Source organism: Nocardioides ginkgobilobae, from assembly GCF_054781275.1.
Window position 1 is genome coordinate 114,114 of sequence record NZ_BAAGUS010000002.1, and the last position, 226,636, is coordinate 340,749.

Genomic DNA, 226,636 nt, shown 5'->3' on the forward strand with positions numbered 1-226,636 from the left:
TTCGAGTCGATGGAGCTGCTGGGCCGCGAGCGCTCGCTGGCGCGGCTGGACTCCGCCCTCTGAGGTCGTCGTGAGCACCCCTCGGCACGAGCAGGCACCGGTCGGTCCGGCCGGCCCCACCGGTCCCGGTACGCCGCCCGGCCTGCCGTTCCACCTGCTGCTCACCGCCGGCCGCCCCTCGCGGTGGTGGGCGCTGCTGGGCGTCGTGATGGTCGGCGTCATCTTCCTCGTCGCCCAGACCGTCGCCGCCGTGGTGCTCGCCGCGGGGCTGGTGCTCGGCGGTCTGTCCATGGACGACGCCCTGGACCGGCTCTCCGGCCAGTCGGAGATCACCCCCTCCTTCCTGGCGCTGGTCAACATCGGCTGGGCCTCGGCCATCCCCGCGGTGCTGCTGACGGTCTGGCTGGTCCACGGCCTGCATCCCGGCTGGGCCTCCTCGGTGGTGCGCCGGCTGCGGTGGGGCTGGCTGCTCACCTGCCTGGGACTGTCGGTCGTCGCGCTCGTGGCGACGCTGGTCGTGTCCGCGCTCGTGCCCGCGGAGGCCGGCGCCGAGCTCGGCGGCGGCCTCAACGAGTGGACGAGCACCACCCGCGACTTCCTGCTGGTCGTGCTCGTGCTGACCCCCCTGCAGGCGGCGGGGGAGGAGTACGCCTTCCGCGGCTACCTCGCCCAGGCGGTGGGCACCGTCCTCGCCTCCCGCATCGTGGTCGTGGTCGTGCCGGCGGTGCTCTTCGCCCTGGCCCACGGGGCCCAGGACCCGCCGGTCTTCGTCGACCGCCTCGCCTTCGGCCTGGTGGCGGGCTTCCTGGTCGTGGCGACCGGGGGGCTCGAGGCCGCCATCGCCATGCACGTCCTCAACAACCTGCTCGCCTTCGGCCTGACGCTGGCCTTCGGCGACATGGCCTCGGCTCTGGACCCCTCCGGCGGCAGCTGGTGGAGCCTGCCGGTCACGCTCACCCAGAGCCTGGTCTACCTCGGCGTGGTGCTGTGGGTCGCTCGACGTCGAGGGATCGCCGTCCTCGGGCACCCGCTCCCGCTCGGCCCGCACCGGCCGCCGCAGGGACCGCCTCCCGGCCCGGGCCAGGGCTGGCAGGGTCCGCCGGGACCGCCGTACGGCCCCCCTCCCGAATTGGTCGGCCCGGACCCCCGCGTGTAAGGTTCCTGCTCGGTCCTCGGGCCGCGGAAGCGGCTGCGGAGGTACCCCCTTGGGGTATGGTGTAATTGGCAACACGGCTGATTCTGGTTCAGTTGTTCTAGGTTCGAGTCCTAGTACCCCAGCAAGTGACCACCGGGTCGACCACCTCGCGAGAGAGGGTCCGATTTGGCCGGGACGAAGCCCTGAGGCTAGAGTTCCGGAGGTCGCTCGGAGCGGTGGAGACGCCGTTCCGGCCAACAAGTGAAGACACATGCCCCGTTCGTCTAGCGGCCCAGGACGCTGGCCTCTCACGCCGGAAGCACGGGTTCGAATCCCGTACGGGGTACTCACTGAACAGCAGAGCCCGGTCCACCAGGACCGGGCTCTGCTGCGTCTTCCCGGGACCGCACCGTGCCCGTCGCGGCACGGCCGACGCGTCGCCCGCCAGCCCTCCCACCCGACCGGATGAGGAGCGGCTACGAACCACGCGCATGACCTCCCTGCGACGTACCTCCCTGGCCGCCCTGGCCACCGTGCTGGTCGGCCCCGGCCTCCTCTCGCTGGCGGCCGTCTCCCCGGCCACCGCGGCCACCACGACCGTGGACACCGAGGCCGAGCTGCGCTCCGCCGTGGCCCGCGCCAACCGCGCCGACGGCCAGGACGTGATCCGCCTGGGCGACAGCATCGACCTGCGTCGTCAGCTGGTCGTCAGCGACGACCTCGTGCTCGACGGCAACGGCCACACCCTGCGCGCCACCTCGCGCGACCGGATCCTCGACGTGCGTCCCGGCACCACGCTGCGGGTCGAGGACGTCACGCTCCGCGGCGGCCGCGCACCCGAGGGGGAGTCCGGTGGCGCCATCCGCGGCACCGAGGCGACCGTGCGGGTCGTGGACGCGCGCCTGGTCGGCAACCGGGCCGAGGGCGAGGGCGCCAGCGGCGGCGCGATCATGAACGACCGCGGCACGCTGGTCGTCGTCGGCTCGCGGATCCGGGGGAACCGCGCCGAGCGCGCCGGTGGCGGGATCGAGGCCAACGAGGGCAGCACCCGCGTGGACGACACCCTGCTCAAGGGCAACCGCACCGGCGCCGCGCCCGGCAACGGTGGCGGCCTGCACCTCACCGGCGCCGGCACCGTCCGCGTCGAGGACAGCCGGGTCATCGGCAACCGCGCGTCGGCCGAGGGTGGCGGGCTCTGGAACTCCGCCACGGGCGAGATGACCGTGACCGACACCGTGCTGAACCGCAACGTCGGTTCGGGCGCGGAGGCCACCAACGGCGGCGGCGCGCTGTTCAACGACGGTGGCCGGATGACCGTGCGCGGTGTGAGCGCCACCGGCAACAAGGCCCCCGGCGCCGCCGGTTCCGGCGGTGGCCTGCTCAACGACCAGGGCACCGTCACCGTCCGTGACTCGGTGTTCACCGAGAACACCGCCACCCGCGCGGGTGGCGCCATCGAGACCAACCTCGGCACCCTGACCCTCGTCGACGTCGACATGCTGCGCAACCGCACCGGCGACGCCCCCGGCAACGGCGGTGGTCTGCACCTCACGGCCGAGGCCCAGGTGACGTACGACGGCGGCACGGTGCGCGGCAACGACGCCGCCGCCCAGGGCGGCGGTCTGTGGAACTCCGCCACCGGCACCCTCACCGTCACCGACGTCACGATCCGGGGCAACACCGCCCCCGAGGGCGCCGACGTCTACAACGACGGCGGCACCTTCACGCGCGACGGCGAGGCGGTGCCCTCGGACAACCCCGACGGTGGCGACGACGGCGGGCTGATCCCCGGTCTCCCCGGTATCCCGGGCCTGCCGGACCTCCCGCTCCCCTGAGCGCGCCCCGCACCTGAGCGGGCCCACCCCCGACTCCCCGGGGTGGCCGGTGCGTCCGGCCCGGCCACTCCGGGGCCCCACCTCCACATCGCCGAGCCGGCGCATCCTTCCGGAAGGATGCGCCGGCTCGGTGTTGGTCGGGGGTCGAGCCGGCCGGTTGTCCCGGAGCCATGCGCCGGCTCGGCGGGGAGGAGTCAGGCGCAGAGGCCGTTGGCCAGCGCCTCGGCGGCCTCCTCCTGCTCCTCGGCGGCCTGCTCGGGGTCGGTCGTGGGGGAGGCGGTGTCGGTGGGGGTCGGGTCGGCCGACGACGTACCGACCGGGTCCTTGGCGCTGATCGAGCCGCGGTCGAGCTTGCGGGGCAGCCCCTTGTCCTTGGCCACGCGCTTCCACAGCTTGGCGGCCTTGTCGGACCAGACCAGGCGGTTGGGGTCGGGCTCGTAGGCCTCGTTGGGCACGGTGACGAACTCGATGTCACCCAGGCCGGTGCTGCGGAACTGCAGGGCCAGGTCCACGAGGTCGGGGATCGAGCCGAGCTCCTCGTCGACCGTGATCGAGCGGGTGGCGGCGGAGAGGAACCGGTAGACGCGGTCGGGACGCGTGAGCGTCCCGGCGGAGACGACCTTGTTGACCATCGAGGCGATGAAGGCCTGCTGGCGCTTCATCCGCCCGATGTCGGAGTTGGCCGAGAGCACGTAGCGCTCGCGCACGTAGTTGAGCGCCTGGCGGCCCTCGAGGGTCTGGGTGCCGGCCTCGAAGAAGATGTTGCGGACGGGGTCGTTGACATCCTTGGGGATGCAGACCTCCACGCCGCCGACGGCGTCGACCATGTCGACGAAGCCGTTGAAGTCGACGGTGACGTAGTGGTCGATGAGCACCCCGGTCAGCTGCTCCATCGTCTGGATCGTGCAGGCCGGACCACCCAGCGCGAAGGCGGTGTTGAACATCTGCAGCTCGCCGCCGGGGATCGTCTCCCCGTCCTCGCCGATGCAGTCGGGTCGCGTCACGAGCGCGTCGCGGGGCAGCGAGATGCCGTAGGCCTCCTTGCGGTCGGCCGAGACGTGCAGGAGCAGGGTGGTGTCCGACCCGCCGCCGCCGGCCTCGCCGTCGATGGCGCAGCCCTCGCAGGAGCGGTCGTCGGTGCCCATGACGAGGATGTTGAGCGGCTCCATCGGCCCCTCGACGTCCTCCTTCGCCGGGCGGTCGGTCAGCATGCGCGTGACGTCCTCGGACCGGATGCCCCCGTCGAGCTCGCGGTAGGCCAGCGTCACGCCCCCGGCCGTCAGCACGGCGAGGACGAGCTGGGTCACCAGGACCACGCGCACGACGGTGCGGCGGTGGGTCCGGTCGGTGCGGAGGTGGTCGGGCACAGCCGCATCCTCCACCCCGGAAGGCCCGCGCGTCCGCACCCTGGCGGAAGACGGTGGGTCGGGCAGCGCCCGCCCCTCGGCGTACGACGTCGGGAGGGTGGCCCCGGGGAGAGGCGGGAGCCGCGGACCGCCGTGTCCGATTCCCGCGCGACCCGGCTGGCCGCGACCGCCATGATGGACCCGTGACCACCTCCGCAGCCGCCGGTGCGCAGGCCTCCGTGCCGATCGCCACGACGCGGCTGGACCCGGGGCCCTGCTACGCAGCGGTCCGCTCCCGGGACCGCCGCTTCGACGGGGTCTTCTGGACCGCCGTCCGCACGACCGGCATCTACTGCCGACCCTCGTGCCCCGCCCGCACACCCGCCGCCGGCAACGTCACCTTCCACCCGACCGCCGCCTCCGCCCAGGCCGCGGGCTACCGCGCCTGCAAGCGCTGCCTGCCCGATGCCACGCCCGGCAGCCCCGAGTGGGACCTGCGCGCGGGGGTGGCCGGACGCGCCGTGCGGCTGATCGCCGACGGGGTCGTGGACCGCGAAGGTGTCGAGGGGCTGGCCCGCCGCGTCGGGTACACCCCCCGCCACCTCGGCCGGGTCCTGGTCGCCGAGCTCGGCGCCGGACCCCTCGCCCTGGCCCGCGCACGCCGGGCCCAGACCGCCCGGGTGCTCATCGAGACCACCGACCTCGGCTTCGCCGACATCGCGTTCGCGGCCGGGTTCTCCAGCGTCCGGCAGTTCAACGACACCGTCCGCGAGGTGTACGACGCCAGCCCCACCGAGCTGCGGCACCGCACGTCGCGGGGCGCACCCGGGCAGGGTGGCGGCCGCAGCCCGGGACCCGAGGGGACCCTCACCCTGCGGCTGCCGGTCCGCACCCCGTTCGCCGCCTCGGCGCTGCTGGACTTCCTGGCCTACCACCTGGTCCCGGGCGTGGAGACCGCCGGCCCCGGGTGGTACGCCCGCACCCTCGACCTGCCGCACGGACCGGGTGTGCTGCACCTGGCGCTGGCCGACCCGCCCGACCCGTGGGAGCACGACCCGCACCCGGTCGGCGGGACCACCCAGGTCCTGGCCACCTTCACCCTCACCGACCTGCGCGACACCACCGCCGCGGTGGAGCGGACCCGTCGGTTGCTCGACGCCGACTGCGACCCGCTGGCCGTCGCCGAGCACCTCGGCCCCGACCCGGTGCTCGGCCCGCTCGTGGCCCGCCACCCGGGCCTGCGGGTGCCGGGACAGGTCGACGGCGAGGAGACCGCGATCCGCACCGTGATCGGTCAGCAGGTCTCGGTGACCGGCGCCCGCACCGTCACCGGTCGCATCGTCGCGGCCCACGGGGTCCGGGTCGACACCGGCGTACCCGGCCTCACGCACCTGTTCCCCCGCACCGACGTGCTGGCCGCGGTCGATCCCGAGACCCTCCCGATGCCCCGGGCGCGGGGCCGCGCACTGGTGAGGCTCGCGGCGGCCCTGGCCGGGGGAGAGGTGTCGCTGGACCGCGGCCCCGAGCGCGACGCGGTCCGCGAGCGGATGCTGGCCCTGCGCGGCATCGGGCCCTGGACCGCCGACTACGTCGCGATGCGTGCGCTCGCCCACCCCGACGTCTTCCTGCCCACCGACGTCGGCGTGCGGATCGCCCTGACCCGTCTGGGCCGCGCCCCGGCCGCCGAGGTCGCTCGCGCCGATGCCTGGCGCCCGTGGTGCTCCTACGCCCTGCTCCACCTGTGGCAGACGCTCATGCCGCCCACCCCTGCGGGCGCACCCGCCCCCTCGCCCGCCGAGCCCGACCCGACCCCAGCCGTCCCGGAGGACTGACCATGTGGACCGAGACCGACAGCCCCGTGGGCAGCCTGCGACTCGTCGAGCGGGGCGGGTCGCTGACCGCGATCGAGTTCGAGCCGCACCGCGACGGTGACGGCCGCCCCCGCGGCGTCCGCCAGGACGACCACCCGGTCCTGGTCGAGGCCGCCCGCCAGCTGGCGGCGTACTTCGCCGGCGACCTCACCGACTTCGACCTGCCGCTCGCCCCCGAGGGCAGCGACTTCCAGCAGCGGGTGTGGACCCAGCTGCGCACGATCGGCTACGGCGAGACCGCGACGTACGGCGCGATCGCGCACCGTCTCGGCATGACCAACGCCGCCTCGCGCGCCGTCGGGCTGGCCAACGGCCGCAACCCGATCCCGATCGTCATCCCGTGCCACCGCGTGATCGGCGCGGACGGCACGCTCACGGGGTACGCCGGGGGGCTGCAGCGCAAGCAGGTGCTGCTGGACCTGGAGCGCACCGACGCCCTGTGGTGACCACGCACGCGCCAGCGGGCGCGGTCGTGGGCGGTCGAGCGGTCCAGCAGCGACCACGGCCCGGCCCGCTGGGCCGTGGCGGGGCGTGTCGAGACCGGGTGACCTGCCCGCCGAGGCCGGGCTACGCCGGCTGACCCTCCGCTGCTGCCCGTCGCAGCGACTCCGACAGCCGCTCGGCGGCGGCCATGACGGCGGGTGCGTGCATGCGTCCGGGCTGGCGGGAGAGCCGCTCGAGCGGGCCGGAGACGGAGACCGCGGCGATGATCTTGCCGCTGGGGGAGCGGACGGGGGCGGACACCGAGGCCACGCCCTGCTCGCGCTCACCGACGGACTGGGCCCAGCCGCGGCGGCGGATGCCGGAGAGGGCGGCAGCGGAGAAGGCGGCGTTCTGCAGGCCGCGGTGCATGCGCTCGGGGTCCTCCCACGCCAGCAGCACCTGGGCGGCCGAGCCTGCGCGCATGGTCAGCTGGGTGCCGACGGGGATGGTGTCGCGCAGGCCGGAGGGACGCTCGGCCGCGGCCACGCAGACACGGTGGTCGCCCTGTCGGCGCCACAGCTGCGCCGACTCGCCGGTGATGTCGCGCAGGCGGGCCAGGACGGGGCCGGCGGTGGCGAGGAGGCGGTCCTCGCCGGCGGCTGCGGACAGCTCGGCCAGCCGCGGCCCGAGGACGAAGCGGCCCTGCATGTCGCGGGCCACGAGACGGTGGTGCTCCAGGGCGACGGCGAGCCGGTGGGCCGTGGGGCGGGCCAGGCCGGTCGCGCTGACGAGCCCGGCCAAGGTCGCGGGGCCCGACTCCAGCGCGGTGAGCACGATGGCGGCCTTGTCGAGCACTCCGACTCCACTGGTGTCCATATGGCAATACTGCAGTCTCGGATCATGGGATGACAAGGAAAGCGTGACGCGGTGTGACGTGTGCCTCACCGAGCGGTGGTCCGAGGTTTCGCGGTCCACCCGGCCCGACCCCGCCGTCTCGCATGTCGGGATCCGCGTCTCACGACATGGGATCGGCGGCGTACGCTCCTCCATGAAGTCAGAGGTCGTCACGAAGGAGTGCGTCATGGGCAGGACCCTTTCCGAGAAGGTCTGGGACGAGCACGTCGTCCGGTCCACACCCGGGGAGCCGGACCTCCTCTACATCGACCTCCACCTCATCCACGAGGTCACCTCCCCGCAGGCCTTCGACGGCCTGCGGCTCGCCGGCCGCCGGGTCCGCCGCCCCGACCTGACGCTGGCCACCGAGGACCACAACGTCCCCACGGTCGACTGGGACAAGCCGATCGCCGACCCCGTCTCCCGCACGCAGGTCGAGACGCTGCGCAAGAACGCCGCCGAGTTCGGCGTGCGCCTGCACCCGCTCGGCGACCTCGACCAGGGCATCGTCCACGTCGTCGGCCCGCAGCTGGGCCTGACCCAGCCCGGCATGACGATCGTGTGCGGCGACAGCCACACCTCCACCCACGGCGCCTTCGGCGCGATCGCGTTCGGCATCGGCACCTCCGAGGTCGAGCACGTCCTCGCCACGCAGACGCTGATGCAGGCCAAGCCCAAGACCATGGCGGTGACCGTCAACGGCACGCTGTCCGAGGGCGTGACCGCCAAGGACCTGATCCTCTACCTCATCACCCAGACCGGCACCGGCGGTGGCCAGGGCTACATCGTGGAGTACCGCGGCGAGGCCATCGAGGCGCTCTCGATGGAGAGCCGGATGACGGTCTGCAACATGTCGATCGAGTGGGGCGCCAAGGCCGGGCTCATCGCGCCCGACCAGACGACCTTCGACTACATCGAGGGCAAGCCCGAGGCGCCGAAGGGCGCCGAGTGGGACGCCGCCGTGGCCCACTGGAAGACCCTCGTCACCGATGCCGACGCGACCTTCGACAAGGAGATCGTGATCGACGCCGCCGACGTGACGCCCTTCGTCACCTGGGGCACCAACCCGGGCCAGGGTGCCCCGCTGGGCGCCAACGTCCCGACCCCCTCGGACTTCGAGGACGAGCAGGACCGCATCGCCGCCGAGAAGGCACTGGAGTACATGGGTCTCGAGGCCGGCCAGCCGCTGCGCTCGGTCAAGGTCGACACGGTCTTCGTCGGCTCCTGCACCAACGGTCGGATCGAGGACCTGCGCCTGGCCGCCGAGATCATCAAGGGCCACAAGGTCGCCGAGGGCACGCGCCTGCTCGTCGTCCCCGGCTCCGTGCGGGTGCGCCTGCAGGCGATGGAGGAGGGGCTGGACAAGGTCTTCATCGAGGCCGGCGCCGAGTGGCGTGGCGCGGGCTGCTCGATGTGCCTGGGCATGAACCCCGACACGCTCGACCCGCAGGAGCGCTCGGCCTCGACGTCGAACCGCAACTTCGAGGGGCGCCAAGGCAAGGGCGGTCGCACGCACCTGGTCTCGGTCCCCGTCGCCGCCGCCACCGCCGTCAAGGGCACGCTCGCCTCGCCCGCCGACCTGGTCTGAGAGGAACACGCGTCATGGAGAAGTTCACCTCCCACACCGGCACGGCCCTGCCGCTGCGCCGCAGCAACGTCGACACCGACCAGATCATCCCGGCGGTCTACCTCAAGCGCGTGACCCGCACGGGCTTCGAGGACGGGCTCTTCGCCGCGTGGCGGGGCGACCCGGAGTTCGTGGCCAACAAGCCGGAGTACGCCGGGGTCTCGATCCTCGTGGCCGGCCCCGACTTCGGCACCGGCTCCTCGCGCGAGCACGCCGTGTGGGCGCTGATGGACTACGGCTTCAAGGTCGTGCTCTCCAGCCGGTTCGCCGACATCTTCCGCGGCAACTCCGGCAAGGCCGGGCTGCTGTCGGTGCCGGTGGAGCAGGACGTCATCGAGCAGCTGTGGGACGCCGTCGAGGCCGACCCCACCACGCAGATCACCGTCGACCTCGAGGCGCGCACGGTCACCTGCGGCGACCTGGTCGCGCCCTTGCAGATCGACGACTACACGCGCTACCGCCTGCTCAACGGCCTCGACGACATCGGGATCACGCTGGGCCACGAGGACGACATCGCGGCCTTCGAGGCGACCCGTCCGAGCTTCAAGCCCGTCACCCTCTGACGAGGTCGCACTCCTCACGCTGTGAGGAAATGCCGAAGTGATGCGGCGTTGGTGATTGTGAGCGGGGCCACGAATCCCTAGCGTGCAAGGAAGTCGGGCGCGTGCTCGGCGCTCTCCAGGTTTGCACGAAGGGAAATCCTGTGAACAAGACCCAGCTCATCGACGCGCTGTCCACGCGCTTCGAGGGGAACAAGAAGGCAGCCGCACACGCGCTCGAGTCCGTCCTCGACACGATCACCCGCGAGGTGGCCAAGGGCGAGAAGGTGGCCATCACCGGCTTCGGCTCGTTCGAGAAGCGCGTGCGCGACGCGCGCTGGGTGCGCAACCCGCGCACCGGTGAGCGGATGAAGGCCAAGAAGACGGCCGTCCCGAAGTTCACCCCCGGCCAGGACCTCAAGAACATCGTCTCGGGTGCGAAGAAGCTCCCGAAGGTTGCTGCTGCCAACGCCTCCAAGGCCGCCAGCGCTGCCGCAGCCCCGGCCGCCAAGGCCGCGGGTGCGGTGAAGAAGGCCGCCCCGGCCAAGAAGGCGCCCGCCAAGAAGGCCGCCCCCGCGAAGAAGGCTGCTCCCGCGAAGAAGGCTGCTCCGGCGAAGAAGGCTGCTCCGGCCAAGACCGCTGCCAAGAAGGCTCCCGCCAAGAAGGCGCCGGCCAAGAAGGCACCCGCCAAGAAGGCCAGCACCGCGGCGAGCTCGAGCGCCACGAAGTCGACGGCCTCGAAGTCGACCACGGCCAAGAAGGCTCCTGCGAAGAAGGCACCGGCCAAGGCCGCCGCCAAGAAGGCGCCGGCCAAGAAGGCTCCGGCCAAGAAGGCCCCGGCCAAGAAGGCAGCCTCCAGCTCCTGACACCTGCTGCGCCCCGCTCCACCAACGCGACCGGGCCCGTCCGCACCTCGTGCGGGCGGGCCCGGTCGCGTTGGTGGAGCGGGTGCGGGTGCAGCTCGATCCGGTCGGTGCGAGGTCAGAAGAGCGCGAGCGCGTCCAGCACCTGCCGTGTGTGCGGCCCGACACCGAGCTCCGCCGCGGCCCGCAGGTCCACGAGGTCGTCGACGTCGCGGCGCAGCGTCGTCAGGACGCCGGAGAGCTCGACCGCCCCGGCGTCGAGGTGTGCCTGTCGCGAGGCGCCACCGAAGCGGGGGTCGAAGCGCTCGTGCGGGGCGAGGTAGCAGCTCGTGCCGAAGCCCGCGGCGTCGGCCACGAAGGCCGGTCCGCCGCCGTGCTCCTCGACCTCGAGCAGCGCCGCCTCGAGGTCGTCCGGCCGGAGGCAGGGGACGTCCGCGCAGACGGTCACCGGCCGCAGGTGCGGCCAGCGGCGCCGGGCCTCGGCCGCGGTCTCGCGCAGGGTGCCGTTGAGGTCGCCCCCGGTGCCGTCGGGGATGCAGGGCGCACCGATCGCCCTGAGGGCGGAGGAGAAGCGCGCGTCGTCGGTGGCCACCAGCACCGCCTCGACACGCGGAGTGGCCAGGCAGGCCGTCACGGTGTCGAGCGCGAAGGCCGCGGCCAGGTCGACCCGGGCCTTGTCGGGCACCCCGACCAGCCGGGACTTGCCGCGGTGCGGCGGCTTCACCGGCAGCACGACGACGTACGACGGAGGCGCGGTGCTCGGGTCGGGCACGGTCCCGGAGGCTGCCGCGGACAGGGGCTCGGACATCGCCGCCATCCTCGCAGGCCGTCCGGGCCCGACCCGCTGGTGCCCGTCGCTCGACTGGTGCGCGACGGGCGGCGCGCGACCCGACCCACGCCTGACGTGACGTCGGTCGCGGGACGAGTAACCTGCGCGGGTGAGCGTGCGGAAGCTGCAGGAGCGACGGGGGTGGGCCTTCTCCGTCGCGGTGGGCATCATCAAGCCCACGCTGCTCGCCACCACCACCCGCGACTGGCGCCACGGGGAGCGGATCCCCGCCTCCGGCGGCTTCGTCCTGGCGCTCAACCACATCTCCCACGCGGACCCGCTCACGGCCGCGCACATCGTCTACGACCACGGCCGGCTGCCGCGCTACCTCGCGAAGTCGGGCCTGTTCAGCAACGCCCTGCTCGGCCGGTTCATGCACGCCCGGGGCCAGATCCCGGTCGAGCGCGAGGGCAAGGGCGCGGTGGCGTACGCCGCTGCCGTCGAGGCGGTGCGCCGCGGCGAGTGCGTCGTGGTCTACCCCGAGGGCTCGATCACCCGCGATCCCGACGGCTGGCCCATGACCGGCAAGAGCGGCGCCGCGAGGATCGCGCTGGAGACCGGCTGCCCGGTCCTGCCCGTGGGCCAGTGGGGTGCGCAGCGGCTGCTGCCGCCGTACTCCAAGAAGCTCCACCTGCTGCCGCGCACGCGCATCACGATGTCGGTGGGGGAGCCGGTGGACCTGCAGGACCTGCGCGCCCGTGAGCTGACCCCGGACGTCGTGCACGAGGCCGCCGACCGCATCCTCGCCGCGATCACGGCGCAGCTGGAGGAGGTTCGCGGCGAACGGGCCCCCGCGGAGCGCTACGACATGCGGGTGCTCGGGGACCTCTACGGCAAGTACGGCCGGGGCACGCGAGCGCTCGAGCAGGAGGAGAAGGACGCCCAGGAGCAGGACGCCCAGGAGCAGGACGCACAGGAGCAGGACGCACAGGAGCAGGACGCACAGCAGGGCACGAGGAACCGGAGGGAGAGCGCGTGAGCGAGCAGTGGGGGAAGGTCGCGGTCTTCGGCGCGGGGTCGTGGGGGACGGCGTTCTCGATCGTCCTGGCCGACGCCGGCAACGACGTGACCATCTGGGCCCGTCGTGACGAGGTCGCCGAGGCCATCAACACGACCCGGGAGAACTCCGAGTACCTCCCCGGCATCGAGCTGCCGCCCAACCTCTCGGCCACCCACGACGTGGAGGCCGCCCTCGACGGCGCCGACGTCGTCGTGTGGGCCACGCCCTCACAGTCCTTCCGCGAGAACCTCCGCGAGTGGGCGCCGCACGTCGCCCCCGACGCGGTCATGGTCTCGCTCATGAAGGGTGTCGAGCTCTCGACCCTGTGCCGCATGAGCGAGGTCATCGCGCAGGAGACCGGCGCCGGCCCCGAGCGGATCGCCGTGGTCAGCGGACCCAACCTGGCCAAGGAGATCGCGCGTCGGGAGCCGGCCGCCGCCGTGGTCGCCTGCGCCGACGGAGACGTCGCCACCCGGCTGCAGCAGCGGGTCCACAGCCCGGCGTTCCGTCCCTACACCTCCGTCGACGTGCTCGGCTGCGAGCTGGGCGGCGCCTACAAGAACGTCGTGGGCCTGGCCGTCGGCATGGCCGTCGGGCTCGGCTTCGGCGACAACACCACCGCCTCCATCATCACCCGCGGCCTGGCCGAGACCGCGCGGCTGGCCATGAAGCTCGGCGCGGACCCGCTCACCCTCATGGGTCTCGCGGGTCTCGGCGACCTCGTGGCCACCTGCTCCTCGCCGCTCTCGCGCAACCGCACCTTCGGCGAGAAGCTCGGCCAGGGCATGACCACCGAGGAGATCTACGCCAGCACCCGCCAGGTCGCCGAGGGCGCGAAGTCGTGCTCCTCGCTGCGCGCGCTGGCCGAGGAGTCCGGCGTGGACGCCCCGATCGCGACGTACGTCGACGACGTCGTCGCCGGCCGGCTCACCGCCCAGGGGATGATGGACGCCGTCCTCGCCCGCGACACCAAGTCCGAGCGGGACTGAGCGAGCAGCCGACTCCGAGGAACGAGGAGTCGGCGTGGGCGAGCGAAGGTCGAGCAAGCCCGCGGCTGAGGGACGAAGCCGCGTCGGGCGTGTCGAGACCGCGTGAGCTACCCGCGATCGGTGACCACCTCGACGAGCCCGTCCAGCGCGGCGCCCAGGTCCGCCCAGAGGTCCTCGACGTCCTCGACCCCGACCGAGAGCCGCACCAGGGCCTCCGAGACGTGCTGGGACTCGCCCTTCCAGCGGCGGCGGCGCTCCAGGGTGGACTCGACGCCACCGAGGCTGGTAGCGAAGACCCACAGGCGGGTCTTGCGGGTAAGCAGGTCGGCCGCGAGCGGACCGGCGGCGAGCTCGATGCTGACGATGCAGCCGAAGCCGGGGTAGCGGACCCTGGCCACGGCCGGGTGCTCGTCCAGGCGGCGGGCCAGCTCCATCGCGTTGGCCTGCGCGCGCTCGACCCGCAGGTGGAGGGTACGCAGGCCGCGCGTCGCCAGCCACGCCTCCAGGGTGCCCGGGGTCGAGCCCTGGAGCTCGCGGCGCTGCCGCAGCACGGGGTAGAGCTGCTCGTCGGCGGTGACGAGCGCGCCGAGCAGCACGTCGGAGTGCCCGGAGAGGTACTTCGTGGCCGAGTGCACGACGATGTCGGCGCCCGCGGTGATCGGCTGCTGGAGCAGCGGGGTCGCGAAGGTGTTGTCGACCACGACGTAGGCACCGACCTCGTGGGCGCGGGTGCAGATGCGCTCGAGGTCGGCCACGTCGAGGTTGGGGTTGGTGGGGGACTCCACCCAGACGAGGGCGACGTCCTCGTCGAGGGCGGCGAGCACCGCGTCGGTGTCGGCGATGTCGACCAGCCGCGAGACCAGGCGGCCCCGCAGCTCGAGGTCGGCGATCTGAGCCAGGCTGCCCTGGTACGCCGCGTCCGGGGCCACCACGAGGGCGCCCTGTCCCATCAGGTCGAGGACGGTGGAGACCGCGGCGAGCCCGGAGGAGAAGGCCAGCGCACGGCCGCCCTCGAGCCGACCGAGGACGTCCTCGAAGGCCTCCCAGGTCGGGTTCCCGCTGCGGCCGTACTCCCGCTCGCCGCCGCCCACGAACGTCGAGGCCATCGTGATCGGGTGGTTGAGCGGCTGGTCCGCCTCGTGCCGCGGGCGTCCGGCCGTCACGGCCACGGTCGAGGGGCTCAGGGGTCGGGCATCGGGGCGGTCGTCGGCCATGGCGACACAGTAGGTGCGAGCCCCTCCCGGTCCCTGCCCTAGGGTCGGACGCGTGATCGCGATGAGCCTGGCCCAGGTCGCCGAGGTGGTCGGTGGCACCGTGCAGGGGGAGCCCGGAGCGGGGGACGTCGTCGTCGACGGCCCGGTCGTCGTCGACGGCCGGGAGGCGGCTGCCGGCAGCCTCTTCGCCGCGTTCGTGGGGGAGCGGGTCGACGGCCACGACCACGTCGACCAGGCCGCGGCCGCGGGAGCGGTGGCGGTGCTGGGCAGCCGGCCCACGGGCCTGCCCACGGTCGTGGTCGAGGACGTGCGCTCCGCGCTCCAGCTGCTGGCGTCGTACGTCGTGGGGCGGGTGCGCGCGGAGGGCGACCTCACCGTGCTGGCCCTGACCGGCTCCCAGGGCAAGACCTCCACCAAGGACCTGCTCGCGGCCGTGCTCGGTGGGGCCGCGGCGACCGTCGCCACCCGCGCATCGTTCAACAACGAGCTCGGCATGCCGCTCACGGCCCTGCGGGTGGAGCCGGGGACCCGGTTCCTCGTGCTGGAGATGGGCGCGCGGGGCCGCGGGCACATCGCCGAGCTCTGCGCGCTGGTGCGCCCCGACGTCTCGGTGGTGCTCAACGTGGGCCAGGCGCACCTGGGGGAGTTCGGCTCCCGCGAGGCGATCGCCGAGGCCAAGGGCGAGCTGGTCGAGGCGCTGGCCGCCGACGGCACCGCGGTGCTCAACGCGGGGGACCACCGGGTCGCGGCGATGGCCGCCCGCACCAGCGCACGGGTGATGTCCTTCGGCGACGTGCCCGGTGCCGACGTCCGGGTCGAGGACCTCGCGCTCGACCGGCTGGGCCGCCCGACCTTCCGGCTCGTCACCGCCGACGCCAGCGCCGAGGTTACCCTGAGGCTGGTCGGCGCCCACCAGGCGCTCAACGCCGCCGCCGCGGCCGCCGCCGCCCTGGCCACCGGTCTCGACCTGGCCGACGTCGCGACCTCGCTGTCGCAGGTCGAGACGCTGTCGCAGTGGCGGATGGAGCTGCGCGAGCTCGAGCGCGGCGTCGTCGTCCTCAACGACTCCTACAACGCCAACCCCGACTCCGTGGGCGCCGCCCTGGAGGCGCTGGTGTCGATCGCCGCCGACGACTCCTCGACCCGGACCATCGCGGTGCTGGGGGAGATGCGCGAGCTCGGGGACGCCCACGAGGCCGAGCACCGCGGCGTCGGGCGCCGCGCCGCCGAGCTCGGCGTGGACCGGGTGGTGGTCGTCGGCGAGGTCGCCCGCGGCATCCACGAGGGAGCCGGCGAGCGGTCGGTGCTGCTCGCCGACAACGCCGCCGCCGTGGCCTGGCTGGCCGAGCACGTCACCGAGGGTGACGTGGTCCTCATCAAGGCCTCCCGCGGCGCGCGCCTCGACGAGGTCGCAGCGACCCTCCAGTAGCCTCGCGCCCCATGACCGACCCCAGCACGCCCCCCACGTCCGGCCCCGGTCGCAAGGTCCGCGTGGCCCTGGTCTTCGGCGGCCGCTCCGGCGAGCACTCCATCTCCGCGGCCACCGCTGCCGGGGTGATGAAGGCGATCGACCGCGAGAAGTACGACGTGCTCCCGGTCGGCATCACGCGTGACGGCGAGTGGGTGCTGCCCTCGCGCGAGGCCCGGTTCGAGCTCACCTCCGGCGCGCTGCCGGAGGTCACCACCGAGGGCGGCACGGAGATCTCCGGGCTCGCGGAGGCCGGCCCCGTCGACGTCGTCTTCCCCCTCCTCCACGGCCCGTACGGCGAGGACGGCACGATCCAGGGCCTGCTGGAGCTCGCGGGTGTGCCGTACGTCGGTGCCGGCGTGCTCGCCTCCGCGGTCGGCATGGACAAGGCGTACATGAAGCTCGTCTTCGCGGGGCACGGCCTGCCGGTCGGGCCCTACGTCGTCGTCAAGCCCCGCGACTGGGAGCAGCGCGCCTCCGAGGTGGTCGACCGGATCTCGTGCGAGCTGGCGTTCCCGGTCTTCGTGAAGCCCGCCCGCGCCGGTTCCTCGCTCGGTGTCACCCGTGTCGACGACGTCTCCGGCCTGGCCGACGCGATCGAGGAGGCCCGCTTCCACGACCCGAAGGTCCTGGTGGAGCAGGGGATCGAGGGCCGCGAGATCGAGTGCGCGGTGCTCGGCGGCCGCGACGGTGCCGCGCCGCGTGCCTCGGTGCCCGGCGAGATCGTGGTCGACCACGACGAGGCGAGCTTCTACGACTTCGAGTCGAAGTACCTCTCCGCCACCCATGCCCGGACCGATGCCCCCGCCGACCTGCCCGACGACGTGGCCGACCGGGTCCGCGAGCTCGCGGTCGACGCGTTCGAGGCCATCGGCGCGGAGGGCCTGAGCCGCGTGGACTGCTTCGTCACCCCCGACGGGGAGGTGCTGCTCAACGAGATCAACACCATGCCCGGGTTCACGCCCATCTCGATGTACTCCAAGATGTGGGAGGCCAGCGGCCTGTCCTACACCGACCTGGTCGACGAGCTGATCCAGCTGGCGCTCGAGCGGCCGGTCGGGCTGCGCTGAGGCCGCGGGGGGAGTTCCAGCGGCCGGCCGATGAAGCTGACGCACGGCCGCTGGAGCCGACCGCAGCCCGCGCGCCCCGACGGCCTCAGCCCAGCGTGCGCCGCAGCAGGTCGAGGGTGACCTGGCCGAGCGAGGTGCCCGAGAGGGTGCAGGCGAAGGGCATCACCGAGGTCTCGGTCGTGCCCGGGGTGATGGCGGTCTCGAGCACGACGTACGTGCCGTCGGCGGAGACGATGAAGTCCGAGCGCGACACGTCGGAGAGCCCGAGCACCTGGTGGGCCCGCACGGCCGTGCGGCCGAGGTCCTCGATCAGCTCCTCCGGCAGGTCCGGACGCGCGAGGCCCACGAACTCGGCGGTGTAGCGGGCGGAGAAGTCGAACTCGTGGCCCTTCTCGTACTGCACCGACACCGGGGTCAGCGCGCGCACGCCCTGCTCGTCCTCCACGCACACGACGCTGACGTCGATGCCGTCGTGGAAGCGCTCGATGAGCGCGTCCTCGCAGTAGGCGTAGGAGCGCACGAGCGCCGAGGGCAGGGCGTCCATCCCGTCGACGCCGGTGACACCGAGGGCGCTCCCGCACCGGGTCGGCTTCACGACCACGCGCTCGCCGAGGCGGTGCATCACGTGCTCCATCAGCGCGCTGGCACCGATGTCGCGGAAGGTCTGGGCCGAGAGCCCGACGCTCTCGGGGACGGGGATGCCCTGGCGGCGCAGCAGCTCGCGGGCGGTGCCCTTGTCGAAGGCGACCCGGCAGGCGTGGCTGTCGGAGCCGATGAAGGGCATCCCGATCAGGTCCAGGAGGGTCTGGATCTCACCGTCCTCACCGAACTGCCCGTGCAGCGCCGGGACGGCCGCCACCACCTTGTCCTGCTCGAGCTGGTGCAGCAGCTGGCGGTCGAAGTCGTACGCCGCGGCCTCGACCCCCACCGCGCGCAGCTCGCGCACGAGGTTGCGGCCGCTGGCCAGGGAGACGTCGCGCTCGTGGCTCAGGCCGCCGGCGATGACCGCGACCGGGCCCGGCAGCACGGCGTCGTCGCCCGCGCCGTGGCCGCCTTCGACAGGGCTCCCCAAGGTGCTCATGGGCTCAGCGTCCCACACGCGGCCGACGGTCCTGCCCGCGCCTGCAGCCAGAGCCTACTGGCAGCGGCTGACCCGCTCCAGGTGCTCGGTGACCGGCTCGGCCAGGGCGGAGAGCACCTCCAGGGAGAACTGCCCGCGCTGCTCGGCGGAGAAGACGACCGCGACGCGCGGGCGCACGCCGATGGCGGTGGCGGTCACGGACGAAGCGGGGTCCGAGAGCTCGTCGGGGTCGATGAACCAGCCGACCCCCAGCACCTCGTCGCACTCGGAGGTGTCCAGCAGGGTGGCCGGCTCCGGTGCGCCGCAGGTCAGCGTCGCGTCGGCCGCAGCCTCCGGGAGGTCGGCGAGGAACGCCTCGCACGCCGTCTGCTCCTCGGCGGAGAGGGAGACCGGTGCGACGGGGTCCGGCTGCGCGGCGTCGTCGGAGCACCCGGCGGCGAGGGCGGCCACGAGCAGCAGGGGCGGCAGGGACAGGGACACGGCGATGCCCCGGGTCCCTCGGGACCCGGGGCGTGCGCGGCGTACGTCGGTGAGCACCGTCGTCCAGCGGTGGGGCGGGTGCCTCAGATGTGGACGACCGGGCAGGTCAGGGTGCGGGTGATGCCGTCGAGGTTCTGCACCTTCGAGACGACCAGCTTGCCGAGCTCGTCGACGTTGCGGGCCTCGGCGCGCACGATGACGTCGTAGGGGCCGGTGACGTCCTCGGCGAGGGTCACGCCCTTGATCTGGGCGATGGCGGTGGCGACCTCTGCGGCCTTGCCGACGTCGGTCTGGATCAGGATGTAGGCCTGGACGACCATCGTGCTCTCCCTAGGGTCGGTTGCGCGGCGGCGCTGCCGCGGACACCTCACTGCGGCGCCGAGTGCAACCTACCGCCCGCGGCCCCCGACGACGACAGCCGCCCGGTCGCCCGGCCACCGCCGCCCGGGCCGCCCGGGGCTGCCCGTGGCAGCCGGGGGCCTGCGGGCGGTGCCCGGCCGCCGCGCCACGGGTGGTGGGATGGACCCATGGTGGACGCACGGCACGGTGGAGCGGCGGCGGGGACGAGCGGGCTGGACCCGGCGGCGACGGTGGCCGACGTGGGGGAGTTCGCGCTGATCGACGCCCTCACCGCCCTCTTCGACCAGGGCGAGCAGGTGCTCGTCGGCCCCGGTGACGACGCAGCGGTCCTGCGCATCCGCAACGGCCACGTGGTCGTCTCCACCGACCTCCTGGTCGAGGGCCGGCACTTCCGCCGCGACTGGGTGCCGGCCGTCGACGTGGGCCACCGTGCCGCAGCGCAGAACCTCTCCGACGTCAACGCCATGGGCGGGCGCGCGCACAGCCTGACCGTCGGCATGGCCGTGCCGGCCGACCTGCCGGTGTCCTGGGCGCTGGAGTTCGCCGCGGGCTTCGCCGAGGAGTGCCGCGCGGTCGGCGCCAGCGTGGTCGGCGGGGACCTCACGCGCGGGGACCAGCTGGTCGTCGCCGTGACGGTCCTGGGCTCGTGCACGGTCTCGCCGGTGCTGCGCAGCGGTGCCGAGCCCGGCGACGTGGTCGCGCTCGCCGGGCGCCAGGGCTGGGCCGCCGGCGGCCTGGCCGTGCTCGGCCGCGGCTTCCGCTCGCCCCGGGTGCTGGTCGAGGCCTACCGACGGCCGGAGCCGCCGTACGACGCCGGGCCGGAGGCCGCCGCGGCCGGTGCGACCGCGATGGTCGACGTCTCCGACGGGCTGCTGTCCGAGGCGGCCCACCTCGCCCGCGGCTCGGCGGTCGCCATCGACCTGCGCACCGAGGCGCTGGAGGTGCCCGAGCCGCTGCTCGCCGTGGCGGCCGCGACCGGCGCCGACCCGCTGTCCTTCGTGCTGGGCGGGGGCGACGACCACGCGCTGCTCGCGACGTTCCCGCCGGGGGCGACCCTGCCCGCGGGGTTCCGGGTCATCGGGTCGGTCGCGGAGGGGGAGGGCATCACCGTCGACGGGGCTGCGTACGACGGGGTCGCGGGCTGGACGCACTTCTGACGGTTCGTGCGGGCCGGATCGCCGTGGTCGCCGACCACATGCCGCCCACGCGGCGCGACGACGGCTCGACCCCAGCCGGCGGCGTCCGGCGTCGTTGCGCTCGGCGAGCAAACGAAACGGCCGCCACCCCGTGGGTGACGGCCGGTCCGGCATGCTCCGTTGGTCAGTGCCTCAGCGCGAGACCTTGCCCGCCTTCAGACAGCCGGTGCAGACGTTCATCCGCTTCGGGGTGCCGTTGACGACGGCGCGGACGCGCTGGATGTTGGGGTCGAAGCGACGCTTCGTGATCTTGCGCGACCACGGCCGGTTGTTGCCGAAGCCAGGCTTCTTGGCGCAGATGTCGCAGACGGCAGCCACCGTGAACTCCTGAGGATCGATGTTGAACGAGTCGTGAGGGCCCATCCGACCGCTGCACGGTGGTCTCACCGCGGCCGCGCCGGTCTGGGCAACCGCACCAGAGTATCGCCACACCCCCCGAACGCCGAATCGAGGCCGGAGCGTCCCCGCCCCGCCGTGGGTGGCGACCACTAACCTCGGGGCCGTGCCCGACCCGCAGCGCGAAGAGCAGACGTCCATGGTCCCGGATGGGGTCGAGGTGCTGCCGCGCGGGGTCAGCCTGGAGGGCGTCCTGCGCTTCACCGACGTCGCGGTCGCGGCCCTGGAGTCCGCCCGCGAGGAGGTGGACGCGGTCAACGTCTACCCCGTGCCCGACGGTGACACCGGCACCAACATGTACCTCACGATCGCCGCGGCCCGCGACGCGGTCGAGCGGGCGGTCGTCGAGGCCGGCGGACCCGAGCGCTGCGGCGTGGGCCGCGGGCTGGAGGCGCTCGGCCGCGGTGCGCTGCTCGGCGCCCGCGGCAACTCCGGCGTCATCCTCAGCGAGATGCTGCGCGCCCTGGCCCGCCGCCTGGGCAGTGCGACACCGGAGGACCGCGCTGCCCTGCTCATGGCCGAGGGCATGCGCCTGGCGGCCGATGCGGCGTACGCCGCCGTCGGCACGCCCGTGGAGGGCACCATGCTCACCGTGGCGCGGGCGGCGGCCGACGCGGCCGCCGAGCGGGTCACGGACCCGGATGCCAGGACCCGCGACGTCGTGGCCGCGGCCGCGGCGGCGGCGCGGGAGGCGCTCTCCCGCACGCCCGACCAGCTGCAGACCCTCAAGGACGCCGGTGTCGTCGACGCCGGCGGCCGCGGCTTCAGCGTCGTGCTCGACGCGGCCGAGACGGCGCTGACCGGCCGGGTGCCGCCCACGGTGCGCACGCGGATCGGCACCCACCACATCCCCGTCCCGCAGCTGCGCCACGACCACGCCGCGCCGGGGGCCGACCTCAGCGAGGACGGGCCGGCCTACGAGGTGATGTACCTCCTCGACGCGCCCGCCGAGCGGGTCACGACCCTGCGCGAGCGGCTGGCCGGGCTCGGCGACAGCCTCGTGGTGGTCGGTGACGAGGAGCTGTGGAACGTCCACGTCCACGTCGACGACGTGGGTGCCGCGATCGAGGCCGGCATCGAGGCCGGCCGCCCGCACCGGATCCGGGTCACGCACTTCGCCGAGCAGGTGGCCGAGCGGGCGGTCAGGCGCGAGGGCCGCGCCGTCGTGGTCGTCTCCGCCGGGCCCGGCCTCACCTCGCTCTTCACCGAGGCCGGAGCCGTGGTGGTCGAGGGCGGCCCCGGTCGGCGCCCCTCCACCGGACAGCTGCTGGAGGCCATCACCGGCTGCCAGGCCAGCGAGGTCGTCGTGCTGCCCAACGACCCCGACTCCGTGCGGGTCGCCCAGGTGGCGGCCTCCACCGCCGAGCAGGACGAGGGCATCCGCGTCGTGGTCGTCCCGACCACCGCCCAGGTCCAGGGCCTGGCCGCGATCGCGGTGCACGAGCCCGGTCGCGCCTTCGACGCCGACGTGCTCGAGATGACCGCGACGGCCCGGCACGCCCGTCACGGCGCGGTCACCGTCGCCGCCCGCCAGGCCATGACCATGGCCGGGCCGTGCGAGCCCGGCGACGTGCTGGGCGTCGTGGCCGGTGACTTCGCGGTCGTCGGCCAGCAGCTCGACGAGGTGGCGGCCGAGGTCGCCGACCGGTTGCTGCGCGGTGGTGGCGAGCTGGTCACGATCGTGGCCGGGGCCGAGGACCCCGACGGTGCGGCCGCCGCGCGGCTCGCCGGCTGGATCGAGGAGCACCACCCGCTCGCCGAGGTCGTCGTCTACGAGGGGGGCCAGGAGCGCTACCCGCTGCTGGTGGCGGTCGAGTGATCACACCGGACTCCCCGGTGGGGTCGGTGCTGGGGGAGGCGCCCAAGAAGGTCGTCAAGGCCGTGACAGAAGGCCTGGGCCTGCGCACGGTCGGGGACCTGCTGCACCACTTCCCGCGGCGCTACGTCAAGACCGGCGAGCTCACCGAGGTCGAGGGCCTGCACGACGGCGAGATGCTCGTCGTGGTCGGGCGGATCGCGCGGTGCGACCGCCGGCAGTACACCGACCGGCGCACCGGCCGCACGGCGTACCGCGTCGAGGCGCTGCTGGAGACCGACGGGCCGCGGCTGTCGATGACCTTCTTCGCCAAGGCGCCCCACGTCGCCGCGTGGCACGAGCAGCGGCTGGCCGTGGGACGTCGCGGGATCTTCCAGGGCAAGGTGGGCCGCTTCCGCGACAGCTGGCAGCTCACCAACCCGCAGATGGTGCTGATGGGCACGCCGGGGGAGGACGCCGCCCAGCTCTCGCTCGAGACCCTGGGCGACCTCTACCCGATCTACCCGCTCTCGGCCGGGGTGGAGTCCTGGGACCTCCAGCGTGCCGTGGCCTTCGCGCTCACCGTGGTCGAGGAGCTGCCCGAGCGGCTGCCCGAGGCGCTGCGCGAGGCCGAGGGACTGCTCGACGTGCGCACGGCGCTGGAGTGGGTCCACCGGCCCAGCGACTACGGCCAGGTCACGCGCGCCCAGCAGCGCTTCCGCTTCGAGGAGGCGCTGACCACCCAGCTCGTCCTGGCCCGCCGGCGCCGCGCGCTGCAGGCCCAGGGCGCCCGTCCCCGCACCGGCGGCGGCGGGCTGCTGGCCGCCTTCGACGCGCGGCTGCCCTTCGAGCTCACCGCCGGGCAGCGCGACGTCGGCGCCGAGATCGAGGCCGACCTGGCACGCCCGCACCCGATGAACCGGCTGCTCCAGGGCGAGGTCGGCTCCGGCAAGACCCTCGTGGCGCTGCGCGCGATGCTGCGGGTCGTCGACTCCGGCGGCCAGGCCGCGCTGCTCGCGCCGACCGAGGTCCTGGCCCAGCAGCACCACCGCTCGCTCACCGCGATGCTCGGCGACCTGGCCGGCGGCGGGATGCTCGGCGGGCATCCCGAGGCGACCTCGCTGGAGCTGCTCACGGGGTCGATGACCAAGGCCCAGCGCACCGAGCCCCTGCTGCGGCTCGCCTCGGGGGAGGCCGGCCTCGTCGTCGGCACCCACGCCCTGCTCGAGGACGTCGTGCAGTTCGCCGACCTCGGCCTGGTGGTGGTCGACGAGCAGCACCGGTTCGGGGTCGAGCAGCGCGCGGCGCTGACCGACAAGGCCGGCACCCCGCCGCACGTCCTGGTCATGACCGCCACGCCGATCCCGCGCACCGTCGCCATGACCGTCTTCGGCGACCTCGAGACCTCGACCCTCTCCGAGCTGCCCGCCGGTCGCGCGCCGATCCAGACCACCGTCGTGCCGCTCGCCGACGCCCCGCGCTGGATCGACCGGGTCTGGCAGCGCGCCCGCGAGGAGGTGGAGAAGGGCCACCAGGTCTACGTCGTGTGCCCGCGCATCTCCGGCGACACCTCCGAGCAGGGCGAGTTCGACGCCCCCGCGGCGGAGGGCGAGACCCGCACCGACCGTCCCCTCGCCGCCGTGGAGGAGGTCGTCGAGGAGCTGGCCGCCGGGCCGCTCGCCGGGCTCCGGGTCGGCCTGCTGCACGGCCGCCTGCACCCCGAGGAGAAGGACCGCACCATGCGCGCGTTCGCCTCCGGCGACGTCGACGTGCTCGTCTCCACCACCGTCATCGAGGTCGGCGTCGACGTCGCCAACGCCACCACGATGGTGCTGCTCGACGCCGACAGGTTCGGCGTCTCCCAGCTCCACCAGCTGCGCGGCCGCGTCGGCCGCGGCGGGCTGCCCGGGCTCTGCCTGCTCGTGAGCCACGCCGAGGTCGGCACCCCCGCCCGCGAGCGGCTCGACGCGGTCGCGGCCACCACTGACGGCTTCGAGCTCAGCCGGGTCGACCTGGAGCAGCGGCGCGAGGGCGACGTCCTGGGTGCCTCCCAGTCCGGGTTCCGCTCCAGCCTCAAGGACCTGCGGGTCCTGCGCGACGAGAAGACGATCGTGCGCGCCCGCGAAGTCGCCGGTGCGCTGCTCGACGAGGACCCGGAGCTCGACGGCGCCCCGCTGCTCGCCACGCTGGTGGCCGAGCTCGAGGAGTCGGTGCGCGCCGAGTTCGCCACCCGCTCCTGACGACTCGGCACCGGTTCGAGGGTGACTCGCCACTGGTTCGAGGGTGACTCGGCACCGGAGCCCTAGGGTGGCGCCCGTGACCCGGATCATCGGCGGCTCCGCGGGCGGACGGCACCTGGCCACGCCCCGGGGCGAGGCCACCCGGCCGACGAGCGACCGGGTGCGTGAGGCCCTCTTCTCCGCGCTGGAGTCGTGGTTCGGCACGTGGGAGGGCGTGCGCGTCCTCGACCTGTACGCCGGGTCGGGGGCGCTCGGGCTGGAGGCCTGCAGCCGCGGCGCGGAGCACGCGCTGCTCGTGGAGAAGGACCGCCGCACGGCCCAGCTGGTCGCCGCCAACGCCCGCGAGCTCGGGCTGGCCCGCGCCCGGGTCGTGGGCGGCACCGTGCGCAGCACCCTCGCGGGGCGGCCGGAGACGGCGTACGACCTGGTGCTGAGCGACCCGCCGTACCCGTTGGAGGACCACGAGGTCGAGGCGGACCTCGCTGCGCTGGTCGCCCACGGCTGGCTCGCCGACGAGGCGATGGTCGTCGTGGAGCGGTCGCGGCGCAGCCCCGAGCCGCGGTGGCCCGCCGGGTTCGGCTCCACCCGGCGGCGCAAGTACGGTGAGACGACGCTCTGGTCGGCCGTGTGGCAGCCGGGCGGCACCGACCAGCAGGACCGACCCGAGACCCCCGCCCCTGACGGCACCCAGCAGGCGCGGGACGAGCAGGAGTGAGCGTGCGCCGAGCAGTCTGTCCCGGCTCCTTCGACCCGGTGACCAACGGCCACCTCGACATCGTCGGGCGGGCCGCGGCCCTCTTCGACGAGGTCGTCGTGGCCGTCGGGGTGAACAAGTCCAAGTCGAGCAGCCGCATGTTCACCCCCGAGGAGCGGATGGACATGCTCCGCCGCGCCTGCGAGCCGTGGCCCAACGTCTCGGTCCGGGGCTTCACCGGCCTGCTCACCGACTTCTGCGCCGAGCACGGGATCCAGGCGATCGTGAAGGGCCTGCGCGCGGTCAGCGACTTCGACTACGAGCTGCAGATGGCGCAGATGAACGCCTCGCTCACCGACGTCGAGACCGTCTTCGTCCCGACCAGCCCGGAGTGGTCCTTCCTGGCCAGCAGCCTGGTCAAGGAGGTCGCGACGTACGGCGGCGACGTCTCCTCCCTCGTGCCCGGCTTCGTGCACGAGCAGCTCGTCGCCCGGGTGGCCGAGAGGGGCACTGGTGCCTAGCCTGACCAGGCAGGACGCCGTTTTGTCGCCCACCAGCCCGACGAGTACGCTGATCGCCGATCTGTTGTGCCCGGACCCGGAAGTGATCACCTGACCAGCCTGGACCCGAGAGCGCCGCTCGTGCTCGACACCCGCGAGCTCGGCCGCCGCCCGGGGTCCCAACGTCAGGTGACGCGGACGGTGCCGGCGCCGGCAGATCTGGGCATCGACGTCCTCCGTGTCCCGGAAGGCTCGCCGGTCGAACTCGACCTGCGGCTCGAAGCGGTCATGGAGGGAGTCCTGGTCACGGGCACGGCGCGAGCCGCGCTCGAGGGCGAGTGCGCACGGTGCCTGGAGCCGATCCACGACGAGATCGAGGCCTGGTTCCAGGAGCTGTACGTCTACGCCGAGCACCAGACCTCCCACGACGAGGACGACGAGGTCAGCAGGCTGCAGGACGACCTGGTCGACCTGGAGCCGCAGCTGCGGGACGCGGTGGTGCTGGAGCTGCCGTTCCAGCCCATGTGCACCGAGGACTGCCCCGGGCTCTGCACCGAGTGCGGAGCGCGACTCGCCGAGGACCCCGACCACGCCCACGAGGCGCCGATCGACCCGAGGTGGGCAGGCCTGCAGGACCTCCAGCAGGACCTGGACGAGAAGTAAGCGAGAGGGTCGGAACCATCCGGCCCCCACACAAGGAGAAGAACAGTGGCTGTCCCGAAGCGGAAGATGTCGCGCAGCAACACCCGCCACCGTCGTTCGGCGTGGAAGACCAGCGCGCCGACCCTGGTGACCTGCGCGAACCCCGCGTGCGGTGCCAAGCACCTCCCGCACCGTGCGTGCGGCGAGTGCGGTCAGTACGGCGCTCGCGCCGAGCGTCGCCAGGTCCTCTGACCGACCTGCCCTGACCGGCACCATCGACACCTACGCGGGGCTGCGGTCCGCGCTCGGGGATCCCCTCCTGGACCCCGAGCTGCTGGACCGCGCCCTCACGCACCGTTCCTTCGCCTACGAGAACGGCGGTCTGCCGACCAACGAGCGCCTGGAGTTCCTCGGTGACTCCGTGCTCGGCGTCGTCGTGACCGAGACCCTCTACCGCACCCACCCGGACCTCTCCGAGGGCCGGCTGGCCAAGCTGCGGGCCGCCGTGGTCAACGCCCGCGCGCTGGCCGAGGTGGGCCGTGCCATCGGGCTGGGCGAGCACGTGAAGCTCGGCCGGGGCGAGGAGGCGACCGGCGGTCGCCAGAAGGCCTCGATCCTCTCCGACACCGTCGAAGCCGTCATCGGTGCCGTGCACCTGTCCGGCGGCGGCTTCGAGACCTCCGCCGCCGTCGTGCACCGGCTCTTCGACCCGCTGATCGAGGCCGCCTCGGCCATGGGCGCCGGCCTGGACTGGAAGACCTCCCTCCAGGAGCTATCCGCGGAGCACTCGCTCGGCGTCCCGGAGTACGTCATCGAGGACAGTGGCCCGGACCACATGAAGACCTTCACCGCCCAGGTCCGTGTCGGCGACCGGCTCTACGGCAACGGCACCGGCCGGTCGAAGAAGGAGGCCGAGCAGGCCGCGGCCGAGACGGCGTACGGCGAGATCGTGGCCGCCCTCGGTGTCGAGGACCCCGCCGCCGACGCCGCCACTGCTGCCGCGGCCGCCGAGGCCGGCACCCCCGACGTCACCGTCGACTGAGGTGCCCGAGCTCCCCGAGGTCGAGGTCGTCCGGGCCGGCCTGGAGCGTCACGTCCTGGGCGCCCGCGTGCTCGGCGTCGACGTCCTGCACCCGCGCCCGGTGCGCCGCGACCCGCGCGGCCCGGAGGGGTTCGCCGCGGCCCTCGTCGGGCGCACCCTGACCGAGGCCCGGCGCCGCGGGAAGTACCTCTGGCTCGCCCTCGACGACGGGGACGCGCTGCTGGCCCACCTCGGCATGAGCGGACAGCTGCTCGTCCAGCCCGACGGCGTCGCGCCCGAGCGGCACCTGCGCGTCCGGCTGCGCCTCGAGGGCGCCGCCGAGGGACGCCACCTGCACTTCGTGGACCAGCGGATGTTCGGTGGGCTCATGGTCTCGGCCGGGGGAGCGGTGCTGCCCCCGGAGATCGCCCACATCGGGCGCGACCCCCTCGACCCGCTGTTCGACCTCGACGACGTCGTGCGCCGGGTGCGCGGCCGCACGGTGGCGATCAAGCGCCAGCTGCTGGACCAGAACCTCGTCTCCGGCATCGGCAACATCTACGCCGACGAGGCGCTGTGGCGGGCGCGCGTGCACGGTGAGCGGCCCGGTGACCGACTCACCCGCGCCCAGGTGGTCGAGCTGTTCGGGCACGCCCGGGACGTCATGAGCGACGCCCTGGCCCAGGGCGGCACCTCCTTCGACGCGCTCTACGTCAACGTCAACGGCGAGTCGGGCTACTTCGACCGTTCGCTGCACGCCTACGGCCGCGAGGGCGAGCCGTGCGACCGCTGTGCCCGCCCCATCCGGCGGGTCGCCTTCATGAACCGGTCCTCGTTCTTCTGCCCCGGCTGCCAGCCGGTCCCGCGCCGGCGCAGCGTCCCTCGCTGAGTCCCTCCTGAGCTCCTACCGAGCGCCGGCCCGAACCGCTCCGACCGCTCGTGGGAGGGCTGCGCGGAGCGGTCCAGCCGGGGGCTCCCGGCGGTTTGACCGGACGGGTGTCCGGTGCGATCCTGAGAGACGGTCCGGATGCTGGACCCCACCCCGGGCCTCCCGGCCCGATCTCTCACCCCACCACCGTTGTCTGGAAGGTTCCCTCATGGCCAAGGCGCTGCTCGGCTACATGCACAGCGACCTGCGGGACGCCCGACTCGTCACCGAGAACGCGCGCCTGCGCAACCGGGTCAGCGAGCTCGAGGCGCTCGTGACCACGCTCGCCGCGGAGAACGACCGCCTCGTGGCGGCCCAGGCGGCCGAGCTGATCGCACCGCTGCAGCCCCGCAAGGAGATGCAGCCCGTCTGAGCCCGCTGCCACGGCGCGTGACCGGGGCCCGGCCCCGTCGTTGATCGTGTCGTGACCCTCCTGCGACCCTCCAGCCCCTCCCGTCGTACGCCGTCGGCCGGCCGACGCGCCCTCGCGGCCCTTGCCTGCGCGGCCCTCGCGACGCCCGTGGCCACCCTGGCCCTTGCCTCGCCCGCCGCGGCCGACGGCGGTGGCGATGCCGCCCAGGAGCGGATCGTCGAGAAGGCCGGCTCCGGCTCCGCCAGCGCCGGGCTGATCATGTCCGACAACATCGAGCACGTCGGGGCGAACCCCTCGCAGCTGGCGATCTCCGGCTGCTTCATGCACTCGGCGCCGATCTTCGTCACCAGTGGCCTGGACTCCGTCCGGGTCTACGACGTCTCCGACCCGCTGAACCCCAGCCTCCAGGGCGTGCTGCCGCAGGCGGTCTTCGAGAACGAGGCGATGACCTGCGGCGAGCGACGCACCCCCGACGGCGTGCGCAGGTTCGTCCTCATCGGCGTCGACCTGTACTCAGCGGCCCCCACCGGTCCCGAGCACACCAACGTCGGCGGCGGGCAGCTGAACGTCGTCGACGTCACCGACCCCACCGCCCCGACGATCACGGCCAGCGCCCCCGGCCTCACCAGCACCCACACCGTGGCGTGCGTCGACGGCGCCCAGTGCCGCTACGCCTACTCCGCGGGCGACTCCGGGAGCGGCACCTTCTCGGTCTTCGACCTGCGCGACCTCGACGCGCCGCGGGAGGTCGACGGCGACAAGGAGGCTGACGGTCTCCAGGCCTTCGCCTCGCCGACCGCGGGCCACAAGTGGAACTTCGACGCCGCCGGGGTCGGCACCCACACGGGCTTCGACGGCTCGTCGATGTGGTCGACCCGCAAGCCCGCCCGGCCTCGCCTGCTCGCCACCACGGGGCTCGCGGGCCAGGGCGAGGACCCGGACTTCGAGGGCTACAACGACTTCATCCACCACAACTCCTTCCGGCCGAACGCCCAGCGCTTCAAGCCCGGCGTCAAGCCCTCGCTGAGGAACGGCAACGTGCTGCTGGTGACCGAGGAGGACTACGAGCAGACCGACTGCGCGCTCGCCGGCTCCTTCCAGACCTGGTGGGTCAAGCGGCTGGACGGCAAGCCCGGCAGCATCGTGCCGCTGGACAAGGTCGAGCTCGCCGACCTGGGGAACTTCCCGCTGCCCCAGGGCGCCTTCTGCTCCTCGCACTGGTTCGACTACCGGCCCGGTGGCCTGGTCGCGGTGGGCTTCTACGGTGGGGGCACGCAGATCCTCGACGTGACGAACCCGCGTGAGATCACGTCGCACGCCCACGCGATCTGGGGCGCCTCGGAGGTCTGGGACGCCATGTGGGTGCCGGTCTACAAGGACGGCGAGCAGACGGCGAAGCGCACCAACATCGTCTACGCCATCGACCTGGTCCGCGGCCTGGACGTCTACTCCGTCGACGTCACCGGCGCCGGGGGCGGTGCCCTGCGGCTCACGTCGGCGGCCAGCACCTCGGAGCGGCTCGAGGCGGGCAGCACCCCGCTGGTGCTGGTCGGCGGTGCCGCACTGCTGGCGCTCGGGCTGGGCCGCGTGCGGCGCCGGGTCGCCGTCGCGCGCGACTGAGTCGACGCCCGGGCCTCGTGGCTCGTCGCTGACGCTCCTCGCGCCTCGACCAGCGGACGCTGGTCGCGGCGCGAGCGGAGCGAGCCGCGAGACCGGGTCGGCGTCGGAAACTCTCGCGCGCCGACGTACCTCCTCGGGCTAGCGTCCCGTCCTCGTGAGCACGGGGTGGTGGACCAGGGTCGGCGAGGTCGTCGCGCCCTCGCGGCTGGGTCGGGACTTCCGGTGGCTGCTGTCCTCGGTCTGGGTCGGCAACCTCGGTGACGGCCTGGCCATCGCGGCAGGGCCGCTGCTGGTCGCCCAGCAGACCGACTCGCCGTTCCTCATCGCGATGGCCGCCACGCTGCAGTGGCTGCCCAAGCTGCTCTTCGCGCTGCCCGCCGGCGTGGTCACGGACCGGGTCGACCGTCGGGTGCTGGTCGTCTCGGTGGACCTCGTGCGCGTCGGGGTGCTCGGGCTGCTGGCCGCGAGCATCCTCACCGGCACCGTCTCGATCGCCGTCGTGCTCGTCGCTCTCTTCCTGCTCGGCACGGCGGAGACCTTCGCCGACAACGCCTCGCAGACGCTGCTGCCGATGCTGGTGCACCGCGACGACCTCGCGGTCGGGAACGCCCGCATCCAGACGGGGCTCATCACCTTCAACCAGCTCGCCGGTCCGCCCGTCGGTGCGCTGCTCTTCGCAGCCGGCACCGCGGTGCCGTTCCTCGCGCAGGGCCTGCTGGTGCTCGCCGCCATCGCGACGATCGCGCGCGTGCGGCTGCCCGAGCACGGCCGCGACCCGGAGACCTCCACCCACGTGCTGCACGACGTCGTCGAGGGCTTCAGGTGGGTGTGGCACCACGCGGCCGTGCGGACGCTCGTCCTCACGCTCACGGTCTTCAACCTCACCTTCGGCGCCGCGTGGTCGGTCCTGGTGCTCTACGCCACGGAGCGGCTGGGGATGGGCGAGGTCGGCTTCGGCCTGATCACCACGGTCGGCGCGGTCGGGGGACTGGCCGGCACCGCGGCGTACGGCTGGATCACGCGGGGGGTGAGCCTCGGCGACCTCATGCGCATCGGCTTGGTCGTGGAGACCCTCACCCACCTCGGGCTGGCCCTCACGACCTCGCCCGTGGTGGCGCTGGCGATCTTCTTCGTCTTCGGCGCCCACGCCTTCATCTGGGGCACCACCTCCATCACCATCCAGCAACGGGCGGTGCCGACGGCGCTCCAGGGTCGGGTGGGCGGGGTCTACCTGCTCGGCTGCTGCGCCGGGCTGGTCGTGGGTGGCGTGCTGGGCGGGGCGCTGGCCCAGGCGTACGGCGTCACCGCGCCGTTCTGGTTCGCCTTCGTCGGGTCGGCGGTGCTGGTGGTCCTGCTGTGGCGGCAGTTCTCGCACATCGCCCACGACGAGCAGCTCACCGAGGAGCCCACGGTGCAGCAGCGCGGCGAGGAGCCCGGGGTAGGCAGCGCCACGCAGTAGGGTGAGCGCCGCGCGGGCCCGGACGGCCCGCGGCAGAGAGCCGGCCCCGGGAGCGTGCGTTGTACCTGAAGAGCCTGACCCTCAAGGGGTTCAAGTCCTTCGCGTCCTCCACGACGCTGCAGCTCGAGCCCGGCATCACCTGCATCGTCGGGCCCAACGGCTCGGGCAAGTCCAACGTCGTCGACGCGCTGGCCTGGGTCATGGGCGAGGCCAGCGCCAAGAGCCTGCGCGGTGGCAAGATGGACGACGTCATCTTCGCCGGCACCTCCGGCCGTCCGCCGCTGGGCCGGGCCGAGGTGCTGCTGACCATCGACAACTCCGACGGCGCGCTCCCGATCGAGTACGCCGAGGTGACGATCAGCCGCACGATGTTCCGCTCGGGCGGGTCGGAGTACGCCATCAACGGCACCCCCTGCCGGCTGCTCGACGTGCAGGAGCTGCTGAGCGACTCCGGCATCGGTCGCGAGATGCACGTGATCGTCGGCCAGGGCCAGCTCGACTCGATCCTGCACGCCACCCCGGAGGACCGCCGCGGCTTCATCGAGGAGGCCGCGGGCGTCCTGAAGCACCGCAAGCGCAAGGAGAAGGCGCTGCGGAAGCTGGACGCGTGCGAGGGCAACCTCACTCGTCTGAACGACCTGCTCTCGGAGATCCGTCGCCAGCTCAAGCCGCTGGGCCGCCAGGCCGAGGTGGCCCGCCGCGCCGCCACCGTCCAGGCCGACGTCCGCGACGCCCGTGCCCGCCTGCTGGCCGACGACCTGGTCCGTGCCCGCACGGCGCTGGAGCAGGAGATGGCCGACGAGTCCCTGCTCGTGGCCCGCCGCGAGGAGGTGGAGCAGGCGATCGCCGCCGCCCGCGAGGCCGAGGCGGCCCTGGAGGCCGCCCTGCGCGAGGACCTGCCGGCACTCTCGGCCGCCCAGGACACCTGGTACTCCCTCTCCGGTCTGCGCGAGCGCCTGCGGGGCACCCAGTCGCTGGCCGCGGAGCGCATCCGCAACGCCTCCGGCAGTGCGGTGGTGGAGACCGCCTCCGGGCGCGACCCCGACCAGCTCGAGGCCGAGGCCGACCGGGTCGCGGAGCAGGAACGCCTGATCGGCGTCGAGGTCGACACCAGCCGCGCCGCCCTCGACGCGGCCGTCACGGCCCGCAAGGCCGCCGAGGACGCCGCGGCCGAGGAGGAGCGCCGCATCTCCGGCCTCCAGCGTGCCGCCGCAGACCGGCGCGAGGGTCTGGCCCGCCTCCACGGCCAGGTCAACGCGCTGAAGTCGCGCGCCGCCGGTGCCGACGAGGAGGTCGCCCGCCTGCGGCACGCCCGCGAAGAGGCGCTGGCCCGCGCGGAGCGCGCCCAGATGGCCTTCACCGCCCTGGAGACCAAGGTCGCCGGCCTCGACGCCGGCGAGGAGGGCCTGGACGCCGAGCACGAGGAGGCGGCGGCCCTGCTCGAGGAGGTCGAGGAGCGCCTGGCCGTCGTGCGCGACCAGGCCCAGCAGGCCGACAGGGACCGCCACACCCTCACCGCCCGCAAGGACGCCCTCGAGCTCGGCCTGGCCCGCAAGGACGGCGCGGGCGCGCTGCTGGCCGCCACCGACGAGCTGCCCGGTGTCCTGGGCTCGATCGCCGCGCTGCTCTCGGTGCGGCACGGCCACGAGGCGGCGATCGCCGCCGCTCTGGGGTCGGCCGCGGACGCCGTGGCCGTGCGCGACCCCGAGGCTGCGCTGGCGGCCCTGGGCCACCTCAAGGGGAACGACCTGGGGCGGGCCGCGCTGCTGCTGGCTGCCGGTCCCGAGCTGCCCGACGCCGGTGACTGGCCGGCCCTGCCCGACGGCGCCACGTGGGCCGTCGACGTGGTGGAGTGCAGCGCCGAGCTGCGGCCTGCGGTGTCGGCCCTGCTCGACCGGGTCGCCGTCGTCGAGGACCTCGCGGCCGCCCGCGCGCTCGTGGCTGCGCAGCCCTCGGTCACCGCCGTCACGAGCGAGGGCGACGTGCTGGGCGCGCGCTTCGTCTCCGGCGGCTCGAGCGACCAGCCGAGCCTGCTCGAGATCCAGGCCGCCGTCGAGGAGGCCGAGGCCGCGCTCGCGGAGGCCGTGGCCGCGGGGGAGCGGGCCGCCTTCGAGACCAGCCGGCTCGAGGCCGAGCGGCACGAGGCCACCAAGCGGGTCGACGTGGCCCTGGCCCGGCTCCACGAGTCCGACGCCACGCTGGCCGCTGTCGCCGAGGAGCTGGGCCAGCACGGCTCGCAGGCCCGTGCGGCGCGGGGCGAGGCCGAGCGGCTCGAGCAGGCCATCTCCCGGGCCGAGGAGGCGCGTGAGCAGGCCGTGGCCGGGCTCGCGGAGCTCGAGGAGCGGCTCGCGGCCGCGGAGCAGACGCCCGAGGAGGAGCCGGACACCGGCGTGCGCGAGGAGCTCGCGGAGGCCGCGCGCGCCGCCCGCCAGGCCGAGATGGACGCCCGGCTCGCGCTGCGCACCTCCGAGGAGCGGGCCCGGGCCCTGCACGGTCGCGCGGACGGGCTGCGCCGCAGCGCCGCCAAGGAGCGCGACGCCCGGGCCCAGGCCGCGGCCCGGCGCGCCCAGGTGGTCCGTGAGGGGCGCGCCGCCGAGGCGGTCGCCGCCGCCACCACCTACGTCCTGCACCGGCTCGAGGTCTCCGTCCAGGCCGCCGCCGACGCCCGCGCCGCCGTGGAGGAGGCCCGCCGCGGCCGCGAGGAGGAGCTGCGCGAGGTCCGGGCGCGCCTGCGCGAGCTCGCCAAGGAGCACGAGGAGCTGGTCTCCTCGGTCCACCGCGACGAGGTCGCGCGCACCCAGCAGCGGATGCGGATCGAGCAGCTGGAGAACCGCACCCTCGAGGAGCTCGGGCTCGAGCCCGACGCCCTGGTCGCCGACTACGGCCCCGACCAGCTCGTGCCGCTGCTCGACGCGGAGGGCGCCGAGCCGGGCGCCGCCGGTGAGCCCAGCGAGTCCGGCGAGGAGGGTGACGCGCCTCCGCGCACGGTGCCGTTCGTCCGCGAGGAGCAGGTCAAGAGGCTCAAGGCCGCCGAGCGCGCCCTGTCGATGCTCGGCAAGGTGAACCCGCTGGCGCTGGAGGAGTTCTCGGCGCTGGAGGAGCGCCACCAGTTCCTCTCCGAGCAGCTCGAGGACCTCCGCCGCACCCGCAAGGACCTCCTCGACATCGTCAAGGACGTCGACGACCGGGTCGAGCAGGTGTTCCGCGAGGCCTACGCCGACGTCGAGAAGGCCTTCGACGCCACCTTCGCGCGGCTCTTCCCGGGCGGCGAGGGCCGGCTGGTGCTGACCGACCCCGACGACATGCTCTCCACCGGCGTCGAGGTCGAGGCCCGTCCGCCGGGCAAGAAGGTCAAGCGGCTCTCGCTGCTCTCCGGCGGCGAGCGCTCGCTGGTGGCCGTGGCGTTCCTCGTGGCCCTCTTCAAGGCCCGTCCCAGCCCCTTCTACATCCTCGACGAGGTCGAGGCCGCGCTCGACGACACCAACCTCGGCCGCCTCCTGCAGATCTACGAGGAGCTGCGGGAGAACTCCCAGCTGCTCGTCATCACCCACCAGAAGCGCACGATGGAGGTCGGCGACGCGCTCTACGGCGTCACCATGCGCGGCGACGGCGTCTCGGCCGTGATCAGCCAGCGCCTCCGCGAGCAGGAGCCGGCATGAGCGGCACGAGCGTCACGAGGAGGCAGCGCTGATGCCCCGCACCCGTCCGACCCGCGACCAGTACGTCGCCTGGCGCACCGTCACCACCCGGTGGCGTGACGACGACGCCTACGGCCACCTCAACAACGCGACGTACTACGAGCTCTTCGACACCGCGGTGAACGCCCACCTCTACGAGGCGACCGGCGTGGACGTGCGCGGGCTGCCGCAGATCGGGGTGGTGGCCGAGACCTCCTGCCAGTACTTCGCCGAGATCGGCTTCCCGGAGCCGATCGAGATGGGCCTGGTCTGCGACAAGGTCGGCACCTCCTCGGCGATCTACCGCATCGGCCTCTTCCAGGGCCCGGGCGAGGAGGCGGCGGCCGAGGGCCGCTTCGTCCACGTGTACGTCGACAACACCGACCCCGCCCGGCCGGTCACGCCGATGCCGGACGTGATCCGCGCCGCAGTCACCCCTCTGCTGCGCGTGCCCGACTCCTCGTCCTGACGAGGCTGTGGCACGGTGGCGACGTGCTCCCCATCCTGATCGCCATGCTGCTGGTCGTCCTGGTCGCGGGACTCGTCCTCTTCTACGTCGCCTACCCGCACCGCGGGCAGAAGCCCGCCCAGGCGGAGTGGCTCGGCGAGGCCATGACCAAGGCCGTCAACCGCTTCGAGACCCTCGACGAGACCGACGGCGACGCGGCCGTGCGCCCGCGTCCCGACGAGCCCCGCACCCACGCCTGACCCCGCACCCGCACCCGCTTCCCCCGTGCCCGGCCGCCGGGACGCGGGTGGTTGGATGAGCCGGTGGACTCGCTCGCGCTGCTGATCCTGCTCATCGCCGTCGTCGGTGTCGCCCTCGTGGCGCTGGTGGCCGGCCTGGTCGTCAGTGGGCGCCGCAAGCCGCGGCCGCTCCCGGACACCCACACCGACGTCCTCGGCACCCCACCGGCCGACCCGGACGTCCCGACCGAGCTCAGCGCCCCACCGGCGACCATTGACGTCCTCGAGCCGCCGGTGCCGGTCGTGGAGGAGCCGGTCCTCGAGCGCCCGGAGGGCACGGCCTCGCGGCTCGTGCGGCTGCGCCAGCGGCTGGCCGGCTCCCAGGGCGCGCTGGGCCGCGGCCTGCTCGCCCTGCTCTCGCGCGACAAGCTCGACGAGGACACGTGGGAGTCGATCGAGGACACGCTGCTCACCGCCGACATCGGCGTGGCGCCCACCCAGGAGCTGGTGGAGCGGTTGCGCACCCGGCTGCGGGTCGAGGGCGAGGGCGACGCCCGCTCGATCCTGCGCGAGGAGCTCGTGGCACTGGTGGGACCCGACATGGACCGCCGCCTGCAGGTGACCGGCGCCGACGGGCAGCCCGGCGTGGTGCTGGTGGTCGGCGTCAACGGTGCCGGCAAGACCACCACCGTCGGCAAGATCGCGCGCATCCTCGTCGCCGAGGACCTCAGCGTCGTCCTGGGCGCGGCCGACACCTTCCGCGCCGCGGCCGTCGACCAGCTGGCGACCTGGGGCGAGCGTGTGGGTGTCGAGGTGGTGCGCGGCGAGGAGGCCGCCGACCCCGCGAGCGTGGCGTTCCGCGCGGTCGAGAGCGGCACCACCGCGGGTGTCGACACCGTCATCGTCGACACCGCCGGCCGCCTGCAGAACAAGCAGGGCCTCATGGACGAGCTCGGCAAGGTCAAGCGGGTCATCGAGAAGCAGGCCCCGGTCACCGAGGTCCTGCTCGTCCTCGACGCGACCACGGGCCAGAACGGCCTGATCCAGGCCCGCGTCTTCTCCGAGGCCGTGGCGGTGACCGGGATCGTGCTGACGAAGCTCGACGGCTCGGCCAAGGGCGGCATCGTGGTCCAGGTCCAGCGCGAGCTCGGCGTCCCGGTCAAGCTCGTCGGCCTGGGCGAGGGTCCCGACGACCTCGCCCCCTTCGACGCCGGCGCCTTCGTCGACGCGCTGCTGGGCTGAGCACGCCAGCGTCCGCCCTCGCCCCGACCGGTCGAGGTGCGAGCGGGGCGTGCCAGGAACCGCGCCGGGGCGGAAACGCACTCGTAACACACGGTCCGGACCTGTTTCGTGACCGAAACACACGCGGGCTGGTGAGGAAACCTGCGGGCTGGAAGGTCGTCCACGAAACGGGGCGGACCTCCACCTGACAGCGCTGTCGGTAGCTGCGGGGGCCGTCTGACGGACAGATCCCCTGGAGGTTTCATGGACGGCTATTACGCCTTCATGCTCGTGGCCACCGCGCTGGTGCTCATGATGACCGTGCCCGCGCTCGCACTCTTCTACGGCGGCATGTCGCGGTCGAAGTCGGTGCTCAACATGATGATGATGTCGTTCTCGGCCGCGGCCATCGTCGGCATCCTGTACGTCGCCGTCGGCTGGTCGATGGGCTTCGGCGGCGACGGCACGTTCTTCGCCAACCCCTTCGAGCTCTTCTGGCTCGACGGCGTGGCCACCGACAGCTACATCTTCGTGATGTTCCAGATGACCTTCGCGATCATCACCGTCGCCCTGATCAGCGGCGCGGTCGAGGGCCGGATGAAGTTCGCGGCGTGGCTGGCCTTCGTGCCGGTCTGGGCGCTCGTCGTCTACTTCCCGCTCGCGCACATGGTCTTCAGCTGCACCGACGACTCGCTCATCTGCGGCCGGATCGGCGCGCAGGACTACGCCGGTGGCACCGCTGTCCACATCAACGCCGGCGTCGCGGGCCTGGTGCTCGCCATCATGGTCGGCAAGCGCCTGGGCTTCGGCAAGGAGCCGATGCGGCCGCACAACCTGACCCTGACCATGCTCGGTGCGGGCATGCTGTGGCTGGGCTGGTACGGCTTCAACGTCGGCTCGATCGTCTTCGGCGGCACCACCGACGAGGAGAATCTCGCGCAGTTCTACGCCGAGACCGGTCGCACCTTCGCCAACACCACGCTGGCCACCTTCGCCGCGATCCTCGCCTGGCTCCTGGTCGAGCGCCTGCTGCACGGCAAGGCCACCTCGCTGGGTGCCGCCTCGGGCATCGTCGCGGGTCTGGTCGCCATCACCCCGGCCGCCGGCGCCGTCGACATCGAGGGTGCCGTCGCGATCGGTGCCATCAGCGGTGCCATCTGCGCCTGGGCCGTGGGCCTGAAGTTCAAGCTGGGCTACGACGACTCCCTCGACGTCGTGGGCGTGCACCTGGTCGGCGGCATCGTCGGCACCGTGCTCATCGGCCTTTTCTCGACCGCCGACGGCGCGGGCGGTGTCGACGGTCTCTTCTACGGCGGCGGCTTCGGCTCCCTGGGCGACCAGACCCTCGGCGCCCTCGTGGCGATCGTCTACTCCGGTGTCCTCACCGCCCTGATCGCGCTGGCCATCAAGTTCACCATCGGCCTGCGGATCGACGACGAGGCCGAGGTGGAGGGCATCGACGGCGCCGCGCACGGCGAGTCGGCGTACGACCTCCACACCAGCCTCTCCAGCGGCAAGGGCAGCGCCTTCGGCAGCTCCCTCGCGGCCCCCAGCCCCAGCAAGTCGGAAGGAGCCTCGGCATGAAGCTCGTCACCGCTGTCATCAAGCCGCACAAGTGGGAGGACGTCCGCGAGGCGCTCGAGACCTTCGGCGTCACCGGGATGACCGTCTCGGAGGTCTCCGGCTACGGCCGGCAGAAGGGCCACACGGAGGTCTACCGCGGCGCGGAGTACGACATCGCGCTCGTCCCCAAGATCCGGATCGAGATCGTGGTCGAGGACGACGACGCCGAGGACGTGCTCGGCATCATCGTCAAGACCGCCCAGACCGGCCGGATCGGTGACGGCAAGGTCTGGCTCAGCCCGGTCGAGAGCGTGGTCCGCGTCCGGACCGGCGACCGGGACGCCGCGGCCATCTGAGGCACGGCTCCACGCAGTCCGTCCCGGGCCCCGGCGACCACCCCGCGGTGGTCGCCGGGGCCCGGCGCCGCGTCCGGCGGCAGGTCCGGCGGCGGGTCTGCGCCGCACGTCCGGCGAGGACCCCGGCGAGGCCCGTGGAGCGGAGGGGCGAGCCGGCTCCGCCGCGGCTCGGGCATGCTGGCCCCGCGCTCCGGCCGGGACGCAGCAGCCGGCGACGAGGCAGGCTGCACCATCCGATCCACCGCCAGCACCACGACAGGGGAGACATGAAGCTCGTGACCGCGGTGATCAAGCCGCACAGGTGGGAGGACGTCCGGGTCGCCCTCGAGGCGGCCGGCGTCACCGGCATGACCGTCTCGGAGGTCTCCGGCTACGGCCGGCAGAAGGGCCACACGGAGGTCTACCGCGGCGCGGAGTACGACATCGCGCTGGTGCCGAAGATCCGGCTCGAGATCGTCGTCGACGACGAGGAGGCGGACACCGTGGTGGACACGGTCGTGGGCGCTGCCGCCTCGGGCCGGATCGGCGACGGCAAGGTGTGGGTCACCCCCGTCGAGACCGTGGTGCGGGTTCGCACCGGCGACCGGGACTCCGCGGCCCTGTGACCAGCGAGGAGCGCGCCCGACGCACGGCCGAGGCCGACGCGCTCTGCGCTGCGGCGTACGACGCTGCCGGAGGCCCCGCGAACGGCTGTGCCCTCGTGGCGGTCGGCGGGTACGGCCGCGGTGAGCTGGCCCCGCACTCCGACCTCGACGTCGTGCTGGTGCACGACGACGACGTCGACCCGGGCGAGGCCGCGGGGCAGGTCTGGTACCCGCTCTGGGACTCCGGGAAGACCATCGACCACTCGGTGCGCGGCCTGGGCGAGATGGTCGCCGCGGCCGACGCCGACCTCAAGGTCGCGCTCGGCCTGCTCGACGTGCGGCACCTGGCCGGTGACCCGCACCTGACGCTGCGCCTGCGCACCACGATGCTCGCCCACTGGCGCCGGCACGCCGCGGACCGGCTCCCGGCCCTCCACGCGCTGGTGCGGGCGCGGCACGAGCTGATGGGTGAGCTGGCCCACCGCTCGGTGCCGGACCTGAAGGAGTCCGAGGGCGGGCTGCGCGACGCCACCGTGCTCCGGGCGCTGGCGGCGACCTGGCTGGTGGACGTGCCCGGCCCGGAGCTCGAGCCCAGCCGGCTGGCGCTGCTGGACGTGCGCGACCTCGTGCAGGGCGCCGCCGGTCGCGCCACCGACCGGATCCAGCCGGAGGCGTGGAGCGAGCTGGCCACCGGCCTGGGGCTCCCCGACGCCCGCAGCGCCCAGGTGCACGTGCGCACGCTCGGTCGCCGCACGACCCACCTCTCGCGGCTGACCTGGCGACGGGTGGAGGACTACCTCAAGCGCCCCGAGTCGGCGCGGACCGCCCGCCGCCCCCAGCTGCTCCCCGTCGCACCCGGGGTGGCCCTCTCGCGACGCGAGGTCGTCCTCGATGCGCGCGCCCGGCCCGCCGAGGACCCCGTGCTGCTGCTGCGCGCGGCGGCCGCGGCCTCCGAGCTGGACGCCGTGCTCGCCCCGCCGACCGCGGCGCGGCTGGCGCGGGAGTCCGCGCCGTTGCCGCAGCCGTGGCCGGCTGAGGCGCGCCAGCAGCTGGTGCGGATGCTCGCCGGCCCCGGCCTCCTGCACGTGTGGGAGACCCTCGAGGAGACCGGCGCGGTCGACCGGCTGCTGCCGGAGTGGGAGCGGATCCGGCTGCTGCCGCACGCCTCGGCCATCCATCGCTTCACCGTCGACCGGCACGTCGTCGAGACCTGCCTGGAGGCGGCCTCGTTGATCCGGCGGGTGGCGCGTCCCGACGTCCTCATGGTGGCCGCCCTCCTGCACGACATCGGCAAGGGCAGCCTCACCGAGCACAGCGTCGCCGGCGAGCCGATCGCGCGCGGGATCGCCACCCGGATGGGCTTCGACGACGAGGCCGTCGAGCTGGTGGCCCGTCTGGTCCGCTGGCACCTGCTGCTCTCCGAGACCGCCACGACGCGCGACCCCGACGACCCGGCCACCGTGGAGCGGGTCGCCTCCCGGGTGGGGTCGGTCGAGGCGCTGGAGCTCCTGGTGGTGCTCACCGAGGCCGACGCCCGGGCGGCCTCGCCGCAGGCCTGGTCGACGTGGCGGGCCAGCCTCGTCCACGACCTGGCCCGCCGCGTGCGCGCCTCCCTCGACACGGGTGCCGGTGCGCCGCCGCTGCTGGCCGAGGAGGTCGAGGTCCCGCGCGAGGTCCGCAACGGCACGGTGTCCGTGCGGGTGGAGCAGGTCGGGGACGGGTCGCGGATCACCGTGGTCGCCCCAGACCGGGTCGGGCTCCTCGCCGACCTCGCCGGGGTGCTCGCCCTGCAGCGCATCCCCGTCCGCGCGGCCCGCGCCTGGGCGCAGGAGGCCGTCGGGGTCTCGGTCTGGGAGGTCGGCGAGCCCGACCTGGACGCCGGGGTGCTGCGCGAGAAGCTCGACGCCATCGTGGAGGGCCGGGTCGACCCGGCCCGGCGACTGCGGCCGGCGGCGCGGCAGGAGCTGGCGCCCATCGTCGAGGTGCGCCCGGAGGCGTCGAGCACCTCGACGGTGCTGGAGGTGCGCGCCGCCGACCGTCCGGGGGTCATCTACCTGGTGTGCGCGGCGCTGGCCCACCTCGACGTCGCGGTCCGTTCCGCGCACGTCGCGACCCTCGGGCCGCAGGCGGTGGACGTCTTCTACCTCCAGGAGGCCGGCGCCGGGGCGCTGTCGGAGACGCGGGCCGCCGAGGCGGCGCACGCGGTCCGCGCGGCCCTCACCGGGGAGCCGGTGGACCAGCCGGTCGACCGGGGTCGCTGAGCACCGGCGGCACGTCGTTAGGCTGGGCGGGTGTTCGCCACCCTCTCCGACCGCCTCGCCGACACCTTCAAGAACCTCCGGGGGAAGGGCCGGCTCTCCGAGGCCGACATCGACGCCACCGCGCGCGAGATCCGCATCGCGCTGCTCGAGGCCGACGTCGCCCTGCCGGTGGTCAAGGAGTTCGTGGCCGCGGTCAAGGAGCGGGCACGCGGCGAGGAGGTCAGCGGTGCGCTGAACCCGGCCCAGCAGGTCGTCAAGATCGTCCACGAGGAGCTCGTCGGCATCCTCGGCGGCGAGACCCGGCGGCTGCGCTACGCCAAGACCGGCCCGACCGTCATCATGCTCGCCGGCCTCCAGGGCGCCGGGAAGACCACGCTGGCCGCCAAGCTCGCGCTGTGGCTCAAGGAGCAGGGCAAGACCCCGATGCTCGTGGCCTGCGACCTGCAGCGCCCCAACGCCGTCAACCAGCTCCAGGTCAACGGCGAGCGGGTGGGCGTCCCCGTCTTCGCGCCCGAGCCGGGCAACACTGGTGGCACGGAGTTCGGCGGCGACCCGGTCTCGGTCGCGCGCGCCTCGATCGAGGAGGCCAAGCGCAAGCTGCACGACGTCGTCATCGTCGACACCGCGGGCCGCCTGGGCGTCGACGCCGAGCTGATGCAGCAGGCCGCCGACATCCGCGACGCGGTCCAGCCCGACGAGGTGTTGTTCGTCGTCGACGCGATGATCGGCCAGGACGCCGTGACCACGGCCCAGGCCTTCCTCGAGGGTGTCGGCTACGACGCCGTCGTGCTCACCAAGCTCGACGGTGACGCCCGCGGTGGTGCCGCGCTGTCGATCGCCTCGATCACCGGCAAGCCGGTCATGTTCGCCTCCAACGGCGAGAAGCTGACCGACTTCGACCTCTTCCACCCCGACCGGATGGCCTCGCGCATCCTCGACATGGGTGACGTCCTCACCCTGATCGAGCAGGCCGAGAAGGCCTTCGACGCCGAGCAGGCGATGAAGGCGGCCGACAAGCTCTCCGGCAAGGGCGGGGAGTTCACCCTGGTCGACTTCCTCGAGCAGATGCAGCAGGTCCGCAAGCTCGGCTCGATGTCGAAGATCATGGGGATGCTGCCGGGGATGGGGCAGTTCCGCGAGCAGCTCGAGAACTTCGACGAGCGCGAGATCGACCGGATCCAGGCGATCATCTACTCGATGACACCCGCGGAGCGGGAGAACCCGAAGATGATCGACGGCTCCCGCCGCCAGCGCATCGCCAAGGGCTGTGGCCGCACCGTCACCGACGTCAACCAGCTCGTGGACCGCTTCTTCGAGGCGCGCAAGATGATGACCCAGCTGGCCCGTGGCGGCGGCATGCCGGGGATGCCCGGCATGCCGGGGATGCCCGGGATGGGGGGCGGCAAGGGCCGCAAGCCCAAGCAGCAGCAGAAGAAGGGCAAGGGCGGCAAGCGCGTCTCCGGCAACCCGGCGAAGGCCGCGCAGGAGAAGGAGGCCGCCAAGGAGAAGGCGGCCGCCGGGGGCAACCCGTTCGGCAACCCCGGAGCCGAGCCGGTCGACTACGAGAAGGCCGCGGCCGAGCTCAACCTGCCCAAGGACTTCTCCAAGTTCCTGAAGTGATCCACCGCCGAACCGTCACCCACGAACCCCCGAGCCGTCAGTTCGCCACGCCCGGTGGTCCACGAGTGACGGCTCGAGGGTTCGGAACTGACGGTTGGGCTGTCGTGTGAGGACGACCTTGGTCGTGGACGCCGCCAACGTCGTGGGCGCCCGGCCCGACGGCTGGTGGAAGGACCGCGCCGGAGCGGCGCGGCGCCTGCACGAGGAGCTGCTGGTCGCGGACGTCCCCGGGGACGAGGTCGTGCTGGTCCTCGAGGGCGGCGCGAAGGCCGGGGTGAAGCCCGGTCGGGACGCGCACGTGCGCACCGTCCACGCGCCGAGGGACGGCGACTCCGCGATCCTGGCCGAGGCCCGCCGTGCGGCCGAGAAGGGCCGCCAGGTCACCGTCGTGACGGCCGACCGGGCGCTCGCGGCCAACGTCGGCGGCGTCGGCGCCCGGGTCGTCGGGCCCTCCTGGCTGCTGGACCGCCTGGCCTGAGCCGCGCGAGGAACCCGAGCGCCTCGGGCGTGTCTCTCGACTCCTGGCCTGCTGCGCGCCGCCCTTGCTCCCCCCTCGCCGCGTTGTCGTCGGTCGACGATGCTGGCGCATCGCCTCCCTCCTCCGCCTTGCGAGGCACTCCGCAGGACGACGCTCGCGACGGCCGAGAGTCACGAGACACGCCCTAAGGTCGTCGCATGACGACTCTCAGGTTCTCGGGTCCGGTGCTGTCCGAGGCGGGGGAGGAGCAGCGCGACCTCTACGTCGTGGACGGCCGCATCACCTTCGAGCCCCAGCCCGGCGCCGAGACCGTCGCCACCGGCTGGATCGTCCCCGGCCTGGTCGACGCCCACAACCACCTCGGCCTGGAGGACGGCGGCGCGATCTCCGAGGAGGAGACCCTCGCCCAGGCGCTCGCCGACCGCGACTCCGGCGCCCTGCTGCTGCGCGACTGCGGCTCGCCCACCGACACCCGCTGGGTCCAGGATCGCGAGGACCTCCCGCGGCTGATCCGCGCCGGGCGGCACCTGGCCCGCACCAGGCGCTACATCCGCAACTTCGCCCACGAGGTCGAGCCCGACCAGCTGGCGGCGTACGCCTCCCAGGAGGCGCGCCACGGCGACGGCTGGGTCAAGCTCGTCGGCGACTGGATCAGCCGCGACACCGGCGACCTGGAGCCCTCCTTCCCGGTCGAGACCTTCGCCGCCGCCATCGACGCCGCCCACGCCGAGGGCGCCAAGGTCACCGCGCACTGCTTCGGCCGCGACGTCCTGCAGGGGCTGCTCGACGCCGGCATCGACTGCCTCGAGCACGGCACCGGGCTCTCGGTCGACCAGGTCGAGCAGATGGCCCGCCAGGGCGTCGCGCTCGTGCCGACCGTGCAGCAGACCGGCAAGTTCCCCGAGTTCGCGGCCGCCGGGCGCGAGAAGTTCCCGGCGTACGCCGCCACCATGGACTCCCTGGCCGCCCACCGGCGCGAGGCGCTGATGTCGGCGCACGAGGCGGGCGTCGCCCTGTTCGTCGGCTCCGACGGGGGCGGGACCGGGCGCCACGGCTACCTGTGGGAGGAGGCCCGGGCGATGCACGAGATGGGCATCCCGGCCGTCGACGTCCTCGCTGCCGCCACCTGGCGGGGGCGGGAGTGGCTGGGCTTCGCCGGTCTCGAGGAGGGCGCCGAGGCCGACCTGGTGGTGCTGGACCGCGACCCCCGCGCCGACCTCTCCGCGCTGGCCGAGCCGACGTGCGTGGTGCTCCGGGGGCAGGTCGTGGTCGGTCCCGGCTGATCAGGGCCGGGGCAGGTCCGGGGGCCGGCTGCCGGCCGCGACCCCGCGCACGAGCGTCACGAGGAGCACGATGCCGCCGGCCAGGACCAGCACCGCGGCCAGCCCGATCGTGGCGAGCAGCTGCCCGACCAGGCCCAGCCCCTCGATCCGGGGTCCGATCTCCACCGCGTCGCGGTCCGTGGCCCCGGCCGCGGTGCAGGTCACCTCGACCTCGGCCTGCGGTGCGTCGAAGACCCACCTGGCCTCCCAGGGGCCGGAGGAGCCGGAGGAGCGGGTGAAGCTGCCGCCCACCGGGCGCAGCGGCACCGCCCTGCCGTCCGCCTCGACCTCGCAGGTCGGGGGCAGCACCGAGGAGTCGACCCACACGAAGTGCTCGCCGGCCCCGACGTCGACCACGTGCGGCTGCCCGTCCAGGGGCACCGTGGCCTCGATGTCGAAGAAGCCGCGGAAGGCGAGCACCAGGCCCACCACCCCCACCACCACGCCGAGCGCCAGCAGGACGCCGCCGAGCACCAGCCGTCGTACGAGCATGGCGGCAGTCTGGCCGATTTCGGGGCCCCGGGCGGTTCTGGCATCATCTACGGCTGAGTCCTGCCCGGTGGGAACCCTCTCAGTCCCGCCCGAGGCAGAGCCCTCGAGGAGCACCAGCCCGGTCCCCACCTGGTCGGCGTGCGCCTCACCACCTTCCACCATCGAGGAGACACCACAACCGTGGCCGTCAAGATCCGCTTGAAGCGCCTGGGCAAGATCCGGGTGCCGCAGTACCGCATCGTCATCGTCGACTCGCGCAAGAAGCGCGACGGTCGGGTGATCGAGGAGATCGGCAAGTACCACCCCAAGGAGGACCCCTCGTACATCGAGGTCGTCTCCGACCGGGCGCAGTACTGGCTCGGCGTGGGCGCGCAGCCGTCCGACGCCGTGGCCGCGATCCTGAAGATCACCGGTGACTGGCAGAAGTTCAAGGGCCTGCCGGGCACCGAGGGCACCCTGAAGGTCAAGGAGCCCAAGGCCGACAAGCTCGAGATCTTCAACGCCGCGCTCAAGGAGGCCGACGGCGACGCTGCCGCGGCCACCACGAAGAAGGCGAAGAAGGCCGAGCCCAAGGCCGAGGAGCCCGCCGCGGAGGAGCCGAAGGCAGAGGAGGCCGCCGAGGCCCCCGCCGCCGAGGAGGCGCCCGCCGCCGAGGCTGCCGCCGACGAGAAGGCCGAGGCCTGAGCGAGATGCTCGCCGAGGCGCTGGAGCACCTGGTGCGCGGCATCGTCGACAACCCCGACGAGGTCAGCGTGCGCGACAAGACGCTGCGTCGCGGCTCCGTGCTCGAGGTCCGGGTCCACCCCGACGACCTCGGCAAGGTGATCGGCCGGGGCGGTCGCACCGCGAGCGCCTTCCGCACCGTGGTCAGCGCGCTGGCCGGTCGTGACGGTGCCCGCGTCGACTTCGTCGACGTGGACCGTCGACGGTAGGCAACGTCTGCACCCACCGACCCGTCAGAGATGATCTGACGGGTCGGTGGCATTTCCGGGGCCAGCCCGGGCCCAGCGAGGAAGGGAGCGCCCCCTGTGGAGGGCATCGAGGTCGTCGTCGGACGGATCGGCAAGCCGCACGGCATCCGTGGCGAGGTCACCGTCGACGTGCGCAGCGACGAGCCCGAGCGGCGCTTCGCCGTCGGCGCCCGGTTGCGGGCGCAGGCCCCGCGGGGGGCGGCCGGCGTGCCGGCGTACCTCACCGTCGCGCGCACGCGCTGGCACCAGGGCGTGTTGCTCGCCGGCTTCGAGGAGGCCGGTGACCGCACCGCCGCCGAGGGCCTGCGCGGCACCGTCCTGCACGTGACCCTCGACCCCGACGAGGTGCCGGAGGACCCGGAGGAGTTCTACGACCACCAGCTGGTCGGCCTGGTGGTCCACGACCTCGACGGCGCGGTCATCGGCACCGTCTTGGGCGTGGTGCATGGCGGCGCCCAGGACCTGCTGCAGGTCAAGGCCACCGACGGCCGGGACACGCTGGTGCCGTTCGTCGCGGCCCTGGTGCCCGTGGTCGACGTGGCCGGCGGCCGGGTCGTCGTCGCCGACCGGCCCGGGCTGGTCACGCCACTGCCCGAGGACGACTGAGCCGGGTGGTGGGCATGCGGCTCGACTACGTCACGATCTTCCCCGAGTACCTCGACGCGCTCGGCGTCTCGCTGCCCGGCAAGGCGGTCGAGAAGGGGCTGCTCGAGCTGCACGTGCACGACCTGCGCACGTGGACCACCGACCGGCACCGCACCGTCGACGACACGCCGTACGGCGGCGGGGCCGGCATGGTGCTGAAGCCCGAGCCGTTCGGGGAGGCGCTCGACGCGCTGGCCGTGGACGGGGCGACCGTGGTCGTGCCGACCCCCGCCGGGCGGCCGTTCACCCAGGCGATGGCTCGCGACCTGGCCACCCGGGAGCGGCTGGTCTTCCTGTGCGGTCGCTACGAGGGCATCGACCAGCGGGTGCTCGACCACGTCGCCGAGCGTGCCGAGCTGGTCGAGGTCTCCCTGGGCGACTACGTCCTCAACGGCGGGGAGGTCGCCGCGCTGGCGATCACCGAGGCCGTCGTCCGGCTGCTGCCCGGCTTCATGGGCAACGCCGCCTCCCTGGTCGAGGAGTCCCACGAGTCCGGGCTGCTCGAGCACCCGGTCTACACCAAGCCCGCCTCCTGGCGCGGTCACGAGGTGCCCGAGGTGCTGCTCTCGGGCCACCACGGGGCGATCGCCGCCTGGCGGCACGAGCAGGCGGTGCGTCGCACCGCCGAGCGCCGGCCCGACATGCTCGCCGCGGGGGACCGGCCCGAGGACCTCGACTGAGATTTCCGGGGGTCCTGCCCGCTGTGGCAGACTTCGCTGCTGGCCCGAGTCGGCCGAAGGGTCGCTCCGAGGAACGCACGGAGGACCTGCGTCGGGCCCCTGCCACAGGGGGAGTCCTGCGCCGCCGGCCGCGACGACCGGGCCGCACCCGAACACCTCAACACACCGCGGCTGACCTGTGGCACTCGCGAGGAGAAACATGACGAACGTGATCGCCGACATCGGCAGCGCCCTCAAGCGCGACGACGTCCCGGACTTCCGCGCCGGTGACACCGTCAAGGTCCACGTGAAGGTTGTCGAGGGCAACCGCTCCCGCGTCCAGGTCTTCCAGGGCGTGGTCATCCGCGTGCACGGCTCCGGCATCGGCCGCACCTTCACCGTCCGCAAGGTCTCCTTCGGCGTCGGCGTCGAGCGCACCTTCCCCCTGCACTCCCCGATCTTCGAGAAGATCGAGGTCGTGACCCGTGGTGACGTGCGTCGCGCCAAGCTCTACTACCTGCGCAACCTGCGGGGCAAGAAGGCCAAGATCAAGGAGCGCCGCGAGGCCTGATCCCACGTCCGCAGGTCGATGCGGGGAAGCAGCATGCTGCTCCTTACACTTCCCGCGTGACCAGCGACAGCGACGAGCCCACGACCGCGAGGTCCGTGGGCTCGTCCCGTTCCCGGGGCCTGCCGCTGTGGGCCGAGACCGTGCTCCTGCTCGTCGGGGCGGTGGGGCTGGCCCTGGTGATCAAGACCTTCCTCGTGCAGGCGTTCTTCATCCCCTCGGTCTCGATGGAGCCGGGCCTGGAGGAGGACGACCGGATCCTGGTCGAGAAGTGGTCGGGCTGGTTCGGCGGCGAGCCGGAGCGCGGCGACGTGGTGGTCTTCGAGGACCCGGGCGGCTGGCTCACCGCAGGCGAGGCCAGCGAGCCCACGAACCCGGTGGGCAGCTTCTTCGCCCGGATCGGCCTGCTGCCGACCGGCGGGCACCTGGTCAAGCGCGTCATCGGCGTCCCGGGCGACGTGATCGAGTGCTGCGACGAGCAGGGGCGGCTCACCGTCAACGGCGTGCCGATCGACGAGGACGCCTACGTCCTGGAGGACAAGGCCGTGCGCGGCTGCCGCGGGCCCATGACGGGCAACTGCGAGTGGAGCGCCGGGCCCGTCCCTGAGGGCACGGTCTTCGTCATGGGCGACAACCGCGGCAACTCCGCCGACTCCACGGTGCACATGTGCCTGGAGGGGGAGACCGAGTGCGTCCCGGGCGATGAGTTCGTGCCCGTGGACCTCATCACCGGGCGCCTGTGGACCACGGTCTGGCCCTTCGAGAACTTCGGCGGCCCCGAGGAGACCGACGCCTTCGCCGACGTGCCGGACCGCTCCGACGACGCACCCGACTCGGCGGCCGCTCTCCTCGACACAGCCGGCAGCGGGTCCCGGTAGGTCGCTGCCGTGTCCGTCCTGCCCCGGGGAGCCACGGTCCGGCGCGACGCCGGGCCCTACGGCTACGAGCGCGCGCTGCGCCGCCACGGCATCACCCACGTCGCCGGGGTCGACGAGGCCGGCCGGGGTGCGTGCGCCGGGCCGCTGGTCGCGGGTGCGGTCGTGCTCGCACCCGGCAAGGCCGGGATCGTCCCCGGGCTGGCCGACTCCAAGCTGCTGACGGCCGCCTCCCGCGAGCGCTGCTACGAGCAGGTCGTGCGCCGCGCGCTGGCCTGGTCGGTCGTCGTGGTCCCGCATGACGAGTGCGACCGGCTGGGCATGCACGTCGCCAACATCGAGGCCCTGCGACGCGCCGTGGCGCTGCTCGACGTCGCGCCGGACTACGTCCTGACCGACGGCTTCCCCGTGGACGGCCTGGGGGTCCCCGGTCTGGCGATGTGGAAGGGGGACCGCGTGGCCGCGTGCATCTCGGCCGCGAGCGTGGTCGCCAAGGTCACCCGCGACCGCATCATGGACGACCTCGACGGCCAGTGGCCGGCGTACGACTTCAGGACGCACAAGGGCTACATCACCGAGGCTCACACCGCTGCCCTCACCGAGCACGGACCCTCGCCCGTGCACCGGATGTGCTTCGTCAACGTGCGTCGCGCGGCGGGGCCGGCGGACCAGCGTCTAGAGTCGCCGGCGTGAGCGCCGAGGACCTCGAGAAGTACGAGACCGAGATGGAGCTGACGCTCTACCGCGAGTACCGCGACGTCGTGGGGATCTTCAAGTACGTCGTCGAGACCGATCGTCGCTTCTACCTGTGCAACCAGGTCGACGTGAAGGCGCGCACCGAGCAGGGCGACGTGTTTTTCGAGGTCTCGATGAGTGACGCCTGGGTGTGGGACATGTACCGCCCGGCGCGCTTCGCCAAGAACGTCAAGGTGCTGACGTTCAAGGACGTCAACGTCGAGGAGCTCCAGTCCTCCGACTTCGACCCGCCGAAGTCCTGATCCCCCTCCCACCGGCCGCGCCTGAGCGCGGCTGAGCACCCGTTCGGGCCGATCGTCTAGCCCACCTGGGCCATATCGCGTCACGACCCCCTGCGAGAGCCGTCCCACCTCCGTAGTGTGAGAGGCGGGAGAGGAACCGTCTCGGGTTTCGACATCGAGGTGGAGGCATGGTGAATCGGCGTCCGGCGCAGAGGGAGCGCGGAGCCGCAGCGGTCGAGTTCGCGCTCGTTGTGCCGCTGCTGCTGATGCTCGTCTTCGGCATCATCAGCTACGGCTACATGCTGAGCTTCCGACAGGCGCTGAGCCAGTCCGCCACCGAGGGCGCGCGGTCGGCGGCCGTCACACTGAACTCACCCGGTGGCACCGAGCAGGTCGACGCGGCCCGCAACGCACTCGACCAGGCTCTCGGCTCCTACGGCATCACCTGTGTCGGGACCTCCCTGATGCGCGGCGGCACCGCCGTGGGCACGTGCGCGGTCACCGTCGCGGCGTGCAGCAACGACACCAGCCGCGACTGCGCCAGCGTCGCCATCGACTACGACTACGCGAGCCACCCGCTGCTGCCGACCCCCGGCTTCGGGTTCGCGATGCCGGACAACCTGGGTTACACGGCAGTGGCGGAGGTGAGCTGACCGTGCGTCTCGGGGTGTGCCGCGACGAGCGTGGTGCGGTCGTGCCGATGGTGGCGATCATCCTCACGGTGCTCATGATCTCGGCGGCCTTCGCGGTCGACCTGGGCAAGCAGCGCGTCGTGCGTCAGGACATGCAGGCGCTCGCCGACGTGGTCGCCCTGGACATGGTCCGGGAGATCCGAGGTCGCACCGTGGCGGTGATCGAGGCGGACCCGGCCTGGCAGACCGCCATCGACCAGAGCGTCGCGCGCAACAGCAGCACCCTGGGGGACGACCCGGAGGTCGACGTGGTCCTCGGTGACGTCGACCCCGACACCCGGGTCTTCACGCCTCTCACGGGGGCCACCGAGCCCAACGGTGTCCGGGTGACCGCGGGCAGCGAGATCGACTTCGCGTTCGTCCCCGGCTCGGGCGGCGCGTCCCGCACGGCGATCGCCGCCACCGAGCCGGTCGCCTGCTTCCGCATGGGGTCCTTCGCCCTGGCCCTCTCGGCCGGCAACTCCGCACTCCTCAACACGCTGATAGGCGACGCCCTGAACCTGGGGGTGCTGTCCTACGACGGACTCGCCGACGCCGAGGTGTCGCTGCTGGGTCTGGCGGCCGAGCTGGGGGCGGCCTCCGCGGACGAGCTCCTGGCCCTGCCGAACGTGAGCCTGGGCGACCTCGTCCTGGCCACGGCAGAGGTGCTGGGCCAGGAGGGCGGCTCCACGGCGGACGTCCAGCTCCTCGAGACGGTCGCCGCGTCCGTGGGGTCCCTGCCCGCCGTCGCCGTCACCGACCTGATCGCGGTCGCTCCCGGCGCCGACTCGGCTCTCACCGCCGGGGTGAACGTCCTCGACCTGCTCGCCACCAGTGCCTTCCTCTCCAACGGCAACAGCTTCCTGACCATCCCGGATCTCCAGGCCTCCCTCGGCCTGACGGGGACCGGGCTCACCAGCAACCTGCAGGTCATCCAGGAACCGCAGTTCGGGTGCGGTCCGGTGGACGTCGCGCAGGCCAGCACCTCGCAGATCGCCATCGACCTGGGAGGCACGTTGGCCGCCCTGCCGGACATCCTGGGGACGACCGTCTCCGCCGACATGACGCTCGACCTCGACGTGGCCTCCGCGGACGGGACCCTGAAGGAGGTCAGCTGCGGGACGCTCGCACCCGGCAGTCCGGACACCATGCGGGTCGACGTCACCGACGGCCTGCTCACCGCGACCCTGACCGTCACCGTGACGCTGCGCGACCTCGGCATCCCGGTCGCGGGCGGGTCGATCGTGATCGGCACGGCGCCGCCGGTCGCTCCCGGGCAGGCGACCATGACGTTCCCGACCGAGGCGTCCTACACCACCCGCTACACCACGGGCTCGGGGAGCATCGGCCTCACGGGCCTGACCGCCAACACCTCCGGGTTCGTGCTGCTGGGCGTCCTGCCCGTCGGCGTGACGCTGAACGAGCTGTTGAGCGCGGTGCTCTCGGAAGTGGTCAACCCGCTCGTCGCCGCCCTCGACACCTCCGTCCTCACCCCGCTCACCGACCTGCTCGGCGCCAACGTCAGCGGCGCCGATGTCTGGGGCGTGCCGCGCCCCAACTGCGACGCCTCTGCCCTGCGTGGCTGACACGTATCGCCGGGGCTCCGCCGTCAGGACCGTCCACATGGCCCGAGATGACCATGCCCGGCTCGGCGCCCGACCACGATCTCTCGATTCGGCGGACGGAGGCTCCCCGAACACGCACACTGATGGTCTGGACCAGTGGCCGTCAGGGAGGGCGGGCACCGTGCGGAACTCCTCAGGTGGCGCATCGGGGCGTCGATGGGGGACTCGGGGGTCTGTTGGCTTCGGGAGGTGCCGGACCGTGCGAGCTCGGACCCCGTCGCTCCCGCGGGAACGCGGCGCCGCCGCCGTCGAGGCCGCGCTCGTGGTCTCCGTGCTGCTGGTCCCGCTGTTCCTGGGCATCATCACTTACGGGGACTACTTCTTCCGCGCACAGCGGGTCGACACCCTCGCACCCGGGGTGCCCGTCGGCGGCGTCGCCGGTGAGTTCACCTGTCAGGGCCTCAAGGACACCGTGGCTGCGACCGTCGTCGACGTGGTGGCCGACCTCGACGCCAGCCTCGCGGGGATCGACGTCAGCGACGTGACCGTCACCGTGGTGGAGGTCCTCCCTGATGTGGGGGTGACGGTGGACATCCACATCGAGACCTCGTTGACGAGCGGTCTCGCGTCATTGATCCCGCTGCCCGGTGGTGGCGCGATCGTGACGGACTTCAGCCAGCGGCTCCAAGATGTCACGATCACCGATGTGATGTGCGCATGAGTCGCCGTCCGTCCTCGGCGCCGCACCCCGGCCGCCGGTCGCGAGACGACCGGGGCGCCGTCGCGGTGCTCACCGGCCTCGTGAGCGTCGTCCTCCTCATCGTCGCCGGCTTCGCCGTCGACATCGGCAACACCTGGGCCCGCCGCGGGCAGCTCCAGGTCCAGGCGGACCGCGCAGCGACGTACGCCGCGCAGTTCCTGCCCGCCGACAGCGCCGCCGAGCAGCTCGAGCTCGCCAAGGGTGTCGCGTTCTACTACGCCTGCCACGCGGTCCAGGGGCAGCGTCAGCTGGACGCGTCGATCCCGGCCTGTCCGGCGGACCCGTCCTCGAGCACCCTGGACGCCTACGCCCAGGACCTGCTCGACGACGACATGGTCACCTTCCCCGTCCGCAACCAGGTCAAGGTCGTGACCCCCTGGGCGCGCATCGACTACGGGTTCGGTCGCGCCGCCGGGGCCGACGGGTCCACCCAGCGCAAGACGGCGACGGCGAAGGTGACCTCGCCCGGCATGCTCTCGCCGATGGCACTCTCGTTGGACTGCCTCCTCGACGTCGGGGCCAACGTCCTGGGAGGCGCGGGAGTTCCCTTCGGGTACATCTCGACCACCCACCAGGGCAGTGGCACGTCGACGACCAGCACGACGTGGCCGGGCACCGACACCTACGCCGCGGACCCTCAGCTCAACGGCATCGCGCCGGGACGCATCAACCAGCAGCTGCTCGGCCCCTACCCGACCGTCCAGGTCAGCGGCAGCCAGTGGCCGGTGCTCGGCGCCAACCAGCGCTACGTCATCGTGTTCCGCCAGGGATCCACGGTCCCGGTGACGCAGGAGGTCGGGGGCAACCTCGTGCTCGACGCCGGGAACAATCCCCGCCGGGTCGGGCACATCCCGGTCACGGTGCCGGCTCTCGTCGCCGCGACGACCGGGACCTGGCAGGTGAAGGTCGTCGTGGAGAACCTGGTCGCCGGTGTGCCGGTCAGTCGGACCTACTCCACCGACACCTCGACGTTAGACGTCGACCCGCTGGTGTCGACGACCGACGTCTCCTGCGGCCGGCTGCTCAAGAGCCCGCGCGCGGGGACGCAGGCGAACATCAACTTCGTGCACAACCTCCAGGAGGGGGTCGACCACCTCATCAACCAGCACCCCAGCCTGGTCTCGCTCGGCACCAGCCTCGACGACCTCGACCTCGCCGAGCTCAGCACCCTGCTGGGTCTGACCGAGTGCGCGGGGACCGACGTCAAGGACACCAACGGTCTCCAGCCCGGCGAGACACCGACGTGCGTGGTCACCAACATGAGCAACGCCTACGAGGCCGGTTTCACCCCGGGGATGATCGGATCCGAGGGCAGGTTGGCCTGCACCGCCGACAATCCCTGCCGGCCCGGCAAGTCCTTCTCGTTCAACGGGGTGGCGCTGAACAACGACCTGTTCACGGACTTCGTGAACAACACCTCGCTGCTCACCTCGGACATCTTCTTCGACCTCGACACCTACCTGGACACCAGCCTTCCGGTGGTCACCCCGCAGTCGAACCTGTCGCGGGAGATCTACAACTCCCACCGCTTCATGTGGGTGGCCGTGGTCTCCACGGCGGGCGCCGTGTCGGCGGTCCAGGCCGGTGACTACCCGGTCGTCACGTTCCGTCCGATCTTCATCACCCAGTCCTCGGCGTTGAGCGGGGTGCTGCCGCTGCTGGACACGGGGCTGCTCTCGCCGCTCGTCCCGACCCTCCAGAGCGCCCTGTCGCTCCTGGACACCTCGATGCGCACACTGCTCCAGGCGGGGCTGACCGACCAGAACGGCCTGCTCGTCGACTCCTCCAACAACCTCTCGGCCGTCCGGTTCATGACGATCACCCCCGACGCGTTGCCGGCCGTGCCTGCGGACTACGCCGGCCCGGAGGCGGAGTACCTCGGAGTCGGACCCCGCATCATCAGGCTGGTCGAGTGAGCACCCGTCGGGGCCACGGGCGCCGGCGGGAGGACCGCGGCAGCGTCGTGGTCGAGTTCGCCCTGGTCGTGCCGTTGGTGGTGCTGATGCTCATCGGCATCATCCAGTACGGCTACCACTACTGGGCGATGCAGACGGCCTCCGCCACCGCTCGCGAGGCGGCGCGCCGTCTGGTGGTGGGCACGGACCCGGTCTGCACCGTGGCCGAGGCGCAGGGGAGGGCGGCCGGGCCCGCGGTCGGGTCGTCGGTACCCTCGGTCGTCTACTCCTACGACAACGCGGGCAACACCGCCGTCCGGGGGTCGCTGGTCACGGTGACCGTCACCATCCAGTCCCTCGACATCGGCATCGTCCCGTTGCCCTCCGGCGGGGTCGTGCAGCAGTCGGCCACCAACAGGGTGGAGAACGTGCCGATCGACCCCCTGCTCTGCACCGGGCCCTGACCGCCGGCCCACCAATCGTCCACAACGGCTCGCCGGGCCGGGTCTTCCCCCGGGTCGTCGCAGTCCCCTGTCGAGACGTCCCGCGCTGATCCAGGCTCCTGGGTCAGGAGGTGGGCGATGACCCAGGACAGTCAGGACAGACGTACGCCGCGGCAGGCGCTCGGTGCCTACGGCGAGAGGGTGGCGGCGGCGTACCTCGAGGACGTCGGTCTCGAGGTGCTCGACCGCAACTGGCGGTGCAGCGAGGGCGAGATCGACCTGGTGCTGCGCGAGGGCACCGTGCTGGTCGTGTGCGAGGTCAAGACGCGCACCGGCGAGGACGGTGCCGGCCCCCACGAGGCGATCACGCCGACCAAGCTCGAGCGACTGACCCGGCTCGCCGAGCGGTGGCAGGCGGAGCACGACCTGCGGGCGCCCGAGGTGCGCATCGACCTCGTCGCCGTCCACCACCCCGCCCGCGGTGCCGCCCGCGTCGAGCACGTGCGGGGGCTGGTCTGATGCCGGTCGCGACCGCCCGCACCGTCTCCCTCGACGGCGCCGTGGGGCACCTCGTCACCATCCAGGCCGACGTCTCGCCGGGACAGGTGCGGGTCGACCTGGTCGGCCGGGTCGACCAGGCGCTCGGCGAGGCGCGCGACCGGGTGCGGATGGCGATCATCAACTCCGAGCTCGACTGGCCCGCGACCAAGCGCGTGACCGTGCTGCTCTCGCCGGCCGACCTGCACAAGCGCGGCACCCACCACGACCTCGGCATCGCCCTCGCGGTGCTCGCGGCCGAGGGGAGCATCGCCCCCGAGCTGCTGGCGCACTGCCTCTTCGTCGGGGAGCTGACCCTCGACGGCAGCCTGCGCAGCGTCCGCGGCGTGCTCCCGATGGTGCTGGCCGCCCGCGAGCACGGCATCACCACCGTCGTGGTCCCGGAGCCGCAGGCCGAGGAGGCGATGATGGTGCCCGGCACGACCGTCTTCGGCGTCCGGTCGCTGGCCCAGGCGATCGCGGTCCTCTCCGGGCAGCCGCTGCCGGAGGCGCCACCGGTCGTCCGCTCGGCCGGCGCCAACCTGCTGCACTGGCGCGGTTCCACCCGCCACGAGGATGTCGACCTCGCCGACGTCCTGGGCATGGACGACGCCCGCTTCGCACTCGAGGTCGCCGCGGCAGGTGGGCACCACCTGATGCTGTCCGGGCCCAAGGGCGCCGGGAAGACCACGCTGGCCGAGCGGATCCCGACGATCCTGCCGGACCTGGCGCCGGAGGAGTCGCTGGAGCTCACCGCGATCCACTCGCTGGCCGGTGTCCTCGACCCCGGTGCGGGGATGATCGTGCGCCCGCCGTACTCCGCGCCCCACCACGACGCCAGCAAGACCAGCATCGTGGGCGGCGGCTCCGGCCAGGTCCGTCCGGGCGAGCTGAGCCGCACCCACGCCGGGGTGCTTCTGCTCGACGAGTTCCCGCTCTTCCGCCGTGACGTGATCGAGGCGCTGCGCGAGCCGCTGGAGAACGGTGAGATCACCGTTGCCCGGGCCGAGGAGCTGGTGACCCTGCCGGCCAGGACGATCCTCGTCGTCGCGGCCAACCCCTGCCCCTGCGGCGAGCACCGGCCCGACGTCGGGAAGGACACCTGCCGCTGCAAGCCGGTGGCGCTGCGGGAGTACCGCTCGCGCCTCACCGGCCCGGTCGCCGACCGGATCGACATCACCCGGCACGTCCAGCCGCTCAGCCCGCACCAGCGGGTCGACCGCTTCGCCGCCCGCGAGGACTCCGCCACCGTCCGGGCCCGGGTGGAGGCCGCGCGGGCCCGGCAGGCCGAGCGGTACGCCGACACCGGCTGGCGGCTCAACGCGCACGCGACCGGAGTGGCACTGCGCGACCGTTGGCCGCTCACGGCGTCCGCCACCCGCACCCTCGACGAGCACGTGGTCAAGGGAGCGCTGACCAACCGCGGTGCCGTGCGCGTGCACCGGCTGGCCTGGACCGTGCACGACCTGGACCCGTCCTCGACCGGGGCGCCGGGCCCGGCGGCGCTCGACGTCGCCTTGCGACTGCGGCAGGGCCGGCCGCTGCTGGACTCCACCGTCCGCGGTCGGGAGTGCAGCGCATGAGCGCCGTGAGCGGGCGCCGGGTCGACCCGGCGGTGGACGAGGACCGGCTGCACCGGGTGGCGGTCGCGCACCTGACCGAGCCGGGGGACCCGCGGGTGTCCGGGCTGGTCGACGACCTGGGTGCCGCCGTCGTCCACGACGGGCTGCTCCGCGGCCTGGACCTCGAGGGCCTGGGCGTCGACGCGGCGGCGCGGATCGGTGCCCTGGAGCCGGAGCGCGCCCTCGAGCAGGCCCACCGCGCCGGGCTCCGGTTCGTCGTCCCCGGCGACTCCGAGTGGCCTGTCCGGCTCGACGACCTGGTCCGGGCAGCGCCCGTCGGCCGGCACGGCGGCCGGCCCCTGGGGCTGTGGGTGCGCGGACCGCTGGGGCTCGACGAGCTGGACGCCTCCGTCGCGCTCGTCGGGGCCCGCGCTGCGACGACATACGGCACCGACACCACGGCCCGCCTCGCGGTCGGCGCGGCGAACGCGGGGTGGACCGTGGTGTCCGGGGCGGCCTTCGGCATCGACCAGGCCGCCCACCGCGGGGCGATCGCGGGTGGTGGCCGCACGGTCGGGGTGCTCGCGTGCGGTGCCGACCGGGTCTACCCGCAGGCCCACGCCCGGCTCATCGACCACCTCGCCGAGGAGCACTGCATCGTCTCCGAGACGGTGCCGGGAGGGGCGCCGACCCGGATCCGGTTCCTCAGCCGCAACCGACTGATCGCTGCGCTCACCCAGGGCACGGTCGTGGTCGAGGCCGCGGTGCGCAGCGGGGCGCTCAACACCGCGAACTGGGCCGGCCGCCTGCACCGCCACCTCATGGGCGTCCCGGGCCCGGTCACCAGCGCCCAGTCGGCCGGGGTGCACCAGATGCTGCGGGAGGACGCCGCGCTGGTGGTGACGCGGTCCGAGGAGCTGCTGGAGACGCTCGCGCCGGCGGGGGAGCGGACCACGAGCCGGGTCCGCGGAGCGGACGGCCCACGGGACCGGCTGACCCACCGGCAGCGCCAGGTCCTGGAGGCGGTGCCGCTACGACGGCCGGCCGACGACTTCTCGATCGCGGGGACGGCCGGGCTGGCGCCGCTGGAGGTGCGGGGGACGCTGCTGGTGCTGGCCGAGCAGGGCTACGTGCAGCGCGAGGGCGTGGGGTGGCGCCTCGCCGACGCGGATCCCCGAGCACCGGGGCAACCCTTCCTAGACTCGACCGGGTGAGCGAGGAGGCAGAGACGACCGAGGCTCTCCCCGCCGCGTTCACGCAGGTCCTGGCCGACTACCGCCGCCACCTCGAGGCCGAGCGGGACCTCTCGGCGCACAGCGTGCGGGCCTACCTCACCGACGTCGGGAGCCTGCTCGAGCACGCGCGACGGCTCGGCCACACGCAGCTCGACACCCTCGAGCTGCGGACCCTGCGCAGCTGGCTGGCCCAGCAGCAGTCGCTGGGTCGCAGCCGTACGACGCTGGCCCGGCGCGCCACGGCGGCGCGCGTCTTCACCGCCTGGCTCGCCCGCACCGGCCGCGTGCCAGCGGACCCCGGTTCGAGCCTGGCCAGCCCGCGGGCGCACCGGGTGCTGCCACCGGTCCTGCGCAAGGACGAGGCCGAGGCCCTGGTCCACGCGGCCGCCGAGCACGCCGACGACGGCAGCCCGATCGGGTTGCGGGACGTCGCGGTGCTCGAGCTGCTGTACGCCACGGGAGTACGCGTGGGGGAGCTGTGCGGCCTCGACGTCGACGACCTCGACACCGAGCGGCACGTCCTGCGGGTGCTGGGCAAGGGACGCAAGGAGCGCACCGTGCCCTACGGACGACCCGCCGACCTCGCCCTCCGGCTCTGGCTGCGTCGGGGCCGTCCCGCGCTGCTCGCCCCGCACTCCGGTCCGGCGCTCTTCCTCGGCGCCCGGGGTGGCCGCCTGGACCCCCGGACCGTGCGCACCCTGGTGCACCGGCGGATCGCGGAGGTGCCGGGCGCGCCCGACATCGGGCCGCACGGGCTGCGGCACACGGCGGCGACGCACCTGCTCGAGGGTGGCGCCGACCTGCGTTCGGTCCAGGAGCTGCTGGGCCACGCCTCGCTGGCCACGACTCAGCTCTACACCCACGTCACGACCGACCGGTTGCGTCGGGCCTACCAGCAGGCCCACCCCCGCGCCTGACGACTGCTCCCGCTCGGTCGGGCGGGACCTCGCTCCGGTCGACCCGGCGCGGCGCCGGGCACCCGCCGACTCTCCACAAGCCACGTGCAAGCAGTGCCCTCCCCAGGCCGCCCGCCGCATCGGGCACCGGTGCCCGTCGCCGGCCAGCCTGGCTGCATGCTCCCCGTGCTCACGGCCCTGACCGTCCTGCTCGTGCTCGTCCTCCCCGCCGGACGCGTCACCGCTGCGCCCGGTGCCGCCGGCCGGGTCCTCGTCGTCCCTGCGCCGCTAGCCACGACGGACGGCGAGACCGACCCGGTGGGCACCTGGCCGCTCCGCCCGGACCCCGAGGTCGTCCACGGCTTCGACCCGCCGGCGACGCCCTGGGGCGCCGGTCACCGGGGCGTGGACCTGCTCGGTCACCCCGGCCAGGTGGTCCGCTCAGCCCTCCCCGGCACCGTGTCGTACGCCGGGGTCCTGGCGGGTCGCGGGGTCGTGGTCGTGTCCCACGGCGCCACCCGCACGACCTACCAGCCCGTGGCCGCGGCCGTCGACCTGGCCGTGGGCGACCCGGTCGGGGCAGGGCAGCGGCTGGGCCTGCTGGAGGCCGCCGGGTCGCACTGCGCCCCGCGCAGCTGCCTGCACTGGGGCTGGCTCGAGGGCACGACGTACCTCGACCCCCTGCGCCTGGTGGGCCTCGGGCCGGTCCGGCTGCTGCCGTTCCTGGACGGGACGGTCCCGACCGGCGTCCCGGCCACGGCGACCCGGCCCGTGCCCGTCGCCGGGACGCCGGTGCTGCCAGCGTCGCCGCTGCCGCCCTGGTGGTGACGCTCGGCCTCCCGGCGGCGACCACGTGCCGGATTGGCGGTGCCGGTCGCCGACGGCGTACGCTGGCCGACGCAATCCTCAGGGATTGACTTCGCACGTCTGCAGACCACGACGTCCCGCCTCTCCGGCGGGGCGACCACCCGTGGGCGCCGACTCCCGGTCCCGGTCCTCCGGGTGGGGTCGCGCGTGGGCGTCAGGGCGAGCCGGCACCCGTCGGTGAGCAGCAACTGGAAACCAACCGGATCCACACCGGTGCGTCCTGGTCCGCCGCGAGGCGGACTGCCAAGGTCGCGCGCACGGTGGCGGGCCCACCACAGGAGAGAACCCCTCATGGCAGTCGTGACCATGCGCCAGCTCCTCGAGAGCGGCGTCCACTTCGGACACCAGACCCGTCGCTGGAACCCGAAGATGAAGCGCTTCATCATGACCGAGCGCAACGGCATCTACATCATCGACCTGCAGCAGTCGCTGTCCTACATCGACCGCTCGTACGCCTTCATCAAGGAGACCGTCGCCAAGGGCGGCACCGTGATGTTCGTGGGCACGAAGAAGCAGGCCCAGGAGGCGATCGCCGAGCAGGCGACCCGCGTCGGGATGCCCTACGTCAACCAGCGCTGGCTGGGCGGCATGCTCACCAACTTCCAGACCGTGCACCAGCGGATCAACCGCCTCAAGGAGCTCGACCTGGTCGACTTCGACGACGTCGCGGGCTCCGGTCGCACGAAGAAGGAGCTCCTGCAGATGAAGCGGGAGCGCGACAAGCTCGACAAGACCCTGGGCGGCATCCGCGAGATGAGCCGCACCCCCGCCGCGGTGTGGATCGTCGACACCAAGAAGGAGCACCTCGCCGTCGAGGAGGCCCGCAAGCTCCGGATCCCGATCATCGGCATCCTGGACACCAACTGCGACCCCGACGAGGTCGACTTCCCGATCCCGGGCAACGACGACGCGATCCGCGCCGTCGGCCTGCTGACCCGCGTGGTCGCCGACGCCGTCGCCGAGGGCCTCATCGCCCGCTCGGGTGCCGGCGCGAAGACCGAGGGTGCCGAGAACGGCGCCGCGGAGCCGCTGGCCGAGTGGGAGCGTGAGCTCCTCACCGGTGACGCCGAGAAGGCCGCCGAGACCGCGACCGCCGCCGACGGCGAGGCTGCGTCCGAGGCGACCGGTGCCTCCAGCGAGGCCGCCGCGTCCGACGCCGCCGCCGAGGCCGCTGCCCCCGAGGCTGCTGAGGCCGCCGAGTCCGCGGAGGCCGCCGAGGCGCCCGCCGCCGACGAGGCCAAGGCCTGACGGTCCGCCCCGCCCCTCCCACTCACGACGCAAGGACGACGAGTACATGGCATACACCGCTGCCGACGTGAAGAAGCTCCGCGAGCTCACCCAGGCCGGGATGATGGACTGCAAGAAGGCCCTCGACGAGTCCGACGGCGACTTCGACAAGGCCGTCGAGCTGCTTCGGGTCAAGGGTGCGGCCAAGGCCGCTGCCCGCGCCGCCGAGCGCGAGGCCTCGGCTGGTCTGGTCGCTGCCTCCGGCAACGCCCTGATCAGCCTGCGGGCCGAGACCGACTTCGTGGCCAAGAACGAGGCGTTCATCAACGCCGCCCAGCAGATCGCCGACGCCGCCGACGCCCACAAGGTCGGCGACGCGGAGGCCCTCAAGGCCGTCTCCCTCGGTGACTCCACCGTCGGCGAGACCGTCGAGGAGCTCGCCCGCACCATCGGCGAGAAGATCGAGCTCGGCGAGGTCGCCTACTTCGAGGGCACGACCACGGTCTACCTGCACAAGAAGGCCTCCGACCTGCCCCCGACCCTCGGCGTGCTCGTCGAGTACGAGGGCGACGAGGCCGCCGCCCGCCAGGCCGCGCAGCAGGCTGCCGCCCTCAAGGCGCAGTACCTCACCAGCGACCAGGTCCCGGCCGACGTCGTGGAGGCCGAGAAGGACGTGCTGACCAAGAAGACGCTGGAGGAGGGCAAGCCCGAGGCTGCCGTCACCAAGATCGTCGAGGGTCGCATCAACGCCTTCTTCAAGGAGATCGTGCTCCTGGACCAGGAGTCGGTCTTCGAGGCCAAGAAGTCGGTCAAGCAGGTCCTGGACGCCGCCGGCACCACGGTCACCCGCTTCGCCCGCTTCGAGGTCGGCGCCTGACCCGCTGCACCAGCGGCGACAAGCACCACCCGCAGCACTGCACCACCCGACCAGCCCCACCTGACCAGCCAGGGCTGCTCATGACGCTCGCGATCCGCTAGGTTCGCGTGGACGTCGAAGGAGGCCGGTCCGCTTGAATCCCCACCACAGGTCGAGCGGACCGGCCTCCTCGCACGTCCGGCCGCCCACTCCCTCTCGGAAGGACGCACCATGACCCAGTACCAGCGTGTGCTGCTCAAGCTCTCCGGGGAGGTCTTCGGCGGCGGACGGGTCGGCGTCGACCCCGACGTCGTCAACACCATCGCCCGCGACGTCGCCGAGGTGGTGCGCAGCGGCGTCCAGGTCGCGATCGTCACCGGCGGCGGCAACTTCTTCCGCGGCGCCGAGCTGCAGCAGCGCGGCATGGACCGCGTCCGCGCCGACTACATGGGCATGCTCGGCATCGTCATGAACTGCCTGGCGCTGCAGGACTTCCTGGAGAAGCTCGGCGTCGAGACCCGCGTGCAGACGGCCATCACCATGGGCCAGGTCGCCGAGCCCTACGTCCCGCGCCGCGCCATCCGGCACATGGAGAAGGGCCGGGTCGTCATCTTCGGCGCCGGCATGGGCATGCCCTTCTTCTCCACCGACACCGTGGCGGTCCAGCGGGCGCTGGAGAGCCGCTGCGACGCGGTCTTCTTCGCCAAGAGCGGGGTCGACGGGGTCTACGACGCCGACCCCCGCAAGCACCCGGACGCGAAGAAGTACGACCGGATCACCTTCGACGAGGCCATCGGCAAGGGCCTGGCCGTCGTCGACCAGACCGCCTTCACCCTCTGCGCCGAGAACAAGCTGCCGATGGTCGTGTTCGGCATGGAGCCGGAGGGCAACATCCCGCGCGTGCTCAAGGGTGAGAGGATCGGGACGCTCGTCGAGGCCGGCTGAGCCCGGAGCGACGACCGCCACGCGCCACACCAGCACCACGACGTACGACGCAGCGACGACGAGACGACAAGACCAGGAGCCCCACGGTGATCAACGACATCCTCAACGAGGCCGACAGCAAGATGGACAAGTCGGTCGACTCCACCCGCGAGGAGTTCGCCGCCATCCGCGCGGGCCGCGCCAACCCCTCGGTCTTCAACAAGATCGTCGTGGACTACTACGGCAGCCCCACCCCGCTGCAGCAGCTCGCCTCCTTCACGACCCCGGAGGCGCGCGTCATCATCATCGCGCCCTACGACCAGGGCGCGACCAAGAACATCGAGCGCGCGATCCGCGACTCCGACCTGGGCGTCAACCCGACCGACGACGGCAAGGTCCTGCGCTGCGTCTTCCCCGAGCTGACCGAGGAGCGTCGCAAGGAGTTCATCAAGGTCGCCCGGGCCAAGGCCGAGGACGGCCGGGTCGCCGTGCGCAACCTGCGCCGCACCGCCAAGCAGAACCTCGAGAAGCTCGAGAAGGACGGCGAGGTCGGCAAGGACGACGTCACCGGCGCCGAGAAGAAGCTCGACTCGATCACCAAGAAGCACACCGACTCCATCGACGAGATGCTCAAGAACAAGGAGGCCGAGCTGCTGGAGGTCTGAGGACCTCCCGCTCGCTCGCCACGATGGCCGCCCCCACCCCCACGGGACAGCCCACCCCGACCAAGGACCACGGTCGGGCAGGTCGCGACCTCAAGGCCGCGGTCGGCTCGGCCGTCGTCCTGCTCGGCTCGATCGCCGCGTCGCTGCTGTTCTTCAAGGCCGCCTTCATGCTCATCGTGGCCGTCGCGGTGTGCGTCGCGGTCTGGGAGCTCGGCCGCGGCTTCTCGGTGAAGGGCATCGACCTGCCCGAGGAGCCGCTCATGGTGGGCGGGGTCTCGATGGTGGTCGTGGCCTACCTCTTCGGCTCCGACGCCCTCGTCACCGCCACGGCGGTCACCGGACTGGTCACGATGCTGTGGCTGCTGCGCCGGGGGATCGAGGGCTACGTCCAGAACGCCACCGCCTCGCTCTTCACCCTCGTCTACGTTCCCTTCCTGGGCTCGTTCGTCGCGCTGCTGCTGGCCGAGGGTGGCCTGGACGGCAGCGGCCTGGACGACGACGGCGTCCGGGGCATCATCGCCTTCATCCTGGTCACGATCGCCTCCGACATCGGCGGGTACGCCGCCGGCGTGCTGTTCGGCAAGCACCCCATGGCCCCGGTCATCTCGCCGAAGAAGTCCTGGGAGGGCTTCGCCGGTTCCCTGGTCGCCACGGTGGCGGCCGGCATCGCGCTGGTGGTCTACCTGCTCGAAGGTGACTGGTGGGTCGGGGTCGCCCTGGGTCTCATCGCGGTGGTGATGGCCACGCTCGGCGACCTGTGCGAGTCGGTGATCAAGCGCGACCTCGGCATCAAGGACATGAGCCAGGTCATCCCCGGCCACGGCGGCCTGATGGACCGGCTCGACTCGCTGCTCGCCACCATCGCGCCGATCTGGCTGCTGCTCCACCACCTCGTCTTCGCGTCCTGACGTGACCGTCCACCTCGTCCGGCACGGCCGTTCCCTCCCCGACCCGACGCGCCCCGCGAGCGAGTGGCCGCTGGACCCCGCGGGGTACGACGACGTGTGGGCGTTGCGCGACCGCCTGCCCGCCGCGGCGGCGTGGGCCTGCTCACCCGAGCCGAAGGCGCTTGCGACGGCCGAGCTGCTCACCGATGGCGAGATCGGCGTCGTGCCGGAGCTGCGCGAGCACGAGCGCGCCGCCGGGTTGTTCGCCCCCGAGGACTTCCCCGACGTGGTCGCGCGCGCCTTCGCCGACCCCGCCCGCGCGGCCACGGACGGCTGGGAGCCGCTGCAGCACTGCGCGGACCGGGTCGTCCCCGCCGTACGCCGCCTGGTGGAGGTGCACGAGGGGCAGGACCTCGTGCTGGTCGGCCACGGGACGGCGTGGACGCTCGCGCTCGCGGCGCTCACCGGCGCCGAGCCAGACCTGGACCGGTGGGCGACGCTGCGGATGCCGGACGTCTGGACCGTCGAGGTCTGAGCCCGGCGCGCCGCCCGCCACGCCCGAGCGGCGCGTACCCGCGTACGGACCCTCCGCACGGGGCATGCTGGCCCCATGAACGACACCGACTCCCGCGAGCCTCGCGTCGAGCCGCGGGACGTCGACGGCGCGGACCCCACCGCGGCCCAGCCCGCGGCCCAGACCGGCGAGCAGCCCGGCGAGCCCACCGTCGGCTGGTGGCACCGCGACCATCCGGTCTTCGCCTCACTCGCGGGCTTCTTCACCGGCCTGGTCTTCGTGGTCGTCGTCCCGGGGGCCTACGCAGCGCTGCTGGCCTCGATGGTGGACACCGAGTCGGCCGAGGACCTCTTCCCCTTCGTCCTGGTCGCCCTGGCGGTGCCGATCGCGCTGCTGGTGCACCCGCACACCCGCCGGTTCGGTCGCTACATGCTGCTCGGCATCGTCTCCACGGCCCTGGTCGTCGGCGGCGTCGCGGCGCTGGTGCTCTGGTTCCTGGTCAACCGCTGAGCCGCTCGCAGGTCTGCCTGTGACGGCCCGGCCGGCGCGCGGGGCCGAGGTCACGCGCTCGACGGTTCGGCCGGGTCGCGGCCCGGGTGGGAGGATGGTGCGCGATGCCTGACCACGACACCCCGAAGCAGCTGCCCCTGGTGATGGAGGAGCCGCGCGGCCGCAAGAAGCCGCCGCGGCACCTCGCCGACCTGACCCCTGCCGAGCGCAAGGAGCTGCTGGAGGAGAAGGGGCTGCCCGGCTTCCGGGCCAAGCAGCTCTCGACGCACTACTTCGCCCGGCTGGTCGACGACCCCGAGCAGATGACCGACCTCCCCGCCGGCCAGCGCGCCGAGCTCGTGGAGGCGCTGCTCCCCGGGCTGATGACCCCGCTGCGGACGATGGAGGCCGACAAGGGCACCACCGTCAAGACGCTGTGGCGGCTCTTCGACGGAGCCCTCGTCGAGTCGGTGCTCATGCGCTACCCCGACCGCGCCACCATGTGCGTCTCCAGCCAGGCCGGGTGCGGCATGGCCTGCCCGTTCTGTGCGACCGGTCAGGGCGGCCTGCAGCGCAACATGAGCACCGCCGAGATCGTCGAGCAGGTGCTCGCCGGCGCTCGCGCGCTCGCCCGCGGCGAGGTCCCCGGCGGCCCGACCCGGGTCTCCAACGTCGTCTTCATGGGCATGGGGGAGCCGCTGGCCAACTACAAGGCGGTCGTCGGCGCCGTACGCCGGCTCACCGACCCCACCCCCGACGGCCTGGGCATGTCCGCGCGCGGGGTCACGGTCTCGACCGTGGGCCTGGTCCCGCGGATCAAGCAGCTGGCCACCGAGGGCGTCCCGGTCACGCTCGCGCTGAGCCTGCACGCCCCCGACGACGAGCTGCGCAACGAGCTGGTCCCCATCAACACCCGCTTCTCGGTCGCGGAGACCGTCGAGGCCGCCTTCGAGTACGCCGAGACCACCAAGCGCCGCGTCTCCATCGAGTACGCCATGATGCGCGGCATCAACGACCAGGCCTGGCGTGCCGACCTGCTCGCCGACGTCCTCTACGCGACCGGCGCCGACTGGGGCTGGGTGCACGTCAACCTGATCCCGCTCAACCCGACGCCCGGGTCGAAGTGGACCGCCTCGGACCCCGCCGACGAGCGCGAGTTCGTCCGGCGCCTCGAGGCCCGGGGCATCCCCACCACCGTCCGAGACACCCGCGGCAGCGACATCGACGGCGCCTGCGGCCAGCTCGCCGCCACCGAGTGAGCCGGTCGTCCCGGTGCCCCTGACGCGTGACGACGTCCTCCGCGCCGTCGACGAGTGGTTGTGGGTCCCCGAGGACGCCGAGCGCGTCGACACCCCTGACGGGGTCCTCGTGCGGTGGCCGTCGTGGTTCGAGCACCCGGCCAGCCTCCTGCGGTTCCACCCGGTCGGTGACCCCGCCGAGGCCCTGGCCGGCTTCTGCGCCCAGGCCCGCGACTGGAGCGCCGACCGCCTCCAGGTCTGGGTGACCATCGACGCCGATGTCGCCCTCGAGGACGTCGTCCGCGCCGCGGGCGGGAAGCCCGGGGAGACGCTGGCGGTGCTCGCGCTCGACCTGACCGCGGCACGCCCCGACCTCGGGCCCCGGCCCGGGCTCGAGCTGCGCCGTGACGACCACGACCTCGCCACCCACGCCGACTACTACCGGCTCAACGCCGAGGTCTTCGGCGGCTCGATGCCGTCGGAGGAGGAGCTGCGCGCGAGCCTGGCGCGCCAGGTGCCCGAGCAGTGGAGCGTGATCGCCTACGAGCAGGGACGCGCGGTCGGCAGCGGCGGCATCACCGTCGCCGGCGACGTCGCCCGGCTCTGGGGAGGCTGCACCCTCGAGGAGGCGCGCGGGCGCGGGGTCTACCGCGCCGTCCTCGACGCCCGTCTGCGTGCGGGCGCCGACCACGGGTGCACCATGGCGCTGGTCAAGGGCAACACCGCCACGTCCGGGCCGATCCTGCGCCGGGCCGGCTTCACGGCGTACGGCGAGGAGCGGCTGTTCCAGGTGCCCCTGGGCTGAGCTCGTCAGGCCAGCAGCTCGGCCGCTTCCTCGACGGTGTCGACGAGGTGCACGAACCGCTCCATTGCCCGGTCGCGGGCCAGCGCCTCCAGCAGCGGCCACGCGGGCAGGGTGCGGGTCCAGTGCTCGACGCCGACCAGCACCATAGGGGCCACGCCCGAGGCGTCCGCGTAGTAGTTCTCGCAGGCGTCCTGGAAGACCTCCTGCACGGTGCCGGCCGCGCCCGGCAGGAAGACGATGCCGGCGTCGCACACCTCGAGCAGGATCGACTCGCGGGTCGCGTTGCGGAAGTACTTCGCGATCGCCGTCGCGAAGACGCCCGGCGGCTCGTGGCCGTAGTGCCAGGTCGGGATCGCCAGGTTCTCGCGCGCGTCGGGCCAGCGCTCGCGGACCTCCATGGCCGACGAGACCCACGCGTCCACCGAGGGTCGGTACGTCGGCACGGCGGCCAGCAGCGACAGCGCCTCCGTCAGCGCCTCGGTCGGCTCCCCGGCCAGCCGTGCCCCGAGGTTGGCGGCCTCCATCGCGCCCGGCCCGCCGCCGGTCGCCACGGTCAGCCGGTCGCCCAGCAGGTGCCCGAGGCGTGCTGCGTCGGCGTACGTCTCCTCACCCCGCAGGGCCCGGTGCCCGCCCATGACGCCGACGACCCTGCGCCCCAGGCGCCAGGCGTCGAGGGCGACGTCGATCGCGTGGTCGTGCAGGACCCGGGCCAGGGCCGCCTCGCCCGGCGCGACGTCGGCGCGGGCCTCCTGCGACCAGGCGTAGGCGCGACCGTCGAGGGAGTTGACCCAGCGCGGGGCGTCGTAGAGCTCGGGCGCGGTGTAGAGCGAGGTGCGGGCGGGGTCGACCGGCAGCGGCCGGTCGGCCAGCGAGGGCAGCACGATCGCCCCGCCGGCCTCGGCCCGGGTGGCGTCGTCCCCGGCGAAGTCGCAGCCGAGGAAGGTCGCCCCGTCGACGTCGCGGCCCTGCAGCAGGTCCGGGCGGCTGCGCAGGTCGAGGTGGCGCACCCGCCACCCCGACAGCGACCGCACCCCCTCGTCAAGCCGGCGCTCGAGGTCGGCGAGGGTGGTGACGTCGACCGTGCGGCCCCGGGTGCGTCTCACGGGGGGAACCTACGCGACTGCTTCCCTAGAACGCGTGCGCCATGAGCTCCCCGAAGAGCTCCTGCTCGTCGACCTCCAATCCCCGGGCGCGGAACCAGCGGCACATGTTGCGGCAGTCGCGCAGCAGGAAGTCCATCCCGTTGGCGTTGCCGACCAGGTCCACGACCTGCGGCAGGTCGATGACCACGAGCCGCTCGCCCGCGGCGAGGGTGTTGTACGGCGACAGGTCGCCGTGCACGATCCCCGCCTGCACCATCGTAGCGAGCGCGTCGCGCAGCTGGTCGTAGTAGGTGGCCAGCAGCGCGGGCCCGGGGCGGGTCTGCGCGAGCCGCGGCGCCGTCTCGACCCCGTCCTCGCCCTCGACGGTGATCCACTCCATGAGGATCTCCTGCCCGTCGAGCTGCACGGGGTAGGGGACCGGCAGCCCGAGCAGCCAGCACCGCTTGAGCGCCTCCCACTCCGAGACCGCCCACTCGCCGGCGGCGACGATCTTCCCCCAGGTGCTGCCGGCCTTGAGGGCGCGCTGGTCGCGCGAGCGCTTGACGCTGCGGCCCTCGGTGTAGGTCGCGGCGCGGTGGAAGGTGCGGTGCTCGGTGGAGCGGTAGCGCTTGGCCACCATGACCACCGACTCCCCGAGCGCGTCCGAGCCGGGGACGGCGCGCTCGAGCAGGTAGGCGTCGGCCTCCTTGCCGGTCTTGAGGATGCCGAGCTCGGTGTCGATCGCGCCCTGGGAGGTCACGACCCAGTCAGGCCGTGGCTCCGGGCCGCGCGAGAGCGGCTCCACGCTGAGCCAGGTGGACCAGCGCTGGGTGTCGTCGTCGATGTCCTCGACCGCGTGCCAGTCGAGGAGGAAGGACGGGTCGATGCCGTCCAGGGGGTCCACCTCGCGACGGGTGTCGAGGTGGAGGAGGTGGTCAGAGGAGTACTGCTCCTCGGACCGGTCGTGCCAGTCGTGCCGTGCGGTCAACGCGGGTGCTCCGATGCAAGAGGTGGGTGTGGTCTGCGGGCAGGCCAGCGACAGTCGTCGACATGTCACGCTCCTCTCGTTCAGGCACGGGCGGACCCCGGTGCTGCGGACCATGGTGGGGCCCTGCGCGCCGGTGCGCGAGCCATTTATCCCCGCAGGCGCACCGACAGGCAGGTCACGCAGCCCTCGAGCTTCTCCAGCTCGGAGATGTCGACGGCCACCACGCGCAGGCCACGGGCCTCGAAGGAGCGGATCGTCTCCGGTGCCGCCGAGGACATCAGCACCGTCTGCTCGTCGAGGCAGACCACGTGGCAGCCGGGCTCCTCGGGCACGGGCTCGTAGCGCTCCCACACCGTCGGGTCGTCGACGACGGGGTCCCACCCGATCACGGTGCCGTCGGGGAGCGCGGTCACGGCCGACTTCAGGTGCAGCACCTTCGCCAGGGGTACGCCGACGACGACCGCCCCGAGCGGCGCGAGGTGCGTGCGGAGCTGCTCGACGGCACCGGGCGTCGTACGTCCGCCGAGGCCGACCCAGACGGTCCCGTCGTGCTTGAGCACGTCGCCGCCGTCGAGGGTGTCGGGCGCCTGGATCCGCTCGACCCGGTAGCCCAGGTCGCGCAGCGCGGCCTCGGTGCCCGCGGTCTCCGGCTTGCGCTCGTCGGCGCCGGGGCGGCTGATGACCGCGACGTCACCGAGCACCACCACGGTGTCCTCGACGAAGACCGCGTCGGGGCAGTCGTCGGCGGGCTCGACCTCGACGGTGCGCCAACCCTCGGCGTGCAGCGCGTCGACGTAGCCCTGCCACTGCGCCAGCGCCAGGTCGGCGTCGACCTCGGTGCGCCCGATGTGGGTGACGAGTCCCTCGGCGACCCGCGGCCCGGGTCGACGGACCAGCGCGAGCTTCCGGCCGGAGCCCAGCGCCCCGGACAGCGCACCGGAGGGGGAGCCGCTCACCGCACACCCCAGGAGTAGGTCTGCTTGCGCAGCTGGAGGTACATGAAGGTCTCGGTGGCCACCACGCCGGGCACGGTGCGGATCTGGCTGGAGAGCAGCTCGAGCAGGTGCTCGTCGGACTCGCAGACCAGCTCCACGAGCAGGTCGAAGGAGCCGGCGGTGATCACGACGTAGTCGACGGCGTCGAGGGCGGCGAGCGCGTCGGCGACCGGCTCCAGCGGACCGGTGGCCCTGATGCCGACCATGGCCTGGCGGGCGAAGCCGAGCTGCATGGGGTCGGTGACGGCCACGACCTGCATGACCCCGGCCTCGACGAGTCGCTGGACCCGCTGGCGCACCGCGGCCTCGGAGAGGCCCACGACCTTGCCGATGGCGGCGTAGGAGCGGCGGCCGTCCTGCTGCAGCTGCTCGATGATCGCCTTGGAGACCTCGTCGAGGTGGGGGAGCGCCCCCTCGCTCTTCCTGCTCATGGACGGACCGTACCGGTCGTCGACCCCGCACGACGCCGATCCCACAACGAGCTCACACGAGCGATTTCGTTGCCAACAGGTTTCGGATCAACCGGATCCCTTGTCGACGGCGGTCGTCAGTGGCACGATCCGAGGACCCGCTGACCGGAGGAGGCCCATGGCACCCGAGGACCAGGCGCCCGCGCGCCGCTCCACCCTGTCCCGGCGCGGGCTGCTCCGCGGCGGTGGCGCGGTCGCCGCCGCCGGACTGTCGGTGGCGGCGCTGAAGCTGCCGTTCTTCAGCGTGGCCGGGGCCGCCCAGGACCCCGCGACCTGCCGGGCCACCGACCTGTCCGAGAGCGAGCGACGGTTGGTCATCTCCAACTGGACGGGCTACATCGACCCCCGGCGCAACCCGCGCGGCACCTACAACACCTTCCAGGACACGACCGGGATCACCGTCGAGTACAACGACGACGTCAACGACAACGCGGAGTTCTACGCGAAGGTCCGCAACCAGCTCGGCTCCTGCGAGCCGATCGACCGCGACATGATCGTGCTGACCGACTGGATGGCCGCCCGGATGATCGGCCTGGGCTGGATCCAGCCGCTGACGCGCGAGCGGGTCCCCCGGCTGCACGAGAACCTCATCGACTCCCTGCGTGACAAGGCCTGGGACCCCGACCGCACCTACAGCGCGCCGTGGCAGTCCGGCCTCACGGGGATCGCCTACAACGCGGCGTACGTCGACGAGGTCGGCAGCTTCTCCGAGCTGCTCACGCGCTCGGACCTCAAGGGCCGGATCACCCTGCTCACCGAGATGCGCGACACGATGGGGTTCATGCTCAAGGTCGTCGGGGCCGAGCCGGAGGACTTCACCGAGGACGAGTGGTACGACGCCATCGACGCGCTCAACCGGGCGGTCTCGGACGGGCAGCTGCGGCAGTTCGCCGGCAACAACTACCTCCAGCAGCTGGCCAACGGCGACATCGTGGCGTGCGAGGCGTGGTCGGGCGACGTCATCCAGGCGCAGTACGACAACCCCGACATCAAGTTTGTGGTGCCCGAGGAGGGGTTGTCGCTGTGGAGCGACAACATGATGGTGCCCAACCTCGCCACGCACCAGGCCAACGCCGAGGCCTGGATCGACTACTACTACGAGCCCGAGGTCGCCGCCCGGCTGGCGGCGTGGGTCAACTACATCTGCCCCGTCGAGGGCGCCCGCGAGGCGATGGAGCAGGTCGACCCCTCCCTGGTCGACAACCCCCTGATCTTCCCCGACGAGGAGTTCCTCGCCGACACCTGGGACTTCATGCCGCTCGACGACCGGCAGTCCCAGCAGTACGAAGGAGACTGGTCCGATGCCACCGTCGGCTGACACCGCCGCGACCGGGGCGCCCGCGCCCGCCGCCCCCGACGCCGGTCCCGGCGGCAGCGACGGGGGGCTGCGGCTGAGCGGCCTCACCAAGCGCTACGCCAACGGCTTCACCGCCGTGCACGACCTGGACCTGGACGTGCCACGGGGCTCCTTCATCGCCCTGCTCGGTCCCTCGGGCTGCGGCAAGACCACGACGTTGCGGATGGTCGCCGGCCTGGAGGTGCCGACCTCGGGCCGGATCACGCTGGCCGGCCAGGACATCACCGACCGGCGCGCCCACCAGCGCCCGGTCAACACCGTCTTCCAGAACTACGCGCTCTTCCCGCACCTGGACATCTACGAGAACGTCGCCTTCGGGCTGCGCCGCCGCAAGGTGCGCGACGTGGAGGCGAAGGTCCGCGCGATGCTGGAGCTGGTCGAGCTCGACAGCCAGGCCCGCAAGCGCCCGGCCCAGCTCTCCGGTGGCCAGCAGCAGCGCGTGGCGCTCGCCCGTGCGCTGATCAACGAGCCGGAGGTGCTGCTGCTCGACGAGCCGCTGGGAGCCCTGGACCTGAAGCTGCGGCGCTCCATGCAGATCGAGATCAAGCGGATCCAGGTCGAGGTCGGCCTCACCTTCATGCACGTCACTCACGACCAGGAGGAGGCCATGACGATGGCCGACACCGTGGCCGTGATGAACGGCGGCGTGATCGAGCAGCTCGGCGCACCGGCCGAGCTCTACGAGAACCCCCGCTCCACCTTCGTGGCCAACTTCCTCGGCCAGTCCAACCTGATCGAGGGGCGGGTGCTCTCGCGCTCGGCCGACGTCACGACCCTGGACATGCACGGCATCACCGTCTCGGTGCCGACCGCGCGCACCCACACCGACGGCGACCGCGGCTGGATCGGCATCCGCCCGGAGAAGGTGCTCATCGGCGAGGAGGGTGCCGACCTCGACGCCCCGGGCAACACGGTGCCGGGCGGGGTGGTCAGCGACGTCTCGTTCGTCGGGGTCTCCACGCAGTACCTCGTGCGGATGCCCTGGGGCCAGGAGCTCCAGGTCTTCTCCCAGAACACCGGCCGCACCCGGATGTTCACGGTGGGGGAGAAGGTCGAGCTGTCGTGGCGTCCGGAGTATGCCTTCTGCCTCGACATCAACCAGGACGCCGCCGCCGGGGTCGACGACGGAGAGGTCCGGTGACCCAGGCCGCGCAGGCGGTCCCCGAGGCCACCACGCTCGCGGCGGAGCCGTCCGGGTCGCGGCGCCGGCGCGGCCGCACGGGCTACCTGCTGATGTTGCCGGCCACGCTGTGGCTGCTGCTCTTCTTCGTCGTCCCGTTCTACTCGCTGGTGGCCACCAGCCTCTTCGACTCCTCCGGGTCGGACTTCCGCGGCTACGAGATGACCTACGCGTGGGGCAACTACGTCGACGTGGTCGAGGCCTACTGGCAGCCCTTCCTGCGCTCGCTCTGGTACGCCGCGCTGGCGACCGGGATCTGCCTGGTGCTCGGCTACGTGCTGGCCTACGCCATCGCGTTCAAGGCGGGGCGCTGGAAGTGGCTCCTGCTGGTGCTGGTCATCGCGCCGTTCTTCACCAGCTTCCTGGTGCGCACGCTGTCGTGGCAGCTGATCCTCTCCGACGAGGGGTTCGTCGTGGACGCCCTGCAGTTCCTGCGGGTGCTCGGCCCCGACGACCGGCTGCTCGCGACTCCCGTGGCGGTCGTGGCCGGCCTGGCCTACAACTTCCTGCCCTTCATGGTGCTGCCGCTCTTCGCCAGCCTCGACAAGATCGACCCCCGGCTGGTGGAGGCCTCCAGCGACCTGTACGCCCACCCGTTCGTCGGCTTCTGGAAGGTCACCTGGCCGCTGTCGCTGCCGGGCGTGGTGTCGGGGACGCTGCTGACCTTCATCCCGGCCGCGGGCGACTACATCAACGCCGAGTTCCTGGGCTCGACCAACCAGCGGGTCATCGGCAACGTCATCCAGGGCCAGTTCATCGACGCCAACAACTCCCCGGTGGCCGCGGCGCTGTCGGTGCTGCTGATGGTGCTGATCGTCGCGATGGTGCTGGTCTACGTCCGCCGCGCCGGGACGGAGGAGCTGCTGTGACCGCCTGGCTGCGCGAGCGGATGGTCCTCATCCTGGGCCTGGGCGTGCTCGCCTACACGTTCGTGCCGATCGCGGTCGTGGTGCTGATGAGCTTCAACGAGCCGGCGGCGCGCAACGTCTACTCCTTCGACGGCTTCACGCTGCACAACTGGGCCAACATCTGCGAGGACGCCGCCATGTGCGAGGCCCTCGGCCTCTCGCTGCGGATCGGCTTCCTGGCCACGCTCGTGGCCACGGTGCTGGGCACCCTCGCGGGCTTCGCCCTGGTGCGCCACGACTTCGCCGGGCGCTCCTCGGCCAACCTGCTGATCTTCCTGCCGATGGCTGCGCCCGAGATCGTGCTGGGCTCCTCGCTGCTGACCCTCTTCGTGGCCGCCGGTGCCTCGGGCCTGCTGGGCTTCTGGACGATCCTCATCGCGCACATCATGTTCTGCCTATCGTTCGTGGTCGTGACCGTGCGCTCGCGGCTGGCCGGGCTCGATGACACCCTGGAGCAGGCAGCCGCCGACCTCTACGCCACGCCGGCGCAGACCTTCTGGCGGGTCACGTTCCCGCTGGTGCTGCCCGGCATCCTCGGCGCGGCGCTGCTGAGCTTCTCGCTCTCCTTCGACGACTTCATCATCACCAACCTCAACTCCGGCAACGAGACGACCTTCCCGATGTACGTCTGGGGCGCCTACCGCGTGGGTGTCCCGATGCAGGTCAACGTCATCGGCACGCTCATGCTCCTGCTCTCGCTCGCCGTCGTGATCAGCGGCGAGGTGCTCAGCCGGCGCCGGCGCCGGGCCCTGGTGTGAGGCGGACCCGGAGCGACGCGGCGGCACGGGCGCTCGCCGACGCGGCGCCGCGCACGGCCTGGCTCGACGACCCCGACCGGCCCGACCCGCTACCACCGCTCGTCGGGGACGTCGAGGCGGACCTGCTGGTCGTGGGCGGGGGCTACACCGGCCTCTGGGCCGCGCTCCTCGCCCGTGAGCGGCACCCCGGCCGCTCGGTCGTGCTGGTCGAGGCCGGGGAGTGCGGCGGCCAGGCGTCGGGGCGCAACGGCGGCTTCGCCTCGGCGTCGCTGACCCACGGGTTCGCCCACGGCCTGGACCGCTGGCCCGACGAGCTGGCCGACCTCGACCGGCTCGGTGCGCAGAACCTCGCGGCGATCGGGGAGGTGGTCGCCGCCCGCGGGATCGACTGCGACTGGCGACCCACCGGCGAGCTCACGGTGGCCACCCGGCCGCACCACGTCGAGGAGCTCACGGAGCTCGCCGCCGAGATGGGGCGCCACGGCGCGGAGGTGGAGCTGCTCGACGAGGCAGCCGTCCGCGCGCGCGTCGACTCGCCGTCGTACGTCGGGGGGCTGCTGGACCGCCACGGCACCGCGCTCGTCGAGCCGGCCCGGCTGGCGTGGGGCCTGCGGCGGGTCTGCCTCGAGGACGGCGTGGTCATCCACGAGCAGACCCGGGCGGTCTCCCTGGAGCGGTCGGCCGGCGGCGTACGGGTGGGGACGCGGGGGCCGGACGGGCCCGGCTCGGTGCGGGCCGCGCAGGTGGTGCTGGCGACCAACGCGTTCCCGTCGCTGCTGCGGCGGCTGCGGCTGATGACGGTGCCGGTCTACGACCACGTGCTCATGACCGAGCCGCTCTCATCGGAGCAGAGGGCGGCGATCGGGTGGGAGGGGCGCGAGGGCGTGGGCGACGCGGCCAACCTCTTCCACTACTACCGCCTGACCCGCGACGACCGGATCCTGTGGGGCGGCTACGACGCGGTGCACCACTTCGGCGGCCGGATCGACGCCTCGCTGGAGCAGCGCGACGCCACCCACGAGCTGCTGGCCGAGCACTTCCTGGAGACGTTCCCGCAGCTGGAGGGCATCCGCTTCACGCACCGCTGGGGCGGGGTGATCGACACCTGCACGCGCTTCGCCGCCTTCTTCGGTACGGCGCTGGGCGGCCGCGTCGGGTACGCGCTGGGCTACACCGGGCTCGGAGTCGCGGCCACCCGCTTCGGCGCCCAGGTCACCCTCGACCTGCTCGACGGCGCCGACACCGAGCGCACCCGGCTGCGGATGGTGCGCGAGCGGCCGCTGCCCTTCCCGCCCGAGCCGCTGCGCTCGGTCGGCATCAACCTGACCCGCTGGTCGCTTGCCAGCGCCGACCGGCACGGCGGCCGCCGCAACCTGTGGCTGCGCACGCTCGACCGGGCCGGCCTCGGCTTCGACTCCTGACCCCGTCCGACCCCACATTCATCCCAGAGCAGAGGACCCCATCGTGAGCACCCTGATCCCGCACTGGCGCAGCGGCGAGCGCTGGCCCGGCGCCGCGGCCCGCACCGGCGACGTGCACGACCCCGCGACGGGCCGGGTCGCCGCGCAGGTGTCGTTCGCCTCCGCCTCGGAAGTCGACGCGGTGGTGCGCGAGGCCCGCGCGGCGGGCCGGGAGTGGGCGGAGGCGTCGCTGACCCGGCGTACCTCGGTGCTGTTCGCGTTCCGCGAGGTCCTCGCCCGGCGGCGCGAGGAGGTCGCGGCGGCCATCACCGCCGAGCACGGCAAGGTCCTCGACGACGCGCTGGGGGAGGTCCAGCGGGGGCTCGAGGTCGCGGAGTTCGCCTGCGGTGCGCCGCACCTGCTCAAGGGCTCGTTCTCCGACGGGGTCTCCACCGGGGTCGACGTGCACTCGGTGCGCCAGGCGCTGGGGGTCGTCGCCGTCATCTCGCCGTTCAACTTCCCGGCGATGGTGCCGCTGTGGTTCGTGCCCGTGGCGATCGCGTGCGGCAACGCTGTGGTGCTCAAGCCGAGCGAGAAGGACCCGTCGGCCTCGCTGCTGCTGGCCGAGTGCTGGGCGGAGGCGGGCCTCCCGGCAGGCGTCCTCAACGTCGTCCACGGCGACAAGGAGGCGGTCGACGCGCTGCTGGAGCACCCGGAGGTCGCCGCGGTCTCCTTCGTCGGCTCCACGCCGATCGCCCGCTACGTCTACGAGACCGGCACCCGGCACGGCAAGCGGGTCCAGGCCCTCGGCGGCGCCAAGAACCACATGGTCGTCCTGCCCGACGCCGACCTCGACGAGGTGGCCGACGCCGCGGTCTCGGCCGGCTTCGGGTCGGCGGGGGAGCGGTGCATGGCGATCTCGGTCGTCGTCGCGGTCGACCCGGTCGGTGACGACCTCGTCCCGCGGATCGCCTCTCGAATGGCCGGCCTGCGCACGGGCGACGGGCGCCGCGGCTGCGACATGGGCCCACTGGTCACCGGCGAGCACCGCGACAAGGTCGCGTCGTACGTCGCCGCCGGGGTCGCGGCCGGCGCGACCCTGGTCGTGGACGGCCGCGAGGTGGTGCCGGACGGCGAGGTCGGTGGCTTCTGGCTGGGTCCCACGCTCTTCGACCGGGTCGAGCCCGGCATGCCGGTCTACGACGAGGAGATCTTCGGGCCGGTCCTCTCGGTCGTGCGCGTGGCGTCGTACGACGAGGCGCTGGCGCTGGTCAACGCCAACCCCTACGGCAACGGCACCGCGATCTTCACCGGCGACGGCGGTGCGGCCCGGCGGTTCCAGCGCGAGGTCGAGGTCGGCATGGTCGGCGTCAACGTCCCCATCCCGGTGCCGATGGCCTACTACTCCTTCGGCGGCTGGAAGGCCTCGCTCTTCGGCGACACCCACGCCCACGGGATGGAGGGCGTCCACTTCTTCACCCGCGGCAAGGTCATCACCACCCGCTGGCCGGACCCGGCCTCCCGGCCCGGCATCGACCTGGGGTTCCCGCAGCATCGGTGAGGGTCGGGTGCCCGCTGCCCACCCGGAGACGCCAGGCGCCGCGCGCCTCGTTCGCGGCGAGGTGACGCGGTCCGTCGGAGCCGACGAGCCCGGCGTCGCGCGGGGGCAGCGTCGTGGGGCGCTAGGTGAGCGGCCGTGCTCCGGCCGCCCGGTCTCGCGATGTCGTCGACCCCGTGCCGGCTTCCACGGACGAGAGCGCACGCGCCACCGCGGAGCCGCGGGGGGACAGCGCGAGGACGGTGCGGCGACGGTCGTCGGGGTCGATGCGTCGGACCACCAGGGCGCGCTCGACGAGGCGATCCACGTGCCTCGTCAGGCTGGCAGCGGGCACGACGGCCGTGGCGGCGAGCAGGGTCATGCTGGTTCCCGGGTGCTCGTCGAGGACAGCCAGGATCCGCCAGTGCTCCGGCAGCAGCTGGTGCTCGGTCAGCAGGGGCTGCAGGCGCGCGAGCACCTCCGTCTCCTGCTGCCGCAACGACACGAGGAGACTCGTCGAGGACGGAGGAGCGTTCTCACGGGAGTCCATGACGATCCCTGTCGAGGTGGTCTCGGTCACGTGCGGGCGCCAGACGGGACAGGCGCGTCATATCGTAGGCAAGCCGTACCACCCGGTCGGTCCCGTGCGGCTCCCGTCGTCGTGAGCCGGGCACCGACCCGTCGCCCGAGCGGAGGTCCCCGTGACCCCATCCGACGTCGTCTCGGTCGCCTTCGTCGTCCCCCTCCAGGGACCGACCGGCATCTACGGACCCTCGTGCCTCGCGTGCGGTGAGCTGGCGGCCGAGCAGCTCAACGCCCGGTCGGGGCTCGGTGGTCGCCAGGTGGAGCTCGTGGTCGTGGATGCGGGGCGTGATCCGTGGGTGGTGGCCGAGGACGTCCGGCGCCTCGTCGACAGCGGCCGGGTGCAGGCGGTGGCCGGCTGGCACATCTCCGCCGTCCGGCAAGCCGTGACACGCGCCGTGGGCGGGCGCGTCGTCTACGCCTTCGCCGCCATGCACGAGGGAGGGGACGAGACCCCCGGGGTGTTCATGCTCGGCGAGCGCCCTCTGAACCAGCTGCTCCCGGCAGCCCACTGGATGCGCGAGGAGCTGTCGGTGGGTCGGTGGGCGATCGTCGGGAACGACTACGTCTTTCCCCGGGTCACCGGGGCGACGGCACGCATGGCCCTGGAGGACACGCCGTCGGAGGTGGTCAGCGAGACCTACGTCCCGTTGGGCACCACCGACTTCCGCGACGTCATCGGTCTGCTGTCGCGCGATCCGGTCGACGGCGTGATCATGCTCCTGATGGGCCAAGACGCCGTCCACTTCAACCGACAGTTCGCCCGGGCCGGCCTGGCGGCTGCGCTCCCGCGGCTCAGCCCCGCGGTCGAGGAGAACACCCTGCTGGCCAGCGGGGCGGAGGCCAACGAGGGCCTGTACGCCGCAGCGGCGTACTTCGACGCTCTCGCGACCGCGGAGAGCGCGGAGCTGGCGCGGGCCTACTACGCGAGGTGGGGTCGGTGGGCGCCGGCGCTCAACGCGGTGGGTGAGTCCTGCTACGAGGCGATCCTGTTCCTCGCTCAGGTCGTGGACGTGTGTGGGTCGCTCGATGTCGACCGGGTGCGGGGGATGGAGACCGGACAGTTCTGGCAGAGCCCCCGCGGGCTGGTGCGCCTGGCCGGCAACCTGGTCGACCAGGACGTCTACCTCGCCCGCGCGGTCGGGCTGGAGTTCCAGGTGGCCGACCAGATCGCTCGCGCGCACTAGTCGTTCCCGGTGAGTGCGGCGCGGCTGGCCAGGGTCCACGCGTCCTCGAGCCGGGTCTGGTGTGCCTGGTGCGCGCACGTGCGCCACAGGGTGGCGCCGGCTCGGGCCAGGTCGAAGCGGTCCACGTCCACCCCGTCCGTCGCCCCCTCGGTGCCGAGCGAGAGCACGCTGGCCAGGACCCGGTGCCGCCCGAGCAGCGTGGGTGCGGACGCCGGACCCAGGTCGAGGTCCTCGACCAGCACCGGCCGGCGGTCGCGGCGCACGTCGGCGCGCAGCCGCACCCGGCCAGGCCGCTCGGCGTGCCGGCCGAGCACGACGACCTCGCGCAGCGCGACCCGCGCGCCCTCGGCGTACCGGATGCGCGTGCGCCGGTCCACCTGGGCTCCCTCGGCCACCACGAAGGGCTCGCCCGCCCAGCTGAGCCGGGCGCCCGCCCCGACGCTGACCGCGACGTCCCAGGAGGCGCGGCCCCCGTGCATGTCGTAGGCCACCGTCCCTCCCGGCTCGACGACCTCGAGCGTGACGCCGGGGTCGATGGTCAGGTCGAGCTCGATCGCGTCGCCGGCCAGCAGCAGCGCTCCCTCCGGCAGGAGGCAGACCCGCGCCCGGTGGGCGTCGTGGTGGGTGATGACCGGTCGGATGGTCGGCACCGTCGGGTCGCTCCCGATCACCGACGAGCGCACCACGCAGCGCCCTCCCCCCTCGCCGGGGGAGACCCTGAGTCGGGTGCGGCCGAGGCGCTCAGTGGTGGTGGGCACCGACCGGCTCGTCCTCGTGGCTGTGGTCGTGGTCGTGGTCGTGGCTGTGGCTGGCCATGGGCCCGGGGTCGGAGGGCACGAGGTCCCCGGCCAGGTAGCTGGTGCGACGTCCCTCGAGCCAGGTGAGCAGCTGGTCGATGCTGTCCCGGTCGGTGCGGGAGAGCCCGATCACGGGGCGCTCGCCGCGGGCCAGCCGGGCATCGGCCAGCATCCGGGGGACGTCGACGCCGACGTGCGGTCCGAGGTCGGTCTTGTTGACGACGAGGAGATCGGCCCGCTCGATGCCGGGGCCGCCCTTGCGGGCGACGTCGCCTCCTCCGGCGACGTCCAGGACGAAGACCTGCACGTCGACGAGCGCGGGGCTGAAGGTCGCGGTGAGGTTGTCACCACCGGACTCGATGAGGACGAGGTCGAGCCGGTGGCGGTAGTCCTCCTCGAGCTCCTCGATGGCCAGCGTGTTGGCAGTGATGTCGTCGCGGATGGCGGTGTGGGGACACGCACCGGTCTCGACCGCTCGGATCCGGTCGACCTCCAGGACCCCCGAGGCGCGCAGGAAGCGCGCGTCCTCGTCGGTGTAGATGTCGTTGGTCACCACCCCGACCTCGAGCCGGCCGGACAGCTCTCGGCACAGCAGCGCGATGAGGGAGCTCTTGCCGGTGCCGACGGGACCGCAGACCCCGAGGCGCAGGGCGCGGCGGGGCGCGTGGGCGGACGGGAACTCAGGCATGGAACAACCTCCTGCTGGTGACGGCGTGGGCCTGCGCCCACGCCTCGATGAGCGGGCTCCCCGGGGCGGGGAGGTCGTCGACGTCGGTGAGGTGGGACACCGAGACGGTCAGCGCCTCGACGTCGGGCAGCAGCGCCGCGACCCACCCGGTCACGACGGTCGGGTCCAGCGGCAGCAGCTTGAGCGAGGCCGCGCAGACGGTCTGCACGTCGTCGTACCCGACGAGTCGTGCCAACCCTGCGGCATCCAGCTCCAGGGACGCCGCCACCGCGCCGAGCACCAGCGCGCGCGGCGGAGCAGGCGGCAGGGCGTCGAGCGCGACGGCACCTGGCCAGGTCCGGCGGGCCAGCCGCAGGAGCGCGCGTCCCTGGCGGCGCGACGCCTCCCGGAGGGGTGCGCTGGGGCTGCGTGCCTCCCACGCCTCCTCGAGGTCCTCCAGGTCCGCGGCCCCGCGCCCGAGGACCAGGTGGCGGGCGACCACGGCCGCGGCCGCCTCGACGGTGGTGACGGTGCGCAGGCGGCTGCGCGCGTACGCCGGGACGCCGTCGGCGCCCAACCCGTCCCGCACGGCAGGCTCGAGGGTGCCGGACTGGGTGTGGCCGGCGACCGGCAGCCGTGCGTCGGCGAGGAGCATGAGGACCAGGTCGCGGTGCACGGCGCCTCAGAACAGGCAGTAGAGCTGGGCCAGGGGCACCTCGGTGGCCGGAGCTGGCTCGATCCGCTCGCCGGCCACGTCGATGGTGAAGGTCTCGGGATCGATCTCGATCCGTGGCAGGGCGCTGTTGTGGATCATCTGCGCCTTGCCCACCTCGCGCGTCGGGTGCAGGCCGAGCAGGTCACGGCGCAGGCCGAGCCGCTCCTCGAGCCCGTCCTCCAGGGCCGCGGGCGAGACGAACGTGACCGCGTGCGCGCTGCCGTCGGCGACGAGCGTCGGGCGCATCAGCACCGGCTGCGGCGTGGGGATCGAGGCGTTGGGATCTCCGAGCGCGCCCCACACCAGCGCCCCGGCCTTCATGACGACGTCGGGGCGGAGGCCGAAGAACCGCGGGTCCCACAGGACGAGGTCGGCCATCTTGCCCGGCTCGACGGACCCGACCTCGTGGTCGATGCCGTGGGCGATGGCCGGGTTGATCGTGTACTTGGCGACGTACCGCAGGGCGCGCGCGTTGTCCGCGGGCCCGGCGGCCAGGTCGCCGTGGCGACCGAACCGGTGCTTCATCACGTGCGCCACCTGCCAGGTGCGGCACACCACCTCGCCGATCCGGCCCATGGCCTGGGCGTCGGACGAGGTGATGCTCAGTGCCCCCAGGTCGTGCAACAGGTCCTCGGCGGCGATCGTCGTGGCCCGGATGCGGGACTCGGCGAAGGCGAGGTCCTCGGGGACCGCCGGGTTGAGGTGGTGGCAGACCATCAGCATGTCGAGGTGCTCTGCGACGGTGTTGACCGTGTGCGGCAGCGTGGGGTTCGTCGAGCCCGGGATGACGTGCGGCAGGGAGGCCACGGTGAGGATGTCGGGGGCGTGCCCGCCGCCCGCCCCCTCGGTGTGGAAGGCGTGGATGGAGCGACCCGCGATGGCGCCGATGGTGGAGTCGACGTACCCGACCTCGTTGAGGCTGTCGGAGTGCAGGGCGACCTGCAACCCGAACTCGTCGGCGGCGCGGAGGGCGGCGTCGATGGCCGCCGGTGTCGAGCCCCAGTCCTCGTGCACCTTGTAGCCGGCGGCCCCGGCGAGCGCCTGCTCGGCCAGGCCGCCCGCGCTCACGGTGTTGCCCTTGCCCAAGAGCAGGATGTTGAGGGGGACGTCGTCGAGGGCCCGGTGCACGGTGGCGAGGTGCCAGGCGCCGGGGGTGACGGTGGTGGCCTTCGACCCCTCGGACGGCCCGGTGCCTCCCCCGACGACCGTGGTGACCCCGGTGGCCAGCGCCTCGACGAGCTGCGAGCGCGAGATGAGGTGGACGTGGGAGTCGATCGCCCCCGCGGTGAGGATCCGGCGCTCGCCCGAGATGACGTCGGTCCCGGGGCCGATGACGAGGTCGGGGTGGACGCCGTCGGCGATGTCGGGGTTGCCGGAGCGACCGAGGGCGACGATGCGCCCGCGGCGGATGCCGACGTCGGCCACGAAGATCCCGGTGTGGTCCAGCACGACGGCGTTGGTGATGACGGTGTCCAAGGCCCCGTCCGCGGAGGTGGTCGACGACTGGGCCATCGACTCGCGGATGGACTTGCCGCCGCCGAAGACGGCCTCCTCGCCACCGATGGTGAGGTCGTGCTCGACCTCGATCCACAGGTCGGTGTCACCGAGGCGCACCTGGTCGCCCACGGTCGGGCCGTAGAGCGCGGCGTACTGCTCGCGCGGGATGTCCACCACGTCAGCCGTCCCCCTCGCTCGTCGCCGAGCGTCGGATCCGGATGCCGGGCACCGACCGGGCACCGCGCATCGCGACGGCGTCGACCTGCCGCGAGGCGCCCGGCTCGAACCGGCGCGAGGTGCCGGAGGGGATGTCGAGTCGGAAGCCGCGGGCGGCGTCGCGATCGAGGTCGAGGGCGTCGTTGACGTCGGCGAGGTGGACGTGCGACCCGATCTGCACGGGCCGGTCCCCGGTGTTGGTGAGCACCAGGGTCAGGCGCTCCCCGCTCGTCCGGTCGCCGTTGAGGGTGACCGTCCCTGGGGCGACCCGGATCGCGCCGGGTCCCTGGTCGCTGCTGCCGCTCACGGCACGTCCTCCGCTCTCTGCTCTGCTGGGGGCACGGGGGTCACGGGATGGGGTGGTGCAGGGTGACGAGCTTCCGGCCGTCGGGAAAGGTCGCCTCGACCTGGACGTCGCGCACCATCTCCGGCACCCCCTCCATGACCTCGGCCCGGTCGAGCACCTCGCGGCCGCGCTGCATGAGCTCGGCGACCGTCGCTCCGGCGCGCGCCTCCTCGAGCACCCACGTCGAGAGCAGGGCCACGGTCTCGGGGTAGTTCAGGCGCACGCCACGGGCGCGGCGGTCGCGCGCGACCATGCCGGCCACGGCCAGCAGGAGCTTCTCGGTCTCCGAGGGCGTCAGGTGCACGCGCCTACACCGCCATCGCGGCGCGGACCGCGTCCACCGCACCGGGTCCGCCCTCGCCGCTGGAGGTCACCCGACCCGACTCCAGGACGTAGTAGCCCTGCGTCGCACGCAGCGCGAATCCGACGTGCTGCTCGACCAGCAGCACCGACAGGTCGCCGCGGCGGGTGAGGTCGGTGATGACGGACTCGATCTCGGCGACGACGTTGGGCTGGATGCCCTCGGTGGGCTCGTCGAGGATCAGCATGCGCGGCCTGGTCAGGAGCGTCCGGGCGATCGCCAGCTGCTGGCGCTGACCTCCGGAGAGGAGACCGGCCCGACGGCCGAGCAGCCCGCGCAGGGCCGGGAAGGTGTCGAGCACCTCGTCGGTGGCGGTCCGGTCGGTGGTCACCAGCTGCAGGTTCTCGAGCGTCGTCATCTGCGGGAACGACAGCTGTCCCTGGGGCACGTAGCCGAGACCGCGCCTGACCCGGTCGCTCGGGCGCAGGCCGGTCACGTCCTCGCCGTCCAGCAGCACCTGGCCGGCCATGACGGGGAGCAGCCCGACCGCGACCCGCAGCAGGGTGGTCTTGCCGGCGCCGTTGTGCCCCATCACCGTGGCGGCCCCGCCCGTGGCGACCTCGATGCTGACGTCCTCCAGGACCCTGGTCCGGCCGTAGCCTGCGGTCACCCCGCGCAGCTCAAGCACGACGTCCCCCTTCCTCGACGGTGGCCTCCACCTCGGCCTGGACCTGGGCCTCGACCTCGGCGGCCCCCTCGTCGTCGGCGACCGCGTCGAGCTGGCGTCCGAGGTAGACCTCCTGCACCCGCGGATCGGCCTGGATCTCGGACACGCTGCCCTCGGCCAGGACGGTGCCGGCGTGCATGACGGTGACGACGTCGGCGAAGCGGCGGACGAACTCCATGTCGTGCTCGATGACGACGATGGTCCGCTCGTGACCGATGCGACGCAGGAGCTCGCCGGTCTCCTCGCGCTCCTCGGCGCTCATGCCGGCGACCGGCTCGTCGAGCAGCATCACCTTGGCGTCCTGGACCAGCAGCATGCCGATCTCCAGCCACTGCTTCTGCCCGTGGGCGAGCACACCGGCCGGGCGGTCGCGCAGGTCCTGCAGCCCGATGGCCTCGAGTGCCTGCTCGACGTACGCCGGCACACCGCGCCGCGCGAGTGCCATGGCCCACGCGCGGCGGTGGATGCCGCCGGCGATGTCGAGGTTCTGCAGGACGGTGAGCTCCTCGAAGACGGTCGCGGTCTGGAAGGTGCGGCCGATCCCGGCGCGCACGATCCGGTGGGATCGCATGCCGAGGAGGTCCTGGTTGCGGTACCGCGCGAGCCCGGTGCCCGCGACCAGGCCGGTGACCGCGTCGACGAGGGTGGTCTTGCCCGCACCGTTGGGGCCGATGAGGAAGTGCAGCCGTCCCTGGAGCAGGGTGAGGTCGACGCCGTCGACCGCCTTGAAGCCGTCGAAGTCGACGGTGAGGCCCCGCATCTCGAGGTAGTCGTGGCCGAGCTCGTCGGGGGCGTGGTGCTGGATGCTCATGCCGACCGCCCGCGCAGACCGGCGCGCAGCGCCCGGGGGAGATCGCCGACACCGCGGGGCAGCAGCAGGATGACCAGGACGAACAGGAGTCCGAGGAAGTAGGTCCACTGGGTGGGGAACTGCTCGGAGAGGTAGGTGCGCCCGAAACCCACCGTGATGGCACCGAGCGCCGGGCCGAGGAGCAGGGCCCGTCCGCCGAGGGCGACCCCGGCGATGAGGAAGATCGAAGCGGTCGCGTCCACGTCGGAGGGCGAGATGATGCCCGCGATCGGGGCGAACAGGGCGCCGCCGATGCTGGCCATGACCGCGGCGACCACGAATGCGACGAGCTTGATGTTGGCCGGGTCGTGCCCGAGGAAGCGGACCCGCTCCTCGGCGTCGCGCGTGGCGACGAGGAGCTCGCCGAAGCGGCTGCGGTAGAGCTGCCAGGCGACCACGAGGCAACCGATGAGGGCGCCGGCGGCGATCGAGTAGACCATCTGCTTGTTGACGGGGTCGTAGAGGTTGTAGCCGAAGAAGGTGGTGAACTGGTTGAGACCGTTGAAGCCGCCGGTCTCCTTGATCGTGGCGATCAGCAGGGTCGCGAACACGACGGCCATCGCCTGGGTGAGGATGGCGAAGTAGGCGCCCTTGACCTTGCGCTTGAAGATCAGCCAGCCCAGTGCCGTTGCCACGGCGGCCGGGAGGAGGACGATCGCGGCGAGGGTGAACGGCCCGCTCCGGAACGGCTCCCAGAAGGCGGGCATCGTGCCGTCGCCGTAGAGCACCATGAAGTCGGGGACACCGCCGGGACCGGCTGCCTCGAGCTTGAGGTGCATGGCCATGGCGTAGCCGCCGAGGCCGAAGAAGACGCCCTGCCCCATGACGAGCATCCCGCCGCGGCCCCAGGCGAGCCCGATGCCGACCGCGGCGATGGCCCAGCAGAGGTACTTGCCGAGGCTGTTGAGCCGGAACTGGCTCAGGGTCGCGGGGGCGACGACGAGGAGGAGGACGGCCAGCAGGGCGATCGCCACGAGCGGTGCGTAGCCGCGGAGGCGGGTGTCGCGGACCTTCGTGCGGCTGGTCATGCGAGCCCCCTCGTGCGGACGGTGAACAGCCCCTGGGGTCGCAGCTGGAGGAAGACGACCACGAGGGCGAAGGTGGCGACCTGCGCCATGCTCGCGCTGGTCCAGTCGGCGAAGAACGCCGTCGCGATGCCGACCGTGAAGGCCGCGATGACCGTGCCCTTGAGCTGCCCCAGGCCGCCCGCGACCACCACGAGGAAGGCCGAGATGATGTAGGTGCGACCGAGTCCGGGGTTGGTGCCGGAGATGAGGGAGACCGCCACGCCGCCGATGCCGGCGAGGCCCGAGCCGATGAAGAAGGTCAAGCGGTCGACTCGCCGGGTCGCGATGCCGAGCGTCTCGGCGAGGTCGCGGTTCTGCACGGTGGCGCGGATCCGGCGACCGAACGCGCTGTACCTCAGCAGCGCCGCCAGGCATGCGAGCGAGGACAGGGCGAGGGCGACGGTGAAGATCTGGCGGTAGGGCCAGTTGTAGCCGAACACCGGGATCGTGCCGACCAGCCACCCGGGCGCCTGGACCGGGTCGCCCTGCGCTCCGAAGACGTCCTTGGCCAGCTGCTGCAGCACCAGGCTCACCCCGACGGTGACCAGCAGCGTGTCCAGCGGCCGGCGGTACATGAACGAGATGACCGTGGCCTCGAGCAGCAGCCCCAGGGAGCCGGCCACGAGGAAGGCGACCGGCAGCGCCACGAGGATCGAGAGGTCGACGCTGGTGACGACCTGCTGGGTCACGTAGGCGGTGTAGGCGCCGACCATGAGGAACTCACCGTGCGCCATGTTGATGACGCCCATCTGGCCGAAGGTCAGGGTGAGGCCGAGCGCGGCGATGAGCAGCAGGGCACCGGTGGCGGTGCCGGCGAGGAAGGGTGTGGTGAAGGCGTCCACCGCGGTGTCTCCGGTTCTGTGGTGGGGCGGGTGGCCGGACCCGGGGCCCCGCGCCGCTGCGCGGGACCCCGGGTCGATCAGGCGGGTCGCGGGACCCGTGCGATCACTCGGCCGCCGGGTCCCACCAGGCGTAGCCCTCGAGGAACGGGTCCGGCTCGATCGGGGTCTCGGAGGACCACACCACGTCGAACTGGTTGTCCTCGTTGATCTGGCCGATGAGGGCGGTCTTGGCGATGTGGTGGTTGTCGCCGTCGATGGTCACCGTTCCCTCGGGTGCCTCGAACGAGACCCCGTCGGAGGCGGCATTGACCTCGTCGACGTCGAAGGAGCCCGCCTTCTCGACGATCGCCTTGTAGAGGTAGAGCGAGGTGTAGGCGGCCTCCATCGGGTCCGAGGTCGGCCGGTTGGCGCCGTACTTGCTCTGGAACGCCTCGATGAAGGCGGCGTTCGCCGGGGTGTCGACGGACTGGAAGTAGTTCCAGGCGGCGTACTGCCCGGTCACGCTGTGCCCCATCGCCGGCGCCTCCTCCTCGGCGATCGAGACCGAGATGATCGGCGTGGTCTCGGCGGTGAGGCCCTGCTCGTAGTAGGCCTTGATGAAGCCCACGTTCGAGGACCCGTTGATGGTGTTGAAGACGAAGTCGGGCTTGGCCTTGACGATCTTGGCGACCTGCGTGGTCCAGTCGTCGTCGTCCAGCGGGACGTACTCCTCGCCGACGATCTCGATCCCCAGCTCCGCGGCGTACTGCTTGATGATCTTGTTGGCGGTGCGCGGGAAGACGTAGTCCGACCCGGCCAGGAAGAGCGTCTCCACGCCCTCGGACGCCAGGAAGTCCATGGCCGGGATGATCTGCTGGTTGGTGGTCGCGCCGGTGTAGTAGATGTTCTCGGACGCCTCGAGGCCTTCGTACTGGACGGGGTAGAACAGCAGGCCGTTGTTGGCCTCGACCACCGGCAGCATGGCCTTGCGGGAGGCGGAGGTCCAGCCGCCGAACACCGCGGCGACGCAGTCGCCGGTCAACAGCTTCTCCATCTTCTCCGCGAAGATCGCCGGGTCACTGGCACCGTCCTCCTCGACCGCCTCGATCTGCTTGCCGAGGATGCCGCCGTCGGCGTTGATCTCCTCCATGGCCAGCCCCAGGGAGTCACGGACGGTCTGCTCGCTGATCGACATCGCGCCGGACGTGGAGTTCAGGAAGCCCAGCTTGATGGTGTCGCCCGAGGTGTCGACACAGCTGGAGGTGGCCGCGCTCGGCCCGCCGTCATCGGACTTGTTGCCGCAGGCGGCAAGGCTGAACACGGTCAGGGTAGCGATCGTCGCGCCAGCCAGGGCGCGTCCGCGGGCTCGGTTGGTGAACACGGCAAACCTCTCGGTCGTGGGGGCCAAGGGCGGGTCACGCGGTTGTGTCCCGACGATGAGGAAGCTAGGGAGCCGCGGTTTCACATTGCTACCAAATGGAATTAAATCTAGGTTTCGGGAGCAGCCGGTTGGTTGCCGGGAGGTGTCGTGGCTGGCCGCACCCGGCTGCGCGAGAGGTCCGCCCGGCTGGCGACAGGGAGGCCGCCCGCCGAGCGGACACCTCAGGGTGGCAGGGTGCCGTGGCGCGCCAGTCTCACGTGACGAACGAGCGTGTTACGTGGAGCCCGGGATCGGGGACGGGTCGGCGGCGGGGTGGCGGACGTGCGCCAGTCGGCAGTCTGGCGGTGCGCCCGGAGCGCACGCCTCGCGCCGGCGTGAGGTCGTCCAGGCTGCGCGGTGGGCCGGCGTGTGCTGAGCCGCTCGGGCGCGGTCACGGAGTGAGGGCGTGCACCGGTCGAGGAGGTTCGTGCGAGCAGCTCGAGGCTGAAGCGGGTGACGGCGTCGCGGTGCTCCACGATCGCCGCCAGGACGTCCGATGGGCCGTCGAGGGGCTCGAAGGGAAGGCTCGAGAGCCCGGCGAAGAGGAAGAGCTGCACGGCGTGGGCTCGGCGCAACACTTCCCGGTCGACGGTGGTGCGTTCGGCGTCGAGCCCCTCGGCGCAGGCCGCGAGGAGCAGCTCGCTGAGGGAGCCGAGTCCGCCGAGGTCGCAGGCCGAGCGGATGCCGATCTGGACGTCGCCGACGAGCAGCTGGGTGAGGTCGTGGGCGAGCGGGAAGGCGTTCCACATCCCGAAGTCGATGAGGATGAGGGGGTGGTGCGCTCCCGAGGCCGCTCTCAGCCCGGGTGGCGGAGGTCGGGCCAGATCTGCGCCCAAGGGCGCTCCGGCAGGCACCTCACCAGGGCGGTGCCGTCTTCGTCGTTGGACACCCGCAGGTCGATCTCGCCCAGGTCTCGCGAGGCGCGGCAGAAGTCCGGGTCGAGCCCGACCAGGACCGCGGGTGAGGATCCGGGCGGGACGGCCCAGAGCCCGTAGCCGTTGTGCCCGCTGAACACCTCCAGGTCCGTGTAGCGCTGCAGCGCACCGGCCTGGCCGTAGTTGGCGGTGATGACGACCTGCCCGGGGGCGACGACGTGCTCGACCTGGTCGGCGAACGAGGGCCAGCCGATGGTCTCGCCGGCGTCGGGATTGATCGCCAGCACCGGGCCGACCGAGTCCACGGGTAGCACCGGCAGCGTGAACACGAAAGCGGGCGCACTGGCAGCCAGCAGGGCCGCGGGGACCCATCGGGCCACGGCATCGACGAGGGGTTGGGCTCCCGCCGCCATCAGGAAGGGCAGGAAGCCACCCACGTAGTAGGGCTTTCCTCCGATGACCAGGAACAGCGCGACGAGGAGGAGGAAGGCCGCAGGCAGGGGCCGGAGCGTCCGGTCACGGATCGAGCGCCACAGGCCCAGCACCCACACGGGCGTCAGCCACAGGCCCAGCTGGAGCACCAGCGTCACGAGGAACAGCGACCGCGAGACCGAGGTGGCGCTCCCGCCCTCGGCGATGTCGGCAGCGACCTCCAGCTGGGGCCAGCCGTGGGTGGCCTGCCAGATCAGGTACGAGGCCCCGATGGTGAGCGCGATGAAACCTGCGGCGACCGGCCCACGACGTCGGCGGGACACGAGGGCGATCGCGAGGAGCACGAAGCCGACCAGGACATGTCCCTGGAAGGTCAGTCCCCCCACGAGTCCTGCCAGCAACCAGAGTCGCGGATTCGCGCCCTGGCTCAACAGCACGACCAGGAAGGTCAGGGTGGTGGTGCCGAGGATGAGCACAGTCGAGGTGGACAGCAGGTGCCCGGTGGCCAGCACCAGGCCGCTCAGCGCAGTCCGGATCGAGGCCACCCACTCCGCGAATGTGGACGCTCCCAGGCGCCGGGCCATGAGTCCCGCCATGAAGACGACCAGGGCCGCGCTGAGGGCCGAGGGAACGCGTAGAAGAGTGAGCGACCCCGTGTCCAGGCCCCTGGCCAGCAACGGCACGAGGGGAGGCTGATCTGGGTAGCCCCAGTCAAGGTGACGTCCCGCGGCGAGGAAGTACAGCTCGTCGCGGTGGTAGCCGTACCTGCTCGCCGTGGCCACCAAGAGCAGGAAAGTCAGGCCGGCCGCGATGCTGGCCGGCCGAGCGAACGCCGCCTTCGTCGTCACGCGAGCATCCTTGCGGCTCTCGGTCCTTCTTCGCCGGATGTACAGACCACGGCCACTGGGACGTCGCGCGGCTTCTCAGGAGAGCCCGCCGAGAAGCGGCGGAATGACGCACCACACCGTGCGAGGAGGGGTCGGTAGTGTGGAAGGCTCGAGCTCGACCCAGTTGCTCCGCCGCCCTCGAACACGGGCTCGGTACCCAAGCGCGCGTATGCCAGCTCCCTCCTGTGCGGGCCAGCCTTCGCCGATGCGTTGTTTCCCGGCAGTCGCCTCTGTCACCGCGTGGGTTGCGGGAGGTGGGACGGGTAGACCGTCATGGGACCGGGTCGTTCGAGCACGCCAGAGCCTCCATCAGACCCGGCACGCGACAAGGTTCCGCCCGCGAGCGTTCACGTCGCGGCGGAAGGATTGTCGTCGCCGTGCCCGTGGACCAAGTCACAGTCAGGTAACGACTCTCCGGAGGCGCCAAGGGACGACGGCTGAGGGCAGGAATGTCGGTGGCGGCGGCTGTACTGAGGTATGGCAGTTCTCGGGCAGCAGCACCCTCTCGACCAGGTGGTCGAGGCTCTGTCTGCTGCTCTCGACGAGGGTCACGCTGCCTCGCTGATCGGGCTGGAGCAGGCCGCGACGGCCGATGCCCTGCGGGCGCTGGCGCAGATCCATGCGCGGTTGGATGCGTTGACCGCGACGGTGCTGCGGCACGCGGCCGAGGTGCGGGTCGAGGAGACCGGCGGCGCGACGACGACCGCGACCTGGTGGGCGCAGGCGACCCACCGCACCCGGGCCGCTGCGCACCGCGACGTCACGCTCGCCGCAGCCCTGGGCAGGCACACCGCCCTCGCCGAGGCGCTCGCTGCGGGGCGGATCAACTGCGAGCAGGCCCAGGTGATCGCCTGGGCGCTGGCCGACCTGGAGGACGGCGGGCCCGAGGACCTGGACCCGTCGGTGCTCGAGCAGGCCGAGAAGCACCTCATCGTCTGCGCGGACACCTTCGATGCCAAGCAGCTGAAGATCCTCGGACGCCACGTGCTGCACGTCGTGGCGCCGGAGGTCGGGGAGGCGCACGAGGCGAAGCTGCTGGAGGACGAGGAGCGCCGCGCCGCCGAGCGGACGCGGTTGACGATGAGCGGTGATGGGCACGGGATGGTCCACGGCCGGTTCTCCGTCCCCGAGCTCCACGGCGCCATGCTCGCCAAGGCCCTGCAAGCGTTGACCTGGGCCAAGCAGGAGCCAGCGCAGATCCGGCAGGTCCGCTCGACCCCGCAGAGCAACGGTCAGGCGTTCACCGAGCTGCTGGAGCGGATCAGCGAGAAGGACCTGCCCAGCGTGGGCGGGGTCGGGGCTACCGTCGTGGTGACGATGACCCTCGAGACACTGATGGGCGGACTGGGCAAGGCTTCACTCGACACCGGCGAGGTCATCTCCACCGGCACAGCGCGACGGCTGGCCTGCGAAGCCGGGATCATCCCCATGGTCCTCGGCGGGCCATCCCAGGTCCTCGACGTCGGCAGGCGCCGCCGCTTCCACACCAAGTCCCAGCGCCTCGCCATCGCCCAGCGCGACAAGCACTGCACCGCGCCCGGGTGTGACACCCCGCCGAGCCGCTGTCACGTCCACCACGTCATCCCCTGGTCCCAGGGCGGACCCACCACCGTCACGGACGGCCGGCTCTACTGCTCCGCCCACCACGCCATGGCCCACGACCCGAAGCGCTCGGGCCGGCTCCGGACGTAGACCGCTCAGCGAGGAAATGGCTGTCGTGACGGGGTCTCGAAGACGGCTCGCTAGCGCTCGCCTGCTCGACCGGCGGTGGGGCCGGCGGTGGGGCCTGCGGTGGCGCTCGGCTGCTCGACCAGCGGTGGCGCTCGCCTGCTCGACCGGCGGATGGGCCGGCGGTGGCGCCCGCCCGACCAGCGGTCACGCGACGGCGGCGCGCCTCAGAGCAGCGACGAGGCCTTGTCGAGCACGACCCGCAGCACCTGCTCCATCTCGTCGAAGTGCGACTGGTCGCAGATGAGCGGAGGGGCGAGCTGGACCACCGGGTCGCCGCGGTCGTCGGCGCGGCAGTAGAGGCCCTCGGCGAAGAGCTGCTTGGAGACGAAGCCGTAGAGGATCCGCTCGCACTCCTCGGCGCTGAAGGACTCCTTCGTCGTCTTGTCCTTCACCAGCTCGATGCCGAAGAAGTAGCCCTCGCCGCGGACGTCGCCCACGATCGGCAGGTCCAGCAGCCGCTCGAGGGTGGCGCGGAAGGCGCCCTCGTTCGCGCGGACGTGCTCGAGGACCTTCTCCTCCTCGAAGATCTGCAGGTTCTTCAGGCCCACCGCGGTGGAGACGGGGTGGCCGCCGAAGGTGTAGCCGTGGGCGAACATGCCGGTGCCGTGCAGGAACGGCTCCATCAGCTTGTCGCTGGCGATCATCGCGCCGAGCGGGGAATAGCCCGAGGTCAGGCCCTTGGCGCAGGTGATCATGTCGGGCTGGTAGTCGAAGCGCTCCGCCCCGAACATGTGCCCGAGCCGACCGAAGGCACAGATGACCTCGTCGGAGACCAGCAGCACGTCGTACTCGTCGCAGATCTCGCGCACGCGCTGCCAGTACGACGGCGGGGGCGGGAAGCAGCCGCCGGCGTTCTGCACCGGCTCGAGGAAGACCGCGGCCACCGTGTCGGGGCCCTCGTCCTCGATCGCGACCGCGACCTGGTCCGCGGCCCAGCGGCCGAACTCCTCCAGGCTGCCGCCGCCGAACCCGGGGTGCTGGTCGGCGCGGTAGTAGTTGGTGTTGGGCACCCGGAACGTCGAGGGCACCAGCGGCTCGAACTGCTGCTTGAGCAGCGGCAGCCCGGTGATCGACAGCGCGCCCTGGGTGGTGCCGTGGTAGGCGATCGCCCGGGAGATCACCTTGTGCTTCATCGGCTTGCCGACGAGCTTGAAGTAGTTCTTCGCCAGCTTCCAGGCGGTCTCCACGGCCTCACCGCCACCGCTGGTGAAGAAGACCCGGTTGAGGTCACCCGGTGCGTACGACGCGACCTTCTCGGCCAGCTCGATCGCGGTCGGGTGGGCGTAGGACCACAACGGCATGAAGGCCAGCTCGGAGGCCTGCTTGGCCGCGGTCTCGGCCAGGTCCGTGCGCCCGTGGCCGAGCTGGGAGACGAAGAGCCCCGCCAGCCCGTCGAGGTAGCGCCGCCCGTGGGAGTCGTAGAGGTAGGCGCCCTCGCCGCGGACCATCACCGGCACGTCGGCGTGCTCGTACTGCCCGTGGCGAGTGAAGTGCATCCACAGGTGGTCCTTGGCGGCCCGCTGCAGGTGGTCGTGGTCGAGGTGCTCCATGGCCCCATGTTCACGCGCGTGGGCGCAGAAAGGCAAGCGAATCCGTTGCCGGGAGGGCGATATCGTCACGGAATCCGTCGTCCGAGCCTCTCGCGGGGTGCTCGTCGCGCCTGGTAGCAAGAGCCCATGACCTCCACGACCCTGCTGACCGGCGGGACCCTCTTCGACGGCGAGCACCACCGCGGGCCGGGCGAGGTCCTGCTCCGGGACGGGCGCATCGCCGCGGTCGCCACCGACGGCGAGCGCCTGGACGTCCCGCCCGGCACCACCACGGTCGACCTGGGCGGGGGGCTGCTGCTCCCGGGCTTCACCGACGCCCACGTCCACACCGTCCAGGGCGGCCTGGAGCGGATCCGCTGCGACCTGAGCGGCGGGGAGACGCGCGAGGACTACCTCGCGCTGGTGAGGACGTACGCCGCGGGGCACGACGGTCCGTGGATCCTCGGCGGCGGCTGGGCGATGGCCGCCTTCCCCGGTGGCACCCCGACCGCCGCCGACCTGGACCGCGTGGTGCCCGACCGCCCGGTGCTGCTGCCCAACCGCGACCACCACGGTGCCTGGGTCAACGGCCGCGCCCTGGAGCTGGCCGGCATCACCCGCGAGACGCCCGACCCGCCGGACGGCCGGATCGAGCGCGACGCCACCGGGGCCCCGACCGGCACGCTGCACGAGGGCGCGATGGACCTCGTCGCCCGGCTGCTGCCGCCGACCAGTGCCGAGGAGCTCGACCGAGCCCTGGTCGCCGGGCAGGCGCACCTGCACTCCCTGGGCGTCACCGCCTGGCAGGACGCGATCGTCGGGTCGTACGCCGGCATGGAGGACCCCGGACCGGCCTACGTCCGCGCGGCCGCCGCCGGCACGCTGCGCTCCCACGTCGTGGGGGCGTTGTGGTGGGACCGCGACCGTGGCCTGGAGCAGGTGGCCGACCTGGTGGCACGTCGGTCGGAGCTCACCCACGGGCGGTTCCACGCCACGAGCGTCAAGGTCATGCAGGACGGCGTCGCCGAGAACGGCACCGCCGCGCTCGGGGAGCCCTACCTCGACCGCTGCGGCCACCCGACCGACAACGCCGGGCACTCCTTCGTCGACCCGGCGCTTCTGCGCGAGGCCGTGCGCTTGCTGGCCGCCGAGGGGTTCCAGGTGCACGTGCACGGCATCGGGGACCGCGGCGTGCGCGAGGCGCTGGACGCCTTCGAGGGCCTCGACGAGGCCGGCCGCGCCCTGCGGCACCACGTCGCGCACCTGCAGCTGGTCGACCCGCGCGACGTCCCACGCTTCGCGACCCTCGGCGTCGCGGCCAACATCCAGGCGCTCTGGGCCTGCCACGACGAGCAGATGACCGAGCTGACCCTGCCGTTCCTGGGTCCGGAGCGCGCCCGCTGGCAGTACCCCTTCGGCGACCTCCACCGCACCGGCGCCCGCCTGGTCGCCGGCAGCGACTGGCCCGTGAGCAGCGCCGACCCGCTGCAGGCGGTCCACGTGGCCGTCAACCGCACCGAGCACGGTGCCGACGGGCCGGCCGGCCACGAGCCGTTCCTGCCGGAGCAGTCCCTGGCCGTCGAGACCGCGCTGGCGGCGTACACCTTGGGCAGCGCGTGGGTGAACGGCCGTGACGACGCCGGCCGGATCCGTGCCGGTGCGGTCGCGGACCTGGTGCTCCTGGACCGCGACGTGGTGACGGGGCCCCGGGGAGACATCGGTGCCGCGCGGGCGGTGGCGACCTGGATCGACGGTGAGTTCGTCCACGAGGCGTGATCGTCGGGCGGAGAGGCCGAGAGCGACGAAATCCGTCATCAATCAGCCGGTCGACCTACCGGATCCGTCGTCGGCTCACTACGCTCCCGCCATGGCCGACACCACGTTCCAGAACGTCATCAACGGCGAGCTCGTCGACGCCGCCTCCGGCGCGACGTACGACGTCATCGACCCGACCACCGGCGAGGTCTACGCGCAGGCACCCGCGTCGGGTGCGGAGGACGTCGACCGGGCGTACGCCGCCGCCGACGCCGCCTTCGAGGCCTGGGGCTGGGAGACCACGCCGCAGGACCGGGCTCGCGCGCTGCTGAGGCTGGCCGACGCCATCGAGGACCGGGTCGAGGAGATCGCGCGGGTCGAGTGCCGCGACACGGGCAAGCCGTTCGGCCTGACGATGGACGAGGAGATGGGCTACGCCCACGACCACTTCCGGTTCTTCGCCGGAGCCTCCCGGGTGCTCGAGGGGCGCTCCGCGGGGGAGTACATGGCCGACCACACCTCGTGGGTACGCCGCGAGCCGATCGGCGTGGTGGGCCAGGTGACGCCGTGGAACTACCCGCTGCTGATGATGATCTGGAAGATCGCCCCGGCGCTGGCGGCCGGCAACACCGTCGTCCTCAAGCCCAGCGACACCACCCCGGCCAGCTCCACGCTGCTCGCCGAGATCGCACAGGAGTTCCTGCCCCCGGGCGTGCTCAACGTCGTGTGCGGCGACCGTGACACCGGCCGCGCGCTGGTCTCCCACCCGACCCCGCAGATGGTCGCCATCACCGGCTCGGTCCGTGCGGGCATGGAGGTCGCCGGCTCGGCCGCCGCCGACCTCAAGAAGGTGCACCTCGAGCTGGGGGGCAAGGCGCCGGTGATCGTCTTCGACGACGCGGACCTGTCCGCGGCCGCGGAGGGGATCGCCGGCGCCGCCCTCTTCAACGCCGGCCAGGACTGCACGGCCGCCACCCGTGTCCTCGCCGCGCCGGGCATCCACGACGACCTGGTCGCGGCGCTCGCGGAGGCCGCGCGGGGCATGCCGACCGGGATGCCCGACACCGACGGCGTCTACTACGGCCCGCTCAACAACAGCAACCAGCTCGCCCACGTCTCCGGGATGGTCGACCGCCTCCCCGACCACGCCAAGGTCGTCACCGGCGGCACCCGCCACGGGGACCGCGGCTACTTCTACGAGCCGACCGTCCTCTCCGGCCTGCGCCAGGACGACGAGCAGGTGCAGACCGAGATCTTCGGCCCCGTGATGACCGTGCAGCGCTTCTCCGACGAGGCCGAGGCGCTGCGCTGGGCCAACGGCGTCAAGTACGGCCTGGCCTCCAGCGTCTGGACCGCCGACCACGCCCGCGCCATGCGGGTCTCGCGGCGCCTGGACTTCGGTGCCGTGTGGATCAACACCCACATCCCCTTCGTCTCCGAGATGCCGCACGGCGGGTTCAAGCACTCCGGCTACGGCAAGGACCTCTCCATGTACGGCCTCGAGGACTACACCAGAATCAAGCACGTCATGAGCCACATCGGCTGAGCGCGCGATACCGGCGCGCTGCCTGCGTTGTCGCCGCTCGAAGGCCCGCTTCGCTCGAAGGCCGCCTTCGCGGCTCCGCCTGGGCATCACACCGGTCTCCCGACGCTCAGCCGCGTGGAGACGACGAGAGGAATGACATGAGGATCCTGCTGGTCGGCGCCGGCGGCGTGGGAGCGGCCTTCTGCTCCATCGCCGCGCGCCGCGACTTCTACGAGGCGCTCGTCGTCACCGACTACTCCCTCGAGCGCGCCGAGCGGGCCGCCGCCCAGGACGAGCGTTTCACCGCGGCGCGGGTCGACGCCTCCTCGGCCGACGCGGTCACGGCCCTGTGCCGCGAGCACCGCATCACCCACGTCATGAACGCCGTGGACCCGGTCTTCGACATGCCGGTCTTCGAGGGCGCCCTGGCCGCGGGCGCGGACTACCTCGACATGGCGATGTCGCTGTCGCGCCCGCACCCCGAGCGTCCGCACGAGCTGCCGGGCGTGAAGCTCGGCGACGAGCAGTTCGCCCGAGCGACCGCCTGGGAGGAGGCCGGGCGGCTGGCGCTGGTCGGCATCGGTGTGGAGCCGGGCCTCTCGGACGTCTTCGCCCGGTACGCCGCCGACCACCTCTTCAGCGAGATCGACGAGCTCGGCACCCGCGACGGCGCCAACCTCGTCGTCCGCGACGAGGAGGGCAACGAGGTGTTCGCCCCGTCGTTCTCGATGTGGACCACGATCGAGGAGTGCCTCAACTCGCCGGTGGTCTGGGAGGAGGGTCGGTGGCACACCACCGCCCCCTTCTCCGAGCCGGAGGTCTTCGACTTCCCCGAGGGGATCGGCCCGGTCGAGTGCGTCAACGTCGAGCACGAGGAGGTGCTCCTCATGCCGCGCTGGGTCGACTGCCGCCGCGCGACCTTCAAGTACGGCCTGGGCGAGGAGATGATCACCATCCTCAAGGTGTTGCACCAGCTCGGCCTGGACTCCACCGAGAAGGTACGGGTCAAGGGGGTCGAGGTCAGCCCGCGCGACGTCGTCGCCGCGGTCCTCCCCGACCCCGCCACGATCGGTCCCCGCATGACCGGCAAGACCTGCGCCGGCCTGTGGGTCACCGGCAAGGACAAGCAGGGGCAGCCGCGCTCGACGTACCTCTACCACGTGGTCGACAACGAGGAGACGATGCGCGAGTACGGCCACCAGTGCGTGGTCTGGCAGACCGCCATCAACCCCGTGGTGGCCCTGGAGCTGCTGGCGACCGGTGCCTGGCAGGGCACCGGCGTGCTCGGTCCCGAGGCCTTCGACGCCGACCCGTTCCTGGACCTCCTCACGGCGTACGGCAGTCCGTGGGGTGTGCGAGAGTTGGCCCCATGACGCAGCAAGTCCGCCGGTTGGTGACCGACATTCCAGGACCTCGTTCGCTGGAAATGCTCGATCGCAAGAAGTCCTACGTCGCCGACGGGGTCGGGACCACCCTGCCCGTGTTCGTCGTCGAGGCCGGGGGAGGTGTGCTCGTCGACGCCGACGGCAACCACCTCATCGACCTCGGCTCGGGCATCGCGGTGACCACCGTGGGCAACAGCGCCCCCGCGGTCGTGCGCAACGTGGCGGCCCAGCTCGAGGCATTCACCCACACCTGCTTCATGGTCACGCCGTACCCCGGCTACGTCGACGTCGCCGAGAAGCTCGCGCACCTGACCCCGGGCGACCACGCGAAGAAGTCGGCGCTGTTCAACTCCGGCGCCGAGGCGGTCGAGAACGCCGTCAAGATCGCCCGCGCCGCGACCGGCAAGGACGCGGTGGTCGTCTTCGACCACGCCTACCACGGCCGCACGAACCTCACGATGGCGATGACGGCCAAGAACATGCCCTACAAGCACGGGTTCGGACCGTTCGCGGGCGAGGTCTACCGCGCCCCCATGTCCTACCCGCTGCGCGACGGCCTGAGCGGCGCGGAGGCCGCCGCGCGCGCCATCGACGTCATCGACAAGCAGGTCGGTGCCACCAACCTCGCGTGCGTCGTCATCGAGCCGGTCCAGGGCGAGGGCGGTTTCGTCGTCCCCGCGGAGGGCTTCCTGCCCGCGCTCGCCACGTGGTGCCGGGACAACGACGTGGTGTTCATCGCCGACGAGATCCAGTCCGGCTTCTGCCGCACCGGTGACTGGTTCGCCAGCGACCACGAGGGCGTCGTGCCCGACCTGGTCACCACGGCCAAGGGCATCGCCGGCGGCCTGCCGCTCGCCGCGGTCACCGGCCGCGCCGAGCTGATGGACGCCGTCCACGTCGGTGGCCTCGGCGGCACGTACGGCGGCAACCCGCTCGCCTGCGCCGCGGCGCTCGGGGCCATCGAGGAGATGGAGACCCACGACCTGCTCGGTCGCGCTCGCGAGGTCGAGGCGCTGGTGCGCCGCCGGCTGGAGAAGATCGCCGCCGACCACGCGGTGATCGCCGAGATCCGCGGGCGCGGGGCGATGCTGGCGATCGAGCTGTGCCGTCCCGGCACGCTCGAGCCCGACGCCGCCCGTGCGGCGGCGGTCTCGGCGTACTGCCACCGGAGCGGCGTCGTCACGCTGACGTGCGGCACCTGGGGCAACGTCTTCCGCTTCCTGCCGCCGCTGTCGATCTCCGACGAGCTGCTCGAGGAGGCCTTCGACGTCGTCGCGGAGGCGTTCGCGGCCACCGCCTGAGCCCGGCCACCGACCGGCTGGGAGACTCGCCGCGTGCAGCGTCGTGACGTCGTCATCCTCGGCTCGACCGGGTCGATCGGCACCCAGGCCCTCGACCTCGTGCGGGCCCACCCCGACCGGTTCCGGGTCGTCGGGCTGAGCGCCGGCGGTTCGAACCCCGACCTGTTCGCCCGGCAGGTCGAGGAGTTCGCCCCCGCGGTGTCCGGCCTGGGCGAGGAGGCCTCGGTGGAGGCCGCCGGGCACCCCTGCGACGTGGTGCTCAACGGCATCACCGGGGCGGTGGGCCTGCGCCCCACGCTCGCGGCGCTGGAGGCCGGGACGACGCTGGCGCTGGCCAACAAGGAGTCGCTGATCATCGGCGGCCCCCTGGTCAAGGAGCGCGCCCGCCCCGACCAGATCGTCCCCGTCGACTCCGAGCACTCCGCGATCGCGCAGTCGCTGCGAGCCGGCCGCGCCGACGAGGTACGCCGCCTCGTGCTCACCGCGAGCGGCGGGCCGTTCCGCGGCCGGACCCGCGACCAGCTCGAGCAGGTCACGCCCGCCGAGGCGCTGGCCCACCCCAACTTCGCCATGGGCACCGTCATCACCACCAACTCAGCGACCCTGGTCAACAAGGGCCTCGAGGTGATCGAGGCACACCTGCTCTTCGACGTCCCCTTCGACGCCATCGACGTCGTGGTCCACCCCCAGCAGCTGATCCACTCGATGGTGGAGTTCGTCGACGGTGCGGTCGTCGCCCAGCTGGGACTGCCGACGATGCTGGTGCCGATCTCCCTCGGCATGGGCTGGCCCGACCGGGTGCCGGACGCCGAGACCCCGATCGACTGGACGAGGGCAGCCGACTGGCGCTTCGAGCCGCTGGACGACGAGGCCTTCCCCGCCGTCCGGCTGGCCCGCGAGGCGGGTGAGCGCGGCGGCACGGCCCCGGCGGTCTACAACGCGGCCAACGAGGCGTGCGTCGCGGCCTTCCACGCCGGTGGTCTGGCCTTCCCCGCGATCGTCGACGTGATCGGCGAGGTCCTAGCGGCCCACGACGTACCCTCGTCATCAGGGGAGCTGGGCGTCGAGGACGTCCTCGCGGCCGACACGTGGGCCCGCGAGGAGGCCACGCGGCTGATCGCCCGCACCGCGCGCAGCACCGCCTGAGACCCGCCGCACCACCGCATCCCACCCACACCGGACCATCGAGGGGACCCATGACCGCGCTGCTCTACCTGCTCGGGGTCGTGCTGTTCGTCCTGGCCATCCTGGTCTCGATCGGGCTGCACGAGCTGGGCCACATGATCCCGGCGAAGAAGTTCGGCGGGAAGGTGACGCAGTACTTCATCGGCTTCGGCCCGACCGTGTGGAGCAAGCAGGTCGGCGAGACCGAGTACGGCCTCAAGGCGATCCCGCTCGGCGGCTACGTCAAGATCGTCGGGATGCTGCCGCCCGGTGCCGAGCAGCTCGGCGAGGTCACCGTCGACGAGGAGGGCAACCAGGTCACGCGGGTCCGCAAGTCCAACACCGGCATGTTCACCCAGCTGGTCTCCGACGCCCGGGCCGCGGAGTGGGAGCTCGTGCAGCCCGGCGACGAGGACCGGTTGTTCTACAAGCTGCCGTCGTGGAAGAAGATCGTCGTGATGGCGGGCGGTCCCAGCGTCAACATCGCGATCGCCTTCGTGCTGTTCTGGGGCATCTACGCCACCTACGGCAACGTCGTCGACGTCGAGGCCGAGGCCGGCCCGCCGGTCATCGACACCGTCTCGGAGTGCGTCATCCCCTTCGACGAGGAGGGGCGCGCCTGCACGGCCCAGGACCCGCCCGCCCCCGCCTTCGAGGCGGGCCTGCGGCCCGGTGACGTCGTCACCTCCTTCAACGGCACGCCGGTCACCGGCTGGGACCAACTGCGCGAGCTGATCCGCGACAACGCCGACGGCGACGCGGTCATCGGCTACGAGCGCGACGGCGAGCAGCTCGTGGGGGAGACCTCGACCACGGTGCAGGCCCGGCCCACCGACGACGCGGCCGAGACCCTGACCCAGGTCGGCTTCCTCGGCGTCACCCCGACCGTGCGGCTGGTCACCGAGACCGGGGGCCCGATCTACACCGCCGAGCGGATGGCGGTCATGACCAAGGACACCGTGATCGCCCTCGGGGAGCTGCCGGCCAAGGTGTTCGGCGTCGCAAAGGCGATCGTCGGCGTCGAGGAGCGCGCGATCGACAGCCCGGTCTCCATCGTCGGCGGCGGCCGGATCGCCGGCGAGGTCTCGTCCACGGACTCCCTCGAGCTGGAGGAGAAGGCGGTCTCCCTGGCCGGACTGGTCGCCGGCTTCAACCTCTTCATCGGCCTGTTCAACTTCCTGCCGCTGCTTCCCCTCGACGGCGGCCACATCGCCTCCGCCACGTGGGAGTGGGTACGCCGCGGCTGGGCCCGCCTGCGCCGCCGGCCCGACCCGGGATACGTCGACGCGGCCAAGCTCCTGCCCGTGGCGTACGTCGTCGCCTCGGCGCTCCTGGTCATGGGGGTCGTCCTGATCATCGGCGACCTCGTGGTGCCCGTGCAGTTCGACGCCTGACCCTCGGTCGGCGCCTCGCGCCGCGGGACGTCATACGGACGGGGCGTCCGCCGCCACCACGCGCATGACGTCCCGGGCCGCGTGGAGCCCGCATCCGCCACCGACCGCAGTACGACGTCCGCCAGACCCGCCGGTGGTCCGCCGCCGACCTGATGCACGGCCCGGGCATACCCCGAACCCGGCCTGCCGTCGCAGCTGTGCGCGCAGCCCTGTGGGCACGCACCGACCGCGAGGCGACGTACGTCGTCACGGCGGCCGTCCAGCAGCGGCTCGTGAAGCCTGCCGAGCTCGGCGTCGAGCTGCTACGCATCCGACGCGACCGACGTCGAACGATGTTGCACGAGCTGGTCAACGAGCTGCTCGACGGTGCCAGATCCTTGGGTGAGCTGGACGTCGCCCGAGCCCTCAAGGCGCGCGGCCTGCCGCCGCCCGAGCGTCAGGTGCTGCGGCGGGACGGGCGTGGCAGGTACTACCTGGACCTCTACTGGCCGCAATTCCGGCTCGTGGTGGAGATCGACGGCATCCACCACACCTGGGCCGAGAACGTCGTCGGCGACGCACTTCGTCAGAACGCACTGACACTGCAGGGCGACCGGGTCCTCCGGCTGCCGCTGCTCGGCTTCCGTCTCGACCGCGAGGCGTTCCTCGACCAGGTCGAGCTGGCCATGGTGGCTGGAGGCCTCCGCCGCGCAGCGTGATGAGCCTCCGCTGGGCCTGTCTCCGACCCGCGGGACGTCATACGGGCTACATCGACGGACCTCCCGCCCGTATGACGTCCCGCCGAGGCGGCGGCCCCTGCCCGGGGGCGTCATACGCCCGCCTGCATTGGACCTCCCGTCCGTATGACGTCCCACCCACCCGGGCTGAGTAGCCTTGGGGGCATGACAGGGATCAGCCTCGGCATGCCCGCAGCACCCCCGCCGGTCCTGGCCCCGCGCCGCCGGACCCGGCAGATCCAGGTGGGCAAGGTGGGGGTCGGGTCCGACCACCCCATCTCGGTGCAGTCGATGACCACCACGCTGACCTCCGACGTCAACGCCACGCTCCAGCAGATCGCCGAGCTGACCGCGTCCGGCTGCGACATCGTGCGGGTCGCCTGCCCCAGCCAGGACGACGCCGATGCCCTGCCGGCGATCGCGCAGAAGTCGCAGATCCCGGTCATCGCCGACATCCACTTCCAGCCGAAGTACGTCTACGCCGCCATCGAGGCCGGCTGTGCCGCGGTCCGGGTCAACCCGGGCAACATCCGCGCCTTCGACGACCAGGTCAAGCAGATCGCGAAGGAGGCCGCCGACCACGGCACCTCCATCCGCATCGGCGTCAACGCCGGCAGCCTCGACAAGCGCCTGCTGGAGAAGTACGGCAAGGCCACGCCCGAGGCGCTGGTCGAGAGCGCCAAGTGGGAGGCCAGCCTCTTCGAGGAGCACGGCTTCCGCGACTTCAAGATCTCGGTCAAGCACAACGACCCGGTCGTGATGGTCCGCGCCTACGAGATGCTCGCCGCCGAGGGCGACTGGCCGCTGCACCTGGGCGTGACCGAGGCCGGTCCGGCCTTCCAGGGCACCATCAAGTCCGCCACGGCGTTCGGTGCGCTGCTCTCCCAGGGCATCGGCGACACCATCCGCGTCAGCCTCTCCGCCCCTCCCGTGGAGGAGGTGAAGGTCGGCCTGCAGATCCTGGAGAGCCTCAACCTGCGCCCCCGCCGGCTCGAGATCGTCTCCTGCCCCAGCTGCGGCCGGGCCCAGGTCGACGTCTACAAGCTCGCCGACGAGGTGACCGCCGGGCTCGAGGGTCTCGAGGTCCCCCTGCGGGTCGCGGTCATGGGCTGCGTCGTCAACGGTCCGGGGGAGGCCCGCGAGGCCGACCTCGGGGTGGCCTCCGGCAACGGCAAGGGACAGATCTTCGTCAAGGGCGAGGTCATCAAGACCGTCCCCGAGAGCAAGATCGTGGAGACCCTCATCGAGGAGGCCATGCGGATCGCCGAGGGCATGGAGGCCGTCGACGGCGCCGGCGTCGAGGTCACGGCCGGCTGACACCGCAGCGTCCGGCCCCCGACGCCCGGCCACGCCCGCGTGATCACCCCTCGTCGCTCCCGCCACGGGCATAGGCTGCGCGCGTGCTGACCACCCGCGACGGCGTGCGGCCCCTCGGGGTCGCCGACCTCCAGGACTTCCTGGAGCTCGCGGGGCGCGATCCGGTGGTCAACGTCTTCGCCGACTACCGCGCGCGCACCACGAGCCTCGAGCCGCGCTGGCTCGGCGGCGAGGTGTGGGGCCGGTTCGAGGACGGCCGCCTCCGCGCCGCCTGCCACGTCGGCGCGAACCTCGTGCCGGTCCAGGCCGACGAGGACGACGCCCGCGCCTTCGCCGAGCGGGCCCTGGCCCGGGGTCGGACCGTCTCCACGATCGTCGGGCCCCACGTCGCGGTCCGGGCCTTCTGGGACGCGGTCTCGCCCGCGTGGGGCAGCCCGCGCGAGCTGCGCTGGGAGCAGCCCCACCTCGAGATCGCCACGGACCCGCTGGTGGCCCCCGACGCCCAGGTGCGGCGCACGACGCGGGACGACATGGACCAGCTCTACCCCGCCTGCGTCGCGATGTACACCGAGGAGGTCGGGCTCTCCCCGGAGCTCGGCGGCGGCAGCGACCTCTACCGCGCGCGCGTCACGCAGCTGGTCAGCCGCGGCTGGTCCTTCGCCCGCTTCGACGAGGGCCGGCTGGTGTTCAAGGCCGAGGTCGCCTGCGCCTCGCCGTACGCCGCCCAGGTGCAGGGCGTCTGGGTGCCGCCGGACCGTCGTGGCGAGGGCCTGGCTGCGGCGGGGATGGCCGCGGTGGTCGACCTCGTGCGCCGTGACATCGCCCCGACGGTCTCGCTGTACGTCAACGAGTGGAACCACGCAGCCCGCCGGGCCTACGAGCGCGTCGGCTTCGTGGAGACCGCGCGCTTCTCGACCATCATGTTCTAGGGGTCGGCTCCGCCCCTCTGGCAGGCTCTGCGCGTGGCCCTCTCCCGCACCGCGCGTCTCGTCGCCGGCGTCCTGACCGTCAACGGCGTGCTGCACGTCGTCAAGCCGTCGCTCTACGACCCGATCATGCCGCGCTGGGTGCCGGCGCCCCGCGAGGTCGTCGTGTGGAGCGGGTACGCCGAGCTGGCGATCGCCGCCGGCCTGGCCGCGCCCCCGACCCGGCGGGCGGCGGGCCTGGCCGGCGTCGGGCTGCTGCTGGGGGTCTACCCCGCCAACGTCCAGATGACCGTCGACGCGATCAAGGGCGACAACCGGGCCCTCCAGGCGGTCAGCATCGCCCGGCTGCCCCTGCAGTGGCCGATGGTCCGCGCCATGTGGCGCACCTGGCGCGAGGCCTGAGCCGAGCTGAGCCGGGCGCCCGACCGGTCCGGTCCCGGTCGCGCGGTCACAACCGGGGCAGGAGGCCCGCCACCTCCTCGAGCACCCGCTCCGACGCGGCGTACGGCGCCGTCGGCCGCGGCCAGTGGGTGACCGCGTCGGTGAACCCGAGCTCGGCGACCCGTCCCACGAGGTCGGTGAAGAACGCCGCGCTCGACAGTGCGGTGCGACCCGCGCTCCCGTGCAGGGTGCCGGCGGAGTCGAGCAGGACGTAGCGGGGGAGCGACCGCCCCTCCAGGGCCTCGTCCAGCACGCGGCTGGACTCCGCGAGCCCGGCGAACCAGTCCTCCAGGGAGTCGGTGGCCGGCCCGGTGGTGACCCAGCCGTCGCCGACCCGGGCGGCGTAGCGCACCGAGCGCGGCCCGTTGCCCGCCACGACCAGCGGGGTGCGCACCAGGCCGGGCAGGGTGCGCGCCCCGGCGACCGAGAACCACCGGCCCTCGGAGTCGACGTGGTCGTCCTCGCGCAGCCGCACGAGCAGGTCGACGTTCTCCTGGAACCGGTCGACGCGCTCGCGCACCGACAGCGGCGCCTCGCCGAGCACGCGCGAGTCGAGGTCACCGCCGGTGCCGACGCCGAGGATGAACCGCCCGTCGCTGAGGTCCTCCAGCGCCTGGGCGTCGCGGTGCAGCAGGTAGGGGTGGCGCAGGTTGGGGGAGGCGACGAGCGTCCCGAGGCCGATCCGCGACGTCGTCGCCGCCGCAGCCGCCAGCACCGGGATGCCCGAGCGCCACGGCGAGTCGGGCAGCCCGCCCCAGACCAGGTGGTCGTAGGTCCAGGCGTGGGCGAAGCCCATCTCCTCCGCGGCTCGCCAGCGCGGCGCCGCCTCGGCCCAGGGGAGGTCGGTCAGGAGCGTGATGCCGATCCGCATGGTGCGAGAGTCTGGCACCCCTCGTGCGCCCGGGCTCACAGGTAGGGCGACCCCTTCCCGAGGTCCGAGGCCAGCTCGCAGTCCGGCCCGTCGCAGCGCACCAGGCCCGAGGAGTCCTCGGTCGCGACCTCGAGCAGCGCGGTGTCGGCGTCCTCGAAGAGCAGCTGGCCGAGGTAGCCGTCGACGCGGTAGCGGCCGACCTGCTCACCCTCGACGGTGCGCACCCGCGCCTCGCTGGGCCCGAGTCCGTCAGCCAGCTTGAAGACCGTCAGCAGGTGGCTGCCGTCGGGCGAGAACTCCACCACCGCCTCCTCGCAGGAGCGCCACAGCTCGCTGCTGGGGTCGCTGAGCGTGCTCACCACCGTGCAGCCGCCCTGGTACGGATCCTTCGTGAAGACGGCGAGCCGGTCGTTGAGCAGGTCGGCGCGGTAGCCGTACCGCGTCGAGACCCGGGCGCCGTCGCCGGTGGCGAGGTCCCAGGAGACGACGGGGCCGTTCTCCCCGGCGAGCACGACGGTCGTGGAGGACGCGTCGAGCGCGGTGGTGTAGCCCCGCCGCTTGCGCTGACCCAGCAGCTCGCCGGTGGTGGCGTCGTACGCGCGGAGCACGGTGTGCCGGCTGGGCCGGCCGCGGAACCGCTCGGTCACCACGGTGGTGCCGTCGCTGCCCAGCAGGGCCGTCGAGCCACGGACGTCGTCCAGCAGCACCCGGCTCGAGCGGCCTCCCGGTGCGATCGTGCGCACCGAGTGGTCCTCGCCGCGGACGGCGAGCACGACGTAGCGACCGTCGGGCCGGGTGCCGAGCAGCTGGAACCAGTCGGCGCGCACCCGGGTGACCACGCCGTCCTCCACGATGTCCCTGCGGTCGAGCCCGGCGCGGTAGGGGACGCTCGCGTCGGTCCCACGCTCCAGGCGCTCGGGGTCGAGGCGGGTGGGTCGCTCCTGGGCGGTGTCGGCGCGTGCGACGTCGGCACGGGCGGCCTCCACCGCGACACCGGTGCTGGTGGCCGCGGTGAGGAGGGCGAGGGCCGCGAGAGCGGCGCGGGCGACCCGGCTGGGCCGGGCGCAGAGGGTCCGAGAGGGAGTGGTCATGCCTCTGTGACGCAGCGGATACCCGTTCGGTTGTCATCGGCGCGGCGCCGTACCCTGAGCGCCATGTCTGCCCGTCACCCCCGCGTCCTGCGGATGTCGTCCCTGTTCGTGCGCACGCTGCGAGAGGACCCCGCCGACGCCGAGGTGCCGAGCCACAGGCTGCTGGTCCGTGCGGGGTACATCCGCCGCGCCGCCCCCGGCATCTACACCTGGCTGCCGCTGGGCCTGCGGGTCCTGCGCAAGATCGAGGGCATCATCCGCGAGGAGATGGACGCGATCGGTGCCCAGGAGCTCAGCTTCCCCGCGCTGCTGCCCCGCGAGCCCTACGAGGCGACCAACCGCTGGACCGAGTACGGCGACGGCATCTTCCGGCTCAAGGACCGCAAGGACGCCGACTACCTCCTCGGCCCCACGCACGAGGAGATGTTCACCCTCGTGGTGAAGGACCTCTACTCCTCCTACAAGGACCTCCCGCTCTCGATCTACCAGGTCCAGACGAAGTACCGCGACGAGGCGCGTCCCCGCGCCGGCCTGCTGCGCGGGCGCGAGTTCGTCATGAAGGACTCCTACTCCTTCGACATCGACGACGCGGGCCTGGAGGAGAGCTACCAGAAGCACCGCGACGCCTACGTCCGGATCTTCGACCGGCTCGGCTTCGAGTACGTCGTCGTCAAGGCCACCTCGGGCGCCATGGGCGGCTCCCGCTCCGAGGAGTTCCTCGCCAAGGCCGAGGTCGGCGAGGACACCTACGTCAGCTGCTCGACCTGCGACTACGCCGCCAACGTCGAGGCGGTCGAGGTCCGCGCACCCGCCGCGATGCCGTACGACGCCGCGCCGGCCGCGCACGCCGAAGCCACCCCCGGCACCCCCACGATCGACACCCTGGTCACCCACCTCAACGAGGCCTTCCCCCGCGAGGACCGTGCGTGGACGGCGGCCGACACCCTCAAGAACGTGCTCGTGCAGCTGGTGCACCCCACCGGCGAGAAGGAGCCCCTGGCGATCGGCGTGCCCGGCGACCGCGAGGTCGACCTCAAGCGCCTCGAGGGCCAGCTCGAGCCGATCCAGGTCGAGCCGATGGACGAGGCCGCCCTCAAGGAGCACCCCGCCCTGGTGAAGGGCTACATCGGTCCCGGGGGCATCGCTGCGGCCGGGATCCGCTACCTCGTCGACCCCCGGGTCGTGGAGGGCACGGCGTGGGTCACCGGCGCGGACGTCGAGGGCAGCCACGTGCTCGACCTCGTCGTGGGCCGCGACTTCACCCCCGACGGCACCATCGAGGCCGCCGAGGTCCGCGAGGGCGACCACTGCCCCCGCTGCGACGACGGCACCCTGCACGCCGCCCGCGGCATCGAGATGGGCCACGTCTTCCAGCTCGGTCGCAAGTACGCCGAGGCGCTGGACCTGCAGGTGCTGGACGAGAACGGCAAGCTCGTCACGGTCACCATGGGCTCCTACGGCGTGGGCGTCAGCCGGGCCGTGGCCGCGGTCGCCGAGGGCACCCTCGACGAGATCGGCCTGTGCTGGCCCCGCAACGTGGCGCCGGCCGACGTGCACCTGGTCGCCGCCGGGAAGGACGAGGCCGTCTTCAACGCGGCGGACCGGATCGCCCACGAGCTGGCGGAGCAGGGCGTCGAGGTGCTCTACGACGACCGCACCGGCAAGGTCAGCCCCGGGGTGAAGTTCAAGGACGCCGAGCTGATCGGCGTGCCGACGATCGTCGTGGTGGGCAAGTCCCTGGCCGAGTCCGGCACCGTCGAGGTGCGCGACCGGCGCACCGGCGAGAAGGCCGAGATGGCGGCCGACCACGTCGTCGACCACCTGGTGCGGCTGGTCAACGCCGGCTGACCCACCCGCACGGAGCGCACCGGCCCCGGCCCCCCGTGGGTCCGGGGCCGGTCCGGCTCCTGGGTCAGGTCCGTCCGGACCGCCCGTCGGTCGTGCTGGGCTCGCCGCCGGACTCGCGCCCGAGCCCCTGCAGCAGGCCGATGACGGCGCGGTGCGCCTCCTGGCGGGCCGCGGCCGGGTCCGCGGCGGCAGCGACGAAGAGCGCGGCCTCGCCCAGCGCGCCCATCAGCACGTGCGCCAGCGCCTCGACCGGGGCCCCCGCGGGCGCGTACGCCGCCACGGCCTGCTCGACCAGGCCCAGCCCGTGCCGGTGCCCGACCTCGCGCCACGCGCTCCAGCCGAGCGCCGCCGGACCCTCGACCAGGGTGATCCGGTGGATCGTGGGGTCGGCGCAGGCGTCGAGGTAGGCGTCCAGCCCGGCCACGAGTCGCGCCGCGGGGTCCTCGGCGCCCTCCATCGCCCGCGCCACGCGGTCGACGACCTCGGCCTCGACCGCCTCGAGCACCGCCGCGAAGAGGCCCGCCTTGCCGTCGTACTGGTGGTAGAGCGCCCCGCGCGTCACCCCCGCAGCCCGGGCCAGCTCGTCGTTGGCCACCTCGGCGAAGCCCTTGGTGCTGAACAGCGCACGGCCGGCCTCGACGAGGGCGGCGCGGGTCGTCGCGTTGCGCTCGGCCTGCGTACGCCGGCCGCCGGTCGACGCAGCGGGACGACCCTCCGACACCGTGGCGTCGGGGGTCGCGGGGAGGTCCGTGGGGGAGACGTTCATGCCGGGGCCCATGGTGCCCTCTCGCGCGTCAGGGCCGGCGAGGGCGTCCGACTGCACATTTCTGCATTGCAGAAATGTGGGGCAGTCGACAGGTGTGAGGAACCGGAGCCTGTGGGCAGGATGACGACCGGCTCGCCCCGACGACGTCCCTCATCCGGCGCGGGCCACCGACCTGCACGCAGGTCGTCCGGCACGCGGCTCCGGCCCCTCGGGGAAGATCTCGGGACTTCCCACGGGGGGCCGGTCCGCGTCACGTGCGTCACCGGTCCGCCCGACAGGTCGCGCCGGCTCACCGCGACAGGTCGCTCGCGCCGGGCAGCGGCTCGCCGTCGCCACCCAGACCCACCGCCGAGACCGCGACCGAGGTGAGCGCCTGCGCGGCCCACCGACGGGTCGCCCCCGTGCTCGAGGCGACCAGGAAGGCCCAGGCGGTCGCGCTCGACCGCTCCACGCGCACCGCGGCCTCGGCTGCGGTCCCCGGCGAGGACAGGTCCTCCGGCACGGCGTACGCCGCCTCGCTCTGCACCGGCTCGGCCCCCTGCGCCAGCAGCGCCGCGGCCAGCCGGTCGCGGCGGGAGCGGTGGGACTCGTGTGCGCCGGACAGGCGCTCGAACAGCTCGGGCGTCGCCGACATCGACGTCGCCGCTCCCGCGGACCCCAGGACCCAGACGGCAGCGTGCTCGGAGGCGAGCACCCGTTGCAGGGCGTCGAGACCCTCCGGTCCCGCTGCCCGACCGGTGCCGTCCAGCCGTTCCACCCGGGCTCGGTCGGCGCCGTCCTCCGGGGCGAGCAGGGCCACCTGCTGGGCGCTCCCGGCGGCGACCGACGCGAGCAGCCGCGCCAGGGGACCGCTGTCCGCGGCCACGCACCACGTCACCATCCGGCGCTGCAGCCGCTCCTCGTCGCGCAGCAGCGAGGCCAGGGCAGCCGCCGGGTCCGCCCCGACCCGCGGCCGCCGCGCGGGTGGCGCAGCGGCCCCGTCGGGGTCGAGCTCCGCCAGCTGTGCCCGGTGGGTGCGCTGGAGGTCGGCGAGGCGTCCCCGGAGCGGGCGGTGCCGACGTCTGGTCGCGGCCACCAGCAGGTCGAGGGCCAGCAGGTCGGTGCGAGCGCCGGCGACGACGGCCTCGTCGTCCGCGGCGGCGGACGGGCCCCTCGACGACCTGCTCGACGACCCGGCGCGCGACCCACGGGGGTCGCCCTCGTCACGTCCGCACGACACGGTCGTGATCCCGGCCACCAGGCCCACCGCGGCCAGCGCCGCCCGGCGGCTCGGAGCGGGTCGGACGGAGGGCACCGCACGACCCTAGGACATGCGCGATCGGGCTAGGGTGTGCGGACCGACGGGCCCGCCCGTCGCCCGGCAGGCAGCCGGCACCACCCCAGCACCGCCCCAAGTGAAGATCGAGAGGACCACCTCGTGGAGAACGCCAAGCAGGACGCGACGAGGGAGAAGGTCGAGGCCGCGCTCGTCGGCCCGCTCGCAGCCCTCGGTCTGGACGTCGAGGCGGTCGAGCTCACCCCCGCCGGCAAGCGACGGGTCCTGCGGGTCGCCGTCGACAAGGACGGCGGGGTGTCCCTGGACGACGTCGCCGAGGCCACCCGCGAGGTCGACCGGGTCCTGGAGGAGGGTGACGCCATGGGCGAGCACCCCTACACGCTCGAGGTCACCTCGCGTGGCGTGGACCGTCCCCTGGTCGCGCCGCGGCACTGGCGCCGCAACGCCGACCGCCTGGTCAAGGTGACCCTCGAGCCGCCGCTGACCGGCGAGGTCACCGGCCGGATCATCGACTGCGACGAGGACGCGGACGGCGGGGGCGTGCGGCTCGACGTCGACGGCGAGGTGCGCCGCATCGCCTACGCCGACGTCAAGAAGGCCCTGGTGCAGATCGAGTTCAACCGCCGCCCCCAGGCCACCGAGCCGGGCGAGGACGGTCAGGGCGACGACGCGCCCGACGCGCTGGACGAGCACGACACCGAGATCGACGAGGACGGGGAGGACCACTGATGGACATCGACATGAGCATCCTGCGGATGCTGGAGCGCGAGAAGGAAATCTCCTTCGAGGTCCTGGTCGAGGCGATCGAGCAGGCCCTGCTCACCGCCTACCTCAAGACCCCGGGCGCCTACGAGCAGGCCCGGGTCGAGCTGGACCGCAAGACCGGTCACGTCACCGTGATGGCTGCCGAGCTGGACGACGACGGCGAGAAGATCGGGGAGTTCGAGGACACCCCGGCCGGCTTCGGCCGGATCGCCGCGACGACGGCGAAGCAGATCATGCTGCAGCGCCTGCGCGAGGCCCAGGACGACATCACGTTCGGGGAGTTCTCCGGCCGCGAGGGCGACATCGTCTCCGGGGTCATCCAGCAGGGCCGCAACCCCGACGACGTCATGGTCGACCTCGGCAAGCTCGAGGCGCTGCTCCCGGTGAGCGAGCGGGTGCCGGGGGAGAGCTACGAGCACGGCACCCGGATCAAGTGCCTGGTCGTCTCGGTCCGCAAGGGCATGCGCGGCCCGCAGGTGACGCTGTCGCGGTCCCACCCCAACCTGGTCAAGAAGCTCTTCGCCCTGGAGGTGCCCGAGATCGCCGACGGTTCCGTCGAGATCGCCGGGATCGCCCGCGAGGCCGGGCACCGCACCAAGATCGCGGTCGCCCCCCGCGCGCAGGGGGTCAACGCCAAGGGCGCCTGCATCGGGCCGATGGGCCAGCGGGTGCGCAACGTGATGGCCGAGCTGCACGGCGAGAAGATCGACATCGTGGACTGGTCCGACGACCCGGCCACCCTGGTCGCCAGCGCGCTCTCTCCGGCGCGGGTCACCTCGGTCGAGGTCGTCGACGCCGCGGCGCGCTCGGCGCGCGTGGTCGTGCCCGACTTCCAGCTCTCCCTGGCCATCGGCAAGGAGGGTCAGAACGCCCGCCTCGCCGCGAGGCTGACCGGGTGGCGCATCGACATCCGCTCGGACGAGGCGCCGGCCCCGCAGGAGTGAGCAGGCGCCGTGCCCGACGTCGTACGACGTGTCGCCGGGCCGCCTGACGCCGGACACGCCCGACCGCGGGGGCGAGCTCCCCGGTTCGGCCGAGGAGCTGCCGAGGGGCTATGGTGTTCCGCGGTGGCCCACCAAGACACAACCCCTGCGCGCCCGGTCCTCCCGTCCTCGGACGGCCCGGTCCGGACGTGCATCGGATGTCGGCAGCGGGCCGCCAGACGCGAGCTGCTGCGCCTCGTCGTGGGTTCGGTGGACGACCGCCCGGTCGTCCTCCCCGATCCCACCGGCAGCGCGGCCGGCCGCGGGGCGCACCTGCACCCCACGACCGCGTGCTACGAGCTGGCCGTCAAGCGGAAGGCCTTCGCCCGAGCCCTGCGAGCAGCAGGCGGGCAGGGACTCCCGACCGACGCGGTCGCCCGGCACCTCGCCCGCGTCCCCGCACACCGCGACCGGACCGAACCGGACGCATGACCAGGAACTGGAGCAGCAGCTCATGAGCACTCGATGAGTACTTCCCGATGAGTTTGCACCACCACTAGACGGTCTCGAGCAGCACCCGGACACGGGTCTCGAGGCCAAAGAGGAGAATTGTGGCCAAGACCCGCGTTCACGAGCTCGCCAAGGAGTTCGGAGTCGAGAGCAAGTTCGTTCTCGAGAAGTTCAAGGAGATGGGTGAGTTCGTCAAGTCGGCGAGCTCGACCGTCGAGCTGCCCGCCGAGATGCGTTTCCGCAAGGAGATCGGCGAGAAGCTGAAGGCCGAGCAGGCCGGCGGCGGCGCCCCCGCCGACAAGCCTGCTCCCGCGACGAAGGCCGCTGCGAAGCCGGCCGCCCCCGCCGCCGAGTCGGCCGAGGCCCCCGCTGCCGCCGCACCGGCCGCTCCGGCGCCCGCCAAGCCGGCCGCCACCCCGGGCCCCCGCCCCGGCCCCAAGCCCGCGCCCGCCGCGCCTGCGGAGCCGCAGGCCCCCGAGGCCCCGGCCGCGGCTGCCCCGGCACCCGCTGCTCCCGAGGCGCCCGCCGCCTCGGCCGCTCCGGCCGCCCCCAAGGCACCTGCACCGCGTCCGGTCGGGCGTCCCGGCGCGCCGCGCCCGGGCAACAACCCCTTCGCGCCCAGCCAGGGCATGGGCCAGCGCCCCGCGCCCCGGCCCGGTGGCGGAGCCCCCGGGGCTCCCGGTGCCCCCGGTGCCGGTGCCGGCGCCGGCGCCGGTGACCAGCGTCCGCCGCGTCCGCCGGCCGGCCGCGACGGCGCGCCCGGTCGCCCGGGCATGCCGCGTCCCAACCCCGCGATGATGCCCAAGTCCCCGGCCGCGTTCGGCCAGGGTCCCGGCGGCCGTCCCGCCCCGGGTCGCCCCGGTCCCGGCGGTCGTCCCGGCGCCCCCGGTCGCGGCGGTGCTCCCGGTCGTCCCGGCGCCCCCGGTGGCGGTGCCCCCGGTCGTCCCGGTGGCGGCGGCTTCGCCGGTCGCCCCGGTGGCGGTGGTCGTCCGGGCCAGCGCGGCCAGACCCAGGGTGCCTTCGGTCGCCCCGGCGGCCCGTCGCGCCGCGGTCGCAAGTCCAAGCGGGCACGTCGCCAGGAGTTCGAGGCCATGGAGGCCCCGACCCTGGGCGGCATGCGCGTCCGCAAGGGCAACGGCGAGGTCGTCCGGCTGGCGCGTGGCGCCTCGCTGACCGACTTCGCCGAGAAGGTCGGCGTCGACGCAGCCCAGCTCGTGCAGATGCTGTTCCACCTCGGCGAGATGGTGACCGCGACCGAGTCGGTCAACGACGAGACGCTGGAGCTGCTCGGTGAGGAGCTCAACTACGTCGTCCAGGTCATCTCCCCGGAGGACGAGGACCGCGAGCTGCTGGAGACCTTCGACCTCGAGTTCGGTGCCGACGAGGGCGACGAGGACGACCTGGTCGTCCGGCCGCCGGTCGTGACCGTCATGGGTCACGTCGACCACGGAAAGACCCGCCTGCTCGACGCGCTGCGCAACGCCAACGTCGTCGACAAGGAGGCCGGTGGCATCACCCAGCACATCGGCGCCTACCAGGTCACCGCGGACGTCGACGGCAACGAGCGTCGCATCACCTTCATCGACACCCCGGGTCACGAGGCGTTCACCGCCATGCGTGCCCGTGGTGCGCAGGCCACCGACATCGCGATCCTCGTGGTGGCGGCCAACGACGGCGTGATGCCGCAGACGGTCGAGGCGCTCAACCACGCCAAGGCCGCCGGTGTGCCGATCGTGGTCGCGGTCAACAAGATCGACCTCCCCGAGGCCGACCCGACCAAGGTCCGCGGCCAGATGGCCGAGTACGGCCTGGTGCCCGAGGAGTACGGCGGCGACACGATGTTCGTCGACGTCTCGGCCAAGTCCGAGCTGCACCTCGACAAGCTGCTCGAGGCCGTCGTCCTCACCGCCGACGCCTCGCTCGACCTGCGGGCCAACCCCACGCAGGACGCGCAGGGTCTCGTGGTCGAGGCGCACCTCGACCGTGGCCGCGGTCCCGTCGCCACCGTGCTGGTCCAGCGCGGCACGCTGCGGGTCGGCGACTCCCTGGTCGCCGGTCCGGCCTACGGTCGTGTCCGCGCGATGCTCGACGAGCACGGCGAGAACATCGACGAGGCCGACCCGTCGCGCCCCGCGATGGTCCTGGGCCTGACCGCCGTTCCCGGCGCCGGCCAGAACTTCATCGTGGTCGACGACGACCGGATGGCGCGCCAGATCGCCGAGAAGCGCGAGGCGCGCGAGCGTGCGGCCATGCAGGCCAAGCGTCGCGTCCGTCGCTCGCTCGAGGACTTCATGGCCTCCATGGAGAAGGGCGAGAGCCAGGAGCTCAACCTGATCCTCAAGGGCGACGTGTCCGGTTCGGTCGAGGCCCTCGAGGACGCCCTGGCGGGCATCGACGTGGGCGACGAGGTCGGCATCCGGGTCATCGACCGCGGTGTCGGTGCGATCACCGAGACCAACGTCGACCTGGCCGCTGCCTCCGACGCGATCATCATCGGCTTCAACGTCCGCCCGCAGGGCAAGGCGACCGAGATGGCCGACCGCGAGGGCGTCGAGATCCGCTACTACTCGGTGATCTACCAGGCCATCGAGGAGATCGAGGCGGCGCTCAAGGGCATGCTCAAGCCGGAGTACGAGGAGGTCTCGCTCGGCCGCGCCGAGATCCGGGCCATCTTCCGCTCCAGCAAGATCGGCAACATCGCCGGCTGCATGGTCACCGAGGGCCTCATCCGCCGCAACGCCAAGGTGCGCCTCGTGCGCGACGGCGCCGTGGTGGCCGACAACCTCGACCTCGCCTCGCTCAAGCGCGAGCGTGACGACGCCTCCGAGGTCCGCGAGGGCTTCGAGTGCGGTCTGGTCCTGCGCAACTTCCAGGACATCAAGGAAGGCGACTTCGTCGAGGCCTTCGAGATGCGCGAGATCCCGCGCAGCTGATCACCACCTGCAGCACCTGACGCACCACGCCGGGTCGGCCCACGGGCCGGCCCGGCGTGGTGCGGTTCCAGCCGGAGGAGTAGGAAGAACACCATGAGCAGCCCCCGCGTCCGCAAGATCGCCGACCGGATCCAGGTCGTCGTCGCCGAGATGCTCGAGCGGCGGATCAAGGACCCGCGCCTCGGCTTCGTCACCCTCACCGACGTGCGGGTCTCCGGCGACAGCCAGCAGGCCACGATCTTCTACACGGTCCTCGGCTCGCCCGAGGACCAGGAGGCGCAGCTGGCCTCCACGGCGGCCGCGCTGGAGTCGGCCAAGGGCCTGCTGCGCTCGGAGGTGGGCAAGCAGCTCGGCATGCGCCACGTGCCGACGCTGACGTTCGTCCCCGACGCGCTGCCGGAGACCGCCCGGCACCTCGAGGACGTCCTGGCCCGCGCGAAGGCCCAGGACGAGGCGGTCGCGGCCATCCGCCGCGAGGAGTACGCCGGCGACCCGGACCCCTATAAGAAGCCCCGTGCCGCGGACGAGGACGACCTGGACCTCGACGACCTCGACGACCTCGACGACGCGGACGAGCAGGCGTGACCCGGCCCGGGCTGGTCGTCGTCGACAAGCCCGCCGGCATCACCTCCCACGGCGTCGTCGCGCGGGTCCGCCGGCTGGTCGGCACCCGCAAGGTCGGCCACGCCGGGACCTTGGACCCCATGGCCACCGGCGTGCTGGTGCTCGGGGTGGACCGGGCGACCCGGCTCCTGGGACACCTGATGCTGACCGAGAAGGGGTACGACGCCACGATCCGCCTCGGCGTGGCCACCACGACCGATGACGCCGAGGGCGAGGTGACGGCGACGGCGGTCGCCTCGCACCTGGACGAGGCGACCGTGCGTGCGGCACTGGCCGGGTTCGTCGGCGACATCGAGCAGGTCCCGACGGCCGTCTCGGCGATCAAGGTCGACGGCAAGCGGGCCTACCAGCGGGTCCGCGACGGCGAGGAGGTCGCGCTCGTAGCCCGACCGGTGACCATCCACTCCCTCGACGTCCACGACGTGCGCCCCTCGGGGCAGCCGGGCGAGCACCTCGACGTCGACGTCTCCCTGCGCTGCTCCAGCGGCACCTACGTCCGCGCCGTCGCCCGTGACCTCGGTGCCGCACTGGGCGTCGGCGGGCACCTGACCGCCCTGCGCCGGACCGCCGTCGGCCCCTACGGGCTCGACGTGGCCCGGACGCTGGAGGAGCTGGAGGAGGACCCGTCGGTGCTGCCCCTGGCCGTCGCGGCACGAGCCGCGTTCCCGGCGCTCGACCTGGACGCTGCCGACGCCGGCCGCGTGCGCGTGGGCCGGCCCCTGGAGGTGCCGCTGGAGGGTCTGACCGGTCTCTTCGACCCCGACGGGGAGTTCCTGGCGCTCTACGAGCCGCGCGAGGGTCTCGCCCGGCCCGTGGCCGTCTTCGTCTGATCGAGGCCGAGCACGCGTCGCCACGGTGCGGCGCGTGCGCGGTCGCCAGGGCTGCCGGGACCCGGCGAGCGTGGCAGGTCCGCCCGGTCCCCCCTCGCTGGCCCGAACGGGCCATGCCGCGCGCCGAGCGTGCAGAAGTCGCATCCGGTCCTCGGAGTCGGGGGGCGCGGCGTACTAGCCTGGCGTGGACAGAGAGAGGGGTCGAGATGACCCGCACGCGTTTCCGGGGCCCTCGCGTCGTGTCGGGGGGGCGCCTGGCGGAGCAGACCGACGCCCGCGTGGCTGCCGTCCTGGACGTGCTGGCCGGTGAGCGCGTGGGTGCGGTCGCCGAGCGCCGTGACCTCGACCCTGCCCTGCTGCACCGGTGGACCAGGTCCTTCGTCGACGCCGGGACGGCCCAGGTCACCCACCGGCCGCCGCCGCACCTCGCGCGGCAGCGCGACCGCTTCCTGTCGGTCTTCACCCACGGTCTCCGCTCGCCGCTCGCGGTCGCCCAGGCGTGGGTGGGCCTGCTGGGTGACATGTCCGGTGACCCGGGCTCACGGGCCCAGGCGCTGACCCGCCTCCAGTCCGCCCTCGACCTCCTCGACGAGCGCACCGCGGAGGTCGAGCTCCTCACGGCGGCGATGCTCGGGCGGGTCGAGCCGGAGCCGCACCCGGTGACGGTCGGCGAGCTGGCCGCGTCCCTCGTGCTGCCGGAGGAGATCGGTGGTGCGGGCGCCGACACCGTCCTGCATGTCGACCCCGACCTGGTCACCCGCGTCCTGCGCGACCTGTGGCGCGCGGCGTCCACGACCCGACCGGCCCCGCACCAGGTGCTGCTCGAGGTCGAGCGGGTCGAGCCCTGGACGGAGGTCCGGGTGGTCCGTGCGGGCGAGCCGATCGACCCGGGCACCGCCAGGGCGCTCTTCGAGCCCTTCGACACCCCCGACGGCACCCACTCCGGCATCACCGTCGGGCTCTACCTTGCCCGGGCGCTCGTGGTCGTGCACGGCGGCACCCTCGGGATGGAGCAGGACGACGCCCAGGCCGTCCTGTGGGCGCGCTTCCCCGACCCGCCCCCGCTCGACGCCCCCCACGACCACCCGACCGACCACGACCCGACCGACCACCCGCAGCACCACGACGACCCGGCCCCCGGGGGCCAGGACGAGGAGACCCCATGAAGTTCCAGCTCGCCTGCGGCGACGTCATGCCCGGCTGCCCCACCACCTTCAGCGAGAGCAGCCGCGACGCGCTCATGAGTGCCGTGGCCGGTCACGCCGCGCAGGAGCACGGGGTCACCGAGATCACCCCGGAGGTCGCCGAGGCCGTCTCCGCGCAGGTCCGCCAGGTCGACTAGGACCGCCGGCGACCGACCTGCCGCCCGACCTGCCGACCGGCCGGGCGTGGGTGCGCCAGTAGGGTGCTGACGTGCAGATCTGGCGCTCCTGGGACGACGTCCCGGACGACCTCGGCCGCACCGCGGTCGTCATCGGCAACTTCGACGGTGTCCACCTCGGCCACCGCCGGGTGCTCTCACGCGCCCGTGCGGTCGCCGACGAGCGTGGCCTGCAGCTGGTCGCCGTCACGTTCGACCCGCACCCGATGGCGGTGCTGCGTCCGGAGCACGCCCCGGTCTCGTTGACCTCGCTGGAGACCCGGGCAGCGTTGCTGGGCGACGCCGGGGCCGACGCGGTCCTCGCGCTGCCGTTCGACCGCGACGTGGCCGCCTGGACCCCGGAGGAGTTCATCCAGCGGGTGCTCGTCGACTCCCTGCACGCCGACGCCGTCGTGGTCGGCGCCAACTTCCGCTTCGGCCACCGCGCCGCGGGCGACGTCGCCACCCTCGCCGAGGCGGGGGAGCGGCTCGGCTTCAGCGCCGAGGGCATCGAGCTCGACGGCGGTCCCCAGGTCTGGTCGTCCACCTACGTCCGCACCTGCCTGGCCGCCGGCGACGTCACCGGTGCTGCGCAGGCCCTCGGCCGGCCCTACGTCGTCCGCGGCACCGTGGTCCAGGGCGACCAGCGCGGCCGCGAGCTGGGCTACCCCACGGCCAACGTGCCCACGGACCCCCGCACGGCCGCCCCCGCCGACGGCGTGTACGCCGGCACGCTGACCCGCCTCGACACCGGCGAGACCCTTCCCGCCGCCATCAGCGTCGGGACCAACCCGACCTTCCACGGCGAGCGCGAGCGGCGCGTGGAGTCCTACGTCATCGACCGCACCGACCTCGACCTGTACGGCGTCGAGGTGGAGGTCGGCTTCCTCGAGCGGCTGCGCGGGATGACCACCTTCGACTCCGTCGACGAGCTGCTGGTGCAGATGGCCGAGGACGTCGACCGCGCCCGCGCCTTCCTGGCGCAGCAGCGGCAGGACCCGGTGGCCGACGAGCCCGAGCGGACGGACTAGGGGTGCCGCACCACGGGCGCCCCGACCGCTCGGGTGAGCGGGTCGACCCGGTGGCCGCCGCGGACGCCTGGTTCCTCGCCCACGGGCTGTCCTACTTCGTGCCCGAGCGGCGCCGGGAGGCGCGCGCCGCCCTCTCGCCCCGCCGCACGGTGCCCACGCTCCTGCTGGTCGCCCTGCTCGCCGCGGGGGCCGGGGCCGGCCTGGCCTGGGTGACCGGCCAGGTCTCGGCAGCGCCCGCGGTCGTGCTGACCCTGGTGCTGCTGGCGGTGGGGTGGTACGCCCTCACCGTCCTGCACGTGCGTCCGATCCTGTCCTGGGCCCTGGGTCGCACGGTCAGCGCGCTGCCCTCGCTCCTGCCCCAGATGACGCGGGCGCTGCCGCTGCTGCTGATCTTCGTGACCTTCCTGTTCATCAACGCCGAGGTCTGGGAGCTCGCCGCCTCGCTGGAGACCGGCCAGCTGTGGCTGGTGGTGCTGCTCTTCGCTGCGCTGGCCGTCGCCTTCCTCCTGGCGCGGCTGCCGGAGGAGGTCGACCGGGCCGACGACGAGGTCGACGAGGAGTTCCTCCGCCGCGCCTGCCGTCGTACGCCGCTGGAGGCCGCCTGCGAGGAGGTGCTGGCCGACCCGGGGGCCGACCCCGCGGCGCACGCCACGGTGAGCGGCTTCGAGCGCGCCAACCTGGTGCTCTTCCTCGTGGTCGTCCAGTTCGTCCAGGTGGTGCTGCTGGCGACGACCGTCTTCGGCTTCTTCCTGCTCTTCGGTGCGCTCACCATGGGCCAGGAGGTCCAGGCGGGCTGGACCGGCATGCGCGAGGGCGAGATCCACGCCCTGCCCTACCTCGGGCAGGTCTCGGTGCCGCTGGTGCAGGTCTCGCTCTTCCTGGGCGCCTTCTCGCTGCTGTACCTCACCGTCTCGACGGTGACCGACGAGGCGTACCGCGCCCAGTTCTTCGGGCTGGTGACGCGCGAGCTGGAGCGCGCGGTCGGCGTGCGCGCGGTCTACCTCACGTTGCGAGAGCAGCGCCGCCCGAGCCAGCAGCCGCCGCCGCACCCGGAGCCGCCGCGATCCTGACCGGGGTGCCGTTGAGCGCGGCGTTGCCCGACAGGTCCAGCCGCTCGGGGTCGGTGAGGTCGTTGATCGAGACCCCCGGCACGCCCGTGGCGACCGAGAGCCGCACGCCCGGGAGCGCGTGCCCGTAGCCGTGGGGGAGCGAGACGACCCCGCGCATGACGTCCTCGGTGGCCGCGCACTCGACCTCGACCGAGCCGACCCGGCTGGTGACGGTGAGCAGGTCGCCGTCACGCAGGCCGCGGGCGGCGAGGTCTTCGGGGTGCACCAGCAGGTGGTGCCGTGCCCGGCCGCGGGTCAGCCGCGTGGTGTTGTGCAGCCAGGAGTTGCAGTCCTGCTTGTGCCGGCGCCCGATGAGCAGCAGCTCGTCGGGGTCGGGTGCGGGGCTGTCGTGGAGCGAGGCCCGCAGCCGCTCCAGGTCGGCGACGACGAGCGCGGGGGTCAGGTCGACCCGCTTGTCCTTCGTCTGCAGCCGACCGGGCAGGCACGGGCGCAGCGGCCCGAGGTCCACGCCCTCGGGTGCACCGCGCAGCCGGCGCCAGCCCAGGCCGTAGCGGTTGCCGCGCAGCAGCAGCGGCAGCAGCAGCCGCGGGCTGGCGGTGAGCCGGGCGCGCTGCTGGAGGCGGGCGCGCAGCGGCAGCCGGTCACCGGTGCGGGCCGCCAGCCGCAGCGCGAGGGCGCCGAAGACCTCCCAGTCGTGCTTGGTGCCCTTCTCCTTCGGCAGCAGCGCCGGCACGAAGCGGGCGGTGTTGCGCACGGCCAGGCCGTGGAAGACCAGGTCGTACTGGTCGCGCTCGAGCGCCGTGGTCACCGGCAGCACCACGTCGGCGTGCCGCGTGGTCTCGTTGAGGTAGATGTCGATGGAGACCATGAAGTCCAGCCCGTCCATGGCCGCGGCCAGCCCGCGCCCGTCGGGGGTGGACAGGACGGGGTTGCCCGCGATCGTCATCAGCGCGCGCACCTGTCCCTCGCCCGGGGTGGTGATCTCCTCCTGCAGCGCGGAGACCGGCAGCTCCCCGGCGAACTCCGGCAGCCCACGCACCCGGCTGCGCCACTTGTCGTGGTGGCCGGGGGAGACGATCCGGCGCCCCACGGTGTCGATCGCGGGCTCGGGGAACATCACCCCGCCCTCGCGGTCGAGGTTGCCGGTGAGGATGTTGAGCACGTTGACCGCCCACTGGCAGACCGAGCCGAAGCCGTGCGTGGAGACCCCGAGCCGCCCGTAGACCGCGGCCCGGTCGGCGGCGGCCAGCTCGCGGGCCAGCCGCTCGACGTCGCTCGCCGCGACGCCGGTCGCGCGCTCGGCCAGCTCCGGCGTGAAGTCGGCGACCAGCCCCGCGAGCTCGTCGAGGTGGTCGACGTACGCCGGCGGGGTGGCGAGGCCCTCGCGCAGCAGGACGTGGACCATCGCCAGCAGCAGCGCCGCGTCGCTGCCCGGCCGCACGAACAGGTGCTCGTCGGCGACCTTCGCGGTCTCGGTGCGACGGGGGTCCACGACGACCATCCGGCCGCCGCGCTCGCGCAGCGCCCGGGCCCGCGCCGGGAAGTCGGGCACGGTCATGAGCGATCCGTTCGAGGCCATCGGGTTCCCCCCGACGACGAGGAACAGGTCGGTGCGGTCGATGTCGGGCACAGGGATGAGCAGCTGGTGGCCGAACATCTGCCAGGCCAGGAGCTGGTGGGGCCACTGGTCGACCGAGGAGGCGCTGAACCGGTTGCGCGTGCGCAGGCTGCGCACGAGCGCCGTGCCGTGCGTCGCCGAGCCGAGGGAGTGCGCGTTGGGGTTGCCGAGGTAGACCGCCACCGCGTCGCGTCCGTGCTCGGCGGCCACCGCGGCGAGGCGGTCGGCCACGAGGTCGAGCGCCTCGTCCCACTCCATCTCCTCCCACGTCGCCTCCGCGCCGGTGCCGACCCGGCGCACGGGGCGGCGCAGCCGGTCGGGGTCGGAGTAGACGTCGGCCAGGGAGGTGCCCTTCGGGCACACGTAGCCGCGGGAGAGCGGGTCCTCGGGGTTGCCGCGGATGCCGGTGACCTCACCGGCGGTGAAGGTCACCTGGAGCCCGCAGATGGCCTCGCACAGGTTGCACACCCCCACCCGCGTGCCGGTGAAGCCGGGAGGGACGGGGGAGTCGGCGAGCAGGCCCATGGGCGCATCGTGCCACTTCCTCCGCGACGGGCGGGGCAGGTCGGTTCAGCACCCCTCTCACCTGACCGGGTGAGAGGAGCGCGGCCCCTAGCGGGCACACCTCCAGCGGGCACCCCCACGCCCCCGGACGCGCCACCCGCGTCCGCCACCCTCGAAGGAGAACACCATGGGTTACGGAGCCGGAGGCTTTCTGATCGTCGTCGGGCTGATCCTGGCGCTGGCGGTGCAGGACGCCGTCGAGGGCGTCGACCTCGTCATGATCGGCTGGATCATGACCATCGTCGGAGTCGTGCTGCTGCTGCTGACCGCGTTGACGCTGAACCGCAGGAACGGGGCCAGCTCGGTGCAGACCACCACGCACGCCGACGGTTCGGTCACCGAGCGCCGTAGCAGCACCGAGATGTGAGCAGCACCCTGCACGATCACGACCCGGCCCCGCGCCACCGAGGATTTCTGGTCCTCGGAGGCGCGGGGCTAGTCTTTCCCGGTTGCCGTCCAACGGCCGCGGATCCAGAGTGCCCGGGTGAACAGGCCCCGGCGCGCCGCGCAGCGAACAGGCCAGCTGGGAGACCAGGGCCGGGAGGAGAACCCGTATGTCGATCGGTACCGACGCGGAGACCAAGAAGAAGATCATCGCCGAGTACGCCACGACCGAGGGCGACACCGGCTCGCCGGAGGTGCAGATCGCGCTGCTCTCGCACCGCATCGCCCACCTGACCGAGCACCTCAAGCAGCACAAGCACGACCACCACAGCCGTCGTGGCCTGCTGCTGCTGGTGGGTCAGCGCCGCCGGCTGCTGAACTACCTCAACAAGTCCGACATCGAGCGCTACCGCTCGATCATCGAGCGTCTCGGCCTGCGCCGCTGACCTCACCCACGACAGTGGGCGGAGCGGTCGCCCGACCCGGGCGGCCGCTCCGACGCATTTGCGGCCCCGAGCACTAGGCTCGGAGCCGCACCACCGAAGAATCCACACACCAGGAGCGACCCGCTCGCCTCGGCCCGGTCCTCGGTAGTGGCTCTCAGAACGTGACCCGCCCACGGCGGGACGTCGCTGCGGGCCTCGATCGAAGATCGGCACTGACGCGGGACGCAGCGGAGAGCTCCGCAACCAGAAGGACCCCTCTTGACCGAGACCCACACCGAACCCGTGATCTCCGCCGTCGAGACCGTCATCGACAACGGCTCGTTCGGCACCCGCACCGTCAAGTTCGAGACCGGGCTGCTGGCCCGCCAGGCGGCCGGCTCCGTGACCGCCTACCTCGACGACGACACGATGCTGCTCTCGGCGACCACCGCCAGCAAGCAGCCCAAGGACCACTTCGACTTCTTCCCCCTGACGATCGACGTCGAGGAGCGGATGTACGCCGCGGGCAAGATCCCCGGCTCGTTCTTCCGTTCCGAGGGTCGTCCGGGCGAGGACGCGATCCTCACCTGCCGCCTCATCGACCGCCCGCTGCGCCCGACCTTCAAGAAGGGTCTGCGCAACGAGGTCCAGGTCGTCATCACCGTGCTGGCCCTCGAGCCGGACACCCCCTACGACGTGCTCGCGATCAACGCCGCGTCCATGTCCACCCAGCTCTCCGGCCTGCCGTTCTCCGGCCCGGTCGGCGGCGTGCGCGTGGCCCTCATCGACGGCCAGTGGGTCGCCTTCCCGACCCACTCCCAGCTCGAGGAGGCCGTCTTCGACATGGTCGTGGCCGGTCGCGTCACCGAGAGCGGCGACGTCGCGATCATGATGGTCGAGGCCGAGGCCACCGAGACGGCCTTCGGCAAGATCGCCTCCGGCGCCCAGGCGCCCGACGAGACCGTCGTGGCCCAGGGCCTCGACGCCTCCAAGCCCTTCATCAAGCAGCTCTGCGAGGCCCAGTCCGAGCTCGCCGCCGTCGCGGCCAAGCCGGTCCAGGACTTCCCGGTCTTCCTCGACTACCAGGACGACGCCTACGCCGCCGTCGAGGCCGCCGTGCGCGACGACCTCGCCGCCGCGATGAAGATCGCCGACAAGCAGGAGCGCGAGGAGCGCACCAACGAGATCAAGGACGGTCTCCTGGACCGTCTCGCGGGTCAGTTCGAGGGCCGCGAGAAGGAGCTCGGCGCTGCCTTCCGCTCGCTCAACAAGGCGCTGGTGCGCGAGTCGATCCTGCGCGACAAGGTCCGCATCGACGGCCGCGGCCTCGCCGACATCCGCCCGCTGCACGCCGAGGTCGGCCTGATCCCGCGCGTGCACGGCTCGGCGCTGTTCGAGCGTGGCGAGACCCAGATCCTGGGCGTCACCACCCTCGACATGCTCAAGATGGAGCAGCAGCTCGACACGCTGTCCCCGGAGAAGCACCGCCGCTACATGCACAAGTACGTCTTCCCGCCGTTCTCCACCGGCGAGACCGGTCGCGTGGGCTCGCCCAAGCGCCGCGAGGTCGGCCACGGGGCGCTCGCGCGCCGCGCGCTGCTGCCGGTGCTCCCGGACCGCGAGGAGTTCCCCTACGCCATCCGCCAGCTCTCCGAGGCCATGGGCTCCAACGGCTCGACCTCGATGGGCTCGGTCTGCGCCTCGACCCTGTCGCTGCTGCAGGCCGGCGTGCCGCTCAAGGCCTCCGTCGCGGGCATCGCGATGGGCCTGGTCTCCGGTGAGGTCGACGGCCAGACGACGTACGTCGCGCTGACCGACATCCTCGGCGCCGAGGACGCCTTCGGTGACATGGACTTCAAGGTCGCCGGCACCCGCGAGTTCGTCACCGCCCTGCAGCTGGACACCAAGCTCGACGGCATCCCCGCCGAGGTGCTCGGTGCTGCGCTGAAGCAGGCCCGGGACGCCCGCCTGACCATCCTCGACGTCATGGCCGAGGCCATCGACGCCCCGGACGAGATGTCGGAGACCGCGCCGCGGATCATCACCATCAAGATCCCGGTCGACAAGATCGGCGAGGTGATCGGTCCCAAGGGCAAGATCATCAACCAGATCCAGGACGACACCGGCGCCTCGATCTCCATCGAGGACGACGGCACCATCTACATCGGTGCCACCGTCGGCTCGGCCGCCGAGGCCGCCCGGTCGGCGATCAACGCGATCGCCAACCCGACGATGCCCGAGGTCGGCGAGCGCTACCTCGGCACCGTCGTCAAGACGACCAACTTCGGTGCGTTCGTCTCGCTCATGCCGGGCAAGGACGGTCTGCTGCACATCAGCAAGCTCCGCTCGCTGGCCGGTGGCAAGCGGGTCGACGCGGTCGAGGACGTCGTCTCGGTCGGCCAGAAGATCCAGGTCCAGATCGCGGAGATCGACGACCGCGGCAAGCTCTCCCTGGCCCCCGTGGTCGAGGAGGACGGCGCCGAGGCCGACGCCGCTGCCGAGGAGACCGCCACCGAGGAGTGACCCTCCTCCCGAGCTCCACGGCGTCCCTCGGGGGACGCACCCACGCGCCGACCCGTCCGAGCACCTCGGGCGGGTCGGCCGCGTGAGGGGCCCGGTCACCCCGGGCCCGCCACCAGCACCCTGCAGCCACCACCCCCGGCCGCCGGGCCGCACCGCACCTCACGTCACCGCCGAGGAGGCCACCCGTGCTGCACGACCGCACCCAGCCCGTCACCACCACCCTGTCCGAGACCGCCGACGACGACGGCCTGGTCACCTCCACCGTGCGGCGCACGGTGCTGCCCTCGGGCCTGCGCGTGGTCACCGAGCAGATGGCCGGGGTCCGCTCGGCCAGCATCGGGGTGTGGGTCGGGGTCGGCTCGGCCGACGAGGACGAGACGCTGCACGGCTGCTCGCACTTCCTCGAGCACGTGCTCTTCAAGGGCACCGGCAGCCGCACCGCCCTGGACATCTCCGTGGCGCTGGACGCGGTGGGCGGGGAGTTCAACGCCTTCACCGCCAAGGAGTACACGTGCTTCCACGCGCGGGTGCTCGACCAGGACCTGCCGCTGGCCGTGGACGTGCTCGGCGACATGATCACCGACCCGCTCATCACGCCCGAGGACGTCGAGGCCGAGCGTGACGTGATCCTCGACGAGATCGCGATGCACGACGACGACCCCGAGGACGTCGTGCACAACCTCTTCGCCGCGCAGGCGTTCGGCGCCGACACCCCCTGGGGGCGGCCGATCGCCGGCACGGAGGACTCCATCGCGGCGCTCACGCGCGACCAGGTCGCGGCCTTCCACCGCGACCACTACCGACCCGCCACCATCGTCGTGGCCGTGGCCGGCAACCTCGAGCACGACCGCGTCGTAGCGCTGGTCGAGGAGTCCTTCGCCCGCAACGGCTTCCTCGACCGGGTCGAGGCCCCCGTCTCGCGGCTGGGCAGCGGCACGCTGGTCCCGGTCCACGGGGGTACGGCGCAGGCCACCCGCCCCTTCGAGCAGGTCAACCTGGTGCTGGGCATGGAGGGGATCGGCCGCAACGACCCCCGGCGCTTCGCCCTCTCCATCCTCAACACCGCGCTGGGCGGCGGCACGTCCTCCCGGCTCTTCCAGGAGGTGCGCGAGCACCGCGGCCTGGCCTACTCCGTCTACTCCTTCGCCGCCCACCACGCCGACACCGGGCTGGTGGGGGTCTCGGTCGGCTGCCTGCCCGCCAAGGCCAAGGAGGTGCTGCAGGTCGTCCGCGAGCAGCTGGCGCTGGTGGCGCGCGACGGCATCACCTCCGAGGAGCTGGCCCGGGGCCAGGGGCAGCTGCGCGGGGGACTGGTGCTCGGCCTGGAGGACTCCGGCTCGCGGATGTCGCGCCTGGGCAAGTCCGAGCTGGTCCACGACACCCTGCTGACGATGGACGAGGTGCTCCAGCACATCCAGGACGTCAGCGTGGAGGAGGTCCGCGCGGTCGCGGCGGAGGTCCTCACACGTCCCGAGGTGCTCGCGGTCGTCGGACCGGCCTGACCTGGTCCAGCGGCCGGCGTACCCGCTAGGCCAGGACCACGCAGGCTGCGCAGCCCGCGGCCCACAGGACGCTGGAGAACGTGCCGATGATGAACCGCTCGGCCACCGCCCCCGTGCCGGCGTTGCGCAGCTCGGGGTAGCGGCCCAGCCCCTTGAGGGCCAGCACCACCGCGGTGCCCTCCGGCCACCCCGCCACGAGCGCGCCGACCACGCCGGCCCGCTCCAGGGCGCCGATCCAGGCGCCCCCGCGCAGCAGCTCGCCCGCGTGCTCCAGCGAGTCGTCCTCGTCACCGCCCGCGGTGTCGCCCTGGTCGACGACGTCGAAGAGGGCCGCGGTCACGGGTCCGCCACCGACGACGGCCCACGCCCCGGCCAGCGCGACCAGCAGGGTGCGGGGAGCATCGCCCGCCAGCTGCAGGTCCGCGGCTCCGGCCCAGGCCAGCGAGGCCAGCAGCAGGAGCAGCGAGATCGGGGTCCAGGTGCGGGCGCCCGCCCGGGTCCAGGCCCAGCAGGACGACAGCACGCCCGCACCCAGGAGCACCAGCAGCATGGCCCCCGCGGGGTCGACGTCCCATGTCACGGCTGCTCCTCGGACCGGGCGGCGGCCAGGGCCAGGGCGGCCAGGTGTGCGACCAGCTCGCGGGCACGCCTGCCCTCGGCGAGACCGGCGGCCGCGGCTCGCTGGCTCACCGCGCTGGGGGTGATGCCCAGCCGGTGCGCGGCCTGCTCGTAGGTCGCCCCGGTGTCGACGAGGTCCACGACCTCCCACCCGCGCCGGGTCCGGCGCTCCAGCAGCGAGGCCCACAGCCACAGGGCGCTCTCCAGGGCCCGTGCGGGCGTCTCGGCCTGCTCCGGCGCGTGCACCCGCAGCCCGGCAGGCGAGGTGCGGGCCGCCTCGACGGCCGAACGGGCGCGGACGAACGCGGGACCGCGGGCCTCCCGCACATCCTCCGGCAGCGGCGCCTGGACCGCGCCGAGGCCCAGGCCCAGCCGCCAGTCGCCGCTGCGGAGCACCCGCTCGAGCAGGGCAGGCAGGTGCGCGGCCTCGGTGACCAGGGCCTGCACCTCGTCGCCCGCGGTGCGCTGGAAGGCCAGTCGCGTGGGCGCACCGGCGAGGCCGGCCAACAGCTCGCCGACCCGGTCGGGGGCCCGCCGGCTGCCGCGCTGGTCCACGGTCAGCACGAGGCCGACCAGTGATGCCACCGCCATCACGCACCTCCTCCAGGTCCTGGCCTAATGTAGACCTACCTGAAGGTCATGGCCTAACGCTTGCCGATGATGCCGACGACGGCGGGGACCTTGCGCTGCACCACCGAGACCCGGAAGCCGGCGTCGGCGAGGGCCTTGGAGGCGCCCTCGACGATCTGCGGGACCTGGTCGGGGCGGGCGACCTCGAAGAAGAGGTAGATCGCACCGCCGGGCAGGATCCGCTCGTGCAGCAGCGCCACCTCGTCGGCGCAGTCGCGCACCCAGAAGAGGTTGACGTTGAAGGCGTAGACCTTGTGCAGGCGCTTGACGGGGACCCGCAGCGTGGCCAGGTCGATCTGGCGGACGGTCAGCCGGCCGGACTCGAGGTACTTCGCGCAGCGGCGCTTGGTGCGGTCCACCCCCGACTCCGAGCGGTCGATCGCGAAGAGCTTCCCGGTCTCCAGGCGGCTGCAGATCAGCTCGGCGCTGTAGCCGGGCCCGCACCCGATCTCGAGCACGTGGTCACCCGGCTGGACGTCCATGAGGTCGACCGACCAGCGGATCCGGGCCGGGATGGTCTGCAGCACCATGGGGGCAAGACTGCCAGAAAGCAGACCGTCCTGGTCGGCAGGCGGGTGGTGGCGCCCACCACGCGCGACCCCGGTCACCTCCCGGGCCCGGGTGTGGAACGCTGGGCGCGTGGGCGAGACACGGCACGGACACGGACGGATGGGGGTGGGCGTCCTGGGCGCCCGGGGGAAGGTGGGCCGCGAGGTCTGCCGTGCGGTCCTGGAGGCCGAGGACCTCGAGCTGGTCGCCCAGGTCGACGTGGCCCAGGACGCCGACGACCTCGACGCGCTGGTGCCCGCCGGGGTCTCCGCCGTCGTGGACTTCACCCACCCCGACGTGGTGATGGACAACCTGCGCCACTGCATCAGCCACGGGATCCACGCGGTGGTCGGCACCACCGGCTTCGACGAGGCGCGCCTCGACACGCTGCGGGGCTGGCTCGCCGACTCCCCGGGTACCGGAGTGCTCATCGCGCCCAACTTCTCCATCGGGGCGGTGCTGATGATGCGCTTCGCCGCGGAGGCCGCACGGTTCTACGAGTCGGTCGAGATCATCGAGCTGCACCACCCCGACAAGGCCGACGCGCCCAGTGGCACGGCCCGTCGCACCGCGGAGCTGGTCGCGGCCGCCCGCCGCGAGGCCGGGCTCGGGCCGGTGCCCGACGCGACGAGCACGTCCCTGGACGGCGCCCGTGGGGCGGACGTCGACGGCGTACGTGTCCACGGGTTGCGGATCCGCGGGATGGTCGCCCACCAGGAGGTCGTGCTCGGCGGCACGGGGGAGACCCTCACCATCCGCCACGACTCGATGGACCGGGCCTCCTTCACGCCCGGTGTCCTCGCCGCGCTGCGGGCGATCGAGGGGCGTCCCGGCCTGACCGTCGGGCTCGAGCAGCTGCTCGACCTGGACTGAGGCCCTCCTCGCGGACACGTGGCCCCGGCCCGGGCTTGCACCTTTTCGCAGTGCAGGAACCTGCAGTGCCCCGGTGGTTCCCCTGGTCCCGGACGCGCGTCAGGCTGGACGTGCGACCGGGCCGCACGGCGGCCCGCGCCCGTGCCGGACGGAACGGCACGGACCCCTCCGGGCGTCGGTGGTCCTCCGTGGGGGAGGGAACGCGGACGCCCGCGGCCCCGCCCCCGACCCGGGGCGGGGCCACCGGGTCCGTCGGACCGGTGCCGCGTCAGAGCCGGAGCAGCGCTGCGGTGAGCGCCGCCCCGACGACGACCACGAGGAACGGGGCGCGCAGCACGAGCAGGACGACCGCGGCCCCGAGGCCCGCGGCGCGCGCGTCGAGGACCAGGCCCTGGTCGTTCCCGAGCACCTGGACCGCCACGAGCCCGGCGAGCAGCGCCACCGGCAGCCGGTCGGCGACGGCCCGGACGGCCGGCCGCTCCAGCACCTGGTGCGGGACCGAGAGACCGGCGAGCTTCAGCGCGTAGCAGGCCAGGCCCGCCGCGAGCACCGCCCACCACGTGCTCATGCGGCTCGCTCCGGTCGCGACCGTCCCCGCGCCAGCAGGCCGGCGAGGAGCGCCGTGCCGCCCGCGGCCAGCACGGGTACGCCGGCGGGCGCGAGCGGCACGACCAGCAGCGCCACCGCGGCAGCGGCGAGGGCGAGCGCCAGGCCCCCCGGCTCGCGCAGGCGCGGCCAGAGCAGGGCGAGGAAGGCGGCGCCGACGGCCGCGTCGAGGCCGTAGGTGCGCGGGTCGCCGAGCACCGTGCCGCCGATCGCCCCGAGGAGGGTGAAGAGGTTCCAGAGGACGAAGACGCTGACCCCGGTCCAGGTGAAGCCCGTGCGGGCCGCGGCGGTGCTGCCGCGGGTCACCGCCATGGCCGTGGACTCGTCGATCACCAAGTGGGCCGCGCCCAGGCGTCGTGCTCCCCGCCAGCCGAGCAGGGGTGCGAGCCGCAAGCCGTAGAGCGTGTTGCGGGTGCCGAGGAGGGCCGCGGTGAGGACGGCCGAGACCGCGGAGCCCCCGGCGCCCAGCACCCCGACCAGCGCGAACTGCGAGGCCCCCGTGAACACCAGCAGGGACAGGGCGCAGGTCTGGGCCACGTCGAGGCCGGAGGCGACGGATACGGCGCCGAAGGAGGTGCCGTAGAGCCCGGTGGCGATCCCGACGCCGAGGCTGTCGCGGACGATCGGTCGCCTCTCGTCCGGGGAGAGGGCCGGCTCGCTCACGCGCGCCAGGCTAGGTGACGTCCGCCTTCCAGCGGCCTCCGGGCTGCCAGGGGCCGCCGGTGCTCAGCCGCCGAGGGTGCCCGACGGGCCGACGAGGGCGAGGAGCAGGAGGAGCCCCGTGATCGAGGTGAGGAGCCAGGTGACGACCAGGCGGTGCAGACGGGGGAGCGGACCGAGCATGGCTGGTTCGTGCCCCGGCCGGTCGGGCCGCACACCGCCCAGGAGGGTGAAGGTAAAGAGAGGTGCTCGGTCGACGCGGTGCTCAGCCGAGGTCGGTGTGCAGCCGCACCTGCTTGACGCGCACCGCCCCGGTGCCGTCCAGGTCCAGCTCGCGGTGCGCTCCGTCGGGCGCCCACCCGGCCCCGTCCAGGAAGCCGCGCAGGGCGTCGTCGGAGGCCACCACCCAGGTGACGGCGCGCTGGAACCGGTCCGCTCGCAGCGTGTCGGCCGCCGCCTGGAGCAGCCGGCTGCCGTGGCCCAGGCGTCGCTCGGCGGGGTCGAGCACCAGCTCGGAGAGCTCGCCGTCGGCGACGGGGTCGCGGTCGGGGTCGGTGCTGGGGCCGGTGAGGGCGAAGCCGACCACCCGGTTGCGCTCGAGCGCGACCAGGGCCCGGCTCCGGGCGTCGCGCGGTCGGGCCAGCGAGTCGCGCCACGCCGCGGTGGCGGCCTCGACCGCGTCCGGGCCGCTGGGGAAGGCCTCGGCAGGCACCAGGCCGGCGTACATCTCCGGCCAGGCGCGCAGCTGCAGGGAGGCGATGGCGGGGGCGTCCTCGGCCCAGGCCACCCGGACCGAGACGTCGGCGGAGGGGCGGCGTCCCTGCGAGGACGCGTGGTCGCCGCTCACCGGTAGTGCTCGGGGAGCTTCTGGCCGATCTTGACCTGGGCCTTGGGCATCCGCATGAACTTCATCTGCATGGCCCGGCTGATGGCGTACCAGGTGGTGCCCTTGGTCGCGGTGCTGTCGTCGGGGAACCGGCGGCCGAGCTCGCGGCGCACGCGGAACCGCAGCTGGACCATGTCGATGACCACCAGCAGCACGGTGAGCAGGAGCACGGTGCTGCCGATGCCGGCCAGGGTCGGGTTGCCGGAGTAGCTCAGGACCATCGTGACCAGCAGCACCGGGATGATCACGTCGATGAAGGAGAAGCGCGAGTCCACGAAGTCGCGCACGAACCGGCGGACCGGGCCCTTGTCGCGGGGCAGCAGGAAGCGCTCGTCGCCGGACTTCATGCCCGCGCGCACGCGCGCGGAGTTGTCGGCCCGGGCCGCGCGCGCTGCGGCGGCCTGCTCCTTGCGGGTCCGCGGCACCTTGGCGCGAGCGCGGGCGGCGGCCTCGGCCTCCTTGCGGGTCGGCGTCGGGCGACCCTTCTTGCCCGGCGTCGCCGTCGTGGAGCTGCCCCCGGCATCGGCGGTGAGCGTGCCGGCGGGGTCGGTGGCCTGGTCGGACTTGCTGCGACGGAACAACGTGGGCCTTCTCGCGAGGGGGCGGGGCGTCGGCGCGACGCCGGCGGACGGGGTCAGGGTACCGGGGGTGCCGGGACCACTGCCCACGCGTTGCCTGCGCGCCGTAGGGTGAGCGGGTACCGACCTGCCACCGTGCGAGAGGGATCCCCACCACCATGAGTCTCTGGAAGCGCTTCACCCTGATCTTCAAGTCGAAGGCCAGCAAGGCGCTGGACCGTGCCGAGGACCCCCGCGAGACCCTGGACTACAGCTACCAGCGCCAGCTGGAGCTGCTCACGAAGGTCCGCCGCGGCGTGGCGGACGTGGCGACCAGCCGCAAGCGCGTGGAGCTGCAGATCAACCAGCTCGAGCAGCAGGCGGCCAAGCTGACCGACCAGGCCCAGAAGGCCATCGACATGGGCCGCGAGGACCTCGCCCGCGAGGCGTTGACCCGCAAGTCGGCCCTCACCGGCCAGATCTCCGACCTCCAGGTGCAGCTCTCGCAGCTGCAGGGCGAGGAGGAGAAGCTCGTGCTGGCGCAGCAGAAGCTCCAGGCCAAGGTCGAGAGCTTCCGCACGCGCAAGGAGACGATCAAGGCGACCTACACCGCCGCCGAGGCGCAGACCCGGATCAACGAGGCCGTCTCCGGCATCGGCGACGAGTTCGGCGACGTGGGCGCCGCGATCGCCCGCGCCGAGGACAAGACCGCCCAGATGCAGGCGCGTGCGGGTGCCATCGACGAGCTCATCGCCTCCGGCGCGCTCGACGACGCCTCCTCGCTCAACGCCGGCGACGACATCGCGCGCGAGCTGGCGGCGATGAGCAGCCAGTCCGACGTCGAGGCCGAGCTGGCCAGGATGAAGGGGGCCTCGGCGCCCGAGGCGATCGAGGCCGCCGACAGCGGCCCGATCCTCGAGGCCTCCCCGGAGAAGGCCGAGCAGCCCGAGGACCGTGCCTGACGCGCCACCGACCCGCTGACCAAGGCCCCCGCCAGCTCGTGCCGGCGGGGGCCTCGGTGCGTCCGGGGACGGCGCGGTCCCAGGCCTGTCTCGGCCGGGTCTTGGCGCTCTCTTGGCCGAATCTTGGCTCGGGCAGGGAGGATGGCCCCATGGCTCGCACGCGCTTCATCGGTGACCCCGGGCTGACCGCCCGGATGACCACCGTCATGTTCCTGCTCGGTGGGCTCTTCGTCGTCCTCATCGTCTCGTTGATGGCGGTGGGCGGTCGCGGGCTCGCCCCGATCATCGGCATCGTCGGGATCGGCATCGCCGTCTACCAGTGGTGGCGCAGCGACACGGTGGCCATGAAGGCGATGCGGGCCCGGGAGGTGACTCCCGAGCAGGCGCCCGAGCTGCACGCGATGGTCGACCGGCTCTGCGTCCTGGCCGACATGCCCAAGCCGCGGGTGGGCGTCGCGGACACCGCCATGCCCAACGCCTTCGCGACCGGCCGCTCCCCGGACCGCGCGGTGGTCGTGGTCACGACGGGCATCCTGAAGACCCTCACCGCCGAGGAGCTGGAGGGCGTCCTGGCCCACGAGCTCGCCCACGTCGCCCATCGCGACGTGCTGGTCATGACGGTGGCGTCGTCGGCAGGCATCGTCGCCGGCATGGTGACCCAGGGTGCGCAGTACGGCGCGATGTTCGGCGGCAACCGCCGCGACGGCAACAGCGCCCTGCCGGTCTGGCTGATGATGCTGCTGGTCAGCATCGTGGTGTACGCCGTCAGCTTCGTGCTGCTCAAGCTGCTCTCGCGCTACCGCGAGCTCTCCGCGGACCGGGCGGGCGCCTACCTCACCATGAAGCCGCAGGCCCTGGCCTCGGCGCTGCAGAAGATCTCCGGGGAGATGAACGCGATCCCCGACCGCGACCTGCGGGCCAGCCAGCCGATGAACGCCTTCTTCATCGCGCCCGCCGTGAAGGGCGTCTCGATGCGGACCCTGACCTCCACCCACCCCAGCCTCGAGCAGCGCCTCGAGCAGCTCGCGCGCATCCAGGCCGAGCTCGGCCGGCCGACGGGCTGAGGCGGGCACCGTGGGACTCCTCGACTCCATCCTGGGCCGCAGCAAGCCCAAGCAGGCCAACCTCGACGCGCTCTTCGCCGTCCCGGCCGCGGCGATCAGCCTCCAGGCCGGCGCCGGACTGCGCCCCACCGGGCTCGGTGCGGTCTGCTACCGCCCGGCGGGGGGAGCGGCCTTCGCCCAGGCGGAGCAGGAGATCCTCGACCTGCTCCGCGGCGCCGCCGACGCGCCCGAGGTGCGCCTGCAGCACGACGAGTTCGGCTTCACCTGGCTGGTCGTCGACGACGACCCCGAGGACGTCGAGGGTCTGGTCACCGACCTGCACGCGGTGAACACCACGCTGGAGACCCACGGCTTCGGGCCGGGCCTGCTCTGCTCGCTGCTGCCCTTCACCGACGGCGCCGGGCGCACCGTCGGCCTGCTGTACCTCTACAAGCAGGGGACCTTCTACCCCTTCGCCCCCTCGCCGCAGGGCGGCAAGCAGCGCGACACGCTGCTGGAGATCACCCTGCGCGACCTGCTCGCGGGAGAGCTCCCGGTCGAGGCGGAGCGCTCGCGCTGGTTGGCCGTCTGGGGCGCCCCGGGCCTGTGACCGCCGGTCGTCCCCGAGGGTGACAGCCGCCTGCCACGTCGACCGCCGTCGTACGACGTGTCGACCGGTTCCGGACACCAACGGCCCTGCGGCTCCTACGATGGGCGCGAGCCCGAGGCATTCGGGACGTCTCACGGAGGAGCTGGTGGTGTCCACCACGGAGTCCGACGCGCAGCGCGTCGTCGAGATCGACCGCTACCGCGTGCTGGTGGAGCCGCCGCGCAAGGACCTCACCGCGCTCGTCGACGTCGCGGCACAGGTGGCCCAGGTGCCGCTGGCGACGATCAACCTGATCACCGACACCGAGCAGCACCAGATCGCGACAGCCGGGTTCGAGCCGTCGATCTGCGTGCGCGAGGACTCGATGTGCAACCTGGTGCTGCACGAGAAGGCGCCGGTGATCGTGCCCGACGCCAGCCAGGACCCGCGCTTCAAGGACAACCCGTTCGTCACCGGTGAGATCGGCAACGTCCGCTTCTACGCGACCCACCAGCTCAGGACCCCTGGCGGGGTGGTCATCGGGACCCTCTGCGTCTTCGACGAGGAGCCTCGAGAGCTCAGCGACGAGCAGGAGGAGGGTCTGGTCAAGCTCGCCGACCGGGTCGTCGACCTGCTCGAGCTCGAGCTGCGCACCCGCGAGCTGACCACCGCCGTCGAGCAGGTCGAGCGGGCCCGGACCGAGCTGGAGCGCTCCAACCAGGTGCTCACCGCTTTCGCGGGCCAGGTGGCACACGACCTGCGCAACCCGCTGTCGGCGGTGAAGATGTCGCTGGAGCTCCTCGAGGACCAGATGGCCTCGCCCGAGCTGGACGGGGACACGCTGGCCTACGTCGCCTCCCGGGCCAACAGCGGTGCCGAGCGGATGCAGAGCCTGATCGACGACCTGCTCGCCTACGCCCGCGTCGGTGGGCAGATGAAGCGCGAGCGGGTCGACCTCGCCGCCGTCATGGAGGACGTCCGCTCGGACCTCTCCGTGCCGCTCGCCGACGCCGACCTGCAGGTCGGCGACCTGCCCGTCGTGGAGGGCGACCCGGTGCAGCTGCGGGCGGTGCTGCAGAACCTCGTGGCCAACAGCGCCAAGTTCACCCCGCCCGGCGAGCAGGCCCGCATCGAGGTGCGCGGTACGGGGCAGGGCGACGTGTGGCGGATCGAGGTGGTCGACCACGGGCTCGGCGTGCCCGAGGAGGACCGCGAGCGGGTCTTCGCGCCCCTGGCCCGGGCCCACGACGACGTCGAGGGGCACGGCATCGGCCTGGCGACCGTGCGGCGCATCATCGACGCCCACCGCGGGCGGATCGGGATCGAGGAGACCCCCGGTGGCGGCGCGACGGTGTGGGTCGAGCTGCCCCGCTGAGCTCAGTCCTTGGCGGTGCGCCCCGGCAGGGCCAGCATCCGCTCGAGCGCGACCAGCGCCCACCGCTCGGTCTCGGCGTCGACCTCGATCCGGTTGACCACCACGCCGTCGACGAGTGACTCCAGCGCCCACACCAGGTGCGGCAGGTCGATGCGGTTCATCGTCGAGCAGTAGCAGACGTTGCGGTCCAGGAACGCGATCCGCTTGTCCGGGTGGGAGTCGGCGAGCCGCTTCACCAGGTTGAGCTCGGTGCCGATGGCCCACGACGAACCGGCCGGCGCGGCCTGGATGGTCTTGATGATGAACTCCGTCGACCCGACGAGGTCGGCCTTGAGGACCACGTCGTGGGAGCACTCGGGGTGCACCAGGATCTGGATCTCGGGGTCGGCCTCGCGCAGCGCGTCGACGACGTCGGCGGAGAAGCGGCCGTGCACCGAGCAGTGACCCTTCCACAGGATCATCCGGGCGTCGCGCAGCTGCTGCTCGGTGAGGCCGCCGTTCGGGCGGTGCGGGTCCCAGACGACGCAGTCCTCGAGGGAGAGGCCCAGCTGCAGGACCGCGGTGTTGCGCCCGAGGTGCTGGTCGGGCAGGAAGAGGACCTTGGTGTCCGGCCCGTGCTGCTCGTAGGCCCACTCCAGCGCGGTCTGGGCGTTGCTGGAGGTGCACACGACCCCGCCGTTGCGGCCGCAGAAAGCCTTGATGTCGGCGCTGGAGTTCATGTAGGTGACCGGGACGACCTGTGCCTGGACGCCGGCGGCGGCCATCGCCTCCCACGCCGTCTCCACCTGGGTCAGGCGCGCCATGTCGGCCATCGAGCAGCCGGCGGCGAGGTCGGGGAGCACGACCTGCTGGTCGGGACCGGTGAGGATGTCGGCGGACTCGGCCATGAAGTGCACGCCGCAGAAGACGATGAACTCCGCGTCCGGCCGGGCCGCGGCGTCGCGCGCCAGCTTGAAGGAGTCGCCGGTGACGTCGGCGAACTGGATGACCTCGTCGCGCTGGTAGTGGTGCCCGAGCACGAAGACACGGTCGCCCAGCGCGGCCTTGGCCGCCTCGGCGCGCTTCACCAGGTCGGGGTCGGAGGCCGCCGGCAGGTCGCCCGGGCACTCGACGCCCCGCTCGGCGGAGAGGTCGCGCCCGCGTCCGAGAGGCAGCAGCGGCAGGTCCACGGTGGTCATGGCTCCAGCGTAGGCCGCCCCGGGCGAGTCCCCCGCACTGGCGGGTGGGGTCACCTGTGCGTGCGGTCGTCCATCAGGGCGTGCGTCGGCGGCGTACGACGAGGGCGAGGGCGCCCAGCAGCACCAGGACCAGGACACCCGCGCCGGCGGCCGTCGGCACGAGCCAGCCGGGCGCCCTCGACGACCCGTCGTCCCCGGCGGCCGCCTCCTCCGCCGTCTCCACCGGAACCGGTGCCGTCCCCGCGTCGGCCCCGTCGGACGGGCTGGCCTCGGTGGCGGTGAGGGACTCGCCGCTGGTGACGAGCTCCCCGGGGCTCGCATAGACCGGTTGGCCGGACTCCTCTCCCTGCACCTCGACGGTGATCGTGTAGGGCAGCTCCACCGACGACGCGGCGTCGACGTCCGCGCCGTAGAGGACGTAGTAGTCCCCGGCGAGGAAGTGCGCGTCGTCCCGCTCCCGGTTGCTCCAGGCAACGGGGGAGATGCCGGTCATCTGGACCGTCCTGCGCGTGTCGACGCGGTTCGTGCTCGCGTCGGCGTCGAGGTCGTCGCCGAGCGAGGCGCGCAGCGGGCTCATCAGCTGCAGGTCGAAGAACGAGCCGGCGCTGGAGATCACCTCGTCCTGGGCAGGCGTCAGGCCCGGGCGGTCGACCCGGACCGCCAGGCTCTGCCCCCAACTCACCTGCACGCGGAACGCGTTGACCTCACCCGGCACGACCGTGGCGGCGTACGTGGTGCCGGGCTCGAGCGGCGGCGCGTCCTCGAAGGAGGTGCCGGCGACGATGGGGCGGGCTCGCCCTCCGGCCCGCTCCGGCTCCTCGAGGACGGAGGTGTCGACGTCGGTGGGCAGGGAGTCGAGGTTCTCGACCGGCGGCTCCTCGACGAGCGAGAGGCCGAAGGGCAGCGGGCCCGTGTCGTCCCCGAGCCGTGTGACCCGGACGTACACGGGGTCCCCGCACGAGTACGTGCCCTCGGCGGGAGCCAGGTCGCTCTTGCCGGTGAACAGCGGCACGATCGTCGAGAAGGTGCTGGTGCCGCAGCCGCCGCCGTCCGGCTCGACCACGTCGACCTGGAGGTCGCTGAGCCCGCCGGGCTGGAGCTCGTAGGAGCTGGCGACCACCGTGGAGCCCGGCACCGTGCGCTCGTAGACGTACCAACGCTCCTGCTCACGGCCGACGAGACGGTCCGCGTAGCGCCCGGCGACCAGCGGCAGCGCCTCGTCCTGGCTCGCACCGCCGACGACAGGTTCCCCGTCGATCTCGAAGGGGCGCAGGGCACGCTCGGCGGCCGTCGAGAGACTGCTCACGATGTCCTCGGCGGACGAGGCGTCGTAGTAGCGGCCCTCGGCGACGCCGGCGATGCAGCGCAGCTGGGCCCGGGCCTCCCCGTCCACGGCCAGCCCGACGACGTCGATGCGCAGGTCGATGCCCCGCTCCGTGAGCTCCGCGGCCACCTCGCACGGGTCGGGCTCGCAGGTAGCGACCCCGTCGGAGACGAGGACGATGCTGCGAGCCGTGTCGGGGTCGAGGTCCTGCGCGGCCTGACGCAGCGCGTAGCCGATCGGTGTCTCCCCGTAGGGCCGGTAGCGCTCGACCTCGCGCAGCAGGGCGTCCCGGTTGTCGGTGCCGGGTGCGACGACCTGCTGGCTGTCGGTGCAGGCGCCCGGCTGGTCGCGGTCGAAGACCTCGGCGCCGAAGACGCGCATCCCGACCACCGCGTCGTCGGGCAGGGCCGCCACGACGTCGCGGAGCGCCTGCTTCGCCGCTTGGATCTTGGTGGCGCCGCCGCCTGCGGGCTCGGCCATCGAGCCGCTGGAGTCCAGCACCAGCATGGTCGAGGTCTCCGGGGCCGTGGTCGTGGGTTGGTCCTGCACCGCGACGGCCTGCACCAGGAAGGTTGGCACGGAGGTCAGTGCCAGGAGGAGTGAGGTGAGCAGGCGGGCCGGCCGGAGGCGGGAGAGGAGCGGGAGCACGCGCCGTTCCTACCCCGCGAGACCCGGGGTCATGCTCTCGACCTACAGCAGCGCGCCGTGGTGGAGGTACGGCGCGGGCGGCTTCATCCCGCGCACCCCGAGGTAGCCCTCCGTGCGGACGGTCAGTCCCGCGTCGAGCCCGACCCGCAGCGCCCACTGGTTGGCACCCGTCACGTGCGGGACCTCGACCTCCCCGTCGGAATGGGTGATCGCCGCCCACAGCAGCCGGCTCGCCGTGCGCCGGTCGGTCGCGGCCAGGGCGAGGACACCGCCGGTGTCGCCGACGTAGACGTAGCCGCTGCTCGCGCGGTCGGTGACCACCAGCGGCCGGCCCGTCTGCGCCAGGAGCAGGTGGTCGTCGCCCCGTCCGGCGCCGCGGACGCGACGGTCCAGCGAGTCGAGCTCGTCGAGGTCGCCGGGGGTCGCCTCGCGGACGCCGCGGAGCGAGGGCGCCGCGGCCCGGTCGACCCGGCCGGTCATCACCATCTGCGGGTGCAGGTCGAAGCCGGCCGCGAGGTAGCGCCGCACCGCCCGCGGGTCGGAGGAGGAGGAGAGCATGCCGCGCAGGCAGCCGCGCGAGTGCAGGAGCGCGGCGTCGAGCAGCGGCCGGCCGATGCCTCCCTGGTGGCCCGGCAGCACCGCGAAGGTGGCCAGCACCCACAGCGTCTCGCGGCGCAGCGACGTGACCATGCCCACCGTCCGCCCGTCGACGTCGGCGACCCAGCAGCCGGGGCCGTCGGTGTCGAGCAGCGTGCGGGTCCGGTCGATCCAGCGCTGCGAGCGAGTGGCCGGCCGCCGCGACGGCTCCGGGTCGCCGGGCCGACGGGCCGCCAGGTCGACCTGGAGGAACGCCTCGGCGCTGATCTGCTCGGCCGTCTCGACGTCCTCGGGGCGCATCGGCCGCACGACCAGGTCGCCGACCTGGGCGCCGCCGATGTCCCTGTGCCCACCCGAGCCTGCCGCCACGTCCGGCAACCTACCCGTGCAGGAGGATGGGGGCATGCGCGTCCTCATCGCCCCCGACAAGTTCGCGGGCACCCTGACCGCCGTCGAGGCGGCCGAGGCGATGGCCGAGGGCTGGCGGCGCCGCTCGCCCGGCGACCAGCTCGACCTCGCCCCGATGTCCGACGGCGGCCCCGGCTTCGTGGGGGTCCTGCACACGGCCCTGGGGGGGGACCTGGAGGTGGTCACCGTCCCCGGTCCGCACGGGGAACCGACGCCGGCGACGTTGCTGCTGGTCGACGGGACGGCCTACGTCGAGAGCGCGCATGCCTGCGGGATCGAGCTCACCGGGGGCGAGGGCGTGGAGGTCGCCTCGACCGTCGGCGTCGGGCGGCTGGTCGAGGTCGCCGTCGAGGCGGGCGCCCGCACGGTCGTGGTCGGGCTCGGCGGCAGCGGCACCAACGACGGGGGCGCCGGGCTGCTGCACGCGCTCGGGGCCACCGCGGACGGACGCCTGGACGCCGGGCCGCTGCGGCTCTCCGACGTCACCAGCGTCGACCTCGGTCCGGCGCGGGAACGCGTCGCCGGCGTACGCCTGGTCGCGGCCAGCGACGTCGACGTCCCGCTGACCGGGCTCTTCGGCGCCACCAAGTCCTTCGGCCCGCAGAAGGGGGTGGCCGAGGAGCGGATCGCCCTGCTGGACGGCCTGCTCGAGCAGCTGGCCGTGGCCACCGACCGCCGGTTGTCCCTGGAGAAGGGCGCGGGCGCCGCCGGCGGGCTGGGCTTCGCCCTGATGCTCCTGGGTGCCGAGCGCCGCCCAGGCATCGACCTGGTGAGCGAGGCCGTCGACCTGCCCGGACGGGCCGCCGCCGCCGACGTCGTGCTCACCGGCGAGGGTGCCTTCGACTTCTCCAGCCGCTCCGGCAAGGTCCCGTACGGCGTGGCGCAGGTCGCGGCCGAGGCGCTGCGCCCCTGCGTGGCCCTGGCCGGCCAGGTGCTGGTCGGGTCGCGGGAGATGCGCGCGCTCGGCGTCGAGGCGGCGTACTCCCTGGTGGAGCTGGTGGGGGAGGAGCGCGCGCTCGGCGACCCCGCCGGGGCGCTGGCGGAGCTGGCGGAGCGGGTGGCGCGCACCTGGTCGAGGGAATAGGCGGGCCTCGCCTACCATTGACCAGGTACCACCGAGACTTCACCCGCACCTAGTTGGGAGCACCAGAATGACCGAGCAGGTCGAGACCGAGCGCCGCACCGACAGCATCAACCTCAGCTCCGTCGCGGCGGCGAAGGTGAAGAGCCTGCTGGAGCAGGAGGGTCGCGACGACCTCCAGCTGCGGATCTCCGTGCAGCCCGGCGGCTGCTCGGGTCTGCGCTACCAGCTGTTCTTCGACGAGCGCACCCTCGACGGTGACGTCGTCACCGACTTCGACGGCGTGGCCGTCGTGGTCGACCGGATGAGCGTGCCCTACCTCAACGGCGCGATGATCGACTTCGTCGACAGCATCGAGAAGCAGGGCTTCACCATCGACAACCCGAACGCCACGGGTTCCTGCGCGTGCGGCGACTCGTTCCACTGAGCCGCACGCTCGCCTGACGCAGACACCACAGCCCCCGACCGGTGCCGGTCGGGGGCTGTCGTCTTGGGGGGTGGACCCGATCAGTCCAGGTGCAGCGACAGCGCGTTGGCGATCCGCTGGGCGGCCTCACCGACCTCGATGTCGCGCTTCTTGACCTCGCGCGGGTAGTCGGCGAAGAGGATCGAGGGCGCCGGGCGGGCGGCGGCACGGGCCAGGTGGCGCTCGAGGGTGGCGCGCGTGCGGGTGCAGTCCTCGTGCATCTGCGCGAGCGGGCTCAGGTCGTCGTAGGAGGCCATGTCCCCGACGCTAGGGGCTACTGGGGGGTACTCCCAGTCGTACCGATCGGTAGTGTTCCGCGGCGTGCCCACCACCGCTGACCAGGCCCCCGGCTCGCTGCTGATCGCCGGCTCCATCGCCACCGACCACCTCATGAGCTTCGCCGGCAGGTTCGAGGACTCCCTCGTCGTCGAGCAGCTGCACAAGCTCTCGGTCTCCTTCCTCGTCGACGACCTGGAGATCCGGCGCGGGGGAGTGGCCCCCAACATGTGCTTCGGCCTCGCCGCCCTGGGTCTGCGCCCGGTGCTCGTGGGCTCGGCCGGCGAGGACTTCGCCGACTACCGCTCGTGGCTGGAGCGCCACGGCGTCGACTGCGCCAGCGTGCACATCTCCGACTCCAAGCACACCGCGCGCTTCGTGTGCACCACCGACTCGACCATGGCGCAGTTCGCCTCCTTCTACCCCGGGGCGATGAGCGAGGCGCGGCTGATCGAGCTCGCCCCGATCGTGCAGCGGGTCGGCGCCCCGGCGTACGTCCTCATCGGCGCCGACGACCCCGACGGGATGCTGCGCCACACCGAGGAGTGCCGCCAGCGCGGCTACCCCTTCATCGCCGACCCCAGCCAGCAGCTCGCCTTCGGTGAGGGCGAGCTGATCCGGCAGCTCATCGAGGGCGCGGCGATCCTGTTCTCCAACGAGTACGAGTCGCACATGATCGAGCAGAAGACCGGCTGGAGCGCCGAGGAGGTGCTCTCGCGCGTCGGCATCCAGGTCACCACCCTGGGCGCGGACGGCGTGCGGATCCGCCGCACCGGGCACGAGGACGTCGTGGTGCCGGCCGCCAAGGACGTCGCCGCAGTCGAGCCGACCGGCGTCGGGGACGCCTTCCGTGCCGGCTACCTCGCGGCCACGGCCTGGGGGCTCTCGCTGGAGCGGTCCGCCCAGGTGGGCTGCGTGCTGGCGGCGTACGTCGTGGAGACGGTGGGCACCCAGGAGTACACCTTCACCCACCAGCAGTTCCTGGACCGGTTCGAGGCGTCGTACGGCGCCGAGGCCGCCTCCGAGCTGCGGCCGTTCCTGGTCTGAGCCACCGGCCGTCGGGGCGTCCGGGCGGCAGCGGAGTGACCGCTCAGCCCACGCGCCGCACCAGGTACCGCGCGACCCCGTCGGCGGCGGAGTCCTCCCCGAGGTACTCCTGGCCGCGCATCCGGCACCACGCCGGGACGTCGGTGCGCGCGGCCGGGTCCGCGGTGACCACTGCGACGACGGCCCCGACGGGGACCTCGACGTGCCGTCGGCCCAGCTGGATGACCGGCAGCGGGCAGAGCATGCCGCGGCAGTCCAGCTCCAGGGCGACCGGCTCCTGCTCGTCCCCGCTCACAGGCCGACCTCCGTCCTGAGCCGCCCGACGAGGTCGGGCAGGGCCGCGACGAAGCGCTCCACCTGCTCCTCGGTGGTGTCGCGACCCAACGAGACCCGGACGTTGCCGTGCGTGAGCGCGCCCATCGCCGCCAGCACGTGGCTGGGCTCGAGGGTCGAGGCCGTGCACGCCGAGCCGCTGGCGACCCCGAAGCCGAGCCGGTCCAGCTCGCGCACGAGGGTCTCGCCGCTGAGGTAGAGGCAGGAGAACGTCACCAGGTGCGGCAGCCGGTCCACCGGGTCGCCGACCACCTCGGTGTCGGGCAGGGTCGCCGCGACGGCACGGATCCGGTCGACCAGGCGCCGGCGCCGCGCGTCGACCTCGGCCCGCTCGGCCACCGTGGCCTGCAGCGCGGCCGCGGCGGCCAGCGCTCCGGCGACGTCCGGCAGGCCGCCGCCGGCGTCCTGCGGCTCGGGGTCGCCCGGGAAGGGGTTGGCCCAGCGGGCACCGCGGCGCACGAGCAGGAGACCGACCCCCGGAGGTCCCGACCACGAGGTCGCGTGCCCGGCCGCGGCAGCCCAGCCGCTGCCGGGCAGGTCGAGCAGGCCGAGGGAGGCGGAGGCGTCGAGGAACAGTGGTACGCCGGCAGGCAGGTCGAGCCCGGCGACCGGCTGCACGGTGCCGACCTCGTGGTTGGCCAGCTGCAGCGCCGCCACCGCCACACCGGGGGCGCCGGCGGCGTCGCGGAACGCGGCAGCGTCGACCCGGCCGGCCGCGTCGACACCCACCTCGACCGGCACGACGTCGCGCCGACGTGCGTGCCAGCCCAGCGCGTGGCGCACCGCCGCGTGCTCGACGGCCGACAGCACGGCGTCGTCCCCGGCGCGCGGGTTGCCCGCGACCAGCCCCAGCACGCCTCGTTGGACGGCGTCCGAGGGTGAGGTGAACCACACCTCGTCGCGGGTCAGTCCCAGGCACTCCGCGACCACCTCGCGGGCGTTGTCGAGGAGCAGCCGCGCGTCCCGTCCCGGCCCGTGCAGCGCCCGCGGATCGGCGTACCCCCGCGTGAGAGCCGCCTCGAGTACCGCGCGTGCGGCGGGGTGCAGGGGAGCGCCTGCCGCGGCGTCGAGGTGCGCGTGCGCGGGAGGACCGGCGTCAGGTGCCACGACCCGACCCTATGACGGGCTGTCCGAACCCCCACCCTGGTCCGCCTGGCCTCCCTGGATGCCGGTAGTGTGGCCGTACTCGTGATCGCTTGAGAGGAAGGCTCCACCGTTGAGTCTGCAGCACCCTTGGGGAGCGCCGCGTCGGCGCGGCAGGACCGCGCGTGCGGGTCTGGCCGTCGTCACGAGCGCCATCGTCATGCTGCTCGCCGGCTGCTCTGCGGAGTCGCGTGGTGAGTGGGAGCGCCTGGCCATGCCGGAGCCGGGCACCGCGGAGGGCACCAGCACGCTGGGCCTCTGGCAGGGCGCCTGGATCGCGGCGCTGGTCACCGGCGCCGTCGTGTGGGGCCTGATCGGCTTCGCCGTCGTGCGCTACCGCCGTCGCAGCGACGACGAGATCCCGGTCCAGACGCGCTACAACCTGCCGCTGGAGATCTTCTACACCATTGCCCCGGTGATGATGGTCGTCGTCTTCTTCGTCCACACCGTGCGCGTGCAGAACATCGTCCTCGACGACTCCACGCCTGACAACATCGTCGAGGTCACCGGCCAGCAGTGGTCGTGGACCTTCAACCACGGCGTCGGCGCCATCGACACGGCCGCCGACGAGGACAACACCGACATGGAGTTCCCGTTCGACGAGTACGCCTACGAGGTGGGGACCGCGTCCTACATCCCCACGCTGTGGCTGCCGGTCGACGAGACCACCCGGTTCAACCTCCACTCGCCCGACGTCATCCACGACTTCGGCGTGCCGGGCTTCCTCATCAAGATGGACGTCATCCCCGGTCGGGTGAACGCCTACCAGGTCACCCCGACCGAGGAGGGCGAGTACCTCGGGAAGTGCTACGAGCTCTGCGGTGTCTACCACTCGCGGATGCTCTTCAAGGTCAAGGTCGTCAGCCGCGAGGAGTACGACGACTACGTCGCCGGGCTCGTCGAGGCCGGCAACGGCTCTGATCTGCCGCTCATCGGCGGCGACGACGCCCGGACCCAGGCGGGTCTGGACACCGACGAGACCGAGGGAGAGGGCGAATGACCGCCACTGCCACCCCCCCGACCCAGGCGGGCGGCCCTGCGCGCAAGCCGCTGGGCGAGCTGACGGTCCGGATGCTCACCACCACCGATCACAAGCTGATCGGCAAGATGTACCTCATCACGTCCTTCGCGTGGTTCCTGATCGGTGGCGTGATGGCGCTGCTGATCCGCGCCGAGCTCTTCGCGCCCGGCTCGCAGGTCGTCAACGACGAGCTCTACAACCAGCTCTTCACCATGCACGGCACGATCATGCTGCTGCTCTTCGCGACGCCGCTGTTCTTCGGCTTCGCCAACGTGATCATGCCGATCCAGATCGGCTCGCCGGACGTGGCGTTCCCGCGCCTGAACATGTTCAGCTACTGGCTGTTCCTCTTCGGCGGCCTCATCGCCGCCTCCGGCTTCCTCACGCCCCAGGGCGCGGCCGACTTCGGCTGGTTCGCCTACACCCCGCTCTCCGACGCCGTCCGCTCGCCGGGCGTCGGCGGTGACCTGTGGATCATGGGCCTGTGGATGGCCGGCCTGGGCTCGATCCTCGGCGCGGTCAACTTCATCACCACGATCATCTGCATGCGTGCGCCCGGCATGACCATGTTCCGGATGCCGATGTTCGTCTGGAACGTCCTGATCACCAGCCTGCTCGTGCTCATCGCCTTCCCGATCCTCGCGGGTGCGCTGCTCATGCTCGAGGCCGACCGCATCCTCGGTGCGCACGTCTTCGACACTGCCCACGGCGGAGCGATCCTCTGGCAGCACCTGTTCTGGTTCTTCGGCCACCCGGAGGTCTACATCATCGCGCTGCCGTTCTTCGGCATCGTGACCGAGATCCTCCCGGTCTTCAGCCGCAAGCCGATCTTCGGCTACGTCGGCCTCGTCGGTGCGACCCTGGGCATCGCGATCCTCTCGGTCGCCGTGTGGGCCCACCACATGTTCGTGACCGGTGCGGTGGACCTGCCCTTCTTCTCGGGCATGACCTTCCTCATCGCGGTGCCGACCGGCGTGAAGTTCTTCAACTGGATCGGCACGATGTGGGGTGGCTCGCTGTCCTTCGACACCCCGATGTTGTGGTCGATCGGCTTCCTCACGACCTTCCTCTTCGGTGGTCTGACCGGCGTCATCCTGGCCAGCCCGCCGCTGGACTTCCACGTCTCCGACTCCTACTTCGTGGTGGCGCACTTCCACTACGTCGTCTTCGGCACCGTGGTCTTCGCGATGTTCGCCGGCTTCTACTTCTGGTGGCCCAAGTTCACCGGTCGGATGCTCGACGAGCGCCTCGGCAAGCTGCACTTCTGGATCCTGTTCTTCGGCTTCCACCTGACCTTCCTGGTCCAGCACTGGCTGGGCGTGGAGGGCATGCCGCGCCGCTACGCCGACTACCTGCCCGAGGACGGCTTCACCTTCCTCAACCAGGTCTCGACGGTGGGTGCGTTCCTGCTGTCGCTGTCGATGATCCCGTTCTTCTACAACCTCTACGTCTCACGCAACGCGCCGCTCGTCGAGGTCGACGACCCGTGGGGCTGGGGCAGGTCGCTGGAGTGGGCCACCTCGTGCCCGCCGCCGCGCCACAACTTCCACACCATCCCGCGCATCCGCTCGGAGTCGCCGGCCTTCGACCTGCACCACCCGGAGATCGCCGCGCTCGACCTGGACCAGAACCAGGCGGCAGCCCACGGCGGCTTCGCCGACGCGCCGGACATGACGGGCCGCGAGGACGTCGTGCGGGGCGAGCACACCAAGGGGGATGAGTCCTGATGAAGGCCGAGACCTGGATCTTCGCGATCGCCACCATCTTCATGGTGCTGGTGACCCCGGCCTACTGGTTCATCACCGGGGCAGGGGAGACCGGCGCCGACTGGACCGGCACCTCCGCGCTCACCATGACGGCGCTGCTGACCCTGATGGTCACCATCTACCTCGGCTTCCACGCCCGGAAGATGGAGCCCCGGCCCGAGGACCGCCAGGACGCCGAGATCGCCGACGGCGCCGGCGAGCTGGGCTTCTTCCCGCCCTACTCCTGGTGGCCCCTGTGGGCGGCCCTGACGCTCGGTGTCATGGTCTTCGCGCTGGCGATGACCGCCTGGTGGCTGTTCATCATCGGCTCCGTGCTCGGTGCCCTGGCCACCTGCGGCCTGGTCTTCGAGTACTACCGGGGTGAGCACGCCCACTGAGGCTCCTCGCAACCTTTCCGTCGCACTCCGCGTCCTCCCTGCACAGGGACGGCGCGGAGTTCGTCGTTGCAGGCAGCTCGTGCCTACCCTGGGACGGTCCCGCGCCACCGTGCGTCCGGACCGTCACCGCCACCACAGAAGCCCTGCCTGGAGAACCTGACGATGACAGCCCACCGCCGCTCCCGGACCCTGCTGGCCTCGGTCAGCCTCATGGCGCTGGTCGCCACGGGTTTGAGCGCCTGCGAGGACACCTCGGTGCCGGGTGCGGCCAGCGGCGCCGACCAGGGCGCTGCCGGGAGGCCGGAGCAGGAACCCGCGCGCCTGGTGCTCAACGTGCGCCGCGGGGAGCGTGACGTCAGCGTCGACACCCTCCTGGACGTGCAGGCGCGGTCCGCCGTGCTGGAGACCGTCAGGGTCAGCTCGCCCGCCGGTGGCGTGCCCGGCGAGCTCGCCGAGGACGGCACGTCCTGGACGGCCCTCGAGCGGCTGGAGCCGGGGGCGGCGTACACCGTGCGCGCCGTGGGACGCGACGCCTCGGGCGAGGTGCTGCGCTCGGTGGCACGGTTCAGCACGCAGGACCTCACGCTCGCCGAGCAGACCTTCGCCTCCGTGGCTCCGCTGGACGGCGAGACGGTGGGGGTGGGCATGCCGGTCGTGGTCTCCTTCGACGTCCCTGTGACCGATCGGGCATCCATGGAGCGCCAGATGCGGGTCGAGTCGGTCCCGCAGCAGCCCGGGACCTGGCACTGGATCAGCGACACCGAGGCGCACTGGCGCCCCCGGCGCTACTGGCAGGCCGGCAGCGAGGTGCGTGTCGACCTCGACGTCAACGGGGTCTCGGCCGGCGGTGGTGTCTACGGCCAGCACGACCGGGAGATCTCCTTCACCGTCGGGGACGCCCACGTCTACCGGGTCGATGCCCAGACCCACCAGATGCGCGTCTTCTCCAACGGCCGGCTGCTGCGCACGATCCCCATCACCACGGGCAAGCCCGGTTTCGAGACCCGCAACGGGACCAAGGTCATCATGGAGAAGTTCGACGTGCGGCGGATGAACTCCGAGACCGTGGGCATCCCGGCCGGCTCGGCGGAGTCCTACGACATCGACGATGTGCAGTGGGCGATGCGCCTGACCCACTCCGGTGAGTTCATCCACGCGGCACCGTGGTCGGTCGGCAGCCAGGGGAGCGCGAACGTCTCCCACGGTTGCACCGGCATGTCGACGGCCGACGCGGGTTGGCTCTACGCGATGACGCGCCGTGGTGACGTGGTGGAGACCGTCGGGACGGCGGGGGAGGACATGACCCTCACCAACGGTTGGGGGGACTGGAACGTGCCGTTCGCGGAGTACCGCGAGGGTTCGGCCCTGTAGGAGCGAAGCGACGCGCAGACGACTCAGCCCCCGGTCCGATCGGACCGGGGGCTGATGTCTTGGGCTGGGGTCTCAGCTCATCGACTGGGTCTCGACACGCGGGTCACGGCTTCGCAGGCTCAGCCGTGCCGCTTGCTCGACCAGCATCGTCGTAGCCGCTGGCGCGTCTACGACCCGCGGAGCGACTCACCCTCGACGGCGTGGTGGCCGTCGAACTGGTGCCCGTCGGCGGCGACGCCGTCGAGCGCAGCGGTGAGCGCGTGCTCGTGCTCGGCGTGGTGCCGGGCCTCCTCGAGCTCCTGTGCGGTGGGCTTCTGCACGTTGTCGGCGAACCAGAGCGTCGAGAGCTTGGCGCGCAGACCGTCGAGCCGGCCACCCGGGGCTGCCACACCGCTCTCGTCGGTCTCGGACCCCGGGGTCCAGACGACGTCGCGGTCGCGAGCGGTGAGGGTGTAGGCGGCGTTCTCGCTGATCGGCAGGTGCCGCTCGGAGTAACCACCCTCTGGCGAGCGCATGATGACGCCCGTCTCGTAGCCGTGCAGCAGCTTGGCCTCGTCGTGCCGCTGGAGCGAGATGCACCAGCGACGCGTGACCCAGAAGGCGATCGCCGGTCCGACGAACACGGCCACCCGCATGAAGTAGGTGATCTGGTTGATGTCGGAGTTCAGCGTGATCGCGATGATGTCGTTGCCGCCCGCGGCCCACATGAGGCCGTAGAAGGTCATGAGCGAGACCATCAGCGCGGTCCGGGTCGGGGCGTTGCGCGGGCGCTCCAGCAGGTGGTGCTCACGCTTGTCGCCGGTGATCCAGGACTCGATGAACGGCAGCAGCAGCAGGATCGTGAACATCAGACCTGGCAGCACGATGATCGGCAGGAAGACGTTCAGCGCGAAGGAGTAGCCACCGAGGTGGAACTCCCAGCCGGGCATGATGCGCAGCGCGCCGTCGGGCCAGCCCATGTACCAGTCGGGCTGGGAGCCGGCCGTGACCTTGGTCGGGTCGTAGGGGCCGTACTTCCAGATCGGGTTGATGCCCAGGAGGCCACCCATGATCGCGGTGACACCGAAGACGATGAAGAAGAAGCCACCGGCCTTGGCGGCGTACACCGGGAGCATCGGGAAGCCGACGACGTTCTCCTCGGTGCGGCCGGGGCCAGGCCACTGGGTGTGCTTGTGGTAGACGAGCAGCAGCATGTGGGCTGCGATCAGCGCCAGCAGGATGCCCGGGATCAGCAGCACGTGGATCATGTAGAGCCGCGGGATGATCTGCTCGCCGGGGAACTCACCGCCGAAGAGGAAGAAGCTGAGGTAGGTGCCCACGACGGGGATCGACTTCATGAAGCCGTCCGCCGCGCGGATGCCGGTGCCCGAGAGCAGGTCGTCGGGCAGGGAGTAGCCCGTGAAGCCCTCCAGCGTGCCCAGGAGCAGCAGCAGGCAGCCGATGACCCAGTTGAGCTCACGGGGCTTGCGGTAGGCGCCGGTGAAGTACACGCGCAGCAGGTGGACCATCATCGAGGCGATGAAGATCATCGCCGCCCAGTGGTGCATCTGCCGCATGAGCAGACCACCGCGCACGTCGAAGGAGATGTGCAGCGTGGAGGCCATGGCGTCCGACATCAGCACGCCGCGCAGCGGGTCGTAGGAGCCTTCGTAGACCACCTCGGCCATGCTGGGGTGGTACCACAGCGTCAGGAAGACGCCGGTGAGCAGGAGGACGACGAAGCTCCACAGGGCGATCTCGCCCAGCATGAAGGACCAGTGGTCGGGGAAGACCTTGCGCAGGTTCTTCTTCATGGCCGTGCCGAGGCCCAGACGCTCGTCGGCCCAGTTGGCGACGGCGCCGGCCTTGCCCGACTTCTTGGCGGTGGCGGCCGAGCTGTTGCTCGTGGCCACCTTGCTGGTGTCGATGCTCACAGGTCAGCCTCTCCCTGGTCGCCGATGTCCTTGTGATCGCGCTCCCAGTACGTCGGCCCCACCGGCTCGGTGAAGTCGGACTGGGCCACGAGGAACCCCTCCTCGTCAACGGCGAGGGGGAGCTGTGGGAGGTGTCGACCAGCCGGACCGAAGACGACCCGACCGGAGTCGGAGAGGTCGAAGGTGGACTGGTGGCACGGGCACAGGAGGTGGTGCGTGGTCCGCTCGTAGAGCGAGATCGGGCAACCCACGTGGGTGCAGATCTTGGAGTAGCAGACGATGCCGTCGACCGACCAGTTGTCCCGGCCCTCGCCGGGGATGATGGTCTCGGGCTCCATCCGCACGACGATGACGGCAGCCTTGGACTTGGCGATCAGCAGCTCGGCCCCGTGGAGCTCGGGCAGGCCGCTCTCCTCGGAGGGGAAGATCGCCTCGGGCTGGGCGTTGACCAGGTCACCGATCTCGAGGTCGGAGGCCCGGATCGGGGTGCCCACGACGTCGCGGACGACACGCATGCCGGGGGTCCACACGGTCTTCTCGAGACCGGCGCCGGGGTAGTCGGCTTCGGCGGCCTGGCCCGGGGTGGGGCCGAGGTCGCGCAGCAGGACGACGGCGGGCACGCCGAGCATGCCGACCGAGGCGAGCAGCGTGTTGCGGATGAGGGGACGCCGGGCGATGCCGGAGTCCTCGGCGCCGGACGAAAGCGCCTGGAGGGTGGCCTCGCGGTCCTCGTCGGAGGAGCGGGCCGGGTGGCGCATCTCGACCATCTCGACGTCGCTCATGAGCTTGCGGGCCCACTGGATGGTGGCTGCGCCGATCAGCAGCAGCGCCAGGCCCAGGAAGACGCCGAGGCCGACGGTGGAGGCACCGAGGCCGAGGATCGTCTCCCAGTTGTCGCCGACATCGGCGACGAAGTAGGTGACGACGAAGCCGAGGACGCAGAGCATCGACAGCAGGTACATCGAGGCGATCTGGCGCTCGGCGCGGCGGGCGGCGTCCTCGTCGATGTCGGTGGGTCGCCAGGTGTGGCTGGGAAGACCCGGGTTGGCGATCGGCTCCTCCGCCGGCAGGTTGCTCGTGCCGGGGCCGGTCAGCTCGTTGCTCACGCCTCCACCTTCTTCTTGTTCGAGCGCGTGGTGTGCGCGGCGATCCACACAGCGAAGCCGACGAGGGCGCCGATGCCCACGACCCAAGCGAACAGGCCCTCGGCCACGGGACCGAGGCTGCCCATCCCGAAGCCACCGACGCCGGCGGACTCGTTGAGGCTGTTGATGTAGGCGATGACGTCGCGCTTCTGGTCCGGGGTGAGGTTGCCGTTGCTGAAGGTCGGCATGGTCTGCGGGCCGGTCAGCAGCGCCTCGTAGATGTACTTGGAGTCCACGCCGCGCACCGTGGGGGCGTAGCCGCCGTTGGGCATGGCGCCGCCGGAACCCTCGAAGTTGTGGCACGCGGTGCAGTTGGTGAGGAAGAGCTGGCCACCGCGGACGATGGCGGCCTCCTGGGCCTCGCTGTCCAGGCCCTCGATGCTGTAGTCGCTCTCGTCCGGGATCGCGGGACCGGGGCCGAGGGTGGCGACGTACGCGGCGAGCGCGGCGGTCTCCTCCTCGCTGTAGGCCACGTCCTTGCGGGGGGCCTGCGCACCCGGCTGGGCCATCGGCATGCGGCCGGTGCCGACCTGGAAGTCGACGGCAGCGGCGCCGACGCCGACCAGCGACGGACCGAGGTTGTTGCCGCGGTCGGTGAGGATGCCCTCGCCGTTGGTGCCGTGGCAGGTCGAGCAGCCCACGAGGTAGAGCTTGCGGCCCTCCTCGACCTGGCTGGCCAGGTCCTGGGTCTTCTCGGCCGAGGCGGGGGTCATCACCGCGGTCCACAGACCGCCGGCGGCGACCAGGCCGACCATCAGCATGAGGGCGCCCGCGAGTCGCCCGCGACGGTGTCGTGACAGGCGGCCGGCAGTTGAGTTCAGGATGCGCACGTCAGAGAGTCCTTGTTCCGGTGTGAGTCTAGGAGGCGCTCAAAAGCGGTACTGGTCGTCACTGGACGAGGTAGATGGTCGCGAACAGACCGATCCACACGACGTCGACGAAGTGCCAGTAGTAGGAGACGACGATCGCGCTGACCGCCTGCTCGTGGGTGAACTTGCGTGCGAGGTAGGTGCGGCCCAGCACCAGCAGGAAGGCGATCAGGCCGCCGGTGACGTGGATGCCGTGGAACCCCGTGGTGAGGTAGAACATCGAGCCGTACGCCGAGTCCTGGATGGTCACGCCCTCCTGGACGAGCGTGGCGTACTCCACCGCCTGGCCGCCGATGAAGATGGCGCCCATGACGTAGGTGAGGATGAACCACTCGCGCAGGCCCCAGCCCTTGATCTGGAAGACCGAGCCGCTGCGCCCCACCTGACCGCGCTCCGCGGCGAAGACGCCGAGCTGGCACGTCAGCGAGGACAGCACCAGGATCGTGGTGTTGACCGCCGCGAAGGGCACGTCGAGCAGCACGGTGTTCTGCGCCCACAGCTCGGGGCTCACCGAGCGGATCGTGAAGTACGCAGCGAACAGCGCTGCGAAGAACATCAGCTCGCTCGCGAGCCAGATGATCGTCCCGACGCTGACCATGCTGGGTCGGTCGTGGTGCCCGTGGAGCCGGGATGCTGGGATGGTTGCCGCTGTCGCCACGGGAGCATTATGTCCGGCCGGGCCTAGAGAGCCACCCCGACCCCCCGATCACGGACGGCACCACGCGCAGTGCTGGCGGTGGGTGTGACGCACGCCCCGCCGCGTGGGGTCCCCGGCCCCCTGGCACGACCTAGACTCGAGTCGTGCTGAGGACCCCCGTGGTGGACGCGTCCGCCGCCTCGACGTACCTCCCGCCCCTGGACTTCTGGGGCGTGCTGTCGACCTGGGTCTTCGAGCCGGTGCCGATCATCCTGACCGCCTGGATCGGCGGGCTCTACCTCCTCGGCGTCCGCGCCCTCCGCGCCCGCGGGGACTCCTGGCCGGTCGCGCGGACGATCTCCTTCGTCGTGCTGGGGCTGGGATCCTTCGTCTTCGCGACGAGCTCGGGCCTGGGCGCCTACGACACGACCCTGCTCAGCGTGCACATGGTCCAGCACATGGTGCTGTCGATGGTCGTGCCGCTGGCGCTCGCGCTCGGTGCCCCGGTCACGCTGGCGCTGCGCACCCTGCCCGCCGCGCCGCGGCGCTGGCTGCTGGTGGTGCTGCACTCACGGCTGGCGAGGGTCCTGACCTTCCCGCCGCTGGTGCTCGCCCTCTACATCGTCTCGCCGTGGGCGCTCTACTACTCCGACTGGTACCCGCTCACGCTGGAGTCGACGTACTGGCACGAGGCGATGCACCTGCACCTGGTGCTGGTGGGCTCGATGTTCTTCTGGCCGCTGATGGGCATCGACCCGGTGCCGGGGCGCGTGGGCTACCCCTTCCGGGTGCTCATCACCGTCCTGACGCTGCCCTTCCACGCCTTCCTCGGGGTCACGATCATGGGGCAGGAGACGCTCATCGCCGAGGAGCACTACCTCGCACTGCGGGAGGGGCCGATGGGTGCCTGGCTGCCCGACGCCCTCGACGACCAGCACCTCGCCGGCGGCATCCTGTGGGGCTCCGGCGACCTGATCGGCCTGGTCTTCTTCGGCGTGCTGTTCGTCCAGTGGGTGCGCTCGTCGATGGCCGAGGCCAAGCGGGAGGACCGTCGGCTGGACCGCATCGAGGCCCGCGAGGCGGCGCGCGGGGCGAGGGTCCCCGCCGACCAGTGATCCTGCGCGCTGCGACAGACCCCTACGATGGCCCCGTGAGCGACACCACTGCCTCCCGCAAGCCGTTGAAGGTGCTCGTCTACAGCGACGACGTCAACACCCGCCAGCAGGTCATCCTGGCCCTGGGTCGGCGGCCGCACCCGGACCTGCCGGAGGTGGAGTACGTCGAGGTCGCCACGGAGCCGGTGGTGATCCAGAACATGGACGCGGGCCACATCGACCTCGCGATCCTCGACGGCGAGGCCGTCCCCGCCGGGGGCATGGGCATCGCCAAGCAGCTCAAGGACGAGATCTTCCAGTGCCCGCCGGTGCTGGTGCTGACCGGGCGCCCGCAGGACGCCTGGCTGGCCACCTGGTCGCGGGCCGAGGCGGCACTGCCGCACCCGCTGGACCCGATCCGGCTCGCCGAGACCGTCGTGGCGCTGCTGCGCTCGCGGGTCCCGGCGCCCACCTCCTGAGCTGCGTGTGAGCAGCTGGGCGGAGGTCCTCGGCGACCTCGTCGCCGGGAAGGACCTCACCGAGGCGCAGACCGCCTGGGCGATGGGCGAGGTGCTCGCTGGCCAGGCCACGGACGCCCAGGTCGCCGGCCTCGCGGTGGCGCTGCGGGCCAAGGGCGAGACGGTCGCCGAGGTCGAGGGGCTGGTCGCCGCGATGTACGCCGTCGCCACGCCGCTCCCGGTCGCCGGCCGCACCCTCGACGTCGTCGGCACGGGTGGTGACCGCTCCATGTCGGTGAACATCTCCACGATGTCGGCCATCGTGGCCGCGGGCGCGGGTGCGCGCGTGGTCAAGCACGGCAACCGCTCCGCCTCCTCCAAGGCGGGCACGGCCGACGTCCTGGAGCAGCTCGGGGTGCGGCTGGACCTGCCGGTGGCGCGCGTGGCCGAGGTCGCCGAGGAGGCGGGGATCACCTTCTGCTTCGCCGCGGCCTTCCACCCGGCGCTGCGGCACGCGGCCGCGGCTCGGCGCGACCTCGGGATCGGCACCACCTTCAACCTGCTCGGGCCGCTGGCGAACCCGTCGCGGCCGGCGGCGCAGGCGATCGGCTGCGCCTACGAGGGCAAGACCGAGCTGATGGCCGGCGTCTTCGCCCGCCGCGGCGTCGACGCGTGGGTCTTCCGCGGCGACGACGGGCTGGACGAGCTCACGACCACCACCACCTCCTCGGTGTGGCGGGTCCACGACGGCGTGGTCACCCCGGGCCGGGTCGACCCGCGCGACCACGGGCTCGCGCTCGTGACGCCCGAGGACCTCCGCGGCGGCGACGCCGCCCACAACGCCGAGGTCGTGCGGCGGGTGCTGGCCGGCGAGCAGGGGCCGGTCCGCGAGGCGGTGCTGCTCAACGCCGGCGCGGCGCTCGCGGTCCACGGTGACCCGGGCGCAGAGGTCGGGGCGGCGCTGGACGCCGGCATCGCCCGGGCGCGCGAGGCGATCGACTCGGGTGCGGCCGCAGCGCTGCTCGAGCGGTGGGTGGCGGCCACCGCCTCCTGACGCGCGGCGCCGTCGGCCCCTGCTCGGTGGATCAGCCCTCGTCCCACCCGCTGGGGGCGGTGAGGAGCTCGACCTCCTCGGAGGTCTCCTCGATGGTCCAGCCGGCGTCCTCGAGGGCCGCGGTCAGCGGATGGTCGGTGCGCAGGAAGGCGACCTCCGCGCCGGTCCCACGCACGAGGTCCTGCCAGTCGCGCTCCAGGTCCAGGATGTCGACGTTGCGCTCGAGCTCCGCGGTGGTGAAGGTGTCGCCGTAGCCGTGCATCACCAGGTGCAGCTGCGGGTAGGCCCACATCACCAGGCCCCCGTCGCCCCAGTCGTTGAGGACGACCGTGCCCGCCGGCAGCGCCCCGAGCTCGCGGTCGACCCAGGAAGGCTGCGTCGGCGGCTCGTCCGCGGTGTGCGGCACCACCAGGGCCAGGACGACGAGCGTGCCGGCCGCCGCGCCGAGGGCGAGCGGGAGCTCGCGACGGGAGGTGGGCCGCCGCGGCTGGGGCACGAGCGACTGGAGTGCCGCTGCGGCGAGGGGCGCGAGGGTCACAGCCGCCAGCGGCATGGTGCGGTTGGAGTAGAGGGCCAGGCCCAGGCCCAGGCCGAGAAACAGCACCCTCGGCCAGTCCGCGCCGCGGCGCAGCCACACCAGCAAGGCGGGGACGGCCAGCAGCATGAGGGCCGCCCCGTTGGCGCTGGTGAAGTCCGGGGCAGCCCACTCGGCGAAGAACCGGCCGCGACCGGCCACGGTCAGGACCGCCGGGTACAGCGCCGGCCCGACCGGGGTCACGGCCGCCGCGAGCGCGCACGACCCCAGGACGGCCAGCTGGCGGCGTACCTCCCGGGCGGGGGGACGGCGGTGCAGCACGGCGGCCAGGACACCGACGGCGCCGACGACGAGGGCGAAGGGCCACATGCCGTGCCACATCGCCCAGAACCAGGTGAGCGGCACGAGCAGCCAGGGGCGGGCTCCGGTGGTCGCGGCCTCGCGCCAGGCGTGGACGGTCAGCGCCATGAAGGCGTAGCTGAGGACCTGGGGGCGGGCGGAGAGCGCGGGGGCGCAGGCGGTGACGGTCACCGCGACCACCACCGCGACCACGAGGAGGTCGGCGTGGCGGCGGCAGGTCCAGGCGAGGGCGAGCAGGAGCAGCACCAGCTGCAGGCCCGCGAACCAGGCGACGCCGGGGAGTCCGGCGAGGTCCTCGGCCCACGCCATGACGACCTGGGGGAGCCACTGGGTGGGCACCCAGTCGCGGGTCGCCAGCGGGGTGACGCTGCCGGGGTCGGTCAACGACCAGCCCGAGAGGAACTCGCTGCCGAATCGCAGGTGGAAGAAGGTGTCGGGGTTGGTCAGGGGTCGCGCCGCCCGGCGCGCGACGGCCACGAGGACGCCGAGCAGCAGGAGTGCGGGCAGCCAGGTGCGCGCGAGCCGCGAGACCACGCCGGCCGGCTCAGTCCAGACCGAGGGAGAAGGCCGACTCCAGGTCGTGGCGGGAGTAGGCCCGGAAGGCGATGTGGGTCTCGGTGTCGGTCACTCCCGGCACCTTGTTGAGCCGGTCGGCCACGACCGCGGCCACGTCGTCGTGGTGCCGCACCCGGACCAGGGCGATGAGGTCGATCTGGCCGGTCACCGAGTAGACCTCGGAGACCCCGTCGATGGCGGCGATCGCCTCGGCGACCTCGGGGATCCGGGCGACGTCGGCCTTGACGAAGACGATGGCGGTGATCACCGGCTCACCGTACCGGCGCCGGTCGGCGGGCACGGCGTCATCGCACGGGACGGTGGGCGGGTCGCAGGCCGCGCCGCTCCGTGGGGTCGGCCAGCGCGCGCCGGGAGTCGCGCACCCGGTCGTGCACGCCCAGCTCGCGGACGGCGCCGGCGACCGGGCACACCCACTCGCCGGTCACGTCGACCAGCCGGATGCCGGGCTGCTCGAGCCAGGCGAGGATCTTCTCGGTCTCCTCGACCGTCGCCGCGGGCACCGGACCGGGAGCGGTGCGGACGGTCTCGGCGCCGGCCCGCAGCTGCTCGACGTAGGTCACGGCGTCGGCGCCCGAGGGGATGACGCCGGCGGCGGCGAGCCGGCCGAAGCGGACGACGTGGACCGACCAGCGACCGTCGTCCTCGCGGCGGGCGGCGACCACCTCGTGGCAGCCGCTGAGCGCGCCGACGCGCTGGGTGCGGGCGGCGGCGCGCACGAATGCCGCCAGCCGGTCGCGGTGCACGCCGGCCTCCTCGAAGCGCTCGTCCTGCGCGAGCCCGGCCATCCGGTGGTTGATCTGCTCGACCACCAAGTCGGGCCGGCGCAGCAGGGTGTCGCGGAGCTGGCGGACCACAGCGGCGTACGTCGCCTCGTCGGCCGTGCCGTCGCAGGGGGAGAGGCAACGGCCCATCTCGGCGAGGACGCAGGGGGTGCGGGTGGTGCGCGGCCCGATGCGGTCGGCGCACTGGCGCACCGGGAAGGTCTCGTGGAGCGCTTCGAGGCAGGCCTGGGCAGCCTTGCGGGAGCCGAAGGGGCCGAGGTAGTCGGCACCGTCGTCGAGCACCCGCGGCACGAGGGACAGGCGTGGCCAGGGCTCGCGCGTCAGCTTGACGAAGTGCGTCTTCTCCGGGTGCCGGGAGCGTCGGTTGTAGCGCGGCTTGTGCTCGGCGATCAGCCGCAGCTCCCGCACGGCCGCCTCCAGGGGCGTGGCGCACTCGATCGCGGTCACCGAGGACGCCAGGCCGACCATCTCGCCCATGCGCGAGCGGGTCTCGGAGGCGGTGAAGTAGGACCGGACGCGGGTGCGGAGGTCCTTGCTGGTGCCGACGTAGAGCACCCGCTCGGTCTGATCGCGGAAGAGGTAGACGCCGGGGGAGTGCGGCAGGCCCTCGGCGAGGTGGCGCTTCTTGCGCTGGGCCGTGGTGACCCGCGAGGTGAAGGTCTGCAGCTCCTCCAGCGTGTGCACCCCCAGGCCGCCGAGCCGCTCCATCAGACCGTGGAGCACGTCGACGGTGGCGCGCGCGTCGGACAGCGCACGGTGGTTGGGCGTCGTGGTCGCACCGAACAGGCGGGCCAGGGAGGAGAGCTTGCAGTTGGGGGCGTCGTCGCGAGTGATCACCCGGCGCGCCAGGCGAGCCGTGTCGACCACCTCGAAGCGCGGCCAGGGGCGCTGCTGCTGCGCGGCGAAGTGCTGCAGGAAACCCACGTCGAACGGGGCGTTGTGGGCGACCAGCACCGTGCCGGTCGCGAACTCCAGGAAGGCCGGGAGCGCGCTGTCGATCGTGGGGGCGCCCGCCACCATCGCGTTGGTGATGCCGGTCAGCACCGCGATGAACGGCGGGATCTCGGTGCCCGGGTCGACCAGCGTCTGGAACTCGCCGAGCACCTCGCCGCCACGCACCTTGACCGCGCCGATCTCGGTGATCATCGAGCCCGAGGTCGGCGAGCCGCCGGTGGTCTCCAGGTCGACCACGCAGAACGTGAGGTCGCGCAGCGGGCGGCCGAGCTCGTCGAAGCTCCGCTGGCTCTCCCAGAGGGTCCCGGCCCCGGCACGACTGCTCACGTCGACGACGCTAGGTCCGGGCACCGACAACGGTGCGGCGGCGCGCGGTCCGGGCCCGGAGCACGTGCCCGCGGCACTAGGCTGGGACCTGCCGACGCCGGGTGCGTGCCGGCCGGGCGCCGCGGCGCACGCAGGACGCTGGGGTGCGGGAGGAGGCTGCGGTGGAGGAGGGCACGATCCGGCTCGAGGAGCTGCCGGTCGCGGTCCGGACCCGGGTCCTCACCCTGGTCGCGGACGTCCTCCCCGACGTCGCCCAGCTGCCGGCGCCGCTGCGGAAGGTCGCCGGCTTCGCCCCCGCCCGCCGGGCTCGGCTGGGGGCTGCCGCGATCACCGCGGGGCTCGACGACGCCGGGCTGCGGGACCGGATCGCCCACCAGGTGTCGGTACGCCGCCAGGACGAGCTCCGCGCCCTGCGCGACGGCACGATGCACGACGCGCTCGAGGCCGCTGCCCTGGACTGGCTGGTCCGGCCCCAGGGGTGGACCCGCCGGCTCGACGACTCGGTCACCGTCGTGGCCCAGCAGGCCGCCCAGCAGGCCCAGGTCGTCGCGGCCGCCCGGGACGAGCGGTGGCAGCAGCGCGCGGAGCAGGCCGAGGCGGAGCTGCGAGAGGTGCGGGCGTCGTACAAGCAGCAGGTGGAGGGGTACAAGTCCGAGGTCGCCCAGCTGCGGCGCAAGCTGGGTGAGGCGCGGGCCAAGGGTCGCGACGTGGACCAGGAGGCCGTGCGCGCCGCCCGGGAGGCGGAGGAGGCGCGGGCCGCCGCCGAGGTCGCCCTGGCAGCGCGAGAGAAGGAGGTGCGCAGGCTGCGGGCCGAGGTCGAGCGGCTGGAGGCCGAGGCACAGGAGGGGCGTCGCGGGACGCGCAGCGAACGCGAGCACGCGACCGCCCGGACCCGGGTCCTGCTCGACACGATCCTGGAGGCCACCGCCGGGCTGCGCCGCGAGCTGGCCCTGCCCCCGAGCACGTCCACACCCGGGGAGCGGGTCGAGGAGACCCTGGCCGCCACGCCCGCGGCCGTCGGGGCCCGCTCGGTGCCCGAGGTGGGTCCGGCGCTGCTCGAGCAGTACCTCGCGCTGCCACGCGCCCGGCTCGTGGTCGACGGCTACAACGTCTCGATGAGCACCTGGTCCTCCTCCTCGCTGGAGGCCCAGCGGACGCGGCTGCTCGGCGCGATGGCACCCCTCGTCGCCCGCACCGGGGCCGAGACCACCGTCGTCTTCGACGGCGCCGACGCCGAGACCCGTCCGCCCACCGCCGCGCCCCGCGGCGTCAAGGTGCTCTTCAGCCCCCAGGGCGTCATCGCCGACCAGGTCATCGGCGAGCTGGTCGAGGCCGAGCCTCGCGGACGCGTCGTCCTCGTGGTCAGCGACGACCGAGAGGTCCAGGCGCGGGCCCAGCGGGCCGGGGCCCGGGCGGTGCCGTCAGCCGCGCTGGTGGGCCTGCTGCGGGGCTGAGCCAGGGCGCCTCGGTGTCGGCCAGCTCCAAGAATCGGGGGTCATGCGGCAAGCAAGGGCCGCCACGCCGGCAAGAAGCAGCAGCATGACGCCGAGCGCCGGAACGTCTCCGACGGCGACCAGCACGGGATTGATGCGCCAGGCGTCATCAGGGCTGATCGAGTAGGCGTTTCGCGCGGCGGCGAAGGCGTACACGCCGACCTGCACTGCCAGTAGCGGGGGCAGCGCAGCGCGAGCTGTCCTGCCGGCTCGTTCGACGCTCAGGGCGAGAGCCGGGAACATGCAGGCGAGAGTCTCTAGCGTCAGCCGGTAGCCGAAGAAGCCCGCACCGCCGGCGAAGAAGTTGAGCAGCCCCTGGATGACGGCGTAGAGCAGTCCCGAGACCAGGAGCGTCCTCGACCACCCAGGCAGATCTCGCCAGCTGCGCACGAGCGCGGGTAGCAGCAGCAGCACGCACGGGGTCAGGACGAGCAGCCCGCGACCCGGTGAGATCCACAGACCCGCAAAGTTCAGGATTTGGTTGGCCCGGCTCTCCTCAGAAGCATTCGAGGCGTACGTGGCAACGGTCGCGTACCCCCCGGCCGGGTCCCACTCGCCGTACATCCATCTGCTCCAGATTGCAGCCATGACCATGAAGGTCGCGCTGGGCATACCCACAGCCAGCACCACGAACAGTGACCGGCGGCGTAGTGCGTTTCCAACACCGACTGCCGCTGCGATGGCCGAGACGTGCAACCGGCCCCACAGGCCGATGCCACCGAAGAGGCCGGCCAGCCACCACTTGTCGCGAGACGACGCCCAGGCCATCCCTGCGATGGCGAAGGTCGTCAACGAGTGTGGCCACAGGCTCTCGGCGTTCACGGTCCACACCGGGGTGGCGAGTCCTAGCGCCGTGACCGCCACCATGGTCCGGGCCGGCCCCAGGAGAGGCCGGAGCGTCGAAGCGAACAGCAGCAATGACCCGAGGGTCAGGGCAACAGCGGTCGCGGCAGCGGGCACGAGCGAGAAGTCCTCGACCGCCGTCCCGCCGCCACGCAGGAAGTAGGCAGGCACTCCCACCGCAATCGCGCCCGGCGACCGAAACACGGCGAGGTGCCCGTTCTCCGCTTCTCCGGTCCAGAGCGACTGGCCCTCCTTCGTGGGGACCAGATCAAGGGGGAACCCGTCGAACCAGGGAGTTCCCGCCGTGGCGATCCGCCACGCTGCCAAGCTGGCCGACAGGACGTCGTTGGAGAGGTTGGCGACCGAGGCCGTCGACGCGTAGATGCTGGTGACGAGAAGCGCCCACACGCTCCAAGCAAGACCCTCTCGTCGACGCGAAGACGCCCACCTGTCCCGAAACACGGGGTCACGGTGTCACGTTCTGACTGGCATGTGCCGTGAACAGGCTCCTTCGTGACGAGCCGTCATCATTGTCGGTGGCTCCTGTCACCGTCACGGACATGACGACGAGGATCGACTGCGACACCTGCGTGGTGCGCGGACTGGCGTGCCACGACTGCGTGGTCACCGTGCTGCTCGGGCCGCCGCCCGAGCTGTCCTTCGACGAGGAGGACCGAGAGCTGCTCGGCGCGCTCGCCGCCGGTGGGCTGGTGCCGCCGCTGCGACTGGTGACCGCGGCGGAGGGCCCGAGCGAGGCCGAGGAGCAGCACCCGGGCGCAGCGACCGCGTGACCAGCTGGCACGGTCTGGAGGTCGTGACGGGTGGTGCCTGAGTGACGCGTGTGACCAGTGTGCGCGTGGCGGGACGCGGAACGCGGTGAAATCATCGCTGGACGTGCGGTGGAACTTGGCCGGCCGCGAGACGAACGACTACCGTCGCGCGGGGTGCTCGTGGGAGCGGACCGGGGACGGGTCCGCGCGGGTGCCGTGACTTTCGAGGAGTGCCTTCGCTCGTGCAGCAGCGTCGAACGCGGATCACCACCCTGCTCTTGGGCGCCCTGCTGGCCGGTCTAGTGGGGCTCGTCCCCTCGACCCCGGCGCAGGCCGAGCCCGACATCGCCGACGTCGAGGCCCGGGTCGACCGGCTCTACCACGAGGCTGAGCAGGCCTCGGAGCGCTACAACGACGCCCGGCTGGAGCTCGAGGAGCTCGAGCGCGACCTCGCCGCGGTGAGCTCCGACCAGGAGCGCCAGGACCGCCGGCTGCGCTCGGTCCGCGAGCAGGTCCGCGACGCGGTGATCCGCACCTACGAGGGCCACACGCTCTCCGCCGTGGGTCAGGTCGCCCTGTCCGGCGACCCGTCGGACTTCCTCTCGCAGCTGTCCACGATGACGGCCTACGACGACCTCACCGACCAGCTCTTCGACACCTACGCCGGCGAGGTGAAGGCGCTCGGGATCCGCCTCCAGGCCACCTCGCAGCGCGCCGCCGAGGTCGCGCAGCTCGAGGAGCGGCTCGCCGAGGAGAAGGCGACCATCGAGGAGAAGCTGGAGGAGGCCGAGGGTCTGCTGGCGCGTCTGGAGGCCGAGGAGCGCGAGGAGATCGTCTCGCGCGACAGCGAGCGGCTCCCCACCGACGTGCCCGCGTCCGGCCGAGCCGGAGCAGCGATCCAGTACGCCATGGCCCAGGTCGGCAAGGCCTACGTGTACGGCGCCGCAGGCCCGAGCGCCTTCGACTGCTCCGGGCTGACGATGATGGCCTACCGGGCGGCCGGGATCAGCCTGCCGCACTCCTCGAGCGCCCAGTACTCCTCGGGGACGCGGATCGCCGAGAGCGCCCTGCAGCCCGGTGACCTGGTCTTCTACTACAGCCCGATCAGCCACGTCGGCATCTACCTCGGCAACGGGATGATCGTCGACGCGGCCAACCCGAGCTCGGGTGTGCGGGTCGCCCCGCTGCACTCCATGCCCTACGTCGGGGCCGTCCGCCCTGGCTGAGCCCGACGCGCCGCCCCGCCGCTCGTGGCGACGGGTGCTGGCCACGCTGCTGGTGGCCACCGTCGCGGTGGTCACGGCTGTCGTGCTGCTGAGCGAGGACCGGTACGTCGCACCCACCCCACCACCGGCGGTCGTCGGTGTCGACGCGGGCGGTGCCGCAGCCGTCCTGGCCGAGCTGGCTCAGGCCCTCTCGCGAGGTGATGCGGAGGCCAGTGCCGCCCTCGCACCGAGCGGGGACGCTGCCGCGCAGGACCTGCTGGCCGCGCTGGCCGACAACGCGTCCCGACTGCGGGTCGGCGAGGTCGGGCTGCGCTTTGTCGACCAGGTCGGTGTCCTGGGGCCGGGCGGGACCTGGACAGCCCGGGCCGACCTGACCTGGGTGCTGCGTGGGCAGCCTGCGGGCCCCGCGCGCACGGAGGTCGAGGTGGGGCTGCGCCAGAGCGGGGACAGCGTCGAGGTCACCGGGTTCACGGGAGGGCGCGTGCCGCTGTGGCTGCGCGGACCGGCCCGGGTCGAGCGGGCCGGGGACACGCTCGTGGTCACCGCGGGGCAGGACCCTACGCCGTACACCGCTCTGGCGACGCGGGCGCTCCCGCAGGTGCGCCGCGTGCTGCCCGACCTGGTGGGCGGTCTGGTCGTCGAGGTTCCCGGCAGCAGCGCGGAGCTCGACGCGGTCCTGGGGGTGCCCGAGGGGACCTACCGCGGCGTGGCGGCGGTGACGGCCTCGGTCGACGGCCGCACCGTCGGGTCCGCTCCGGTCCACGTGTTCGTCAACCCCGAGGAGCTCGGACGGTTGCGGCGGACCGGCGCCCAGGTGGTGATGACCCACGAGGCCGTCCACGCGCTGACGGGCGCACCCACGAGCCGGGCCCCGGTGTGGCTCGTCGAGGGCTTCGCCGACTACGTGGCGTTGCGTGACGTGGACCTGCCCCTCGCGACGACCGCCGCCCAGGTGCTGGAGCAGGTGCGTCGCGAGGGTGCGCCCAACCGGCTTCCGGGGGAGGCGGAGTTCGACGTGACGGCTCCGCACCTGGGTGCGGCGTACGAAGCCGCCTGGCTGGCCTGCCGCGCCCTGGTCCAGCTGGCGGGCGAGCAGGCGCTGCTCGACGTCTATGCCACCGCGAGCGAGGGCACCGACGTGGAGACGGCCCTGCGGCAGCAGGCAGGCGTGGACCTCGCGACCCTGACCGACCGGTGGCGCACGCTGCTGCTGGATGCCGCGGAGCCGGCGTGAGAGCTCGCCGCGTGTCGCTCGGGGTGCTGCTGGTGGCCGGCGGCGCCTTCGTGGTCCTGTCCGCGGTGCTCGTGCCGTGGTCCCCGGTGCCGGGCGGCACCCCGTCGCCGGTGCCGGTGGAGGACGTCTTCACGGCGACGGAGGTGGCGCGGGCCGAGGACTTCACGGGCACGCTGTGGACCTGGTCGGCCCTGTCGATGCTCGTGAACCTGGCGGTGCTCGCCCTGCTGGCCGCGTCCGCGCGGGTGCGTGCCGCCGTGTCGCGGCTGCCGGGACCGTGGTGGGCCCAGGCGCTCCTGGCGGTGCTGGTCGTCGAGGTGGTCTCGCGGCTCGCGACGCTCACGTTCTCGGTGCTGCAGCGGCGCCACGTCCTCGACGCCGGCCTCTCGGACCAGTCCTGGGCCGGTTTCGCCCGGGACGCGGCGGTCTCGGAGGCGGTCGACGTGGCGGTCACGGGACTGCTGGTCGTGGTGCTGGTCGGGGTCGCCCGGCGGTGGCGCACAGCGTGGCCGGCCGTGGTCGGGGTCACCGTGGCCGTCCTCGTCGCGCTGGGGAGCTTCGCCTACCCGGTGGTCGTCGAGCCGCTCTTCAACCGCTTCACCCCGCTCCCGGACGGCGAGCTGCGCAGCGGCGTGCTCGCCCTCGCCGAGGCCGAGGGCGTCCCGGTGGACGAGGTGCTGGTCTCGGACGCGTCGCGTCGTACGACGACGCTCAACGCCTACGTCTCCGGCTTCGGCGGGACGCGACGGGTGGTGCTCTACGACAACCTCGTCGAGGACGTGCCGACCCGGGAGGCGCTGACCGTGGTGGCGCACGAGCTCGCCCATGCGCGCAACGACGACGTGCTAGTGGGCACCGCGCTCGGGGCGCTGGGCGCCGCGACGGCGGTCGGCCTCCTGGGCGTCGCGCTCGGACGACGGCGGCTGGGGGACCCGCGGGTCGTGCCGGTGCTGCTGGTGCTGCTGGCCGCCGGGACGCTCGTCACGGCGCCGGTGCAGAGCGGCATCAGCCGCCGGATCGAGCTGCGGGCCGACGTCGAGTCGCTGCGCTACACCGGTGACCCGGACGGCTTCGTCGCGCTGCAGCGGCGGCTGGCGCTGCGCTCGTTGGCGGACCCCACGCCCCCGGCGCTGTGGCACTGGGCGTTCGGCTCGCACCCCACCGTGCTCGTGCGTGTGGCCCTCGCCCGGTCCTGACGGACGGGGGGAGGGCCACACGGGTCGAGCTGGGTGCCGGTCAGTCGCAGTCGGTCGCCGTCTGCGAGGCCACCGAGGTGCAGGTGTCCTCGAACAGTCCCCGGACCCCACCGCCGAAGGCGAAGACTGCGAAGACGATCAACGTTGCGATCCCGGCGATGAGGAGGCCGTACTCAACGGCCGATGCTCCTCTGTCGTTGTGTGTCGACAACGTGATCAGCAGGTACCGGAGCCCTCGTTCGAAATACAGGTCTTGGTGTCGGAGAAGATGCCTTCGATCGTCCCTCCGAAGGCGAAGACGACGACGACGATCAGCGCCGCGATGCCGGCGATCAGCAGGCCGTACTCCACGGCCGAGGCGCCGCGCTCGTCGCGGGGGTCGAAGCGGGCGTCCAGCATGATGCGCAGGAACTCGAGCATGGTGTGTCTCCCTGGTGGTCGTGGCCCCCGACGGGGGACCTCATGGGCACCATCCTGACGGCCCGACCCGGTCCGGATCATCGGCTGGAGGTGCGAGGCCGGGTAGTCAGTTCGGACTAGACCGCCCACCTGGCCGCGCCCCCAGCTGGACGCAGGGCACGTCGTCAGGAGGCGTTGGGCCCGGGGTTGACGCTCGAGAGCAGCCCGATCCGCATGGCCGTGACCAGCGCCTGGGCCCGGTTGGCGGCGCCCAGCTTCTGGTAGATCCGGGCGATGTGCGACTTGGCGGTGGACTCGCTCATGTAGAGCTGCGCCCCGATCTGGGCGGCACCCAGGCCGTCGGCCAGCAGCACCAGCACCTCGTGCTCGCGGTCGGTCAACCGGGTCGACTCCGTCGCGCCGCGCCGCATCATCGCCCCGACCAGCCCGCTGCAGATGAACGAGCGCGGGGAGACGTGGGCGTGCCGAGCCGCCTTGACCACCTCGGTGGACGGGGCGTCCTTGCCGACGAAGCCCGACGCCCCTGCCTCCATGGCAGCGAAGATCTGGTCGTCGCCGGAGTGCATGGTCAGCACGATGAGACCGACGTCGTCGTGGTCGCGACGCAGCGACCGCACGATGTCGAGGCCGGTGCCGTCGCCGAGCTGGAGGTCGGTCACGACGACGTCGGGCCGGAGCTCCGCGAAGCGCGCGAGCGCCTCACGGACCGAGCCGGCCTGACCGACGACGTGCATATCGGGCTGGAGGTCGAAGACGCCGGCCAGACCGGCGCGGATCAGCTCGTGGTCGTCGACCAGCATGACGGAGATGGACTCGCTCATCGAGGAGAGGTCACCTGCTTCGTTCGGGGGGTGGAGGGAGCGGTGTCGCCGACCGGCTCGGGGGAGAGCCGGACCGTCACGTCCAGACCGCCGTCGGGGGGCTCGGTGATGCTGAGCTCGGCGTCGATGAGACGTGCGCGCTCCCTCATGATGCCCATCCCGTAGGAGTCTGTCCGCGCCTCGCCCAAGCCGCGGCCGTCGTCGCGCACCGAGATGGCGGCGTACGGCGCCGCGACCTGGCAGTGGACCCGGATCACGTGCGCGTGTGCGTGCTTGACCGCGTTGTTGAGCGCCTCCTGGGCGATCCGGAAGAGCTCGGCCTCGACCTCGGGGCGCAACCGCTGAGGCTGCTCGTCGAGGGTGACCTCGATCGGGACCCCGGAGGTCTGGCTGAGGTTGCGAGTGACCCCGATGATCGCGGTGCCCAGTGACTCGCTGGTGCCTACGGTGGTGCGCAGGGTCGTGACCGAGCGCCGTACCTCCGCGACGATGGCCGTGACCCGCTCGCGCAGCATCATCAGCTGCGCCTCGAGCTCGGGGGTCGGGGCGGCTGCGGCGAGGGCGTCGACGACGTACCCCAGCGAGGCGATGTCCTGCGCCACGCCGTCGTGCATCTCCCGGGAGAGCCGCTGGCGCTCGTCGGCGGTGGCGATGTCGCGGAAGCCTTCGAAGAGCAGCCCCGTCTGGAGCGGCACGGACCGCTCGACCAGCACCTCCTGCAGCCGGACTACCCGACGCCGGAGCTGTGCGTCGTCCAAGGCGCTGTGGTCGGCAAGCGTGCCGCTGACGACGGCGACGGTGCCCCGGTGTCCTTCGAGCGGGAAGCCGAAGCAGCCGTGGTGGACGATCACTTGTCCCCTCGCCCAGCTCCGGGCGGCGATCTCGGCACAGCGGTCGGGATCAGCGTCGGCGAAGGTCTTGGCGGCCAGGGTCGTGAGGTGATCGTCCTGGGGCACGGCGATAGCAACCACCGACGCGGGCACCTCGTCCAGGACCGAGTCGAGGATCAGTCCTCCGAGGCTGCGCGGGTCGAGCCCGGCGGAGAGCCCGATGCTGAGGTCGTTCAGCTCGCGCAGCAGGTCGGTGGCGTGCCGGTAAGGCGCCAACGGGTCGTCGTCGCGCAGGGCGCCGCGGACGAAGGTGGCGACCATGCCCAGAGCCAGGCCCATGGTCGCCCACGTGAAGATGCCGAGGGACTGGTCGCTGGTCAGCGAGCCCTCGAGCAGGACCGTCAGCAGCACGACCGTGATGAGCTGGGCGGACAGGGCGAGCAGCACGCCGCGGAACCCGCGCCACAGGCCGGCCGCGAACGGCGGCACGGCCAGCGCGCCGAGCACGGCCAACGAGTCGATGGTCAGCGCCACGACCACGCCGACGAGGCCGGCGTCCAGCACGCCGACCAGCCCCCGGGCACGGGGCAGCCGGAGCTCGAGCACGACGGACGCCAGCCACCCGGACGCCAGAACCACGAGGGCGACCACCGAGGTCACGTCCCGGTCCCACAGGATCGGCCCGCCGAGCGCCAGCAGCACGAAGCCGCGCGCCGCCGCCGAGATCCGCAGGTCCGGGGTGATCCGCATGGTGGTCAGGGCCGGCTCAGAAGCTGTCCATGATGCTGATGACCGCCGGGCCCATCACGGCGACGAACAGGGTCGGCAGGATGCAGAAGATCAACGGGACCGTGATCTTGACCGGCACCTGTTGGGCCTTCTCCTCGGCCCGCTGGCGGCGCTTGACCCGCATCTCGCTGGACTGGATGCGCAGCACCTGACCGATCGGGACGCCGAAGGAGTCCGCCTGGACCATCGAGCTGACGAAGCTCTTGAGGTCGGCGACGTTGGTGCGATCGGACATGGCGCGCAGCGCCGCGGCCCGACCCTGACCGATCTGCATCTCGCGCAGCACCCGGGAGAACTCGTCTGCGAGGGGGCCCTCGGTGTTGCGGGAGACCTGTTGAACCGCGGCGTCGAAACCGAGCCCGGACTCGACGCTGATGGTCATGAGGTCGATCGCGTCGGGGAGGTCCCGCTGGATCTGCGCCGACCGGTCGTAGGCCTTCTGGTAGAGGTAGAGGTTCGGCGCGAAGAAACCGATGACCAGCCCCGAGACCACGACGACAATCCGCACCGGGGTGCCGGCGCCCAGCATCAGGCTGAAGAGCAGCGCGATCAGCAAGCCCGCCACGGCCCCGACGATCTTGCCCGAGGTGACCCGGTCAACGGTCCAGCCGTCCGGGTTGCCGGCGAGGTCGAGCTTGCGCCGGATCCGGTCCGCGGAGTCGGCGCCCGACAGGCGACGGCCCAGGCCGAGCGTGCGCGCCTGCAGGGGCTCCCAGACCCGCTCGGTGAACGGACGGTCCACCTCGTCGGTCAGCGCCTTCGGTGCGGCCGTCATCGCCTGGAGGACCGCAAGCGACTTGCCGACACCGGAGGCCTCGGCATCGGAGGTGGTGGCCGAGGCGACGAGCACGATCGAGACGACGACGAGCAGGACACCGAGCACGAGCAGCAGGGTCATCTCACACCTCCACCTTCACCAGGCGGCTCATCCAGAACACTCCCACACCCAGCCACGCCGTGGCACCGATCATCATGACGAGTCCGAGCGGCTCGGTGAACATCACGCTCACGTAGTCGTAGTTCGTCAGCAGCAGGTACACCATGAACAGCGGCGGCAGCAGGCCCAGGACCCACGCAGAGAGCTTGCCCTCGGCTGCCAGTGCGGCGACCTGGCGCCGGACGTACTCCCGCTCCCGCATCGTGCCGGCGACGGTGTCGAGCAGCTCGGCGAGATTGCCGCCCACCTGACGCTGGATCCGGATGGCCATGACCACCCACTCGAAGTCCTTGCTCTCGAACCGCTCGGCCAGGCCCTCGAGCGCGTCCTCGATGGTGACGCCCAGCCGGGTCTCGACCAGCACTCGCCGGAACTCGGTGGAGATCGGCTCCGGCCCCTCGCGTACGACGGTGTCGACCGACTGCGCGAGCGAGAGCCCGGCCGACAGCGACCCGCTGATGAGCTGCAGCGTGTCGGGCAGCCCCGCGTTGAACGCCTTGCGCCGCCGCGACTGCCGGATGCCGAGGTAGACCCAGGGCCCCACGACCCCGAGACCGATGAAGAGCAGCCCGAGCAGGATGTTCCCGGCGCCCAGCAGCAGGCCGAGCACGCCGGCGACGACCACGACGCCGGTGTGGACCAGCAGCCACTCCGCCGGCTTGAGCTCGCTACCGGCGCCGTCGAGTCGGGCAGCGATCTTCGCCTCGAGCCCCTTGTTGCGCTTCAGCACGTTGGCCGCGGCGTCCTTGGCCTGGGCGATCGCCTGCTCGGTGTCGATCCGCGGCCCCTCGGGCTCGGTCGCCCCTCCTGCCTTCGCGGTGTAGGACACCACGCGGTCGGCCGCCGTGGGCGCGGGTGCCGGGGTGGGCACCAGCAGCACCAGCAGCACGACCAGCCCGACCCCGAGCAGGGCGATCCCGGCGTACATCGCCCAGGAGGGGAGGGCCCAGCCGCTGCTGCGGACGAGCTGGTCGTCGACGCCGGTGCCGCCGGCGATCGACTGCGCGACCGTGGCGAAGGCCTCCGCGCGCAGGTCGCCGGCGCTGGTCGTGAGCGTCACCGCGACCTGCTGCTCCACGCTCTGCAGGTCGGCCGGCACCTCCGCCGTCACCAGCACCTGCCGGGTCAGGGCGTCGGCCTCGGCGGCGAACGTCCCGCTCAGCGCCTCGCTCGTGGCGGGGATGACCTGGCCGCCGCCGGCCTCGGCCAGGGTGGTGAGGTCGCCGCCGGGACTCTGCTCGAGGGAGACGACGTCGAGGGTCACCTCGGCGGCGGAGACCGCGGCCGTCACCGACTCCAGGGTCGTCTCTGTGGTGTCTGCGCCGTCGGACAGCACGACGAGGGTGCGCTGCCCCTCGGTGCCGGCCATGTCGACGGCGCTCAGCACGCCGTCGTACAGCGCGGTCTGGCCCGACAGCGTGAGCTCGCCGATGACGGCGCGGGCGGCGTCGCGGTCGGTGGTCGGTGCCAGGGGCTGGGCGACCTCCCGGGCGAAGGTGACGATGCCCAGCGAGACGTCGGCGGGCAGACCGTCGACGTAGGCGAGGGCAGCGGACTGGGCGGCGGCGAAGCGCTCGCCCTCCATGGAGTTGCTGGTGTCCATGACCAGCACGGCGGTGCGCTGCACGGCGCCCGAGGTGCCGGCCGGCTCGGCGGTGGCCTCCACGTCGGTGCCGCCGACGCTCACACCCACGGAGTCGAGGTCGGGATCGGCCGAGGGCGGGAGCGAGACGACCAGCTGGACCCGGCCGTCGTCGGTGGGCTCGACGTAGGAGATCGCCGCCCCCTCACCGGCGCCCCCGGACGTGCTTGCGCCCCACGCGGCGGTGGGCAGCAGCAGCCCCAGCAGCGCGGCGAGGAGGAGGGCGACCTTCCGCATCACATCCGGTCCGTCGCGAAGATCATCGGGTCCACGGTGACGTTGGAGTGGGCCATCTTCTCCAGGAACTTCGGCCGCAAGCCGGTCGGGCGCAGCCGGCCCAGCGAGCGGCCGTTGGCGTCGAAGCCGAGGGAGTTGTCGTAGACGAAGATGTCCTGCAGCGTGATGACGTCGCCCTCCATCCGCTCCACCTCGGTGATGTGGGTGATGCGTCGTGAGCCGTCCTTGAGCCGCGACTGGTGCACGATCAGGTCCACCGCGCTGGCGACCTGCTCGCGGATGGCGCGCACCGGCAGGTCCATGCCGGCCATCAGCACCATCGTCTCCATGCGCGAGAGCGTGTCGCGCGGGCCGTTGGAGTGCAGGGTGCAGATCGAGCCGTCGTGGCCGGTGTTCATCGCCTGGAGCATGTCGAGCGCGGAGGCGTCGCGGACCTCGCCGACGATGACGCGGTCGGGCCGCATGCGCAGGCTGTTCTTGACCAGGTCGCGGATCGTGACCGCGCCCTTGCCCTCGATGTTGGCCGGGCGCGACTCCAGACGCACCACGTGGTCCTGCTTGAGCTGCAGCTCGGCGGCGTCCTCGATGGTGACGATCCGCTCGTCGCCGGGGATGAAGGACGACAGCACGTTGAGCGTCGTGGTCTTGCCGGCTCCGGTGCCGCCGGAGACGATCACGTTGAGCCGCCCCCGCACGCAGGCCTCGAGGAAGTCGCAGGTCTGCGGCGTCAGCGAGCCGAACGAGATCAGGTCGAGTGCGGTCAGCGGGTCCGCTGCGAACTTGCGGATCGTCAGCGCCGAGCCGTCGACCGCCAGCGGGGGCACGACCGCATTGACGCGCGAGCCGTCGGGCAGGCGGGCGTCGACCATGGGGGAGGACTCGTCGACGCGACGGCCGATGCGGGAGACGATCTTGTCGATCGTGCGGCGCAGGTGGGCCTCGTCGGCGAAGTGCGCGTCGGCGGGCACGAGCTTGCCCCCGCGCTCCAGCCAGATGTCCTTGTGGCCGTTGACCATCACCTCGGAGACGTCGGGGTCGCGCAGGAACGGCTCGATCGGCCCGTAGCCCAGGATGTCGTCGCTGATCTCCTGGGTCACCCGCTGCCGGTCGCTGCTCGACAGCGGCCGGTCCTGCGCGCTGAGCACGTCGGCGAGCACCGCGCGGACCCGCTGGTCGAGCTCGTCGGAGTCCATGTCCGCGTCGTACAGGTGCGGGCCGAGCTGCTTGAGCAGCTCGCTGTGGACGCTGCTCTTCAGCTCCTCGATCCGGTCGCCCGCCTGGGCGGAGAGCCGGCGCTTCGGCTCCGCCGCAGGGGTACGACGGTTGGCGGCGACGGCCGCGGCACTGCTGGCACCCGGGGCGGGCGTGCCGGGTTCGCCCGCGGTGGGGACGGCGCCGTCGGCGGTCCCCGGGCCGGCGGGGTCGGTGGCGGCGTCCCCGGAGCCCTGACGCGCGGCGGCGAGGCGGTCGGCGAGACTGCTCATGGGTGCTACCTCCTGAGCCGGAAGCGGGTGCGGCCGCGGGCTGCCTCGTCACCCGCGGCGTCGGTGGGTGCGGGGGCCTCCGGCTCGCCGAGCCCGGCGAGCGGCACCCCGGCGATCTCGGAGGCGAGGGCGCGGACGGCCTGGCTGCTCTGGTGTCCGGGAGTGGCCACGACGATCGGGTTGCCGGAGTTGGTGGCAGCGGCGACGTCGACCGAGGAGGACACCGCGGCCGCGACCGGCATGCCGAGGATGCCCTCGACCTTGTCGGGGGTGATGCCCACCGCGTCGTCGGCGCGGTTGAGCAGCAGGTGCCGGTGGCCCCGGGCGATGTCGAGCATGTCGAGCGTCTCCAGGGCGACCTTGACGTTCTTCAGCGTCGGCACGTCGAGGGTGGCGACGATGACGCACTCGTCGGTCTCGTCCAGCGCAGTGAGCACCTGCTCGTCGAAGGACGGGGCCGTGTCGACGACGACGAAGTCGAAGCTCTCGCGCAGGGTGCGCAGCACCTTGCCCACGAGGGCGGGGGAGACCCTCTCCCGGACGTCGGGATGGGCCGGTGCGGCCAGGACCATCATGGAGTCGGCGTGCCGGGTCAGCAGGGTGTCGAGCTGCGCGGCGTCGAGGGTCTCCTCGGACCCGATCGCGTGCTCGATCGAGTGGGTCGGGAAGAGCTGCATGGTGATCGCCACGTCGCCGAAGGCCAGGTCCAGGTCGACCAGGCAGACCCGTCGCGCACCGCGCTCGGTCAGGGCCAGCGCGAGGTTGACCGCCACGGTGGTCTTGCCGACGCCACCCTTGGGGGAGAAGACGGTGACGACCCGGCCGAGCTGCTGCGCCCCGCTGGGCCCGCGCAGGGCGGTCCACAGCTCCCGAGCGCGCTCGACCGCGCTCCTCAGCGACGTGGCGTCCTCGACGTCGACGACGTCGCGGGCCCCGGCCTTCATCGCGTTGGCCAGCACGGTGGTGTCGAGCTTGTCGCGCACCAGCACGACGCTCACGGTCGGACGCGACGTGCGCAGGTCCTCGCAGACCTTGAGGCAGTCGTCGAGGTCCAGGTGCGGGCCCAGCACCGCCACGAACTCGTCGGGGTGCTGGTCCAGCCAGGCGCGCATGCGGTCGAGGGAGTCGACGCCCTGGCTCCCCGGGGGCAGGCTGGACAGCAACGCGGTGACCGCGCTGGTCTCGGAGTCGACGGCGACAGGCATGGGCTCTAGTTCTGCAGCAGGTTGTCGACGGTGGTGGCCGGGGCGAGGGTGACCTTGGAGTCCTCGGTGAGGAGCGCGAAGGACAGCTCGCCCTGCTGCTGGGCCAGCAGCACGCGCTGCATCTGGGCCTGGCTGACCGAGAGCGTGATGAGGGTGCGGGGGAGCGACTCGACGACCTGCTGCCCGCCCTCCTGGCCCTGGCCCTCGGTGGTGGTCGTGGTCGTCGTGACCGGGGTGGTGGAGCCGACCGCGATGACCGTCACGCGGGTCAACAGCACGCTGGAGAAGGGCGCTCCCGTGGTCGGGTCCGCGCCGGTGAGGAAGATCGCGACCTCGGAGCCGGGGTTGACGAAGCCGGCGACGCGGGCGGGGTCGGTGAGGTTGATCGACATCGCCATGTCCCCTTCCTCGGGGATGTTGAGGCGGGTCTCCTCGACCGCGGTGTCACCGAGCTTCTGGGGCACGACCTGCTCGCCGGGGTAGATCACCGTCAGCGCGATCTGCTCGGCGACGTCCCCGGTGGTGACCAGCGCACCTGGCAGCACCTGGCCGCGCGGCACGGCCTGCAGCGCCAGCTTGCCCGCGGCCGCGGCGTCGGCGATGCGCTCGCCGCGCTCGATCTGGGCGGTGGCCACGAGGACCTCGGTCGTCTCGAACCGCTCCTCGGCGCGGTTGTCGGCCCCTCGGACGTACAGGAAGACCAGCACCGTCCCCAGTGCGGCGACCACGGCGGCCGCGACCAGGAGAACCCTGCGTCGGTCCATCGGTGAGCCTCTCGTTCGTGGGGACGAGGGATCCCCACCCCCATGTACCCGTGCCATGCAGGGACACCGAGGCGTCCCCCTCCACGGATCATGCTAGGGACCAACGACCCTGGCGAGAGGCATTTTCACCCAATTGCCGACGGCACCGGTCCGGGCACGCCGGACGGGGGTGGAGGGGGACGACGCAGGTTCAGTCGTAGAGCGCGTCGACGTGCGCCCGGGACTCCCGCACGACGACCGAGCGGCGCAGCTTCAGGCTGGGCGTGAGCTGCCCGCCCTCCTCGGTCCACTCCTCGGCCAGGACCGTGAACTTGCGGATCGACTCGGCCTTGGACACCGCCTTGTTGGCCTCCTCGACGGCCTCCTCCACCGCCGCCCGCACCTCGGGGCCGTCGAGCAGCTTCTCCGGGGAGCCGGACAGGCCGTGGGTCTGCGCCCAGACCGCCAGGGCCTCCCGGTCGATGGTGACCAGGGCGCCGATGAAGGGCTGGCCGTCACCGACCACCAGGCACTGGTCGACCAGCGGGTGGGCGCGGACCCGGTCCTCGAGCACCGCGGGGGCCACGTTCTTGCCGCCGGCGGTCACCAGGATCTCCTTCTTGCGACCGGTGATCCGCACGAAGCCCTCGTCGTCGACCTCGCCCACGTCGCCGGTGTGGAACCAGCCGTCGCGCTCCAGGGCCTCGGCCGTGGCCTCCTCGTTGCCCCAGTAGCCGGCGAAGACCTGGCCGCCGCGGAAGAGCAGCTCGCCGTCCTCGGCCACCCGGACCGCGGTGCCCGGCAGCGGGCGTCCGACGGTCCCGATGCGGTGGGCCCCGGGCAGGTTGACGGTCAGGGCGGCCGTGGTCTCGGTGAGCCCGTAGCCCTCGAGGACGGTCAGCCCCACGCCGCGGTAGAAGTGGCCCAGGCGCTCGCCCAGCGGAGCGCCGCCGGAGACGGCGAAGGTGCAGCTGCCCCCGAGGGCGGCGAGCAGCTTGCCGTAGACCAGCCGCTGGAAGAGCGCGTGCTCGGCGCGCACCCGCACGGGGACCCGGCCCTTGTCCTGGGCCCGCGACCAGGCGATCGCGGTCTCGGCAGCGCGGTCGAAGACCTTCCCGCGCCCCTCGGCAGCGGCCTTCTGCGAGGCGGTGTTGAAGACCTTCTCGAAGACCCGCGGAACGGCGAGGATGAACGTCGGCTGGAAGGACTGCAGGTCCGGGAGCAGGTTCTTGACGTCCGGGCTGTGGCCCAGGCGAGTGCGCGACATCACGCTGCCCACCTGGATGATCCGGGCGAAGACGTGGGCGAGCGGCAGGAAGAGCAGCGTCGAGGCGCCCTCGGTGTCGAAGAGCGAGTCCAGCTCCTCGGTGGCGACGCCCAGCTCGAAGAGGAAGTTGCCGTGCGTGAGCATGCAGCCCTTGGGCCGTCCGGTCGTGCCGGAGGTGTAGATGATCGTGGCCAGGTCCAGCGGGGTGGTGGCGGTGCGCCGCTGCTCGAGCACCTCGTCGGTCACGTCCTCGCCCAGGCGGCGCAGCACGTGCACGCCGTTGTCGGCGAAGGACCACACGTGCCGCAGGTCCTCCAGCCCGGTGCGGGCGGCGGAGACCCGCGCGGTGTGGTCGGGGCCCTCGGTGACGACCGCGACCGCCGCGGAGTCGGCGAGGATCCACGCGACCTGCTCCTCGGAGGAGGTCTCGTAGACGGGCACGGTCACCGCGCCGGCCCACCAGATGGCGTAGTCGAGCAGCGTCCACTCGTAGCGGGTCTTGGACATGAGGGCGACCCGGTCGCCGGCCTCCACGCCAGCGGCCACCAGCCCCTTGGCGACGGCGCGCACCTCGGCGGCGAACTGGGCGGCCGTGACGTCGCTCCAGCCCCCGCTGCCGTCGGGGCGGCTCATCACGACGGCGTCCGGAGCCTCGGCCTCGTTGCGGACGACGGCGTCGGTGAGGTTGCCGGTGGTGGGGACCTCGACGGTCATGGGCGTCGAGTACTCGCGCACAGCGGGCTCCTCGTTCCTGGTCTGGTGGACGTGCCCGGGCACGTTACCGCCGTCGGCGTCGTCCGCCTCATCCGGTACGCTCGCGCAGCCGGACCGGGTCCGTTCCGGCCGCATCGCTGTGGCCACGGTCACGGTCCGGGACGAGGCTGGACGAGGGCTCGACGAGCCGAACGAGGGAGTCGCAGTGGCTGAGCAGACCACGTCGTCGATCGTGATCGACGCCGCACCGGCGGACGTGATGGCCGTGATCGCCGACTTCCCGGCGTACCCCGCCTGGGCGAAGGGCGTCACCGTCGCCGACGTGCGGGCCACCGGCCCCGACGGTCGAGCCGAGCAGGTCTTCTTCGCCCTCGACGTCTCCCCGATCAAGGACGAGTACACCCTCGCCTACACCTGGGACGGCGACCGCGAGGTCACCTGGACCCTGGTGGAGGGCAAGATGCTGCGCGCCCTCGACGGCGCCTACGTCCTGCGCGACAAGGGCGGCTCGACCGAGGTCACCTACCGCCTGGCCCTGGACGTCTCGATCCCGCTGATCGGGATGCTCAAGCGCAAGGGCGAGAAGATCCTCATCGACACCGCGCTCAAGGGGCTCAAGAAGCGCGTCGAGCAGCTGGGCTGAGCCCGCTGGTGCGCATCCTCCTCTTCACCGGCAAGGGCGGTGTCGGCAAGTCCACCGTGGCCTCCGGCACGGCCGCGCTCGCCGCTGCCGACGGCCACCGCACGCTGGTGCTCTCGACCGACGCGGCCCACTCGCTGGCCGACGCCTTCGGGGCGCCGGTCGGGCCGGAGCCGACCGAGGTGGCGCCCCGGCTGTTCGTCCAGCAGGTCGACGCCCAGCTGCGGTTCCAGCAGTCCTGGGCCGACATCCAGCGCTACCTCCTCTCGGTCCTCGACGTGGCCGGCGTCGACCCCGTGGCCGCCGAGGAGCTCACCGTCATCCCCGGTGCCGAGGAGGTCCTCGCACTGCTGGAGCTGCGCCTGCAGGTGCTCTCGGGCGCCTGGGACGTCGTCGTCGTCGACTGCGCCCCGACCGCCGAGACCCTGCGGCTGCTCGCACTGCCCGAGGCGCTGGGGTGGTACATGCAGCGCGTCCTGCCCGCCGAGCGGCGCATCGTCAAGGCGCTCAAGCCGGTCCTGCAGCGGGCCGCCGGCGTCCCCATGCCCGGCGACGACGTCTTCGACGCGATCGAGCGCCTCCACGCCGAGCTCGACGAGGTGCACGCGCTGCTCTCCGGGCCCGATGCCTCCGTGCGGCTCGTCCTGACCCCGGAGACCGTCGTGCTGGCCGAGGCGCGCCGCAGCTACACCAACCTCTCGCTCTTCGGCTACCGCGTCGACGGCGTCGTGGCCAACCGGGTCTTCCCCGCCGGTGGCGACGCCTGGCGCGAGGGCTGGGTCGCGGCCCAGGACGCCGTGCTCGGCCAGGTGGCGCAGTCCTTCGCCGGTCTGCCGGTCTGGCGCTCCGAGTACCGATCCGTCGAGCCGGTCGGGGTCGACGCGCTGCGCACCCTCGCCGCCGAGGTGTACGCCGGCTCCGACCCGCTCGCCCCGCCGCGCGGCGAGGGGCCCTTCCAGGTCACCCGCACGGACGCCGGCGCCGTGCTGAGCCTCGCGCTGCCCTTCGTGACGCGCGCCGAGGTCGACCTGGCCCGCAACGGCGACGAGCTGGTCGTCACCGTCGGGTCCTACCGCCGGCTGCTGACCCTGCCCTCCGGGCTCTCCCGGCTGCGGGTCGCGGGCGCGCGGGTCGAGGACGGTCGTCTGCAGGTCCGCTTCACCGACCCCGCGGCGACGGCCCCCTCGCGGGCCGCAGCGGCACCCGCCGTACGTCGTCAGACGGCCCGCCGATGAGCCAGCCGCCGCCCACCGGACCCGGAGGCCCCACCCCTCCCGGGGGACCGGGCGAGCCCGAGGACCTCGGCACCGTGGCCGAGGAGGCCGCCAAGCTGCTCGGCGCCCTCGGCGACTGGGCGCGCGACCAGGGCACCGACTGGGCTCAGGGTGCCGCCGGGCTCGCCGACCACGCCGCCACGACCGCCCGCCAGGTGCGCGACCACCTCGACGACAACCTCGCCAATGGCAGCGAGGAGTGCCGCTACTGCCCGGTGTGCCGGACCATCCACGCGGTGCGCCAGATGAGCCCGGAGGTCAAGGCGCACCTCACGACCGCGGCGACCTCGCTGCTGCAGGCGGCCGCCGGCGCCATGGCCACCCAGGTGCCCTCCGGCTCGACGGGCGCTCAGCCCGGGCGCTCGGGCGTCGAGCACATCGATCTCGACGACGACGGGTCCGACGACCCGGCGGACCCGGGGTCCCAGAGCGAGCAGCACGACCAGACCGACCCGAGCGACCCCGACCCGGAGACCCACGCGTGAGCCTGACCTGCGGCATCGACATCGGCGGCACCAAGATCCTCGGCGGCGTCGTCGACGAGGACGGCGCGATCCTCGCCGAGCTCCGGGTGGAGTCCCCGGCCAGCGACGAGGAGGCGATCGAGCGCGCCGTCTGCGACCTCGTGCGCCGGCTCTCGGCCGACCACGCGGTGGAGGCGGTCGGCGTCGGCGCCGCCGGCTACGTCGACAAGGCCCGCTCCACGGTGATGTTCGCGCCCAACATCGCGTGGCGTGACGTGCCGCTGCGTGCCGAGCTCGAGCGCGACCTCGGCCTGCCGGTCGTGGTGGAGAACGACGCCAACGTCGCGGCCTGGGGCGAGTTCCGCTTCGGCGCGGGCGCCGACGTCGACGACCTGCTGCTGGTCACCGTCGGCACGGGCGTGGGCGGCGGCCTCGTGCTCGACGGCTCGCTCTACCGTGGGGCCTTCGGCGTCGGCGCGGAGATCGGCCACATGCGCGTGGTGCCCGGCGGCATCCTGTGCGGCTGCGGCAACCACGGGTGCTGGGAGCAGTACGCCTCCGGCTCGGCGATGGTCCGCGAGGCCCGCTCCGAGGCCCGGGGCGGGTCGCTGCTGGCCCGGCACCTGCTCGACCTGGCCGGCGGCGACGCCGACCGGATCACCGGGCCGCTCATCACCGAGGCCGCCCGCGGCGGCGACCCGTTCTCGACCGAGCAGCTGGCCACCCTCGGCCGCTGGCTCGGCGAGGGCATCGCCTCGCTCACGGCGGTCCTGGACCCCGCCGTCTGCGTCATCGGCGGGGGCGTCAGCGAGGCCGGCGACCTGCTGCTCCAGCCGATCCGCCAGGCCTTCGCCGGCCAGCTCACCGGGCGCGGCCACCGCCCCAACCTCGAGATCCGCAAGGCCCGCCTGGGCAACCGCGCCGGCCTGATCGGCGCCGCCGACCTGGCCCGGCGCTGAGCGGCCCGACGGTGTCGCTGGTCCAGGCCGCCGGGGCGGCCCTCCGCGTGCCCGTCGGCGGCGCCCCGGTCGTCGGGGTGGACGTGGGCGGGACCAAGGTGATGGCCGCCGAGGTCGGACCCGACGGCACCGTCCTGCGGGTCGCTCACCGCGCCACGCCCGGTCGCCGGGTCGACGTCGCGCTGCTCGAGGACGCGCTGACCGAGGCCGTCCGCGAGGTCGCCGCGGGTCGTCGCCTCGCCGGCGTCGGCCTGGCCGCAGCCGGGTTCGTCGACGCCGCGGGGGAGCGGGTCATGTTCGCCCCGCACCTGCCCTGGCGGGGCCAGCAGGTGCGGGCACGGCTGGCCGAGCGCTGGCAGGTGCCGGTCCTGCTCGACAACGACGCCAACTGCGCGGCCCGGGCCGAGGCGGCGTACGGCGCTGCGGTCGGTGCGCGTGACGCGCTCGTCGTCACCCTCGGCACGGGCATCGGCGGCGCGGTCGTCCTCGACGGCGAGCTGCACCGCGGACGCAACGGCATGGCCGGGGAGTTCGGGCACATGCAGGTCGTGCCCGACGGGCGTGGGTGCGAGTGCGGGGGACGGGGCTGCTGGGAGCAGTACTCCTCCGGCAACGCCCTGGTCCGCCATGCCCGGGCGGGCCTGGCCGAGCCGGGAGCCGCGGGTCCGCTGCTCGACCTCGCCGAGGGCGACCCCGCCCTCGTCGACGGCCCCATGGTCACCGAGGCCGCCCGGGCCGGTGACCCCGTGGCGCTGGCGGCCTTCGCGAGCGTCGGCGGCTGGCTCGGCACCGGCCTGGCCAACCTGGTCGCGGCCCTCGACCCCGAGGTCGTCGTGGTCGGCGGTGGCGTCTCGGCCGCCGACGACCTGCTCCTCGAGCCCGCGCGCCGCGCCCTGGTCGCCTCGCTCGTCGGCGCCGAGGACCGCGTCGTCCCGCCGGTGCTGCGCGCCGCCCACGGCCCGGAAGCCGGTGCCGTCGGCGCGGCCAGCATGGTCCGCGACGCGCTCGGTCGGGGCCTGCGCCCACGGCGGGCCCGGCGCTCCCGCCGTCGGCGCTAGGAACAGTCGCCGGCAGCGACTGGGTCTCAACACGCCGGTCGCGGCTTCGTTCCTCGGTCGCGCGGCCACCGCGACCGCGCCCGCTGGCGCGGGCGCGCTACACCCGGGAGCCGTCGTCCCAGGGGTCCCGCGGTTCATTGGGCATCCGGGCGACGAGGTAGCAGAACCCACCCACGAACCAGGCGATCATCAGGTAGCCCACCCAGTCCGGCAGGTCGAGGCCCAGCACGAGCGAGACCAGCAGGAGGATCGGGGAGCCGATGACGCCCATCCAGGCGATGCCGCGGTCCGGCTCGGGGATGGGCAGCGGCGGCGGGGGCGGCGGCACGTAAGAGTCGGCGTCCTCGGCGTACGCCGGCGGCGGCTCGTCCGGCTCCGCCTCGACCCACGCGGCCGGGTCGTCGCGGCGGGCGGCTGCCGGGGGAGGGACGGTAGGAGGCACGGCCGGGTCGTCGTCGAGCTCGGCGCGCTCGCCGAAGTTCTCCACGATCGCGCGCCAGGCGTCGTCTTCTCCCTCGCGCTGCACCCGGCCAGCCTAACGAGGGACGGCCAACCGACCTACGCCGAGCCCTCGACGCCGGCCACCCGCCGGGCGAAGGCCGCGGACTCCTCGACGATGGTGTCGAGGTCGTGGTCGAGCGTCGCGACGTGGTAGCTCTCGGGCAGCCGCACGACACGGACCTCCCCGGAGACCCCTGAGGTGATGAGTGGCTCGGAGGAGTCGTCGACGACGTGGTCGACGGTCGAGCGCAGGTAGAGCACCGGCACCCGCACCTTCGGCAGGTCGGCGACCAGCGGGCCCCAGGCCTGCATCATCGAGTGCACCGCCCGGAGCGGGGTGCGGGTGTAGCCGTGCTCCTCGACCCCCGGCTTCTTGATGTCGTTGGCGATGCCGGGGAACGAGGGGACCACGTGCTTGAGCACGGGCAGCAGCTTCACGTCGAGCCGCTTCGTGGCGACGGCGGGGTTGACCACGACGACGCCGGCGATCGACGGCTCGTCGGCGGCCAGCCGCAGCACGAGGGCACCGCCCATCGACAGCCCGGCGGCGACCACCACGTCGGTGCGGGCGGCGAGCCGGCCGTGGGCGGCCCGGAGCTCGGCGTACCAGTCCGACCACCGCTTGGTGTTGAGCTCCTCCCACGTGGTGCCGTGCCCGGGCAGGCGCGGCACCTCGACGGCGTACCCCTGCGCGGCCAGCGCCTCGGCCCACGGCTTCATCGAGGCCGGCTGGCCGGTGAACCCGTGGCACAGCAGCACCCCGATCCGGCGCCCGCCGGTGGCGGCGGGGTCGGCGTCGGTGGCGAGGGGCTCGGCGAGGGGGTGCAGCGGCAGCGCGGTCATGGCGCGATCCTGCCGCACGCCGGGGGTCGGCGTGGCGCGACCCGGCAACCTCCGCGTATCTCGATCGGCCGGATCTGCCCTAGGGTGGCCGGGTGTTCTACTGGTTCCTCAAGTGGGTCGCCATCGGGCCGCTGCTGCGCGTGGTCTTCCGTCCCCAGACCGAAGGTGCCGAGCACGTCCCCGAGGAGGGGCCGGCGATCCTGGCGAGCAACCACCTGTCGTACGCCGACTGGCTGTTCATGCCGCTCACGCTGAACCGCCGCGTCACGTTCGTGGCCAAGGCGGAGTACTTCACCGGCAAGGGCGTCAAGGGCTGGCTGCAGCGCACGTTCTTCTCCGGCTCCGGCCAGGTGCCGATCGACCGCGCCGGTGCCGACGCCGCCGCCGGCGCGCTGCTCTCGGCCAAGCGCGTCCTCGGCGAGGGCGGTCTGTTCGGGATCTACCCCGAGGGCACCCGCTCCCACGACGGCAAGCTCTACCGCGGCAAGACCGGCGTCGCCCGGCTCGCGCTCGAGACCGGTGTGCCGGTCATCCCGGTCGCCGTCGTCGGCACCGACGTCGTGGCGCCCCCGGGCAAGAAGTTCGGCTCCTTCACCCGACCCGTCGTACGCTTCGGCCCGCCGCTGGACTTCTCGCGCTACGAGGGCCTGGAGAACGACCGCTACATCCTGCGCTCGATCACCGACGAGATCATGTACGAGATCATGCGGCTCTCCGGCCAGGAGTACGTCGACATGTACGCCACCCGCGCCAAGGAGCTCTCCAAGACCGAGGCGGCCGAGGCCGCCGCGGCGGGCTCCACCGGTCCCGCTGGGGAGCGGAAGGCGTCCTGACGCCCCACCAGGAGACCCGCGGGGGCGGCGAGCCCGCCGCCCTCGTCGTCGAGGACCGGATCTTCCGGGCGCTCGCCGTCCTGCGGGCGGTCCTGGTGCTCAACACCGTCGGGGTCGGGGTGTGGACCGCTGACGAGCTCGACCGGCCGTGGGTCGGCGCGCTGGCGATCAGCGCGATCGTGCTGTGGTCGGTGGCCGTCACCGCGGCGTACGCCGACGCGGCCCGCCGCACGCCACTGCTGCTGGCCGCCGACCTGGCCGTCGCCCTGGCGGCCCTGCTCGCGACGCCGCTGGTCAAGGCCGACGGCTTCGACGCGACGCTCGCGGGCTACTGGGTCATGTCGCCGATGTTCGCGTGGGCTGCGCGCTGGGGCTGGCGGGGCGGGCTCGCCGCCGGGCTGTCCGTCGGTGCCGCCGACCTGCTCATCCGCGACGAGCTGACCCAGGTCACCTACGGCAACGTCTTCCTGCTCGCCATCGGTGGACCTGTCGTGGGCTACCTCGTGGAGTCCCTGCAGCGCTCGGCCGTCCAGCGCGACCGGGCCGAGCGCGAGGCGGCCGCCGCGGCCGAGCGCGCGCGGCTGGCGCGGGCCGTCCACGACGGGGTGCTGCAGGTGCTGGCGCTGGTGCAGCGCCGCGGCGGCGAGACGGCGGCGACCGACCCGCGGCTGGCCGAGCTGGGCCGGCTCGCCGGGGAGCAGGAGGAGGCGCTGCGCGCGCTGATCCGGGCCCAGGACCGGGTGGTGCCACCGGCTGCTGGCGGCGGTGCCGCCGTGGCCGACCTGGCCGCCGCGCTCGCCACCCTGGAGTCGCCGCGGGTCGTCGTGTCCCTGCCCGGCGGGACCGTCCCGCTGCCCGAGGCGCAGGTCGCCGAGGTGCGGGCCGCGGTCGCGGCGTGCCTGGACAACGTCGAGCGGCACGCCGGTCCCGAGGCGCGCGCCTGGGTGCTGCTCGAGTCGCTGCCCGGGGCCGTGACGGTCTCGGTGCGCGACGACGGTCCCGGCATCCCCGAGGGCCGTCTCGCCCGGGCCAGCGCGGAGGGACGGCTCGGCGTGACCGGGTCCATCGAGGGCCGGCTGCGCGACCTCGGCGGCCGCGCCGACCTCGCCACAGGGTCGTGGGGCACCGAGTGGACCCTCACGCTGCCCGTCGCCCCGGCCGTCCCCCCTGCAGGAGGTCCCACCCCGTGACCATCCACACCGAGCACCCCTTCACCGATCCCGACCCCGATCCCGTACGCCGCTTCCGCGGCCGGCTCGGCGGTGCCGTCACGGTGTGGACCGCGGGTTCCGGGGCGGACCGCGCCGGCCTGACCGTCGCCTCGCTCGTGGTCGCCCTGGGGCGACCGGCCCACGTGGTCGGGCTGCTCGACCCGGACGCCGACCTCACCGAGGCGCTGCGCGACACCGGGTGCGTGGTCGTCCAGGTGCTCTCCTGGGCCGACCGCTCGCTGGCCGAGGTGTTCGCCGGCCAGGCGCCGCTGCCCGGTGGGCCCTTCCGCGCCGTGGAGTGGGAGGACACGCCCTGGGGGCCGCGGCTCGCCACTGCCGGCACCTGGCTGGGGGCCGAGCTGGTGGACGAGCGCGAGCTGGGGTGGTCCGCACAGGTGACCTGCCGCATCGCCCACGTCGAGGTCGCCGACGACCCGCCGAGCAGGGCGCTGGGCCACCGCCGGGGCCGGTGGCTGTCGCTGGGGCATGGCCTAGGGTCCGACGCGTGAGCGAGCAGCCGCTGCGGGTCATGGTGGTCGACGACCACCCGATGTGGCGCGACGCGGTCGAGCGCGACCTCGCCGGTGCCGGCTTCGACGTGGTGGCGGTCGCCGCCGACGGGGACCAGGCGATCGCCCGGTTCCCCGCGGCCCGCCCGCAGGTCGTCGTGCTCGACCTGCAGATCCCCGGTCCCAGCGGTGTCGAGGTGGCCGAGCGGGTGCTGCGCCACGACCCCTCGGCGCGGGTGCTGGTCCTCTCGGCCAGCGGGGAGCAGGACGACGTGCTCGCCGCGGTCAAGGCGGGAGCGACCGGGTACCTCGTGAAGTCGGCCTCCCGCGAGGAGCTGATCGACGCCGTGCGCCGCACCGCCGCCGGGGACCCCGTCTTCACCCCGGGGCTGGCCGGGCTGGTGCTGGGGGAGTACCGCCGGCTCTCCGACCCCACCCCCTCCGGCCCGGAGGTCCCGCAGCTGACCGAGCGCGAGACCGAGGTGCTGCGGATGGTCGCCACCGGCATGTCCTACAAGCAGATCGCCGAGCGGCTGGTGCTCTCCCACCGCACGGTGCAGAACCACGTGCAGAACACGCTCCGCAAGCTCCAGCTCCACAATCGGGTCGAGCTGACCCGTTGGGCGATCGAGCAGGGGCTGGAGGAGTGAGCCCGGGCCCCGCCGGGGACGGCTCCGCCGAGGAGATCGACCAGCTCCTCGCCCTCGCCGAGCGGCTCTACGGGCTCCCGCTGCCGGACTTCACCCCCTCCCGCGACGAGCTGGTCAAGCGGCACAAGGGGACGCCGCTGGCGGCGCGGTTGAAGGCGCTGCGCAAGCCCGCGACCGCCGCCTGGGTCGTCGACCTGCTGGTGCGGCACGAGACCGAGCAGGTCGAGCAGGTGCTGGCCGTGGGCGCGGCGCTGCGGTCGGCCCAGGACTCGATGTCGGCCGACGACCTGCGTGCGCTGACCAAGCAGCGCCGCCAGCTGACAGCCGCCGTCACGACGACGGCCAGGGGACTGGCGCGCTCGCACGGGTTGAAGGTGACCCAGGCGGTCGCCGACCAGGTCGAGGCCACGCTCACGGCCGCCATGGTCGACGCCGGCTGCGCGGCGGCGATCCGCAGCGGGCTGCTCGTCGCGCCGCTGGCCAGCACGGGCGTGGACGAGGTCGACGTCGCAGCGGCGGTGGCCCTGCCGGAGGCGCTCGGGTTCGAGGCGACGGCCGTGCCGGACGCTCCCCGCACGGAGCAGGCGCCCGGGCGGCCCGCGCTCAGCGTCGTACCCGACCCCGAGGCGGACGCCAAGGCGCGTCGGGCGGCCGAGGAGGCGCTCGCCGAGGCCGACGCGGGGCTGGCCGATGCCGAGGAGGCCCTGGCCGAGGCGCAGTCCGAGGTCGGCGAGCTGGAGGCCCGTGCCCTCGAGCTGCAGGCCGAGATCGACGAGCTCAAGCGCCGGTTGGCCGAGCTGGAGTCCGACGCCGACGACGTCGACGACGCGCTCGAGGAGGCCGAGGCCGCTCGCGACGAGGCGCGGGCGGGCCGGGACGAGGCCCGTGCGACTCGGGACGAGGCCGCGCGGGCGCTGGAGGGGTGGGCGTAGCCCTGCTCCCCGAGGGGCTCCGGCGCCGCTGCCGTGGCGGCTCCGGCGGACAGATGTGTGGCACGGGGGTGCCGCTGTCCACGACACTCCATGACGACGGTGCCGCCGGCACGTGCCGAGCAGCAGACGTGGGCAGGTGTGCCGTGTGCGTGCGGGAGTCACCCGGGTCGCTGTTGCAGGTCCTCGAGGATCCGGTCGCGCTCGGCGTCGGGCAGCGAGTCCGCAGTGAAGACGTGGAACGAGTCTGTGTCGTACCTGACTGCGAGGACCTTCGAGGGTGGGTACCCCGGGAACCTCCACGCAGCCACGTGCTCCGGCTGTGCCGGGAAGACGGAGCCTCTGGCGTCACGGCCCACGTCCTCGCAGACGGCCCTCTCCGCCTCCGCGTGTCGGCTCGCCGGTCGCTGGGTGGTGCCGTACGACGAGTAGACCGCGGACCCCACCCGTATCTGCGTCGTGCAGTCGCTTGCGGTCGCGGACTCGCTCGTCGGTCCCTCGTCGGTCGAGCAGGCCGACAGCAGCAGCGCGGCTGCCAGCAGCAGATTCCCACCGACCGGCTTCCTGGTCATGAGGCTCTGACGTCGCCGTCGCCGTGGTGGTTCCGTGACCTGCCCCCCGTGCCTGCTGGCGCCGCGCTGCCGCGCGCAGACCTGGTCGGCCGGCCCGGTGGCGGGCTGTCGGCTGGTCACCCGCCGTGGGTGAACCCCACGACCTTGCCGGCCGCCCGCGCGTAGGCGATCTCCCTGGCCGTCGACCCACCCACGTAGCCGCCGGGGTCGACGACCAGCACGCGGTCCGCGAGGTCGATCTTGCGCAGGTGCAGCTCGTCGAGGACGCGCTTCTGCTCCGGCGACGGGGACGAGTCGGCCTCGCAGGGCGCGAGGACGATGACACCTGCCAGCGTGAGGTCGCGCTCCACCGCGCGCATCTCCGCCAGGAACCGCGCCGACCCGCAGAGGCAGACGATCTCCGGTCGGTCGAGCCCGCTCAGAGCAGCGCCCAGCCCTTCGACCGCTCGACCGCCTCGGTCCAGCGCCGGTGGGCGGCGTCGGCGGCACCGCGGTCGGCCGAGGGGGTGAAGGAGCGGTCCAGCTGCCAGGTCTCGCGCAGCTCGTCGGTGGACCCCCAGACGCCGACGCCCAGGCCGGCGAGGAAGGCCGCACCGAGCGCGGTGGTCTCCGTGAGGCGCGGTCGCTCGACGCTGAGCCCGAGCTGGTCGGCCTGCAGCTGGCAGAGCAGGTCGTTGGCGCACGCCCCGCCGTCGACGGCCAGCGACGTCCGCGCCGGCATCGTCTCGAGCACGTCGCGCACCTCGAAGGTGATCGCCTCGAGGGTGGCGCGCACGAGGTGGGAACGGGTCGTGCCCCGGGTGATGCCGAGGATGGTGCCGCGGGCGTGCGGGTCCCAGTGCGGGGCGCCGAGCCCGGTGAGGGCGGGGACGAAGACGACGCCGTCGGAGGAGTCGACCGTGGCCGCGATCGCCTCGGTCTCGGCTGCCGAGCCGACGATCTGCAGCCCGTCGCGCAGCCACTGCACGGCCGCCCCGGTCACGAAGATCGCGCCCTCGAGGGCGTAGGTCAGCTCACCGGACGGCGAGCGCCAGGCCGCGGTGGTCAGGAGCCCGTCGTCGGAGCGCACCGGCTCCGAACCGGTGTTGGTGAGGATGAAGGAGCCGGTGCCGTAGGTGCACTTGGCGTCCCCCTCGTCGAAGCACGTCTGCCCGAAGAGCGCCGACTGCTGGTCGCCGGCGATGCCCGCGATCGGCAGCTCGAGGTCGAGGAACGACCTCGGGTCGGACAGCGCGACCTCGCCCCAGGAGGGCACGAGGTCCGGCAGGGCGTCGCGGGGCACGCCGAAGATCTCGCACAGCTCCTCGGACCAGTCGCCGGCGGCGAGGTCGAAGAGCAGCGTGCGGCTGGCGTTGGAGACGTCGGTGACGTGGTGCAGCCCGCGCGTCATCCGGGCGATGAGGTAGGAGTCGACCGTGCCGACGGCGTACCTGCCCTCCTCGACCAGGGCCCAGGTGCGCGGCTCCTCCTCTGCCAGCCAGCGCAGCTTGGTGCCGGAGAAGTAGGGGTCCAGGCGCAGCCCGGTGAGCTCGCGGACCCGGTCCTCGTGGTCCTCCTCGCGGAGCCGGGTGCAGATGTCGGCGGTGCGACGGTCCTGCCAGACGATCGCGCGACGTGGCGAGCCGAGGGTCTCGCGGTCCCAGAGCAGCACGGTCTCGCGCTGGTTGGTGATGCCGATGGCGCGCAGCTGCGAGGCGTCGAACCGCGCCAGCGCCGCCCTCGTGGCCTCCAGGGTCGACTGCCAGATCTCCTCCGGCGCGTGCTCGACCCAGCCCGGCCTCGGGAAGTGCTGGGCGAACTCCTGGTAGCCCTTGGCCACGATGTCGCCCTGCGGCGAGACGACGACCGCGGTGACCCCCGTCGTGCCGGCGTCGATCGCCAGGACGCTCACGACGCGGACCCGCCGTCCTCGCCGCGGGCGATGGCGAGCACCCGTCGGTCGATCCACGACAGGTCGTCGGCCACGCGCATCTCGTAGTTCTCGGTGCCGACCCATGCGTGCAGGTCGCGGTGGCCGCCCGCGCGGGCCATCGCCTCGAGCTCCTCGCGCAGCTCCGGCGTCACCGGCACCTTCTCCTCCTCGGTGGAGGCGGTGAGGTAGAGGTCGTTGAGGTCGAGCAGCCGCGCCAGCTCCTGCACGGGCGCGGCGTGGTCGTCGACGCGCAGGTCGCAGGCGATGTCGTCACCGCCGGAGTACCCCGCCCCCTCGCGCACGACCAGCAGGGCCGCCGACTGGCGGCCCCGGCTGTCGCCGCCCGCCTCGTCGCCGGCCGCCAGCGCGGCGAGCAGCCGGTGGGCCAGGGGCATCGAGTCGTCGGTGGCCAGGAACGCTGCCTCCATGGCGAGCACGACGTCCTCGCCGGTGAGGATGTTGCCCTGGATCGCGTAGCCGTCGCCGGTCACCCCGCCGGCCCAGTCCAGGCAGGCGCTGCCGGTGTGGGTGGCTGCGCCGCCCTCGACGTCGACGATGCCCACCTGCCGGTGGTCGCGGCCGGGGTCCTCCTCGAGCAGCCGCTGCAGGGCGATCGAGGCGTTCGCGCCCTCGTCGAGGTGCGCCAGCGCCAGGCCCTTGTAGGCGACGTTGGCGTCGGCCTGCGTGGCGATCGCCCCGACCTGCGCGACCGCGGCAGGTACGGCGCTGCCGACCGCCAGGAACTTCGACGCGACCGCCACCCCCCACTCGGCTTCCTCGGGGTCGGGGTGTCCGGACCTGGCCACGATCGAGAAGGTCATGCGCGGGACCCTAGGACATCCGGCCACCCCGGGTGGGGTGTGACCCGGGTCATGTGTCGCTAGGGTCGGTACATGCGAGTGGGAGTCCTGACCGGAGGCGGGGACTGCCCCGGCCTCAACGCCGTCATCCGCGCCGTCGTCCGCAAGGGCGTGAGGCAGCACGGGTTCGAGTTCCTGGGGTACCGCGACGGCTGGAAGGGGCCGCTCGAGGGCCTGACGATGCCGCTGGGCGTGGAGCAGTGCCGCGGCATCCTGCCGCGCGGCGGCACCATCCTGGGCTCCTCGCGCACGAACCCGTTCAAGCTCGAGGACGGCGTCCAGCAGATCACCGACAACCTCGCCCGCGACGGCGTGGACGCGCTCATCGCCATCGGCGGCGAGGACACCCTCGGCGTGGCCACCAAGCTCGCGGACCTCGGCGTCAAGGTCGTCGGCGTGCCGAAGACGATCGACAACGACCTCTCCGGCACCGACTTCACCTTCGGGTTCGACACCGCGGTCAACATCGCCACCGACGCCATCGACCGGCTGCACACGACCGCCGAGTCGCACCACCGGGTGCTCGTCGTCGAGGTGATGGGGCGGCACGCCGGCTGGATCGCCCTGCACTCCGGCATCGCCGGCGGTGCCAGCGCCGTGCTCATCCCCGAGCAGCCCTTCGACATCGAGGCCGTGTGCCGCCACGTGGAGGCGCGCTTCGAGTCCGAGTACGCCCCGATCATCGTCGTCTCCGAGGGCGCCGTGCCGAAGGAGGGCGGCGACATGACGCTGGTCTCCGGCGAGAAGGACGACTTCGGCCACGTCCGCCTCGGCGGTATCGGCGACCGGCTCGCCTCCGAGATCGAGCACCGCACCGGCAAGGAGGCCCGCGCGGTCGTGCTCGGCCACATCCAGCGCGGCGGCACCCCGACCGCCTTCGACCGCTGGCTCGCGACCCGCTTCGGGCTGCAGGCCGTCGACGCCGTCGCCGACGGCGACTTCGGCACGATGATGGCGCTGCGCGGCACCCGGATCGAGCGGGTCCCGCTCGCCGAGGGCACCGGGGTGCTCAAGACCGTCAGCCCCGAGGAGTACGCCGAGGCCGAGGTCTTCTTCGGCTGAGCCGATCCCGGTGTGCCCGGCCGTGGTCGGCCGGGCGCCCGGTCACGTCAGCGAGGCGATGAGCTCCTCGACCCGACCGCGGATCTCGTCGCGGATCGGACGCACGGCTTCGAGCCCCTGCCCGGCCGGGTCCTCGAGCACCCAGTCCTCGTAGCGCTTGCCGGGGAAGAACGGGCACTCGTCGCCGCAACCCATCGTGATGACCACGTCCGACTCCTGCACGGCCTCGGTGGTGAGGATCTTCGGCTGGGCCGCGGCGATGTCGATGCCCTCCTCGGCCATCGCGGCGACGGCCGCCGGGTTGACCTGGTCGGCGGGCTGGGAGCCGGCCGAGAGCACCTCGATCCGGTCCCCGGCGAGGTGCTGCAGGTAGCCCGCGGCCATCTGCGAGCGCCCGGCGTTGTGGACGCAGACGAAGAGCACGGTCGGCTTGCCGGTCTGGTCGGCGGTGGTGGTGGTCACGAGGGGTCTCCTAGGGAGGTCGAGGAGTGGTCCGGGGACGAGGGGACGTGGAGGGAGGCCGCCGGGTAGAGCAGTCGCACGAGCAGCACGGCCAACCCAGCCCCGAGGACCTGGAAGGCCAGGAACGGCGCGACCGAGGCCGGCGAGATGCCGGCGAAGGTGTCGGAGAACATCCGGGCGACGGTCACCGCCGGGTTGGCGAAGCTGGTCGAGCTGGTGAACCAGTAGGCCGCGGTGATGTAGCCGCCCACGGCGTACGCGATGGTGTCGGTGCGTCCGGAGCGCACCGACCCGAAGATGACGACGAGCAGGCCCAGCGTCGCGACGACCTCGGCCAGCCACAGGTCGCCGCCCGTGCGCTCCCGGGTGGAGATCGTGACCGCGTCGAGGTCGAACATCAGGTTGGCCACGACCGCGCCGACGACGCCGCCGGCGACCTGGCCGAGCACCAGCGGGACGGCGTCGCGCAGGTGCAGCAGCCCCAGGACGACCTCGGCGAGGGTGACCAGCGGGTTGAACGCGGCCGAGACCGGCTGCAGCGCGAGGATCAGCGCGACCAGGACGGCGCCGGTCACGATGCTGTTCTGCAGCAGCTGCAGGCCGACGTCGTCGGGGGAGAGGCGGGTCGCGGCGATGCCGGAACCGATGACCGCGGCGACGAGGAAGGCGGTGCCGACGACCTCGGCGGCCACCTTGCGCAGCAGCAGGTCCCCGCCCATCGGCGGGCTCGGACGTTGCGTCACCGGGCGACGCCGCCCAGCAGCGACGCGACGTCGGCGAGCGCCGTCGTGCTGACCCGGTAGTAGACCCACACGCCGCGCTTGGACCGCTCCAGCAGCCCGACCTGGTGCAGCACCTTGAGGTGGTGGCTGATGGTGGGCTGGGAGAGCTCGAAGGCGTCGTTGAGGTCGCACACGCACGCCTCGCCGTCCTCGTGCGAGGCGACGAGCGAGACCAGGCGCAGGCGCACGGGGTCGGCCAGGGCCTTGAGCAGCGGCGCGATCCGGTCGGCCGTGGCGGCGTCCAGCGGCTGCGCCGTCAGGGGCGAGCAGCAGGCGACGGTCTCGGCCGGGCTGGGCAGCACGGCGGGAGCGGACTTCGGCATGCGTCTATCTTCACACCCGTCGATGTCTCGGCCCGGCTGCCGCTCGGCGAACATCGGGTGAACGATGGTCGGCGGCGCTCAGCACGTGCTGCTCCCCAGGGTCAGCAGGGTCGGTGAGGGTGCGCAGCACCCGGCCTCCTCGGTGTCCGGCGCGCCGTCGAAGGCCCCGGACCCGCCGCACACCCCGGTCTCGGGGAGCACCAGCTCCACCCGGCTCGCCGCCTCGTGGTCACCGGCGATCGCCGCGACGACGCTGCGCACCTGCTCGAACCCGGTGAGGGCGAGGAACGACGGCGCGCGGCCGTAGGACTTCATGCCGGCGAGGTAGAGCCCGGGCTCGGGCTGGGCGAGCTCGGCGGCGCCGTGCGGGTAGACCGTGCCGCAGGAGTGCACGTTGGGGTCGATGAGCGGGGCCAGTCGCCGTGGTGCGGACAGCACCGGGTCGAGGTCCAGCCGCACCTCGGAGAGCCAGCCGAGGTCGGGCCGGAAGCCGGTGACCACGACGAGCTCGTCGACCGCCTCGACCCGGCGGCCGTCGAGCCCGGTGACGGCCAGGGTGCCGGGATGCGCCGGGTCGTCCTCGACGGCCGTCGCCCGGAACCCGGTGACCGTGGTGACCGGACCCTGCTCGACCGCCCGGCGCGCGCTGCTCCCGAGCGCGCCGCGGGCGACGAGCTGGTCGTTGTCGCCACCGCCGAAGGCGGCGCTGGCATCGCCCCGTCGCACCAGCCAGGTGACCCGGGTCGAGGGCACGTCCTCGGCCAGCGCGGCGAGCGCGACCAGGGTGTTCTGCGCGGAGGCACCGGTGCCGGCCACGACGACGTGCCGCCCGGCGTACCTGCTCCGCACCGCGGGGTCGACCAGGTCCGGTACGGCGTAGGCGATCCGGTCCGCATGGGTGCGCTCGCCCCGCGCGGGGAGCCCGTCCGCGCCGAGGGGGCCGTGGCCCGACCAGGTGCCGGAGGCGTCCACGACGGCGGCGGCCCGCAGGACCGTCTCGGCGTCGGGGCCGGCGACGTGCACGGCGAACGGGGTGTCCTCGCGTCCGGCGTCGACCAGGCGGTCCCGGCCCTCGCGCGCCAGCCCGACCACCCGGTGGCCCGTGCGCACCTCGACCTCGCCCGTCGCCTCGAGCGCAGCCGCGAGCGGCAGGAGGTACGCCGTCGCCCACTCCTCCCCGGTGGGGTAGGTCGCCGGGTCGGGTCGGCTCCACCCGGACCGGGCGAGGAGCGCCTCGGCGACCGGGTCCACGAGCTCGGCCCAGGAGGAGAAGAGCCGCACGTGCCCCCAGGCCCGCACGGCGGCGGCGGCGGTGGGCCCGGCCTCGAGCACCACGGTCGGCAGTCCGCGGGACCGGGCGTGGGCCGCGGCCGCCAGGCCGATGGGGCCGGCGCCGACGACGACGAGCGGCAGGGTCCGGGTGGGAGCGGGCACGGGTGCCTCCGATGGAGATAGATGGATGTCGATGGAAGGTCGACGACGACAAGGTATCGACAGGCGTCGATGTGTGCAAGCATCGAGAGGCATCGATGTACGGTGCGGCGGTGCTGAGCGACGTGCGGGTGCGGCCGATGCGTGCCGAGGACCTGGAGCAGGTGCGGTCGGTGTACGCCGAGGGCGTGGCCGGCAGGGGTGCGACCTTCGAGACCGAGGTGCCGGAGGCCGCCACGCTGGCCGCGCGCTGGTTGCCCGACCACCGCTGGGTGGCCGAGCGCGCCGGACAGGTCCTGGGCTGGACCGCCGTGTCGCCCGTCTCCGCCCGTGCCTGCTACGCCGGCGTGGGGGAGTCGACCGTCTACGTCGCCTCCGCCGCGCACGGTGCCGGCGTCGGTCGGGCGCTCCTGGAGCACCTGGTGCGCGCCGCCGACTCCGGTGGGCTGTGGACCCTGCAGGCCTCGGTCTTCCCCGAGAACCTCGCCTCGCTGCACCTGCACCACGCCGTCGGGTTCCGCACCGTGGGGGTGCGGTCCCGCATCGCGCGCCTCGACGGACGCTGGCGCGACACCGTGCTCCTCGAGCGCCGCCGCGACCCGCGTCTCGACGGGCCGGAGGACCCCGCCGGGACGGTGGGGACGGCCGGGTGAGCCCCGGGTGGTGTGCGCAGGTCGCGAGGCGGAGAAGATCTGCGGTTGACCGATCCCGCAGCAGGCCAGGAGCACCCATGACCACCGACACCTCCGCGCCGCAGGCCGCCGAGGAGGGCGAGCTCAAGAGGGTCCTCGGACCTCGGCTGCTGCTGCTCTTCATCGTCGGCGACATCCTGGGCGCCGGCATCTACGCCGTCACCGGCGAGATGGCGCTGGAGGTGGGCGGCATCGTCTGGGTGCCGTTCCTGGTGGCCTTCGCGGTCGCCACGCTCACGGCCTTCTCCTACCTCGAGCTGGTGACCAGCCACCCGCAGGCCGCGGGTGCGGCGCTCTACGCCCACAAGGCCTTCGGGGTGCATTTCGTGACCTTCCTCGTGGCGTTCGCGGTGATCTGCTCCGGCATCACCAGCGCCTCGACGTCGGCCAACCTGCTGGCCACCAACCTGCTCGCGGGACTCCAGGGCTCCGGCTGGGACGGCGCCCCCCAGTCCAGCACCGCGGTGACCGCGGTCGCCGTCGGCTTCATGGTCCTGCTCGCGGCCATCAACCTGCGCGGGGTCGGGGAGAGCGTGAAGTTCAACGTCGTGCTGACCCTCATCGAGGTCGCGGCGCTGGTCATCGTGATCGCCATCGGCTTCACCGTCATCGGCCGCGGTGACGCCGACATGTCGCGTCTCGTCGTCTTCGAGTCCGGCTCCGAGCGGGGCATCTTCCTCGCCGTCACGGTGGCCACGGCCATCGCCTTCTTCGCGATGGTCGGCTTCGAGGACTCGGTCAACATGGTCGAGGAGACCCAGGACCCTGAGCGCACCTTCCCGCGGATCATGCTGACCGGCCTCGGCATCGCGGTCGTCTTCTACGTCCTCGTCGCCATCTCCGTCATCGCGGTCATCCCCGAGGGGCAGATCGCCGACGTGGTCGACCAGGAGGGCAAGGTCCTGCTCAACGTGGTCGAGATCGGCGCCCCCGACCTGCCGATCGGCGAGATCTTCCCGTACCTCACGGTCATCGCGGTGGCCAACACCGCGCTCATCAACATGCTCATGGCCAGCCGCCTGCTCTACGGCCTGGCCAAGCAGGACGTGCTCCCGCGCTCCCTGGCGAAGGTGCTGCCGGTCCGGCGCACGCCGTGGGCCGGGATCGCCTTCTCCACCGTGCTGGCGCTGGCCCTCATCGTCGCCGTGACCTTCCTCGCCGAGACCTCCGTCATCACCGCCCTGTCCGGCACGACCGCGCTCTTGCTGCTGTGCGTCTTCGCCGTGGTCAACATCGCGTGCATCGTGCTGCGCCGCGACCCCCGCAGCCGCCACGGCTTCACCGCCCCCACCGCCGTGCCGTACGTCGCCGCCGTGGCCTGCCTGTTCCTCGCCGGGCCGTGGGCGCGGGACCGCGAGGACTGGATCCAGTACCAGGTCGCCGCGGGGATGCTCGCGGTCGGCGTCGTGCTGTGGGCGCTCACCTGGGCGACCAACCGCGGGGTCCGCGCCAAGAAGACCGGCTTCCGCGACATCGAGCACCTCGACCACTAGTGCCGGCACCGGGAGCCCGGCCGCACCGTCGACGGAGCCGGGCCCGAGCGGTCCATGCCCGCTCGCCGACTCGGAGCGGGCGGGGGAGCGGACGTACCCTGGAGGGGTGAGCATCCCCAGCCTCGAGGACCTGCACGCGATCGGCGCCCTCCAGCAGCCGACGTACCCCGACCGCGGGGCCCTCGACGACGCCGTGACCCGCCTGCGCACGATGCCGCCGCTGGTCTTCGCCGGTGAGTGCGACGACCTCACCGAGAAGCTCGCCGCGGTCACCCGCGGCGAGGCCTTCCTGCTCCAGGGCGGCGACTGCGCCGAGACCTTCGCCGACGTCACTGCCGACAACGTGCGCAACAAGCTGCGGGTGCTGCTGCAGATGGCCGTGGTGCTGACGTACGCCGGCTCCGTGCCGGTCGTGAAGCTCGGCCGCCTCGCCGGCCAGTACGCCAAGCCGCGCTCCTCCGACCTCGAGACCCGCGTGGTGGACGGCGAGGAGGTCACGCTCCCGGCGTACCGCGGCGACGCCGTCAACGGCTTCGACTTCACCCCGGAGTCGCGGATCCCCGACCCGCAGCGGCTGCTGGACGTCTACAACGCCTCCGCCGCCACCCTCAACCTCGTGCGTGCCTTCGTCACCGGTGGGTACGCCGACCTGCGCCAGGTCCACACCTGGAACACCGACTTCGTGAAGAGCTCGCCCGCGGGGCAGCGCTACGAGCAGCTCGCCGGCGAGATCGACAAGGCGCTGTCGTTCATGAAGGCGATCGGGGCCGACCCCGAGGAGCTGCGCCGCGTCGACTTCCACAGCAGCCACGAGGCGCTGCTCATGGAGTACGAGCACGCGATGACCCGCATCGACTCCCGCACCGACAAGCCCTACAACGTCTCGGGCCACTTCGTGTGGATCGGTGAGCGCACCCGTCAGCTCGACGGCGCCCACGTGGAGTACTTCCGCCACATCTCCAACCCCATCGGGGTCAAGCTCGGGCCCACCGCGACCGCCGACGACGCGCTCGCGCTGGCCGCCCGGCTGAACCCGGAGAACACCCCCGGGCGCCTGAGCTTCATCACCCGCTTCGGGGCCGACAAGGTCCGCGACGGTCTTCCCGGGCTGGTCGAGAAGGTCACCGCCGAGGGCGTCCAGGTCGCCTGGGTCTGCGACCCGATGCACGGCAACACCTTCACCTCCTCCACCGGCTACAAGACCCGCCGTTTCGACGACGTGGTCGGCGAGGTCCAGGGCTTCTTCGACGTCCACCACGCCCTGGGCACCTGGCCCGGCGGCATCCTGGTCGAGATGACCGGCGACGACGTCACCGAGTGCATCGGTGGCGGCGAGGAGCTCGACGAGCACGGCCTGGCCCACCGCTACGAGTCGGTGGTCGACCCGCGTCTCAACCGGGTGCAGTCGCTCGAGCTGGCCTTCCACGTCGCGGAGATGCTCCGAGCAGGGACGGCCTGAGCGAAGCGAAGGCCGTGCCGTCGCGAGGAGGGTTGAGCAAGCCCCGCTCGCGCGAGCCTGCGAGCGCGAGCGACGGGCGTGTCGAAACACCCCGCCTGGTACTGGATACGTTGGGCCGGTGATCGACCTCCGCTCCGACACGCTGACCAAGCCCACCGAGGCGATGCGCGCCGCGATGGCCCGCGCCGAGGTCGGCGACGACGTGTACGGCGAGGACCCGACGGTCCGGGCGCTCGAGGAGCGGGTGGCGGGGCTGTTCGGCCACGAGGACGCCCTGTTCACCCCGACGGGCTCGCTGGCCAACGTGCTGGCGGTCGGTCTCCTCGTCGCACCCGGCCAGGAGGTCCTCTGCGAGGCCTCGGCGCACGTCGCCCGGGCCGAGCTGGGGGCGCACGGCGCCGTCAGCGGCGTCACGATGCGCACCTGGATCCACCCCACCGGCGGGTTCGACCTCGACGTCGTGCGCTCGCTCGTCGCGCCCGAGATGGGCCCGTTCTTCGTGCGCACCGCCGCGATCGCGGTCGAGAACACCCACAACTTCGCCGGTGGCACCGTCGTCGGCATCGAGCAGCTGCAGGCCCTGCGCGGGCTCGCCGACGAGGCCGGGGTCGCCATGCACGTCGACGGCGCTCGGCTGTGGAACGCCCACGTGGCCACCGGCACCCCGCTGGCGGCGTACGGCGCGGTCGCGGACTCCCTGGCGGTCTGCCTGTCCAAGGGCCTGGGTGCCCCCGTCGGTTCGCTCGTCGTGGGCTCGGCGGAGGCGATGACCGAGGCGCGGGTGCGGCGCAAGCGGCTCGGCGGCGGGATGCGGCAGGTCGGCATCCTGGCCGCGGCCGGGCTGCACGCCCTCGACCACCACGTCGAGCGGCTCGCGGACGACCACGACCACGCCCGGCTGCTCGCCGAGGCCGTGGGGGTGGACCCCGCCACGGTGCACACCAACATCGTGGTCCTCGACCACGACGACGCCCCGGGCTACGTCGCCCGCGCCCGCGAGGCGGGCGTCCTGGTCTCGGCGGTGGGGCCGCGCACGGTCCGCTTCGTCACGCACCTCGACGTCACGCGCGCCGACGCCGAGCAGGCGGCCTCGGTGCTCGCCGGCCTCTAGGCCCAGCCCTCGCGGGGCGAGCCGGCTCAGCCCTCGCGGGCCCGCTCCGAGGCGTCGACCCGCCCGAGTGCGGCCGGCAGCCGGCGTACGGCGGAGGCGAGCTCGCGCAGCTCGCTGCCCAGCAGCGCCTGCGGGCCGTCGCACAGCGCCGACTCGGGGTCGGGGTGGACGTCGACGATGACCCCGTCCGCGCCGACGCCCATGGCGGCCCGGGCCAGCGGCACGACGAGGTCCTTGCGGCCGGCGGCGTGCGAGGGGTCGACGATGACCGGGAGGTGGCTGGTCGCCTGCACCACGGGGACCGCGGAGATGTCGAGGGTGTTGCGGGTCGAGGGCTCGAAGGTGCGGATGCCGCGCTCGCACAGGACGACGTCGAGGTTGCCCCGGCGCGCGATGTACTCCGCGGCCATCAGCCACTCCTCGATGGTGGCGGTCATGCCGCGCTTGAGCAGCACCGGCTTGCCCGCGGCGCCGACCGCCTCCAGCAGCCCGAAGTTGGCCATGTTGCGGGTGCCGACCTGGAGCATGTCGGCGTGCTCGGCCACGACCGCAACGTCGCGGCTGTCCACGACCTCGGTCACCACCGGCAGCCCGGTCGCCTCACGCACGTCGGCGAGGATCTCCAGCCCGCGGACACCCAGCCCCTGGAAGGCGTACGGCGAGGTGCGCGGCTTGAACGCACCCCCGCGCAGCAGCGTGGCGCCCGCGGCGAGGGCCATCTGGGCCGCGTCGAGGGTCTGGCTCGGCGTCTCGACGGCGCACGGGCCGGCGATGAGCGTGAAGGTGTCGGGGCCGATCGGCACCTGGCGGCCGGTGCCGACCCACACCGTGGACCGGTCGGGGTGGTGCTGGCGGCTGACCAGCTTGTAGGGATCGGAGATCCGGTGCACGTCGGCGACGCCGCGCAGCGTGCGCAGGTTGAGGTGGTGGAAGGACTCGATGTCGCCGACCAAGCCGATGATCGTGCGGGTCACGCCCTTGCTGACGTTCGCCTCGCCGCCCACCGCCTCGACGCGGGCCACGACGGCCGCCACGTCCTCCTCGGTGGCGTCGGGTGCCATCACGACGACCATGCGCGGAACGCTAGTGGCGCGGGCTCCCTGGACCGTCAGACGACCAGGTGCTGGACCTCGCCCTCGACCTTGCGACGCGGCGCCAGCTCGACCAGCAGCATCGCGGTCAGCACCATGGCGCCGCCCAGCAGCATCCGCGAGGTGGCTGCCTCACCGCCGAGCCAGACGGCGAAGGAGGCCGCGAAGACCGGCTCCATCGACATGATGATGGCGCTGCGCGTGGGCGGCAGGTGGGCCTGTGCCCAGGTCTGGGCCAGCATCGCCGCGGCGCCGGCCACCAGCGCCATGTAGACCACCGAGGCCCAGTCGGCGCCGGTCGCGGGGAGCACGACGCCGTCGGGCAGGGTCGCGATCGAGCACAGCACCGCGATCACGCCGATCTGCACGATCGACATGCCCAGCGCCTGCCGCGGGTCCGACCAGGCGCCCAGGCCCACGATGTGCAGCGCGTAGAGGCCCGCCGCCACCAGGGTGATCGCCTCGCCGTAGCCGACCGAGAGGCCCTGCAGGGTCAGCACGCCCAGGCCGAGGGCCGCGAGCGCGACGGCGGCCCAGGTCAACGCGCCGATCCGGGTGCGGAGCAGCAACGCCGCCAGGAGCGGGGTGAGGACGACGTACATCCCCGTGACGAAGCCGGAGACACTGGCGGGGGTGTGGGCCAGGCCGGCGGTCTGCAGGACCTGGGCGACACCGTAGACCCCGCCCAGGACCGCGGCGTGCTTGCGCGACTCCGGGCTCAGCCGCCGCACGGCCTGCGGCGCGACCAGGAGCATCGCGGCGGTGGCGACCAGGAAGCGGACGGCGAGGAAGTCGAGCGTCGGCACCCGGTCGAGCAGGTCGCGGATGAGGAAGAACGTCGAGCCCCAGGAGGCGGTCATCGCGAGCAGGGCCAGGGTCGCGAGCAGGGAGGTGCGGCGGGAGGTCACGGCCGCACCTCGTCCCGGATCGCCCTCAGCACCGCGAGGTCGCCGTCCTCGTCGCGCGAGCCGGGCGTCTCGAGCACGAACGGCACGCCGGCGAGGGCCGGGTGGGCGAACAGCTCGCCGAAGGCCGCAGCGCCGATGTGGCCCCGCCCGATCCGCTCGTGCCGGTCCTTCATCGACCCGCGCACGTCCTTCGAGTCGTTGGCGTGCACCAGCCGCAGCCGGCCGGGGCCGCCGATCTCCACGACGCGGTCGACGGTGGCGGTGGCACCGCCGGGCTCGTCGAGCGGCGCGCCGGCGGCGAAGACGTGGCAGGTGTCCAGGCAGATGCCCGCGCGCGGGTGGCGGTCCAGGGCGTCGAGGTAGCCCGCGAGGTCCTCGACCCCGGCGCACAGCGAGCGGCCCTGGCCAGCGGTGGGCTCCAGCAGCAGCCACGGTCCGCCGTCGGACGGGTCGTCGCCGAGCAGCTCCAGCAGCGGCAGCAGGCCCTCGCGGACCTGCCGCATCGCGGCCTCGTGCCGCTCGCGCCCATCACCAGGGGTGGGGTCGACGTAGGACCCGGTGTGGACCACCACGCCCTCGGCGCCGATCTCCGCGGCCCGGCGCAGGTTGTGCGCGACCACGGCCACGCTGTTGTCGTAGGTGCTCGCCGTGGGGGAGCCCAGGTTCACCAGGTACGGCGCGTGGATGAAGGTCCGGATCCCACGCTCTGCCGCCGCGACCCTGAACGCCTCGTCCTCGGCGGGCCTGCCCGGGCTGAGGGCCCACCCGCGCGGGTTGCCGACGAACACCTGCAGCGTCTCGCAACCGAGTCGTTCGGCGTCGGCCAGCGCGCCGGCGACCAATCCCTTCCCGACGAGCAGGTGGGTCCCGATCGGGTTGCAGGGGGCCGGGTAGGTGGGCATGGGCGCATCCTCTCCGCCCCACCTCGGCGGGACGGAATCGGGGGCTGGGCCGGGAGGGTCCTCAGATGATCGACAGCGTGATGGTGCTGCCGCGGGGCACCGACTGGCCCCCGCCGGGGTCCTGGCTGAAGACGAAGCCCAGGCCGAGGTAGCCGCTGGCGTTGACGGTCCGCACGACGAAGCCGAGCGCCTCGAGCTCCTGGCGGGCCGACTCCACGCCCTGGGCGCGCACGTTGGGCACCTCGACCAGCTCCGGGCCGAGGGAGACCACGAGCGTGACGGTGTCGCCCCGGAACAGCGTGCCCGACTGGGGGGTCTGGGCGATGACCGCGCCCTCGGGGACGGTGTCATCGAACTGCTCCTGGGCGCGGTCCACGACCAGGCCCTTGCGCTCCAGCACCGCCTGCGCACGGTCGGCGTCCTCGCCGACCCAGTCGCCGACGTTGATGGGCTTGCGTCCCTTGCTGACCACGAGGTCGACGGCGCTGCCGGGTCGCAGCTGGCGACCCTCACCGGGATCGTGGCGGATGACCCGACCGCTGTCGACGGTCTCGGAGAACTTCTCCTTCACCCGGCCCACCTCGAGGGAGACCTCCGCCAGCGCGTCGCGAGCCTCGTCCTCGGTGAGCCCCTTGAGCGTGGGCACGGGGTACTTCTCCACGCCCAGGGACAGCACCAGGATGACGGTCTCGCCGGGCAGCACCCGGTCGCCGGGGCCGGGAGAGCTGCTGACCACGTCGCCGCGGTCCACGGACTCGCTGTAGACCCCGTCGGCCAGGTCGACCTCGAAGCCGGCCTCCTCGAGCTCGGCGACCGCCGAGCTCTCGGTCTGGCCCAGGACGGTCGGCACGGTGGTGTAGCGGGCCCAGCCGAACCACCAGGCACCGAGCCCGACCCCGGCGGCAAGCAGGAGCGCCAGCAGCAGGGCGACCGGGCCGCGCCAGCGGCGCCGGCGGGCGGGGGCCGGGTGCCCGGCGGGACCACCCGGTGCCGGTCGGGCTCCTGGCGGCTCCGCGGCACGGCCGGCGGGCCGGGTGCCCGGCGCGGCGACGACGGCGGTCGGCTCGGCGTCGGCGTCGGCGTCGGCACCCGGTGTCACGCCCAGCGCGACGAGGTCGGCCAGCTCCTCGGGCTCCCAGACCTCGGGGGAGGTGTCGCCGAGGCGGTGCTGCTCGGCCGCGGGCGGCTCGTCGGTGCCGACCCCTGCGGCGGCGACCGCGGCCAGCAGCGGGGTGAGGTCCTGGGTGAGCTCGACGTCCTCGCTCACGCCGGCGGCCAGCGCGTTCGAGACCCGGTGGACGTGGCGCAGGAGCACGCCGGCGTCGGCGGGGCGCTGGCTGCGGTCACGGGCCGTCGCCCTGGCCACCAGCGCATCGACGTACGCCGGGATGCCGGGGACCCGCAGCGACGGCGCCGGGACGTCCTCGTGCACGTGCTTGTAGGCCACCTGGATCGGGGTCTCGCCCTCGTGCGGCTTGGAGCCGGTCAGCAGCTCGTAGAGCATCACGCCGACGGCGTAGACGTCGGCGCGCGCATCGCTGGTGCCCTCGGAGACCAGCTCGGGGGCGAGGTAGGAGACCGTGCCGATGAGCACCCCGCCCGTGGCGGTGTGCTGGGTGTCGGTGCCGATGGCCTTGGCCAGGCCGAAGTCAGCGACCTTCACGCGCCCGTCGTCGGCGATGAGGACGTTCTCCGGCTTCACGTCGCGGTGGATGATCCCGGCGCGGTGCGCGGCGGCCAGGGCGGAGACGACCGGCTCGAGCAGCGCAAGCGCGCGGGCCGGCGGCATCGGGGCCTCCTTGGTGACGGTGTCGCGCAGCGTGTGGCCGCTGACCAGCTCCATCGCCAGGAAGAGGGTGCCGTCGTCGTCGCCCTGGTCGTAGACCGCGACGATGTTGGGGTGGCTCAGCCGGGCCGCAGCCCGCGCCTCGCGCACGAAGCGGGCGGCGAAGTCGCCGTCGTCCCCGAGCCCGGGGTGCATGATCTTCACCGCGACGGTGCGGTGCAGGCGCTGGTCGACGGCCTCGTGCACCGAGGCCATCCCGCCCCGGGCGACGCGCGGGCCGACGAGGTAGCGCCCGTCGAGGAGCTGGCCCTGCGGCTCCCGGTCTGTCACAGCGAGCCTCCTGCGTTCCGGAGGGCTCATCCTACGTTCGGGCGGGCGCGCGGCCCGGCTGCCCCCGGGGCCCGGCGTGGCGGCAGCCTGCCTCCCCGTGCGCCTGCGTGCCTGCCTCTGGGTGGTGGTCGGCTGCAGGTGGGGTGCCAGACTGGAGCCATGAGCGAGACCCGTCTGGCCGACCAGGACCTCTCCGCCCTCGTCGACGAGTGGCTGGAGTGGGCGGAGGTCGCCGAGCGGCTCGGGGTCAGCGTGGGCAAGGTCCGCACGATGATCCGCGAGCACCAGCTCGCCGCCGCAGTCCCGTGGGAGCGCGCGGGGCAGCGGGTGCCTGCCCTGTTCATCGACGGCGCCGAGCCGGTCAAGGGCCTGCCCGGGCTGCTGACCCTGCTGCACGACTCCGGCTTCGACGACCGCGAGTGCATCGCCTGGATCTTCCTCGACGCCGACCTGCCCGGGCGTCCGATCGACGCGCTGCGCGAGAACCGCGGCTCGGAGGTCAAGCGTCGGGCCCAGGCCCTGGCCTTCTGAGGCGGCCACGGTGGTCTACCGCCTCTCCCCGGAGAACGTCCGGCCGCCGCGCGGTGGACCCTCCGGAGCCCTCGCGATGTTCCTGGTGCTGGCCTTCGCGGTCGGCATCTGGGCCTTCGCCGGTGGGGACCCGGGCTCGCGCACCGGTGGCTCGCCGGACGACGGCGAGACGACGATGACCGAAGCGCCACCCACGCAGGACCCCGAGAGCGGTCTGCCGTACGTCGCTCCCGCACTGCTGCCCGAGGCGGCGTTGGACGTCGTCGTGGCCCTCGACGACACCGAGGCGCCCGAGGGCTCGCCCTTCGACGACCCGGCCGGCCTGCTGCCGCCGCAGCCGGGCGCCTACTACACGCTCTACCCCGTGCCGCCCGCGACGGTGGCGGAGCCCGGGCCGGACCGGCTGGTCGTCGGCGGTGCCGGCGAGATCTACTGGAGCCGGGACGGCGGCGCGACCTTCGCGCGCGTCGGCCCCTGACGGCCCCCGCGCAGTCCCGGCGGCTAGACCGAGCGCTGCGTGGCCGCCTCGGCGAGGTCGCGCAGGGCCTGGACGCCCTCGGGCCGCAGGTCGGCTCCGTCGAGCACGGCCAGGGCGCGGTCGGTCAGGGCGGCGATGACCTCCTCGACCTGCTCCCGGGCACCGCAGCGCTCGATGATGCCGCGCAGGTCGTCGACCTCGGCCGGTGAGAGCGGGCGACCCAGCGCGGCGTCGAGCCGGGCGGCCTGGTCGTCGGGTGCGGCGTCGAGGGCGAGCGCGACCAGGACCGTGCGCTTGCCCTCCACCAGGTCGTCGCCGGCCGGCTTCCCGGTCACCGCCGGGTCGCCGAAGACGCCGAGGAGGTCGTCGCGCAGCTGGAAGGCCTCGCCGAGCGGCAGGCCGAAGGCGCGCAGGGCCGCGGTCGTGGCGGGGTCCGCCCCGGCCAGCGCCGCCCCGGTGTGCAGCGGCCGCTCGATGGAGTACTTGGCGGACTTGTAGCGCAGCACGGTCATCGCCGCGTCGACGTCGGCGCGGCCACGGGCCTGCACCGAGACGTCCAGGAACTGCCCCGCGATCACCTCGGTGCGCGTGTGGTCCAGCACGTCGAGGGCTGCGAGCACCCGCTCGGCGGGCAGGCCGCACGTGCGCAGCAGCTCGTCGGCCCAGGCCAGGAGCAGGTCGCCCAGCAGGACCGCCGCGGCGGCGCCGTACTGCTCGGGGTCGCCGCGCCAGCCCCGCCCGCCGTCGGCGGCCCGGTGCTCGGCCTCGAACGCCCGGTGGGTCGCGGGCCGGCCGCGACGGGTGTCGGAGGCGTCCATCAGGTCGTCGTGCACGAGGGCGCTGGCGTGCAGCAGCTCCAGGCTCGCGCACGCCCGGGCGAGGGCGTCCTCGTCGTCGGTCCGCGCGGGGGACACGGCCTGGTGGCCCCACCAGCAGAACGCGGCACGCAGCCGCTTGCCGCCCGAGACGCTGGCACGCGCCTCGGCCAGCAGCCGCGCGGCGTCGGGTCCCAGGGGCTCCAACCGCCCGGCCTGGGTGTCGAGGAAGTCGTCCAGCGCCCGCTGCACGCGGGTCCGGAAGGGCGTCGCGTCCCAGGTCACGTCCGCACCCTAGTCGGCACGCCCGCGCAGGAGCCGATGGGTGGACGGCGCCGGTCCGGTGGGGCCGTCCCCCGTACGCTCGACGTCATGAGCATCGGGCGTGGACGCTCCCTGCGGGAGGTCGTGGAGGCGGGGGAGAAGTCCTTCTCCTTCGAGTTCTTCCCGCCCAAGGACGAGGCCGGCGAGGCGCAGCTGTGGGACGCCGTGCGTGCCCTGGAGCCCTACCGCCCGACCTTCGTCTCGGTCACCTACGGCGCCGGCGGCTCCAGCCGCGGCACGACCGTGCGGGTCACGCGCCGGATCGCGCAGGAGACCTCGATGCTGCCGATGGCCCACCTCACGTGCGTCGGCCACACGCGCGCCGAGCTGGAGGCGGTGCTCGACGAGTACGCCGCCGCCGGGGTGCACCACGTGATGGCGCTGCGCGGCGACCCGGAGGGTGGCCCCCGTGCCGACTGGACCCCGACCGAGGGCGGGCTGACCTACGCCACCGAGCTGGTCGAGCTGGTGGCCGCACGGGGCGAGTTCCGGATCGGTGTCGCCGCCTTCCCCGAGCGCCACCCCGCCTCGCCGTCGCTGGACCACGACGCCGACGTGCTCGCGGCCAAGGCGCGCGCGGGTGCGGAGTTCGCCGTCACCCAGATGTTCTTCCGCGCCGAGGACTACGTCTCCCTGGTGGAGCGCGTCCGGGCGCGCGGCGTCGACCTGCCGATCCTCCCGGGCATCATGCCGATCCTGAACCTCGCCGCGATCCGCCGGCAGGGCGAGCTGATCGGCACCGACGTGCCCGAGGAGGTCGTCTCGCGGATCGCCGCCCACGAGGGCGACGCCGTCTCGATGCGCGCCGAGGGCATCGCCCTGGCCGCCGAGCTGTGCCAGGACCTGCTCGACGCCGGCGCGCCGGGTCTGCACTTCTACACGCTCAACCGTTCCAAGGCGACGCTGGAGATCTTCGAGAAGCTCGACGTCAGCCCCTGAGCCGCGGGAGCGCCGCCGGGAGCTCTCAGGCGGGGCCGATCCGCTCGGCCACCAGCGCGGCCGACAGCCCGACGAACGGCAGGCCCGACCCGGGGGTCGCGTGGGCGCCGACCGCGTGGAGGTGGAAGACCGGCGTGTCCGGGCCCAGCCGGGCGCGGACCGTGCCGCGACCCTGCCACAGCACGCCCAGCGGCGAGCCCGACCACGCCTCGACCTGCTGGCGGGGGGAGCGGTCGACCCGGTGCACCACGTGGTCGCGGAGGTCCAGACGTGCCCGTGCCAGCGCGCGCAGCACGTCCTCGGCGAGCCTGCCGCGCCCGTGCACCGTCCAGGCGTGCCGGCCCTCGGGCGCCGTGCCGCCGGTCCGCACGACCAGCATCGGGTCCCCGTGCAGCACCACCTCGTGCGGCAGCTGCGGCACCTCGCCCTCCAGACCGAGGTGGCAGGTGACCGGTGGGATGGCCGGCATCGTCCGCTCCACCAGCCGGGCCAGCGCCGGCAGGGCCCGCGGGTCGATCGCGCAGACCACCTCGTCGGCGTCGAGGTCACCGGCCGAGGTGCGCACCCCGACCGCACGCCCCTCACGGACCACCACGTCCAGGGCGCGGGTGCCCAGCAGCACCTCCACCTTGCGGGTGGTCAGGCGGGCGCCGAGGACCTCGCCCAGCCGGGCCATGCCCCCGGGGACGGTCCAGGCCCCGAAGCGCTGCTCCAGGAAGGCGACCAGGCCCATCCAGGCCGGCACGTTGCGCAGCTCGTGGCCGTCGGCGAGGAACGGGTAGGCCGCCACCTCGCGCTGCCGCTCGTCGCGGAACGTCCGCCGCAGCCGCTTGTGCAGCATCTCGCGGGAGTCCAGTCGCTGCCGGACCTGCGCGGGCAGTGCCGTGCGGTTCCAGGGGTGCTCGAAGTAGTGGTGGCGCAGCACCTCCCAGTCCTCGGTGAAGGAGTCGACGTGGTCGGTCCAACGCTGCCCGAGGCCGGGCTCGAGGGCGTCCCACGCCCGCAGCTGGCCGGCGCGTGCAGAGGGCAGCGACAGGGTGGTGTCGTCCTCGAAGCGGTGCTCGCGCAGCAGCTCCAGCGGCTCCAGCTCCAGCTCGCGCTCCAGCGGGCGACCGGTCTTGCGGAACAGGTCGCGCACGACCGCGGGCAGCAGGGTGTGGGTCGGCCCGGCGTCCCAGGTGAAACCCTCCTCGCTGATCGAGCCGAGCGCCCCGCCCAGGCTGGTCGCCCGCTCGACCAGCACCACCTGGTGCCCGGTCTTGGCCAGCCGTGCGGCCACGGCCATCCCGCCGAAGCCGCCACCCAGGACGACGACGCGGCTCACGCCGACGCCTCGGGTCCGACCTCGACCTCGCGGGCACCCGTGAGGGCCAGGAGCTCGGCGTACGTCGTGGAGAAGACCGCGGCCGGGTGGCCGGCCGCCGCCCAGACGACCTCGTGGTCGGCCAGGGCGCGGTCGAGGTAGGTCGGCACGGGGGAGGGGTGCGCGAGGGGGGACACACCGCCGATGACCTGGCCGGTGTGCTCGCGGACGAAGTGGGGCGAGGCACGGCGCAGCCGGGGCACGCCGATCCGCGCGGCGGTGGCGGCCGTGTCGACGCGGTGGGAGCCCGAGGTGAGGACCAGGACCGGGCCGTCGCCGGTGTCGAAGACCAGGCTGTTGGCGATCGCGCCCACCTCGCACCCCAGCGCCTCGGCGGCCAGCGCGGCCGTGTGCACGGCGTCGGGGAGCACCACGATCCGGCCCGTCCCGCCCAGCCGGCGGTGCTCGGCACGGAACCGCTCCACCCCGGGGTGGTCGGCTGCCGCCGCGGCCGCCGCGTCGGGGGGCTCGGGGGAGAGGGGCTCGGCAGGCATGGGTCAGACCCTAGGAGGAGGAACGGGCGGGACGGCAGGTGGTCCGCCGAGGTCGTAGAGTCGGGGCGTGAGCAGCGACGTGGACGCGAGGGTCGAGGACGCACCGACCGGGACGACGACCGCGCACCGGGTCTCCCTCTGGTTGCTCGGTGCGGTCCTGGCGCTCGGGCTGCTGACGGTCGCCCTGGTGGGCCTGCTGCGCGAGCAGATGGTGCTCAACTGGGCCGAGGGCCACCGGCAGGCGCGCGAGATCGTCGCCCAGCGTGGTCTGGACTACCTCATGGACGAGCGACCGATCGCGGTGCCGCAGTTCTTCGCCGTCTCCGCGGTGCTCTACCTCACCGTGGCCTCCCTCGTGGCGGTGCTCGCGATGTTCTACGCCAACGGCCACCACTGGGCCCGGGTCTGCCTGACCGTGCTGCTGGTCATGACCGTGATCGCGACCGGCTCGGGCCTGCGGGTCGATCCGCCGCTGACCTTCTCGGTGCTGAGCGTCCTGGGCATCGTGCTGGTGGTGGCGCTGCTCGTGGCCATGTGGCACCCGCGCACCACCGACCACCTGCGCGCCACCCGCGCCCGGGTCGACTCCGGCGCCGTCTGAGCCCGGACCTGGGCTGAGCGCACCGGCGAGCCCGGGGAGGCCTAGCCGGCGCGGTGCTGCAGCAGCCCCGGGCTGAGGGTGCCGACCGGGTGCGGCACCAGGCCGAGGGCCTGCTCGACCACCGCGAGGAAGCGGTCGGCGTCGCGGACCAGGTCGTCGGCCTCGCGCTCGGTGACGGCCCGTCGCGACCCCGCCTCGGCCGCGGCGCGCTTGGCCGCGCCGGCGGAGAAGAAGCCGGCCCACTCCGCCATCTCGGGGGCGACCTCGGCCAGCAGGACCCAGGCGTTCTTCTGCCGCTTCCCACGGGTCGGCTGGGGCCGGGCCCGTGCGGCCAGCAGCGCGGCGGCCGCACGCAGGGCTGCGACGTGGGCGCAGGCGTAGCGGGTGGGGACGTCGCGGGTGCCCATCGCCTCGGCCAGCGACTCCGCGGAGCGGGCGAGGTAGGAGTGGGTCGTCGCCGGCAGCACGTGCGGCGCGTAGGTCGGGTGCGTGGTCATCGGGGCTCCTCGGGTGGGATCGGGGTGGGGTGTGGTCGGCGGGTCTGGTCGTCGGGCCCGACCTGGGTGGTCCGGCCGGGGGCTCGGCCGGGGTGCTCAGTCGGTGCAGCCCACGAGCTGCCACCGGTCCTCGACGGGGTCGTGACACAGGTCGAAGGTGCCGGGACCGACGCCCCCGGCCGGGCCGCGGCCGGCCTCCACCCGCCACAGCCGCCGCTCGCCGAGCAGCTCCTCGAGGGTCGTGCCGCCCGGCTGCTGGCTCGGCTGTGGAGAGGGGTCCTCGGAGCCGAGGACGGCCCGGACCCCGCCGTGCTGCCACCACGCGCCGGTCTCCACCCAGTGCGCGAGCACCCCGCGCACCTTCCACAGCCGTCCGCGCCACAGGAACTGGACCGGACCCTCCTCGGGCCAGTCCGCGACCGGTCCGCGCCGCACCTCCACGGGCTCGTCGTAACGTCGCACCACGCACCTCCTCCGCACCTCGGGTCGAACAGTGGATCGAACACGTGTTCGACCACGGTGACGACGGTACTCCCGACCTCCGACAGTCCGTCAAGCACGTGACGGCCTCGTGGCGACCTCTTGACGACCGGCCGTGCCGAGGGGCTATGGTGACGCCTTCTTCGAACACGTGTTCGACGGATCGAGCCGGTGCTGGACCGGGGTCGGTCCGTGCCGACCGGGTGCGAGGAGTGCCGTGTCCGGGGTCGAGACCGATGCGAGAGGTGTGCCGTGCCCGACCCCTTTCCCCACCTCCACGTGGCCTCCGGCTACTCCCTGCGCCACGGCGCCTCCCTGCCGCCACGGCTGGTGGAGCGCGCCGTCGAGCACGGCATGGACGTCCTGGCCCTCACCGACCGCGACGGGGTCTACGGCGCGGTCAAGTTCGCCAAGGCCTGCCTGGCCGCGGGCATCGCCCCGGTCCTCGGGGTCGACCTCGCCCACCAGCCCGGGGGAGCGGGCCCGGGTCCCGGCGTCCTGGCCCCCTCGCCCCGACCTCGTACGCCGGTGCGCGGCGGTGCCTTCCGCGACCCGCGGCTGCCCCGCGTCACGGTCCTGGCGCACGCCGCCGGGCCCGGCGGTGGACGGGGCGGCTGGGCGGCGCTGTGCCGGCTGCTCTCGGCCACCCACCTGGCCGGTGAGCGCGGCACGCCGATGCTCGACCCCGACGACCCGGAGGTCGCGGGCCTGCTGGTCTCCGGCGACCTAGTGGTCCTGCTGGGCCCCGGCTCCCTGCTGGGCCCGGCGGTGGTGGAGCGGCGCGACGACCTGGTCCGGGCCGAGCTGGCCCGCTGGCGCGGCCGCGTGCCCCGGGGCTGCCTGCAGGTCGAGCTGGTCTCCCACCGCACGCCCGGCAGCGCGGCGCACGCCGCCCGCCTCGCCCAGATCGCCGCGGAGGTGGGCCTGCCCACGGTCCTGACCAACCAGGTGCGCTACGCCGAGCGCCGCGACGCCCTCACCGTCGACGTCCTCGACGCCGCCCGCCGGCTGGTCGCGCTCGACCGGCGCCACGTCGACCGCGCCAACGCCGAGGGGCACCTGAAGTCCGGTCCCGAGATGCGCCTGGTCGCCGAGGAGGTCGCCCGGGCCGCCGGCGGCGGCCCGGCCGAGGCGGCCCGGCTGCTGGCGCGCACCCGTGCCCTGGCCGAGCGCTGCGCCCTCGACCCGGCCTCCGACCTCGGCCTGGGGGAGGTGCACTTCCCGGAGTTCGAGCTCGCGCGAGGGCAGGGCGAGGCGTCCCGGGGCCCGGCCGCTGACGCGGACACGCTCCTGCGGGTCCGCTGCGAGGCAGCGATCGGCGGCCGCTACGGCAGCAGCGGGCTGCAGGTGGTGTGGAAGCGGCTCGACGACGAGCTCGCCACGATCCGCGAGCTCGGCTACGCGTCGTACTTCCTCACCGTCGGCGACGTCACCGACCTCATCCGCGACCTCGGGGTCCGGGTGGCCGCGCGCGGCTCGGGCGCGGGCAGCCTGGTCAACTACCTGCTGGGGATCTCCGGGGTCGACCCGATCCGCCACCAGCTGCTCATGGAGCGCTTCCTCTCCCCGCTGCGCCAGGCGCTGCCCGACATCGACGTCGACGTGGAGTCCGCGCGCCGCACCGAGGTCTACGAGGCGATCCTCGACCGCTACGGCGGCGAGCGCTGCGTGTGCGTCTCGATGATGGACACCTACCGCGTCCGACACGCCGTCCGCGACGTCGGTGCCGCCCTCGGGATGCCGCCGCTGGAGACCGACGCGATCGCCAAGGCCTTCCCGCACATCCGTGCCCGCGACGCCCGCACCGCCCTGCGCGAGCTGCCCGAGCTGCGCGCCGGCGGGCTCGGCGAGGAGCGGCTGGACCTGATGTTCTCCCTGGTCGAGCGGCTCGACGGGCTGCCGCGCCACGTCGCGGTCCACCCGTGCGGGGTGCTGCTCTCCGACGCCACGCTGCTGGACCGCACCCCGGTCGAGGCGTCCTACGCCGGCTTCCCGATGAGCCAGTTCGACAAGGACGACGTCGAGGACCTCGGCCTGCTCAAGCTCGACGTGCTGGGGATCCGGATGCAGTCCTCGATGGCGCACGCGGTGGCCGAGATCCGCCGGGTCGAGGGGGTGGAGGTCGACCTCGACGACGAGACGCAGGTCCCGCACGACGACCCGGCGACCTACGAGATGGTCTCGACCGCCCGCACCCTCGGGATCTTCCAGATCGAGTCCCCGGGCCAGCGCGAGCTGGTCGGCAAGTCCGGCATCGAGAGCTTCGAGGACGTCATCACCGACATCTCGCTCTTCCGCCCCGGGCCGGTCAAGAGCGACATGATCACCCCCTACCTCGAGGTCAAGCAGGGTTGGCGGCCCGCGCGCTACCTCCACGAGGACCTGCGCCCGATCCTCGGCCCGACCCACGGTGTCGTGGTCTTCCACGAGCAGGTCATCGAGATCATCGGCTGCTTCGCCGGTGTCACGTTCGCGCAGGCCGACGAGCGGCGCCGGGCGCTGGGCAGCCGCGAGGGCATGCTCGACACCAAGGTCTGGTTCTTCCCCCGTGCGCTGGGCCGCGGCTACCCGCTCCACGTCGTGGAGGAGGTGTGGTCGGTGCTGGAGGCCTTCGCCTCCTTCGGCTTCTGCAAGGCCCACGCCGCGGCCTTCGCGCTGCCGACCTTCCAGTCGGCCTGGCTCAAGGCGCACTGGCCGGCGCACTTCCTGGCCGGGGTGCTGACCCACGACCCGGGGATGTACCCCAAGCGGCTCATCCTCGAGGACGCCCGCCACTGCGGCATCGAGGTCCTGCCCCTCGACGTCGCCGCCAGCGGCAAGGAGTACTCCGTGGAGGTGGTCGAGGAGGGCGAGGGTCCCGGTCCGACCGCGCCGTGGTGGCGCGATCCCGACGGGGACCGGGGGTCCGGGGGCGGAGCCCCTGGTGGACGTGAGCGTGGGGACCGGGGGTCCGGGGGCGGAGCCCCTGGTGGGGGGTCCACGGGGGGCGGAGCCCCCCGTGTGTGGGGGATCAGGCTGGCGCTCTCGGAGGTCAAGGGCATCAGCGAGGCCGAGGTCGACCGGATCGTCGCGGCCCGGCCTTACCACTCCCTCACCGACTTCTGGCACCGCGCGCGGGTCTCGCGCCCCGTGGTGGAGCGGCTGGTGCTGGCCGGTGCGTTCGACTCGACCTACGGCCTGGGGGCCGCCCCCGACGGGGGAGAGGTACGCCGCCGCGGCACCGTCACCCGGCGCGACCTGCTGCTCCAGGTCGCCGAGCTCGACCGGCACGGCCGCGCCCTCGAGCGGGCCGCGGCCCGGGGCCGGGGCCGTCCGCGCTCGAGCGGGCGCACCCGGGCCCAGCAGGTCGCGCAGGCGGCTGCGGCCCGCAACAGCACCGACGCCGACGTGCGAGACCGGCAGCGGGAGGCCGAGCCGGTCGGCGAGCGCGACCTGCGCGGCGACCGGCGCCCCGACGACGTGGGGGCAGCCGGTCCGGCAGCCGGTCCGGTCGGGGGCCCCACGGGCATCTGGGGCCGCTCGCTGGCCCAGGCCCGCACCGCCCCGGTGCCCGAGCCGGTGGAGTCGGTGCAGCTGGCCCTCGACCTCGGCGACGCGCCGGGGGAGGGCGAGGTCTCCGGGCTGCCGGAGATGAGTGCCGAGGAGCGGATGCGCGCGGAGCTGGAGATCCTCGGCCTCGACGCCAGCCGGCACGTGGTCGACACCTACGGCCCGTTCCTCGACGCGCTCGGGGTGACCCGCAGCCGCGACCTGCTGGGGCAGCGCAGCAAGGCCGAGCTGCTGGTGGCCGGGGTCAAGGTCGCGACCCAGACCCCGCCGATCCGCTCGGGCAGGCGGGTCGTCTTCCTGACCCTCGACGACGGCACCGGCCCGGTCGACGCGACCTTCTTCGAGGACGCCCAGGGCCCGTACGCCGCCACGGTCTTCCACTCCTGGCTGCTGCTGGTGCGCGGGGAGCTGCGGCGCACCGGCCACCGGGGGGTCTCGCTGCGCGCCACCGGCTGCTGGGAGCTGCCGGTCCTGCACCGGACCTGGCGCGAGGAAGGGGTCGAGGCGGTGCGGGCGGCCATGGCGGTGGTGCCCGAGGGCTTCGGCGGGGTCGGTGTCGAGCTGGCCGGGCCGGGGGCGGCCGAGAGCCGCGCGAGCCGGCCGGTGATGGCGCGCCCGCAGACCTTCGGCGACGCCGAGGACGCCGGGCGCCCCACCGCGGGCGGCATGGGCCAGCGCCGGGTGCTGGTGCACTCCAGCGGGTTCAAGCAGTCGCCGTACTCCGACATCAAGCCGGCCGGCGACGACACCCGCGACGTCGCCCGCAAGCTGTGGCACCGCAGCCCCGGGAGCCCGGGGTGAGTCCCCGACGTCGTGCGCCGGCAGTGGCGAGCCACGCCCTAGGGTGGGTCCCATGTCTGGGGCCAGCAGCGAGCAGCGTCGCAACGTCCGCACCGCCGTGGTGTGGGACGACCTGCAGGAGATGCTCGGCGGTGACGGGGGGTCAGCCCCGCTCGACGTCCTCGACATCGGCGGCGGCACCGGTGTCTCCGCGGTCCGGGTCGCCGGCCTGGGCCACCGGGTCACCGTGGTCGACCCCAGCCCCGACGCCCTGGCCTCCCTCGGCCGGCGTGCCCGCGAGGAGGGCGTGGAGGTGGTCGCGCACCAGGGCGACCTGTCCGCGCTGCTCGCGCCGGAGGGGCCGGTCGCTCCCGGCAGTGCCGACCTGGTGCTGTGCCACGGGGTGCTGGAGCACGTCCCCGACCCCGCCGCCGCCCTCGGCACCCTGCGCGAGGTGCTGCGTCCTGGCGGCACCCTCTCGCTCCTGGTCGCCCAGCGGCACGCGGCGGTGCTGGCTCGGGCCATGGCCGGCCACTTCGGCCAGGCGCTCGCCCTGCTCGACCCCGGCTCGCCCGAGGCCGGCGGCGGCCGCGCCGGTCGACGCTTCACCCACGACGAGGTCGCCGCGCTGCTCGACGGCGCCGGTCTCGAGCTGCTCTCGGTGCACGGGGTGCGGGTCTTCGCCGACCTCGTCCCCGGCTCCCTGCTCGACCTCGAGCCCGGTGCCACCGCGGCCCTGCTCGAGCTCGAGACCGCCGTGGCGACCCGTCCGGAGTACCTCCCCCTCGCCACGCAGCTGCACCTGCTCGCCCGCGCCTGAGGACCGCCGAGGCGTCAGCTCCGCACCCTCGAGGCGTCAGTTCCGCATCCTCGAGACGTCACCTCCGCACCTGCGGGGTCGGCCCCTGCGGGGTCGGCGATGACCGACACCCCGATCCTGCACGTCGACATGGACGCCTTCTACGCCTCCGTCGCGACCCGGGACCGTCCCGACCTGCAGCAGGTCCCGGTCGTCGTCGGTGGTGGGCACCGGGGCGTGGTGCTCTCGGCCAACTACCTCGCACGCGAGCACGGGGTGCGCTCGGGGATGCCCTCGGCGCGCGCCCGTCGGCTGTGCCCGCAGGCGGTGACGATCAGTCCCGACCACGAGGTCTTCGGCACCGTCTCGGCCGCCGTCGTCGAGACCTTCCGCCGGGTGACCCCGCTGGTGGAGGTGGTCTCCCTGGACGAGGCCTTCCTCGACGTCCGGGGGTCCGTGCGCCGCTGGGGGCCGCCCGAGCAGATCGCGGAGGACCTCCGCGCGACGATCCACGACGAGCAGGGCATCACCTGCTCGGTCGGGGTCGCGGCCTCGGTCTCGGTGGCGAAGCTGGCCAGCCGCCGGGCCAAGCCCGACGGTGTGGTGGTGGTGCCACCGGAGCGGGTCACCACGTTCCTGCACCCCCTCGACGTGGGGGAGCTGTACGGCGTGGGGGAGAAGACCCGGGCGATGCTGCACCGCCTGGGCCTGGTCACCGTGGGCGACGTCGCCCACACCCCGTTGCGCACGCTGCAGCGCGCGGTCGGACAGGCACTGGGCCGGCACCTGCACGAGCTCGCCTGGGGGCTGGACCGGCGTGAGGTCGTCGCCCGCCGGGCGCCGGCCTTCGGGCTCGGCGGGGGCGACCCCGACAAGTCGATGGGCGCCCAGGAGACCTTCGGCCGCGACGTCGACGACCGCGAGGTGGTGCTGCGCGAGCTGCTCGCGCTGACCGCGAAGGTCGCCCACCGGATGCGGGTCGCCGGGGTCGCGGGGCGCACGGTGACGCTCACGGTCCGCTTCGCCGACTTCACCACCCTCACCCGGTCCCGCACCTGCCCGGAGGCCACCGACGTCACCCAGGAGATCTACCGCACCGCGGTGGGCCTCTACGACGCCCTGGGCCTGCAGCGGGCCCGGCTGCGGCTGGTCGGGGTCCGGGTGGAGGGACTGGTGCCGCGCAGCACCGTCCACCACCAGCAGGTGCTGGGGGAGCGGGAGCACGGCTGGCCCGAGGCCGACCGCGCCGTGGACCGGGCCACCCGACGCTTCGGCAGTGCCGCGGTGCGCCCGGCCAGCCTGCTCGGGTGAGGTGCCGGTCGGGACCTCTGGCCCAAATTCGACGCATCCCTACCGTGCACGCCGAGGCCTGCCTAGACTTGCCGCAGGCCTGTGGGGCCGTCACGGAGACGCGAGCAACCTGGAGGAACCGTGCCACTCTCGGAAGAGGAGCTGCGACTGCTCGAGCAGATGGAGCGCGCCCTCTCCGAGGAGGATCCCAAGTTCGTCTCCACCCTGCGAGGCACCTCGCTGCGCAAGGCCGCGCGGCGACGCGCCGTGCTCGCCGGGGTCGTCTTCGTCCTCGGCATCGTGCTCCTGATGACCGGTGCGGTCATCAACCTGTGGCCCGTCGGCCTCGCCGGCTTCGTGGTCATGCTCGGCTCCGCCACGCTCGGCCTCAACTCCCTGCGCGGCCAGGCCCAGGCCGCTCCCGCTCCCGCCGCCCCGGCCGGTCGTGCCGCCGGGTCGGGCTTCACCGTCATCGACGGCGGCCGCCGCGGTCGCGCCGGCAAGGCCAAGGGTCGCCCCCGCTCCAACGGCTCCTTCATGGAGCGCGTCGAGGAGCGGTGGCGCCGTCGCCGCGAGGAGAACGGCGGCTTCTGACGAGCGCCGGTGACCGGCGACGGAGGTCGCCGGCAATCGAGTGAGCCCGAGCGGGCGCGCGGCTGAGGGACGGAGCCGCGACCGCCTGTCGAGACCCAGGCCGTGCCGGGCCGGAATCAGCGGGCCTGGTCGACGAGCTCTCGCTCGACCGCGGGCGCCGCGTCCCCGCCGGCGACCCGTGTCGGACGCAGCAGCGTCCGCGGCGCCCACGCCGCCCTGCGTCGTACGCCGTCGGCGGCCGTGGCCCGCAGGCCGGCCAGCACCGCAACACCCAGCGGCTCCCAGTCACCGGCGGTCGCGGTGCCCCCGGCGCGGGAGTAGCGCGACCGCTCCAGCGCGACGACCAGGGCCTCCAGCGCCGCGACGGACTCCTGCGAGCCGGCCAGGTGCGGCTGCAGCCCGCTCGCGGTCTCCCGCGGCGAGCGGCCCTCGGGCCACGGCACCCCGAGGTCGAGGGCGCTGTCGCGCAGCTCGGCCCACACGTGCTCGGGGCCTCCGGCCAGCCGCTGACGACGCCGACGGTCCCGCCAGGCCCGGGGGCTGACGGCGAGCCCGACGAGCAGCAGGAGCGCGGCGGTCCAGGCCAGCACGGTGCCGACCCACGACGGCACGCCGCCGGTCTCGGTGGCGGACCCGGTCCCGGCCTCCGGGGTCTCGGTGGGCTCCGCGCTCGGCTCCTCGTCGGCCGGGCCGCCGGGGGCCGCGGTGTCGTCCTGGGGGCGTCCGCCGGGGGTGATCGGCTCCTCGACCGGACCGTCGACGCTCTGTCGGGTGTAGGTCGGCACGCCGCTGGCGCGGTCGGCAGGCGTGGGCTCGAAGCGCACCCAGCCGGCGCCGGCGATGAAGAGCTCGGGCCAGGCGTGCAGGTCGTAGGCGGAGTACTCGAAGACCCCGCGCTCGACCTCGTCGGGGACGAGGAAGCCGACCGCGACCCGCGCGGGGATGCCGAGCTGGCGCGCCATCACGGCCATGGCCGCGGCGAACTGCTCGCAGTAGCCGACCCGACCCCCCTCGTCGGTGGAGAGGAAGGAGACCAGGTCGTCGGTGCCGTTGCCGGGCGGCACCTGGTCCAAGGAGTAGGTGAAGTTCTCGCGGAACCAGTCCTGCAGCGCGACCGCCTTCTCGAAGCGGGTCGGGGCGGAGGCGGTCACGTCATTGGCCAGCTGCCGGATGATCGCCGGCATGTCCGGGGGCAGCTCGGTGAAGTCCGCGGAGACCTGGCCGGCGGAGGTGCCGGCGTCGGCCAGCTCCTGGGCGGAGAGGTCGAGCTGCACCCCGGTCATGGAGTAGCGCAGCCCGGAGGTGTCCAGGTCGTCGTCGGCGGCCAGGAAGTCCATCGTCTCGACGTCGTAGCGCCAGTCGCCGTCGGCGCGCACGGTGGTGACCGGCGCCATCGTCGGCAGCCAGGTGGAGCGGAAGTCCTCCAGCACCTCGACGTCGTAGTCGAAGGTGGTGCGCGGCACGTCGGGGTCGACCCCGGTGAGGTCGGGCACGCGTCCCTCGGGCCGGTTCTCGGTGGGGATCTCCCGGTCCCCGGAGCTCCACTCGTTGGCCGTGAAGCGCGAGAGCACCGAGATCCGCAGGTACGACGGGTCGGGGTCGTTGGTGCGCATCCGCAGCAGCGGGACGTCCTGGCCGCGGTTGAGGTCGCGGCGCAGGTCGACCATGGGGTTCTCGATCTCGATGCCGTCCCCGCCACCGGTGCCGCGGCCGATGTCGAGCAGCTGCACGTCCAGGGTCGGGATCGCCAGCGGCACCACCACGGCCAGCGCCGTCGCGGTCAGGCCGACCGTGGCCGCGCCCAGGCGCACACCGGCGCTCTGCAGCGCCGGGGCGCTCGCGGTGCGGTCCTCGCCGTCGAGGGCCCGGCCCCACCGGCCGACCGTGGCGGCCTCCTGTCGGAAGAGCAGGACGAGGAACCCCAGCGCCGAGAGCGCGAAGACCCACCACGTGAGCTCGGTGCCGACCAGGCCGACGGGCAGGCTGTAGATCGTCAGCAGGGGGATGCCCGCGAGCGGGGTGCGTCGCAGGCCGGCGGCGAGGAGGTCCACCAGGAGCAGGCACAGCAGACCGCCACCGATGAGCAGGGGGGCGACGTCGGCCTCCGACGTGGGGACCGGCGGGGCGAAGGCCTGGGCGCCCTCGACCGCGAGGTCGACCGCGGCCCGCAGGTCGGTCCAGGCGCCGCCGATGGGCACCGGCGAGCCGCTCACGGCGTAGCTGGCGACCATCCCGCCGAGCAGGGTCTGCAGCAGCAGGACCCCACCGGTGCCGATGCGTGCGGCGCGGCCGAGCCCGCCGACGCCGGCGACGACGACCGCCAGGACGACCAGCGGGACCAGGAAGGTGGCGGGCCGGTCGGTGAAGCCGCGCCAGGACAGCAGCGTCACCCACGTCGTGGCGGCCGCGAAGCCGGCGGTGGTGAGGGCGGCCCCCGGGCTCGGGGCGGGCCGGCTCATCGCCCGACCCCGGTGCCGACGCGGTTGCCGAGCTCCTGCCACGCCGGGTCCAGCGCGTCCTGGGGGCCGAGCGCCACCGCGCGCCAGCCCTGGGAGGCCAGCAGCGGCGCGGCCGAGCCTGTGGGGCGGCCGGTCCAGGCGTCGACGTCCAGGGCGATGGCCAGCGGCGTGGCGGTATGGGACTGCATCCGGCGCAGCACGGGGGCATCGGCCTCGCCGATCGCCCCGAGGACGGCGACCACGAGGCCGCCGTGCCCGGGCTCGGAGAGCCAGCGGGCGTCCAACCGGGCCGCGCTGGTGGGCTGCAGGACGGCGAGGGACTCCAGCAGGGGAGCGGTGTTGCGGTCGGCGTCGCGGTCGTGCCAGAGCGCGTGCTCGGCCGCGTCGGCGGTGACCAGGCGCACCTGGTAGCCGCGGTGGGCCAGGTGGGTGGCGACCGAGGCGGCGACGCTGACCGCCGTCTCGAGGGAGGAGGCCGGCCCCTGGCCGCGGTGGGCCTCGGCCCGGTTGTCGACCACGATCGTGGCCCGCGCCTGCCACGGTTGCTCCTCGCGCCGGACCATGAGCTCGCCCATGCGTGCCGAGGAGCGCCAGTGGACCCGGCGCAGGTCGTCGCCGCGGCGGTACTCGCGCACGGTCACGTCCTCCGCGCTGCCGGTGGCGAAGGAGCGGGGCCGCTGGTCGCCCGAGCCGTGCGAGGAGCCGGAGAGCCGCAGCGGTGAGAGCGGGACGGTCCGGGGGGTGACGGTCAGGAAGGTGGTGGTCTGGAAGGCGCGGCCGAGCTCGACCAGGCCGAACGGGTCGGTCACGCGCACCTGCATCGGCCCGATCTCGTGGCGACCGCGCAGGTCCGAGCGCACCTGGTAGGAGACCTGCCGGTGCCAGCCGCTGCGCACGCCCTCGAGCACGAACCGGGGGCGGCTGCCCAGGGCGTAGGGCACCCGGTCCTCCAGCAGCAGCACGCCGCTGGGGGTGCGGCCCTCGTTGGTCAGCGACAGCGTGACCCGGGCGGCCTGCCCGGCCGCGACCAGGCCCGGGGACACGGTGCGCACCAGCGCGAGCCGGTAGCGGCTGCGCCCCAGCAGCAGGGCGGTGACCAGGGGGAGGGCGAGGACCAGCACCCCGACGCGGGTCAGCGCCGGCTGGCCCAGCAGCACCGCACAGACCACCGCCGTCACCCCGGCCGCGACGAAGGCGCGTCCACGCACGGTCAGGCCGGCGAGTGCCTCGCGCACCTCAGTGGCTCCCGAGCGCCGGGACCACTAGGACCGCTGTCCCTCGGGCACGGCGACGCCGGCGAGGATCCGGCCGAGGACCTCCTCGGTGGTCCGGCCACCCATGGAGGCCTCCACGCTGGGCAGCAGCCGGTGGGCGAGCACCCGCTCGGCGAGGCCGGAGACGTCGTCGGGCAGCACGTAGTCACGACCCGACAGGGCGGCGTACGCCTTGGCGGCCCGCACGAGGTGGAGCGTGGCGCGCGGTGAGGCACCCAGGCTGAGCTCGGGGCTGCGCCGGGTGGCGGCGCTGATCGCGACCGCGTAGCGCTGCACCGGCTCGGAGACGTAGACATCGCCCACGATCGAGGTCAGCTTGCGCAGCTCGGCCGCGTCGGTCACC

At 73.1% G+C, this 226,636-nt stretch carries 224 protein-coding genes and 2 tRNA genes (2 of these 226 only partly in view); 140 read left to right on the forward strand and 86 right to left on the reverse strand.

Annotated elements, in window-relative coordinates:
- The 5 genes from gltX to ACYVID_RS02830 form a co-directional block, all read left to right on the forward strand.
- A protein-coding gene (gltX, locus tag ACYVID_RS02810) for a glutamate--tRNA ligase (RefSeq protein WP_460734209.1) crosses the window boundary here: on the forward strand, positions 1 to 63 show its end. Its footprint begins 1,425 nt before the window's first position; only the last 63 of its 1,488 coding nucleotides appear in the window; its start codon lies off the left edge, out of view; it ends in the stop codon at positions 61 to 63.
- A gap of 7 nt (positions 64 to 70) precedes the next feature.
- Positions 71 to 1,156, forward strand: coding sequence for a lysostaphin resistance A-like protein (locus ACYVID_RS02815; RefSeq protein ID WP_460734211.1), 1,086 nt, complete (start codon positions 71 to 73; stop codon positions 1,154 to 1,156).
- A 50-nt stretch (positions 1,157 to 1,206) separates the two neighbouring features.
- A tRNA-Gln gene (locus ACYVID_RS02820) sits at positions 1,207 to 1,278 on the forward strand.
- 130 nt (positions 1,279 to 1,408) lie between these two features.
- Positions 1,409 to 1,481 (forward strand) — tRNA-Glu (locus tag ACYVID_RS02825).
- A gap of 145 nt (positions 1,482 to 1,626) precedes the next feature.
- The gene (locus ACYVID_RS02830; RefSeq protein WP_460734213.1) at positions 1,627 to 2,970 is read left to right on the forward strand and encodes a right-handed parallel beta-helix repeat-containing protein; all 1,344 of its coding nucleotides are present in this window, start codon (positions 1,627 to 1,629) and stop codon (positions 2,968 to 2,970) included.
- 194 nt (positions 2,971 to 3,164) lie between these two features.
- Here the strand turns inward: ACYVID_RS02830 and ACYVID_RS02835 are convergent, their stop codons facing one another.
- Complete coding sequence (locus ACYVID_RS02835; RefSeq protein WP_460734215.1) at positions 3,165 to 4,337, reverse strand: LCP family protein; 1,173 nt, start codon at positions 4,335 to 4,337, stop codon at positions 3,165 to 3,167.
- Between the two features lie 182 nt (positions 4,338 to 4,519).
- Here ACYVID_RS02835 and ACYVID_RS02840 point away from each other — a divergent pair, with 182 nt between their 5' ends.
- Positions 4,520 to 6,148 carry an AlkA N-terminal domain-containing protein gene (locus ACYVID_RS02840; protein ID WP_460734217.1) on the forward strand — a complete coding sequence of 543 codons (1,629 nt, stop codon included), beginning with the start codon at positions 4,520 to 4,522 and terminating at the stop codon, positions 6,146 to 6,148.
- A gap of 2 nt (positions 6,149 to 6,150) precedes the next feature.
- Positions 6,151 to 6,633: a methylated-DNA--[protein]-cysteine S-methyltransferase gene (locus ACYVID_RS02845; RefSeq protein WP_460734219.1), complete on the forward strand. Its 483-nt coding sequence runs from the start codon at positions 6,151 to 6,153 to the stop codon at positions 6,631 to 6,633.
- Between the two features lie 121 nt (positions 6,634 to 6,754).
- Here ACYVID_RS02845 and ACYVID_RS02850 read toward each other — a convergent pair whose 3' ends face one another.
- Positions 6,755 to 7,486 (reverse strand): IclR family transcriptional regulator, encoded by a 732-nt coding sequence (locus tag ACYVID_RS02850; RefSeq protein ID WP_300644071.1) that lies wholly within the window; start codon positions 7,484 to 7,486, stop codon positions 6,755 to 6,757.
- A 205-nt stretch (positions 7,487 to 7,691) separates the two neighbouring features.
- On the opposite strand from ACYVID_RS02850, the gene leuC reads away from it, so the two are divergent.
- From leuC to ACYVID_RS02865, 3 genes are all read left to right on the forward strand, one after another.
- Positions 7,692 to 9,092 (forward strand): 3-isopropylmalate dehydratase large subunit, encoded by a 1,401-nt coding sequence (gene leuC / locus ACYVID_RS02855; protein WP_460734221.1) that lies wholly within the window; start codon positions 7,692 to 7,694, stop codon positions 9,090 to 9,092.
- Between the two features lie 14 nt (positions 9,093 to 9,106).
- The gene (gene leuD / locus ACYVID_RS02860) at positions 9,107 to 9,694 is read left to right on the forward strand and encodes a 3-isopropylmalate dehydratase small subunit (RefSeq protein WP_460734223.1); all 588 of its coding nucleotides are present in this window, start codon (positions 9,107 to 9,109) and stop codon (positions 9,692 to 9,694) included.
- 140 nt (positions 9,695 to 9,834) lie between these two features.
- Positions 9,835 to 10,536, forward strand: a complete 702-nt coding sequence (locus tag ACYVID_RS02865; protein WP_460734225.1) for an HU family DNA-binding protein — start codon at positions 9,835 to 9,837, stop codon at positions 10,534 to 10,536.
- A 115-nt stretch (positions 10,537 to 10,651) separates the two neighbouring features.
- Here the strand turns inward: ACYVID_RS02865 and cofC are convergent, their stop codons facing one another.
- Complete coding sequence (cofC, locus tag ACYVID_RS02870) at positions 10,652 to 11,341, reverse strand: 2-phospho-L-lactate guanylyltransferase (RefSeq protein ID WP_460734227.1); 690 nt, start codon at positions 11,339 to 11,341, stop codon at positions 10,652 to 10,654.
- A gap of 130 nt (positions 11,342 to 11,471) precedes the next feature.
- Between cofC and ACYVID_RS02875 the strand changes: the two genes are divergently transcribed.
- Positions 11,472 to 12,341 carry a lysophospholipid acyltransferase family protein gene (locus ACYVID_RS02875; protein ID WP_460734229.1) on the forward strand — a complete coding sequence of 290 codons (870 nt, stop codon included), beginning with the start codon at positions 11,472 to 11,474 and terminating at the stop codon, positions 12,339 to 12,341.
- Complete coding sequence (locus tag ACYVID_RS02880) at positions 12,338 to 13,351, forward strand: NAD(P)H-dependent glycerol-3-phosphate dehydrogenase (RefSeq protein ID WP_460734231.1); 1,014 nt, start codon at positions 12,338 to 12,340, stop codon at positions 13,349 to 13,351. The genes ACYVID_RS02875 and ACYVID_RS02880 overlap by 4 nt, the downstream gene beginning before the upstream one ends.
- Before the next feature lie 107 nt (positions 13,352 to 13,458).
- On the opposite strand, the gene ACYVID_RS02885 is transcribed toward ACYVID_RS02880, so the two are convergent.
- Positions 13,459 to 14,565: a trans-sulfuration enzyme family protein gene (locus tag ACYVID_RS02885; RefSeq protein WP_460734233.1), complete on the reverse strand. Its 1,107-nt coding sequence runs from the start codon at positions 14,563 to 14,565 to the stop codon at positions 13,459 to 13,461.
- 61 nt (positions 14,566 to 14,626) lie between these two features.
- Here ACYVID_RS02885 and ACYVID_RS02890 point away from each other — a divergent pair, with 61 nt between their 5' ends.
- On the forward strand, positions 14,627 to 15,994 hold the full coding sequence (locus tag ACYVID_RS02890) for a UDP-N-acetylmuramoyl-tripeptide--D-alanyl-D-alanine ligase (protein ID WP_460734633.1): 1,368 nt from the start codon (positions 14,627 to 14,629) through the stop codon (positions 15,992 to 15,994).
- A gap of 11 nt (positions 15,995 to 16,005) precedes the next feature.
- Positions 16,006 to 17,103 (forward strand): D-alanine--D-alanine ligase family protein, encoded by a 1,098-nt coding sequence (locus ACYVID_RS02895; RefSeq protein WP_460734235.1) that lies wholly within the window; start codon positions 16,006 to 16,008, stop codon positions 17,101 to 17,103.
- An 85-nt stretch (positions 17,104 to 17,188) separates the two neighbouring features.
- On the opposite strand, the gene ACYVID_RS02900 is transcribed toward ACYVID_RS02895, so the two are convergent.
- From ACYVID_RS02900 to ACYVID_RS02910, 3 genes are all read right to left on the reverse strand, one after another.
- A complete protein-coding gene (locus tag ACYVID_RS02900; protein ID WP_460734237.1) occupies positions 17,189 to 18,184 on the reverse strand; it encodes a D-alanine--D-alanine ligase family protein in 996 nt (331 codons plus the stop codon).
- Between the two features lie 54 nt (positions 18,185 to 18,238).
- Positions 18,239 to 18,664 carry a DUF3515 family protein gene (locus tag ACYVID_RS02905; RefSeq protein ID WP_300644059.1) on the reverse strand — a complete coding sequence of 142 codons (426 nt, stop codon included), beginning with the start codon at positions 18,662 to 18,664 and terminating at the stop codon, positions 18,239 to 18,241.
- Positions 18,665 to 18,747: 83 nt separating this feature from the next.
- Positions 18,748 to 18,984, reverse strand: coding sequence for an Lrp/AsnC family transcriptional regulator (locus ACYVID_RS02910; protein ID WP_166320689.1), 237 nt, complete (start codon positions 18,982 to 18,984; stop codon positions 18,748 to 18,750).
- 207 nt (positions 18,985 to 19,191) lie between these two features.
- On the opposite strand from ACYVID_RS02910, the gene ACYVID_RS02915 reads away from it, so the two are divergent.
- Positions 19,192 to 20,181 (forward strand): thiamine-phosphate kinase, encoded by a 990-nt coding sequence (locus ACYVID_RS02915; protein ID WP_460734240.1) that lies wholly within the window; start codon positions 19,192 to 19,194, stop codon positions 20,179 to 20,181.
- Between the two features lie 171 nt (positions 20,182 to 20,352).
- Here the strand turns inward: ACYVID_RS02915 and rpmB are convergent, their stop codons facing one another.
- On the reverse strand, positions 20,353 to 20,538 hold the full coding sequence (gene rpmB / locus ACYVID_RS02920; protein WP_179531565.1) for a 50S ribosomal protein L28: 186 nt from the start codon (positions 20,536 to 20,538) through the stop codon (positions 20,353 to 20,355).
- 184 nt (positions 20,539 to 20,722) lie between these two features.
- On the opposite strand from rpmB, the gene ACYVID_RS02925 reads away from it, so the two are divergent.
- The 22 genes from ACYVID_RS02925 to ACYVID_RS03030 all read left to right on the forward strand — a co-directional run bounded on the left by ACYVID_RS02925 (position 20,723) and on the right by ACYVID_RS03030 (position 45,618).
- Complete coding sequence (locus tag ACYVID_RS02925; RefSeq protein ID WP_460734242.1) at positions 20,723 to 22,435, forward strand: DAK2 domain-containing protein; 1,713 nt, start codon at positions 20,723 to 20,725, stop codon at positions 22,433 to 22,435.
- Positions 22,432 to 24,651, forward strand: a complete 2,220-nt coding sequence (locus tag ACYVID_RS02930) for an ATP-dependent DNA helicase RecG (protein WP_460734244.1) — start codon at positions 22,432 to 22,434, stop codon at positions 24,649 to 24,651. The genes ACYVID_RS02925 and ACYVID_RS02930 overlap by 4 nt, the downstream gene beginning before the upstream one ends.
- Before the next feature lie 76 nt (positions 24,652 to 24,727).
- The gene (gene rsmD / locus ACYVID_RS02935) at positions 24,728 to 25,366 is read left to right on the forward strand and encodes a 16S rRNA (guanine(966)-N(2))-methyltransferase RsmD (protein WP_460734246.1); all 639 of its coding nucleotides are present in this window, start codon (positions 24,728 to 24,730) and stop codon (positions 25,364 to 25,366) included.
- A gap of 2 nt (positions 25,367 to 25,368) precedes the next feature.
- Positions 25,369 to 25,866 (forward strand): pantetheine-phosphate adenylyltransferase, encoded by a 498-nt coding sequence (gene coaD / locus ACYVID_RS02940; RefSeq protein WP_460734248.1) that lies wholly within the window; start codon positions 25,369 to 25,371, stop codon positions 25,864 to 25,866.
- A 90-nt stretch (positions 25,867 to 25,956) separates the two neighbouring features.
- On the forward strand, positions 25,957 to 26,508 hold the full coding sequence (locus ACYVID_RS02945) for a YceD family protein (RefSeq protein ID WP_300639426.1): 552 nt from the start codon (positions 25,957 to 25,959) through the stop codon (positions 26,506 to 26,508).
- A 45-nt stretch (positions 26,509 to 26,553) separates the two neighbouring features.
- On the forward strand, positions 26,554 to 26,739 hold the full coding sequence (rpmF, locus tag ACYVID_RS02950; RefSeq protein WP_300639421.1) for a 50S ribosomal protein L32: 186 nt from the start codon (positions 26,554 to 26,556) through the stop codon (positions 26,737 to 26,739).
- On the forward strand, positions 26,660 to 27,529 hold the full coding sequence (gene rnc / locus ACYVID_RS02955; protein WP_460734250.1) for a ribonuclease III: 870 nt from the start codon (positions 26,660 to 26,662) through the stop codon (positions 27,527 to 27,529). The genes rpmF and rnc overlap by 80 nt, the downstream gene beginning before the upstream one ends.
- A 1-nt stretch (position 27,530) precedes the next feature.
- Positions 27,531 to 28,397 carry a bifunctional DNA-formamidopyrimidine glycosylase/DNA-(apurinic or apyrimidinic site) lyase gene (gene mutM / locus ACYVID_RS02960; protein WP_460734252.1) on the forward strand — a complete coding sequence of 289 codons (867 nt, stop codon included), beginning with the start codon at positions 27,531 to 27,533 and terminating at the stop codon, positions 28,395 to 28,397.
- 208 nt (positions 28,398 to 28,605) lie between these two features.
- On the forward strand, positions 28,606 to 28,809 hold the full coding sequence (locus tag ACYVID_RS02965) for a hypothetical protein (protein WP_300639412.1): 204 nt from the start codon (positions 28,606 to 28,608) through the stop codon (positions 28,807 to 28,809).
- A gap of 51 nt (positions 28,810 to 28,860) precedes the next feature.
- Positions 28,861 to 30,429 (forward strand): LVIVD repeat-containing protein, encoded by a 1,569-nt coding sequence (locus ACYVID_RS02970; RefSeq protein WP_460734254.1) that lies wholly within the window; start codon positions 28,861 to 28,863, stop codon positions 30,427 to 30,429.
- Between the two features lie 154 nt (positions 30,430 to 30,583).
- The gene (locus tag ACYVID_RS02975; protein WP_460734256.1) at positions 30,584 to 31,888 is read left to right on the forward strand and encodes an MFS transporter; all 1,305 of its coding nucleotides are present in this window, start codon (positions 30,584 to 30,586) and stop codon (positions 31,886 to 31,888) included.
- Between the two features lie 59 nt (positions 31,889 to 31,947).
- Complete coding sequence (gene smc, locus ACYVID_RS02980; protein WP_460734258.1) at positions 31,948 to 35,547, forward strand: chromosome segregation protein SMC; 3,600 nt, start codon at positions 31,948 to 31,950, stop codon at positions 35,545 to 35,547.
- 31 nt (positions 35,548 to 35,578) lie between these two features.
- On the forward strand, positions 35,579 to 36,034 hold the full coding sequence (locus ACYVID_RS02985) for an acyl-CoA thioesterase (RefSeq protein WP_460734260.1): 456 nt from the start codon (positions 35,579 to 35,581) through the stop codon (positions 36,032 to 36,034).
- Positions 36,035 to 36,057: 23 nt separating this feature from the next.
- On the forward strand, positions 36,058 to 36,273 hold the full coding sequence (locus ACYVID_RS02990; protein ID WP_460734262.1) for a hypothetical protein: 216 nt from the start codon (positions 36,058 to 36,060) through the stop codon (positions 36,271 to 36,273).
- Positions 36,274 to 36,336: 63 nt separating this feature from the next.
- Complete coding sequence (ftsY, locus tag ACYVID_RS02995; RefSeq protein WP_460734264.1) at positions 36,337 to 37,494, forward strand: signal recognition particle-docking protein FtsY; 1,158 nt, start codon at positions 36,337 to 36,339, stop codon at positions 37,492 to 37,494.
- 243 nt (positions 37,495 to 37,737) lie between these two features.
- Positions 37,738 to 39,057, forward strand: a complete 1,320-nt coding sequence (locus ACYVID_RS03000; RefSeq protein ID WP_460734266.1) for an ammonium transporter — start codon at positions 37,738 to 37,740, stop codon at positions 39,055 to 39,057.
- On the forward strand, positions 39,054 to 39,392 hold the full coding sequence (locus ACYVID_RS03005; RefSeq protein WP_300639388.1) for a P-II family nitrogen regulator: 339 nt from the start codon (positions 39,054 to 39,056) through the stop codon (positions 39,390 to 39,392). The genes ACYVID_RS03000 and ACYVID_RS03005 overlap by 4 nt, the downstream gene beginning before the upstream one ends.
- A 266-nt stretch (positions 39,393 to 39,658) precedes the next feature.
- Entirely contained in the window at positions 39,659 to 39,997 is a 339-nt protein-coding gene (locus tag ACYVID_RS03010; RefSeq protein ID WP_460734269.1) for a P-II family nitrogen regulator, read from the forward strand.
- A complete protein-coding gene (locus ACYVID_RS03015; RefSeq protein WP_460734271.1) occupies positions 39,994 to 42,237 on the forward strand; it encodes a [protein-PII] uridylyltransferase in 2,244 nt (747 codons plus the stop codon). Before ACYVID_RS03010 ends, ACYVID_RS03015 begins: the two co-directional genes overlap by 4 nt.
- A gap of 30 nt (positions 42,238 to 42,267) precedes the next feature.
- A complete protein-coding gene (ffh, locus tag ACYVID_RS03020) occupies positions 42,268 to 43,857 on the forward strand; it encodes a signal recognition particle protein (protein WP_460734273.1) in 1,590 nt (529 codons plus the stop codon).
- Positions 43,858 to 43,963: 106 nt separating this feature from the next.
- The gene (locus ACYVID_RS03025; protein ID WP_460734275.1) at positions 43,964 to 44,335 is read left to right on the forward strand and encodes a PIN domain-containing protein; all 372 of its coding nucleotides are present in this window, start codon (positions 43,964 to 43,966) and stop codon (positions 44,333 to 44,335) included.
- A 197-nt stretch (positions 44,336 to 44,532) separates the two neighbouring features.
- A complete protein-coding gene (locus tag ACYVID_RS03030) occupies positions 44,533 to 45,618 on the forward strand; it encodes an amidohydrolase family protein (protein ID WP_460734277.1) in 1,086 nt (361 codons plus the stop codon).
- On the opposite strand, the gene ACYVID_RS03035 is transcribed toward ACYVID_RS03030, so the two are convergent.
- A complete protein-coding gene (locus ACYVID_RS03035; RefSeq protein WP_460734279.1) occupies positions 45,619 to 46,149 on the reverse strand; it encodes a hypothetical protein in 531 nt (176 codons plus the stop codon). It lies immediately after the preceding gene.
- A 180-nt stretch (positions 46,150 to 46,329) separates the two neighbouring features.
- Between ACYVID_RS03035 and rpsP the strand changes: the two genes are divergently transcribed.
- From rpsP to ACYVID_RS03170, 27 genes are all read left to right on the forward strand, one after another.
- Positions 46,330 to 46,833 (forward strand): 30S ribosomal protein S16, encoded by a 504-nt coding sequence (gene rpsP / locus ACYVID_RS03040; protein WP_460734281.1) that lies wholly within the window; start codon positions 46,330 to 46,332, stop codon positions 46,831 to 46,833.
- A 5-nt stretch (positions 46,834 to 46,838) separates the two neighbouring features.
- The gene (locus ACYVID_RS03045; protein ID WP_300639365.1) at positions 46,839 to 47,081 is read left to right on the forward strand and encodes an RNA-binding protein; all 243 of its coding nucleotides are present in this window, start codon (positions 46,839 to 46,841) and stop codon (positions 47,079 to 47,081) included.
- A 96-nt stretch (positions 47,082 to 47,177) separates the two neighbouring features.
- Positions 47,178 to 47,726 (forward strand): ribosome maturation factor RimM, encoded by a 549-nt coding sequence (rimM, locus tag ACYVID_RS03050; protein ID WP_460734283.1) that lies wholly within the window; start codon positions 47,178 to 47,180, stop codon positions 47,724 to 47,726.
- A 14-nt stretch (positions 47,727 to 47,740) separates the two neighbouring features.
- Positions 47,741 to 48,445 (forward strand): tRNA (guanosine(37)-N1)-methyltransferase TrmD, encoded by a 705-nt coding sequence (gene trmD / locus ACYVID_RS03055; protein ID WP_460734285.1) that lies wholly within the window; start codon positions 47,741 to 47,743, stop codon positions 48,443 to 48,445.
- A gap of 199 nt (positions 48,446 to 48,644) precedes the next feature.
- Positions 48,645 to 48,995: a 50S ribosomal protein L19 gene (rplS, locus tag ACYVID_RS03060; RefSeq protein WP_460734287.1), complete on the forward strand. Its 351-nt coding sequence runs from the start codon at positions 48,645 to 48,647 to the stop codon at positions 48,993 to 48,995.
- Positions 48,996 to 49,051: 56 nt separating this feature from the next.
- Positions 49,052 to 49,870, forward strand: a complete 819-nt coding sequence (gene lepB / locus ACYVID_RS03065; RefSeq protein WP_460734289.1) for a signal peptidase I — start codon at positions 49,052 to 49,054, stop codon at positions 49,868 to 49,870.
- Between the two features lie 9 nt (positions 49,871 to 49,879).
- Positions 49,880 to 50,560: a ribonuclease HII gene (locus tag ACYVID_RS03070; protein ID WP_460734291.1), complete on the forward strand. Its 681-nt coding sequence runs from the start codon at positions 49,880 to 49,882 to the stop codon at positions 50,558 to 50,560.
- On the forward strand, positions 50,557 to 50,865 hold the full coding sequence (locus tag ACYVID_RS03075; RefSeq protein ID WP_348693332.1) for a DUF2469 domain-containing protein: 309 nt from the start codon (positions 50,557 to 50,559) through the stop codon (positions 50,863 to 50,865). Before ACYVID_RS03070 ends, ACYVID_RS03075 begins: the two co-directional genes overlap by 4 nt.
- Before the next feature lie 167 nt (positions 50,866 to 51,032).
- A complete protein-coding gene (locus ACYVID_RS03080) occupies positions 51,033 to 51,497 on the forward strand; it encodes a TadE/TadG family type IV pilus assembly protein (RefSeq protein ID WP_460734294.1) in 465 nt (154 codons plus the stop codon).
- Positions 51,498 to 51,499: 2 nt separating this feature from the next.
- Positions 51,500 to 53,101 (forward strand): pilus assembly protein TadG-related protein, encoded by a 1,602-nt coding sequence (locus ACYVID_RS03085; protein WP_460734296.1) that lies wholly within the window; start codon positions 51,500 to 51,502, stop codon positions 53,099 to 53,101.
- Positions 53,102 to 53,339: 238 nt separating this feature from the next.
- The gene (locus tag ACYVID_RS03090; RefSeq protein ID WP_460734298.1) at positions 53,340 to 53,801 is read left to right on the forward strand and encodes a TadE/TadG family type IV pilus assembly protein; all 462 of its coding nucleotides are present in this window, start codon (positions 53,340 to 53,342) and stop codon (positions 53,799 to 53,801) included.
- Positions 53,798 to 55,756: a TadE/TadG family type IV pilus assembly protein gene (locus tag ACYVID_RS03095; protein WP_460734300.1), complete on the forward strand. Its 1,959-nt coding sequence runs from the start codon at positions 53,798 to 53,800 to the stop codon at positions 55,754 to 55,756. Before ACYVID_RS03090 ends, ACYVID_RS03095 begins: the two co-directional genes overlap by 4 nt.
- Positions 55,753 to 56,199, forward strand: a complete 447-nt coding sequence (locus ACYVID_RS03100) for a TadE/TadG family type IV pilus assembly protein (protein ID WP_460734302.1) — start codon at positions 55,753 to 55,755, stop codon at positions 56,197 to 56,199. The genes ACYVID_RS03095 and ACYVID_RS03100 overlap by 4 nt, the downstream gene beginning before the upstream one ends.
- Before the next feature lie 117 nt (positions 56,200 to 56,316).
- The gene (locus ACYVID_RS03105) at positions 56,317 to 56,697 is read left to right on the forward strand and encodes a YraN family protein (protein WP_348693323.1); all 381 of its coding nucleotides are present in this window, start codon (positions 56,317 to 56,319) and stop codon (positions 56,695 to 56,697) included.
- Positions 56,697 to 58,298, forward strand: coding sequence for a YifB family Mg chelatase-like AAA ATPase (locus tag ACYVID_RS03110; protein ID WP_460734304.1), 1,602 nt, complete (start codon positions 56,697 to 56,699; stop codon positions 58,296 to 58,298). The genes ACYVID_RS03105 and ACYVID_RS03110 overlap by 1 nt, the downstream gene beginning before the upstream one ends.
- Complete coding sequence (gene dprA, locus ACYVID_RS03115; protein ID WP_460734306.1) at positions 58,295 to 59,491, forward strand: DNA-processing protein DprA; 1,197 nt, start codon at positions 58,295 to 58,297, stop codon at positions 59,489 to 59,491. The genes ACYVID_RS03110 and dprA overlap by 4 nt, the downstream gene beginning before the upstream one ends.
- Positions 59,488 to 60,429: a tyrosine recombinase XerC gene (locus ACYVID_RS03120; protein ID WP_460734308.1), complete on the forward strand. Its 942-nt coding sequence runs from the start codon at positions 59,488 to 59,490 to the stop codon at positions 60,427 to 60,429. The genes dprA and ACYVID_RS03120 overlap by 4 nt, the downstream gene beginning before the upstream one ends.
- Before the next feature lie 156 nt (positions 60,430 to 60,585).
- Positions 60,586 to 61,236, forward strand: a complete 651-nt coding sequence (locus ACYVID_RS03125; RefSeq protein WP_460734310.1) for a peptidoglycan DD-metalloendopeptidase family protein — start codon at positions 60,586 to 60,588, stop codon at positions 61,234 to 61,236.
- A 330-nt stretch (positions 61,237 to 61,566) separates the two neighbouring features.
- Positions 61,567 to 62,523: a 30S ribosomal protein S2 gene (gene rpsB, locus ACYVID_RS03130; RefSeq protein ID WP_460734312.1), complete on the forward strand. Its 957-nt coding sequence runs from the start codon at positions 61,567 to 61,569 to the stop codon at positions 62,521 to 62,523.
- Positions 62,524 to 62,569: 46 nt separating this feature from the next.
- A complete protein-coding gene (gene tsf / locus ACYVID_RS03135) occupies positions 62,570 to 63,379 on the forward strand; it encodes a translation elongation factor Ts (RefSeq protein WP_460734314.1) in 810 nt (269 codons plus the stop codon).
- 210 nt (positions 63,380 to 63,589) lie between these two features.
- Positions 63,590 to 64,303 carry a UMP kinase gene (gene pyrH, locus ACYVID_RS03140; RefSeq protein ID WP_460734316.1) on the forward strand — a complete coding sequence of 238 codons (714 nt, stop codon included), beginning with the start codon at positions 63,590 to 63,592 and terminating at the stop codon, positions 64,301 to 64,303.
- An 89-nt stretch (positions 64,304 to 64,392) separates the two neighbouring features.
- Positions 64,393 to 64,947, forward strand: a complete 555-nt coding sequence (frr, locus tag ACYVID_RS03145) for a ribosome recycling factor (RefSeq protein WP_300639819.1) — start codon at positions 64,393 to 64,395, stop codon at positions 64,945 to 64,947.
- A gap of 23 nt (positions 64,948 to 64,970) precedes the next feature.
- Positions 64,971 to 65,855 carry a phosphatidate cytidylyltransferase gene (locus ACYVID_RS03150; protein ID WP_300639813.1) on the forward strand — a complete coding sequence of 295 codons (885 nt, stop codon included), beginning with the start codon at positions 64,971 to 64,973 and terminating at the stop codon, positions 65,853 to 65,855.
- A 1-nt stretch (position 65,856) separates the two neighbouring features.
- Positions 65,857 to 66,369, forward strand: coding sequence for a histidine phosphatase family protein (locus ACYVID_RS03155; protein WP_460734318.1), 513 nt, complete (start codon positions 65,857 to 65,859; stop codon positions 66,367 to 66,369).
- A 75-nt stretch (positions 66,370 to 66,444) separates the two neighbouring features.
- Positions 66,445 to 66,858, forward strand: a complete 414-nt coding sequence (locus ACYVID_RS03160) for a hypothetical protein (RefSeq protein WP_460734320.1) — start codon at positions 66,445 to 66,447, stop codon at positions 66,856 to 66,858.
- Positions 66,859 to 66,962: 104 nt separating this feature from the next.
- On the forward strand, positions 66,963 to 68,096 hold the full coding sequence (gene rlmN, locus ACYVID_RS03165; RefSeq protein WP_460734322.1) for a dual-specificity RNA methyltransferase RlmN: 1,134 nt from the start codon (positions 66,963 to 66,965) through the stop codon (positions 68,094 to 68,096).
- Between the two features lie 13 nt (positions 68,097 to 68,109).
- A complete protein-coding gene (locus ACYVID_RS03170) occupies positions 68,110 to 68,880 on the forward strand; it encodes a GNAT family N-acetyltransferase (RefSeq protein ID WP_460734324.1) in 771 nt (256 codons plus the stop codon).
- A gap of 5 nt (positions 68,881 to 68,885) precedes the next feature.
- Here ACYVID_RS03170 and ACYVID_RS03175 read toward each other — a convergent pair whose 3' ends face one another.
- The 4 genes from ACYVID_RS03175 to ACYVID_RS03190 form a co-directional block, all read right to left on the reverse strand.
- Positions 68,886 to 69,983: an LOG family protein gene (locus ACYVID_RS03175; protein WP_460734326.1), complete on the reverse strand. Its 1,098-nt coding sequence runs from the start codon at positions 69,981 to 69,983 to the stop codon at positions 68,886 to 68,888.
- A 25-nt stretch (positions 69,984 to 70,008) separates the two neighbouring features.
- Complete coding sequence (locus ACYVID_RS03180; protein ID WP_460734328.1) at positions 70,009 to 70,950, reverse strand: serine protein kinase RIO; 942 nt, start codon at positions 70,948 to 70,950, stop codon at positions 70,009 to 70,011.
- Positions 70,951 to 71,096: 146 nt separating this feature from the next.
- On the reverse strand, positions 71,097 to 71,906 hold the full coding sequence (ddaH, locus tag ACYVID_RS03185; RefSeq protein WP_460734330.1) for a dimethylargininase: 810 nt from the start codon (positions 71,904 to 71,906) through the stop codon (positions 71,097 to 71,099).
- Positions 71,903 to 72,376, reverse strand: coding sequence for an Lrp/AsnC family transcriptional regulator (locus tag ACYVID_RS03190; protein WP_300645948.1), 474 nt, complete (start codon positions 72,374 to 72,376; stop codon positions 71,903 to 71,905). The genes ddaH and ACYVID_RS03190 overlap by 4 nt, the downstream gene beginning before the upstream one ends.
- A gap of 157 nt (positions 72,377 to 72,533) precedes the next feature.
- Between ACYVID_RS03190 and ACYVID_RS03195 the strand changes: the two genes are divergently transcribed.
- From ACYVID_RS03195 to ACYVID_RS03220, 6 genes are read left to right on the forward strand one after another with little or no spacing between them, the layout of a single operon-like run.
- A complete protein-coding gene (locus tag ACYVID_RS03195) occupies positions 72,534 to 73,733 on the forward strand; it encodes a polyamine ABC transporter substrate-binding protein (RefSeq protein WP_460734332.1) in 1,200 nt (399 codons plus the stop codon).
- Entirely contained in the window at positions 73,717 to 74,913 is a 1,197-nt protein-coding gene (locus tag ACYVID_RS03200) for an ABC transporter ATP-binding protein (protein WP_460734334.1), read from the forward strand. The genes ACYVID_RS03195 and ACYVID_RS03200 overlap by 17 nt, the downstream gene beginning before the upstream one ends.
- Positions 74,910 to 75,821 (forward strand): ABC transporter permease, encoded by a 912-nt coding sequence (locus ACYVID_RS03205; protein ID WP_460734336.1) that lies wholly within the window; start codon positions 74,910 to 74,912, stop codon positions 75,819 to 75,821. Before ACYVID_RS03200 ends, ACYVID_RS03205 begins: the two co-directional genes overlap by 4 nt.
- Positions 75,818 to 76,618: an ABC transporter permease gene (locus tag ACYVID_RS03210; RefSeq protein WP_460734338.1), complete on the forward strand. Its 801-nt coding sequence runs from the start codon at positions 75,818 to 75,820 to the stop codon at positions 76,616 to 76,618. Before ACYVID_RS03205 ends, ACYVID_RS03210 begins: the two co-directional genes overlap by 4 nt.
- Positions 76,615 to 78,039: an NAD(P)/FAD-dependent oxidoreductase gene (locus ACYVID_RS03215; protein ID WP_460734340.1), complete on the forward strand. Its 1,425-nt coding sequence runs from the start codon at positions 76,615 to 76,617 to the stop codon at positions 78,037 to 78,039. The genes ACYVID_RS03210 and ACYVID_RS03215 overlap by 4 nt, the downstream gene beginning before the upstream one ends.
- Positions 78,040 to 78,082: 43 nt before the next feature.
- Positions 78,083 to 79,579: a CoA-acylating methylmalonate-semialdehyde dehydrogenase gene (locus tag ACYVID_RS03220; protein WP_460734342.1), complete on the forward strand. Its 1,497-nt coding sequence runs from the start codon at positions 78,083 to 78,085 to the stop codon at positions 79,577 to 79,579.
- Between the two features lie 121 nt (positions 79,580 to 79,700).
- Here the strand turns inward: ACYVID_RS03220 and ACYVID_RS03225 are convergent, their stop codons facing one another.
- Positions 79,701 to 80,033 carry a MarR family transcriptional regulator gene (locus ACYVID_RS03225; RefSeq protein ID WP_460734344.1) on the reverse strand — a complete coding sequence of 111 codons (333 nt, stop codon included), beginning with the start codon at positions 80,031 to 80,033 and terminating at the stop codon, positions 79,701 to 79,703.
- Between the two features lie 223 nt (positions 80,034 to 80,256).
- Between ACYVID_RS03225 and ACYVID_RS03230 the strand changes: the two genes are divergently transcribed.
- Entirely contained in the window at positions 80,257 to 81,324 is a 1,068-nt protein-coding gene (locus ACYVID_RS03230; RefSeq protein ID WP_460734346.1) for a substrate-binding domain-containing protein, read from the forward strand.
- Here ACYVID_RS03230 and ACYVID_RS03235 read toward each other — a convergent pair.
- From ACYVID_RS03235 to ACYVID_RS03295, 13 genes are all read right to left on the reverse strand, one after another.
- Positions 81,321 to 82,082 (reverse strand): urease accessory protein UreD, encoded by a 762-nt coding sequence (locus tag ACYVID_RS03235; protein ID WP_460734348.1) that lies wholly within the window; start codon positions 82,080 to 82,082, stop codon positions 81,321 to 81,323. The two genes, ACYVID_RS03230 and ACYVID_RS03235, sit on opposite strands and share 4 nt — an antisense overlap.
- Complete coding sequence (ureG, locus tag ACYVID_RS03240) at positions 82,066 to 82,809, reverse strand: urease accessory protein UreG (RefSeq protein WP_460734350.1); 744 nt, start codon at positions 82,807 to 82,809, stop codon at positions 82,066 to 82,068. The genes ACYVID_RS03235 and ureG overlap by 17 nt, the downstream gene beginning before the upstream one ends.
- Positions 82,802 to 83,464 (reverse strand): urease accessory protein UreF, encoded by a 663-nt coding sequence (locus ACYVID_RS03245; RefSeq protein WP_460734352.1) that lies wholly within the window; start codon positions 83,462 to 83,464, stop codon positions 82,802 to 82,804. Before ACYVID_RS03245 ends, ureG begins: the two co-directional genes overlap by 8 nt.
- A 6-nt stretch (positions 83,465 to 83,470) precedes the next feature.
- Positions 83,471 to 85,177 (reverse strand): urease subunit alpha, encoded by a 1,707-nt coding sequence (locus ACYVID_RS03250; protein ID WP_460734354.1) that lies wholly within the window; start codon positions 85,175 to 85,177, stop codon positions 83,471 to 83,473.
- Between the two features lies 1 nt (position 85,178).
- Entirely contained in the window at positions 85,179 to 85,523 is a 345-nt protein-coding gene (ureB, locus tag ACYVID_RS03255) for an urease subunit beta (protein WP_460734356.1), read from the reverse strand.
- 40 nt (positions 85,524 to 85,563) lie between these two features.
- Positions 85,564 to 85,866: an urease subunit gamma gene (locus ACYVID_RS03260; protein ID WP_460734358.1), complete on the reverse strand. Its 303-nt coding sequence runs from the start codon at positions 85,864 to 85,866 to the stop codon at positions 85,564 to 85,566.
- 4 nt (positions 85,867 to 85,870) lie between these two features.
- Positions 85,871 to 86,551: an ATP-binding cassette domain-containing protein gene (locus tag ACYVID_RS03265; RefSeq protein WP_460734360.1), complete on the reverse strand. Its 681-nt coding sequence runs from the start codon at positions 86,549 to 86,551 to the stop codon at positions 85,871 to 85,873.
- Positions 86,544 to 87,401: an urea ABC transporter ATP-binding protein UrtD gene (gene urtD / locus ACYVID_RS03270; RefSeq protein ID WP_460734362.1), complete on the reverse strand. Its 858-nt coding sequence runs from the start codon at positions 87,399 to 87,401 to the stop codon at positions 86,544 to 86,546. The genes ACYVID_RS03265 and urtD overlap by 8 nt, the downstream gene beginning before the upstream one ends.
- Positions 87,398 to 88,468: an urea ABC transporter permease subunit UrtC gene (gene urtC, locus ACYVID_RS03275; RefSeq protein ID WP_460734364.1), complete on the reverse strand. Its 1,071-nt coding sequence runs from the start codon at positions 88,466 to 88,468 to the stop codon at positions 87,398 to 87,400. Before urtC ends, urtD begins: the two co-directional genes overlap by 4 nt.
- Positions 88,465 to 89,349 (reverse strand): urea ABC transporter permease subunit UrtB, encoded by an 885-nt coding sequence (gene urtB / locus ACYVID_RS03280; protein WP_460734366.1) that lies wholly within the window; start codon positions 89,347 to 89,349, stop codon positions 88,465 to 88,467. The genes urtC and urtB overlap by 4 nt, the downstream gene beginning before the upstream one ends.
- 103 nt (positions 89,350 to 89,452) lie before the next feature.
- Positions 89,453 to 90,709, reverse strand: a complete 1,257-nt coding sequence (gene urtA, locus ACYVID_RS03285) for an urea ABC transporter substrate-binding protein (RefSeq protein ID WP_460734368.1) — start codon at positions 90,707 to 90,709, stop codon at positions 89,453 to 89,455.
- Between the two features lie 221 nt (positions 90,710 to 90,930).
- A complete protein-coding gene (locus ACYVID_RS03290) occupies positions 90,931 to 91,497 on the reverse strand; it encodes a hypothetical protein (protein WP_460734370.1) in 567 nt (188 codons plus the stop codon).
- Positions 91,498 to 91,544: 47 nt separating this feature from the next.
- A complete protein-coding gene (locus ACYVID_RS03295) occupies positions 91,545 to 92,903 on the reverse strand; it encodes a hypothetical protein (protein ID WP_460734372.1) in 1,359 nt (452 codons plus the stop codon).
- Positions 92,904 to 93,455: 552 nt separating this feature from the next.
- On the opposite strand from ACYVID_RS03295, the gene ACYVID_RS03300 reads away from it, so the two are divergent.
- On the forward strand, positions 93,456 to 94,634 hold the full coding sequence (locus ACYVID_RS03300) for an HNH endonuclease signature motif containing protein (protein ID WP_460734374.1): 1,179 nt from the start codon (positions 93,456 to 93,458) through the stop codon (positions 94,632 to 94,634).
- 203 nt (positions 94,635 to 94,837) lie between these two features.
- Here the strand turns inward: ACYVID_RS03300 and ACYVID_RS03305 are convergent, their stop codons facing one another.
- On the reverse strand, positions 94,838 to 96,223 hold the full coding sequence (locus tag ACYVID_RS03305) for an aspartate aminotransferase family protein (protein ID WP_460734376.1): 1,386 nt from the start codon (positions 96,221 to 96,223) through the stop codon (positions 94,838 to 94,840).
- 126 nt (positions 96,224 to 96,349) lie between these two features.
- Here ACYVID_RS03305 and ACYVID_RS03310 point away from each other — a divergent pair, with 126 nt between their 5' ends.
- From ACYVID_RS03310 to ACYVID_RS03355, 10 genes are all read left to right on the forward strand, one after another.
- Positions 96,350 to 97,978: an amidohydrolase gene (locus ACYVID_RS03310; protein WP_460734378.1), complete on the forward strand. Its 1,629-nt coding sequence runs from the start codon at positions 96,350 to 96,352 to the stop codon at positions 97,976 to 97,978.
- Positions 97,979 to 98,069: 91 nt separating this feature from the next.
- Positions 98,070 to 99,503: a gamma-aminobutyraldehyde dehydrogenase gene (locus ACYVID_RS03315; RefSeq protein WP_460734380.1), complete on the forward strand. Its 1,434-nt coding sequence runs from the start codon at positions 98,070 to 98,072 to the stop codon at positions 99,501 to 99,503.
- A 137-nt stretch (positions 99,504 to 99,640) separates the two neighbouring features.
- A complete protein-coding gene (locus ACYVID_RS03320; RefSeq protein ID WP_460734382.1) occupies positions 99,641 to 100,855 on the forward strand; it encodes a saccharopine dehydrogenase family protein in 1,215 nt (404 codons plus the stop codon).
- Positions 100,852 to 102,168 carry a 4-aminobutyrate--2-oxoglutarate transaminase gene (gene gabT, locus ACYVID_RS03325; protein WP_460734384.1) on the forward strand — a complete coding sequence of 439 codons (1,317 nt, stop codon included), beginning with the start codon at positions 100,852 to 100,854 and terminating at the stop codon, positions 102,166 to 102,168. The genes ACYVID_RS03320 and gabT overlap by 4 nt, the downstream gene beginning before the upstream one ends.
- A 33-nt stretch (positions 102,169 to 102,201) precedes the next feature.
- Positions 102,202 to 103,314: a 1-deoxy-D-xylulose-5-phosphate reductoisomerase gene (dxr, locus tag ACYVID_RS03330; RefSeq protein WP_460734386.1), complete on the forward strand. Its 1,113-nt coding sequence runs from the start codon at positions 102,202 to 102,204 to the stop codon at positions 103,312 to 103,314.
- Positions 103,315 to 103,364: 50 nt separating this feature from the next.
- Positions 103,365 to 104,726 (forward strand): M50 family metallopeptidase, encoded by a 1,362-nt coding sequence (locus ACYVID_RS03335; protein ID WP_460734388.1) that lies wholly within the window; start codon positions 103,365 to 103,367, stop codon positions 104,724 to 104,726.
- Positions 104,727 to 104,923: 197 nt separating this feature from the next.
- Positions 104,924 to 105,424 (forward strand): endonuclease domain-containing protein, encoded by a 501-nt coding sequence (locus ACYVID_RS03340; protein WP_460734390.1) that lies wholly within the window; start codon positions 104,924 to 104,926, stop codon positions 105,422 to 105,424.
- Positions 105,425 to 105,607: 183 nt separating this feature from the next.
- A complete protein-coding gene (ispG, locus tag ACYVID_RS03345) occupies positions 105,608 to 106,759 on the forward strand; it encodes a flavodoxin-dependent (E)-4-hydroxy-3-methylbut-2-enyl-diphosphate synthase (protein WP_300645927.1) in 1,152 nt (383 codons plus the stop codon).
- An 83-nt stretch (positions 106,760 to 106,842) separates the two neighbouring features.
- Positions 106,843 to 107,688 carry a GNAT family N-acetyltransferase gene (locus ACYVID_RS03350; protein ID WP_460734392.1) on the forward strand — a complete coding sequence of 282 codons (846 nt, stop codon included), beginning with the start codon at positions 106,843 to 106,845 and terminating at the stop codon, positions 107,686 to 107,688.
- Positions 107,689 to 107,721: 33 nt separating this feature from the next.
- Complete coding sequence (locus ACYVID_RS03355) at positions 107,722 to 108,087, forward strand: DoxX family protein (protein WP_460734394.1); 366 nt, start codon at positions 107,722 to 107,724, stop codon at positions 108,085 to 108,087.
- Between the two features lie 46 nt (positions 108,088 to 108,133).
- Here the strand turns inward: ACYVID_RS03355 and ACYVID_RS03360 are convergent, their stop codons facing one another.
- Together ACYVID_RS03360 and ACYVID_RS03365 are read right to left on the reverse strand one after the other, a co-directional pair.
- Complete coding sequence (locus tag ACYVID_RS03360) at positions 108,134 to 108,997, reverse strand: LLM class flavin-dependent oxidoreductase (RefSeq protein ID WP_460734396.1); 864 nt, start codon at positions 108,995 to 108,997, stop codon at positions 108,134 to 108,136.
- A gap of 35 nt (positions 108,998 to 109,032) precedes the next feature.
- Entirely contained in the window at positions 109,033 to 110,088 is a 1,056-nt protein-coding gene (locus ACYVID_RS03365) for a hypothetical protein (RefSeq protein WP_460734398.1), read from the reverse strand.
- A 63-nt stretch (positions 110,089 to 110,151) separates the two neighbouring features.
- Here ACYVID_RS03365 and ACYVID_RS03370 point away from each other — a divergent pair, with 63 nt between their 5' ends.
- Positions 110,152 to 111,936, forward strand: coding sequence for a proline--tRNA ligase (locus ACYVID_RS03370; protein WP_460734400.1), 1,785 nt, complete (start codon positions 110,152 to 110,154; stop codon positions 111,934 to 111,936).
- A 64-nt stretch (positions 111,937 to 112,000) separates the two neighbouring features.
- Here the strand turns inward: ACYVID_RS03370 and ACYVID_RS03375 are convergent, their stop codons facing one another.
- Together ACYVID_RS03375 and ACYVID_RS03380 are read right to left on the reverse strand one after the other, a co-directional pair.
- Positions 112,001 to 112,702, reverse strand: a complete 702-nt coding sequence (locus tag ACYVID_RS03375) for a TetR/AcrR family transcriptional regulator (RefSeq protein ID WP_460734402.1) — start codon at positions 112,700 to 112,702, stop codon at positions 112,001 to 112,003.
- 289 nt (positions 112,703 to 112,991) lie between these two features.
- Positions 112,992 to 113,996, reverse strand: coding sequence for a ferritin-like domain-containing protein (locus tag ACYVID_RS03380; RefSeq protein ID WP_460734404.1), 1,005 nt, complete (start codon positions 113,994 to 113,996; stop codon positions 112,992 to 112,994).
- Between the two features lie 123 nt (positions 113,997 to 114,119).
- Here ACYVID_RS03380 and rimP point away from each other — a divergent pair, with 123 nt between their 5' ends.
- From rimP to ACYVID_RS03430, 10 genes are all read left to right on the forward strand, one after another.
- Positions 114,120 to 114,707 carry a ribosome maturation factor RimP gene (gene rimP, locus ACYVID_RS03385; RefSeq protein ID WP_460734406.1) on the forward strand — a complete coding sequence of 196 codons (588 nt, stop codon included), beginning with the start codon at positions 114,120 to 114,122 and terminating at the stop codon, positions 114,705 to 114,707.
- Positions 114,707 to 115,687, forward strand: a complete 981-nt coding sequence (gene nusA, locus ACYVID_RS03390) for a transcription termination factor NusA (RefSeq protein ID WP_460734408.1) — start codon at positions 114,707 to 114,709, stop codon at positions 115,685 to 115,687. The genes rimP and nusA overlap by 1 nt, the downstream gene beginning before the upstream one ends.
- Before the next feature lie 123 nt (positions 115,688 to 115,810).
- The gene (locus ACYVID_RS03395; RefSeq protein ID WP_460734410.1) at positions 115,811 to 116,158 is read left to right on the forward strand and encodes a YlxR family protein; all 348 of its coding nucleotides are present in this window, start codon (positions 115,811 to 115,813) and stop codon (positions 116,156 to 116,158) included.
- 119 nt (positions 116,159 to 116,277) lie between these two features.
- The gene (gene infB, locus ACYVID_RS03400) at positions 116,278 to 119,109 is read left to right on the forward strand and encodes a translation initiation factor IF-2 (protein WP_460734412.1); all 2,832 of its coding nucleotides are present in this window, start codon (positions 116,278 to 116,280) and stop codon (positions 119,107 to 119,109) included.
- A 93-nt stretch (positions 119,110 to 119,202) separates the two neighbouring features.
- A complete protein-coding gene (gene rbfA / locus ACYVID_RS03405) occupies positions 119,203 to 119,694 on the forward strand; it encodes a 30S ribosome-binding factor RbfA (protein ID WP_460734414.1) in 492 nt (163 codons plus the stop codon).
- Positions 119,691 to 120,563 (forward strand): tRNA pseudouridine(55) synthase TruB, encoded by an 873-nt coding sequence (truB, locus tag ACYVID_RS03410; RefSeq protein WP_460734416.1) that lies wholly within the window; start codon positions 119,691 to 119,693, stop codon positions 120,561 to 120,563. Before rbfA ends, truB begins: the two co-directional genes overlap by 4 nt.
- Positions 120,564 to 120,769: 206 nt before the next feature.
- On the forward strand, positions 120,770 to 121,729 hold the full coding sequence (locus ACYVID_RS03415) for a sensor histidine kinase (RefSeq protein ID WP_460734418.1): 960 nt from the start codon (positions 120,770 to 120,772) through the stop codon (positions 121,727 to 121,729).
- A complete protein-coding gene (locus tag ACYVID_RS03420) occupies positions 121,726 to 121,905 on the forward strand; it encodes a DUF1059 domain-containing protein (RefSeq protein ID WP_460734420.1) in 180 nt (59 codons plus the stop codon). The genes ACYVID_RS03415 and ACYVID_RS03420 overlap by 4 nt, the downstream gene beginning before the upstream one ends.
- Positions 121,906 to 121,976: 71 nt before the next feature.
- Positions 121,977 to 122,954 (forward strand): bifunctional riboflavin kinase/FAD synthetase, encoded by a 978-nt coding sequence (locus ACYVID_RS03425; RefSeq protein WP_460734422.1) that lies wholly within the window; start codon positions 121,977 to 121,979, stop codon positions 122,952 to 122,954.
- 2 nt (positions 122,955 to 122,956) lie between these two features.
- Positions 122,957 to 124,024, forward strand: coding sequence for a hypothetical protein (locus ACYVID_RS03430; protein ID WP_460734424.1), 1,068 nt, complete (start codon positions 122,957 to 122,959; stop codon positions 124,022 to 124,024).
- Here the strand turns inward: ACYVID_RS03430 and ACYVID_RS03435 are convergent.
- The gene (locus ACYVID_RS03435; RefSeq protein ID WP_460734426.1) at positions 123,957 to 126,167 is read right to left on the reverse strand and encodes a molybdopterin-dependent oxidoreductase; all 2,211 of its coding nucleotides are present in this window, start codon (positions 126,165 to 126,167) and stop codon (positions 123,957 to 123,959) included. The genes ACYVID_RS03430 and ACYVID_RS03435 overlap by 68 nt on opposite strands.
- A gap of 166 nt (positions 126,168 to 126,333) precedes the next feature.
- Here ACYVID_RS03435 and ACYVID_RS03440 point away from each other — a divergent pair, with 166 nt between their 5' ends.
- The 4 genes from ACYVID_RS03440 (at position 126,334) to ACYVID_RS03455 (ending at position 131,040) form a co-directional block, all read left to right on the forward strand.
- The gene (locus tag ACYVID_RS03440; RefSeq protein WP_460734428.1) at positions 126,334 to 126,573 is read left to right on the forward strand and encodes a DUF6458 family protein; all 240 of its coding nucleotides are present in this window, start codon (positions 126,334 to 126,336) and stop codon (positions 126,571 to 126,573) included.
- Positions 126,574 to 126,760: 187 nt separating this feature from the next.
- Entirely contained in the window at positions 126,761 to 127,036 is a 276-nt protein-coding gene (gene rpsO / locus ACYVID_RS03445) for a 30S ribosomal protein S15 (protein ID WP_300645896.1), read from the forward strand.
- 258 nt (positions 127,037 to 127,294) lie between these two features.
- A complete protein-coding gene (locus tag ACYVID_RS03450; RefSeq protein WP_460734431.1) occupies positions 127,295 to 129,538 on the forward strand; it encodes a polyribonucleotide nucleotidyltransferase in 2,244 nt (747 codons plus the stop codon).
- Positions 129,539 to 129,723: 185 nt separating this feature from the next.
- Positions 129,724 to 131,040: a M16 family metallopeptidase gene (locus ACYVID_RS03455; RefSeq protein ID WP_460734433.1), complete on the forward strand. Its 1,317-nt coding sequence runs from the start codon at positions 129,724 to 129,726 to the stop codon at positions 131,038 to 131,040.
- 25 nt (positions 131,041 to 131,065) lie between these two features.
- On the opposite strand, the gene ACYVID_RS03460 is transcribed toward ACYVID_RS03455, so the two are convergent.
- Genes ACYVID_RS03460 through ACYVID_RS03470 form a run of 3 tightly spaced genes read right to left on the reverse strand, consistent with a single transcriptional unit; the run spans position 131,066 to position 132,818 of the window.
- On the reverse strand, positions 131,066 to 131,620 hold the full coding sequence (locus ACYVID_RS03460; RefSeq protein ID WP_460734435.1) for a hypothetical protein: 555 nt from the start codon (positions 131,618 to 131,620) through the stop codon (positions 131,066 to 131,068).
- Complete coding sequence (locus tag ACYVID_RS03465) at positions 131,617 to 132,249, reverse strand: transposase (RefSeq protein ID WP_460734437.1); 633 nt, start codon at positions 132,247 to 132,249, stop codon at positions 131,617 to 131,619. The genes ACYVID_RS03460 and ACYVID_RS03465 overlap by 4 nt, the downstream gene beginning before the upstream one ends.
- Before the next feature lie 53 nt (positions 132,250 to 132,302).
- Positions 132,303 to 132,818 carry a class I SAM-dependent methyltransferase gene (locus ACYVID_RS03470; RefSeq protein WP_460734439.1) on the reverse strand — a complete coding sequence of 172 codons (516 nt, stop codon included), beginning with the start codon at positions 132,816 to 132,818 and terminating at the stop codon, positions 132,303 to 132,305.
- 139 nt (positions 132,819 to 132,957) lie between these two features.
- Here ACYVID_RS03470 and dapB point away from each other — a divergent pair, with 139 nt between their 5' ends.
- A complete protein-coding gene (dapB, locus tag ACYVID_RS03475; RefSeq protein WP_460734636.1) occupies positions 132,958 to 133,710 on the forward strand; it encodes a 4-hydroxy-tetrahydrodipicolinate reductase in 753 nt (250 codons plus the stop codon).
- Between the two features lie 268 nt (positions 133,711 to 133,978).
- Here dapB and ACYVID_RS03480 read toward each other — a convergent pair whose 3' ends face one another.
- From ACYVID_RS03480 to ACYVID_RS03495, 4 genes are all read right to left on the reverse strand, one after another.
- On the reverse strand, positions 133,979 to 134,278 hold the full coding sequence (locus tag ACYVID_RS03480) for an AzlD domain-containing protein (RefSeq protein WP_460734441.1): 300 nt from the start codon (positions 134,276 to 134,278) through the stop codon (positions 133,979 to 133,981).
- Positions 134,275 to 134,979: an AzlC family ABC transporter permease gene (locus ACYVID_RS03485; RefSeq protein ID WP_460734443.1), complete on the reverse strand. Its 705-nt coding sequence runs from the start codon at positions 134,977 to 134,979 to the stop codon at positions 134,275 to 134,277. The genes ACYVID_RS03480 and ACYVID_RS03485 overlap by 4 nt, the downstream gene beginning before the upstream one ends.
- A 262-nt stretch (positions 134,980 to 135,241) precedes the next feature.
- Entirely contained in the window at positions 135,242 to 135,823 is a 582-nt protein-coding gene (locus ACYVID_RS03490) for a GNAT family N-acetyltransferase (RefSeq protein ID WP_460734445.1), read from the reverse strand.
- Positions 135,820 to 136,443: a DUF3043 domain-containing protein gene (locus ACYVID_RS03495; RefSeq protein WP_460734447.1), complete on the reverse strand. Its 624-nt coding sequence runs from the start codon at positions 136,441 to 136,443 to the stop codon at positions 135,820 to 135,822. Before ACYVID_RS03495 ends, ACYVID_RS03490 begins: the two co-directional genes overlap by 4 nt.
- Positions 136,444 to 136,598: 155 nt before the next feature.
- Between ACYVID_RS03495 and ACYVID_RS03500 the strand changes: the two genes are divergently transcribed.
- The 4 genes from ACYVID_RS03500 (at position 136,599) to ACYVID_RS03515 (ending at position 140,388) form a co-directional block, all read left to right on the forward strand.
- Complete coding sequence (locus tag ACYVID_RS03500) at positions 136,599 to 137,381, forward strand: PspA/IM30 family protein (protein ID WP_300645880.1); 783 nt, start codon at positions 136,599 to 136,601, stop codon at positions 137,379 to 137,381.
- 149 nt (positions 137,382 to 137,530) lie between these two features.
- Positions 137,531 to 138,445, forward strand: coding sequence for a zinc metalloprotease HtpX (htpX, locus tag ACYVID_RS03505; protein WP_460734449.1), 915 nt, complete (start codon positions 137,531 to 137,533; stop codon positions 138,443 to 138,445).
- Positions 138,446 to 138,455: 10 nt separating this feature from the next.
- On the forward strand, positions 138,456 to 139,034 hold the full coding sequence (pspAB, locus tag ACYVID_RS03510) for a PspA-associated protein PspAB (RefSeq protein ID WP_460734451.1): 579 nt from the start codon (positions 138,456 to 138,458) through the stop codon (positions 139,032 to 139,034).
- Positions 139,035 to 139,182: 148 nt separating this feature from the next.
- Entirely contained in the window at positions 139,183 to 140,388 is a 1,206-nt protein-coding gene (locus ACYVID_RS03515) for a sensor histidine kinase (RefSeq protein ID WP_460734453.1), read from the forward strand.
- A 2-nt stretch (positions 140,389 to 140,390) separates the two neighbouring features.
- Here ACYVID_RS03515 and nadA read toward each other — a convergent pair whose 3' ends face one another.
- From nadA to ACYVID_RS03530, 3 genes are all read right to left on the reverse strand, one after another.
- Positions 140,391 to 141,566 (reverse strand): quinolinate synthase NadA, encoded by a 1,176-nt coding sequence (gene nadA / locus ACYVID_RS03520; RefSeq protein WP_460734455.1) that lies wholly within the window; start codon positions 141,564 to 141,566, stop codon positions 140,391 to 140,393.
- Between the two features lie 73 nt (positions 141,567 to 141,639).
- Positions 141,640 to 143,538 carry a vWA domain-containing protein gene (locus tag ACYVID_RS03525; RefSeq protein WP_460734457.1) on the reverse strand — a complete coding sequence of 633 codons (1,899 nt, stop codon included), beginning with the start codon at positions 143,536 to 143,538 and terminating at the stop codon, positions 141,640 to 141,642.
- 42 nt (positions 143,539 to 143,580) lie between these two features.
- Positions 143,581 to 144,504, reverse strand: coding sequence for a GNAT family N-acetyltransferase (locus tag ACYVID_RS03530; RefSeq protein WP_460734459.1), 924 nt, complete (start codon positions 144,502 to 144,504; stop codon positions 143,581 to 143,583).
- 34 nt (positions 144,505 to 144,538) lie between these two features.
- Here ACYVID_RS03530 and ACYVID_RS03535 point away from each other — a divergent pair, with 34 nt between their 5' ends.
- Entirely contained in the window at positions 144,539 to 145,627 is a 1,089-nt protein-coding gene (locus ACYVID_RS03535; RefSeq protein WP_460734460.1) for a glycerate kinase family protein, read from the forward strand.
- A 67-nt stretch (positions 145,628 to 145,694) separates the two neighbouring features.
- The gene (gene erpA / locus ACYVID_RS03540; protein ID WP_179531472.1) at positions 145,695 to 146,051 is read left to right on the forward strand and encodes an iron-sulfur cluster insertion protein ErpA; all 357 of its coding nucleotides are present in this window, start codon (positions 145,695 to 145,697) and stop codon (positions 146,049 to 146,051) included.
- An 80-nt stretch (positions 146,052 to 146,131) separates the two neighbouring features.
- Here the strand turns inward: erpA and ACYVID_RS03545 are convergent, their stop codons facing one another.
- Positions 146,132 to 146,347, reverse strand: a complete 216-nt coding sequence (locus ACYVID_RS03545) for a hypothetical protein (RefSeq protein ID WP_300645868.1) — start codon at positions 146,345 to 146,347, stop codon at positions 146,132 to 146,134.
- Between the two features lie 133 nt (positions 146,348 to 146,480).
- Between ACYVID_RS03545 and ACYVID_RS03550 the strand changes: the two genes are divergently transcribed.
- Positions 146,481 to 147,413: a carbohydrate kinase family protein gene (locus ACYVID_RS03550; protein WP_300645960.1), complete on the forward strand. Its 933-nt coding sequence runs from the start codon at positions 146,481 to 146,483 to the stop codon at positions 147,411 to 147,413.
- Between the two features lie 43 nt (positions 147,414 to 147,456).
- Here the strand turns inward: ACYVID_RS03550 and ACYVID_RS03555 are convergent, their stop codons facing one another.
- Together ACYVID_RS03555 and ACYVID_RS03560 are read right to left on the reverse strand one after the other, a co-directional pair.
- Positions 147,457 to 147,708, reverse strand: a complete 252-nt coding sequence (locus tag ACYVID_RS03555) for a sulfurtransferase TusA family protein (protein WP_460734461.1) — start codon at positions 147,706 to 147,708, stop codon at positions 147,457 to 147,459.
- Positions 147,705 to 148,853, reverse strand: a complete 1,149-nt coding sequence (locus ACYVID_RS03560) for a cysteine desulfurase family protein (RefSeq protein ID WP_460734462.1) — start codon at positions 148,851 to 148,853, stop codon at positions 147,705 to 147,707. The genes ACYVID_RS03555 and ACYVID_RS03560 overlap by 4 nt, the downstream gene beginning before the upstream one ends.
- Positions 148,854 to 148,962: 109 nt before the next feature.
- On the opposite strand from ACYVID_RS03560, the gene ctaC reads away from it, so the two are divergent.
- The 4 genes from ctaC (at position 148,963) to ACYVID_RS03580 (ending at position 153,424) form a co-directional block, all read left to right on the forward strand.
- Positions 148,963 to 149,889: an aa3-type cytochrome oxidase subunit II gene (ctaC, locus tag ACYVID_RS03565; protein WP_460734463.1), complete on the forward strand. Its 927-nt coding sequence runs from the start codon at positions 148,963 to 148,965 to the stop codon at positions 149,887 to 149,889.
- On the forward strand, positions 149,886 to 151,637 hold the full coding sequence (gene ctaD, locus ACYVID_RS03570) for an aa3-type cytochrome oxidase subunit I (protein ID WP_460734465.1): 1,752 nt from the start codon (positions 149,886 to 149,888) through the stop codon (positions 151,635 to 151,637). The genes ctaC and ctaD overlap by 4 nt, the downstream gene beginning before the upstream one ends.
- Complete coding sequence (locus ACYVID_RS03575) at positions 151,637 to 152,053, forward strand: cytochrome c oxidase subunit 4 (RefSeq protein ID WP_460734467.1); 417 nt, start codon at positions 151,637 to 151,639, stop codon at positions 152,051 to 152,053. Before ctaD ends, ACYVID_RS03575 begins: the two co-directional genes overlap by 1 nt.
- Before the next feature lie 162 nt (positions 152,054 to 152,215).
- Positions 152,216 to 153,424: a L,D-transpeptidase gene (locus tag ACYVID_RS03580; RefSeq protein ID WP_460734469.1), complete on the forward strand. Its 1,209-nt coding sequence runs from the start codon at positions 152,216 to 152,218 to the stop codon at positions 153,422 to 153,424.
- A gap of 167 nt (positions 153,425 to 153,591) precedes the next feature.
- Here ACYVID_RS03580 and qcrB read toward each other — a convergent pair whose 3' ends face one another.
- From qcrB to ctaE, 4 genes are read right to left on the reverse strand one after another with little or no spacing between them, the layout of a single operon-like run.
- Positions 153,592 to 155,337 carry a cytochrome bc1 complex cytochrome b subunit gene (gene qcrB, locus ACYVID_RS03585; protein WP_460734471.1) on the reverse strand — a complete coding sequence of 582 codons (1,746 nt, stop codon included), beginning with the start codon at positions 155,335 to 155,337 and terminating at the stop codon, positions 153,592 to 153,594.
- On the reverse strand, positions 155,334 to 156,407 hold the full coding sequence (qcrA, locus tag ACYVID_RS03590; RefSeq protein WP_460734639.1) for a cytochrome bc1 complex Rieske iron-sulfur subunit: 1,074 nt from the start codon (positions 156,405 to 156,407) through the stop codon (positions 155,334 to 155,336). Before qcrA ends, qcrB begins: the two co-directional genes overlap by 4 nt.
- A 32-nt stretch (positions 156,408 to 156,439) precedes the next feature.
- Positions 156,440 to 157,312 (reverse strand): cytochrome bc1 complex diheme cytochrome c subunit, encoded by an 873-nt coding sequence (gene qcrC, locus ACYVID_RS03595; protein WP_460734473.1) that lies wholly within the window; start codon positions 157,310 to 157,312, stop codon positions 156,440 to 156,442.
- Between the two features lie 58 nt (positions 157,313 to 157,370).
- Entirely contained in the window at positions 157,371 to 158,009 is a 639-nt protein-coding gene (gene ctaE, locus ACYVID_RS03600) for an aa3-type cytochrome oxidase subunit III (protein WP_460734475.1), read from the reverse strand.
- 143 nt (positions 158,010 to 158,152) lie between these two features.
- Here ctaE and ACYVID_RS03605 point away from each other — a divergent pair, with 143 nt between their 5' ends.
- Genes ACYVID_RS03605 through trpD form a run of 3 tightly spaced genes read left to right on the forward strand, consistent with a single transcriptional unit; the run spans position 158,153 to position 160,594 of the window.
- The gene (locus tag ACYVID_RS03605; protein WP_460734477.1) at positions 158,153 to 159,103 is read left to right on the forward strand and encodes a cytochrome c oxidase assembly protein; all 951 of its coding nucleotides are present in this window, start codon (positions 158,153 to 158,155) and stop codon (positions 159,101 to 159,103) included.
- Between the two features lie 35 nt (positions 159,104 to 159,138).
- Positions 159,139 to 159,561 (forward strand): Rv3143 family two-component system response regulator, encoded by a 423-nt coding sequence (locus ACYVID_RS03610; RefSeq protein WP_460734479.1) that lies wholly within the window; start codon positions 159,139 to 159,141, stop codon positions 159,559 to 159,561.
- Positions 159,562 to 159,568: 7 nt separating this feature from the next.
- The gene (gene trpD, locus ACYVID_RS03615; protein ID WP_460734481.1) at positions 159,569 to 160,594 is read left to right on the forward strand and encodes an anthranilate phosphoribosyltransferase; all 1,026 of its coding nucleotides are present in this window, start codon (positions 159,569 to 159,571) and stop codon (positions 160,592 to 160,594) included.
- Positions 160,595 to 160,625: 31 nt separating this feature from the next.
- Here trpD and ACYVID_RS03620 read toward each other — a convergent pair whose 3' ends face one another.
- From ACYVID_RS03620 to ACYVID_RS03630, 3 genes are read right to left on the reverse strand one after another with little or no spacing between them, the layout of a single operon-like run.
- On the reverse strand, positions 160,626 to 162,023 hold the full coding sequence (locus ACYVID_RS03620) for a hypothetical protein (protein WP_460734483.1): 1,398 nt from the start codon (positions 162,021 to 162,023) through the stop codon (positions 160,626 to 160,628).
- A gap of 10 nt (positions 162,024 to 162,033) precedes the next feature.
- A complete protein-coding gene (locus ACYVID_RS03625) occupies positions 162,034 to 162,312 on the reverse strand; it encodes an Lrp/AsnC family transcriptional regulator (RefSeq protein ID WP_300645851.1) in 279 nt (92 codons plus the stop codon).
- A gap of 37 nt (positions 162,313 to 162,349) precedes the next feature.
- On the reverse strand, positions 162,350 to 164,128 hold the full coding sequence (locus ACYVID_RS03630) for a DEDD exonuclease domain-containing protein (protein ID WP_460734485.1): 1,779 nt from the start codon (positions 164,126 to 164,128) through the stop codon (positions 162,350 to 162,352).
- Between the two features lie 161 nt (positions 164,129 to 164,289).
- On the opposite strand from ACYVID_RS03630, the gene ACYVID_RS03635 reads away from it, so the two are divergent.
- Positions 164,290 to 165,582, forward strand: a complete 1,293-nt coding sequence (locus ACYVID_RS03635; protein ID WP_460734487.1) for an NYN domain-containing protein — start codon at positions 164,290 to 164,292, stop codon at positions 165,580 to 165,582.
- On the opposite strand, the gene ACYVID_RS03640 is transcribed toward ACYVID_RS03635, so the two are convergent.
- Positions 165,550 to 166,872 carry a hypothetical protein gene (locus ACYVID_RS03640; protein ID WP_460734489.1) on the reverse strand — a complete coding sequence of 441 codons (1,323 nt, stop codon included), beginning with the start codon at positions 166,870 to 166,872 and terminating at the stop codon, positions 165,550 to 165,552. The two genes, ACYVID_RS03635 and ACYVID_RS03640, sit on opposite strands and share 33 nt — an antisense overlap.
- 152 nt (positions 166,873 to 167,024) lie before the next feature.
- On the opposite strand from ACYVID_RS03640, the gene ACYVID_RS03645 reads away from it, so the two are divergent.
- From ACYVID_RS03645 to ACYVID_RS03660, 4 genes are all read left to right on the forward strand, one after another.
- Positions 167,025 to 167,255, forward strand: a complete 231-nt coding sequence (locus ACYVID_RS03645) for a hypothetical protein (protein WP_460734491.1) — start codon at positions 167,025 to 167,027, stop codon at positions 167,253 to 167,255.
- 221 nt (positions 167,256 to 167,476) lie between these two features.
- A complete protein-coding gene (locus tag ACYVID_RS03650) occupies positions 167,477 to 168,460 on the forward strand; it encodes a C40 family peptidase (RefSeq protein WP_460734493.1) in 984 nt (327 codons plus the stop codon).
- A gap of 34 nt (positions 168,461 to 168,494) precedes the next feature.
- Positions 168,495 to 169,694 (forward strand): hypothetical protein, encoded by a 1,200-nt coding sequence (locus tag ACYVID_RS03655; RefSeq protein ID WP_460734495.1) that lies wholly within the window; start codon positions 168,495 to 168,497, stop codon positions 169,692 to 169,694.
- Positions 169,691 to 170,890: a M48 family metalloprotease gene (locus ACYVID_RS03660; protein WP_460734497.1), complete on the forward strand. Its 1,200-nt coding sequence runs from the start codon at positions 169,691 to 169,693 to the stop codon at positions 170,888 to 170,890. The genes ACYVID_RS03655 and ACYVID_RS03660 overlap by 4 nt, the downstream gene beginning before the upstream one ends.
- A gap of 40 nt (positions 170,891 to 170,930) precedes the next feature.
- Here ACYVID_RS03660 and ACYVID_RS03665 read toward each other — a convergent pair whose 3' ends face one another.
- From ACYVID_RS03665 to ACYVID_RS03710, 10 genes are all read right to left on the reverse strand, one after another.
- Positions 170,931 to 171,101, reverse strand: coding sequence for a Flp family type IVb pilin (locus tag ACYVID_RS03665; protein WP_460734499.1), 171 nt, complete (start codon positions 171,099 to 171,101; stop codon positions 170,931 to 170,933).
- Between the two features lie 5 nt (positions 171,102 to 171,106).
- A complete protein-coding gene (locus ACYVID_RS03670) occupies positions 171,107 to 171,310 on the reverse strand; it encodes a Flp family type IVb pilin (protein WP_460734501.1) in 204 nt (67 codons plus the stop codon).
- A 164-nt stretch (positions 171,311 to 171,474) separates the two neighbouring features.
- The gene (locus ACYVID_RS03675; protein WP_460734503.1) at positions 171,475 to 172,131 is read right to left on the reverse strand and encodes a response regulator transcription factor; all 657 of its coding nucleotides are present in this window, start codon (positions 172,129 to 172,131) and stop codon (positions 171,475 to 171,477) included.
- A complete protein-coding gene (locus tag ACYVID_RS03680) occupies positions 172,128 to 173,711 on the reverse strand; it encodes a sensor histidine kinase (RefSeq protein WP_460734505.1) in 1,584 nt (527 codons plus the stop codon). The genes ACYVID_RS03675 and ACYVID_RS03680 overlap by 4 nt, the downstream gene beginning before the upstream one ends.
- 16 nt (positions 173,712 to 173,727) lie before the next feature.
- Positions 173,728 to 174,648 carry a type II secretion system F family protein gene (locus tag ACYVID_RS03685; RefSeq protein ID WP_460734507.1) on the reverse strand — a complete coding sequence of 307 codons (921 nt, stop codon included), beginning with the start codon at positions 174,646 to 174,648 and terminating at the stop codon, positions 173,728 to 173,730.
- Position 174,649: 1 nt separating this feature from the next.
- Positions 174,650 to 176,566, reverse strand: a complete 1,917-nt coding sequence (locus tag ACYVID_RS03690; protein ID WP_460734509.1) for a type II secretion system F family protein — start codon at positions 176,564 to 176,566, stop codon at positions 174,650 to 174,652.
- Complete coding sequence (locus ACYVID_RS03695) at positions 176,566 to 178,050, reverse strand: CpaF family protein (protein ID WP_460734511.1); 1,485 nt, start codon at positions 178,048 to 178,050, stop codon at positions 176,566 to 176,568. The genes ACYVID_RS03690 and ACYVID_RS03695 overlap by 1 nt, the downstream gene beginning before the upstream one ends.
- Positions 178,051 to 178,055: 5 nt before the next feature.
- Positions 178,056 to 179,255: an AAA family ATPase gene (locus ACYVID_RS03700; protein ID WP_460734513.1), complete on the reverse strand. Its 1,200-nt coding sequence runs from the start codon at positions 179,253 to 179,255 to the stop codon at positions 178,056 to 178,058.
- A 5-nt stretch (positions 179,256 to 179,260) separates the two neighbouring features.
- The gene (cpaB, locus tag ACYVID_RS03705) at positions 179,261 to 180,019 is read right to left on the reverse strand and encodes a Flp pilus assembly protein CpaB (protein ID WP_460734515.1); all 759 of its coding nucleotides are present in this window, start codon (positions 180,017 to 180,019) and stop codon (positions 179,261 to 179,263) included.
- A gap of 190 nt (positions 180,020 to 180,209) precedes the next feature.
- Entirely contained in the window at positions 180,210 to 182,000 is a 1,791-nt protein-coding gene (locus ACYVID_RS03710; protein ID WP_460734517.1) for an AMP-dependent synthetase/ligase, read from the reverse strand.
- 184 nt (positions 182,001 to 182,184) lie between these two features.
- Here ACYVID_RS03710 and ACYVID_RS03715 point away from each other — a divergent pair, with 184 nt between their 5' ends.
- From ACYVID_RS03715 to ACYVID_RS03735, 5 genes are read left to right on the forward strand one after another with little or no spacing between them, the layout of a single operon-like run.
- Positions 182,185 to 182,622 (forward strand): SRPBCC family protein, encoded by a 438-nt coding sequence (locus ACYVID_RS03715; RefSeq protein WP_460734519.1) that lies wholly within the window; start codon positions 182,185 to 182,187, stop codon positions 182,620 to 182,622.
- 8 nt (positions 182,623 to 182,630) lie between these two features.
- Complete coding sequence (locus tag ACYVID_RS03720; RefSeq protein WP_460734521.1) at positions 182,631 to 183,854, forward strand: ArsA family ATPase; 1,224 nt, start codon at positions 182,631 to 182,633, stop codon at positions 183,852 to 183,854.
- On the forward strand, positions 183,851 to 184,378 hold the full coding sequence (locus ACYVID_RS03725) for a hypothetical protein (protein WP_460734524.1): 528 nt from the start codon (positions 183,851 to 183,853) through the stop codon (positions 184,376 to 184,378). Before ACYVID_RS03720 ends, ACYVID_RS03725 begins: the two co-directional genes overlap by 4 nt.
- Complete coding sequence (locus ACYVID_RS03730; RefSeq protein WP_460734526.1) at positions 184,375 to 185,316, forward strand: ROK family glucokinase; 942 nt, start codon at positions 184,375 to 184,377, stop codon at positions 185,314 to 185,316. The genes ACYVID_RS03725 and ACYVID_RS03730 overlap by 4 nt, the downstream gene beginning before the upstream one ends.
- An 11-nt stretch (positions 185,317 to 185,327) precedes the next feature.
- A complete protein-coding gene (locus tag ACYVID_RS03735) occupies positions 185,328 to 186,374 on the forward strand; it encodes an ROK family protein (RefSeq protein ID WP_460734528.1) in 1,047 nt (348 codons plus the stop codon).
- Positions 186,375 to 186,471: 97 nt separating this feature from the next.
- Here ACYVID_RS03735 and ACYVID_RS03740 read toward each other — a convergent pair whose 3' ends face one another.
- Positions 186,472 to 186,900 (reverse strand): hypothetical protein, encoded by a 429-nt coding sequence (locus ACYVID_RS03740; protein ID WP_460734530.1) that lies wholly within the window; start codon positions 186,898 to 186,900, stop codon positions 186,472 to 186,474.
- Positions 186,901 to 186,932: 32 nt separating this feature from the next.
- Positions 186,933 to 187,718, reverse strand: coding sequence for an alpha/beta hydrolase (locus tag ACYVID_RS03745; protein ID WP_460734532.1), 786 nt, complete (start codon positions 187,716 to 187,718; stop codon positions 186,933 to 186,935).
- Between the two features lie 92 nt (positions 187,719 to 187,810).
- On the opposite strand from ACYVID_RS03745, the gene ACYVID_RS03750 reads away from it, so the two are divergent.
- Genes ACYVID_RS03750 through ACYVID_RS03770 form a run of 5 tightly spaced genes read left to right on the forward strand, consistent with a single transcriptional unit; the run spans position 187,811 to position 191,853 of the window.
- Positions 187,811 to 188,551: a lysophospholipid acyltransferase family protein gene (locus ACYVID_RS03750; RefSeq protein WP_460734536.1), complete on the forward strand. Its 741-nt coding sequence runs from the start codon at positions 187,811 to 187,813 to the stop codon at positions 188,549 to 188,551.
- Positions 188,548 to 189,741, forward strand: a complete 1,194-nt coding sequence (gene macS, locus ACYVID_RS03755) for a MacS family sensor histidine kinase (RefSeq protein ID WP_460734641.1) — start codon at positions 188,548 to 188,550, stop codon at positions 189,739 to 189,741. The genes ACYVID_RS03750 and macS overlap by 4 nt, the downstream gene beginning before the upstream one ends.
- Entirely contained in the window at positions 189,738 to 190,271 is a 534-nt protein-coding gene (locus ACYVID_RS03760) for a flavin reductase family protein (RefSeq protein WP_460734538.1), read from the forward strand. Before macS ends, ACYVID_RS03760 begins: the two co-directional genes overlap by 4 nt.
- A gap of 20 nt (positions 190,272 to 190,291) precedes the next feature.
- Positions 190,292 to 190,921: a response regulator gene (locus ACYVID_RS03765; RefSeq protein ID WP_460734643.1), complete on the forward strand. Its 630-nt coding sequence runs from the start codon at positions 190,292 to 190,294 to the stop codon at positions 190,919 to 190,921.
- Complete coding sequence (locus ACYVID_RS03770; RefSeq protein ID WP_460734540.1) at positions 190,918 to 191,853, forward strand: hypothetical protein; 936 nt, start codon at positions 190,918 to 190,920, stop codon at positions 191,851 to 191,853. Before ACYVID_RS03765 ends, ACYVID_RS03770 begins: the two co-directional genes overlap by 4 nt.
- 158 nt (positions 191,854 to 192,011) lie before the next feature.
- On the opposite strand, the gene ACYVID_RS03775 is transcribed toward ACYVID_RS03770, so the two are convergent.
- The 4 genes from ACYVID_RS03775 to ACYVID_RS03790 all read right to left on the reverse strand — a co-directional run bounded on the left by ACYVID_RS03775 (position 192,012) and on the right by ACYVID_RS03790 (position 195,155).
- A complete protein-coding gene (locus tag ACYVID_RS03775) occupies positions 192,012 to 192,422 on the reverse strand; it encodes a DUF6281 family protein (protein WP_460734542.1) in 411 nt (136 codons plus the stop codon).
- Between the two features lie 116 nt (positions 192,423 to 192,538).
- Entirely contained in the window at positions 192,539 to 192,772 is a 234-nt protein-coding gene (locus ACYVID_RS03780) for a hypothetical protein (protein WP_460734544.1), read from the reverse strand.
- Between the two features lie 68 nt (positions 192,773 to 192,840).
- Complete coding sequence (gene glpK, locus ACYVID_RS03785) at positions 192,841 to 194,313, reverse strand: glycerol kinase GlpK (protein ID WP_460734546.1); 1,473 nt, start codon at positions 194,311 to 194,313, stop codon at positions 192,841 to 192,843.
- The gene (locus ACYVID_RS03790) at positions 194,310 to 195,155 is read right to left on the reverse strand and encodes a DUF1028 domain-containing protein (protein WP_460734548.1); all 846 of its coding nucleotides are present in this window, start codon (positions 195,153 to 195,155) and stop codon (positions 194,310 to 194,312) included. Before ACYVID_RS03790 ends, glpK begins: the two co-directional genes overlap by 4 nt.
- Positions 195,156 to 195,227: 72 nt before the next feature.
- On the opposite strand from ACYVID_RS03790, the gene ACYVID_RS03795 reads away from it, so the two are divergent.
- The gene (locus tag ACYVID_RS03795) at positions 195,228 to 196,256 is read left to right on the forward strand and encodes a 6-phosphofructokinase (protein WP_460734550.1); all 1,029 of its coding nucleotides are present in this window, start codon (positions 195,228 to 195,230) and stop codon (positions 196,254 to 196,256) included.
- Positions 196,257 to 196,298: 42 nt separating this feature from the next.
- Here ACYVID_RS03795 and ACYVID_RS03800 read toward each other — a convergent pair whose 3' ends face one another.
- The 4 genes from ACYVID_RS03800 to ACYVID_RS03815 all read right to left on the reverse strand — a co-directional run bounded on the left by ACYVID_RS03800 (position 196,299) and on the right by ACYVID_RS03815 (position 199,257).
- On the reverse strand, positions 196,299 to 196,718 hold the full coding sequence (locus ACYVID_RS03800) for an arsenate reductase ArsC (protein ID WP_460734552.1): 420 nt from the start codon (positions 196,716 to 196,718) through the stop codon (positions 196,299 to 196,301).
- Positions 196,715 to 197,461 (reverse strand): aquaporin, encoded by a 747-nt coding sequence (locus ACYVID_RS03805; RefSeq protein ID WP_460734554.1) that lies wholly within the window; start codon positions 197,459 to 197,461, stop codon positions 196,715 to 196,717. The genes ACYVID_RS03800 and ACYVID_RS03805 overlap by 4 nt, the downstream gene beginning before the upstream one ends.
- On the reverse strand, positions 197,458 to 197,823 hold the full coding sequence (locus tag ACYVID_RS03810) for a metalloregulator ArsR/SmtB family transcription factor (RefSeq protein ID WP_460734556.1): 366 nt from the start codon (positions 197,821 to 197,823) through the stop codon (positions 197,458 to 197,460). Before ACYVID_RS03810 ends, ACYVID_RS03805 begins: the two co-directional genes overlap by 4 nt.
- A 78-nt stretch (positions 197,824 to 197,901) precedes the next feature.
- Complete coding sequence (locus tag ACYVID_RS03815; RefSeq protein WP_460734558.1) at positions 197,902 to 199,257, reverse strand: FAD-dependent oxidoreductase; 1,356 nt, start codon at positions 199,255 to 199,257, stop codon at positions 197,902 to 197,904.
- A 110-nt stretch (positions 199,258 to 199,367) separates the two neighbouring features.
- Between ACYVID_RS03815 and ACYVID_RS03820 the strand changes: the two genes are divergently transcribed.
- The 4 genes from ACYVID_RS03820 (at position 199,368) to ACYVID_RS03835 (ending at position 204,009) form a co-directional block, all read left to right on the forward strand.
- On the forward strand, positions 199,368 to 199,907 hold the full coding sequence (locus tag ACYVID_RS03820) for a GNAT family N-acetyltransferase (RefSeq protein ID WP_460734560.1): 540 nt from the start codon (positions 199,368 to 199,370) through the stop codon (positions 199,905 to 199,907).
- Between the two features lie 77 nt (positions 199,908 to 199,984).
- Positions 199,985 to 201,439: an APC family permease gene (locus ACYVID_RS03825; RefSeq protein WP_460734562.1), complete on the forward strand. Its 1,455-nt coding sequence runs from the start codon at positions 199,985 to 199,987 to the stop codon at positions 201,437 to 201,439.
- Between the two features lie 106 nt (positions 201,440 to 201,545).
- Positions 201,546 to 202,898, forward strand: coding sequence for a class II 3-deoxy-7-phosphoheptulonate synthase (locus ACYVID_RS03830; RefSeq protein WP_460734564.1), 1,353 nt, complete (start codon positions 201,546 to 201,548; stop codon positions 202,896 to 202,898).
- 118 nt (positions 202,899 to 203,016) lie between these two features.
- Positions 203,017 to 204,009, forward strand: coding sequence for a threonine aldolase family protein (locus tag ACYVID_RS03835; RefSeq protein WP_460734566.1), 993 nt, complete (start codon positions 203,017 to 203,019; stop codon positions 204,007 to 204,009).
- A gap of 26 nt (positions 204,010 to 204,035) precedes the next feature.
- Here the strand turns inward: ACYVID_RS03835 and aroF are convergent, their stop codons facing one another.
- The 4 genes from aroF to pknB form a co-directional block, all read right to left on the reverse strand.
- Positions 204,036 to 205,082, reverse strand: coding sequence for a 3-deoxy-7-phosphoheptulonate synthase (gene aroF / locus ACYVID_RS03840; RefSeq protein WP_460734568.1), 1,047 nt, complete (start codon positions 205,080 to 205,082; stop codon positions 204,036 to 204,038).
- Positions 205,083 to 205,117: 35 nt separating this feature from the next.
- Entirely contained in the window at positions 205,118 to 206,008 is an 891-nt protein-coding gene (locus ACYVID_RS03845; RefSeq protein WP_460734570.1) for a DMT family transporter, read from the reverse strand.
- Positions 206,005 to 206,910, reverse strand: coding sequence for a deoxyribonuclease IV (locus ACYVID_RS03850; RefSeq protein WP_460734572.1), 906 nt, complete (start codon positions 206,908 to 206,910; stop codon positions 206,005 to 206,007). Before ACYVID_RS03850 ends, ACYVID_RS03845 begins: the two co-directional genes overlap by 4 nt.
- Before the next feature lie 61 nt (positions 206,911 to 206,971).
- A complete protein-coding gene (gene pknB / locus ACYVID_RS03855; RefSeq protein WP_460734574.1) occupies positions 206,972 to 209,026 on the reverse strand; it encodes a Stk1 family PASTA domain-containing Ser/Thr kinase in 2,055 nt (684 codons plus the stop codon).
- Between the two features lie 159 nt (positions 209,027 to 209,185).
- Between pknB and ACYVID_RS03860 the strand changes: the two genes are divergently transcribed.
- Entirely contained in the window at positions 209,186 to 209,557 is a 372-nt protein-coding gene (locus ACYVID_RS03860) for an Rv2175c family DNA-binding protein (RefSeq protein WP_460734576.1), read from the forward strand.
- 10 nt (positions 209,558 to 209,567) lie between these two features.
- A complete protein-coding gene (locus ACYVID_RS03865; protein ID WP_460734578.1) occupies positions 209,568 to 210,035 on the forward strand; it encodes a hypothetical protein in 468 nt (155 codons plus the stop codon).
- Between the two features lie 23 nt (positions 210,036 to 210,058).
- Here the strand turns inward: ACYVID_RS03865 and ACYVID_RS03870 are convergent, their stop codons facing one another.
- Positions 210,059 to 211,135 (reverse strand): polyprenyl synthetase family protein, encoded by a 1,077-nt coding sequence (locus ACYVID_RS03870; protein ID WP_460734580.1) that lies wholly within the window; start codon positions 211,133 to 211,135, stop codon positions 210,059 to 210,061.
- A gap of 87 nt (positions 211,136 to 211,222) precedes the next feature.
- Here ACYVID_RS03870 and metF point away from each other — a divergent pair, with 87 nt between their 5' ends.
- Positions 211,223 to 212,113: a methylenetetrahydrofolate reductase [NAD(P)H] gene (metF, locus tag ACYVID_RS03875; protein ID WP_460734582.1), complete on the forward strand. Its 891-nt coding sequence runs from the start codon at positions 211,223 to 211,225 to the stop codon at positions 212,111 to 212,113.
- A gap of 25 nt (positions 212,114 to 212,138) precedes the next feature.
- On the opposite strand, the gene ACYVID_RS03880 is transcribed toward metF, so the two are convergent.
- A complete protein-coding gene (locus ACYVID_RS03880; RefSeq protein ID WP_460734584.1) occupies positions 212,139 to 213,437 on the reverse strand; it encodes a phytoene desaturase family protein in 1,299 nt (432 codons plus the stop codon).
- Positions 213,434 to 213,970, reverse strand: a complete 537-nt coding sequence (locus ACYVID_RS03885) for a YbaK/EbsC family protein (RefSeq protein WP_460734586.1) — start codon at positions 213,968 to 213,970, stop codon at positions 213,434 to 213,436. The genes ACYVID_RS03880 and ACYVID_RS03885 overlap by 4 nt, the downstream gene beginning before the upstream one ends.
- Positions 213,971 to 214,037: 67 nt before the next feature.
- Here ACYVID_RS03885 and ACYVID_RS03890 point away from each other — a divergent pair, with 67 nt between their 5' ends.
- On the forward strand, positions 214,038 to 214,571 hold the full coding sequence (locus tag ACYVID_RS03890) for a hypothetical protein (protein WP_460734588.1): 534 nt from the start codon (positions 214,038 to 214,040) through the stop codon (positions 214,569 to 214,571).
- 41 nt (positions 214,572 to 214,612) lie between these two features.
- Here the strand turns inward: ACYVID_RS03890 and ACYVID_RS03895 are convergent, their stop codons facing one another.
- Both ACYVID_RS03895 and ACYVID_RS03900 read right to left on the reverse strand, forming a co-directional pair.
- Positions 214,613 to 215,068 (reverse strand): SAV_6107 family HEPN domain-containing protein, encoded by a 456-nt coding sequence (locus ACYVID_RS03895; protein WP_460734590.1) that lies wholly within the window; start codon positions 215,066 to 215,068, stop codon positions 214,613 to 214,615.
- Positions 215,069 to 215,164: 96 nt separating this feature from the next.
- The gene (locus ACYVID_RS03900) at positions 215,165 to 215,533 is read right to left on the reverse strand and encodes a DUF6504 family protein (RefSeq protein WP_460734592.1); all 369 of its coding nucleotides are present in this window, start codon (positions 215,531 to 215,533) and stop codon (positions 215,165 to 215,167) included.
- A gap of 267 nt (positions 215,534 to 215,800) precedes the next feature.
- Between ACYVID_RS03900 and ACYVID_RS03905 the strand changes: the two genes are divergently transcribed.
- The 4 genes from ACYVID_RS03905 to ACYVID_RS03920 all read left to right on the forward strand — a co-directional run bounded on the left by ACYVID_RS03905 (position 215,801) and on the right by ACYVID_RS03920 (position 222,560).
- Positions 215,801 to 219,898, forward strand: a complete 4,098-nt coding sequence (locus ACYVID_RS03905) for a DNA polymerase III subunit alpha (protein ID WP_460734594.1) — start codon at positions 215,801 to 215,803, stop codon at positions 219,896 to 219,898.
- A gap of 52 nt (positions 219,899 to 219,950) precedes the next feature.
- On the forward strand, positions 219,951 to 220,697 hold the full coding sequence (locus ACYVID_RS03910; RefSeq protein WP_460734596.1) for a methyltransferase domain-containing protein: 747 nt from the start codon (positions 219,951 to 219,953) through the stop codon (positions 220,695 to 220,697).
- 99 nt (positions 220,698 to 220,796) lie between these two features.
- Positions 220,797 to 221,987 carry a DNA polymerase IV gene (gene dinB, locus ACYVID_RS03915; protein ID WP_460734598.1) on the forward strand — a complete coding sequence of 397 codons (1,191 nt, stop codon included), beginning with the start codon at positions 220,797 to 220,799 and terminating at the stop codon, positions 221,985 to 221,987.
- A gap of 120 nt (positions 221,988 to 222,107) precedes the next feature.
- Complete coding sequence (locus ACYVID_RS03920) at positions 222,108 to 222,560, forward strand: DUF3040 domain-containing protein (RefSeq protein ID WP_460734600.1); 453 nt, start codon at positions 222,108 to 222,110, stop codon at positions 222,558 to 222,560.
- Between the two features lie 116 nt (positions 222,561 to 222,676).
- On the opposite strand, the gene ACYVID_RS03925 is transcribed toward ACYVID_RS03920, so the two are convergent.
- The 3 genes in view from ACYVID_RS03925 to ACYVID_RS03935 are tightly spaced (at most 27 nt apart) and all read right to left on the reverse strand, a layout consistent with a single transcriptional unit that may run on beyond the window.
- Positions 222,677 to 225,019: a transglutaminase family protein gene (locus ACYVID_RS03925; protein ID WP_460734602.1), complete on the reverse strand. Its 2,343-nt coding sequence runs from the start codon at positions 225,017 to 225,019 to the stop codon at positions 222,677 to 222,679.
- Positions 225,016 to 226,254 (reverse strand): DUF58 domain-containing protein, encoded by a 1,239-nt coding sequence (locus ACYVID_RS03930; protein WP_460734604.1) that lies wholly within the window; start codon positions 226,252 to 226,254, stop codon positions 225,016 to 225,018. Before ACYVID_RS03930 ends, ACYVID_RS03925 begins: the two co-directional genes overlap by 4 nt.
- 27 nt (positions 226,255 to 226,281) lie before the next feature.
- Positions 226,282 to 226,636 carry the 3' end of an AAA family ATPase gene (locus ACYVID_RS03935; protein ID WP_460734606.1) on the reverse strand. It continues 623 nt past the right edge of the window, so 355 of the gene's 978 nt are visible here — the last part of the coding sequence; its start codon lies beyond the right edge, outside the window — the gene reads right to left on this strand; its stop codon occupies positions 226,282 to 226,284.

Bases quoted from the DNA above. Each gene is read 5' to 3' on its own strand.
- ACYVID_RS02830 (WP_460734213.1), top strand. From the start codon at position 1,627: ATGACCTCCCTGCGACGTACCTCCCTGGCCGCCCTGGCCACCGTGCTG.
- ACYVID_RS02845 (WP_460734219.1), top strand. From the start codon at position 6,151: ATGTGGACCGAGACCGACAGCCCCGTGGGCAGCCTGCGACTCGTCGAG.
- ACYVID_RS02850 (WP_300644071.1), bottom strand. From the start codon at position 7,486: ATGGACACCAGTGGAGTCGGAGTGCTCGACAAGGCCGCCATCGTGCTC.
- leuC (WP_460734221.1), top strand. From the start codon at position 7,692: ATGGGCAGGACCCTTTCCGAGAAGGTCTGGGACGAGCACGTCGTCCGG.
- leuD (WP_460734223.1), top strand. From the start codon at position 9,107: ATGGAGAAGTTCACCTCCCACACCGGCACGGCCCTGCCGCTGCGCCGC.
- cofC (WP_460734227.1), bottom strand. From the start codon at position 11,341: ATGTCCGAGCCCCTGTCCGCGGCAGCCTCCGGGACCGTGCCCGACCCG.
- ACYVID_RS02885 (WP_460734233.1), bottom strand. From the start codon at position 14,565: ATGGCCGACGACCGCCCCGATGCCCGACCCCTGAGCCCCTCGACCGTG.
- ACYVID_RS02890 (WP_460734633.1), top strand. From the start codon at position 14,627: ATGAGCCTGGCCCAGGTCGCCGAGGTGGTCGGTGGCACCGTGCAGGGG.
- ACYVID_RS02895 (WP_460734235.1), top strand. From the start codon at position 16,006: ATGACCGACCCCAGCACGCCCCCCACGTCCGGCCCCGGTCGCAAGGTC.
- ACYVID_RS02900 (WP_460734237.1), bottom strand. From the start codon at position 18,184: ATGAGCACCTTGGGGAGCCCTGTCGAAGGCGGCCACGGCGCGGGCGAC.
- ACYVID_RS02910 (WP_166320689.1), bottom strand. From the start codon at position 18,984: ATGGTCGTCCAGGCCTACATCCTGATCCAGACCGACGTCGGCAAGGCC.
- ACYVID_RS02915 (WP_460734240.1), top strand. From the start codon at position 19,192: ATGGTGGACGCACGGCACGGTGGAGCGGCGGCGGGGACGAGCGGGCTG.
- ACYVID_RS02965 (WP_300639412.1), top strand. From the start codon at position 28,606: ATGGCCAAGGCGCTGCTCGGCTACATGCACAGCGACCTGCGGGACGCC.
- ACYVID_RS02985 (WP_460734260.1), top strand. From the start codon at position 35,579: ATGCCCCGCACCCGTCCGACCCGCGACCAGTACGTCGCCTGGCGCACC.
- ACYVID_RS03000 (WP_460734266.1), top strand. From the start codon at position 37,738: ATGGACGGCTATTACGCCTTCATGCTCGTGGCCACCGCGCTGGTGCTC.
- ACYVID_RS03005 (WP_300639388.1), top strand. From the start codon at position 39,054: ATGAAGCTCGTCACCGCTGTCATCAAGCCGCACAAGTGGGAGGACGTC.
- ACYVID_RS03010 (WP_460734269.1), top strand. From the start codon at position 39,659: ATGAAGCTCGTGACCGCGGTGATCAAGCCGCACAGGTGGGAGGACGTC.
- ACYVID_RS03030 (WP_460734277.1), top strand. From the start codon at position 44,533: ATGACGACTCTCAGGTTCTCGGGTCCGGTGCTGTCCGAGGCGGGGGAG.
- ACYVID_RS03035 (WP_460734279.1), bottom strand. From the start codon at position 46,149: ATGCTCGTACGACGGCTGGTGCTCGGCGGCGTCCTGCTGGCGCTCGGC.
- ACYVID_RS03045 (WP_300639365.1), top strand. From the start codon at position 46,839: ATGCTCGCCGAGGCGCTGGAGCACCTGGTGCGCGGCATCGTCGACAAC.
- trmD (WP_460734285.1), top strand. From the start codon at position 47,741: ATGCGGCTCGACTACGTCACGATCTTCCCCGAGTACCTCGACGCGCTC.
- rplS (WP_460734287.1), top strand. From the start codon at position 48,645: ATGACGAACGTGATCGCCGACATCGGCAGCGCCCTCAAGCGCGACGAC.
- ACYVID_RS03080 (WP_460734294.1), top strand. From the start codon at position 51,033: ATGGTGAATCGGCGTCCGGCGCAGAGGGAGCGCGGAGCCGCAGCGGTC.
- ACYVID_RS03095 (WP_460734300.1), top strand. From the start codon at position 53,798: ATGAGTCGCCGTCCGTCCTCGGCGCCGCACCCCGGCCGCCGGTCGCGA.
- ACYVID_RS03105 (WP_348693323.1), top strand. From the start codon at position 56,317: ATGACCCAGGACAGTCAGGACAGACGTACGCCGCGGCAGGCGCTCGGT.
- ACYVID_RS03110 (WP_460734304.1), top strand. From the start codon at position 56,697: ATGCCGGTCGCGACCGCCCGCACCGTCTCCCTCGACGGCGCCGTGGGG.
- dprA (WP_460734306.1), top strand. From the start codon at position 58,295: ATGAGCGCCGTGAGCGGGCGCCGGGTCGACCCGGCGGTGGACGAGGAC.
- ACYVID_RS03125 (WP_460734310.1), top strand. From the start codon at position 60,586: ATGCTCCCCGTGCTCACGGCCCTGACCGTCCTGCTCGTGCTCGTCCTC.
- rpsB (WP_460734312.1), top strand. From the start codon at position 61,567: ATGGCAGTCGTGACCATGCGCCAGCTCCTCGAGAGCGGCGTCCACTTC.
- tsf (WP_460734314.1), top strand. From the start codon at position 62,570: ATGGCATACACCGCTGCCGACGTGAAGAAGCTCCGCGAGCTCACCCAG.
- pyrH (WP_460734316.1), top strand. From the start codon at position 63,590: ATGACCCAGTACCAGCGTGTGCTGCTCAAGCTCTCCGGGGAGGTCTTC.
- ACYVID_RS03150 (WP_300639813.1), top strand. From the start codon at position 64,971: ATGGCCGCCCCCACCCCCACGGGACAGCCCACCCCGACCAAGGACCAC.
- ACYVID_RS03160 (WP_460734320.1), top strand. From the start codon at position 66,445: ATGAACGACACCGACTCCCGCGAGCCTCGCGTCGAGCCGCGGGACGTC.
- rlmN (WP_460734322.1), top strand. From the start codon at position 66,963: ATGCCTGACCACGACACCCCGAAGCAGCTGCCCCTGGTGATGGAGGAG.
- ACYVID_RS03190 (WP_300645948.1), bottom strand. From the start codon at position 72,376: ATGAGCAGGAAGAGCGAGGGGGCGCTCCCCCACCTCGACGAGGTCTCC.
- ACYVID_RS03195 (WP_460734332.1), top strand. From the start codon at position 72,534: ATGGCACCCGAGGACCAGGCGCCCGCGCGCCGCTCCACCCTGTCCCGG.
- ACYVID_RS03200 (WP_460734334.1), top strand. From the start codon at position 73,717: ATGCCACCGTCGGCTGACACCGCCGCGACCGGGGCGCCCGCGCCCGCC.
- ureG (WP_460734350.1), bottom strand. From the start codon at position 82,809: ATGCCTGAGTTCCCGTCCGCCCACGCGCCCCGCCGCGCCCTGCGCCTC.
- urtD (WP_460734362.1), bottom strand. From the start codon at position 87,401: ATGAGCATCCAGCACCACGCCCCCGACGAGCTCGGCCACGACTACCTC.
- urtC (WP_460734364.1), bottom strand. From the start codon at position 88,468: ATGACCAGCCGCACGAAGGTCCGCGACACCCGCCTCCGCGGCTACGCA.
- ACYVID_RS03290 (WP_460734370.1), bottom strand. From the start codon at position 91,497: ATGTGGAACGCCTTCCCGCTCGCCCACGACCTCACCCAGCTGCTCGTC.
- ACYVID_RS03305 (WP_460734376.1), bottom strand. From the start codon at position 96,223: ATGGAGCACCTCGACCACGACCACCTGCAGCGGGCCGCCAAGGACCAC.
- ACYVID_RS03310 (WP_460734378.1), top strand. From the start codon at position 96,350: ATGACCTCCACGACCCTGCTGACCGGCGGGACCCTCTTCGACGGCGAG.
- ACYVID_RS03315 (WP_460734380.1), top strand. From the start codon at position 98,070: ATGGCCGACACCACGTTCCAGAACGTCATCAACGGCGAGCTCGTCGAC.
- ACYVID_RS03320 (WP_460734382.1), top strand. From the start codon at position 99,641: ATGAGGATCCTGCTGGTCGGCGCCGGCGGCGTGGGAGCGGCCTTCTGC.
- gabT (WP_460734384.1), top strand. From the start codon at position 100,852: ATGACGCAGCAAGTCCGCCGGTTGGTGACCGACATTCCAGGACCTCGT.
- ACYVID_RS03335 (WP_460734388.1), top strand. From the start codon at position 103,365: ATGACCGCGCTGCTCTACCTGCTCGGGGTCGTGCTGTTCGTCCTGGCC.
- ispG (WP_300645927.1), top strand. From the start codon at position 105,608: ATGACAGGGATCAGCCTCGGCATGCCCGCAGCACCCCCGCCGGTCCTG.
- ACYVID_RS03360 (WP_460734396.1), bottom strand. From the start codon at position 108,997: ATGCGGATCGGCATCACGCTCCTGACCGACCTCCCCTGGGCCGAGGCG.
- ACYVID_RS03365 (WP_460734398.1), bottom strand. From the start codon at position 110,088: ATGACCACTCCCTCTCGGACCCTCTGCGCCCGGCCCAGCCGGGTCGCC.
- ACYVID_RS03370 (WP_460734400.1), top strand. From the start codon at position 110,152: ATGTCTGCCCGTCACCCCCGCGTCCTGCGGATGTCGTCCCTGTTCGTG.
- ACYVID_RS03375 (WP_460734402.1), bottom strand. From the start codon at position 112,702: ATGAACGTCTCCCCCACGGACCTCCCCGCGACCCCCGACGCCACGGTG.
- nusA (WP_460734408.1), top strand. From the start codon at position 114,707: ATGGACATCGACATGAGCATCCTGCGGATGCTGGAGCGCGAGAAGGAA.
- rbfA (WP_460734414.1), top strand. From the start codon at position 119,203: ATGAGCAGCCCCCGCGTCCGCAAGATCGCCGACCGGATCCAGGTCGTC.
- ACYVID_RS03415 (WP_460734418.1), top strand. From the start codon at position 120,770: ATGACCCGCACGCGTTTCCGGGGCCCTCGCGTCGTGTCGGGGGGGCGC.
- ACYVID_RS03420 (WP_460734420.1), top strand. From the start codon at position 121,726: ATGAAGTTCCAGCTCGCCTGCGGCGACGTCATGCCCGGCTGCCCCACC.
- ACYVID_RS03435 (WP_460734426.1), bottom strand. From the start codon at position 126,167: ATGGGCCTGCTCGCCGACTCCCCCGTCCCTCCCGGCTTCACCGGCACG.
- ACYVID_RS03440 (WP_460734428.1), top strand. From the start codon at position 126,334: ATGGGTTACGGAGCCGGAGGCTTTCTGATCGTCGTCGGGCTGATCCTG.
- rpsO (WP_300645896.1), top strand. From the start codon at position 126,761: ATGTCGATCGGTACCGACGCGGAGACCAAGAAGAAGATCATCGCCGAG.
- ACYVID_RS03465 (WP_460734437.1), bottom strand. From the start codon at position 132,249: ATGGCGGTGGCATCACTGGTCGGCCTCGTGCTGACCGTGGACCAGCGC.
- ACYVID_RS03470 (WP_460734439.1), bottom strand. From the start codon at position 132,818: ATGGTGCTGCAGACCATCCCGGCCCGGATCCGCTGGTCGGTCGACCTC.
- dapB (WP_460734636.1), top strand. From the start codon at position 132,958: ATGGGGGTGGGCGTCCTGGGCGCCCGGGGGAAGGTGGGCCGCGAGGTC.
- ACYVID_RS03480 (WP_460734441.1), bottom strand. From the start codon at position 134,278: ATGAGCACGTGGTGGGCGGTGCTCGCGGCGGGCCTGGCCTGCTACGCG.
- ACYVID_RS03500 (WP_300645880.1), top strand. From the start codon at position 136,599: ATGAGTCTCTGGAAGCGCTTCACCCTGATCTTCAAGTCGAAGGCCAGC.
- htpX (WP_460734449.1), top strand. From the start codon at position 137,531: ATGGCTCGCACGCGCTTCATCGGTGACCCCGGGCTGACCGCCCGGATG.
- nadA (WP_460734455.1), bottom strand. From the start codon at position 141,566: ATGACCACCGTGGACCTGCCGCTGCTGCCTCTCGGACGCGGGCGCGAC.
- ACYVID_RS03535 (WP_460734460.1), top strand. From the start codon at position 144,539: ATGCGCGTCCTCATCGCCCCCGACAAGTTCGCGGGCACCCTGACCGCC.
- erpA (WP_179531472.1), top strand. From the start codon at position 145,695: ATGACCGAGCAGGTCGAGACCGAGCGCCGCACCGACAGCATCAACCTC.
- ACYVID_RS03545 (WP_300645868.1), bottom strand. From the start codon at position 146,347: ATGGCCTCCTACGACGACCTGAGCCCGCTCGCGCAGATGCACGAGGAC.
- ACYVID_RS03550 (WP_300645960.1), top strand. From the start codon at position 146,481: ATGAGCTTCGCCGGCAGGTTCGAGGACTCCCTCGTCGTCGAGCAGCTG.
- ctaD (WP_460734465.1), top strand. From the start codon at position 149,886: ATGACCGCCACTGCCACCCCCCCGACCCAGGCGGGCGGCCCTGCGCGC.
- ACYVID_RS03575 (WP_460734467.1), top strand. From the start codon at position 151,637: ATGAAGGCCGAGACCTGGATCTTCGCGATCGCCACCATCTTCATGGTG.
- ACYVID_RS03580 (WP_460734469.1), top strand. From the start codon at position 152,216: ATGACAGCCCACCGCCGCTCCCGGACCCTGCTGGCCTCGGTCAGCCTC.
- ACYVID_RS03645 (WP_460734491.1), top strand. From the start codon at position 167,025: ATGACGACGAGGATCGACTGCGACACCTGCGTGGTGCGCGGACTGGCG.
- ACYVID_RS03670 (WP_460734501.1), bottom strand. From the start codon at position 171,310: ATGCTCGAGTTCCTGCGCATCATGCTGGACGCCCGCTTCGACCCCCGC.
- ACYVID_RS03675 (WP_460734503.1), bottom strand. From the start codon at position 172,131: ATGAGCGAGTCCATCTCCGTCATGCTGGTCGACGACCACGAGCTGATC.
- ACYVID_RS03680 (WP_460734505.1), bottom strand. From the start codon at position 173,711: ATGCGGATCACCCCGGACCTGCGGATCTCGGCGGCGGCGCGCGGCTTC.
- ACYVID_RS03685 (WP_460734507.1), bottom strand. From the start codon at position 174,648: ATGACCCTGCTGCTCGTGCTCGGTGTCCTGCTCGTCGTCGTCTCGATC.
- ACYVID_RS03690 (WP_460734509.1), bottom strand. From the start codon at position 176,566: ATGCGGAAGGTCGCCCTCCTCCTCGCCGCGCTGCTGGGGCTGCTGCTG.
- ACYVID_RS03695 (WP_460734511.1), bottom strand. From the start codon at position 178,050: ATGAGCAGTCTCGCCGACCGCCTCGCCGCCGCGCGTCAGGGCTCCGGG.
- ACYVID_RS03700 (WP_460734513.1), bottom strand. From the start codon at position 179,255: ATGCCTGTCGCCGTCGACTCCGAGACCAGCGCGGTCACCGCGTTGCTG.
- cpaB (WP_460734515.1), bottom strand. From the start codon at position 180,019: ATGGACCGACGCAGGGTTCTCCTGGTCGCGGCCGCCGTGGTCGCCGCA.
- ACYVID_RS03725 (WP_460734524.1), top strand. From the start codon at position 183,851: ATGAGCCAGCCGCCGCCCACCGGACCCGGAGGCCCCACCCCTCCCGGG.
- ACYVID_RS03745 (WP_460734532.1), bottom strand. From the start codon at position 187,718: ATGACCGCGCTGCCGCTGCACCCCCTCGCCGAGCCCCTCGCCACCGAC.
- ACYVID_RS03765 (WP_460734643.1), top strand. From the start codon at position 190,292: ATGGTGGTCGACGACCACCCGATGTGGCGCGACGCGGTCGAGCGCGAC.
- ACYVID_RS03775 (WP_460734542.1), bottom strand. From the start codon at position 192,422: ATGACCAGGAAGCCGGTCGGTGGGAATCTGCTGCTGGCAGCCGCGCTG.
- ACYVID_RS03790 (WP_460734548.1), bottom strand. From the start codon at position 195,155: ATGACCTTCTCGATCGTGGCCAGGTCCGGACACCCCGACCCCGAGGAA.
- ACYVID_RS03795 (WP_460734550.1), top strand. From the start codon at position 195,228: ATGCGAGTGGGAGTCCTGACCGGAGGCGGGGACTGCCCCGGCCTCAAC.
- ACYVID_RS03810 (WP_460734556.1), bottom strand. From the start codon at position 197,823: ATGCCGAAGTCCGCTCCCGCCGTGCTGCCCAGCCCGGCCGAGACCGTC.
- ACYVID_RS03825 (WP_460734562.1), top strand. From the start codon at position 199,985: ATGACCACCGACACCTCCGCGCCGCAGGCCGCCGAGGAGGGCGAGCTC.
- aroF (WP_460734568.1), bottom strand. From the start codon at position 205,082: ATGGTCGTCGTGATGGCACCCGACGCCACCGAGGAGGACGTGGCGGCC.
- ACYVID_RS03850 (WP_460734572.1), bottom strand. From the start codon at position 206,910: ATGCCCACCTACCCGGCCCCCTGCAACCCGATCGGGACCCACCTGCTC.
- ACYVID_RS03860 (WP_460734576.1), top strand. From the start codon at position 209,186: ATGAGCGAGACCCGTCTGGCCGACCAGGACCTCTCCGCCCTCGTCGAC.
- metF (WP_460734582.1), top strand. From the start codon at position 211,223: ATGAGCATCGGGCGTGGACGCTCCCTGCGGGAGGTCGTGGAGGCGGGG.
- ACYVID_RS03885 (WP_460734586.1), bottom strand. From the start codon at position 213,970: ATGCCTGCCGAGCCCCTCTCCCCCGAGCCCCCCGACGCGGCGGCCGCG.
- ACYVID_RS03895 (WP_460734590.1), bottom strand. From the start codon at position 215,068: ATGACCACGCACCCGACCTACGCGCCGCACGTGCTGCCGGCGACGACC.
- ACYVID_RS03910 (WP_460734596.1), top strand. From the start codon at position 219,951: ATGTCTGGGGCCAGCAGCGAGCAGCGTCGCAACGTCCGCACCGCCGTG.
- dinB (WP_460734598.1), top strand. From the start codon at position 220,797: ATGACCGACACCCCGATCCTGCACGTCGACATGGACGCCTTCTACGCC.
- ACYVID_RS03925 (WP_460734602.1), bottom strand. From the start codon at position 225,019: ATGAGCCGGCCCGCCCCGAGCCCGGGGGCCGCCCTCACCACCGCCGGC.